215 protein-coding genes and 4 pseudogenes (2 of these 219 only partly in view) are annotated in these 230,686 nt (G+C 45.9%); 154 read left to right on the top strand and 65 right to left on the bottom strand.

Going from position 1 to position 230,686, the window contains the following annotated elements:
• Together QNH15_RS25150 and QNH15_RS25145 are read right to left on the bottom strand one after the other, a co-directional pair.
• Nucleotides 1-469, bottom strand: the beginning of a protein-coding gene (locus QNH15_RS25150; protein ID WP_283889030.1) for an IS1182 family transposase. The gene continues 881 nt to the left of window position 1, outside the view; the window shows 469 of its 1,350 coding nt (coding positions 1-469); the start codon lies at nucleotides 467-469; the stop codon falls past the left edge of the window.
• 167 nt (nucleotides 470-636) lie between these two features.
• Nucleotides 637-2,844 carry a PAS domain S-box protein gene (locus QNH15_RS25145; protein ID WP_283891483.1) on the bottom strand — a complete coding sequence of 736 codons (2,208 nt, stop codon included), beginning with the start codon at nucleotides 2,842-2,844 and terminating at the stop codon, nucleotides 637-639.
• A 174-nt stretch (nucleotides 2,845-3,018) separates the two neighbouring features.
• On the opposite strand from QNH15_RS25145, the gene QNH15_RS25140 reads away from it, so the two are divergent.
• The 4 genes from QNH15_RS25140 (at nucleotide 3,019) to QNH15_RS25125 (ending at nucleotide 5,457) form a co-directional block, all read left to right on the top strand.
• Nucleotides 3,019-3,576 (top strand): manganese efflux pump MntP, encoded by a 558-nt coding sequence (locus QNH15_RS25140; RefSeq protein WP_283891481.1) that lies wholly within the window; start codon nucleotides 3,019-3,021, stop codon nucleotides 3,574-3,576.
• A gap of 80 nt (nucleotides 3,577-3,656) precedes the next feature.
• A complete protein-coding gene (locus QNH15_RS25135) occupies nucleotides 3,657-4,271 on the top strand; it encodes a low molecular weight protein arginine phosphatase (protein ID WP_283891479.1) in 615 nt (204 codons plus the stop codon).
• A gap of 93 nt (nucleotides 4,272-4,364) precedes the next feature.
• Nucleotides 4,365-4,820 (top strand): ribose 5-phosphate isomerase B, encoded by a 456-nt coding sequence (gene rpiB / locus QNH15_RS25130; RefSeq protein WP_283891477.1) that lies wholly within the window; start codon nucleotides 4,365-4,367, stop codon nucleotides 4,818-4,820.
• A gap of 64 nt (nucleotides 4,821-4,884) precedes the next feature.
• Complete coding sequence (locus QNH15_RS25125; protein WP_283895759.1) at nucleotides 4,885-5,457, top strand: TIGR01440 family protein; 573 nt, start codon at nucleotides 4,885-4,887, stop codon at nucleotides 5,455-5,457.
• Between the two features lie 146 nt (nucleotides 5,458-5,603).
• Here the strand turns inward: QNH15_RS25125 and QNH15_RS25120 are convergent, their stop codons facing one another.
• Entirely contained in the window at nucleotides 5,604-6,452 is an 849-nt protein-coding gene (locus QNH15_RS25120; RefSeq protein ID WP_283891475.1) for a MurR/RpiR family transcriptional regulator, read from the bottom strand.
• Nucleotides 6,453-6,606: 154 nt separating this feature from the next.
• On the opposite strand from QNH15_RS25120, the gene gnd reads away from it, so the two are divergent.
• The 11 genes from gnd (at nucleotide 6,607) to upp (ending at nucleotide 18,590) form a co-directional block, all read left to right on the top strand.
• On the top strand, nucleotides 6,607-7,503 hold the full coding sequence (gene gnd, locus QNH15_RS25115) for a phosphogluconate dehydrogenase (NAD(+)-dependent, decarboxylating) (RefSeq protein WP_283891473.1): 897 nt from the start codon (nucleotides 6,607-6,609) through the stop codon (nucleotides 7,501-7,503).
• Between the two features lie 136 nt (nucleotides 7,504-7,639).
• Nucleotides 7,640-9,187: a gluconokinase gene (gene gntK / locus QNH15_RS25110; protein ID WP_283891471.1), complete on the top strand. Its 1,548-nt coding sequence runs from the start codon at nucleotides 7,640-7,642 to the stop codon at nucleotides 9,185-9,187.
• Between the two features lie 218 nt (nucleotides 9,188-9,405).
• Nucleotides 9,406-10,641 carry a serine hydroxymethyltransferase gene (glyA, locus tag QNH15_RS25105; RefSeq protein ID WP_283891469.1) on the top strand — a complete coding sequence of 412 codons (1,236 nt, stop codon included), beginning with the start codon at nucleotides 9,406-9,408 and terminating at the stop codon, nucleotides 10,639-10,641.
• A 179-nt stretch (nucleotides 10,642-10,820) separates the two neighbouring features.
• Entirely contained in the window at nucleotides 10,821-12,875 is a 2,055-nt protein-coding gene (locus tag QNH15_RS25100; RefSeq protein WP_283891467.1) for a BglG family transcription antiterminator, read from the top strand.
• 12 nt (nucleotides 12,876-12,887) lie between these two features.
• Nucleotides 12,888-13,169, top strand: coding sequence for a PTS sugar transporter subunit IIB (locus tag QNH15_RS25095; protein WP_061973498.1), 282 nt, complete (start codon nucleotides 12,888-12,890; stop codon nucleotides 13,167-13,169).
• A gap of 24 nt (nucleotides 13,170-13,193) precedes the next feature.
• Complete coding sequence (gene ulaA / locus QNH15_RS25090; RefSeq protein WP_283891466.1) at nucleotides 13,194-14,564, top strand: PTS ascorbate transporter subunit IIC; 1,371 nt, start codon at nucleotides 13,194-13,196, stop codon at nucleotides 14,562-14,564.
• A 26-nt stretch (nucleotides 14,565-14,590) separates the two neighbouring features.
• On the top strand, nucleotides 14,591-15,442 hold the full coding sequence (locus QNH15_RS25085) for a transketolase (protein ID WP_283891465.1): 852 nt from the start codon (nucleotides 14,591-14,593) through the stop codon (nucleotides 15,440-15,442).
• Complete coding sequence (locus tag QNH15_RS25080; RefSeq protein WP_283891464.1) at nucleotides 15,439-16,413, top strand: transketolase family protein; 975 nt, start codon at nucleotides 15,439-15,441, stop codon at nucleotides 16,411-16,413. The genes QNH15_RS25085 and QNH15_RS25080 overlap by 4 nt, the downstream gene beginning before the upstream one ends.
• Nucleotides 16,414-16,637: 224 nt before the next feature.
• A complete protein-coding gene (locus QNH15_RS25075) occupies nucleotides 16,638-17,381 on the top strand; it encodes a DsbA family protein (RefSeq protein WP_283891463.1) in 744 nt (247 codons plus the stop codon).
• A gap of 2 nt (nucleotides 17,382-17,383) precedes the next feature.
• The gene (locus tag QNH15_RS25070) at nucleotides 17,384-17,788 is read left to right on the top strand and encodes a disulfide oxidoreductase (RefSeq protein WP_061973508.1); all 405 of its coding nucleotides are present in this window, start codon (nucleotides 17,384-17,386) and stop codon (nucleotides 17,786-17,788) included.
• Between the two features lie 172 nt (nucleotides 17,789-17,960).
• Nucleotides 17,961-18,590, top strand: coding sequence for a uracil phosphoribosyltransferase (gene upp, locus QNH15_RS25065; RefSeq protein ID WP_283891462.1), 630 nt, complete (start codon nucleotides 17,961-17,963; stop codon nucleotides 18,588-18,590).
• A gap of 221 nt (nucleotides 18,591-18,811) precedes the next feature.
• Here upp and QNH15_RS25060 read toward each other — a convergent pair whose 3' ends face one another.
• Nucleotides 18,812-19,210, bottom strand: a complete 399-nt coding sequence (locus tag QNH15_RS25060; RefSeq protein WP_283891460.1) for a DUF3889 domain-containing protein — start codon at nucleotides 19,208-19,210, stop codon at nucleotides 18,812-18,814.
• A 322-nt stretch (nucleotides 19,211-19,532) separates the two neighbouring features.
• Here QNH15_RS25060 and QNH15_RS25055 point away from each other — a divergent pair, with 322 nt between their 5' ends.
• The 15 genes from QNH15_RS25055 to QNH15_RS24985 all read left to right on the top strand — a co-directional run bounded on the left by QNH15_RS25055 (nucleotide 19,533) and on the right by QNH15_RS24985 (nucleotide 33,033).
• Nucleotides 19,533-19,757, top strand: a complete 225-nt coding sequence (locus tag QNH15_RS25055; RefSeq protein ID WP_129478835.1) for an AtpZ/AtpI family protein — start codon at nucleotides 19,533-19,535, stop codon at nucleotides 19,755-19,757.
• On the top strand, nucleotides 19,754-20,137 hold the full coding sequence (locus QNH15_RS25050) for an ATP synthase subunit I (RefSeq protein ID WP_283891457.1): 384 nt from the start codon (nucleotides 19,754-19,756) through the stop codon (nucleotides 20,135-20,137). The genes QNH15_RS25055 and QNH15_RS25050 overlap by 4 nt, the downstream gene beginning before the upstream one ends.
• 5 nt (nucleotides 20,138-20,142) lie before the next feature.
• A complete protein-coding gene (gene atpB, locus QNH15_RS25045; RefSeq protein WP_129478839.1) occupies nucleotides 20,143-20,853 on the top strand; it encodes a F0F1 ATP synthase subunit A in 711 nt (236 codons plus the stop codon).
• 80 nt (nucleotides 20,854-20,933) lie between these two features.
• Nucleotides 20,934-21,146, top strand: coding sequence for a F0F1 ATP synthase subunit C (gene atpE / locus QNH15_RS25040; RefSeq protein ID WP_090239739.1), 213 nt, complete (start codon nucleotides 20,934-20,936; stop codon nucleotides 21,144-21,146).
• A 75-nt stretch (nucleotides 21,147-21,221) separates the two neighbouring features.
• Nucleotides 21,222-21,767 carry a F0F1 ATP synthase subunit B gene (gene atpF, locus QNH15_RS25035; RefSeq protein ID WP_425590419.1) on the top strand — a complete coding sequence of 182 codons (546 nt, stop codon included), beginning with the start codon at nucleotides 21,222-21,224 and terminating at the stop codon, nucleotides 21,765-21,767.
• A complete protein-coding gene (locus QNH15_RS25030) occupies nucleotides 21,764-22,315 on the top strand; it encodes a F0F1 ATP synthase subunit delta (RefSeq protein WP_283891452.1) in 552 nt (183 codons plus the stop codon). The genes atpF and QNH15_RS25030 overlap by 4 nt, the downstream gene beginning before the upstream one ends.
• A gap of 19 nt (nucleotides 22,316-22,334) precedes the next feature.
• Nucleotides 22,335-23,837 (top strand): F0F1 ATP synthase subunit alpha, encoded by a 1,503-nt coding sequence (atpA, locus tag QNH15_RS25025; protein ID WP_061973523.1) that lies wholly within the window; start codon nucleotides 22,335-22,337, stop codon nucleotides 23,835-23,837.
• A 325-nt stretch (nucleotides 23,838-24,162) separates the two neighbouring features.
• On the top strand, nucleotides 24,163-25,026 hold the full coding sequence (atpG, locus tag QNH15_RS25020) for an ATP synthase F1 subunit gamma (RefSeq protein ID WP_283895757.1): 864 nt from the start codon (nucleotides 24,163-24,165) through the stop codon (nucleotides 25,024-25,026).
• A 65-nt stretch (nucleotides 25,027-25,091) separates the two neighbouring features.
• On the top strand, nucleotides 25,092-26,480 hold the full coding sequence (gene atpD, locus QNH15_RS25015; protein ID WP_283891448.1) for a F0F1 ATP synthase subunit beta: 1,389 nt from the start codon (nucleotides 25,092-25,094) through the stop codon (nucleotides 26,478-26,480).
• A gap of 22 nt (nucleotides 26,481-26,502) precedes the next feature.
• The gene (locus QNH15_RS25010) at nucleotides 26,503-26,907 is read left to right on the top strand and encodes a F0F1 ATP synthase subunit epsilon (RefSeq protein WP_061973567.1); all 405 of its coding nucleotides are present in this window, start codon (nucleotides 26,503-26,505) and stop codon (nucleotides 26,905-26,907) included.
• A gap of 101 nt (nucleotides 26,908-27,008) precedes the next feature.
• Nucleotides 27,009-27,551, top strand: coding sequence for a glycerol-3-phosphate responsive antiterminator (locus QNH15_RS25005; RefSeq protein WP_283891446.1), 543 nt, complete (start codon nucleotides 27,009-27,011; stop codon nucleotides 27,549-27,551).
• Nucleotides 27,552-27,747: 196 nt separating this feature from the next.
• Nucleotides 27,748-28,575: an MIP/aquaporin family protein gene (locus QNH15_RS25000; RefSeq protein WP_283891444.1), complete on the top strand. Its 828-nt coding sequence runs from the start codon at nucleotides 27,748-27,750 to the stop codon at nucleotides 28,573-28,575.
• Between the two features lie 134 nt (nucleotides 28,576-28,709).
• A complete protein-coding gene (gene glpK, locus QNH15_RS24995) occupies nucleotides 28,710-30,203 on the top strand; it encodes a glycerol kinase GlpK (RefSeq protein ID WP_283891442.1) in 1,494 nt (497 codons plus the stop codon).
• Between the two features lie 214 nt (nucleotides 30,204-30,417).
• A complete protein-coding gene (locus tag QNH15_RS24990; RefSeq protein ID WP_283891440.1) occupies nucleotides 30,418-32,079 on the top strand; it encodes a glycerol-3-phosphate dehydrogenase/oxidase in 1,662 nt (553 codons plus the stop codon).
• Nucleotides 32,080-32,211: 132 nt separating this feature from the next.
• Nucleotides 32,212-33,033, top strand: a complete 822-nt coding sequence (locus QNH15_RS24985) for a C40 family peptidase (protein ID WP_283891438.1) — start codon at nucleotides 32,212-32,214, stop codon at nucleotides 33,031-33,033.
• Nucleotides 33,034-33,083: 50 nt separating this feature from the next.
• On the opposite strand, the gene QNH15_RS24980 is transcribed toward QNH15_RS24985, so the two are convergent.
• A complete protein-coding gene (locus QNH15_RS24980) occupies nucleotides 33,084-33,485 on the bottom strand; it encodes a DUF1722 domain-containing protein (protein ID WP_283891436.1) in 402 nt (133 codons plus the stop codon).
• 202 nt (nucleotides 33,486-33,687) lie between these two features.
• On the opposite strand from QNH15_RS24980, the gene QNH15_RS24975 reads away from it, so the two are divergent.
• The 24 genes from QNH15_RS24975 (at nucleotide 33,688) to QNH15_RS24860 (ending at nucleotide 55,869) form a co-directional block, all read left to right on the top strand.
• Nucleotides 33,688-34,062: an NADH-quinone oxidoreductase subunit A gene (locus tag QNH15_RS24975; protein ID WP_090239712.1), complete on the top strand. Its 375-nt coding sequence runs from the start codon at nucleotides 33,688-33,690 to the stop codon at nucleotides 34,060-34,062.
• Complete coding sequence (locus QNH15_RS24970; protein WP_283891432.1) at nucleotides 34,053-34,565, top strand: NuoB/complex I 20 kDa subunit family protein; 513 nt, start codon at nucleotides 34,053-34,055, stop codon at nucleotides 34,563-34,565. The genes QNH15_RS24975 and QNH15_RS24970 overlap by 10 nt, the downstream gene beginning before the upstream one ends.
• Entirely contained in the window at nucleotides 34,565-35,704 is a 1,140-nt protein-coding gene (locus QNH15_RS24965) for an NADH-quinone oxidoreductase subunit C (RefSeq protein ID WP_283891431.1), read from the top strand. Before QNH15_RS24970 ends, QNH15_RS24965 begins: the two co-directional genes overlap by 1 nt.
• Nucleotides 35,705-35,707: 3 nt before the next feature.
• Nucleotides 35,708-36,808 carry an NADH-quinone oxidoreductase subunit D gene (locus QNH15_RS24960; RefSeq protein ID WP_061973588.1) on the top strand — a complete coding sequence of 367 codons (1,101 nt, stop codon included), beginning with the start codon at nucleotides 35,708-35,710 and terminating at the stop codon, nucleotides 36,806-36,808.
• Nucleotides 36,808-37,812 (top strand): NADH-quinone oxidoreductase subunit NuoH, encoded by a 1,005-nt coding sequence (gene nuoH / locus QNH15_RS24955; protein WP_283891430.1) that lies wholly within the window; start codon nucleotides 36,808-36,810, stop codon nucleotides 37,810-37,812. Before QNH15_RS24960 ends, nuoH begins: the two co-directional genes overlap by 1 nt.
• A 28-nt stretch (nucleotides 37,813-37,840) precedes the next feature.
• Nucleotides 37,841-38,260, top strand: coding sequence for an NADH-quinone oxidoreductase subunit NuoI (gene nuoI, locus QNH15_RS24950; RefSeq protein ID WP_090236573.1), 420 nt, complete (start codon nucleotides 37,841-37,843; stop codon nucleotides 38,258-38,260).
• A complete protein-coding gene (locus QNH15_RS24945; RefSeq protein WP_283891429.1) occupies nucleotides 38,257-38,769 on the top strand; it encodes an NADH-quinone oxidoreductase subunit J in 513 nt (170 codons plus the stop codon). The genes nuoI and QNH15_RS24945 overlap by 4 nt, the downstream gene beginning before the upstream one ends.
• Nucleotides 38,766-39,080 (top strand): NADH-quinone oxidoreductase subunit NuoK, encoded by a 315-nt coding sequence (nuoK, locus tag QNH15_RS24940; RefSeq protein WP_061973596.1) that lies wholly within the window; start codon nucleotides 38,766-38,768, stop codon nucleotides 39,078-39,080. The genes QNH15_RS24945 and nuoK overlap by 4 nt, the downstream gene beginning before the upstream one ends.
• 16 nt (nucleotides 39,081-39,096) lie before the next feature.
• Nucleotides 39,097-40,965: an NADH-quinone oxidoreductase subunit L gene (nuoL, locus tag QNH15_RS24935; protein WP_283895756.1), complete on the top strand. Its 1,869-nt coding sequence runs from the start codon at nucleotides 39,097-39,099 to the stop codon at nucleotides 40,963-40,965.
• A complete protein-coding gene (locus QNH15_RS24930; protein ID WP_283891428.1) occupies nucleotides 40,962-42,470 on the top strand; it encodes a complex I subunit 4 family protein in 1,509 nt (502 codons plus the stop codon). Before nuoL ends, QNH15_RS24930 begins: the two co-directional genes overlap by 4 nt.
• Before the next feature lie 4 nt (nucleotides 42,471-42,474).
• The gene (nuoN, locus tag QNH15_RS24925; RefSeq protein ID WP_283891426.1) at nucleotides 42,475-43,992 is read left to right on the top strand and encodes an NADH-quinone oxidoreductase subunit NuoN; all 1,518 of its coding nucleotides are present in this window, start codon (nucleotides 42,475-42,477) and stop codon (nucleotides 43,990-43,992) included.
• 199 nt (nucleotides 43,993-44,191) lie between these two features.
• Nucleotides 44,192-44,425, top strand: a complete 234-nt coding sequence (locus QNH15_RS24920) for a DUF1146 family protein (RefSeq protein WP_283891425.1) — start codon at nucleotides 44,192-44,194, stop codon at nucleotides 44,423-44,425.
• A 182-nt stretch (nucleotides 44,426-44,607) separates the two neighbouring features.
• The gene (locus QNH15_RS24915) at nucleotides 44,608-45,333 is read left to right on the top strand and encodes a YwmB family TATA-box binding protein (protein WP_283891423.1); all 726 of its coding nucleotides are present in this window, start codon (nucleotides 44,608-44,610) and stop codon (nucleotides 45,331-45,333) included.
• 30 nt (nucleotides 45,334-45,363) lie between these two features.
• Entirely contained in the window at nucleotides 45,364-46,680 is a 1,317-nt protein-coding gene (gene murA / locus QNH15_RS24910) for a UDP-N-acetylglucosamine 1-carboxyvinyltransferase (protein WP_283891422.1), read from the top strand.
• Nucleotides 46,681-46,944: 264 nt separating this feature from the next.
• Nucleotides 46,945-48,606, top strand: coding sequence for a M4 family metallopeptidase (locus QNH15_RS24905; protein ID WP_283891421.1), 1,662 nt, complete (start codon nucleotides 46,945-46,947; stop codon nucleotides 48,604-48,606).
• 133 nt (nucleotides 48,607-48,739) lie between these two features.
• The gene (gene spoIID, locus QNH15_RS24900) at nucleotides 48,740-49,762 is read left to right on the top strand and encodes a stage II sporulation protein D (protein ID WP_283891420.1); all 1,023 of its coding nucleotides are present in this window, start codon (nucleotides 48,740-48,742) and stop codon (nucleotides 49,760-49,762) included.
• A gap of 221 nt (nucleotides 49,763-49,983) precedes the next feature.
• On the top strand, nucleotides 49,984-50,859 hold the full coding sequence (spoIIQ, locus tag QNH15_RS24895; RefSeq protein ID WP_488259959.1) for a stage II sporulation protein SpoIIQ: 876 nt from the start codon (nucleotides 49,984-49,986) through the stop codon (nucleotides 50,857-50,859).
• Nucleotides 50,860-51,332: 473 nt separating this feature from the next.
• Nucleotides 51,333-51,599 carry a sporulation transcriptional regulator SpoIIID gene (gene spoIIID, locus QNH15_RS24890; protein ID WP_026677325.1) on the top strand — a complete coding sequence of 89 codons (267 nt, stop codon included), beginning with the start codon at nucleotides 51,333-51,335 and terminating at the stop codon, nucleotides 51,597-51,599.
• A 191-nt stretch (nucleotides 51,600-51,790) separates the two neighbouring features.
• On the top strand, nucleotides 51,791-52,792 hold the full coding sequence (gene mreB, locus QNH15_RS24885; RefSeq protein ID WP_283891418.1) for a rod shape-determining protein: 1,002 nt from the start codon (nucleotides 51,791-51,793) through the stop codon (nucleotides 52,790-52,792).
• A 112-nt stretch (nucleotides 52,793-52,904) separates the two neighbouring features.
• Entirely contained in the window at nucleotides 52,905-53,723 is an 819-nt protein-coding gene (locus QNH15_RS24880) for a flagellar hook-basal body protein (protein WP_283891416.1), read from the top strand.
• 15 nt (nucleotides 53,724-53,738) lie between these two features.
• Entirely contained in the window at nucleotides 53,739-54,560 is an 822-nt protein-coding gene (locus QNH15_RS24875) for a flagellar hook-basal body protein (protein ID WP_283891414.1), read from the top strand.
• Between the two features lie 14 nt (nucleotides 54,561-54,574).
• Nucleotides 54,575-54,883 (top strand): DNA-directed RNA polymerase subunit beta, encoded by a 309-nt coding sequence (locus QNH15_RS24870; RefSeq protein WP_283891412.1) that lies wholly within the window; start codon nucleotides 54,575-54,577, stop codon nucleotides 54,881-54,883.
• Between the two features lie 134 nt (nucleotides 54,884-55,017).
• Nucleotides 55,018-55,446 (top strand): 3-hydroxyacyl-ACP dehydratase FabZ, encoded by a 429-nt coding sequence (fabZ, locus tag QNH15_RS24865; RefSeq protein WP_283891410.1) that lies wholly within the window; start codon nucleotides 55,018-55,020, stop codon nucleotides 55,444-55,446.
• Nucleotides 55,447-55,662: 216 nt separating this feature from the next.
• Nucleotides 55,663-55,869 (top strand): hypothetical protein, encoded by a 207-nt coding sequence (locus tag QNH15_RS24860; RefSeq protein WP_283891408.1) that lies wholly within the window; start codon nucleotides 55,663-55,665, stop codon nucleotides 55,867-55,869.
• Nucleotides 55,870-55,910: 41 nt separating this feature from the next.
• Here the strand turns inward: QNH15_RS24860 and asnB (QNH15_RS24855) are convergent, their stop codons facing one another.
• The gene (asnB, locus tag QNH15_RS24855; RefSeq protein ID WP_283891406.1) at nucleotides 55,911-57,731 is read right to left on the bottom strand and encodes an asparagine synthase (glutamine-hydrolyzing); all 1,821 of its coding nucleotides are present in this window, start codon (nucleotides 57,729-57,731) and stop codon (nucleotides 55,911-55,913) included.
• Nucleotides 57,732-57,906: 175 nt separating this feature from the next.
• Nucleotides 57,907-58,179: a hypothetical protein gene (locus QNH15_RS24850; RefSeq protein WP_061973637.1), complete on the bottom strand. Its 273-nt coding sequence runs from the start codon at nucleotides 58,177-58,179 to the stop codon at nucleotides 57,907-57,909.
• Between the two features lie 319 nt (nucleotides 58,180-58,498).
• Here QNH15_RS24850 and QNH15_RS24845 point away from each other — a divergent pair, with 319 nt between their 5' ends.
• From QNH15_RS24845 to QNH15_RS24835, 3 genes are all read left to right on the top strand, one after another.
• A complete protein-coding gene (locus tag QNH15_RS24845; RefSeq protein WP_283891404.1) occupies nucleotides 58,499-59,554 on the top strand; it encodes a processed acidic surface protein in 1,056 nt (351 codons plus the stop codon).
• Nucleotides 59,555-60,232: a class D sortase gene (locus QNH15_RS24840; RefSeq protein WP_283891402.1), complete on the top strand. Its 678-nt coding sequence runs from the start codon at nucleotides 59,555-59,557 to the stop codon at nucleotides 60,230-60,232. It abuts the gene before it with no gap.
• Between the two features lie 114 nt (nucleotides 60,233-60,346).
• Nucleotides 60,347-60,856, top strand: coding sequence for a GNAT family N-acetyltransferase (locus QNH15_RS24835; RefSeq protein WP_283891400.1), 510 nt, complete (start codon nucleotides 60,347-60,349; stop codon nucleotides 60,854-60,856).
• A gap of 14 nt (nucleotides 60,857-60,870) precedes the next feature.
• On the opposite strand, the gene padC is transcribed toward QNH15_RS24835, so the two are convergent.
• Nucleotides 60,871-61,383, bottom strand: a complete 513-nt coding sequence (padC, locus tag QNH15_RS24830) for a phenolic acid decarboxylase (protein ID WP_283895755.1) — start codon at nucleotides 61,381-61,383, stop codon at nucleotides 60,871-60,873.
• An 86-nt stretch (nucleotides 61,384-61,469) separates the two neighbouring features.
• Here padC and QNH15_RS24825 point away from each other — a divergent pair, with 86 nt between their 5' ends.
• Nucleotides 61,470-62,015, top strand: a complete 546-nt coding sequence (locus QNH15_RS24825; RefSeq protein WP_283891399.1) for a PadR family transcriptional regulator — start codon at nucleotides 61,470-61,472, stop codon at nucleotides 62,013-62,015.
• A gap of 40 nt (nucleotides 62,016-62,055) precedes the next feature.
• Here QNH15_RS24825 and QNH15_RS24820 read toward each other — a convergent pair whose 3' ends face one another.
• The 3 genes from QNH15_RS24820 to QNH15_RS24810 form a co-directional block, all read right to left on the bottom strand.
• Nucleotides 62,056-62,748 (bottom strand): OmpA/MotB family protein, encoded by a 693-nt coding sequence (locus QNH15_RS24820; RefSeq protein WP_283891398.1) that lies wholly within the window; start codon nucleotides 62,746-62,748, stop codon nucleotides 62,056-62,058.
• Between the two features lie 6 nt (nucleotides 62,749-62,754).
• Nucleotides 62,755-64,323, bottom strand: coding sequence for a hypothetical protein (locus QNH15_RS24815; RefSeq protein WP_283891397.1), 1,569 nt, complete (start codon nucleotides 64,321-64,323; stop codon nucleotides 62,755-62,757).
• Between the two features lie 111 nt (nucleotides 64,324-64,434).
• Entirely contained in the window at nucleotides 64,435-65,637 is a 1,203-nt protein-coding gene (locus QNH15_RS24810) for an ROK family transcriptional regulator (RefSeq protein ID WP_283891395.1), read from the bottom strand.
• Nucleotides 65,638-65,766: 129 nt separating this feature from the next.
• Between QNH15_RS24810 and QNH15_RS24805 the strand changes: the two genes are divergently transcribed.
• From QNH15_RS24805 to QNH15_RS24775, 7 genes are all read left to right on the top strand, one after another.
• Nucleotides 65,767-66,153 (top strand): VOC family protein, encoded by a 387-nt coding sequence (locus QNH15_RS24805; RefSeq protein ID WP_061973651.1) that lies wholly within the window; start codon nucleotides 65,767-65,769, stop codon nucleotides 66,151-66,153.
• A gap of 170 nt (nucleotides 66,154-66,323) precedes the next feature.
• Complete coding sequence (gene galT / locus QNH15_RS24800; RefSeq protein ID WP_283891393.1) at nucleotides 66,324-67,304, top strand: galactose-1-phosphate uridylyltransferase; 981 nt, start codon at nucleotides 66,324-66,326, stop codon at nucleotides 67,302-67,304.
• A 2-nt stretch (nucleotides 67,305-67,306) separates the two neighbouring features.
• A complete protein-coding gene (locus QNH15_RS24795; protein WP_283891391.1) occupies nucleotides 67,307-68,485 on the top strand; it encodes a galactokinase in 1,179 nt (392 codons plus the stop codon).
• Nucleotides 68,485-69,477, top strand: a complete 993-nt coding sequence (gene galE / locus QNH15_RS24790) for a UDP-glucose 4-epimerase GalE (protein ID WP_283891390.1) — start codon at nucleotides 68,485-68,487, stop codon at nucleotides 69,475-69,477. Before QNH15_RS24795 ends, galE begins: the two co-directional genes overlap by 1 nt.
• Before the next feature lie 150 nt (nucleotides 69,478-69,627).
• The gene (locus QNH15_RS24785; RefSeq protein WP_283895754.1) at nucleotides 69,628-71,628 is read left to right on the top strand and encodes a beta-galactosidase; all 2,001 of its coding nucleotides are present in this window, start codon (nucleotides 69,628-69,630) and stop codon (nucleotides 71,626-71,628) included.
• 168 nt (nucleotides 71,629-71,796) lie between these two features.
• A complete protein-coding gene (locus QNH15_RS24780; protein WP_283891388.1) occupies nucleotides 71,797-72,747 on the top strand; it encodes an ABC transporter ATP-binding protein in 951 nt (316 codons plus the stop codon).
• Nucleotides 72,722-73,678 (top strand): ABC transporter permease, encoded by a 957-nt coding sequence (locus QNH15_RS24775; protein ID WP_283891386.1) that lies wholly within the window; start codon nucleotides 72,722-72,724, stop codon nucleotides 73,676-73,678. The genes QNH15_RS24780 and QNH15_RS24775 overlap by 26 nt, the downstream gene beginning before the upstream one ends.
• Nucleotides 73,679-73,733: 55 nt before the next feature.
• On the opposite strand, the gene QNH15_RS24770 is transcribed toward QNH15_RS24775, so the two are convergent.
• On the bottom strand, nucleotides 73,734-73,895 hold the full coding sequence (locus QNH15_RS24770; RefSeq protein ID WP_283891385.1) for a hypothetical protein: 162 nt from the start codon (nucleotides 73,893-73,895) through the stop codon (nucleotides 73,734-73,736).
• A gap of 152 nt (nucleotides 73,896-74,047) precedes the next feature.
• Here QNH15_RS24770 and QNH15_RS24765 point away from each other — a divergent pair, with 152 nt between their 5' ends.
• The 3 genes from QNH15_RS24765 (at nucleotide 74,048) to QNH15_RS24755 (ending at nucleotide 76,508) form a co-directional block, all read left to right on the top strand.
• A complete protein-coding gene (locus QNH15_RS24765; RefSeq protein ID WP_283891383.1) occupies nucleotides 74,048-75,244 on the top strand; it encodes a M20 family metallopeptidase in 1,197 nt (398 codons plus the stop codon).
• Between the two features lie 73 nt (nucleotides 75,245-75,317).
• A complete protein-coding gene (locus tag QNH15_RS24760; protein WP_283891382.1) occupies nucleotides 75,318-76,088 on the top strand; it encodes a VOC family protein in 771 nt (256 codons plus the stop codon).
• Nucleotides 76,089-76,106: 18 nt separating this feature from the next.
• The gene (locus QNH15_RS24755; protein ID WP_283891380.1) at nucleotides 76,107-76,508 is read left to right on the top strand and encodes a thiol-disulfide oxidoreductase DCC family protein; all 402 of its coding nucleotides are present in this window, start codon (nucleotides 76,107-76,109) and stop codon (nucleotides 76,506-76,508) included.
• 29 nt (nucleotides 76,509-76,537) lie between these two features.
• On the opposite strand, the gene QNH15_RS24750 is transcribed toward QNH15_RS24755, so the two are convergent.
• Nucleotides 76,538-76,699: a Spo0E family sporulation regulatory protein-aspartic acid phosphatase gene (locus QNH15_RS24750; protein ID WP_170834382.1), complete on the bottom strand. Its 162-nt coding sequence runs from the start codon at nucleotides 76,697-76,699 to the stop codon at nucleotides 76,538-76,540.
• A 313-nt stretch (nucleotides 76,700-77,012) separates the two neighbouring features.
• Here QNH15_RS24750 and QNH15_RS24745 point away from each other — a divergent pair, with 313 nt between their 5' ends.
• The 6 genes from QNH15_RS24745 to QNH15_RS24720 all read left to right on the top strand — a co-directional run bounded on the left by QNH15_RS24745 (nucleotide 77,013) and on the right by QNH15_RS24720 (nucleotide 82,044).
• Nucleotides 77,013-77,423: a CHRD domain-containing protein gene (locus QNH15_RS24745; RefSeq protein WP_283891377.1), complete on the top strand. Its 411-nt coding sequence runs from the start codon at nucleotides 77,013-77,015 to the stop codon at nucleotides 77,421-77,423.
• A gap of 126 nt (nucleotides 77,424-77,549) precedes the next feature.
• Nucleotides 77,550-77,828 carry a YhdT family protein gene (locus QNH15_RS24740; RefSeq protein WP_082635860.1) on the top strand — a complete coding sequence of 93 codons (279 nt, stop codon included), beginning with the start codon at nucleotides 77,550-77,552 and terminating at the stop codon, nucleotides 77,826-77,828.
• Nucleotides 77,825-79,279, top strand: coding sequence for a sodium/pantothenate symporter (gene panF, locus QNH15_RS24735; protein WP_283891374.1), 1,455 nt, complete (start codon nucleotides 77,825-77,827; stop codon nucleotides 79,277-79,279). The genes QNH15_RS24740 and panF overlap by 4 nt, the downstream gene beginning before the upstream one ends.
• Nucleotides 79,280-79,424: 145 nt before the next feature.
• The gene (locus QNH15_RS24730) at nucleotides 79,425-79,934 is read left to right on the top strand and encodes a M23 family metallopeptidase (RefSeq protein ID WP_283891372.1); all 510 of its coding nucleotides are present in this window, start codon (nucleotides 79,425-79,427) and stop codon (nucleotides 79,932-79,934) included.
• 161 nt (nucleotides 79,935-80,095) lie between these two features.
• Nucleotides 80,096-81,052 carry a mannose-6-phosphate isomerase, class I gene (gene manA / locus QNH15_RS24725; protein ID WP_283891370.1) on the top strand — a complete coding sequence of 319 codons (957 nt, stop codon included), beginning with the start codon at nucleotides 80,096-80,098 and terminating at the stop codon, nucleotides 81,050-81,052.
• Between the two features lie 116 nt (nucleotides 81,053-81,168).
• Entirely contained in the window at nucleotides 81,169-82,044 is an 876-nt protein-coding gene (locus QNH15_RS24720) for an ROK family protein (RefSeq protein ID WP_283891368.1), read from the top strand.
• A 353-nt stretch (nucleotides 82,045-82,397) separates the two neighbouring features.
• Here the strand turns inward: QNH15_RS24720 and QNH15_RS24715 are convergent, their stop codons facing one another.
• The 3 genes from QNH15_RS24715 to QNH15_RS24705 all read right to left on the bottom strand — a co-directional run bounded on the left by QNH15_RS24715 (nucleotide 82,398) and on the right by QNH15_RS24705 (nucleotide 83,112).
• Nucleotides 82,398-82,535, bottom strand: a complete 138-nt coding sequence (locus QNH15_RS24715) for a YvrJ family protein (protein ID WP_061973680.1) — start codon at nucleotides 82,533-82,535, stop codon at nucleotides 82,398-82,400.
• A 94-nt stretch (nucleotides 82,536-82,629) separates the two neighbouring features.
• Nucleotides 82,630-82,848 carry a DUF2922 domain-containing protein gene (locus QNH15_RS24710; RefSeq protein WP_283891366.1) on the bottom strand — a complete coding sequence of 73 codons (219 nt, stop codon included), beginning with the start codon at nucleotides 82,846-82,848 and terminating at the stop codon, nucleotides 82,630-82,632.
• A 48-nt stretch (nucleotides 82,849-82,896) separates the two neighbouring features.
• The gene (locus QNH15_RS24705; RefSeq protein WP_061973684.1) at nucleotides 82,897-83,112 is read right to left on the bottom strand and encodes a DUF1659 domain-containing protein; all 216 of its coding nucleotides are present in this window, start codon (nucleotides 83,110-83,112) and stop codon (nucleotides 82,897-82,899) included.
• A 258-nt stretch (nucleotides 83,113-83,370) separates the two neighbouring features.
• Between QNH15_RS24705 and QNH15_RS24700 the strand changes: the two genes are divergently transcribed.
• From QNH15_RS24700 to QNH15_RS24690, 3 genes are all read left to right on the top strand, one after another.
• The gene (locus tag QNH15_RS24700) at nucleotides 83,371-83,865 is read left to right on the top strand and encodes a sigma-70 family RNA polymerase sigma factor (RefSeq protein ID WP_283891364.1); all 495 of its coding nucleotides are present in this window, start codon (nucleotides 83,371-83,373) and stop codon (nucleotides 83,863-83,865) included.
• An 85-nt stretch (nucleotides 83,866-83,950) separates the two neighbouring features.
• On the top strand, nucleotides 83,951-85,054 hold the full coding sequence (locus QNH15_RS24695; protein WP_283891362.1) for a carbohydrate kinase: 1,104 nt from the start codon (nucleotides 83,951-83,953) through the stop codon (nucleotides 85,052-85,054).
• Nucleotides 85,039-85,977: a pseudouridine-5'-phosphate glycosidase gene (locus QNH15_RS24690; protein ID WP_283891361.1), complete on the top strand. Its 939-nt coding sequence runs from the start codon at nucleotides 85,039-85,041 to the stop codon at nucleotides 85,975-85,977. Before QNH15_RS24695 ends, QNH15_RS24690 begins: the two co-directional genes overlap by 16 nt.
• A 170-nt stretch (nucleotides 85,978-86,147) precedes the next feature.
• On the opposite strand, the gene QNH15_RS24685 is transcribed toward QNH15_RS24690, so the two are convergent.
• Nucleotides 86,148-87,359 (bottom strand): MFS transporter, encoded by a 1,212-nt coding sequence (locus QNH15_RS24685; RefSeq protein ID WP_283891359.1) that lies wholly within the window; start codon nucleotides 87,357-87,359, stop codon nucleotides 86,148-86,150.
• 319 nt (nucleotides 87,360-87,678) lie between these two features.
• Between QNH15_RS24685 and QNH15_RS24680 the strand changes: the two genes are divergently transcribed.
• From QNH15_RS24680 to argH, 12 genes are all read left to right on the top strand, one after another.
• Nucleotides 87,679-88,023 (top strand): winged helix-turn-helix transcriptional regulator, encoded by a 345-nt coding sequence (locus tag QNH15_RS24680; RefSeq protein WP_061974183.1) that lies wholly within the window; start codon nucleotides 87,679-87,681, stop codon nucleotides 88,021-88,023.
• A 224-nt stretch (nucleotides 88,024-88,247) separates the two neighbouring features.
• A complete protein-coding gene (locus QNH15_RS24675; protein ID WP_061973693.1) occupies nucleotides 88,248-89,150 on the top strand; it encodes an AEC family transporter in 903 nt (300 codons plus the stop codon).
• A 101-nt stretch (nucleotides 89,151-89,251) separates the two neighbouring features.
• Entirely contained in the window at nucleotides 89,252-90,952 is a 1,701-nt protein-coding gene (locus QNH15_RS24670) for a sigma-54-dependent Fis family transcriptional regulator (protein WP_283891354.1), read from the top strand.
• A 161-nt stretch (nucleotides 90,953-91,113) separates the two neighbouring features.
• Nucleotides 91,114-92,094 carry a 2-keto-3-deoxygluconate permease gene (locus QNH15_RS24665; protein ID WP_129478926.1) on the top strand — a complete coding sequence of 327 codons (981 nt, stop codon included), beginning with the start codon at nucleotides 91,114-91,116 and terminating at the stop codon, nucleotides 92,092-92,094.
• A 34-nt stretch (nucleotides 92,095-92,128) separates the two neighbouring features.
• Entirely contained in the window at nucleotides 92,129-93,430 is a 1,302-nt protein-coding gene (locus QNH15_RS24660; RefSeq protein WP_283891350.1) for a four-carbon acid sugar kinase family protein, read from the top strand.
• Nucleotides 93,414-94,424, top strand: coding sequence for a 4-hydroxythreonine-4-phosphate dehydrogenase PdxA (gene pdxA, locus QNH15_RS24655; RefSeq protein ID WP_283891348.1), 1,011 nt, complete (start codon nucleotides 93,414-93,416; stop codon nucleotides 94,422-94,424). Before QNH15_RS24660 ends, pdxA begins: the two co-directional genes overlap by 17 nt.
• Before the next feature lie 418 nt (nucleotides 94,425-94,842).
• Nucleotides 94,843-96,045: an ROK family transcriptional regulator gene (locus tag QNH15_RS24650; RefSeq protein WP_283891346.1), complete on the top strand. Its 1,203-nt coding sequence runs from the start codon at nucleotides 94,843-94,845 to the stop codon at nucleotides 96,043-96,045.
• 15 nt (nucleotides 96,046-96,060) lie between these two features.
• Nucleotides 96,061-98,568 (top strand): PIG-L family deacetylase, encoded by a 2,508-nt coding sequence (locus QNH15_RS24645; RefSeq protein ID WP_283891344.1) that lies wholly within the window; start codon nucleotides 96,061-96,063, stop codon nucleotides 98,566-98,568.
• Nucleotides 98,569-98,635: 67 nt separating this feature from the next.
• Entirely contained in the window at nucleotides 98,636-99,724 is a 1,089-nt protein-coding gene (locus tag QNH15_RS24640; protein ID WP_283891342.1) for an extracellular solute-binding protein, read from the top strand.
• Between the two features lie 26 nt (nucleotides 99,725-99,750).
• Complete coding sequence (locus QNH15_RS24635) at nucleotides 99,751-100,863, top strand: ABC transporter ATP-binding protein (protein ID WP_283891341.1); 1,113 nt, start codon at nucleotides 99,751-99,753, stop codon at nucleotides 100,861-100,863.
• Nucleotides 100,860-102,545 (top strand): ABC transporter permease, encoded by a 1,686-nt coding sequence (locus QNH15_RS24630; protein WP_283891339.1) that lies wholly within the window; start codon nucleotides 100,860-100,862, stop codon nucleotides 102,543-102,545. The genes QNH15_RS24635 and QNH15_RS24630 overlap by 4 nt, the downstream gene beginning before the upstream one ends.
• Nucleotides 102,546-102,566: 21 nt before the next feature.
• On the top strand, nucleotides 102,567-104,075 hold the full coding sequence (argH, locus tag QNH15_RS24625; protein ID WP_283891337.1) for an argininosuccinate lyase: 1,509 nt from the start codon (nucleotides 102,567-102,569) through the stop codon (nucleotides 104,073-104,075).
• Nucleotides 104,076-104,084: 9 nt separating this feature from the next.
• On the opposite strand, the gene QNH15_RS24620 is transcribed toward argH, so the two are convergent.
• Nucleotides 104,085-104,834, bottom strand: coding sequence for an AAA family ATPase (locus QNH15_RS24620; RefSeq protein ID WP_283891335.1), 750 nt, complete (start codon nucleotides 104,832-104,834; stop codon nucleotides 104,085-104,087).
• Between the two features lie 70 nt (nucleotides 104,835-104,904).
• Here QNH15_RS24620 and QNH15_RS24615 point away from each other — a divergent pair, with 70 nt between their 5' ends.
• From QNH15_RS24615 to QNH15_RS24605, 3 genes are all read left to right on the top strand, one after another.
• Entirely contained in the window at nucleotides 104,905-105,087 is a 183-nt protein-coding gene (locus QNH15_RS24615; protein WP_283891333.1) for a hypothetical protein, read from the top strand.
• 150 nt (nucleotides 105,088-105,237) lie between these two features.
• Nucleotides 105,238-105,477 carry a hypothetical protein gene (locus tag QNH15_RS24610; RefSeq protein WP_283891331.1) on the top strand — a complete coding sequence of 80 codons (240 nt, stop codon included), beginning with the start codon at nucleotides 105,238-105,240 and terminating at the stop codon, nucleotides 105,475-105,477.
• A gap of 73 nt (nucleotides 105,478-105,550) precedes the next feature.
• Nucleotides 105,551-106,012 carry a hypothetical protein gene (locus QNH15_RS24605; protein ID WP_283891329.1) on the top strand — a complete coding sequence of 154 codons (462 nt, stop codon included), beginning with the start codon at nucleotides 105,551-105,553 and terminating at the stop codon, nucleotides 106,010-106,012.
• A gap of 73 nt (nucleotides 106,013-106,085) precedes the next feature.
• Here QNH15_RS24605 and QNH15_RS24600 read toward each other — a convergent pair whose 3' ends face one another.
• The 3 genes from QNH15_RS24600 to brnQ form a co-directional block, all read right to left on the bottom strand.
• Nucleotides 106,086-106,709 carry a class D sortase gene (locus tag QNH15_RS24600; protein ID WP_283891327.1) on the bottom strand — a complete coding sequence of 208 codons (624 nt, stop codon included), beginning with the start codon at nucleotides 106,707-106,709 and terminating at the stop codon, nucleotides 106,086-106,088.
• Between the two features lie 64 nt (nucleotides 106,710-106,773).
• Nucleotides 106,774-107,235, bottom strand: a complete 462-nt coding sequence (locus QNH15_RS24595) for an excalibur calcium-binding domain-containing protein (RefSeq protein ID WP_283891325.1) — start codon at nucleotides 107,233-107,235, stop codon at nucleotides 106,774-106,776.
• 394 nt (nucleotides 107,236-107,629) lie between these two features.
• Complete coding sequence (gene brnQ, locus QNH15_RS24590) at nucleotides 107,630-108,994, bottom strand: branched-chain amino acid transport system II carrier protein (protein WP_283891323.1); 1,365 nt, start codon at nucleotides 108,992-108,994, stop codon at nucleotides 107,630-107,632.
• A gap of 297 nt (nucleotides 108,995-109,291) precedes the next feature.
• Here brnQ and QNH15_RS24585 point away from each other — a divergent pair, with 297 nt between their 5' ends.
• The 3 genes from QNH15_RS24585 (at nucleotide 109,292) to QNH15_RS24575 (ending at nucleotide 115,258) form a co-directional block, all read left to right on the top strand.
• Nucleotides 109,292-110,206 carry a DUF4405 domain-containing protein gene (locus tag QNH15_RS24585; RefSeq protein ID WP_283891321.1) on the top strand — a complete coding sequence of 305 codons (915 nt, stop codon included), beginning with the start codon at nucleotides 109,292-109,294 and terminating at the stop codon, nucleotides 110,204-110,206.
• A gap of 94 nt (nucleotides 110,207-110,300) precedes the next feature.
• Nucleotides 110,301-110,975 carry a DNA alkylation repair protein gene (locus tag QNH15_RS24580; RefSeq protein WP_283891319.1) on the top strand — a complete coding sequence of 225 codons (675 nt, stop codon included), beginning with the start codon at nucleotides 110,301-110,303 and terminating at the stop codon, nucleotides 110,973-110,975.
• A gap of 191 nt (nucleotides 110,976-111,166) precedes the next feature.
• The gene (locus tag QNH15_RS24575) at nucleotides 111,167-115,258 is read left to right on the top strand and encodes a phosphodiester glycosidase family protein (RefSeq protein ID WP_283891318.1); all 4,092 of its coding nucleotides are present in this window, start codon (nucleotides 111,167-111,169) and stop codon (nucleotides 115,256-115,258) included.
• A gap of 33 nt (nucleotides 115,259-115,291) precedes the next feature.
• Here the strand turns inward: QNH15_RS24575 and QNH15_RS24570 are convergent, their stop codons facing one another.
• Entirely contained in the window at nucleotides 115,292-115,516 is a 225-nt protein-coding gene (locus QNH15_RS24570) for a YczF family membrane protein (protein WP_283891317.1), read from the bottom strand.
• A gap of 121 nt (nucleotides 115,517-115,637) precedes the next feature.
• On the opposite strand from QNH15_RS24570, the gene QNH15_RS24565 reads away from it, so the two are divergent.
• Genes QNH15_RS24565 through QNH15_RS24555 form a run of 3 tightly spaced genes read left to right on the top strand, consistent with a single transcriptional unit; the run spans nucleotide 115,638 to nucleotide 119,586 of the window.
• Entirely contained in the window at nucleotides 115,638-117,245 is a 1,608-nt protein-coding gene (locus tag QNH15_RS24565) for a spore germination protein (RefSeq protein ID WP_283891315.1), read from the top strand.
• A complete protein-coding gene (locus tag QNH15_RS24560) occupies nucleotides 117,242-118,456 on the top strand; it encodes a Ger(x)C family spore germination protein (RefSeq protein WP_283891313.1) in 1,215 nt (404 codons plus the stop codon). The genes QNH15_RS24565 and QNH15_RS24560 overlap by 4 nt, the downstream gene beginning before the upstream one ends.
• Before the next feature lie 20 nt (nucleotides 118,457-118,476).
• Nucleotides 118,477-119,586 (top strand): GerAB/ArcD/ProY family transporter, encoded by a 1,110-nt coding sequence (locus tag QNH15_RS24555; RefSeq protein WP_283891311.1) that lies wholly within the window; start codon nucleotides 118,477-118,479, stop codon nucleotides 119,584-119,586.
• A gap of 22 nt (nucleotides 119,587-119,608) precedes the next feature.
• On the opposite strand, the gene QNH15_RS24550 is transcribed toward QNH15_RS24555, so the two are convergent.
• The 4 genes from QNH15_RS24550 to QNH15_RS24535 form a co-directional block, all read right to left on the bottom strand.
• On the bottom strand, nucleotides 119,609-120,133 hold the full coding sequence (locus QNH15_RS24550; protein WP_283891309.1) for an NAD(P)H-dependent oxidoreductase: 525 nt from the start codon (nucleotides 120,131-120,133) through the stop codon (nucleotides 119,609-119,611).
• Between the two features lie 25 nt (nucleotides 120,134-120,158).
• A complete protein-coding gene (locus tag QNH15_RS24545) occupies nucleotides 120,159-120,431 on the bottom strand; it encodes a Rossmann-fold NAD(P)-binding domain-containing protein (RefSeq protein WP_283891307.1) in 273 nt (90 codons plus the stop codon).
• Between the two features lie 408 nt (nucleotides 120,432-120,839).
• Entirely contained in the window at nucleotides 120,840-121,283 is a 444-nt protein-coding gene (locus QNH15_RS24540) for a MarR family winged helix-turn-helix transcriptional regulator (RefSeq protein ID WP_283895753.1), read from the bottom strand.
• Between the two features lie 63 nt (nucleotides 121,284-121,346).
• Nucleotides 121,347-121,703, bottom strand: coding sequence for a winged helix-turn-helix transcriptional regulator (locus tag QNH15_RS24535; protein WP_283891305.1), 357 nt, complete (start codon nucleotides 121,701-121,703; stop codon nucleotides 121,347-121,349).
• Between the two features lie 161 nt (nucleotides 121,704-121,864).
• Between QNH15_RS24535 and QNH15_RS24530 the strand changes: the two genes are divergently transcribed.
• The 4 genes from QNH15_RS24530 to QNH15_RS24515 all read left to right on the top strand — a co-directional run bounded on the left by QNH15_RS24530 (nucleotide 121,865) and on the right by QNH15_RS24515 (nucleotide 125,214).
• Nucleotides 121,865-122,803 carry a zinc-binding dehydrogenase gene (locus tag QNH15_RS24530; RefSeq protein WP_283891303.1) on the top strand — a complete coding sequence of 313 codons (939 nt, stop codon included), beginning with the start codon at nucleotides 121,865-121,867 and terminating at the stop codon, nucleotides 122,801-122,803.
• An 88-nt stretch (nucleotides 122,804-122,891) separates the two neighbouring features.
• On the top strand, nucleotides 122,892-123,227 hold the full coding sequence (locus QNH15_RS24525; RefSeq protein WP_283891301.1) for an SdpI family protein: 336 nt from the start codon (nucleotides 122,892-122,894) through the stop codon (nucleotides 123,225-123,227).
• 74 nt (nucleotides 123,228-123,301) lie between these two features.
• Nucleotides 123,302-124,318: a Gfo/Idh/MocA family protein gene (locus QNH15_RS24520; protein ID WP_283891299.1), complete on the top strand. Its 1,017-nt coding sequence runs from the start codon at nucleotides 123,302-123,304 to the stop codon at nucleotides 124,316-124,318.
• A gap of 5 nt (nucleotides 124,319-124,323) precedes the next feature.
• Nucleotides 124,324-125,214: an SMP-30/gluconolactonase/LRE family protein gene (locus QNH15_RS24515; RefSeq protein WP_283891297.1), complete on the top strand. Its 891-nt coding sequence runs from the start codon at nucleotides 124,324-124,326 to the stop codon at nucleotides 125,212-125,214.
• A 287-nt stretch (nucleotides 125,215-125,501) separates the two neighbouring features.
• Here QNH15_RS24515 and QNH15_RS24510 read toward each other — a convergent pair whose 3' ends face one another.
• From QNH15_RS24510 to coxB, 4 genes are all read right to left on the bottom strand, one after another.
• On the bottom strand, nucleotides 125,502-126,386 hold the full coding sequence (locus tag QNH15_RS24510; RefSeq protein ID WP_430667186.1) for an LCP family protein: 885 nt from the start codon (nucleotides 126,384-126,386) through the stop codon (nucleotides 125,502-125,504).
• A gap of 233 nt (nucleotides 126,387-126,619) precedes the next feature.
• Nucleotides 126,620-127,225 (bottom strand): cytochrome c oxidase subunit 3, encoded by a 606-nt coding sequence (locus QNH15_RS24505; RefSeq protein ID WP_283891295.1) that lies wholly within the window; start codon nucleotides 127,223-127,225, stop codon nucleotides 126,620-126,622.
• Entirely contained in the window at nucleotides 127,226-129,172 is a 1,947-nt protein-coding gene (locus QNH15_RS24500; protein ID WP_283891293.1) for a cytochrome c oxidase subunit I, read from the bottom strand.
• Nucleotides 129,173-129,203: 31 nt separating this feature from the next.
• The gene (coxB, locus tag QNH15_RS24495) at nucleotides 129,204-130,208 is read right to left on the bottom strand and encodes a cytochrome c oxidase subunit II (protein WP_283891292.1); all 1,005 of its coding nucleotides are present in this window, start codon (nucleotides 130,206-130,208) and stop codon (nucleotides 129,204-129,206) included.
• A gap of 501 nt (nucleotides 130,209-130,709) precedes the next feature.
• On the opposite strand from coxB, the gene fdhF reads away from it, so the two are divergent.
• From fdhF to QNH15_RS24480, 3 genes are all read left to right on the top strand, one after another.
• Nucleotides 130,710-133,655: a formate dehydrogenase subunit alpha gene (gene fdhF / locus QNH15_RS24490; RefSeq protein ID WP_283891290.1), complete on the top strand. Its 2,946-nt coding sequence runs from the start codon at nucleotides 130,710-130,712 to the stop codon at nucleotides 133,653-133,655.
• Nucleotides 133,648-134,136, top strand: coding sequence for a helical membrane plugin domain-containing protein (locus QNH15_RS24485; protein WP_283891288.1), 489 nt, complete (start codon nucleotides 133,648-133,650; stop codon nucleotides 134,134-134,136). The genes fdhF and QNH15_RS24485 overlap by 8 nt, the downstream gene beginning before the upstream one ends.
• 65 nt (nucleotides 134,137-134,201) lie before the next feature.
• On the top strand, nucleotides 134,202-134,894 hold the full coding sequence (locus QNH15_RS24480; RefSeq protein ID WP_283891286.1) for a DUF4396 domain-containing protein: 693 nt from the start codon (nucleotides 134,202-134,204) through the stop codon (nucleotides 134,892-134,894).
• 11 nt (nucleotides 134,895-134,905) lie between these two features.
• Here QNH15_RS24480 and QNH15_RS24475 read toward each other — a convergent pair whose 3' ends face one another.
• Nucleotides 134,906-135,577, bottom strand: coding sequence for a YetF domain-containing protein (locus QNH15_RS24475; RefSeq protein WP_283891284.1), 672 nt, complete (start codon nucleotides 135,575-135,577; stop codon nucleotides 134,906-134,908).
• A 217-nt stretch (nucleotides 135,578-135,794) separates the two neighbouring features.
• Here QNH15_RS24475 and QNH15_RS24470 point away from each other — a divergent pair, with 217 nt between their 5' ends.
• Entirely contained in the window at nucleotides 135,795-137,093 is a 1,299-nt protein-coding gene (locus tag QNH15_RS24470; protein WP_283891282.1) for a S8 family peptidase, read from the top strand.
• Between the two features lie 236 nt (nucleotides 137,094-137,329).
• Here the strand turns inward: QNH15_RS24470 and QNH15_RS24465 are convergent, their stop codons facing one another.
• Entirely contained in the window at nucleotides 137,330-138,079 is a 750-nt protein-coding gene (locus QNH15_RS24465) for a sulfite exporter TauE/SafE family protein (RefSeq protein ID WP_283891280.1), read from the bottom strand.
• A 335-nt stretch (nucleotides 138,080-138,414) separates the two neighbouring features.
• Here QNH15_RS24465 and QNH15_RS24460 point away from each other — a divergent pair, with 335 nt between their 5' ends.
• Nucleotides 138,415-141,093, top strand: coding sequence for a S8 family peptidase (locus QNH15_RS24460; protein ID WP_283891278.1), 2,679 nt, complete (start codon nucleotides 138,415-138,417; stop codon nucleotides 141,091-141,093).
• A gap of 182 nt (nucleotides 141,094-141,275) precedes the next feature.
• On the opposite strand, the gene QNH15_RS24455 is transcribed toward QNH15_RS24460, so the two are convergent.
• Genes QNH15_RS24455 through QNH15_RS24440 form a run of 4 tightly spaced genes read right to left on the bottom strand, consistent with a single transcriptional unit; the run spans nucleotide 141,276 to nucleotide 147,897 of the window.
• Nucleotides 141,276-143,168: a glycoside hydrolase family 84 protein gene (locus QNH15_RS24455; protein ID WP_283891276.1), complete on the bottom strand. Its 1,893-nt coding sequence runs from the start codon at nucleotides 143,166-143,168 to the stop codon at nucleotides 141,276-141,278.
• A gap of 18 nt (nucleotides 143,169-143,186) precedes the next feature.
• On the bottom strand, nucleotides 143,187-145,691 hold the full coding sequence (locus tag QNH15_RS24450; RefSeq protein WP_283891274.1) for a hypothetical protein: 2,505 nt from the start codon (nucleotides 145,689-145,691) through the stop codon (nucleotides 143,187-143,189).
• Complete coding sequence (locus QNH15_RS24445) at nucleotides 145,609-145,863, bottom strand: hypothetical protein (RefSeq protein ID WP_283891272.1); 255 nt, start codon at nucleotides 145,861-145,863, stop codon at nucleotides 145,609-145,611. The genes QNH15_RS24450 and QNH15_RS24445 overlap by 83 nt, the downstream gene beginning before the upstream one ends.
• A 51-nt stretch (nucleotides 145,864-145,914) precedes the next feature.
• Nucleotides 145,915-147,897, bottom strand: a complete 1,983-nt coding sequence (locus tag QNH15_RS24440) for a WD40 repeat domain-containing protein (RefSeq protein WP_283891270.1) — start codon at nucleotides 147,895-147,897, stop codon at nucleotides 145,915-145,917.
• Nucleotides 147,898-148,287: 390 nt separating this feature from the next.
• On the opposite strand from QNH15_RS24440, the gene QNH15_RS24435 reads away from it, so the two are divergent.
• From QNH15_RS24435 to QNH15_RS24400, 8 genes are all read left to right on the top strand, one after another.
• A complete protein-coding gene (locus tag QNH15_RS24435) occupies nucleotides 148,288-149,553 on the top strand; it encodes a sugar ABC transporter substrate-binding protein (RefSeq protein WP_283891269.1) in 1,266 nt (421 codons plus the stop codon).
• Nucleotides 149,554-149,688: 135 nt separating this feature from the next.
• Nucleotides 149,689-150,567, top strand: coding sequence for a carbohydrate ABC transporter permease (locus QNH15_RS24430; RefSeq protein WP_283895752.1), 879 nt, complete (start codon nucleotides 149,689-149,691; stop codon nucleotides 150,565-150,567).
• Between the two features lie 13 nt (nucleotides 150,568-150,580).
• On the top strand, nucleotides 150,581-151,393 hold the full coding sequence (locus QNH15_RS24425; RefSeq protein ID WP_090236438.1) for a carbohydrate ABC transporter permease: 813 nt from the start codon (nucleotides 150,581-150,583) through the stop codon (nucleotides 151,391-151,393).
• A 27-nt stretch (nucleotides 151,394-151,420) separates the two neighbouring features.
• Complete coding sequence (locus QNH15_RS24420; protein ID WP_283891268.1) at nucleotides 151,421-152,842, top strand: extracellular solute-binding protein; 1,422 nt, start codon at nucleotides 151,421-151,423, stop codon at nucleotides 152,840-152,842.
• Entirely contained in the window at nucleotides 152,839-153,840 is a 1,002-nt protein-coding gene (locus QNH15_RS24415; RefSeq protein ID WP_283891267.1) for a zinc-dependent alcohol dehydrogenase, read from the top strand. The genes QNH15_RS24420 and QNH15_RS24415 overlap by 4 nt, the downstream gene beginning before the upstream one ends.
• Nucleotides 153,841-153,860: 20 nt before the next feature.
• Nucleotides 153,861-155,192 (top strand): GGDEF domain-containing protein, encoded by a 1,332-nt coding sequence (locus QNH15_RS24410; protein WP_283891266.1) that lies wholly within the window; start codon nucleotides 153,861-153,863, stop codon nucleotides 155,190-155,192.
• Nucleotides 155,193-155,211: 19 nt separating this feature from the next.
• Entirely contained in the window at nucleotides 155,212-156,012 is an 801-nt protein-coding gene (locus QNH15_RS24405) for an endonuclease/exonuclease/phosphatase family protein (RefSeq protein ID WP_283891265.1), read from the top strand.
• A 138-nt stretch (nucleotides 156,013-156,150) separates the two neighbouring features.
• A complete protein-coding gene (locus QNH15_RS24400; protein WP_283891264.1) occupies nucleotides 156,151-157,554 on the top strand; it encodes an MDR family MFS transporter in 1,404 nt (467 codons plus the stop codon).
• A 40-nt stretch (nucleotides 157,555-157,594) separates the two neighbouring features.
• Here QNH15_RS24400 and QNH15_RS24395 read toward each other — a convergent pair whose 3' ends face one another.
• A complete protein-coding gene (locus tag QNH15_RS24395) occupies nucleotides 157,595-157,732 on the bottom strand; it encodes a hypothetical protein (protein WP_283891263.1) in 138 nt (45 codons plus the stop codon).
• A 93-nt stretch (nucleotides 157,733-157,825) separates the two neighbouring features.
• On the opposite strand from QNH15_RS24395, the gene QNH15_RS24390 reads away from it, so the two are divergent.
• The 6 genes from QNH15_RS24390 to QNH15_RS24365 all read left to right on the top strand — a co-directional run bounded on the left by QNH15_RS24390 (nucleotide 157,826) and on the right by QNH15_RS24365 (nucleotide 165,105).
• On the top strand, nucleotides 157,826-158,587 hold the full coding sequence (locus QNH15_RS24390; protein ID WP_283891262.1) for an alpha/beta hydrolase: 762 nt from the start codon (nucleotides 157,826-157,828) through the stop codon (nucleotides 158,585-158,587).
• A 157-nt stretch (nucleotides 158,588-158,744) separates the two neighbouring features.
• Nucleotides 158,745-159,761: an NAD-dependent epimerase/dehydratase family protein gene (locus tag QNH15_RS24385; RefSeq protein WP_283891261.1), complete on the top strand. Its 1,017-nt coding sequence runs from the start codon at nucleotides 158,745-158,747 to the stop codon at nucleotides 159,759-159,761.
• Nucleotide 159,762: 1 nt separating this feature from the next.
• A complete protein-coding gene (locus QNH15_RS24380) occupies nucleotides 159,763-160,809 on the top strand; it encodes a dihydrodipicolinate synthase family protein (protein ID WP_283891260.1) in 1,047 nt (348 codons plus the stop codon).
• A 215-nt stretch (nucleotides 160,810-161,024) separates the two neighbouring features.
• Nucleotides 161,025-163,148, top strand: a complete 2,124-nt coding sequence (locus tag QNH15_RS24375) for a M28 family metallopeptidase (protein ID WP_283891259.1) — start codon at nucleotides 161,025-161,027, stop codon at nucleotides 163,146-163,148.
• 130 nt (nucleotides 163,149-163,278) lie between these two features.
• Nucleotides 163,279-164,331: a lactonase family protein gene (locus QNH15_RS24370; protein ID WP_283891257.1), complete on the top strand. Its 1,053-nt coding sequence runs from the start codon at nucleotides 163,279-163,281 to the stop codon at nucleotides 164,329-164,331.
• 21 nt (nucleotides 164,332-164,352) lie between these two features.
• Nucleotides 164,353-165,105, top strand: a complete 753-nt coding sequence (locus QNH15_RS24365) for a hypothetical protein (protein ID WP_283891256.1) — start codon at nucleotides 164,353-164,355, stop codon at nucleotides 165,103-165,105.
• 298 nt (nucleotides 165,106-165,403) lie between these two features.
• Here QNH15_RS24365 and QNH15_RS24360 read toward each other — a convergent pair whose 3' ends face one another.
• The 7 genes and pseudogenes from QNH15_RS24360 to QNH15_RS24330 all read right to left on the bottom strand — a co-directional run bounded on the left by QNH15_RS24360 (nucleotide 165,404) and on the right by QNH15_RS24330 (nucleotide 168,787).
• The gene (locus tag QNH15_RS24360) at nucleotides 165,404-166,303 is read right to left on the bottom strand and encodes a COX15/CtaA family protein (protein ID WP_283891254.1); all 900 of its coding nucleotides are present in this window, start codon (nucleotides 166,301-166,303) and stop codon (nucleotides 165,404-165,406) included.
• A gap of 153 nt (nucleotides 166,304-166,456) precedes the next feature.
• Nucleotides 166,457-166,858, bottom strand: a complete 402-nt coding sequence (locus QNH15_RS24355; RefSeq protein WP_283891252.1) for an anti-sigma regulatory factor — start codon at nucleotides 166,856-166,858, stop codon at nucleotides 166,457-166,459.
• Between the two features lie 167 nt (nucleotides 166,859-167,025).
• A complete protein-coding gene (locus QNH15_RS24350) occupies nucleotides 167,026-167,163 on the bottom strand; it encodes a Na-translocating system protein MpsC family protein (protein ID WP_283891250.1) in 138 nt (45 codons plus the stop codon).
• A 26-nt stretch (nucleotides 167,164-167,189) separates the two neighbouring features.
• Nucleotides 167,190-167,297: a hypothetical protein gene (locus QNH15_RS24345; protein ID WP_283891248.1), complete on the bottom strand. Its 108-nt coding sequence runs from the start codon at nucleotides 167,295-167,297 to the stop codon at nucleotides 167,190-167,192.
• A gap of 67 nt (nucleotides 167,298-167,364) precedes the next feature.
• A pseudogene (locus QNH15_RS24340) lies at nucleotides 167,365-167,511 on the bottom strand (Na-translocating system protein MpsC family protein); the annotation flags it as partial.
• A 179-nt stretch (nucleotides 167,512-167,690) separates the two neighbouring features.
• The gene (locus QNH15_RS24335; RefSeq protein ID WP_283891246.1) at nucleotides 167,691-167,909 is read right to left on the bottom strand and encodes a hypothetical protein; all 219 of its coding nucleotides are present in this window, start codon (nucleotides 167,907-167,909) and stop codon (nucleotides 167,691-167,693) included.
• 182 nt (nucleotides 167,910-168,091) lie between these two features.
• The gene (locus QNH15_RS24330; protein ID WP_283891244.1) at nucleotides 168,092-168,787 is read right to left on the bottom strand and encodes a Na-translocating system protein MpsC family protein; all 696 of its coding nucleotides are present in this window, start codon (nucleotides 168,785-168,787) and stop codon (nucleotides 168,092-168,094) included.
• 269 nt (nucleotides 168,788-169,056) lie between these two features.
• Between QNH15_RS24330 and QNH15_RS24325 the strand changes: the two genes are divergently transcribed.
• A complete protein-coding gene (locus tag QNH15_RS24325; RefSeq protein ID WP_283891242.1) occupies nucleotides 169,057-169,845 on the top strand; it encodes a TrmB family transcriptional regulator in 789 nt (262 codons plus the stop codon).
• 85 nt (nucleotides 169,846-169,930) lie between these two features.
• Here QNH15_RS24325 and QNH15_RS24320 read toward each other — a convergent pair whose 3' ends face one another.
• Nucleotides 169,931-170,767 carry an STAS domain-containing protein gene (locus QNH15_RS24320; RefSeq protein WP_283891240.1) on the bottom strand — a complete coding sequence of 279 codons (837 nt, stop codon included), beginning with the start codon at nucleotides 170,765-170,767 and terminating at the stop codon, nucleotides 169,931-169,933.
• 392 nt (nucleotides 170,768-171,159) lie between these two features.
• Here QNH15_RS24320 and QNH15_RS24315 point away from each other — a divergent pair, with 392 nt between their 5' ends.
• From QNH15_RS24315 to QNH15_RS24305, 3 genes are all read left to right on the top strand, one after another.
• Nucleotides 171,160-172,626, top strand: a complete 1,467-nt coding sequence (locus QNH15_RS24315) for a flavin monoamine oxidase family protein (protein WP_283891239.1) — start codon at nucleotides 171,160-171,162, stop codon at nucleotides 172,624-172,626.
• 442 nt (nucleotides 172,627-173,068) lie between these two features.
• Complete coding sequence (locus QNH15_RS24310; protein ID WP_283891238.1) at nucleotides 173,069-173,887, top strand: YihY/virulence factor BrkB family protein; 819 nt, start codon at nucleotides 173,069-173,071, stop codon at nucleotides 173,885-173,887.
• Nucleotides 173,887-174,048 carry a hypothetical protein gene (locus QNH15_RS24305; RefSeq protein ID WP_283891237.1) on the top strand — a complete coding sequence of 54 codons (162 nt, stop codon included), beginning with the start codon at nucleotides 173,887-173,889 and terminating at the stop codon, nucleotides 174,046-174,048. The genes QNH15_RS24310 and QNH15_RS24305 overlap by 1 nt, the downstream gene beginning before the upstream one ends.
• 218 nt (nucleotides 174,049-174,266) lie before the next feature.
• Here the strand turns inward: QNH15_RS24305 and QNH15_RS24300 are convergent, their stop codons facing one another.
• A complete protein-coding gene (locus tag QNH15_RS24300; protein ID WP_283891236.1) occupies nucleotides 174,267-175,136 on the bottom strand; it encodes a C1q-like domain-containing protein in 870 nt (289 codons plus the stop codon).
• Nucleotides 175,137-175,369: 233 nt separating this feature from the next.
• Entirely contained in the window at nucleotides 175,370-176,017 is a 648-nt protein-coding gene (locus QNH15_RS24295) for an HAD family hydrolase (RefSeq protein ID WP_283891234.1), read from the bottom strand.
• Between the two features lie 179 nt (nucleotides 176,018-176,196).
• On the opposite strand from QNH15_RS24295, the gene QNH15_RS24290 reads away from it, so the two are divergent.
• Together QNH15_RS24290 and QNH15_RS24285 are read left to right on the top strand one after the other, a co-directional pair.
• Complete coding sequence (locus tag QNH15_RS24290) at nucleotides 176,197-176,934, top strand: YqcI/YcgG family protein (RefSeq protein ID WP_283891232.1); 738 nt, start codon at nucleotides 176,197-176,199, stop codon at nucleotides 176,932-176,934.
• A 150-nt stretch (nucleotides 176,935-177,084) separates the two neighbouring features.
• Nucleotides 177,085-177,744 carry a TerC family protein gene (locus QNH15_RS24285; RefSeq protein ID WP_061973847.1) on the top strand — a complete coding sequence of 220 codons (660 nt, stop codon included), beginning with the start codon at nucleotides 177,085-177,087 and terminating at the stop codon, nucleotides 177,742-177,744.
• 56 nt (nucleotides 177,745-177,800) lie between these two features.
• Here QNH15_RS24285 and QNH15_RS24280 read toward each other — a convergent pair whose 3' ends face one another.
• The 7 genes and pseudogenes from QNH15_RS24280 to QNH15_RS24250 all read right to left on the bottom strand — a co-directional run bounded on the left by QNH15_RS24280 (nucleotide 177,801) and on the right by QNH15_RS24250 (nucleotide 185,165).
• Nucleotides 177,801-178,535 (bottom strand): ZIP family metal transporter, encoded by a 735-nt coding sequence (locus QNH15_RS24280; protein ID WP_283891229.1) that lies wholly within the window; start codon nucleotides 178,533-178,535, stop codon nucleotides 177,801-177,803.
• A gap of 66 nt (nucleotides 178,536-178,601) precedes the next feature.
• Nucleotides 178,602-179,657 (bottom strand): annotated as a pseudogene (locus QNH15_RS24275) (CitMHS family transporter); the annotation flags it as partial.
• Between the two features lie 116 nt (nucleotides 179,658-179,773).
• The gene (locus QNH15_RS24270) at nucleotides 179,774-180,538 is read right to left on the bottom strand and encodes a DUF2238 domain-containing protein (protein WP_283891227.1); all 765 of its coding nucleotides are present in this window, start codon (nucleotides 180,536-180,538) and stop codon (nucleotides 179,774-179,776) included.
• Nucleotides 180,539-180,669: 131 nt separating this feature from the next.
• Nucleotides 180,670-182,619, bottom strand: coding sequence for an FtsX-like permease family protein (locus QNH15_RS24265; RefSeq protein WP_283891225.1), 1,950 nt, complete (start codon nucleotides 182,617-182,619; stop codon nucleotides 180,670-180,672).
• A complete protein-coding gene (locus QNH15_RS24260) occupies nucleotides 182,609-183,370 on the bottom strand; it encodes an ABC transporter ATP-binding protein (RefSeq protein WP_283891223.1) in 762 nt (253 codons plus the stop codon). The genes QNH15_RS24265 and QNH15_RS24260 overlap by 11 nt, the downstream gene beginning before the upstream one ends.
• Nucleotides 183,371-183,474: 104 nt before the next feature.
• Complete coding sequence (locus tag QNH15_RS24255) at nucleotides 183,475-184,479, bottom strand: sensor histidine kinase (protein ID WP_283891221.1); 1,005 nt, start codon at nucleotides 184,477-184,479, stop codon at nucleotides 183,475-183,477.
• Nucleotides 184,476-185,165, bottom strand: a complete 690-nt coding sequence (locus QNH15_RS24250; RefSeq protein ID WP_283891219.1) for a response regulator transcription factor — start codon at nucleotides 185,163-185,165, stop codon at nucleotides 184,476-184,478. The genes QNH15_RS24255 and QNH15_RS24250 overlap by 4 nt, the downstream gene beginning before the upstream one ends.
• A 175-nt stretch (nucleotides 185,166-185,340) precedes the next feature.
• Here QNH15_RS24250 and QNH15_RS24245 point away from each other — a divergent pair, with 175 nt between their 5' ends.
• From QNH15_RS24245 to QNH15_RS26305, 4 genes and pseudogenes are all read left to right on the top strand, one after another.
• The gene (locus QNH15_RS24245; protein ID WP_061973866.1) at nucleotides 185,341-185,643 is read left to right on the top strand and encodes a DUF4176 domain-containing protein; all 303 of its coding nucleotides are present in this window, start codon (nucleotides 185,341-185,343) and stop codon (nucleotides 185,641-185,643) included.
• Between the two features lie 50 nt (nucleotides 185,644-185,693).
• Nucleotides 185,694-186,472: pseudogene (locus QNH15_RS24240) on the top strand (beta-galactosidase).
• A 47-nt stretch (nucleotides 186,473-186,519) separates the two neighbouring features.
• Nucleotides 186,520-186,864 (top strand): hypothetical protein, encoded by a 345-nt coding sequence (locus QNH15_RS24235; RefSeq protein WP_347343366.1) that lies wholly within the window; start codon nucleotides 186,520-186,522, stop codon nucleotides 186,862-186,864.
• A 145-nt stretch (nucleotides 186,865-187,009) separates the two neighbouring features.
• Nucleotides 187,010-187,120 (top strand): annotated as a pseudogene (locus QNH15_RS26305) (hypothetical protein); the annotation flags it as partial.
• A 263-nt stretch (nucleotides 187,121-187,383) separates the two neighbouring features.
• Here QNH15_RS26305 and QNH15_RS24230 read toward each other — a convergent pair.
• Nucleotides 187,384-189,837: an ABC transporter permease subunit gene (locus QNH15_RS24230; protein WP_283891215.1), complete on the bottom strand. Its 2,454-nt coding sequence runs from the start codon at nucleotides 189,835-189,837 to the stop codon at nucleotides 187,384-187,386.
• Nucleotides 189,838-190,059: 222 nt separating this feature from the next.
• Here QNH15_RS24230 and QNH15_RS24225 point away from each other — a divergent pair, with 222 nt between their 5' ends.
• Nucleotides 190,060-190,605: a Rok-like winged helix domain-containing protein gene (locus tag QNH15_RS24225; protein WP_283891213.1), complete on the top strand. Its 546-nt coding sequence runs from the start codon at nucleotides 190,060-190,062 to the stop codon at nucleotides 190,603-190,605.
• Between the two features lie 170 nt (nucleotides 190,606-190,775).
• Here the strand turns inward: QNH15_RS24225 and QNH15_RS24220 are convergent, their stop codons facing one another.
• The 7 genes from QNH15_RS24220 to QNH15_RS24190 form a co-directional block, all read right to left on the bottom strand.
• Nucleotides 190,776-191,714 carry an LCP family glycopolymer transferase gene (locus QNH15_RS24220; protein WP_283891211.1) on the bottom strand — a complete coding sequence of 313 codons (939 nt, stop codon included), beginning with the start codon at nucleotides 191,712-191,714 and terminating at the stop codon, nucleotides 190,776-190,778.
• A gap of 198 nt (nucleotides 191,715-191,912) precedes the next feature.
• A complete protein-coding gene (locus QNH15_RS24215) occupies nucleotides 191,913-192,530 on the bottom strand; it encodes a cell wall hydrolase (protein ID WP_283891209.1) in 618 nt (205 codons plus the stop codon).
• Nucleotides 192,531-192,914: 384 nt separating this feature from the next.
• On the bottom strand, nucleotides 192,915-193,883 hold the full coding sequence (locus QNH15_RS24210; protein WP_283891207.1) for a 2-hydroxyacid dehydrogenase: 969 nt from the start codon (nucleotides 193,881-193,883) through the stop codon (nucleotides 192,915-192,917).
• A 15-nt stretch (nucleotides 193,884-193,898) separates the two neighbouring features.
• The gene (locus tag QNH15_RS24205; protein WP_283891205.1) at nucleotides 193,899-195,203 is read right to left on the bottom strand and encodes an MFS transporter; all 1,305 of its coding nucleotides are present in this window, start codon (nucleotides 195,201-195,203) and stop codon (nucleotides 193,899-193,901) included.
• A 597-nt stretch (nucleotides 195,204-195,800) separates the two neighbouring features.
• A complete protein-coding gene (locus tag QNH15_RS24200; protein ID WP_283891203.1) occupies nucleotides 195,801-197,453 on the bottom strand; it encodes a methyl-accepting chemotaxis protein in 1,653 nt (550 codons plus the stop codon).
• A gap of 35 nt (nucleotides 197,454-197,488) precedes the next feature.
• The gene (locus QNH15_RS24195; protein ID WP_283891201.1) at nucleotides 197,489-198,472 is read right to left on the bottom strand and encodes a BMP family lipoprotein; all 984 of its coding nucleotides are present in this window, start codon (nucleotides 198,470-198,472) and stop codon (nucleotides 197,489-197,491) included.
• Nucleotides 198,473-198,614: 142 nt separating this feature from the next.
• The gene (locus tag QNH15_RS24190) at nucleotides 198,615-199,169 is read right to left on the bottom strand and encodes an AAA family ATPase (RefSeq protein WP_283891200.1); all 555 of its coding nucleotides are present in this window, start codon (nucleotides 199,167-199,169) and stop codon (nucleotides 198,615-198,617) included.
• A 358-nt stretch (nucleotides 199,170-199,527) separates the two neighbouring features.
• On the opposite strand from QNH15_RS24190, the gene QNH15_RS24185 reads away from it, so the two are divergent.
• The 9 genes from QNH15_RS24185 to QNH15_RS24145 all read left to right on the top strand — a co-directional run bounded on the left by QNH15_RS24185 (nucleotide 199,528) and on the right by QNH15_RS24145 (nucleotide 213,224).
• Entirely contained in the window at nucleotides 199,528-200,532 is a 1,005-nt protein-coding gene (locus tag QNH15_RS24185; protein WP_283891198.1) for a LacI family DNA-binding transcriptional regulator, read from the top strand.
• A 1-nt stretch (nucleotide 200,533) separates the two neighbouring features.
• Nucleotides 200,534-201,412, top strand: coding sequence for a ribokinase (gene rbsK, locus QNH15_RS24180; RefSeq protein ID WP_283891196.1), 879 nt, complete (start codon nucleotides 200,534-200,536; stop codon nucleotides 201,410-201,412).
• A gap of 40 nt (nucleotides 201,413-201,452) precedes the next feature.
• Nucleotides 201,453-201,845 carry a D-ribose pyranase gene (gene rbsD / locus QNH15_RS24175; protein WP_283891194.1) on the top strand — a complete coding sequence of 131 codons (393 nt, stop codon included), beginning with the start codon at nucleotides 201,453-201,455 and terminating at the stop codon, nucleotides 201,843-201,845.
• Nucleotides 201,845-203,341 carry a sugar ABC transporter ATP-binding protein gene (locus QNH15_RS24170; RefSeq protein ID WP_283891192.1) on the top strand — a complete coding sequence of 499 codons (1,497 nt, stop codon included), beginning with the start codon at nucleotides 201,845-201,847 and terminating at the stop codon, nucleotides 203,339-203,341. The genes rbsD and QNH15_RS24170 overlap by 1 nt, the downstream gene beginning before the upstream one ends.
• 2 nt (nucleotides 203,342-203,343) lie before the next feature.
• Entirely contained in the window at nucleotides 203,344-204,288 is a 945-nt protein-coding gene (locus QNH15_RS24165; RefSeq protein WP_283891190.1) for an ABC transporter permease subunit, read from the top strand.
• Between the two features lie 30 nt (nucleotides 204,289-204,318).
• Nucleotides 204,319-205,248 carry a ribose ABC transporter substrate-binding protein RbsB gene (gene rbsB / locus QNH15_RS24160; protein WP_061973895.1) on the top strand — a complete coding sequence of 310 codons (930 nt, stop codon included), beginning with the start codon at nucleotides 204,319-204,321 and terminating at the stop codon, nucleotides 205,246-205,248.
• A gap of 549 nt (nucleotides 205,249-205,797) precedes the next feature.
• On the top strand, nucleotides 205,798-207,708 hold the full coding sequence (gene asnB / locus QNH15_RS24155) for an asparagine synthase (glutamine-hydrolyzing) (RefSeq protein WP_283891175.1): 1,911 nt from the start codon (nucleotides 205,798-205,800) through the stop codon (nucleotides 207,706-207,708).
• 223 nt (nucleotides 207,709-207,931) lie between these two features.
• On the top strand, nucleotides 207,932-209,221 hold the full coding sequence (locus QNH15_RS24150; RefSeq protein WP_283891174.1) for a helix-turn-helix domain-containing protein: 1,290 nt from the start codon (nucleotides 207,932-207,934) through the stop codon (nucleotides 209,219-209,221).
• A gap of 268 nt (nucleotides 209,222-209,489) precedes the next feature.
• The gene (locus QNH15_RS24145; RefSeq protein ID WP_283891173.1) at nucleotides 209,490-213,224 is read left to right on the top strand and encodes a S8 family serine peptidase; all 3,735 of its coding nucleotides are present in this window, start codon (nucleotides 209,490-209,492) and stop codon (nucleotides 213,222-213,224) included.
• Nucleotides 213,225-213,639: 415 nt separating this feature from the next.
• Here QNH15_RS24145 and cotR (QNH15_RS24140) read toward each other — a convergent pair whose 3' ends face one another.
• The gene (cotR, locus tag QNH15_RS24140; RefSeq protein WP_061973898.1) at nucleotides 213,640-214,596 is read right to left on the bottom strand and encodes a sporulation hydrolase CotR; all 957 of its coding nucleotides are present in this window, start codon (nucleotides 214,594-214,596) and stop codon (nucleotides 213,640-213,642) included.
• A 355-nt stretch (nucleotides 214,597-214,951) separates the two neighbouring features.
• On the opposite strand from cotR (QNH15_RS24140), the gene QNH15_RS24135 reads away from it, so the two are divergent.
• Nucleotides 214,952-215,914: a DUF6454 family protein gene (locus QNH15_RS24135; RefSeq protein WP_283891170.1), complete on the top strand. Its 963-nt coding sequence runs from the start codon at nucleotides 214,952-214,954 to the stop codon at nucleotides 215,912-215,914.
• 144 nt (nucleotides 215,915-216,058) lie between these two features.
• Here QNH15_RS24135 and cotR (QNH15_RS24130) read toward each other — a convergent pair whose 3' ends face one another.
• Nucleotides 216,059-217,024: a sporulation hydrolase CotR gene (gene cotR / locus QNH15_RS24130; RefSeq protein WP_283891168.1), complete on the bottom strand. Its 966-nt coding sequence runs from the start codon at nucleotides 217,022-217,024 to the stop codon at nucleotides 216,059-216,061.
• Between the two features lie 424 nt (nucleotides 217,025-217,448).
• Between cotR (QNH15_RS24130) and QNH15_RS24125 the strand changes: the two genes are divergently transcribed.
• The gene (locus tag QNH15_RS24125) at nucleotides 217,449-218,291 is read left to right on the top strand and encodes a nucleotidyltransferase (protein ID WP_283891166.1); all 843 of its coding nucleotides are present in this window, start codon (nucleotides 217,449-217,451) and stop codon (nucleotides 218,289-218,291) included.
• Between the two features lie 241 nt (nucleotides 218,292-218,532).
• Here QNH15_RS24125 and QNH15_RS24120 read toward each other — a convergent pair whose 3' ends face one another.
• Nucleotides 218,533-218,871, bottom strand: coding sequence for an NIPSNAP family protein (locus QNH15_RS24120; protein ID WP_061973906.1), 339 nt, complete (start codon nucleotides 218,869-218,871; stop codon nucleotides 218,533-218,535).
• Between the two features lie 564 nt (nucleotides 218,872-219,435).
• On the opposite strand from QNH15_RS24120, the gene QNH15_RS24115 reads away from it, so the two are divergent.
• From QNH15_RS24115 to QNH15_RS24065, 11 genes are all read left to right on the top strand, one after another.
• Nucleotides 219,436-220,224, top strand: coding sequence for a response regulator transcription factor (locus QNH15_RS24115; RefSeq protein ID WP_283891163.1), 789 nt, complete (start codon nucleotides 219,436-219,438; stop codon nucleotides 220,222-220,224).
• On the top strand, nucleotides 220,225-221,298 hold the full coding sequence (locus QNH15_RS24110) for an XdhC family protein (protein ID WP_283891162.1): 1,074 nt from the start codon (nucleotides 220,225-220,227) through the stop codon (nucleotides 221,296-221,298). It begins immediately after the preceding gene.
• Nucleotides 221,295-221,903, top strand: coding sequence for a nucleotidyltransferase family protein (locus QNH15_RS24105; RefSeq protein WP_283891160.1), 609 nt, complete (start codon nucleotides 221,295-221,297; stop codon nucleotides 221,901-221,903). The genes QNH15_RS24110 and QNH15_RS24105 overlap by 4 nt, the downstream gene beginning before the upstream one ends.
• A gap of 1 nt (nucleotide 221,904) precedes the next feature.
• The gene (locus tag QNH15_RS24100; RefSeq protein ID WP_283891158.1) at nucleotides 221,905-224,334 is read left to right on the top strand and encodes a xanthine dehydrogenase family protein molybdopterin-binding subunit; all 2,430 of its coding nucleotides are present in this window, start codon (nucleotides 221,905-221,907) and stop codon (nucleotides 224,332-224,334) included.
• Nucleotides 224,334-224,789 (top strand): SRPBCC family protein, encoded by a 456-nt coding sequence (locus tag QNH15_RS24095; protein ID WP_061973913.1) that lies wholly within the window; start codon nucleotides 224,334-224,336, stop codon nucleotides 224,787-224,789. The genes QNH15_RS24100 and QNH15_RS24095 overlap by 1 nt, the downstream gene beginning before the upstream one ends.
• 20 nt (nucleotides 224,790-224,809) lie before the next feature.
• Nucleotides 224,810-225,679 carry an FAD binding domain-containing protein gene (locus tag QNH15_RS24090; protein WP_283891156.1) on the top strand — a complete coding sequence of 290 codons (870 nt, stop codon included), beginning with the start codon at nucleotides 224,810-224,812 and terminating at the stop codon, nucleotides 225,677-225,679.
• 5 nt (nucleotides 225,680-225,684) lie between these two features.
• The gene (locus QNH15_RS24085) at nucleotides 225,685-226,176 is read left to right on the top strand and encodes a (2Fe-2S)-binding protein (RefSeq protein WP_283891155.1); all 492 of its coding nucleotides are present in this window, start codon (nucleotides 225,685-225,687) and stop codon (nucleotides 226,174-226,176) included.
• Between the two features lie 4 nt (nucleotides 226,177-226,180).
• On the top strand, nucleotides 226,181-227,734 hold the full coding sequence (locus QNH15_RS24080) for a class I adenylate-forming enzyme family protein (RefSeq protein WP_283891154.1): 1,554 nt from the start codon (nucleotides 226,181-226,183) through the stop codon (nucleotides 227,732-227,734).
• 28 nt (nucleotides 227,735-227,762) lie between these two features.
• Nucleotides 227,763-228,551, top strand: coding sequence for an enoyl-CoA hydratase/isomerase family protein (locus QNH15_RS24075; RefSeq protein ID WP_283891153.1), 789 nt, complete (start codon nucleotides 227,763-227,765; stop codon nucleotides 228,549-228,551).
• 136 nt (nucleotides 228,552-228,687) lie between these two features.
• Entirely contained in the window at nucleotides 228,688-230,025 is a 1,338-nt protein-coding gene (locus tag QNH15_RS24070) for an MFS transporter (RefSeq protein ID WP_283891151.1), read from the top strand.
• A 33-nt stretch (nucleotides 230,026-230,058) separates the two neighbouring features.
• Nucleotides 230,059-230,686 carry the beginning of an aldehyde dehydrogenase family protein gene (locus QNH15_RS24065; RefSeq protein ID WP_283891149.1) on the top strand. It continues 857 nt past the right edge of the window, so only the first 628 of its 1,485 coding nucleotides appear in the window; its start codon is at nucleotides 230,059-230,061; its stop codon lies off the right edge, out of view.

The following is a 230,686-nucleotide window of genomic DNA, read 5'->3' as shown; positions in this document are numbered from 1 at the left end:
TATGTTTATTGGCATTCGCTTTAAGGTGGGTAGAATCGGAAAATAAGACTCTTCCTCCCACCATTTTATGATTCATGGCTTGAAGGACGATCTCATCAAAGATCTCTTGAAAGACGTGGGTATCTTTGAAACGAGTCCGCCGGTTCCAACTGATCGTGGAATGATCTGGAACAGGGTCATTCAGTTTTAAGCCAAGAAACCAGCGATAAGCGATATTGGTTTTGACTTCTCGTTCAAGTTGTCGTTCTGAGCGAATGCCGTAGAAATAGCCGATGAACATCATCTTGAAAAGCAGAATAGGGTCCGAAGGACGTCCTGTAGATTCTGAATAATAAGGACGAACTTTCTCACCGATAAAAGAAAAATCGATATAGCGATCAATCTTCCTCAAGAGGTGGTCTTCAGGAACCAAATCTTCGATAAAAACAAACTCTGCTTCATTCTGAGTATCCTTTTTAGGCTTATACATACAAACACCGTCCGATCCTTATTTGTTAGTTATATTATAACAAATTAACGCGGTGAATAAATAAAGTTGATGGATAAAAAAATAGACTGTCGAGAGTTTCTCGACAGCCTGACAGGGCGGCTGCCCTGCTTTTTTTTGTGGTTTGCCATGGAAAGTCAATCCAGCTGTCAGGCCGGTTCGGTGAGGATGGGAAGGATAACGGTAAAGGTGCTGCCTTGACCTACTTCGCTCGCTACCTGAATACTTCCGCCATGGTTCTCGATAATTTTATAGCACACCATCAGCCCGAGGCCTGTCCCTTTTTCCTTTGTTGTGTAAAAGGGTTCACCAAGAGCAGGCAGCATTTCTTTTGGGATCCCGCATCCTTCATCAGTAAACGCCACGCTTAATTGCTCTGCTTGCTGTCTCACAGAAATATAAATTTTACCGCCTTCAGGCATGGCTTCGATGGAGTTTTTCAGCAGATTAATGAATACCTGCTTTAACTGACTATCGGCAGATGAGACCAGGGGCAGGTTTTCCTCGGCATGAAAATGAATCTGCACGTTCATTAAAATGGCCTGAGTTTCCAGCAAAGAAATGACATGGCGCAGCAGATGCGTCAGATTGGTAGGAACAAGGTTCATAACCTGCGGTTTGGCAAGTACCATAAATTCACTGACAATGGAGTTGATCCTGTCAATTTCTGAAAGCATAATCTCATAATATTCATTATTGTCCTGAGCTTTGGACTCCAAAAGCTGCAAAAATCCTTTAATCGAGGTGAGCGGATTGCGGATTTCGTGGGCCACCCCTGCAGCCAGCTGGCCAAGGACTGACAGCTTATCCGATTTTCTCAGCATCTCCTCTGTTTTTTTGCGCTCCGTCAAGTCCCGGGATACGACCACTATGCTCTCTACCTGGTCTTTTTCATTAATGACCGGTGTGGCATTTGTTTCGAGCAAAACGTGACCACCGTTATTATTCTTCCAGCGGGCTTCAAATTTAATGGGCTTTCTGGAATGAACCATCTCCCGCATCAGCAGATGGACACGTTCTCGATCCTCCGGATGCACAAATTCGCCTGCATATTTCCCGTAATACGTTTCAGGCTCTATTCCCAGAACGATTTTGTTGGATGGTGAACTATAGATTACTTTTCCGTGGTCATCTGACACCGCTATTAAATCCATTGTATTTTCGGCGATAATCCGGTACTTTTCTTCACTTTCACGAAGCGCCTTTTCCTGCCGCTTTTTCTCTGTAATGTCACGCGAAATGCCCGAGTAGGCATGTACCCGGCCATTTTGATCCCATATGGGAAACAGCGTCACACTGGTATTAAGCAGAGATCCGTCTTTGCGCTGACAAATCATTTCATGACCCTTAATCGGAACTCCTTTTTTGACGGACTGGATCATCTGCAGTGATTCCTGCATATATTTGTCCAGCACAATGGGGAATATTGGGCTTTGGCAGTCTTTGAGCTCTTCTTCCTTCCAGCCGAAGGTTTTCTCAAAGGCGGGGTTCAATTTAATCGTTTTCTTATCAAAATCATAAATGGAAATCATATCGGCTGAATGGGTAAACAGGGACTCGAGAAGTTCTTTCGTTTCTTTAAGCTCTGCTTCCTGTGCGATCCGTTCGGTAATGTCCTTTCCGATGCAATAGACTCCAAGCACTTCGTCATTCACGGTGATCGGTGTAATCGTCAAGTTGACATAAACAATTTCCCCACTTTTTTTCTTAAGCTTCACCTCAAACGTTTGCGAGGGGCCCCGGAGCAACTTATGGAACTCATTATTGTATTTTTCCTTTTTGTCGTCGGGCAGAAGCGGATGAAAAGTCATAGCCAGCAGTTCTTCCTCCGTGTAGCCGGTCAGTTTTTCGGCTGCGGGATTAACCATAGTGAGTTTTCCCTGTGTATCTATGGAAAACAGGGCATCGATCGTATGGTTAATGAGAGAGTGAAACCGCTGCTCACTTTCCTTCAGTTGGTTCTCTGCGGTGATCCGGTCTTTAATGTCAAGGCAAAAACCGTTCACCTCAAAGACCCTGCCTTCATTAATAACAGGATGCAGTGCTATAAGGAACGGAACATCATGAAGTTCTGCTTCAACGGTCAGCGGCTCGCCCAGCCATGCCCGTTCAAAGCAATGGATAATAAAGTCGGATAACTCAGGCATGATGAGAGCGCCTGAATTTTTTTGAAGCAGCCATTCTTTCATATATTCCAGTGGAGGAGAGAGGTCGCCGTTCCATTGTGTCACAACAAAGGCTTCCCGGGACTTTTTAAATGTAAAGGTCAGGCTATTTTGTTTTGTGATTTTCATGCGGCGGGCTTGTCTGTTTTCGTAAGCTGCGGCCGGATGAATCGACTTCCCGTATTCAGTCATGAAATCGCCTCCGATTCTTCCGTTTTTCTACTATGTTATTTACGGTAAAAAAAACCATATCCCTGCTTATGTTGAAATTTGATTGTCCATTGTTTTTTAGAAACACCTCCTCGCTCATTCTAATCGATGTGGGACGCGCATAAGGTTGTACTAGCGGACTAAGGGGGAACGTAAATGGATGTTGTGACCATAGGAGAATGGCTGACCTTATGGGTCATGTCTTTTGCTCTGGGGATGGATGCCTTTTCCATCGGACTGGGCATGGGAATGCTCCGGTTAAGGATGAAACAAATCATTAAAATCGGTGTGGTGATCGGGTTGTTTCACATGGGCATGCCGCTTGGGGGATTGATGCTTGGAAAGCAAATTTCCTCTCATTTTGGAGGAATTGCAGCCATTATCGGCGGATGCCTGCTTCTGCTGCTTGGCTTTCAGATGATCCGTTCCTCCTTTAAACCTGAGAACGAGCCATTTGTTACACCGGTCGGCTTTGGACTGCTGCTGTTTGCGCTCAGTGCTAGCCTTGACAGCTTTTCCGTCGGTTTAAGTCTTGGCATTTATGGAGCCAAAATCGTACTGACCATTTTTATGTTCGGTTTGATGAGCATGCTGCTGACCTGGTGCGGGCTGATGATGGGGCGGAAAGTGCAAAATTGGCTCGGCTCTTACAGTGAGGCTTTGGGAGGCCTGATTTTACTTGCTTTTGGAATCAAGCTTTTGTTTCCGCTATAAATATGATGGAACGATTGGCGTACAGGCCAATCTTTTTTTATACTAAAAGTAGACTTTCAAAAATAAGAGGTGGTAACCCCATGAAGAATATACTATTTGTTTGTACAGGAAATACATGCAGAAGTCCGATGGCTGCCGCTCTTCTGAGGCATCTCGGCAATGGAAAACTTGAGGTGCGGTCAGCCGGAGTGTTCGCAGCAGAGGGGGCAGGGGCAAGTTCAAATGCTGTAACCGCCATGTCTGAAAAAGGTATTCCATTCAACCATGAATCAAAGCCGGTGACCCGGACACTGATGGATTGGGCGGACCTTATTCTGACGATGACCGAAAGCCATAAGCATGCGCTATGCAATCGGTTCCCGGAAGTGGTGGACAAGGTTTATACGCTAAAGGAATTTATCTATCAAAACGACGACTATGAACAGAGGCTCTCTGAACTTCATCAGGCGTATGCCGAAATCGAAACTTTACGGGTGTTTTATAAAAGCAAATGGAACCAGACGGGTGATGACAAGCAGGCGGTTCAGGAAGAATTTGAACGGGCGATTGCTCCGTTTAAAGAAAAGATCGCTTCTATGGAACAAGAGCTTCCTTCGCTTGATGTTATTGATCCGTTTGGGGGAGATATTGAGATTTACAGGCAAACCAGAGGAGAGCTTGAATCCCTCATCCATAAACTGCTGGAAAAAATATAGACCGTTTGCTCTGGGTTATCTGCCGCGACTGGTTGAAACGAGGGGAAAATCGATTTAAAATCGAATAGACTACGGAATTTACAGGAGGAGAAGATGAGAGTAGCCATAGGTTCAGACCATGCAGGAGTAGAGCTTCGCCAGGAAATCATCGAGATGATGCAGGAAATGGGTATGGAAGTGTTTGATGTGGGATGCGAATGCAGCACCTCCGTTGACTATCCGGATTACGCCATTCCTGTGGCGGAAATGGTAGCCAGGAATGAGGCAGATCGAGGTATATTAATCTGTGGTACGGGAATAGGTATGAGTATAACGGCCAATAAAGTTAAAGGCATCCGCTGTGCTCTTGTACATGACCTGTTCAGCGCCAAAGCAACACGACTGCATAATGACAGTAATGTACTGGCCATGGGTGAGAGGGTCATCGGACCTGGACTGGCTCTGGAAATTGCCAAAGTGTGGCTGACCACAGAATATGAAGGCGGCAGGCACGGCAGGCGTGTGGGCAAAATTTCAGATTATGAGGAGAGAAGCAGCGAACGAGTATAAATGCTGCAAAGAAAAGGTGATGGAACTTAAAATCTGCACCTTAAAAGAAGGGAAGAATCAACCAATGAGTGACCAGCTGCAAAACGTAGAGAAGCAGGTCTATCATGCCTTATCCGATTTACAAAAGCAGGCGGAGCTAAAGCCGGGACAGCTGCTGGTAGTCGGAGCAAGTACAAGTGAAGTGACAGGTGGAAGAATTGGCACTTCAGGAACAATGGAAGTCGCACAGGCTCTTTTTAATGGAGTTAAAATGTTTCAGGAAGAAACCCGGGTGGCTGTAGCTGTCCAGTGCTGCGAGCATTTGAACCGTGCCCTTGTTGTCGAGCGGGAAACGGCCGACAGGCTCAGGCTGGAAGAGGTCCGTGTGGTGCCGGCAAGATCGGCGGGCGGAGCTCTGGCAACCCATGCGTTCCACCATTTTGAAAATCCTGTGATGGTGGAATTCATCAAGGCAGATGCCGGGATCGATATTGGAGATACCTTTATTGGCATGCATCTGAAGCATGTCGCCGTACCGGTAAGAACAGAAGTAAAAAGCATTGGTGAAGCGCATGTGACGCTCGCCAAAACCCGGCCGAAACTAATCGGCGGGGAGCGGGCCGTCTATCCGTCAAAAGAAGACATTCGCTGCTTTTAATAGATCAAAAAACCGCCCGGCTCCTTTTAGCACGGGCGGTTTTTTTGTCTGTAGCAACATTTTGGCTATTATGAAAATGACGTGATTTGCAAGTATTTCTTTTCGAACCGCAAGTAAACGCTCAGCCTCGCTGCTTTTTCTCTGTTTTAAAACTTCTTCTCGGAAATCGCAGAGCGCATCCGCTGAAGGGATTCTTTTGCGGCTTCTTTTCCGGCCATCATCACGTTGACATAAAGGGCATCGATGACGCTGAGCTGAGCGATCCTGGACGACAGGGCCTCCGAGCGAAATTCTGTTTCCGTGGCGATGGTATGAAGGGAGATGTCTGATTTTTCACTGAGCGGTGACTTGGCGTAGTCGGTCAATGAAATGGTGCGGCAGCCGTTTTCTTTTGCAACCGAGAGCACCTGTAATAAATCCTTGTTGGTCCCTGAGTGGGAAATGAACACGGCGGCATCACGCTCTGTCAGCTGGGAAGCAGACATGAGCTGAAAATGGGTGTCGGTATAGGCGATGCTTTGCTTTCCGGTGCGTATGAATTTATGGTGAGCATCCATGGCAATAATTCCTGAACCGCCGTTTCCGTAAAATTCAATCTTGGAAGCTGAAAGAAGGCAGTCCACGGCATTCTGAAAGTTTTTTTCATCAAGCATCCGCCGCGTGTCTTCCAGAGTGCGGATGTTGGATTGAAAGACCTTTTCCGCTACCTGAGCCGGACTGTCCGTTTCCAGAATCGTTTCATGGATGTCCTGCAATGGCCCGACAACGTCAGAGGCAAGCGCGATTTTCAGCGCCTGGAACCCTTTGAAACCAAGGCGTTTGCAGAACCGGAAGACGGTTGCATCGGCTACTTCGAGACGGTCGGCGACCTCATTGATGCTTGAATGGATGATATTTTGTGGATCTTCAAGAATGATATCCGCTATCTTTTTTTCTTTTTCGCTCAATATGCCGTAAGAAGAGCGAATCTGGGCTAAACAGTTTGAAGCGGCCATGTATCGTTCTACCTTTCTTCTTTGAGACTTTGGCTCTATCATAATATGAAAATTAATTTCTTGTAAACGGAAAAAATTTTAGTATATAATGAGTAGTGAAGAAAATAATTTTCATGAGCTTTAGATTGAGCTTGTTTGAAAGGGGAAGTAACACATGCAAATCGGAATGATTGGCTTAGGTAAGATGGGTTACAATCTTGTTCTTAATCTTTTGGACCACGGACATGAAGTGGTGGCAACAGATGTAAACCATGAACAAGTTAAAAATATTGCGAACGACGGAGCGACTGGCGTTTATAGCATTAAAGAACTTGTCAGCGGATTAAACACTCCGCGCGTAGTTTGGATGATGGTACCTGCGGGAAACATTACTGAAGATGTACTCACTGAACTCAAAAGCGTCCTGGAGCCAGGCGACATTGTGATTGATGGAGGAAACTCCAATTATAAAGATACACTCCGCCGTGCGGAAGAATTGAAAGAAAAAGGCCTTCACTTTGTGGATGTCGGCACAAGCGGCGGTACAGAAGGTGCCCGAAATGGTGCTTGTACAATGATTGGTGCCGATCCTGAAGTATTTGAAATCATTGAACCTGCCTTTAAAGACCTTTCTATCGAAAATGGTTACCTGTACACAGGTAAAGTCGGAAGCGGGCATTTCTTGAAAATGGTTCATAACGGAATCGAATACGGCATGATGCAAGCTATTGCAGAAGGCTTTGAAATTCTTGAGAAAAGTGAATTTGATTATGATTATGAAGCGGTGGCGAAAATGTGGAACCACGGTTCTGTTATCCGCTCTTGGCTCATGGAATTAACGCAAAGCGCGTTCTCCAAGGATCCTAAGCTGGAAGGAATCAGAGGCGTAATGCACGCTTCCGGTGAAGGGAAATGGACCGTAGAAGCAGCACTGGATCTTCAAGTTCCTGCACCGGTTATCGCTCTATCCCTCATGATGCGCAACCGTTCACTTGAAGATGACACATTTACTGGTAAAGTGGTTGCGGCGCTCCGCAATGAATTTGGCGGACATGCAGTTGTAAAAAAATAAATGGCAAACCAGGAGGGTGACGTACACTGCATGTCACCCTCTTCTTTTACATCAGCTCTTCATGTATGTTTAATTTAACTTTAGAAGCATACTAAAAGCTGAGAAGGAAAGGGCAAGGCCGGAAAGGATGGAAAGCATGGATCAAAACAAATACTTGATGGGTGTGGACATCGGTACAACAAGCACAAAGGCTGTTCTTTTTGACCGGAAAGGTACAGTCATTTCCCAGCATACTGTTGGCTATCCGTTATTGAGTCCGACACCGTCTACTGCAGAGCAGGAACCGGAGGAAATTTTGCGGGCGGTGTTCGCGTGCATCAACAGGACAATGGCAGAAAGCCTGATTTCACCAAATCACCTTCAATTAGTGTCGTTCAGTTCGGCGATGCACAGTGTGATTGCAGTGGACGAAAAAGGGAAAGCGCTCACCAAAAGCATCACCTGGGCAGATAACCGAGGGGCAGATTATGCTGAAAAAATTAAAAACGAACTGAATGGGCATGAAGTGTACCTGAGGACAGGAACTCCTATTCATCCGATGTCACCACTGACCAAGCTCCTTTGGATGAAAAATGAGCTGAAGGAAGCGTACGATCTCGCTCATAAATTTATCGGAATCAAGGAATATGTATTTCACAAGTTGTTTGGCGAATTTCTGATTGACCATTCCATCGCTTCAGCTACCGGGATGATGAACCTGGAAAAACTGGAGTGGGATGAAGAAGCTTTGAACATCGCCGGAATCACAAGCGACAAGTTGTCAACTCTGGTACCGACCACACACGTTGTTAAAGGTCTTTCACCGGAAATGGCAGAAAAGCTTGGCATTCACAAAGATACTCCGTTTGTGATCGGTGCCAGTGACGGCGTACTCTCAAACCTGGGTGTGAACGCGATTGATCCCGGGGTGGTGGCAGTGACCATCGGTACGAGCGGCGCGATTCGTACGGTGAGCGACAAACCGATCACCGACCAAAAAGGCCGGACATTTTGTTATGCGCTTACGGAAAACCACTGGGTCATCGGAGGCCCTGTCAACAACGGGGGCATGACGTTCCGGTGGGTCAGAGACCAGTTTGGCGCAGCCGAATCAGAAACGGCAAAACGCCTTGGGCTTGATCCTTATGAAGTATTGACCGAGATTGCAGAGAAGGTTTCTCCTGGTGCAGACGGCCTTTTGTTCCATCCTTATATGGCAGGTGAACGTGCTCCGCTTTGGAACGCCAATGCAAGAGGTTCCTTCTTTGGACTGGCGCTCTATCATAAAAAGGAACATATGATCCGTGCCGTGCTTGAAGGGGTCATTTTTAACCTGTACAGTGTTCTTCTGGCGCTTCAGGAACTCATCGGAATTCCGAAAGGGGTACAGGCAACAGGCGGCTTCGCCCGTTCAGCCCTTTGGCGTCAGATGATGGCCGATATATTTAACCAGGATGTAACCATACCGGAAAGCTTTGAAAGCTCTTGTCTTGGTGCAGTCATTCTTGGCTTATATGCATTGGATGAAATTGAGGACTTCTCCATCGTATCGGACATGGTGGGAAGCACGCATCAGCATACGCCAAACTCTGAAAACGTTGAGACGTACCAGGAGCTCATGTCGATTTTTCTATCTGTATCCAGAAGCCTTGAAGAGGATTATCATAATATTGCAGAGTATCAGCGAAAGCGGCTCGAACATTAAGACAGCAGACAGGAATGGGCTAACCCTTTCCTGTTTTTGGGTTTAACAGCTTCCAATATCAGTGAATTTCCGTACATTTATAACACTTTATGTTTTAGCGTTCGGAAAATATCTAAAATGTATCCGCTATCAATTAAAAGTGACCTAACAAAACACTGAAAAGCTATGTTACAATGAACATGAATTAAGGACTTTTAACACGAAGGGGATGCACAAACTTGAAAAAGCTAGCTGTTCAAGATCAAGAAGTTTTTGCTGCTATACAAGACGAACTCGGACGTCAGCGGAATAAAATTGAACTCATTGCATCAGAAAACTTTGTAAGTGAAGCGGTAATGGAGGCGCAAGGATCGGTCCTCACCAATAAGTATGCAGAGGGATATCCTGGCCGCCGTTATTACGGAGGATGCGAATATGTTGACGTGGCAGAGAACCTCGCAAGAGACCGTGCCAAGAAAATCTTTGGAGCGGAGCATGTCAACGTTCAGCCTCACTCCGGTGCACAGGCGAACATGGCTGTGTATTTTACCATTCTAAAGCCGGGCGATACAGTCCTTGGAATGAACCTGTCCCACGGCGGGCATTTGACGCACGGAAGTCCGGTTAACTTTTCAGGCGAGCTTTATAATTTTGTCGAATATGGCGTGAATGAAGAAACACATCTTATCGACTATGAAGATGTACGCCAAAAAGCGCTTGAAAATAAACCGAAACTGATTGTTGCCGGAGCAAGTGCCTATCCAAGAGCGATTGACTTCAAGAAGTTCCGTGAAATTGCGGACGAAGTCGGAGCTTATTTGATGGTTGATATGGCGCACATTGCCGGACTTGTAGCGACTGGGCTTCATGAAAATCCAGTTCCTTACGCTGATTTTGTAACAACTACTACCCATAAAACACTTCGCGGCCCACGCGGCGGAATGATTCTTTGTAAAGAAGAGTTTGCCAAGAAGATCGACAAGTCCATTTTCCCTGGAATTCAGGGCGGACCTCTTATGCACGTGATTGCGGCAAAGGCGGTAGCCTTTGGAGAGGCATTGTCAGACGACTTCAAAACGTATTCCCAGCAAATCGTTGATAATGCAAAACGACTTGCCGATTCCCTTACTAAAGAAGGAATCACACTGGTGTCCGGCGGAACGGATAATCATTTGATTCTTATTGATGTAAGCAAGCTTGGCATTACAGGAAAAATTGCGGAGAAGGCGCTCGATGACATCGGAATTACCGTAAACAAAAATACGATTCCGTTTGATCAAGAAAGCCCATTTGTAACTAGCGGTATCCGTATTGGAACGGCAGCTGTTACGTCCCGCGGTTTTGGCCTCGAAGACATGGATGAAATTGCATCCCTCATTGCCCTTGTTGTTAAAAACCCTGAAAACGAAGCTACCTTGAAGGAAGCGAGCGAACGTGTAGCTGCGCTTGCCGGAAAGTACAAGCTTTACGAATAAGAGAGATTATGAAAAAGGCACCTGTTGAAGGTGTCTTTTTTTGTTTTCTTTCTTTAGAGTAAAAAGTAAAATTTCGCTTTCATCCCAATTTTGTTACTTGGGTCTCACATCAATTGTTATCAATGGTTATACAAAATGAAAGCGCTTTACAATATGATGAGATCAGGAGGGGGATCAACGTGCAACTGGAAGAAAGGCCGGCATTGCTGCTGAATCAGATTATCTCGCTGAAAAGACCAACCATAGCCCAGCTGATGGATCAAACTCAGATGTCCAAGCGTCAGATTACGTATGATTTAGAAAAAATCAATGATTGGTTGAAGGATCAAAGTCTTCCTTCCATCTCTTATAAACGGAAAACGCAGATTGAAGTTCCCGAGCAGGTGTTTCAATTAGCGGATGCCTCCTTTGCTGCTGATTCCTTTATTTTTACGGAAGATGAGCGTCTTGTGGCCCTTTATTTGTTCTTGTTCATCAGAAGAGAGCATATCTCATCTGCCCATTTTACTGATCTATTGAAAGTCAGCAAGAACACTGTCACCGCTGATGTGAAAAAAGCCAATGCCCTCTTCGCACCGTTTTTAGTGAAAATTCATTATACCCGGGAAAGAGGATACCATCTAAAAGGCACCGAGCTGGATAAGCGGGTGCTGCTGATGAGCCATCTGACCAGGTTGTTTCAAAAACCGTCGGGAGAGAAAATCATCGGTTATGTTCTTAAGGCATCTGACAGTCCGCTCATCGTAAAAACTATTTTTTCGATTCTGCATTCTCTTGAAAAAGAACTTAGCCTACAGTTTGTGGAGGAACGTATGCATCAGTTTGCTTATTTCCTCCAATTCTATTACATCCGGATGCTTGAAAAGAAAATGGTCCGCCTTCATCGGGATGAAATTGAATTGCTTCGACAGGACCAACTGAATGAGCCAGCAGAACAGATTTTAGAACAGCTTCATTTGATGAAAACAGATTCGGAGGTTGCTTATCTTGTGATTCAAATGCTGGGTCTTTCTCTAGGGGATGCTTCTGTAATTCAGGATGATTACGATCTGCTGTTTCGGATCTGCGAAAGATTGGTCACTGATTTTGAATATAAGGCCTGTATTTTCTTTGAAGAAAAGAACAAGGTCGCAGAAACGCTGTATCAGCATCTCAAGCCGGCGTATTACCGGATGAAGTACCGAATCCCCATATACAATCCGCTGCTTGTCCAAATCAAGGAGGAGCATACGGAGCTATTTACGATTGTGAAAGAGCTGCTTAGTCCTGTTGAAGTTCTTTTGAACATTTCTGTTCCGGAAGAAGAAGCCGGCTTCATCACGATCCATTTTGCTGCCTTGCTGGAAAAGCCCAAACAGATCGCTGCAAGTAGGAAAAGAGCGGTTGTTGTTTGTCCGAGCGGCATCAGCTCATCCTTGATGGTTAAACACCAGCTTGAATCACTGTTTTCAGAAATCACCGTGTATAGGACACTTTCCTTAAAAGAGTTCAATGAAGGAGTAGAGCTGGACATCGACCTTGTGTTTTCAACCGTGCCGCTTCAAACGAAGGTTCCTTATTTTCCCGTAAAACCAATAATGACACCGGTCGAAAAGGGAACGCTGCTCAATGAGGTGTATCAACACCTATTCGGAGTTCAGTATGAGCATTTGGGAGCAAAGGATATCTTGCAGACCATTGAGAAACATGCTCATATTTTCGATAAGGATGGCCTTGAACAGGCTTTGACTCAATTTATGTTTCAAAAAAGAACGAACGCTAACAGGAGGAACAGACCCGTGTTAAGTGATTTAATTACGAATGAAACCATTCAATTTGCTGAGCAGGTGCCTGGCTGGGAGAAGGCAATCGAGGAAGCCGCCCAGCCGCTGCTGAAAAAAGGGGCGATCAAGCCATCCTATATTAAGGCGATGATTGAAAATGTAAATACGATGGGCCCTTATGTCATACTCGGCCAGGAAATTGCGATTCCACATGCGAGGCCTGAGATGGGAGTGAATGAGGTGGGAATGAGCTTTTTGAAGCTCGAGGAGCCCGTTTACTTTTTAGATGATAAAAAACACCCTGTTTCTTTATTGTTCTGCATAGCTGCTATTGACAATAAGACACACTTGCAGGCTCTATCCCAGCTGACAAAGCTGCTAAGCAAGAAAGAAAATGTAAAAAAGCTGAAAGCAATGAACAGCACAGAGGAAATGCTTGGACTGATCCATGAATATTCAAAAGTTGTTTAGGAGGAAAAGAACATGAAAATTTTAGCGATTTGCGGTTCGGGTTTAGGAAGCAGTTTCATTCTAGAAATGAACGTTCAGGAGATTGCTAACGAACTTGGAGTTTCGGGTGTGGAGGTCAGCCACTCCGATTTAAGTTCAGCGACTCCTGATATGGCCGATCTTTTCATTGCGGCAAGGGACATCGCTGAGGGGGCATCCCACCTTGGAGAGGTCGTTGTCATTGACAGCATTATTGACATGGACGGCATCCGGGAGAAGTTAAGAGAAGTGTTCACACAAAAAGGAATGCTCTAAAGAGCAAAAAGGGGGAGCTAGGAAATGGGTGAAAGATTTCTTAAGCTGATGATGGATATTCTAAGCCAGCCGGCTGTGCTGGTGGCATTAATCTCACTGATTGGCCTTCTTTTGCAGAAAAAACCGGCAAGTGAAGTCATTAAAGGGACGACAAAGTCCTTTCTTGGTTTTCTTGTTATTGCAGCTGGCGCCAATATCCTTGTCGGAGCACTTGATCCCTTTGGAAAGATGTTTCAGGAAGCGTTCCATGTTAACGGGGTTGTTCCAAATAACGAAGCCATTGTAGCTATGGCGCTGACAAAGTATGGTTCAGCGACAGCGCTTATCATGTTCTTCGGCATGATTGCCAACATTCTCGTAGCTCGTTTTACTCCTCTGAAATACATCTTCCTGACCGGGCATCACACGCTGTACATGGCCTGTATGTTTGCAATCATCCTTGTCGTTTCAGGGCTGAAGGGAGCGGGTCTAATCATTGTCGGTGCCATAGCCCTTGGACTGACGATGGCTATTTTTCCAGCCATGTGCCAGCCATTCATGCGCAAGATTGTCGGGAACGATAAAGTCGGGTTCGGACACTTTTCTTCCCTCGGATATATTCTGTCGGGGTTGGTCGGCAAAGTGGTTGGAAAAGGCTCCCGATCGACTGAAAAGATCAATTTTCCAAAAGGCCTCGGTTTTCTTCGTGACAGTTCGGTCACCATTGCCCTTACAATGACGATTCTCTATTTGGTCATCGCTCTTTTTGCAGGTCCGTCCTATGTCGAAAAGGAATTGAGCAACGGAACTCACTATCTTGTCTTTTCGGTGATTCAGGCGGTTACCTTTGCTGCCGGTGTATTTGTAATTCTTTCAGGCGTGCGTTTGGTCCTGGCTGAAATTGTTCCTGCCTTTAAAGGAATTTCGACCCGGCTTGTGCCGAATTCCAAACCGGCCCTCGACTGCCCGATCGTTTTTCCGTATGCACCGAACGCTGTTTTAATTGGCTTTTTCTGCAGTTTCCTTGGAGGGATTGTTGGTATGGCCATTCTGGGTTGGGCCGGAGCGGTTATCATTCTGCCTGGAGTTGTGCCACACTTTTTCACCGGTGCAACAGCCGGTGTTTTCGGTAATGCCACAGGCGGCATAAGGGGAGCTACTATTGGTTCATTTGCTAACGGGCTTCTGATTACGTTCCTTCCTGTATTCCTCCTTCCGGTGCTTGGAGATCTTGGCTTTGCAAATACCACCTTCTCGGACAGTGATTTCGCCGGCACGGGCATTATTTTAGGCAATATTGCCGATTCGTTTGGTTCAGTGGGTGTCACCCTGTTCGTTACAGCTGTTCTGGTGATTGCGGTATTATTCGGCTTGCGTAAGAAATCAAGAAATGAAGATGAAAAGATTTCTGCTTAAAGCAATAAACTACGAAGGAGGTAATCATGAGTGCTTTAATAGAAGACCTGGAACACTTTCGAGATCAAATCAGGCTTAAAACGCTCCAGGAATTGAACCACCTGGGCTTCGGACATTACGGCGGCAGCCTGTCCATTGTAGAAGCGCTTGCTGTGCTGTATGGTGAAATGTTGAATGTAGACCCGTTTAATCCTCGATCAGAGGAGAGGGATTATTTTATCCTCTCCAAAGGCCACGGAGGTCCGGCCTATTATGCGACCCTTGCTTTGAAAGGCTTTTTTCCAGAAGAGCTACTTTATACACTCAATCAAAATGGCACGTCGCTGCCTTCTCATCCGGACCGAAATTTGACGCCGGGTGTGGACATGACAACAGGATCTCTTGGCCAGGGTATCTCTGCAGCGGTCGGTGCGGCACTATCGCATCAGCTTTCGGGACGATCCAACCGGACGTATTGCATCGTAGGGGATGGAGAGCTGAATGAAGGACAGTGCTGGGAAGCTTTTCAGTTTGCGGCCCATCATAAATTGAACCATCTGACAGTACTAGTGGACGATAACAAAAAACAGCTCGACGGACTGACGAAGGATATTATTGACCCAATAGACTTTGCCGCAAAGTTCAGAGCGTTCGGTTTTTATACGGTGAGGGCTGACGGCAGCTCGGTAAGGGAAATCTATTCAGCCATTCAGGACGGGAAAGCGCAGCACAGCCAGCCGGTCGCCATTATCCTTGATACCGTAAAAGGTCAGGGAGTTCCGTATCTTGAAGCAAAGGAAGATAATCACCACATCCGCCCGAATGTACAAGATAAAAAAGCCATTCTTGAGGCAATAGCCGATCTTGAAAGCAGGCTGGGAGGAGAGGTGACTGTATGATTAATTCTGCAACAACATCCTATGAAACTGAAGATATAGAGATGAGGCAGGCTTATGCCCAGACGTTGTTGGAACTGGCAAAACAAAACCGTAATATCATCGCTCTAGAAGCGGATTTGATGAGTGCCATCTCTACTAATAAACTCCAGAATCAAATTCCCGGACAGCTGATCAACTGCGGCATAATGGAAGCCAATATGATGGGAGTTGCAGCGGGGCTCTCTATTACAGGAAAGATCCCGTTTCTCCATACGTTTGCCCAATTCGCCACTCGACGTGCCTATGATCAGTTATTCGTCTCTGGGGCTTATGCAAGGCTGAACCTGAAAATACTTGGGTCGGATTCGGGGGTAACGGCTGAGCACAACGGTGGAACGCATATGGCATTTGAGGACTTGGGGCTGATGCGTCTCGTACCGAAAGCGGTCGTCTACGAAGCGAGTGATTCCACGATGCTCACTTATCTTTTGAAAAAAATAGCGGGCGAGTACGGCATCCACTATATCCGCACGATGAGGAAAGCTGCGGTGAAGCTCTATGAGCCGGATGAAACATTTGAAGAGGGAAAAAGCAAGGTGCTGAGAGAAGGTTCGGATATCGCTTTGATGGCAAGCGGTATTATGGTCGCAGAGGCGCTAAAGGCTGCTGACCTCCTTGCAGAGAAAGGCATCCATGCTGCGGTGATCGATATGTATTCCATTAAACCGGTGGATCATGAACGGATCGTGGAGTATGCCCGAAAAACCGGGGCTATTGTCACAGCGGAAAACCATAATGCCATCGGCGGACTCGGCAGTGCAGTGGCTGAAGTTTTGAGTGAACAGGCTCCTGTGCCTCTGAGAAGAATCGGAGTCAAGGAACAGTTTGGGCAGGTTGGCAAAACAGAATATTTAAAAGAAGTGTACCATCTGACTACAGGGGACATCTGCAGGGCCGCTTGTGAACTGATGGATGGAAAAAAACCAATATGACCGGGTTCCGGCACCGCTGAAGAAGCGGTGCTGTTTTTTATTTTATTGGTACTAAACTCTTGAACCAGATATCGCTTTCTTTAGAGCACCGAAAGTCACGAAAAATCATTCAAAAGTTAAGAGAATGTTCATTTGTAAAATAGAGAGACTTCGTATACTCTTAAGTAGAACTTACTTCTGATTGATTAGTTAGTAAATAAACTTAAGGTAGTAGAGGTGAAAATATGGCGAAGCAAAAACCTAAGGGGAACAGCAAGTCAAAGCCCAAAACCAAAAATTATGTAAGAAATAAGAATCAGCGGCCGTCCAGCTGGATTTTCTGGTTGATCGGCATTATTGCGATTGGTATTGTCTTTTTATTGTTTGTTGGGAATTTCGGCAACAAAGACGACTCCAATGGAGGAGCATCCATCGATTACAAAAATCAGCCGTATTTAGGAAAAGAATCTGCAGATGTGAAGGTGCTTGAATTTGGCGATTACAAATGTCCGGTTTGCAAAAACTTTAACGAGACTCTTTTCCCTGAAATTGATAAAGACCTGATCCAAACAGGTAAAATTAAATTTTATTTCATCAACTATCCTTTCATCAATGTGGATTCCAGACGTTCAGCGCAATTTGCTGAAACGGTTTATAGTGAACTAGGCAATGATAGCTTCTGGAAATTCCATGAGCTTCTTTATAAAAAGCAGCCGGCCGATCAGGAGGCTGAAAAGCAAGATATTTTTACTGTGGACTTCCTCGTAAAAACACTGGCTGAGGCTACCTCAAACAAAGATGCTCAAAAAGTAAAAAAGGCATTTAACCAATCAAATCACGACGAGGATGTAAAGAAGGACGAAGCCTTGGTGAGCAAGCTTGGTGTACAATCTACTCCAACCTTGTTTGTGAACGGCAAACGGTTTGAAGGAAGCACATACGGCGACCTTAAGAAGCAGGTCGAAGAAGCTTGGAAAGGGAAGAATTAAAGATGAATAAACCTTTGCTGCTCGGTTGGGTAACAGCCATAATTGCTGTGTTGGGGTCCCTTTTCTTTAGTGAAGTCCTTCACTATGTTCCCTGTACCCTTTGCTGGTATCAAAGAATACTAATGTACCCTCTTGCTGTTTTCCTGGGTGTGGCGTTTTATCACAATAACAGCAGGATCGCTTCATACGTTCTTCCACTTTCCGGCCTCGGAGTTATTGTTTCGGGCTATCATATTGCCCTGCAAAAGGTTCCGGCCCTGAAGCAATTCGAAGTATGCAGTGCAGGTGTTCCCTGTTCGCAGGATTACATTAACTGGCTCGGCTTTATTACTATTCCGATGCTGGCGTTTGTCGCCTTTGTCATCATCACTTTATGCATGCTTGTATTAAGCAGAAGAGAAGAATAGTAGGGAATGGGGCATCCTAATGGGGTGCCCTATTTTTATGAGTAATCCCGGGATTTTAATTGGAAGCTTTTTTTACCTTGAAGTAGTGCTTCTTTTTCTGTAAAATGCGGTAGAGGTTATGTGCAAGAATTTACGGGATGGACAAGCCCGTTTTAAAAGGAGAGGTAGCAGGATGGGTAATGTTTTTGTTCTGGATCATCCATTGATACAGCATAAGTTAACACATATTCGTGACGTTGAAACAGGTACGAAAGAGTTTCGTGAGCTTGTAGATGAAGTTGCGGGATTAATGGCGTTTGAAATTACACGCGATCTTCCACTTGAGGAAGTGACCATTCAAACTCCTGTATCTGAAGCAAAAATGAAAGTGATCGCCGGGAAAAAGCTTGGTCTTGTACCGATTCTTCGTGCCGGTCTTGGCATGGTAGACGGAATTCTTAAATTAATCCCGGCAGCAAAAGTCGGACACGTTGGTCTGTACCGTGATCCGGAAACACTTTTGCCTGTTGAATATTATGTAAAGCTTCCGTCCGATGTCGAGGAACGCGACTTTATTGTTATTGATCCAATGCTTGCAACAGGGGGATCTGCTGCAGCAGCCATCACGTCCCTTAAAAACAGAGGTGCAAAGAACATTAAGTTGATGTGCCTTGTTGCCGCTCCTGAAGGAATTGATCTGATTCACAGAGACCATCCTGAAGTGGATATCTATTTGGCAGCCCTTGATGAAAAGCTCAACGACCACGGCTATATCGTACCAGGTCTTGGCGATGCAGGGGACCGTCTTTTTGGAACAAAATAAGCAACATGAAAAAGCGCCGGGTTTCTGGCGCTTTTGTTTTTTAGCTATTGCGTGGCTGAAACAAAATACATCCTCCAAACAAAAAGTTCGGATTAAACTTCAAGTTTTTTGGAAATACCTAGCTTATATTATGTAGGGAAGGAAGGTGGACATCCAGAGAAACCATAAAAAATGCCCCTGCCAGCAGCGCGGTGTGGGCTGAGGCAAAAGCATTTTTATCATTAACTGATTTCTTCAAAGGCTACTGAAATCAATTTTCCGTCACTCGCGTTATGCAGCACCTTTACTTTGATGTCTTTTTCGACCTTATGTTCCGTTATAATAAAGTCGAAGAAGTCGATCACTGTGCCGTCAGCATTTACCCGGCGTGTGTCGTACTGATAATCACTGATGGTGCTGTTGGGGTATTTTTCCTTGGTGCGCTCCAGTGCAATTTTCCCCCATTTCGCATAATCCTGGCGCATGGATGTGTTCATATTTTGAGGTGTGCCGGAGTTGGATGAATGGGTATTCATTTGATGGGATTTCGTTCCATTTTTTCCATCGTTGACATTGTTCATGCAGGCGACAAGTATGACTAAAAAAAAGAGGAACAAAAAACCGGTTTTAGTGAGCTTCATAGGACATCCTCCCTGGATGAAGTTTGTACTGAAAAGTCTGCTCAAAAACCGGGATTTTATACAAAACTGAATAGTTCATAATGTTTATTATATCGCTATTTTCCTAGGGAAAAGCAATATTATACTGCAATTAAATAAACATATAGGAATTGTGACAGATTTTCCACAAATTATATGATATTTTGCCTGTAATTGCGTTGACACCAGGGTGTCGCTATTGGTATTCTTACAAAGGGAATATGGTAAGGTTTTCATGCTAGGACACAAGTGTGTTTACTGGAAATTTGAACTTCCTTATGATGTTCCGAAAGGAGTCCATGCGATGAGCACCGGAAGACGACCTTATAAAGCAATGGCATTAATGTCAGGTATACTTTCTGTACTTGTTGGAAGTATATTGCTTGGGCTTTTCGGCGGTAAGTGGCTGGATGGTCTTATGGGAACGAGTCCTCTGTTCCTCATTATCGGCTTGTTTATAGGGCTTGGAGCCGGCGTTTACGGCATGATCCGTTTATTATCCAATCGATCAGGAGAAGAACGCAAATGACCGAGTACACCATGACCTTCAGAAGATACATAAAGATCACGCTCTTTATGCTCTCTTTTTTTGTCCTCGGATATGGAGTAACCTCCTATCAATCCATTTTCCTCGGTTTATCATTCGGCACCCTGTTCAGTCTTTATAATCTTTGGAGCATGTATTCGAGGATCGAACGGCTCGGACAAGCAGTCATTAACCAGCAAAAAGTCAGGACAATGGGTTCATTATCAAGGCTTCTTGTGGGTGGCCTCGCAGTGCTTATTGCCATGAGATACCCGCAATTTTTCAATTTGTTAAGTGTGGTAATTGGATTGATGACGGTCTATATTATCATGTTAATAGATTCACTAACTAAAACCATACGTACTCCAAAGGAAAAGAGGTGAAATAGGTGGAACACGAAGCTCCGATACATACGTTTATGGGTCTTCAATTTAACCTGTCAAACGTACTGATGATTACAGTTTCATCCGTAATTGTTTTCCTGATTGCTGTACTGGCTACCCGCGCCTTGTCCATGAAACCGGGCGGTTTGCAAAACTTTCTTGAATGGGTAGTGGATTTTGTAAAAGGAATCATCAACAGCACAATGGATTGGCACACGGGCGGCCGCTTTCTTACACTAGGTCTTACATTACTTATGTATATTTTTGTTTCCAATATGCTCGGCCTGCCATTTGCAGTAGCTTTTGACCATGAACTTTGGTGGAAATCGCCAACTGCAGATCCAACCATCACCTTAACACTTGCCGTAATGGTAGTGGTACTAAGCCACTATTATGGGGTGAGATTAAAAGGTGCAAAAGCGTACGGTGCAGAATTCTTTAAACCTTTCAAGCTTTTCTTCCCATTAAAGCTGATCGAAGAATTTGCCAATACACTAACGCTCGGCCTCCGGCTTTACGGTAACATTTACGCTGGAGAAATCCTTTTAGGCCTTCTTGTAGGGCTGGCACATAAAGGTATTTTTGCCGGTATCCTGGGGATCTTCCCGTTGATTGTATGGCAGGGATTCTCCGTATTCGTAGGTGCCATTCAGGCATTTATTTTTACCATGTTAACAATGGTTTATCTTGCCCATAAAGTGGCGGACGACCATTAATTAATATAAGTTTCGTTCATGGCCTAACCGTCAGGAACAAAAAATAAAATTGCAGGGGAAAAGAAGGGAGAAATACAAAAATGAATCTTATTGCAGCAGCAATTGCAATCGGTCTAGCAGCACTAGGTGCAGGTATTGGTAACGGTCTTATCGTAGGACGTACAGTTGAGGGGATCGCTCGTCAGCCAGAACTTCGCGGTACACTTCAAACAACAATGTTTATCGGGGTTGCGTTAGTTGAAGCACTTCCAATCATCGGCGTTGTTATTGCGTTTATCGTTCTTGGCAGCTAATAACAGCAAGATTTAAAAAGATCTCAATAATGGCGAAGCATGTTTCAAAACTGGAACTTTTCTTCGCCATTCCTTATGTATGACCTATTGAAGGGAGGAAATACCGTGCAATCCTTAATGTTAGGTGCGGCAACCGGTGGTGTTAACGGCGGAGATATTCTCTTCCAGTTACTAGCATTCTTTATTCTAATGCTCTTATTACGCAAGTATGCATGGGGCCCGTTAATGGGAATCATGAAAGAGCGACAAAACTTTATTACGAATGAAATTGAAGCAGCAGAAGCCAGCCGCAAAGAAGCGGAAGAGCATCTTGCTACACAAATAGAAGAATTGAAACAAGCGCGTGAAGAAGCACGAGCTATCATCGAAAATGCGAAAAAACAAGGTGAAGCGCAGGGTGAGGCTATTATCCAGGCTTCCCGTGAAGAAGCTGAACGCGTGAAAGAATCTGCACTGGCTGATATTGCCAGTGAAAGAGAAAAAGCTGTCGCTACTCTTCGAAAAGAAGTTGCATCTCTGTCTGTCATGATCGCTTCCAAAGTGATCGCGAAAGAACTGGATGAGCGCAGCCAGGAGAAGTTAATCCAGGATTACCTTCAAGAGGCAGGCGAAGCTAGATGAGCAAGGATCTAACTGTAATTGCAAAACGCTATGCATCAGCTCTTTATGAAGTGGTTGGACAAGAAAACCTTGAGCAGTCTGAGGCTGAGATTCGTGTAGTCAAGGATGTCATGGAAAGCAACCGTGACATTCAAAAGCTATTGAACCATCCGAAAATTTCTGTTGAAGAGAAAAAACAGATTGTAAAAGAAAGCCTTGGCACAGACCTTTCCAAACCGGTTCTGAACACTATTTTATTGCTGATCGACCGCAACCGAGAGAACATTATCGCGGAAATGGCTGGCCAGTTTATTGAACTAGCAAATGAGTCGCGCGGCATTGCTGAAGCAACGGTATACTCTGTCCGCCTGTTGTCACAGGATGAAAGAGCCCGTCTTGAAGAAACCTTCGCAAAGCGAGTGGGCAAACAGCAGCTGCGCATTGAAAATATTATTGATCAATCCCTCGTTGGTGGGATGAGAATCCGCATTGGCAACCGTATTTTTGACGGAAGCATCCGCGGTAAACTAGAGCGTATCGAGCGCCAATTAGCCACTACACAAGGCTAAAAAGATAGGGGTGAAATTCATGAGCAACATTAAAGCTGAAGAAATCAGTGCTTTAATAAAAAAACAGATTGAAAACTATCAGTCTGAAATCGAAGTAAACGACGTCGGTACAGTTATTCAGGTCGGTGACGGTATTGCCCGTGCCCATGGATTGGATAATGTAATGGCCGGCGAGCTTGTTGAATTTTCTAATGGGGTAATGGGTATGGCCCAAAACCTTGAAGAAAACAACGTAGGTATCATCATCCTCGGGCCATATCAGGAGATCCGTGAAGGCGACGAGGTTAAACGTACAGGACGCATCATGGAGGTTCCGGTCGGACCAGAACTTCTTGGACGCGTAGTTAACCCACTTGGTATGCCGATTGATGGCAAAGGACCTGTTGAAACAACAAAAACTCGTCCAATCGAGCAGAAGGCGCCAGGCGTTATGGCTCGTAAATCAGTACACCAGCCGCTACAAACAGGAATCAAAGCGATCGACGCTCTTGTTCCAATCGGCCGCGGACAGCGTGAGCTCATCATCGGTGACCGTCAAACCGGTAAAACAGCTGTAGCCATTGATACGATCATCAACCAAAAAGATCAGGACATGATTTGTATCTATGTTGCTATTGGACAAAAAGAGTCCACTGTTGCAGGTGTTGTAGAAACGCTTCGTGAACAAGGTGCGCTGGACTACACAATTGTTGTATCTGCAAGTGCTTCCCAGCCGGCTCCTCTTCTTTTCTTGGCTCCGTATTCCGGTGTTTCCATGGCTGAAGAGTTTATGTGGGATGGCAAGCATGTGTTGATTGTTTATGATGACCTTTCTAAACAAGCAGCAGCTTACCGTGAACTTTCCTTGCTTCTTCGCCGTCCTCCGGGCCGTGAAGCTTATCCAGGGGACGTTTTCTACCTTCACTCTCGCCTTCTTGAGCGTGCAGCAAAACTAAACGATGAGCTGGGCGGCGGTTCCATTACGGCACTTCCATTCATCGAGACTCAAGCAAGTGACGTGTCGGCATATATTCCGACAAACGTGATCTCCATCACAGACGGACAAATCTTCTTGCAGTCTGACTTGTTCTTCTCCGGTGTACGTCCTGCCATCAACGCGGGTATTTCTGTATCCCGTGTAGGTGGAGCGGCGCAAATTAAAGCAATGAGTAAAGTATCTGGTACACTCCGTCTTGACCTGGCTTCATTCCGTGAGCTTGAAGCATTTGCTCAATTTGGTTCAGACCTCGATAAAGCGACTCAAGCAAAACTTAACCGTGGTGCACGTACAGTAGAAGTCCTGAAACAAGGCCTTCACAAACCGCTGCGTGTAGAACTTCAGGTTGCCATCCTGTTTGCATTAACAAGAGGCTACCTTGATGATGTTCCGGTCGAAGATATCACACGTTTTGAAGAAGAGCTTCATGCTTATATGGATAACAACGCTAAAGACGTTCTCAACCAGATCAAAACCACTGGAAAACTTCCAGAAGGCAGCGAACTGGACGATGCGATCAAAGCATTTAAGAAGGTATTTGCTTAAAAAAAGAAAAGCTGAAGCCGCTGTTTAAAGACGAGAAATGTTGGAACTCTAGAACAGCAACACGCTTTTTGTGTTGTAGTGAGAGAGTGAAACGGTCGAGTCTTTAGCGGCTGAAGCTGGATCACAAAGAAAAGCTGAAGTGCCCGTTTAAGCCCGACAAGCGCTGGAACTCTCACTCAGCAACACGCTTTTTGTGTTGAGGGGTGAGAGTGAAGCGACCTCGAGGGATTGGGCACTGAAGCTGGATCACAAGCTAACAGTAAACTTTAAATAAACTGCAGGATGCCTGGTGCATCCTGCAACCAGCTTAACCCAAAGGTGGTGAATACGAGTGGCATTACGAGATATTAAAGCGAGAATTGATGCAACAAAAAAGACGATGCAGATTACGAAGGCCATGGAAATGGTATCTGCAGCAGCATTGAACCGTGCGGAGCAAAACACGAAACGATTTACTCCTTATATGGATAAGATGCAGGAGGTCGTAACCAGCATTGCTTCCGGAAGCAAGAGTGCACGCCATCCCATGCTTGCCAGCCGTCCCATAAAGAAAACGGGCTATTTTGTCATCACGGCGGACCGTGGTCTGGCGGGGGCATATAACTCCAATGTGTTGCGTCACGTTTACCGCACAATAAACGAGCGACATCAGTCTCCTGATGAATATGCGCTTATTGTTGTCGGAAAGGTTGGTCTTAACTTTTTCAAAAGGCGCAACATGACAATCATCGACAGCATTACGGGTCTGCCGGATCAGCCGTCTTTTGCTGACATTAAAGCTATCGCAAGCAAAGCGGTTGGTTTGTATGCGAACGAAACGTTTGATGAACTATACATGTATTACAACCACTTCGTTAGTGCGATCCAGTCAGAGCTTACGGAACGAAAAGTTCTACCACTAACTGGTTTTGAAGGAACAGTCAGCTCAAATGCTGCTTACGAATACGAGCCTTCCGAAGAAGAAATTTTGGAAGTTCTCCTTCCACAGTACGCGGAAAGTTTGATTTACGGAGCGCTTCTGGATGCAAAGGCAGCAGAACATGCTTCTCGTATGACAGCAATGAGAAATGCGACTGACAATGCAGACGATTTGATCGGCCAGTTTACACTCACCTATAACCGTGAGCGTCAGGCGGCCATTACTCAGGAAATTACCGAGATTGTCGGCGGGGTTGCGGCACTCGAGTAGATTTTTATACATGCCTTAATCAGGCATACGGCACAAAGATGTGCCAGAAGTTAGGAGGGGAAACGATGAATAAAGGGTATATCACCCAGATTCTTGGACCTGTTGTCGACGTTAAATTCGATGACAGTCTTCCGGAACTTTTAAATGCATTAACAGTTGACGCTGAAGGCGTTAATTTAACACTAGAAGTTGCCCTTCACCTTGGTGACAACACCGTCCGTACCATCGCGATGGATTCTACTGATGGTCTTGTTCGAGGTATGGCAATCAATGATACGGGTAAACCAATCTCCGTTCCTGTAGGAAGTGCAACACTTGGACGTGTATTTAACGTTACTGGTGACCACATTGACCTTGGAGAGGCAGTTCCAGCAGATGTTCGCCGTGATCCGATTCACCGCGGAGCGCCATCTTTCGAAAACCTTACAACAAAAACGGAAATTCTTGAAACTGGAATTAAAGTCGTTGACCTTATTGCTCCATACGTTAAGGGTGGTAAGATCGGTCTTTTCGGTGGTGCCGGTGTAGGTAAAACCGTACTTATTCAGGAATTGATCAATAACATCGCGCAGGAGCACGGCGGTATTTCCGTATTCGCAGGTGTAGGTGAGCGAACTCGTGAAGGGAACGACCTTTACCATGAGATGAGTGACTCTGGCGTTATCAGCAAAACAGCAATGGTATTTGGACAGATGAACGAGCCTCCTGGAGCGCGTGCACGTATCGCTCTTTCTGGTCTTACAATGGCTGAATTCTTCCGTGATGAAGAAGGACAGGACGTATTGTTCTTCGTGGATAACATCTTCCGTTTCACGCAAGCAGGTTCTGAGGTATCCGCGCTTCTTGGCCGTATGCCATCAGCGGTAGGTTACCAGCCGACACTTGCTACAGAGATGGGTCAGCTTCAAGAACGTATCACATCTACGAAAAAAGGTTCTGTTACATCGATCCAGGCGATCTACGTACCGGCGGATGACTATACTGACCCGGCTCCGGCAACTGCGTTTGCCCACTTGGATGCAACAACAAACCTTGAACGTAAATTGACTGCTATGGGTATTTATCCTGCGGTGGATCCATTGGCTTCTACTTCCCGCGCCCTTTCTCCAGAGATTGTAGGCGAGGAGCACTATTCCATTGCCCGTCAAGTGCAGCAAACGTTGCAGCGCTATAAAGAACTTCAAGATATTATTGCCATTCTGGGTATGGACGAGCTTTCTGAAGAAGATAAATTGGTTGTACAGCGTGCGCGCCGCATCCAGTTCTTCTTGTCTCAAAACTTCCACGTTGCGGAACAGTTTACTGGTCAAAAAGGTTCATACGTGCCAGTTAAGGAAACAATCCGAGGATTCAGAGAAATCCTTGATGGAAAGCACGATGACCTTCCAGAGGATGCATTCCGTCTTGTAGGTTCTATTGATGAAGTTGTTGAAAAAGCAAAAACGATGGCCTAAACCTATAAGGGGGTAAGACGAAATGAGAACGTTAGACGTAAGTGTAGTCACCCCTGATGGTCCTGTGTTTGAAGGAACGGCAGAAATGGTCAGTTCAAAAGCAAAAAGCGGTGAGCTGGGTGTCCTGCCAGGACATATTCCGTTGGTTGCTCCTTTAACCATCAGTGCAGTACGTGTGAAACAAGATGGAAAAACACAATATGTGGCCGTTAGCGGTGGATTTATCGAAGTTCGGCCTGAAAAAGTAACAATCCTTGCTCAAGCTGCTGAACTGGCAGATGAGATTGAGGTCAATCGCGCTGAAGCAGCTAAAGAGCGTGCTGAGCGCCGTTTGGCTGAGACCAATCAAAGCGATTTGGACCAGGCGAGAGCAGAATATGCTCTTCGCCGCGCGATCAACCGCCTTGATGTGGCCAAACACAGATAAATGAACAGCCAAATAGCCTTCCTGATCCGTCAGGAAGGCTATTTTCTTTTAATACAAAAAAAAGTATATAATAAGGAAAACTCGGCTTGGGAGGTATACCTATGACATTTCAAAACCAAACCGTATTGCCGGCCGTCCGAAAATGGAAGGACCTGGAGAAGCTGCTGGGCACCTCCTATACCTATCTCGTCATCTTGGACAGCCACATTGCCCAGCTGAAAGATATGGTAAGACTGGCGGGACGGGCGAACAAGAAACTTTTCGTTCATGCCGACCTGATCAGCGGCCTGAAAGCGGATGAATATGCGGCAGAGTTTATCTGTCAGGAAATCAAACCGGCAGGCATCATCTCCACAAGAAGCAACGTGATCGCCACTGCCAAGAAAAAAGGTGTAATTGCCATTCAACGTTTGTTTCTTCTCGATTCCATTGCACTCGAAACCAGTTATAAAATTATCACAAAAACCCAGCCGGATTACGTTGAAGTGCTTCCTGGACTCATGCCCAACATCATTCAGGAGGTTCACGAAAAAACGGGGATACCCGTGTTTGCCGGCGGCTTGATCCGCACAAAAGAGGAAATCGAACTGGCGATTAAAGCAGGAGCTGTGGCGGTAACCACCTCGGATAAAGAGTTATGGTGAGGGTGATTTCCTTTTATTCCCTCTCCGGCTTCATTGACAGCGCTTGCAAACTGTGTTTAAATAATAGACAAGTTAATATTCTGACGGAGAATCGGAGATCAGCGGAAGCCCTTACATGTATGTTTGGGATTTTTTTGCTGGTCTTTTGTTTTGAATAGGATATTATCGTTGCTAAAATTGAGAGGAGTGTTGCAGAATGTCACCGATACTGGGAGAAATCGTAGGAACAATGATTTTAATTATATTTGGTGGTGGAGTTGTCGCCAACGTCAGCTTGAAGAAATCCAAGGCAGAAGGCGGAGGATGGATCGTCGTAGCTCTGGGATGGGGACTCGCGGTAGCGATGGGGGTATATGCAGTTGGAAATGTAAGCGGTGCGCATCTTAACCCGGCCGTCACATTAGGAATGGCTGCCGTCGGAGAGTTCAGCTGGTCGCAGGTTCCTGGCTATATCCTGGCTCAGATGCTGGGTGCATTCCTTGGAGGGGTTATTGTTTATTTTCAGTTCCTTCCGCATTGGGAAAAAACAGAAGACAAAGCCGTTAAATTGGGAGTTTTCTCGACAGACCCTGCAATACCGCATACATTATCGAACCTTTTGAGTGAGTTCATTGGAACAGCCGTTTTGCTGGTAGGACTTTTGGCAATAGGCGCGAATAAATTTACAGAAGGACTTAACCCGTTAATTGTTGGTTTTCTAATTGTGGCCATCGGATTATCCTTGGGCGGTACTACCGGTTATGCCATCAACCCGGCGCGTGACCTTGGACCGAGACTGGCCCATTTCTTCCTTCCGATCAGCGGAAAGGGAGGATCCAACTGGAAGTACGCTTGGATCCCTGTGGTGGGACCGATTCTCGGAGGCGTTTTTGGAGCACTTCTGTATGAGGTATTGTTCAAGGGCAAAGTAACCGCTTTCTTCTGGAGCTGGACAGTATTATCTGCTGTTGTCTTTGCGGCCGCCCATTTTGCCGGTAAACGGGGCACCCACAGCCTTACACACGGCGAACGAATCAAGAACTAAGTATAGTTGTAAAAGCGAGCTATCTAGAAACGGAAATCAACCACTTCCAAGAGCTACAATGTTTACGGAAGCAGTCAAATAAAAAAATATGCATCAAAAAAACCAGTTATTTTTGTAAAGGAGAGGAAAAGATCATGGAAAAGAAATATATTTTATCTCTCGATCAGGGGACAACAAGCTCAAGGGCCATTCTTTTTAATAAAGATGGCGAATGTGTCAATGTGGCGCAAAAGGAGTTCACACAGCATTTTCCCAAACCGGGCTGGGTAGAACACAACGCACAGGAAATTTGGGGCAGTATTTTGGCTGTGGTCGCTCAAGTACTGGAGGGTACCAATACATCTCCTAAGGAAATCGCAGCAATTGGCATCACCAATCAGCGGGAAACAGCGGTCGTCTGGGATAAAAACACTGGTAAACCGGTCTACAATGCGATTGTTTGGCAATCCAGACAGACTGCAGACATTTGCGAAGAGTTAAAAGAACAAGGATATAACGATTTATTTAGAGACAAAACAGGATTGCTTATTGACGCTTATTTTTCCGGAACAAAAGTGAAATGGATCCTGGACAACGTAGAAGGCGCGAGGGAAAAGGCAGAAAACGGAGACCTTCTGTTTGGAACGATTGATACCTGGCTTCTTTGGAAAATGACTGGCGGAAAAGCTCATGTTACGGATTATTCCAATGCTTCACGTACGTTGATGTATAACATTTATGATCTGAAATGGGATGAAGAATTGCTAGACATCCTGGGTGTACCGGCGTCCATGCTTCCTGAAGTAAAATCTTCTTCTGAAGTTTACGGACACACCATCGATTATCACTTTTTCGGTGAAAGTATTCCAATTGCCGGCATTGCGGGAGACCAGCAGGCTGCCCTGTTTGGACAAGCTTGTTTTGAAACCGGTATGGCGAAAAACACCTATGGTACAGGATGCTTTATGCTCATGAATACAGGTGAAAAAGCCGTGCGTTCGGAGCATGGGCTGTTAACGACACTGGCCTGGGGCATTGACGGAAAAGTTGAGTACGCGCTGGAAGGAAGCATTTTTGTTGCCGGTTCCGCGGTTCAGTGGCTTCGTGATGGCTTGCAGCTGATTCGCACCTCTCCTGAAAGTGAGGATTTGGCGACCCGTGTGACTTCTTCCGATGGTGTTTACGTAGTCCCTGCCTTTGTTGGATTGGGAACTCCGTATTGGGACAGCAAAACACGTGGTGCAGTATTCGGTTTAACACGAGGTACCCAAAAAGAACATTTTGTTCGTGCCACACTGGAATCCCTTGCTTATCAAACACGTGACGTGCTGACAGCCATGGAAGCCGACTCCAATATTGAATTGAAAAAGCTTCGCGTGGACGGCGGGGCAGTTATGAATAACTTCCTCATGCAGTTCCAGTCCGATATCCTGGGGGTTCCTGTAGAGCGTCCGGAAATCAATGAAACCACAGCGCTTGGAGCCGCGTATCTTGCCGGACTCGCAACTGGTTTCTGGAAGGGCCGGGAAGAAATTTCGAAAAAGTGGAAAGTGGAAAGAGACTTTGATGTGGAAATGGAAGAGAAGGAACGAGAAGACCTTTATAAAGGCTGGAAAAAAGCAGTTGAAGCCGCACGGGTTTTCCAATAATCATCAGGCACACCATTTGCACTTTCCGGCATAACTTGTTATGATATAACCATAAGTTAATAACGGTCGGAGCTATGGAGAGACCACAATACCTTGTACATGGATACAGGGGTATTGTGGTCTCTTTTTTATTCTCCGTGGAACATTTGATGCTTTAATTGTGGAAGATTAGGAAATGAATAAATAGATGGAATGATGAAGGAGTGGCGTTGATATGGATATTTCATTTTCAAGCAATAAAAGGAAGCAGTATATTGAGGACATGAAAAACTCCTCCCTGGATCTGTTGATCATTGGAGGCGGGGTTACTGGAGCAGGGATTCTTTTGGATGCTACCACGCGCGGTATGAAAGCAGGCGTGTTGGAAATGCAGGACTTTGCCGGAGGTACATCCAGCCGTTCTACCAAACTTGTCCATGGCGGACTTCGTTATTTGAAACAGTTCGAAGTGGGCCTTGTGGCAGAAGTGGGGAAAGAACGTGCGATCGTATACGAAAATGCACCACACGTAACCACACCAGAGTGGATGCTTCTTCCTTTCTATAAAGAAGGAACGTTTGGCAAATTTTCAACATCCATTGGCTTGAAGGTTTATGACTTCCTGGCTGGAGTAAAGCGGAAAGAGCGCCGTTCCATGCTGACCAAGGAAGAAACAATGAAACGGGAACCACTGCTCAAAAGCAAAGATCTGCTCGGCGGAGGTTACTATGTTGAGTATAAAACCGACGACGCACGTCTAACGCTTGAGATCATGAAAGAAGCAGCAGCCCGTGGAGGTAAAGCCGTAAACTACATTAAAGTGGTTGACTTCATCTACGACCAAGGCGGAAAACTGCTTGGCGTTAAAGCAGAAGATACGATTACTGGTGAAACGCATGAAATTTATGCGAAGAAAATTGTAAACGCAGCGGGTCCTTGGGTGGATCAATTGCGCGATATTGATAAGTCCAAAAAAGGTAAAAGAATTCACCATACAAAGGGAATCCATCTTGTGATCGACCAGGAGCGGTTCCCGCTGCATCAGGCCGTTTATTTTGATACACCGGATGGCCGCATGGTATTTGCGATTCCTCGTGATGGCAAAACGTATGTGGGTACAACCGACACGGATTACAAAGGTGATCTCAAAAATCCAAGAATTACGCATGATGACGTCAATTACGTCATTAACGCCATCAACTTTATGTTTCCGGAAGTAAAAATGACCGAAGCAGACATCGAATCCTCCTGGACAGGATTACGTCCATTGATTCATGAAGAAGGAAAAGATCCTTCCGAGATTTCAAGGAAAGACGAAGTATTCTTTTCTCCTTCAGGATTGATCACGATTGCTGGCGGTAAATTAACCGGATACCGAAAAATGGGGGAAAAAGTGGCAGATATCGTAGCCGGACAGCTTGAAAAAGAAGTGGGCATCAAATATGACACAAGCAATACCAAGCACCTGGTGCTTTCCGGTGGTAATGTCGGCGGAAGCAGCCATTTTCCAGAGTTCATCCGCGAAAAGATAGCAGAGGGGCTTAACCTTGGTTTAAGCCAAGAAGATGCAGAGCAGCTGGTGAAAAAGTACGGTTCCAATGTTGACCGTTTGTTTGAAATCATCCGTGACGGTAAAAAAGAAGCAGAGTTGAACGACTTGCCAGTCAATGTTTATGCAACATTGGTCTATGCAATGGATGAAGAGATGGCAACAACCCCTGCCGATTATTTTATCCGACGTACAAGCGCGATGTATTTCGATATCGCCTATGTTCGCCAATGGAAGGAAAAAGCGATTGCGTTTATGGCGAAGCATTTGAACTGGACGCCAGAGCAAACACAAGAGCATACGGAAGAACTGGAGCGCCAAATGAGCTACAGCACACAAGCTGTTTAATCTTTGATTTTAAAAACCGGAATTTCTTCATGAAATTCCGGTTTTTTTTATGTAACTTTTTCCATAAAATGGCGACTAATCGATTGTGCACAGATATTCTGGGCGCCAATCAAACGGTCGGAGGTATATAAGATGAAGAAATGGATGGCCGCTGCTGTTGTTGCAGCAAGTTTAGTAACCGGAATGACAGTTGGAGGAGTGCAGCCCGCAGAAAACGTTTATGCAGCTGCAAAAGATGACATTCCGCTTAATGTGAATCCGGTTCAAATCTTTTTTAAGTTTGCCATTCCAAATGCCAAGGAAGCTCAAAAGCAGTTTGCCAAGGAAGCAAAAATGGATGTTGTGGTATTCAAAAAGAATGTGAAGGAGTTCCAGCTTCAGCGTCTGACTGAAGTGGGACATGAAAAGGGGCAGATTGAATTTTCCGCAACATTCTTTGCAAAGCTTAACAAGTCTTATAAAGGAACGCTGTCAGAAGGCTATAATCATCTTTATTTTATGGTAAAGAAAACAGGAAACATGGAATATACCATTACGTCCTGGAGTAAAGAAAAGCAAATTAAAAATGATATGGTTGATAATTATTTCGGCGATCAGGCCGCGGCAGTCGCCGTAAAGAACATCGGGAAGCCATTTAAAATGGGGGGAACGACACCAAAAGGGTTTGATGCGAGCGGGTTTGTCCTTTATTCGTATCAAACAGCCGCTCAATTAACGCTTCCGCGCACGGTTGCCGATCAATACAAGGCGGGAACTTCTGTCAAAGGCACCAAGCTTCATAAAGGTGACTTAGTGTTCTATGATTTAGTCGGAAAGAAAAAAGCAACCTTCGTAGGGATCTATAACGGGAACCAAACCTTTATCGCAGCAACGACCAAAGGAGTCAGAGCGGTGAAGATGACGGATTCCTACTGGAAAACCAAATATATCGGAGCAAGGCGTGTGCTGGAATAGAAAACTGCGCGCGCCAGGGTGCCAGGGCTTTTGGAAGAAGCCCCGGCACCCTATTTTAGTATGGAGGATTGATTTAAATAAGGTTGGGGGTGGGAGATCAAAAGTGTTTCTTTGATATAGCTCAGCAGATGTTCAGCTGCAGGCTCCCCTTTGTCAAATTGATCAGGAAGTGATGAGCAGTTCTCCAGCCGTTCAAAGAACTCGTCCTTTTCCTCCTGTGTGGCCACCTTTTTAAAATAGCCCCATACGTGCTGGGCTGTATTATTGAATCCTTTTTTGGTATACGGTACCTGTTCCAATTCTTTTAGCTCTTCCAAAATCGTTAAATAATCTTTTTCCTCTTTTGCTTCGCGGAATCGGTCTCTGATGCTGCTGTAAAAACGATAGCTTTTTGCCATCACTTCGTATTTCTGTTGGGCCCACTGCTTTTCAGCTTTCTTTCTGGTGTCCATGTCCTCCCTCCCTTTTTTCAATGTAGCATGGGGATTCCATCCGCTCAAGACTGAACGTCTTCTACCTGCTGAACAAGCACATATACTCTATAGTGGGGCAGAACTCCTGCTACCTCCGTATTGTCGACACAAATATTGGAATTTGCTATAATGAAGACGGTTACATAATGTTTAAAAAATTCAGATGATTTGGGGGTAAGAGATGGACGCTATCCACATTTACCAAAACAATTATCTTGTAGTTGCCGTCTTTCTTGTGCTGGGTATTCTTTTGCCTGTGGGAGCTTTAACTGCAGGCAGGCTGCTTCGCCCATATAAGCCAACAAAGGAAAAGTACACCACCTATGAAAGCGGAATAGAACCTTTTCATCAAAGCTGGATTCAATTTAATGTACGTTATTATTTGTTTGCTCTCATGTTTGTCATTTTTGATGTGGAAACCGTATTTTTGTATCCGTGGGCAGTCGCTTATGATCATCTGGGTGCCTTTGCGCTGATCGAAATGGGTATTTTCATTGTGATGCTTGCGCTTGGTTTACTATACGCATGGAAAAAGAAGGTGCTGAAATGGATCTGAAGCTTTCCGATATTTCCCCTGAAGAAAAAGCAGAGCTTGAACGCAATATATTTTTAACCACCCTTGAACAAATTAAAGCCTGGGCCAGAAGCAATTCCCTTTGGCCTCTGACATTCGGCCTGGCCTGCTGTGCCATTGAAATGATGGGGACCGGCTCCTCTCATTATGACCTTGACCGTTTTGGAAGCATATTCAGGACATCTCCGCGTCAGTCGGATGTGATGATTGTGTCGGGAACCGTAACGAAAAAAATGGCCCCGGTGCTGAAAAGGCTGTACGATCAAATGCCCGAGCCGAAGTGGGTCATTGCCATGGGTTCCTGTGCAACGGCTGGAGGTCCTTATATTAAGTCCTATGCGGTTGTTAAGGGAGTGGACCAGATTGTGCCGGTTGACGTGTATATCCCTGGATGCCCACCCAATCCCGCCGCTTTGATTTATGGAATCAATAAATTGCAGGAAAAGATCCGGTATGAAGCGAAGACAGGGAAGAAGGTGATGTAATGGCAAACGAACATGATGGAACACCGCCTGAATCCGATGAGTCGTTATCAAAGGAAGAGTTGAAAAAGCGTGCAGCCGCTGAAGCGAAGGCGAAAGCACTGGAACTTGCCAGGCAAAGAGCGCAGGAAAAGAAAGAAAAAAGTGAACCTGCAGAAGAGAGCAATGAACCAGAAGATGAGTTAGCAAAGGAAAAAGCTCTTGCTGCCGCCAAAGCGAAGGCTGCAGCAGCGGCAAAGGCGAAAGCAGCAGCTGCCGCGAAAGCAAAAGCCGCCCGTGAAGGCGCGTCAAACGGAGCGGCCACAGAAGACGAAAAAGCTCTCGCTGCAGCCAAAGCGAAGGCTGCCGCAGCGGCAAAGGCCAAAGCAGCCGCTGCTGCGAAAGCAAAAGCCGCCCGTGAAGGCGCGTCAGACGGAGCGGCCACAGAAGACGAAAAAGCTCTCGCTGCCGCAAAAGCGAAAGCCGCCGCAGCGGCAAAGGCCAAAGCAGCAGCTGCTGCGAAAGCAAAAGCCTCCAGGGGCGGAGCGGCAGACACCTCTGATGCATCCGATGAAAAAGCGAAAGCGATAGCAGCAGCTAAAGCCAAAGCAGCCGCTGCGGCGCGGGCCAAAGCGGCCGCCGCCGCAAAAACGGCTGATGAACCTGCCGAGGAACAAAAGCCTTCCCCTCTTCAGCCGCTCTTGGATAAGTATAAAGCCGTCATTCAAAAAGATTTGGGGGAAGACGCACTGGAAGACAGCTACATCAATGTGTTATCCAAGGATGTCCCGACTCTGGTTGCCAAACCGGATACATATTTTAAAATCGCCCGGTTGCTAAAACACCACGAAGAACTTCGTTTTGATTATTTATCAGAACTTCATGCCACAGATTTTGAGACTCACCTGGAAGTGTACACCCATTTTTACTCCTACTCACATCGTTGTCCCGCGGCACTTAAAGTTAAGATCAACAGAGAAGAAGCGGTCATCGACTCCCTGGCTCCGTTATGGGCGGGCGCCGACTGGCCCGAACGAGAAGCATATGACCTGATCGGAATTACCTTCAAAGGGCATCCGAATTTAACAAGAATTATGATGCCGGATGATTGGATCGGACATCCGCTCCGCAAAGACTACGAACCCTATGACGTGGAGGTGTAGCCAGTGATCCGCACCGAAGAAATGCTGTTGAACGTCGGCCCGCAGCACCCCAGTACTCATGGGGTTTTCCGGATCGTTCTGAAAATAGATGGAGAGACCATTGTTGAAGCCAATCCCGTCATCGGTTACCTTCACAGAGGAACTGAAAAGCTGGCCGAAAACCTTCAATACACACAAATTATCCCGTATACCGACCGAATGGATTATCTGGCAGCCATGACCAACAACTATGTGATTTGTCACGCGGTGGAAACCATGATGAATATCGAAATCCCTGAGCGTGCCGATTATCTTCGTGTTTTGGTGATGGAACTTGGCAGGGTTGCAAGCCATCTGGTCTGGTTTGGAACCTATCTGCTTGATATTGGCGCGATGAGCCCGTTTCTCTATGCCTTCCGCGAAAGAGAGGCCATTATCGGCTTTTTAAATGAGATCTCCGGAGCCCGCCTGACATTCAATTACATGCGAATCGGCGGTGTAAAATGGGACGCTCCTGAAGGATGGATCGAAAAAGTCAGGGATTTTGTGCCTTACATGCGGGAACAGCTTGCAGGATATCATGATCTGGTGACGGGAAATGAGATCTTTTTGAACCGTGTGAAGGGAATTGGATTTTATTCCAAAGAAGAAGCGCTGGATTATTCGCTGAGCGGAGCGAACCTCCGGTGTACAGGAATTGAATGGGATCTCAGAAAAGACGAACCCTATTCCCTTTACGATCGGTTTACATTTGACGTTCCCGCGTTTGACAGTGGCGATGCCTGGGCGCGCTATCAATGCAGAATGGCGGAAATCGAGGAATCTCTGAAGATCATTGAACAAGCTGTCGAACAATTTCCGGAAACCGGAGAGGTTATGGCCAAGGTGCCCAAAATCATTAAACCGCCTAAAGGAGAAGCCTTTGTGCGGATTGAGTCTCCGCGGGGAGAAATTGGCTGCTATATTGCATCGGAAGGGAAAAAGGAGCCGTACCGCCTGAAGTTCAGGAGGCCTTCCTTCTACAATCTTCAGATCCTGCCCAAGCTTCTTGTTGGTGAAAATATCTCCAACCTGATTACCATTCTCGGCGGTATCGATATCGTGTTAGGGGAGGTGGACGGCTGATGGTAAATGACTTGTTAACCTCGCCCCCAGGGTGGATTCATGCAGCTATCTTTTTTGGATTGGGAGCATGCCTCCTGGTGATCGTCCTTGGTTTTGTAACGTATGCCATCCTTGCTGAGCGGAAAGTGCTTGGCTTTATGCAGCTTCGCCCCGGGCCAAACCGGGTCGGAGGGCGATTCGGGCTGTTGCAGACAGTAGCTGACGTAATGAAGCTGCTGATCAAGGAAGATACCATTCCAAAGGCAGCGGACAAACCGCTTTTCGTATTGGCTCCTGTTCTTGCGTTTGCTCCGGCCTTTATGGTACTTTCGGCCATTCCTTTTTCCGATCATCTGAAATTTTCCGATCTTAGCATTGGTCTTTTGTATTACATAGCCATATCTGGTATTACCACAGTGGGGATTTTGATGGCGGGTTGGGCCTCCAACAATAAATATTCCCTGCTTGGGGGGATGAGGTCAGCCGCCCAGATGATATCCTACGAAATTCCTCTCGTCGTCTCGGTTGTCGGCGTGATTATGTTCAGCGGAAGCCTGAACCTGACAGAGATTGTCGAGGGGCAGAAAACGGTGGCATACATGTTTTTGTCGCCACTGGGATTTATCGTTTTTCTCATTTCCTCCATTGCCGAATTGAACCGGACGCCGTTTGATTTGCCGGAAGCTGAATCAGAGCTGGTTGCCGGGTATCATGTGGAATACTCAGGCTTCCGCTGGGCGTTTTTCATGCTGACTGAATATGTGTATCTGTTTGCGATGGCAGCCCTGACGACCGTTCTATTCTTAGGCGGATGGAATCCTGTTCCGTTCTTGGGATTCATCCCGGGAATCATCTGGTTTGCCCTTAAATTCAGCCTAATTGTTTTCTTTATGATCTGGGTACGCGGCACCATGCCCCGATTAAGAGCAGACCAGCTGATGGAATTCGCCTGGAAGGTTCTTTTGCCGGTTGCTCTTCTCAATATTTTTGTAAGTGCTGTGGTAAAGGAACTTTTTTTAAGATAGGCAATCTGCAGAATAGGAGTGGTGCATAATGAAGGGTCTTGCGAAAGGCTTGAAATATACACTCAGCAACTTAACAAAGCAGAACGTGACAACACAGTATCCGGATGTTCCTCTTCAAATGCCTGACCGGTTCAGGGGCATTCAGAAGTTCTATCCGGAAAAATGCATTGTCTGTAACCAATGTGCAAACATCTGCCCGACAGACTGCATTCAGCTTACTGGAAAACCCCATCCTGATCCGGGCAAAAAGGGGAAAATCATTGATACGTATGATATCAACTTTGAAATTTGCATTTTGTGTGACTTGTGTACAGAGGTTTGCCCGACTGAGGCGATTGTTATGACGAACAACTTTGAATTGGCGGAATACAGTCGGGATGAATTGTTTAAAGACCTGGTCTGGCTGGATGAAAACGACAATAACGTAAGGAAGGAGAATAAAGCATGACCGGTGAGATGATTGCTTTTTTTATCCTTGCGTTAACGGCAATTGCAGGCGGAGTCATGATGATCAATATGTCCAACGTCATTCATATGGTGGTTGCGCTCGTATTTACTTTTCTCGCCATCGCGGGAATTTATATTACGCTCTCCGCCGAGTTTGTGGCTGCCGTACAGGTGCTGATCTACTCGGGGGCTATTACGATCATTATGCTGTTTGGTATCATGCTGACCCGGCATGAGGGAATGACGGAATGGAAATTGCCAAAAATGACCGTTTTATTGTCGGGAGCAGGAATCCTTGTTTTTTTCCTGATCATGTTTTTTGGTATTAACCGTCTGAGCCTTGGAAATCCGGCGACCGACCTTCATATTGATAACACGAAAAAAATTGGCGTTGAGCTTTACTCAAAATATGTCATTCCTTTTGAATTAACATCGGTCTTGCTTCTCGTAGCCTTAATCGGCGCTATTGTCATTGCAAAAAGGGATGATGAGAAGGAGGCAGGCAAATGAGTACGATTCCTTTATCGGTCTACCTGGTGCTTGCGCTCATTTTGTTTTGTATCGGATTGTTTGGCGCTCTCACCAAGCGCAACGCGGTGATTGTATTAATCTCCATTGAATTGATGCTGAATGCAGTGAATATTAATCTGGTGGCTTTTGCGAAATATGGAGTAAATCCGGGTCTTACAGGGCAGATTTTTTCGTTGTTTACCATAACGGTTGCTGCTGCTGAAGCTGCAGTGGGCCTTGCCATTTTAATGGCTCTGTATCGTAACCGCAAGACTGTTAATGTGGATGAAATGGATATTATGAAGCGCTAAAAAGGGGTTGGAAATGATGATGCAGAATGCCTGGCTTATACCACTGTTACCGCTGCTATCCTTCATCCTTCTTTTACTTTTTGGGAAAAAGTTAAAGGAAGCCTCTGCTTATGCTGGTATTCTATTAACTTTTCTTTCTCTGGTCATGTCTGTCATAGTCATGGCCGGCCAATGGGGGGGAGAGTCCTATAAAGCAGAAGGACTGTGGCTAAATATCGGAAACCATCCTGTAACAATGGGGTTTGAGATTAACCCGCTGAATGCATTGATGCTTGTTGTCGTCTCGCTTGTAAGCTTTCTCGTGCATTTGTATTCCAAAGGCTATATGCACGGAGATGACCGCTTTCATGTGTTTTTTGCCTATCTTGGTTTGTTCACCTTTGCCATGCTCGGCCTTGTAATGTCACCAAACTTGCTTCAGGTCTACATTTTTTGGGAGCTCGTCGGGCTCGGTTCGTTTTTGCTGATCGGTTACTATTACTTTAAGCCGGAAGCAAAGGCAGCTGCTAAAAAAGCGTTTATTATGACCAGAATCGGGGATGTCGGTCTGTTTATTGGCATTATTCTCTTATTCTGGCAAACGGGAAGCTTCGAATACGATGAGATTTTCAAAGCGATAGGAAATAAAAGCATTTCACCGGACATGATTACGCTGACAGCCATTCTGATTTTTGTTGGAGCCGTCGGAAAATCAGGCCAGCTTCCTCTCCATACCTGGCTTCCGGATGCCATGGAAGGCCCGACCCCGGTATCTGCGCTCATTCACGCAGCAACAATGGTAGCTGCAGGTGTCTATCTGGTGGCTTCCATGTACCCGCTGTTTGAAGCATCCGCCGCAGCGATGACCACAGTCGCAGTGGTAGGTGGGATAACCGCCGTCTTTGCGGCATCCATTGGTTTAATGCAGAAAGATATTAAACGGGTGCTCGCTTATTCGACAGTCAGCCAGCTCGGTTATATGATGCTCGCTCTTGGCTCGGGGAGCTATACAGCCGGAATCTTTCATTTAATGACACATGCCTTTTTTAAAGCGCTGCTCTTCCTTGCCGCAGGCAGTGTCATCCATGCAGTACATACGCAAAACATTGAAGAAATGGGCGGACTGTGGAACAAGCTGAAAGTCACTGCTCCTCTTTTTTTGATTGGCGCCCTATCGATTTCCGGTTTTCCTCTGTTCTCCGGTTTTTTCAGTAAGGATGAAATTTTGATGGCGACCTATGAGAACGGAAGGTATGTTTTATTTACCCTGGCGGTGATCGCCGCCTTTTTTACCGCGTTCTATATGTTCCGGCTGTTTTTCATGGTATTCTCCGGGGATTCTGACAAGGGCACACAGGAAGTAAAAGAGTCCGAAATGTCCATGAAGGTTCCCATGCTTGTACTGGGGCTGCTTGCGATCGTGGCCGGGTACTTGAATACCCCATGGTTTGGCTCGTTTTTAAATGATTACCTGAGCCAGGGACCTGTAACGCTTTCAACGGAAGAAGTGCACGGCCCCGTATGGATCCCGATTCTTGCCGTTGTTCTGTCTTTGGCAGGGATTGCTCTTGCTTATGTGATGTACGGGAAGAAAACACTGGCCAGAGACTGGCTGTCCCGTTCCTTCCCTTCGTTAAGCTCCCTCATCTACAACAAGTATTATGCAGATGAAATCTATCAGGCTACGGTAATCAGAGGGACCACAGTTTTCGGCTATTTTTGGAGCTATGTCGACCGGTATTTGGTGGAAGCGGCTGTCAACGGCACAGCAGGGCTTGTTCACTGGGTAAGTAAAAAAGGGTCGGAATTCCACAATGGCCAGGTGCAGAGGTTCGGAGCCATCGCTCTTGCCGGCTTGGTTCTTCTGCTGTTAATCTTTGCCGTTTCAGGGGGGTATTTCTCATGAGTCATATACTGTCCCTGCTCGTATTCTCACCACTCGTCGGCATCCTTGCATTAAGCTTTCTCTCATGGAAAAACGAGAGGGCCATCAAGCTTGCCGGATTGTTCGGTACGCTTCTGCCGCTGATCCTCGTTCTGATTGCCGCGGCCGGTTTTCACTCCTCTGTTTCAGGTCTTCAGATGACCGAGCAGGCAAACTGGATTTCCTACACATTGGAAGGCCTCAATGGAAGCATGCAGCTGAAAATCAACTACGAACTGGGCATTACCGGCCTTTCTCTCGTTCTGTTGATATTAACGGCAGTTGTATCCTTTCTTGCAGCGCTCGCCTCGTGGAACATGAAGAATGCTTCAAAAAGCTTTTTCATCTTCTTTTTGATCCTGGAACTGGGCATGCTGGGCGTATTTGCTTCCCAAAATTTATTTTTATTCTTCATCTTCTTTGAAATCACGCTGATTCCCATGTTCTTTCTTATTGGACGATGGGGATATGCCGACAGGGAAAAAGCGGCCTACAGCTTTTTAATCTATAACGGAATCGGTTCAGCGATTCTGCTGATTGTCTTTGTTGCTCTGTTCATGAAAACAGGTACTCTGAATTATGGAGAATTGACAAAAATACTGGCAAGCCCGGATGGAGCAGCCGTTGCAGGAAGCACGTTCCGTCTGTCTGTGCTTGTTTCGCTGCTGATTGCGTTTGGGATCAAGCTTCCCATCTTTCCGCTTCATACGTGGATGCTCAGGGTTCACGTTCAGGCACCGCCTCCCATTGTCATGCTTCACTCCGGAATTCTCCTGAAGATTGGAGCTTATGGGCTTTTCACGTTCGGTATGGGCTTCTTTCCTGAAGAATTTAAGAAACTGGGTGTTTTAATTGCCATCGTGGGTGTGATCAATCTGTTGTACGGTGCTTTTCTGGCCATCGTTCAAACCGATCTGAAAAAAGTACTCGCCTATTCATCCGTATCTCATATGGGCATTGTGCTGATTGGGCTGGCAGCCATGAACGAAGCGGGTGTGAAGGGAGCCATCTTCCAGCTCGTCTCTCACGGCCTTATCTCTGCGCTGTTGTTCTTTCTGATTGGCGTGCTATACGAGAGAAGCGGCTCTTCGGATATACAGGACTTCAGCGGCCTTGCAGCAGCGATGCCCGTCACTGCAGGGGTACTGCTTGCCGGAGGACTTGCATCTCTTGGTTTGCCGGGGATGTCAGGGTTTATCAGTGAATTCCTTGCCTTTGTTGGTCTTTTCCAAACGATGCCCATTATCGCAGCGGTAGGCGCCCTTGGCATCATCCTGACTGCGGTTTACATTCTGCGTGCTGTACTTGCCGTTACCTTTGGACCGAAAAAAGAAACGCATTCCGCTTTTAAGGATCTGACCGTCCTGGAGAAAGTTCCCGCTTTTGTGTTATTGGCCCTCGTGCTGTTGATCGGGGTCTATCCTGAAATTCTGAGCAAATCACTAACCACTGTTTTAGATACAATCTTGTTAGGCTTAAGGGGGTAGCCCGATGGATTTGCAAACCTTAACTTCAATGAATTGGGGGATCATGGCGCCGGAATTTACTGTGCTGGGAACAGCGTTGCTTTTGTCTTTGCTGGATTTGTTCATGCCCCGGCAAAAAAGCCGCAGGATCCTCGGCATCCTGTCTGCCGCCGGGATTGTCCTGGCTTCGGTCTTTTTGTTTCTGCAGTTCAGCCATGAACCCGCTTCCTTGTTTCATGATATGTACCGGCTCGATTCCTTTTCAAAAGCGTTTAAACTGATTCTTCTATTGGGAACAGGGCTGATTTTAATTTTGGCTTATGATTATAAAATGGACCGCGAAGAGGAATACCGAGGAGAATTTTATTATCTTGTGCTGACCGCTTTGCTTGGCGGTCTGATCATGGCTTCAAGTGCTGATATGATCACGCTGTTTATTGGCCTTGAACTCCTTTCTTTATCTTCGTATGTAATGGCGGGGCTGCGGAAGCGGGACAAAGAATCCAACGAAGCATCTTTTAAATACGTAGTAACAGGTGGAATTTCCACCGCGATTACCTTGTTTGGGATGAGTTATATCTTTGGGCTGACCGGTGAAACGAACCTTTATACCATCGGAAATGCTCTGCAGGATACGAGTATTCTGCAAAATCAGTTCTTAATCGCGTTTGCCTTTCTCATCACCTTTGCCGGGCTGACATTCAAAATTGCATCTGCGCCTTTTCACATGTGGGCACCGGATGTTTACCAGGGATCACCTGTTCCGGTTACCGCTTTTTTGAGTGTGGTCTCCAAGACAGCCGGTTTCGCGCTGATCCTGCGGTTTTTCTTGCTTGTCTTCAGTTCAGCACCCGGAATTAAGGGAGACCCGCTGCTGTTTCAGGTTCAGCCCTACCTTGCTTTTCTTGCAGGAGCTACCATGATTGCAGGAAACCTTGTTGCCCTCCGCCAGCGGAATATAAAGCGGTTGTTTGCTTATTCTTCCATCGCTCAGGCCGGTTATATTCTGGTTCCGTTTGTCTCAGTCTCAGCGATGCTTTTTGAAACCACCTGGTTTTATTTGCTGGCTTACCTGTTTATGAACATTGGTGCTTTTGCTGTTATCCAGGAAGTGACCGCACACAGTAAAACCCATGACATTTCAGGGTTCGCAGGGCTGTATCGGCGCTCCCCGTGGCTTGCGATCGCCATGACCATTTTTATACTTTCCTTGGCAGGGATTCCGGCCACTGCCGGCTTCATCGGGAAATTCGGCATCTTCATGAATGCACTTGGCGCCTCCCAAGGCCATTATGTATTAGCCGGTGTACTCGTCGGAACCACTGTAATTTCATATTTTTATTACTTCAATATCATTGGACAAATGTTTTTCCGGCCGGAACATCATGAAGGAAGATTGCAGCATAAAAAAGGGCTGCTTCTTGTGACAGTAGTGTGTGCAGCAGCCACTATCATTTTGGGAATTTTCCCAGGAACGGCATTGCATTTCTTTTACGAACAATTTCAGCTGACGGATTTTTTCCAGACAATGGAACAGAAATAAGGGATCTGCCAAGAAGGCAGGTTCTTTGTTTTTTATAAAGCGCTTACATAACGGTCAGATTTGTCAATATTGGGAACAGCTAAAAAAATAGGACTTTTGTCTGTTCCTTTGTGGTAGAATTCAGTTTATGCTACGTTCTATTGGCATGTGCTATCATGGTGGTTAGCTAATAACTCCCACATGGCAAGGAGGAAACAAAATGTTTGAACAATCCGGGCAGCAGGCGCTGCTTGATATCCTTGTTCACCTGCTTTTCATTGGAATTACATGGTGGGCCATGCAGGCATTAAATTTCGACACATTTATCAGAAAAGGCAAAGTGATCCAGGCCAGAGTGCTTTTTATACTCGTGACCCTTGCACTTGCCAGCCTCGTAAGCAACTTCTTTCTCGCATATTTGAACTATTCCACACAGCTGAAGTATTTATTTTAATGAACACGAAAAACAACCATATGAAACCTTAGTCGAAGCAAAAGATTGTGCAATGTTTAACAAAATAAGCTGCGGGATGTTGTCGGAATATGACTTCAACTTCCATGAATAACGTGCTTTCCTCTGGCAAGAATGAGAAATAGAGGAGAGGACAGGTGGAAGATATGAAGAAAAGCATTGTTTTGTTTTTTGTTATTTTATTTTTGTTGCACTCTTACCAAGTCATTCATGCTCAGGAAATGAAAAGCTTTTCCAAGCTTTCAGAAATAAAGCATGCTATGGATCAAAGCAATATAAATGTTGAAAATTGGTCCCTTTATACAAAAGGGAGTATAGGTTTTGTGAAAGATGTAAATGGGTATCGTCAAAAAGCGGCATTATTAAAAAATGCAGCTGAAGGATTTAAATGGAGCAGACTGAATACGAATGAGCACTTCAAAATTACCGGGGTGCGTATTTCACCGTCAGGACGCATAAAAGAGCGGCTTACGCTGGTAGCCTACCCCCAAAAAGGAAAGCTTGCAACGTATCTTGTTTATGCGGCAAAAGGAAAGGGCTGGAATAAAGTACAAGTCCAGCAATTTGCCCGAATGTACCAGGATAGGGTCGCAACCTATTTTCAGGGAAAAAGTTCAACTTTCTCTTGTATCTCTGGGATACATAATGGTACAATGGATTTTGGTTTGTATAAACAAGCGCTTGGGCTCATGACAACGTTCTCCGCTGTTCCTGTTGAACAACTCAAGGAAGAGACGTTTGTATCAATCTCAGCATATACTAAGCACTGGGATGAGAAAATTAATACAGCTCATAAAGCAATGAATCTGCAGATTGCAATCAGAAATCAAGGAATGGGCGGCCAAACAGCCGTCACAATTGGAACACCAATAATTACGTCTGAATATTAATATAGAAATTGGACGCGGAGGGGAATATCGTTGGAAAAAATCATTGTCCGTGGTGGTAGGCGGTTAGAAGGCTCTGTGAAAGTTGAAGGAGCAAAGAATGCCGTACTGCCTGTCATCGCAGCATCCATTTTAGCCAGTAAAGGCACAAGCACGATTAAAGATGTGCCGACCCTTGCTGATGTATATACGATTAACGAGGTTTTGCGTTATTTAAATATTGAAGTTAAGTTTGAGAATGGGCAAATCAAAGTAGACGCTTCCGGTACACTTAAAACAGAAGCTCCTTTTGAGTATGTCCGTAAAATGCGCGCTTCTTTCCTGGTAATGGGACCGCTTCTTGCGCGTGTCGGGATTGCTAGAATTGCTTTGCCGGGAGGATGCGCCATCGGATCACGTCCGATCGACCAGCATTTAAAAGGTTTTGAAGCTATGGGTGCCACTGTTAAGATTGGTAACGGGTTTATCGAAGCCAGCATTGATGGCCGTTTAAAAGGCGCGAAAATATATCTCGACTTCCCAAGTGTAGGAGCAACCGAAAACATCATTATGGCAGCTGCTCTTGCTGAGGGAACCACCATTATCGAAAACGTTGCGAAAGAGCCTGAAATTGTGTGCCTTGCGAACTACATCAACTCCATGGGAGGAAAAGTAGTGGGTGCAGGGACAGGAACCATCCGCATTGAAGGCGTGGAAGAATTGAATGGTGCCGAGCATGCGGTTGTTCCGGACCGTATCGAAGCAGGTACGTATATGGTAGCCGCTGCGATTACCGGAGGAAACGTATTGGTAGAAGGCGCCATTTCTGAACACCTTCGCCCGTTGATTGCCAAGATGGAAGAGATGGGAATCGAAATTAAGGACGAAGATAAAGGTCTTCGTGTAATCGGGCCAAAAGAACTAAAGCCTGTGGATGTTAAAACGATGCCGCATCCGGGATTCCCGACAGATATGCAATCACAAATGATGGCATTGCTTCTTCGGGCGAGCGGTACAAGTGTCATTACAGAAACCGTTTTTGAAAACCGTTTTATGCACGTGGAAGAATTCCGACGCATGAACGGCGATATCAAAATTGAAGGTCGCTCAGCTGTCATCAATGGCCCTGTTTCTTTACAGGGAGCTGAAGTTGCTGCAACAGACCTTCGTGCAGGAGCAGCCCTTGTTCTTGCCGGATTGGTGGCAGACGGCTATACACGAGTGACTGAGCTGAAACACATTGACCGCGGATACGTGAGATTTACAGAAAAGCTCCGTGATCTGGGCGCTGATATTGAGCGTGTCAATGAAGAGTCACCAAAAGTTGAAAAAGAAGAAAAATCGGTATCATTAAAATCTAATCTTGCATAATTCATATTGAGAGCTTCCCGCGATTTTTGCGGGAAGCTTTTTTATATGTCTGTGTCATGTCAATAGTGCCAATATCGCAGATTCTCGTTGTGTAAATACAGGGATATAGACTTAGGAGCAATTCGATGACAATTAGTTTAGTAAAATATAATCAAAATTTTTGGAATAGTGTGAATTTAAAAATAAATAGTGTACTATTAGATGGCAAGGCAATCTACCAAGTGGAATGCCTTGCCACTCTACTTAGAAAAAGGGGATACGATTATGAAGAAAAAGGCTCTGGCAGTAGGGTTATCAATCGGTATGGCAGCTTCTGTACTTTCTCCGGTAAGTTCGCTGGCTGCACCCAAAAATGTATTTTCAAGCTTCAAGGTCAGCCAGGAAAAAGGAACGCCGGAATTTGTTTCAGGCCGTTTGACTAAAGCTTCAGGGCACAAAGCGGAAGCGGTTGTACTGGGATATTTGAACCAGCAGAAGAGTGCCTATAAATTGGGATCACAAAAGGCTGAGGATTCATTTACCGTAGCGTCTAAACAGAAAGACAAGCTCGGATCAACGGTATTGCGACTTCAGCAAGTGTATCAAGGGGTTCCGGTCTGGGGCTCTACACAGGCAGCAGTAGTGGACAAGGAGGGCGTCTTGAAGGCGGTATCTGGTTCGGTGGCCCCAAACCTTGAACAAAAGAGTGGCCTGAAGAATACAAAAAAGATTTCTGCAAAGAAAGCCATTGCTAAGGCTGTAAGCGATTTAGGCTACACGCCTGATTATGAAAAAGCACCGACTGCCGATCTCGTTGTTTATACATCCGGCAATGAAGCGGTCTATGCCTATCTTGTCAATTTAAACTTCCTTTCTCCTGAACCGGGGAACTACAATTATTTTGTGGAAGCGGCAACAGGTAAAATTATAAATAAATATAACAATATTGATGAAGCTCACGGACAGCAGGCTGCCGGCAAGCCGGGCGGAACACTGACGGGAACCAATGCGACTGGAACAGGAAAAGGTGTATTGGGCGATTCCAAAACATTGAGGACCTTATTGTCCGGTTCTACGTATTACCTTCAGGATAACACAAGGGGAAGCGGAATCTTTACATATGACGGAAAGAACCGCCAGTCTCTGCCAGGCTCTTTATGGGCCGATGCGGATAATGCTTATAACGCCACATATGATGCGCCTGCTGTAGATGCTCACTATTATGCCGGCGTCACGTACGACTATTATAAAAATGTATTCGGAAGAAATTCCTATGACAATAAAGGCGGCGCTTTAAAATCAACGGTTCACTACAGCCGGAATTACAATAATGCGTTCTGGAATGGATCGCAAATGGTTTACGGAGACGGGGATGGAACGACTTTTGTTCCTCTTTCCGGGGGAATTGACGTTGTAGCCCATGAATTAACCCATGCGGTTACAGACACCAGCTCCGACTTGGTGTACCAAAATGAATCAGGGGCACTAAATGAAGCCATCTCTGATATCTTTGGTACACTCGTCGAATATTACGACAACCGCAATCCCGATTATGAGATCGGTGAGGATATTTATACGCCAAAGGTTGCAAATGATGCACTCCGCTCCATGAGTGATCCCACAAAGTATGGTGATCCTGATCATTACTCCAAGCGATACACAGGTACAAGCGATAACGGAGGCGTACACACAAACAGCGGAATTATCAATAAGCAAGCCTACTTGCTCGCTGTTGGGGGAACCCACTATGGCGTAACCGTTCCCGGCATTGGAAACAGCAAGCTTGGAGCCCTGTACTATCGTGCCAACACGGTTTATCTGACGGCAAATGCGACGTTCAGCCAGGCTAGAGCGGCTCTTGTTCAATCAGCGGTCGATCTTTACGGAGCCGGATCAGCAGAAGTGAACGCGGTAAACAAATCATTTGATGCTGTAGGTGTCTATTAAAATGCATGAAAGCCCTGCAATGGCTGCAGGGTTTTTTCTATGAAGCAAAACGATAGAGTAAAAAACAAGTTCTAATAGGGTGCTGTACTCCATAAATTGTAAAGATTAATCAAATTAGTGGAGGCCAGCCTGAATGTTCATACGACTGAAGCCGATCAGCTTCTTTCTCTCTATTTTTGTACTGGTTCTTGTTCTGATTCCAGCTCTCGTCGTGCTTCCCTATTCTTCCAAAGCGCCGCAATTGCTAGAAGCAAAGCCAAAGAAAATGCAGCAGAAATCCGTAGAAACGCTTTCTTCTACCCTGGCTGTTCCGGTATACCGGACAGTGGAAGAAAAGGTAGAGAAGGTGCCGCTCGAAGATTATGTAAAAGGGGTTGTCGCGTCGGAAATGCCTGCTGATTTTGAAATGGAAGCCTTAAAAGCACAGGCGCTGACAGCGAGAACCTATATCGCTCGTATGCTTGCGAACAAGAAGGATGTGAATCTTCCAGGCGGAGCAGCGGTCACTGATTCCATCCTCTACCAGGTGTATAAGAGCGATGATGAGCTGAAAAAGCTCTGGGGCAGTGATTATGAGAAGAAGATGCAGAAAATCACCAAGGCCGTAGCAGCAACCCGGGGAGATATTCTAACGTACGACGGACAGCCCATTTTCGCCAGTTTTTTCTCGACCAGCAATGGATATACCGAGAACAGTGAGGATTATTGGGGCACAAAATATCCTTATCTCAAAAGTGTGAAAAGCCCCTGGGACAAAAACACCCCTAAGTTTTCACAGAAGCAGGAGATTCCTCTTTTAGAGGTGGAAAGTAAATTGGGAGTTGGGATTAAGGACAATGGATTAATTGGTAAGGTAACCAACAGAACCGAGGGTAACAGAATTGCCAGCATCACCATTGGCGGAAAAACCTTTAAAGGAAAAGACGTCCGTGAAAAACTGGGGCTTCGTTCATCAGATTTCACCCTGACAAGAAAGGGTAACAAAGTAATCGCGGATACCAAAGGGTTTGGCCATGGCGTAGGCATGAGCCAATATGGTGCCAACGGAATGGCAAAGGACGGTAAGAATTATAAAGAGATCGTCAAGTATTATTATAAAGGTATCGCCATCACCGCTTATCATCCCCAGGAAGAACAATCCACCGTAAAAAAATAATCAAACCCGGCGCAATTGGCCGGGTTTTTTGCTGTACATCTCTTTGGAACAGGGGGTAAAAATCATCATTGATTTGTTGACTGAAGGGAAAGGGGCGAGACTCCTGGAACTAAAGTCAATCCCTCTTGAAAAAAGTCATGCATAAATTTCTTCCTTTTGTCGAAAAATAAATTCCGGAAATTTTTCATGCCAAAGTATATATTTTCTGAATTCTGTTCAGAATGGTTGCTGAGGTGATGATAAAAATGAAAGATGAAGAAAAGCAAACCCAAAAAACAGTTCCTCTAAAAGGGAGGAGAATGGGGAAATTCATGAAAAAACGTTGGGTATATCCCGCAATCTATCTCGCATTTGCTGCTGTCGTTCTGGCTTCTGTGCTTTGGTATCAAAACGATGCTTCCAATTCTAAAGATACTCCGAATGGTGCTTTCCAAAATAATGAAAAAGCCGTACCGGTCAGTGTTTCCAAGGAAGTTTTCAAAATGCCAGCCAAGGATCCAAAAAGCGTAGTCATCAAAAAAGAATTCTTTAACCCGGATGCATCAGCAAAAGAACAAGAAGCTGCTCTCGTATTTTATAATAATATCTACTACCAAAACAAAGGAATTGACCTGGCTACTGAGAGCGGAAAAACGTTTGATGTCACTGCTGCTATGAGTGGTAATGTTACAAAATCCGTGAAAGACCCTGAGCTTGGATATGTGGTAGAGGTTGAACATGCCAACGGCTTAATCACTCACTACTCTTCGCTTGCTTCCGTTAAGGTAAAAGAAGGCGACATGGTAAATCAAGGTGAAGTTGTCGGTGCTGCCGGCCAGAACCTGTATGACAAGGATGCTAAAATCCATGCTCACTTTGAAATCCGCAAAGACGGAATCGCCGTTGATCCTGTATCAGCGTGGAACCAGTCTGCTTCCCAAATCGAGAAGCAAGTGGACAAGCAAGAACAAGCAAGCAAAAAAGATGAAAAAGCTTCCGTTGAAAAAGAAAAGTCTGACGCTGCAAAAGACAGCAGCGCAGCTCCTAAGCAAAAACAGGAAAAAGAATCTTCTTCAACAAGCGAAAATACAAAAGAATCCTCAACCAATGATAATTGAGGAAAACCATAAGCAGCCTGCATAGCGCAGGCTGCTTATTTGTTGTTTGGCAGTCTTGCGATTATGAAAATGATTGGTTAAGCCTTCCAATGCTGATTGCCTCTGAACGCCTGATTCAGCTTTTCTTGATCTAGCTTCCAGCAGGCAGAGGCTCGATCATTTCAGTCTTTTTCAGAAAACAAAAAGCGTTTTATGAAAAAGCCTTCCAATGCTGATTGCCTCTGAACGCCTGATTCAGCTTTTCTCCTTGTCCCAGTTGAGATTTTGGCATATATGTCCGTTCGTCTTAATAAGATGATACAAAACCTACAATTCTTTTGAGGGTGAGCGGTGAGAAGACGTAGTATGGCTGCGGTGAGAAGGGGACGGGACACTCTAAACATCATGAAAAACACACACAAGGACAGGTCGCGTAGCTTGAACATAGAAGTCTCTATCGCATCTCTCACATCCAATTTGGGGAGGCGAGTGGTGTGCACGATTACATCAAAGAACGAACCATCAAGATAGGAAGGTATATCGTGGAGACAAGAAAAACCGTGCGTATGATCGCAAAAGAATTTGGTGTCTCGAAAAGCACCGTTCATAAAGATCTGACGGAACGATTACCTGAGATTAACCCGGATTTGGCGAACAATGTGAAAGAGATTCTGGAGTATCATAAGTCCATCAGACATTTGCGGGGTGGTGAAGCGACACGTGTAAAATACAAAAAAGGAGCGGAGGAAGTCGTCCAATAAGAGGGCTCACCTGAAAGCGGCATGCAAATCTGCATGCCGCTGAGTTATGCTTAAAGAAAATGTCTTAAAAAATTAACATATTTTTTCCCAGTTCAACAAAAGTTATGATAGAATGTTTTATTGGATAGAAATTCGAAAATTGACGAAATTTGTAAGATGTGCTGGTTGAAACATACAGGGAGGACTTTTGAATGTTTTCAAGGGATGTTGGTATTGATCTCGGTACGGCCAATGTATTGATTTATGTAAAGGGAAAAGGCATTGTACTGGATGAGCCATCCGTGGTCGCAATCGACACGAACACGGGAAAAGTGCTGGCTGTCGGTGAAGAAGCCCGAAGAATGGTGGGGCGGACCCCCGGCAACATCGTGGCCATCCGCCCGCTGAAAGACGGCGTGATCGCCGATTTTGAAGTAACAGAGCAAATGTTAAGACATTTTATTAATAAAATAAATGTAAAGGGCATGTTTACCAAACCGAGAATACTGATATGCACCCCTGCGAACATTACCTCTGTAGAACAAAAAGCCATACGGGAAGCGGCCGAGAAGTGCGGCGGCAAGGCGATTTATCTGGAAGAAGAACCAAAAGTGGCAGCTGTCGGTGCCGGAATGGACATTTTCCAGCCAAGCGGCAATATGGTCGTTGATATCGGTGGAGGAACAACGGATGTGGCTGTTCTGTCCATGGGTGATATCGTTACTGCCTCTTCGTTAAAAATGGCAGGGGACAAGCTGGACGGCGAAATCCTGAATTATATAAAGAAAGAATACAAGCTTTTGATCGGAGAAAGAACATCAGAAAACATTAAATTGAATGTGGCTACTGTATTCCCTGGAGCACGGGATGAAGAAATGGATATCCGGGGCCGGGACATGGTAACGGGGCTGCCGCGTACCATTACAATTCGTTCGGAAGAAATTACACAAGCGCTGCTTGAGCCGGTCATGATGATGGTGCATGCGGCCAAAAGTGTGCTTGAAAAAACACCGCCTGAGTTATCAGCGGATATTATTGACCGCGGTATAATTCTAACGGGCGGCGGGGCTTTGCTGCACGGAATTGATCAATTATTTGCACAAGAATTGAGAGTTCCGATTTTTATTGCTGAAGAGCCGATGAAAGCCGTGGCCAATGGAACAGGTCTTATGCTCGAACACATGGATAAATTGCCAAAGCGAAAATTCAAATAAATGATAATGTAAGCCCGCCAAAAAAGGCGGGCTTTTGTCTTTTTCCTTCACATTGAAAAAAACCTGCCGATACTAAACGTATACAGACTGTTCGGAAAGAGGAGGCTCGATTATGCTGAGAGGATTTTATACAGCAGCGGCCGGTATGATTGCTCAGCAGCGGCGGCAGGAAATGCTGAGCAACAATATTGCCAACATCAATACACCTGGCTATAAAGCCGATCAAACATCACTGAGGGCGTTTCCAACCATGCTGCAGCAGCAAATGGGAGGCACAGAGGGGGTGGCAGGTCAAAAGGCTGGGCAACGGCCGATTGGCAATCTGGCCACAGGTGTTTACGTACAAGATGCGGTACCGAATTTTGTTCAGGGAGACCTGCAGGAAACCGGCATAGGGACCGATCTCGCTATTTTGCAGGGATCACTTCCCGTGGACCGACAAACCGGAAAACCTGGCTCACTGTTTTATACTGTTGAGACGAAAGACGGAGAGACAAGATACACAAAGAACGGGCATTTTACGGTGGACACCGCTAATCATCTGGTGACTGCAGAAGGGAACATTATACTGGATGAGAAAGGAAACCCGATTACGGTATCAAGTGAGAATTTCACGGTCAGCCCGGATGGGACGATCCTCGATCAGGGCCGTAACGCAGGCAGGATTGGTGTTTCACTGATTTCGAATCCAATGGATCTCGTCAAGGAAGGAGACGGCCTGTTCAGGCTTACACAGCCCGGTTCAGCAGCCGTTTATACGGGGACCGGCTTTCAGATCAAGCAGGGATTTATTGAGCGCTCCAACGTGGACGCTGAGCAGGCTATGACAGATATGATGTCGGCCTACCGTTCATTTGAAGCCAATCAGAAAGTACTTCAGGCATATGACAGGAGCATGGAAAAAGCGGCGAATGAAGTGGGCAGAATCTGATAGGAGGATACGTTAGTGAACACATCCATCATTAATGCATCGGTAACGATGGGGCAGCTTCAGCACAAGCTGGATACGACAGCCAACAATATGGCAAACAGCAATACCACCGGCTTTAAATCAAGAGATGTTCAGTTTTCCGACCTGTTGTTTCAGCAGATCAACAACAAACTGGACGGACGGAATGAACAGGGACGGCTTACACCCGCAGGGATCCGCTCGGGCAGTGGAGCAAGGGTTGGCACTACCGGATTGAACCTTGAGATGGGGGCATTGAAAACAACAGACCGCGCGCTTGATCTTGCACTGGTAAAGCCTGAATTATTTTTTCAAGTTCAGGGGACGGGTACAGACGGTGAAGACAGTATTGAATATACGAGGGATGGAGCATTTTATCTGAAGCCAGGCAGCGGCAAGGGGGAGCTGGATCTTGTTACTTCAGACGGCAATGCGGTTATCGGCCAAAATGGACCGATTCGGATTCCTGAGAACTATAAAGAAATTTCTATTGGACAAAACGGGAATCTTTCGGTAACGTTAGATAATGGAAGGATCATCAACAGCGGCCGATTGGCACTGGTTGAGGCGGTCCACCCCCAGCAGTTTATCGCGGCGGGGCACAATTTTAGAATTCCGGCTGGTGTAAATACCAATCAAGTGGTACGGGCTGCAAACCCGGGCAACACGGACTTGAAGCAGGGCGCCCTTGAAATGTCCAATGTGAATGTAGGAAACGAAATGACGGAGATCGTCAATATGCAGCGGTCCTACCAATTTAACGCCCGCACCATTACGATGGCGGACCAAATGATGGGACTGGTCAACGGAATTCGTTAACAGGTGATGAAAAGATGGCTAACGAACTCAGCAGGGAAGAGTACCGTAAAAATAAAATAGAAGAATCCAGACAGAAGGAAGCGGTAAAGACAAAGAAACCGAATCCTCAAGAAAGCGAGAAGCAAGAGACGGAAACCGTAAAGTCAAGAAGACGGCGCTTCCCGATTTGGCTTCGCTTGATTGTTATTGCTGTTTTAATGGTAGTTTGCCTTATGGCTGGAGCAATCATCGGCTATTCCGTGGTAGGCGACGGGAAAGCTGGAGATGTCTTCAAGAAGGAAACATGGATGCATATTTCCGATTTGATTAATCAAAAAAAGTAATGAATCACAGATAGAAAGAGGGGGCTATAAACCCTCTTTTTTTGAGCCATTGGATTAACCTTTTTCAATCATGTATAATGTGCAGAGACACATAGAAAGCTAACTACGTAATTAGAGGTAAAGGAGTCATTTCCATGAAATTAAACATTGAACAAATTAAAGAAATTATTCCCCACCGCTATCCGTTTTTATTGCTGGATACGATTGAAGAACTGGAGCCGGGAAAACGTGCAGTCGGTAAGAAGAACATCACTGCCAATGAAGAAGTCTTTAATGGTCACTTTCCCGACTATAATATCTTTCCGGGCGTTATGACATTGGAAGCATGTGCGCAAACAGGCGCGGTGGCTCTTCTCTCCATGGAAGAATACAAAGGTAAGATTGCCATGTTTGCCGGTGCAGATAAAGTACGATGGAAGCGTCAGGTAAGACCGGGAGACACACTTTTAATGGAAGTGGAGCTGCTTCAAATCCGCAGAGGAATCGGCAAAGGCAAAGTGACAGCTACGATTGACGGAGAACTTGCCATGGATGCTGAAATTACTTTTGCAGTGGGAAAATAAAGTGAAGAGAGGGCCAGTAAACAGCGGTTTACGGCCTTTTTTGTCGTCTTTTTTTAAGCGCGTATCAATAACTTTAACCTACTGTAAAGCCTGTGTAAGGTATTGGTAAATCGGGTTTATACCTTGTTTTTTCTTGATATAGTAGGGATAGAACCGCTGATGATCAGGTGTAGCGTGGCGGTTCCAATCTGAACTGATCGAAGGGAGAACGATGGGATGAACAAAAGCTTTTTAATGAAAATTGGGGCTTCTCTTTTGGCGATTATGTTAATGACAGCTTGTAACAGCAACAGCGACACCGAAAAACAGGATTCCAGCACAGGAACAGAACAGAAGGTAGATGACGAGAAGAAGGCTGACCAGACAAGCACTGACAGCGAAACAAAAGAAACAGGTACAGATACTGAAAAGTCTGATCAATAAATGTTAAAAAAGCACGCCCGGATAAGGGCGTGCTTTTTCATTTATACAAGCTTGATGTGATAGTCTTTCAGCCATGTGTTGACATGAATCAAATATTCCATCAGCTTGGTGGCCTGTCCTTCACTGATTCCTGTTTTACCTTCTGCAATCGCTTTGATTTTTGAAGCATCAACCAGGGAATTAACCGGCGCATTGCTGTCATTTACGATGTCCAGCAGCCAGTTCTTGATTCCTCCGAAGTAAACAGGATCCTGTGCGGTTGGATACGCACTCTTCCGACGGTTTCTTACATCATCCGGAAGGTAGCCTTTTAACGCACGGCGAAGAATTCCCTTCTCGATGTTATCCACGCTTTTGACTTCCCATGGAACGTTCCAAAGGTATTCCACTAAACGGTAGTCGCAGAATGGCACCCGAACTTCAAAACCGACGGCCATGCTCATGCGGTCTTTACGGTCGAGCATGAACGGCAGGAAGCGGGTGATAAACTGGTATGACATCCGGCGCTGTTTGGCGCCAATTTCACTTTCACCCTTCAGTGCCGGAACCTCGGCCAGCGCCTCCTGATAACGGCGGTTTGCATAAGCCTCCGGCTGAATGGAACGAGTGGCTTCTTCCGAAAGAATGTTGGAGAAATAGCCTCTGCTCTGGCGCCAAGGGAACGTGGTGCCATTCAGGAATTCGTCCTGGTGGAACCAGGGATATCCACTGAAGACCTCATCAGCGGATTCTCCGGATAAAGCGACGGTTGCATCCTTTTTCATCTCTCTGAACAATAAGTAGAGAGACGTCTCCATTTCACCAAGTCCAGGGAGATCCCTTGCATACATCGGCTTCAAAAAGTTATCCAGCAGATCATTGGCGCCTAGAACGGTGGAATGGTGTTCAGTTCCCACATGCTCAGAAACACGCTTAACCCATGGTTCATCAAGTCCCAGGTGAAGCAGATCCGTTTGGAAGTGCTCTGCGCTGTTGGCAAAGTCGATGGAATAGGTGTGAAGAATTTTTCCTGCCTCTTTATAGTCCTTTCCTGCCAATGCGGTCAGACCGCTGGAATCCAGTCCGCCCGAAAGCATGGAAACAAGCGGAAGATCTGCAATCAACTGACGGTTTACCGTATCTTTAAGCAAGGCCTGAATTTTTTCAGCGGTTTCTTCTACAGTATCGGTATGCTCTTTGCTCTCAAGTTTCCAATATTGACGCACTTTGGTTTGATTGCTTGTAAACGTGATGCTGTGACCGGCACGCACTTCTTTTACATCTTTAAAGACACCAACTCCGGGTGTTCGCATAGGTCCGAGGGCAAACACTTCTGCAAGCCCCTGTTTATCGACCTCCGGCTGAATGTCCGGGTGGGCGAGGAGCACTTTCAGCTCGGAACCAAAAATAATGGAATTTCCTCTTTGGGCATAAAAGAGAGGCTTCACACCAAGGTGATCCCTGCCCAAAAACAGCTTCTGTCTTTTTTCATCCCAGATGGCAAATGCAAAAATACCATTCAGATGATCCACACACTCTTCTCCCCACTCCATATAAGAATGAAGGAGAACTTCTGTATCGGATTGGGTGCGGAACGAATGTCCGCGTCCCTCCAGTTCCTTTTTCAACTCTAGAAAATTGTAAATCTCACCATTATAGGTTAACGCGAGTGTTTGATCGCCTTGCTCATGAAGCATCGGCTGCAGTCCGCCTTTTGGATCGATAACGATCAGGCGGCGATGGCCAAAAACGGCACGAGGTGAAAACCAAAAACCATCTGCATCAGGTCCGCGATGTTCAATCGCTCCCGTCATATCCCGCAAAATGGATTGTTGTCGAGAAATATCTTCTGACCAGTTAATCCAGCCTGCAATACCACACATACTAACATCTCCTTGCATGATTTAATGATGCAAGTGCAATGGTAACATCAATTGACGTTTACGTAAACGTGAACTAAGAACTATTTTTAGAGATTGAAAACCGTGTTTGCCATACTTGTGCTGTACTCCGCAATAGTCCGATGTGAGGAAAAAGAAAAACCGCTCTTGCAAGCGGTCAGTCTCTTGAATATTTGGCCAGGATTTCCTCGCGGGTGTCGGCGCCTTCCACTCCTGACCGTATAGCTGAAACGAGCAGGTCATACTCATCCTTGGTAATTTCCGCAACCGAATTTTTGGGAAAGATATAAGGCTTGCCGATATCCTTGGTATCCAGCTCATTCATTAATTCGATTTCATCTTCCTTTTCCCTGCATTGGATGGGATCGAAGGTAAAGACTCTGCCGAATTCATCTTTAAACTCTCTATTCATATTGATAAAATAACGCAATGAACATTCTCCTTTCTATCCATTTCCTGTCTTACTAGTCATACCCGGTTTGATGGATTTGGAGACATAAAAAACTATAAAACTTTTTTTCAAATCAGGGATAAAAAGCGAGATTTCGGGAATGATAGAAGTACCCCCCTTTTTTATATATCTTTTTGTCCCCGCTTCCTTATGAGGCGGCTTTTTTTTGTTTCTTTCTGGTTTCTTCCTGGCTCAATTCCCTATTATTTACCTATTAAATAGGTCTAAAGAACCATGTAATAAAATCGTAATAATTTATACTAGGATTAGGAAACTAAAACATATTCAGGAGGAACAAATGAAGAAGATTTTATTGAGCTTGCTGGCTGTTCTCTTAACCTTTTACTTTTTGCCTGCAAATGCATTTGCGGCGGTAAAGGATACGGATCTTACGGCCTATCTAGCAGAAATCAGCAAGGAACGCGGCTATGAAATTAGCAAAGAAGACTATGAAAACTACCTTTCCGATTATGCTGACAGCAGCCTGTCGGACTTTAACACAGTTGATGAACTAAAAAATTTCTTAGGGCCTGTGATCAAAAGCGACAACAGCAACCTTGATGAAATCTACAGCCAATATGATTTGAACGAACAACAGTTTAAAGATCTGTTGGCAAAGAATGGGGAACAAATTGAGGATTACGTTTATGTAGATGATCTTGATTTTGCTGTCTCCAGTCTAATGTATGACGATTCTGCCGATTCAGATGAGATGCCAAGCGAAGAAGATCTTGCAGCCATCGAACAGGAAATGCAGGGCGCTTTGGCGGAGATTGACCTGACACCAGAAGAGATCGATAACTTGATGAACCATCTGCTTTCCCTTGAAAAGGATCTCAATAACCCGGAAACTGAAAAACAATTGATGGCCATTATGGACCGTATGGCTGCCATAGATTCGGATCATCCGACAAAGGCACAGATTCAGCAGGTTGGACAGGCATTTGAAGATCTGCTGTCCATCTTTCAAATGAAAGCTAAGTTTTATATTGTTGATGGGAACAAGAAAACAGCTGTGACTGCAGCGGAACTTATGCAGATGACCGTGTTGGAGGGAGATTACCTTTTAATCGAGCTTTATGACTTAAAAGGCAACCTTTTGGCAGATATGAAAATCACGTCTGATATTGCCAAGGGCAGTGCCGGGACAGTAGGTCAGGTATCAAAAACGGTAGAAAAAGCAGTGGCTTCTGCCCCGCAGAAGCCGGTTAAAGCACCAAGTCAAAAAACGCCGCGCACCGTAAATGGCGGAAAATTGCCAAAAACGGATTCCAACAACCTGGATGGCGCGCTGGCAGGATTGGCCATTATTGGAGCCGGATTATTTCTATACCGCAGAGCAAGGATGTCATAAATGACCGAGAGAAATCAAATGGAAAGAAGACGCCGGAAAAAAGGGCTTCTTCTTTCTTTTTCAATCATTGTCATTATACTGGGTGTCGGCATCTTTTCGAAATATCTCATGGAGTATTCCAGAGGATATTTTGCTGGTGAAAAGGTAGAGCCCAAAGCATATGCCCAGCATAAAAAGGAAGCTGACAGGGGCAAGGAAACGGCCAAGGTGACGAAGAATGAACCGGTCCCTGCCAAGGAAGAACCGCTGTATAAAAAGAGACCTGAAATCGGAGAGAAGATGGGCACTCTTTATATACCAAAGCTCGAAGCCAGGCTCCCCATTTACCATGGAACAAACGAGGATGAACTGGCCAAGGGAGTCGGACATTATAAGGGAAGTGTTCTCCCCGGGGAAAAAGATAATTCTGTTCTGTCAGGACACCGTGACACGGTATTCCGAAGCCTGGGAAGGGTCGGAAAAGGAGATACGCTGGAAGTGACAACGTCCGCCGGCACCTTTACCTATAAAGTAAAAAAGGTAAGGATTGTTGATAAAGACGACCGGACGATCATTGTGCCGAAGCCGCGTGCGGTTTTGACGGTCAGCACCTGCTACCCGTTTGATTACATTGGTGCAGCGCCAAAGCGATATATTCTGGAGGCCTTTTTGGTTTCATCACAAGTAAGCAAATCATAACGCATGCGAGGGGTGGTATCATTTCCCTTCGCTTTTTTGTTTTGTCTGGAGAAAGTAAATTTTGATAAAGTAATAGAGATGCGAAAGATTTGATTCTAAACAGGAGGATACACCATGGTACATATTCGGGATGCCCTTCTTCGCGATTTACCCGCGTTGTTGGATATTTATAATGAAGCCATCCGGACATTGACGGCTACCTTTGATCTGGAGGAGCAAACATTGGAGCAACGAAAAAAATGGTTTGAAAAATACGGGGGTGCTTTCCCGCTGATCGTTGCCAAAGTGGACGGAAAGGTTGCCGGCTATGGCTCTCTCAGCCCTTTCAGGGATAAAGAAGCCTATGCCCGTACGACAGAAGTGTCTCTGTATATCTCATCAGAATTTCGGGGCCAGGGCATTGGGAAAGAATTAATGAAGGAAATTCTTCAAAGGGCCCGCAATCTTGGTTACCATACGGTAATCGGGGGGATTACAGGAGGGAACGAATCAAGCGTTCGCCTGCACAAACGTTTCGGCTTTGAATTTGTTGGCTGTTTGAAGGAAGTAGGGCACAAATTTGATCGGTGGCAGGATGTCCATTTTTATCAGCTTATATTGGATACTGAAAAAACGAAGGGATAGCACCCTTCGTTTTTTTATTTCAGCATTTTAAGTTTTCCGGCACGAATGTCGTCAGTCATTCCTTCGTATGGAGCTTGGGCTACCACGTTTTCATTGTTTACGCCGGCATTTTCAATAAATGTGATATCCGCAAATTCAGGAACCACATATTTTGGATAGGTTTCATAATTCTCACGGGACTCATGCATAAGGTCAATGTGATCGTTTTGGTAGCAGACCGTAATCTCTGGATGTTCATGAACCCATTTTGGAAAGAAGATGACACCATGCATACGTTTTTCTTTTGGCATAAAGTTCAGCGATACATCTGTACCTGTCGGCTCAGTCCATGACACCTTGTAGACATCCTCTGTTAATTTAACGATGTTGACTTCCTGATTTCTGACCCAGCGGCCGCCAACCATCCCGCTATGAATACGGTAGTCGATCGTATTTTCGTTTTTAATATACATTTCATATTCCCACCCGTTTTCATAGGTGTAGATCATATGACTTCCGATAAATTTATCTAAAAAAAACCCTCCTATATTATGTTTTATTGAACATGTAACTATTTACATATTTAATATAACGCTATGGTATAATAGTGTCAATCATTTGAGTGGAGGCTAATATGAGAGTACTAAAATACGCCATATTGGGTTTATTGGATAAAGGCCAGTTAAGCGGGTATGACATTACCAGTAAGTTTAAAGAAGAGATCGGACATTTTTGGAGCGCAAAACACAGCCAGATATATCCTGAATTGAAAAAGCTGGCAGAAGAGGGATTTGTCAAATATCAAATCGTCATTCAGGGGACCAAGCTGGAAAAGAAAGTGTATTCCATTACAGAACTTGGTAAGACGGAACTGCATGAGTGGATGAACCAATACAGTCCGATTCCCGAGACGCAAAAAGACGAATTCATGCTGAAGGCATACTTTGTTTCTTCCATGTCACCGGAAGAAGCCAAACAGCTGTTTGAAGACCAGATGGAAAAAAGGAAACAAACGGTGGCGTTTCTGGAGGAACGATTTCAGGAGTTTGAAGGAAAAGAAGAGCCAGTCTCTTTTTCTTCTCCGGATTTCGGACATTATCTCGTTCTTAGCCGGGCGCTGGAACGGGAAAAAAGCTATATCTCGTGGCTTGAGCGGATGATCAAGCGAATCGGAGGCTGAATGTGCAAAAAACGAAAGGCGGGAGTGCCTTTCGTTTTTTTTACTGCTGATTCACAATGTCCTTGAGTTTGTTTTGCCATTTGTTATCATCCAAAATGATCTGAAACGAGATCCGGCGGTTTTTTTGCAGAGCAGCAGGTGAGCTTCCCTTGGCGATCGGCTTGTATTCGCTGTATCCGGTGGCAGCGAGATACTGGGCATAGGGAAGGCGTGAGAGTTTCGGATTGTCTTTTGCCAGGTATTTTACGACGGCGACCGCCCGTTCTGTAGAGAGGGACCAGTTGTCATACGGAACGGAATCGGTATGGCCTTCTACCAGAATAATATAAAGATATTTACTCATGTCTTTTTCATCGATAATCTCCGCGAGCGCATCAGCCAGGGGGTTAAGAACCTTCTTCCCCTTATCGCTGACTTCTGCGCTTCCCGTATCAAACAGAATATTGCCCTCGACCGATATGGTATTGTTTGGCCCACGAACCACTTTATCTTTCCCCACATTTTTTTCAAGCTGTTTTTCGATCAGGTCCGAAATGTGCTTTTTCACATCGGCCACCTGGTGAAGCTCCTGTTTGATCTGTGATTGGTCATACGCATTATAAATGCTCTGAACGTACGCAAGAATGGCGATGAAAATCATGATGAGCACCATCATGGCCATCATATCGGTAAAGCTGGGCCAATAGATTTCTTCCTGGTGCTGTTCGGCAAACACATCTTTACGGGCACGCATGATTCATCACCGCCTTCTTGGTTCGTGCGAGCTGATGAGCCTTGCCTCATGTTCCCGGTTATCATAGACCGTCTGATTGTCCACGGCTGTCTGGTACATTCGCTGAAGCAGCTGGTACATGTCCCCAAGCGTCCGGTTGCTGCTGGTGAAGTCACGCGACAGTCCATGAAAAAGGTTCTCCAGTGTCCGGGCAAGCTCCCGCATGTCATCATTGCGCTGAGGCTGGGATTGCTGGCTGAGCTGCCTTTCCCTTTCCAGTACGTGGCGGATTTGTTCCACAAAATCCCGCTTGATATGCTCAACCGCATTATAGAATCCTTTTTCAAACTGCTGTACGGAAGAGGCAAAATCGGCGGCGGCCCTGCCGTATTCCCCTTGCTTTTCAGAATAGCGATAGTACCATTCTTCCTGTTTCTGGCCCAGCCGGTTTTCCAGGTTTTCATGCTGGCTGACATAATGCTGAAGCTGCTCCTGCATCACCCGGGTGAGGTTGCCGGCAAACTCCTCCGAACGTCGCTGGGATTCGACAAGCATTTTATCCGACCGCTGGATCAGCTGCTCGAATTTTTGCTGCCCGGCATTTTGGCGTTCGGCTCCTTTTTGGAACTGCTGTTCAATTGCTTTGATCTGTGAAGTCAGGACACTGATGCTTTGATCCACCGCTTTATGCATGCTGTCCTGTTTTTCGGTGGTTTTTTGAAGCTGATTCCCGAATTGCTCGAGTGTGCCGGTGGAAGCGGCAAACGACTCGCTGTGCAGCCGCTGCGCATGCAGAATGCCTTTTACATCCTCCATGGCCGTTTTCAGCCCGGCTGTAAATTCGGTCATCGAGCTGCCGAATTCACCCACACTTCGCTGGAAGCTTTCTTCGATTTTCACTGCAAGTCGGTCGAGCAGACGTTCAGCTGAATCCTGGGGCTTTTCCTGCAATAAAAGGCTGTTGAAGGCATGATCAAGGTAAACCTCACAGTCCGACATGACTTTTCCTTGAAGGTACGTAAGGGAAGAGCCGCGGGAGAGGAAACCGGTTTGAAGAATATTGAGAATCAGAGCTCCGCCGATCCCTGCGATACTCGTAATAAAAGCAACGCTCATACCTTCAAACGGAGCAGTTAACGAGGAAATGATCGAATTCATGGTCATGGTCGGCCCGCTGGCGGCATTTCCAAGTCGGAACAGTGTATCCTGCATGGAAAGAAGGGAAAGGGTGAGGCCGATAAAAGTACCCAGCACCCCGAGTATGATGGTAAAAGCCGGAAGCTGCTGCATCACTTTTTGAATATTGCCCACAGGAACACGCATCAATCCGACCAAGGGAATGCGCTCCTGAAAGAGATGTTTTTCAATTAAAGCTTGTGTATTCAGGGACAATACACCAGACAAATGATATTGGCGATAATCCGAGCATACACGCTGGATCCAGCGGGAACGCGGCTGCATTGCAGTCTGGGTTTCAAGCTCCTGAAGCTCTCTGATCCAATTTTTCAGTCTATACCCTGTCTGGGCGTAACCAATCAGTCCGGTAAGGACCAAAATACCAATCAATCCAACAACGGCACTTGTTAACAAATCCATGCTGTCCACCCCTCCGTTTCCATACAAGCATATGAAGGGCAGGCCCTGGCTAGTACACCGGGTTTACGCGCAAAAGCCCGTTACCTGGCCGGAAACGGGCATCTTTTCGACTTACTGTATGGAGAAAAGCTCAGAAAGCAGGAGGGAAACCGCGCCAATAGCGGTGGCTTTATTTCCGAGCCCGGAGAGCCGGATATCGGTTTGCTTTGCCCGTTCTGTCAACGCCATCTTTGCAATCGTTTCTTTTACCGCGTCCAATAGAATTTCACCGGCATTGGCTACACCTCCGCCAATAATAATCCGTTCGGGATTTAGCAGGTGGATCAGGTTGATTAAGCCGATGCCGAGGTAAATCCCTGCAGAGTGCAAAATGTCCCTGCTCAGTTGATCTCCCTCCATAGCAGCTTTGTGAATCAGGCGGCCGCTGATATTTTCCAGATTTCCACCCGATAGTTCAGTTAACCGGCTTTCTTTTCCGATGGCCACTTCTTTTTTGGCTTTTTCGGCAATCGCGGGGCCTGCAGCCAGCGTCTGCAAACAGCCATAATTTCCGCAGCTGCACTGTTTTCCGCCAATATCAATCGTCATGTGACCAATTTCTCCAGCAATAAAATGTTCCCCGTGAAACAATTGTCCATTTATGACGATTCCTGCCCCAATTCCGCTGCCGACATTTACGGCAACTACACTGGCTGCGCCGCTTCCGCTGCCGAACCAAACTTCACCCAGAGCAATCGCTTTTGCATCATTTTCCACCTTTACAGGAAGGTTAAAGGTTGTTTCCAGTTCATCTTTTATAGGAATATTTCTTAAATGGAGATTCGGGGCATAGAGCGATATTCCCCGGTCGACATCCACAACACCGTGCATGGCCACACCAATGCCGATGATTTTATCTTCTTCCTCTTTGTACTGATCCAAAAGCCCCTGTATTTCTGATTTCATCATTTTTAATAGCTCATCTGCCGTAACAGGTAGCGAAAGGGCTTTTTCACTAAAATGGTGGACGCCGCCATTTAAATCAGTCAGTATGGTTTTAATATCTTTTGGCCCTGCGTCGAGCCCAATGACATAAAAGCTTTTTTCATTGATGACCAGCATGGTCGGCTTTCGGCCGCCCTGTGACTCTCCCTGAATGCCTTCCTTTATAAGACCCGAATCGATCAGTTCTTTTACAATAGAACTGACAGTTGGGGGCGTCAGCTTTGTATCCTTGGCAATCTGCGCCCGGGAGATCGGGCCCTCCAAACGGATTCGATTTAAAATAATACTTCGATTCAACGATTTCATGAATTGAAACGTACCACGTTGCATGGCTATGACACCTCAAGTTAATTTAATTAATTAACATATAGTATACCTTCTTTTTATCATTATGGATAGAAAGAGATGGGTTTGATAAAATTTACTTAACAGATCATTCAATGGATTGGAGGACTGAGTTTGGAAATTCGGCGGCTGGACCACTTGGTTTTGACGGTAAAGGATATAGAAAAGACCTGTGAATTTTATTCCAGAGTGTTAGGCATGAAGGTAGAGACTTTTCGACAGGGAAGAAAAGCGCTTACGTTCGGGATCCAAAAAATCAATCTTCATCAAGCGGGCCGGGAATTCGAACCAAAAGCTGGAACGCCCTTGCCAGGCTCTGCGGATTTGTGTTTTATCACGGATATCCCTTTAAACCATGTGATAAAACACCTGGAAAATCATGAAGTATCGCTGCTCGAAGGACCGGTGGAAAGAACGGGGGCCGAGGGACCGATTACTTCTGTATATATTCGTGATCCGGATGAGAACCTGATTGAAATCTCCAATTACATCGAAGGCTGAAAAACCGGGAAGCTCTCCCGGTTTTTTATTGTAAAAATGGTGTCTCTGGGTATGCAAACCTTTTCACTTGTGGTAATCTGGTATCAACTTAATAATTTAATTTAACAAAGTTCAATAGACGTGTGATATTTTTTACAACACTTAATAAATACACTCTAGGAGGAAATACAATGGCTGAGTTACGTTATAATCCTTTATTAAAAGACTGGACGATGGTAGCGGCAAGCAGGCAGAACCGCCCGCACATGCCGAAGGACTTTTGTCCGTTTTGCCCGGGTTCCGGAAAAGTTCCTGATCACTATGATGTTCATTTATATCATAATGACTTCCCGGTGCTGTCACCGAATCCACCGCAGCCGGATGCAGTTGGTGGAAGCCTGTATCAAACAAGAGAAGCGCATGGGAAATGTGAAGTGGTTCTGTATTCACCCGGCCACTACGATACCATCCCGGATCTTTCACGGGAGCATATGAAGAAGCTGATGGACCTGTGGACGGATACGTTCGTACAGCTTGAGCAAGATCCGAACCACGAATATGTCATGATTTTTGAAAACCGGGGAGAGGAAGTCGGAGTAACCATGCCTCATCCACATGGTCAGGTGTATGCTTATCCATTTGTCCCGTTAAAAGTAAAAACAGAACTCAATGCCTGCAAAGAGTATTTCGAAGAGAACAACCGCAACATGTTTGACGATATGGTAGCAGAGGAAAAAAGGTTTGGTGAGCGGGTGATATTGGAAACCGAGCATTTTATCGCGTTCATTCCGTTTTTTACAGACTATCCCTATGGCGCCTATATTGTCAGCAAAGATGAAAAAACAGCCATCACCGAGTTTTCCGAAGAGGAAAAAATGGAACTTGGCGATATGCTTCAGGAACTCGTTGGCGGCATGGATTTGATTTACGATAAACTATTTCCGTATATGATGGTCATGCATCAGCGGCCTTCAGACAGGAAGGATGACTATAACGATTTTTACCGGTTCCACATTGAATTTTATCCTCCGCTTCGTGCAAGTGATAAAATAAAATACAATTCTTCCTCTGAAACCGGGGGATGGGCAGCGGCCAATCCGACAAAAGTAGAAGACAACGCAGAAATTTTGCGGAACTGCATACAGCGATATCATGAAAAGAGGGGGAAATAAGAATGGAGCAACAGCTCGCAGAACAATTTCTAAACTATTTTCCGGGAAATACCGACGAGGTTCGACTTTTCTTTGCGCCAGGAAGGGTCAATTTGATTGGGGAGCACACGGATTACAATGGCGGCTATGTTTTTCCTGCGGCACTGTCGATCGGCACGTATATGGCCGTACGCAAGAGACAAGATGGGGTTTACCGTTTGAAGAGTGGAAATTTTCCGCAGGAAGTAACCGTGGATGCCAATCAGCCTATCGTTTTTTACGATGCTGATGACTGGGCTAATTATCCAAAGGGCATTCTTTTGCAGCTGCAGAAAAGCGGAATCTCTCTTTCTGGAGCAGATGTGTTATACCATGGCAATATTCCGAATGGTGCAGGTCTTTCTTCTTCCGCATCCATCGGAATGGTCAGTGCGTTTGCTTTTTCAGCGGTTGAAAACAGCGAAATCGATATGCTGGAGCTTGCCAAGCTGTGTCAGCGCATGGAAAATGAATTTATTGGGGTAAACAGCGGAATTATGGACCAGTTTGCTGTCGGCTTCGGCAAAAGGAATGAAGCTGTATTTCTCAATTGCCAAACCTATGAATTTGAGATGATTCCACTTGAAATAGAAGGTTACAAGCTTGTGATTACCAACACCAATAAACGCAGGGGGCTGGCCGATTCCAAGTATAATGAGCGAAGAAGCCAATGCGAGCAGGGGCTCCAAATCATTCAGCAGCATTTGAAAGATATAGAGACCCTTGGTGAGCTAACTCCTTTTCAATTCAAAAAAGTAGAACAGTATATAGAGGATGAAGTGATCAGGAGAAGGGTAAGACACGTGGTAACCGAAGATAACCGTGTGCAGAAGGCGGTCGCTGCGCTTGAAAACAGAGATATCACTGCCTTCGGTTTATATATGAACGAATCTCACATGTCACTAAGAGATGATTATGAAGTGACAGGTACAGAGCTCGACGCTCTTTTTGATCTTCAAAAAGAGCAGCCCGGGTGCATTGGAACAAGAATGACCGGTGCCGGGTTCGGCGGTTGTACCATTTCTATTGTCAAAGAGGAACAGGTGGAAGATTTCAAAGAAAACGTAGCTGGCCGATATACGGAAAGAACAGGTTTAGTGCCTGACTTTTATGTTTGCGAAATTGGAGACGGAGTGGAAGAACTTAACGGGGTGAAACGATAATGGCAATCTTAGTTACAGGCGGTGCAGGTTATATCGGAAGTCATACGGTGCTGCATTTGCTGAATAAAGGGGAAAAAGTAGTTGTATTCGATAACCTGCAAAAAGGCCACCAGGAAGCGGTTATGGAAGGCGTTTCCTTTTATAAAGGAGACCTTCATGACAGCGAGCTGCTTGATGCCGTGTTTGCAGAAAATGAAATTGAAGCAGTCATCCATTTTGCAGCAAATTCACTGGTAGCAGAAAGTGTGGAACATCCAATCTCCTATTATCAAAATAATGTAGCAGGGTCTTTGAATTTAGTAGACCGCATGGTGAAAAACGGCGTGAAAAGGATTGTTTTTTCATCCACGGCAGCGGTATACGGTGAGCCTGAAACGGTTCCTATTTCGGAAAGTGACCGCACGGTTCCAGGAAACCCGTATGGTGAAACCAAACTGGCTATAGAGAAACTTCTTTTTTGGGCGGATCAGTCCTATGGCTTGAAGTCGGTGGCCCTTCGTTATTTTAATGCGGCAGGAGCGGATCCTGAAGGCAGAATTGGCGAAGACCATACACCGGAATCCCACCTTATTCCGATCGTTCTGGAAGCGGCTCTCGGCAAGCGGCCGCATGTTTCGATTTTCGGAGAGGATTACAAAACGGAAGACGGGACATGCATTCGCGATTACATCCATGTGATGGACTTGGCGGAGGCTCATTATCTGGCCCTCGAAAAGCTCAAACGCACAGAGGAGAGCGGCGTGTACAACCTGGGTAATGGCACGGGGTTTTCGGTCAAAGAAGTGATTGAAACATGCAGGGAGGTGACCGGACGGGAGATTCAAGCGGTCTCCTCGCCAAGAAGAGCGGGTGATCCGGCTGTCCTGATTGCATCATCGCAAAAAGCGAAGGATGAACTGGGATGGATTCCTCAATATCCAGATTTGAAGGAAATCGTCAAACATGCATGGAATTGGCATGTGAATCATCCGGACGGTTATTCCGCTCAATAGGCATTTGTGGCTCGTAAAAAGGGTATTCTACAACTGAAAGAAGCTAAGACATTCAGGGGACATGAAAAATCATCATGTCCCCTGTTTTTAAAGCACCCGGCATGTGAGAGAAATCTGAGCATACAGACAAAGGAGCGATTCAGCTTGTATATGGGAGTGGATTATTACCCTGAACAATGGCCAAAATCAAGATGGACTGAAGATATCAGATTGATGAAGGAGCTTGGTGTCAATGTTGTACGGATGGCGGAATACGGTTGGCATTTGATTGAGCCGGAAGAAGGCGTTTATGATTTTAGTCTTTTGAATGAAATCATTGATGAATTGACCGAAAATGGAATTAAAATCGTACTGGGCACTCCAACAGCCGCACCTCCTGCCTGGATGGTGCAGAAGTATCCGGACATCCTGCCGACGGATCGAAACGGCAATCCCATTTCATTTGGGGGGCGCCGGCACTATACTGTTAACAGCACAACCTATCAACGGTTTACAGAAAAAGTAGTGCATAAGCTGGCGGAAAAATATGGTCATCATCCGGATGTAATCGGATGGCAGATTGATAATGAATTTGGCCATGAGAAGTCAGACCGCAGTTATGGAAATGAGGACCGTACATCCTTTTTGTTTTGGCTTCAAAATCGTTATGGCAGCCTTGAGGCTGTAAACGAAGCCTGGGGAACTGCCTTTTGGGGCCAGACTTATACGGAATGGGAGCAGATACCATTGCCGTTGAACGTGTACCAGCAGCATAATCCCGGGTTGCTTCTTGATTTTGACCGTTTTTGTGCAGCGAGCTATACAGCCTACAGCAAGCTGCAGGTTGATCAGTTGCGGGAAATGATTTCCGATCACCAATTTATTACTCATAATTTTGTGTTTAATGAACAGGCTATCGACCAGAGGGATATGGCCGAAAATCTGGATTTTGTTTCCAGTGGAAACTATCCGGTGTGGGGAAGCAGCCCCGAACCCGCCACACCGGCGTCCATAGCCATGCAGCATGACATCTGCCGTTCAACAAAGGATGGAAAGGGCTTTTGGGTTATGGAAGAGATTACGGGGGCACAAGGTTGGAATCATACCGGCTATCTTCCACGGCCGGGACAGATCAGGCTTTGGACATATCAGGCCATTGCACGCGGGGCCGAAGCAATTCTTTATTTCCGGTGGCGTTCTTCCCGGTTTGGTACCGAGCAGTTCAGCCACGGCATCCTTGGTCATGATGGAAAGCCAAAACGGAAATTTGAAGAGGTGAAAGAGACCATTGCCGCACTTAAAACGTTCGGAGATGAATGGGTTGCTTCCGATTATATCCCTGAAGTGGGGATGTATTACGATGTGGAAAATGCTTGGGCCTGGCGCATTCAGCCGCAAAGCGGGGCATTCGATTACAAACAGGAACTTCTTCGTTTTTACTATGGCGCTTATCATCTCAACAGTGCGACATGCATCGTATCACCAAAAAGCACCCTTGATGGCCTGAAAGTCGTGGTTGTTCCTGTATATTTCCTGACAGATCCCGAATTTACGGAAAAACTGAAAAAGTTTGCGGCGGAGGGAGGCACGGTCGTCCTTTCTTACCGTTCGGGCTTGAAAGAACCGAACAATGCGTTGACAGAGCTGACCCTGCCCGGGAAGCTCGCAGAGCTTGCGGGCATTTACGTCGAAGAGTTCGAAGCCCTTCAGCCCGGTCAACAAACAAGGGTACGAGGCACCAAGGGAAATATTAAGGACATACTGTCACCGGCAACGGTATGGTGTGATATCATTCAGTCCATATCAGCAGACGTAATCGGTGTATACCGCGATGCCTATTACGAAGGCGAACCGGCTATAACCAGAAACAGATATGGAAAAGGCGTTGTTTATTACATTGGCACTGCGGTAGAAGAATACTTTTTGATGCGCCTTTATAAAGATATTTTCAAAGAGGCCGGTGTTGGAATGCTTGAACTTCCTGATGATGTGGAAATGGTGGTCCGCACCGGCAAAGGCGGTAAGAAATATTTATGCTTATTGAATCATTCCACCACCGCCAGCCACAGGCTGACACTGCCCAAGGGCAACTGGAAGGATGTTATGACAGCAGAGATCTTTAATGGAGTAGTGCGATTGCCTTCACTGGGTTCCTATGTCCTGATGCAATAGATCGAATTAAATACAAACTTTCCTCCTTTATGACAAGCGCGCATAAAGGAGTTTTTTTGGTTATGGCAAGAACATGAAACTTCTTCGCCTATTGACCCGTATTATATTGTGTAATATGTTAGTATTTGGAAAAGTTGTATAGGCAGTAACAAAGTTAAAGGAGGAAGTATGGAAACTGTACATACCTTGGAGTTAAAAGAAGTGACGAAAAAGATGAAAGGGAAGAATGTGGTGGACCACCTGTCCTTTGGGGTAAGGAAGGGGGAGATCTTTGGACTTCTCGGTCCGAACGGAGCAGGTAAAACAACCACCATCCGCATGATTGTGGGCTTGATCTCCATGAGCGGGGGCGAAATCCTGGTAAACGGTCTTGATATCCGTAAAAACTATGAAAAAGCAATGGAACAGATTGGAGCCATTGTTGAAAATCCTCAGATGTATGATTATTTAACCGGATATAAAAATCTCATGCAATATGCGCGCATAATGCCCGGCGTCACCAGGGAACGGATTGATGAAGTGGTAAAGCTGGTGGAACTGGAACAGGCCATCCATAAAAAGGTGAAAACCTATTCTCTTGGCATGAGACAGCGGCTGGGTGTTGCGCAGGCACTGCTGCATCGTCCCTCCCTCCTCATTCTGGATGAACCGACCAATGGATTGGATCCGCAGGGAATGCACGATCTCAGAAACTATTTGCGGCTGCTTGCCGACCAGGGAACTTCTGTCGTCGTATCCAGTCATATTCTGGCCGAAATGGAATTGATGTGTGACAGAGTGGCTGTTATTCAACATGGGAAACTCGTCCGCATTGATAATGTGACGAATGTAACCGATCAGGCGCAGGCCAGGGTGCACTTCCTGCTGGAAAACGAAATGAACGAAGCCAAATCTCTCCTTGCTGAACACTTTCCGGAAAAAACAGTGGAGGTGTCCGAAAAGGAACTGATTGTAGAAGCAAACACAAATCAGGAAATCGGCGATATCAACAAAAGGCTCGTCGAAGCCGGTTTTTTGGTGTATGGGATCCAGGTGAAAAAGAAAACGTTGGAAGAGCGCTTCCTTGAAATGACTGGAAAAGGAGGGGATCTGAATGAAGTTTCTGTCGCTGGTCAGTAATGAATGGATCAAGATTTTCAGCAGAACCCGGACATGGGTATTTATCGCGCTTCCTATTTTGATCGTTTTGGGCGTAGCCATTTACGGAAAAGTGACGGAAGACGACGCTGTAAAATCCAACTGGAAGCAGGAGGTCACTCAACAAAATAAAGAGTTAAAGAGCCAGATTGCTGAAGCCAAAAAGGACAACAGTCCAAAATTTGTTGCCCAGTCGCTCGAAAACGAGTATAAACAAAATCAATACGCATTGAAAAATGATATCTCTCCTTATGAAACGACAAGCTGGAAGTTCATGAAAGACATGGCGCCTCTTTCCTCCCTGCTGGGCTTGTTCGTAATTGTGATAGCCAGTGACATTGTGGCCGGAGAATTTGCCAAAGGAACCATCAAGATGCTGCTCATCCGTCCATACAGCAGGTGGAAGATTCTCCTTTCCAAGCTGATCGCCACCTTGGCCTTCGCCTTTTTCCTTTGGGTGATTCTCGTCGTTGCCACATGGCTCTTCGGCAGTATTTTGTATGGGTTTAGCGGGATGGATCAGCCGTATTTGTCAATGATTGACGGCAAGGTCCATGAAAAGCTAATCTCAGAATATGTGCTGGCCAACATGGGATTGGAGTTTATCGAGTTTGCGGTAACGGTTTTTCTTGCCTTTATGGTTTCAACCCTTTTCTACAGCAGTTCTGTAGCCATCGGGATTTCTTTGTTTCTTACATTTGCCGGAAATGCGCTCGTCCTGTTTATCAGCAGCAAGTCATGGGCGAAATACACGCTGTTTCCGAACATGGATCTTACCCAGTACCTGGATGAAGGACTTCAAGTGGTAAAGGGAATGTCTTTATCCTTTTCGCTTGGGATGCTTGCGATCTATTCAGCTCTCTTTTTGATTATTACCTTTGCCGTCTTTCAAAAGCGCGACGTCAAAGCCTAAACGTAAAGAGCCAGTACCTTATGCTGTGTGCATGGGTACTGGTCTTTTGTTGTGATCAGCATTCTTCTTCCTTTTCACTCGGGTGAGCAAGATGATGAACGATGCCGCTGATTACCGCCTGATCTGAAAACTCCAGTTCTTCATACACCTCATCAGGTGACACATCCTCACGATTGCTTTCAGATGGTTGCCCGATTCCTTCTTTCTTTTCATCCATGACGCACGCCTCCTTTTATCATATCCTTTTCCCTGAGAGGCACTTTTATTAAAGTCTTTTTGTACAATTAAGGTGTCAGTATATTAAATCTTTTCAAATTATTTCATTTCTTATATAATGACCACCATATACAACAGAGGAAGTGACGAGTCATGAAGGTATTACCCGCAGTGAAAGAGAGCAGAGAACTGAAGGATCAGGTCATTGAATGGCGCCGGCATTTGCATAGAAATCCCGAATTGTCATTCCACGAGGAACAAACCTCGCAATTTATATACGAAACCCTTGAGTCGTTTGGAAACCTGGAGCTCTCCCGCCCCACAAAAAACAGTGTTATGGCAAAGTTGACCGGGAGCGAAAAGGGCCGTGTGCTTGCCATTCGGGCGGATATTGATGCACTGCCCATTACGGAAGAAAACGACGTTGATTTTATCTCCCAAAATTCTGGTGTAATGCATGCTTGTGGCCATGATGGCCATACAGCGATGCTTTTGGGAGCGGCCAAGATCCTTTCGCAAAAAAAGGATCAGATGAAAGGAGAAATCCGGTTTATCTTTCAGCATGCCGAGGAAGTTTTCCCGGGCGGTGCTGAAGAAATGGTTCAGGCGGGTGTCATGGACGGTGTGGATGCAGTCATTGGAACCCATCTTTGGTCACCACTTGAAGTTGGCAAAATAGGAATCGTTTACGGGCCGATGATGGCTGCACCGGATACCTTTTTCCTGACCGTAACAGGAAAGGGCGGACATGCAGCACTTCCGCATCAGACCATTGACAGCATCGCAGTCGCTTCGCAGGTGGTCACCAACCTGCAGCACATTGTATCCCGCAACATTGATCCTCTCGGCCAGCTGGTGATTTCCGTAACCAAGTTTACAGGGGGAACCACCCATAATGTTATCCCGGGATCGGTGGAATTGTGCGGAACCGTTAGAAGCTTTGATCCTGAAATACGGGACCAGGCTCCACTACTTATGGAGCGGGTCATCAAAGGAATTACGGAAGCCCACGGTGCGGCCTATGAGTTTAAGTATGAAAAAGGCTACCGTGCCGTCATCAATGAAGATAATGTTACACGGCTGCTGCAGGAAACCGCTGAAGAACTATACGGCGGAGAAAGCGTGGAACAGATGAAGCCTACGATGGTGGGAGAGGACTTCTCTGCGTTTTTACAGCAAACCAACGGCTGCTTTTTCTTTACAGGTGCCAGAAATGAGGAGAAAGGCATTACCTATCCGCATCATCACGCCCGTTTTACAATCGATGAGGACGCCCTGGAGCGGGGAGTCGCCATGTTTGTCAGGACAGCGGAAAAAATGCTTGGTAAAAAGGAAGAAGTAACTGTATAGAAAACTCAATGGCGGCAATGTAAAAGCATTGCTGCCTTTTTACTAAAGGAATGATGTGGGAAGGAGAAAGAAGATGTATGCATTTGATCACCTGGTGTACTTTACCGGCGAGTCACTGGACAGCCATATGGAAGAATTAAAGAGTCAGAGGCTTCACCCGATATTTGGAGGAAGCCACGAGAGCTGGGGAACCCACAATGCATTGTGTTATTTTGGCCTCAGTTATGTTGAATACTTAGCGATAAAAGAACAAGGGATTGCACAAAAAGCGACAGAAAACCCTTTGATTGGCCAGTTGCTGCGGGATCTTCCGGATCAACCAGGTCCTGGACAGTTTGCCATTCGTACAGACAGGATTCAAGAGGTAAAGAAGCAGTTTGAGCAAAAAGGAGTAAAGACCCGTTTGTTTCCCGGAAGCCGGAAGAGAGAGGACGGATCCACCTTGGAATGGAAACTCCTTTTCTTGCAGCATAATGCGGCAGATGGTACATTAGCTCCTCCTTTTTTCATAGATTGGCTGAAGCCTGACGAGAGCAGGGAAAAGGAACTGAAGGAGAGCGGTATGATTGGGAATCACCCTGCCGGTGAATTGACTATGGAACATCTAAAAATTATGGTAGATAACAGCAGGGCGTCTTCTTCACTGTGGCAAGAGCGGCTGGATCTGCCTGCTGGCGGATCGTATCACGATTCTGATCTCAAAGCCGATTGCTTTGTGTTGAAACTGAAGGACTGCGACCTTCACTTTTGTTCGCCATCCTCTGAAGGTAAGGCGCAGCGCTTTTTGGAAGAGAGGGGAGAGCGGCAGTACAAATTAGTGCTCTCAAACGGGATGACGATATAAGGAAGGTGAGATAGCGTCATGCGCAATGGCCCGGTATTATTGTTTGATGGTGTGTGCAACTTCTGCAACAGCATCGTAAACTTTTTAATTAAGCAGGATAAAAAAGGGACGATTTCCTATGGTTCGCTGCAGTCAGAAGCCGGGCAGCAGATTCTGCAACACTTCCGTCTTCCTGCGGATTCATTTGAAAGCGTGGTTTATATAAAAGACGGCAAAACCTACCAAAAGTCAGATGCGGCGATAGCGATTGCAAGAGACCTTGGAGGCGTGTGGAAATTAGCGGTTCTGGCCAAATTCATTCCGCGCCGGGTCCGTGATGCGCTCTATGAATGGATTGCCAGAAACCGCTATAAATGGTTCGGAAAAAAAGACCAATGCATGATTCCTTCACCGGAAGTGCGCCGGCGGTTCATCGATTAAAAAAGCTGTCCCCAAACAAGGGGACAGCTTTAAGCACAATTGTGAAGTTCATTTAGTTTTTGGTCTAGTAACTGGCTTAACTGTACAAGTAGCGGGTCTGCGAGGTTGGTTACAGTGGTGCTCATAACGTACATTGTTAAGCGGATGGCATCGATCTCAAGTTTTAACGTAACCATGTTCTGCTGAGTCATATCCATTCCCCCTATACAGAAAAATGTTTTATAACTGCACACCTCAAGTATGTATCACTATATATTCCCATTTTATACTAGATATAGAATGCTGTCTATTTAATTTTCACAATATATAGTATATTTTTAAGCCTTTTTCATAGTTTTTTCGTAAAAATTCACGGTTTGTTCATTTTTGTAAAAAAATGTATGGTCGTTTTTCAAAAATTCCTTGGGAAATACACTATTTTTCTAAAAGCTAGATAAATAAACAAGCCTCTTTTCCATTCCGGAATATACTGTCAATAGCTATCGGAAAGGAGTGGTTGGATTGTTGTTAAAGCATTTTTTATGCAGGTTAAAAGGCGATAATGAAGTTTCGCCTGTTCAGACTCGGGCATCCGGCACCACCGAATTTGTCCTAAGCTCCAACGGCAACAAGCTGCATTACCGCATTCAAGTCAACAATGTAAGAAAGTTGACCCAAGTGCGTATTCATATTGGACCGGCTGGAAAAAATGGTCCAGCGGCAGCGTATTTATTTGGTAACATCAACCCTGGGATCAGCATCAACACCGGGATTGTAACAGGCAATATCACAAGCAAAGATTTAATTGGGCCACTTCAAGGCATGCCTTTATCCAAACTTATTGAAGAAATAAGCGCGGGAAACGCTTATGTAAATGTGTATTCCGAATTCTGCACGGGCGGGGAGCTGCGCGGCCAGATTGATCCAATTAAATAAAAATATCAACGGCGTAGCTTCACTCAGCTAGGCTGTTTTATTTTTCCACTTTTAGATTTTGTACATGATCTTATGTATAATAGACAAATGATGAGTTATAGTGACGGTGTGAAAGGAGCTGTTTCGATGGATCCTCGTTTCAAAGTATCCAACCGTGAAGCACTCATGGGAATAGGCCTTGCAGTTCTGAATTTTATCTGGTGGTACGCGTTTGCCTATGGACTCGGAGGAAAACCAGTTAAAGAATATCAGTACATATGGGGATTGCCTGCGTGGTTTTTCTACAGCTGTGTAGCCGGTTTCGTGGTCTTTTCCATTCTTGTTTACGTTATGGTGAAGGTTTTCTTTAAAGAATTGCCCTTTGAAGAAGATACCTATCAAGAGACAAAGGGGGAGGAAAAATGAACTGGGAAGTACTCCTCCCCTTGATCGGCTTTTTAATACTTATGTTTTTGGCAGGATTATTTACAGCGCGCCAAGTGACAGAAGGACCTGGGTTTCTTAAAGATTACTTTTTGGGTGGCCGGCATCTTGGCGGGTTTGTTCTGGCGTTGACAATGGTTGCTACATACGGAAGTGCCAGCAGCTTTATCGGAGGACCAGGGATCGCCTATAACCTCGGCCTTGGCTGGGTGCTTCTTTCGATGGCCCAGCTAGTTACGGGATACTTTACCCTGGCGGTCCTCGGGAAGAAATTTGCCATCGTGGCCCGAAAAATTGATGCGGTGACCCTTATCGATTTTTTGAAAGCCCGCTATGAAAATAAATGGGTGGTGATCTTTTCCGCTGCAAGCATCAGCATTTTCTTGTTTTCCTCCACCGCTGCGCAGTGGGTAGGCGGAGGCCGGCTGATTGAATCCTTTACCGGTGTTTCCTATCCAACGGCCTTAATTATTTTTTCGTTCTCGGTTCTGGTGTATGTGGTAGCCGGGGGATTCAGGGCCGTTGTGATTACCGATACGTTAATGGGCATCGTGATGTTCATCGGCACATTGATCATTCTTGCCGGAACCATTGTTGCCGGCGGGGGTGTTCATCATATTATTTCGACGCTCTCGGCAGAGAACCCGAATTTAATTACGCCATTTGGCGCAGACAAATCGTTAACGCCGCTGTATGTGTCTTCCTTTTGGCTTCTTGTGGGGGTAGGTGTTGTCGGGCTGCCGCAAATTACGGTAAGGGCGATGTCCTACCGTAATTCCAAAGCGATGCATCAGGCGATGATCATTGGCACGTTTGTCGTCGGATTCATCATGCTTGGCATGCATTTGACGGGTGTCTTTGCGCGGGTGGTGATTCCTGGTATTAAGGTCGGAGACACAGTCATGCCCCTTCTTGCATTGAAAGTACTGCCGGGATGGCTCGCCGGAATCGTGCTGGCGGCACCACTGGCGGCGGTCATGTCCACGGTGAATTCGATTCTGTTGATTGTCAGTTCCTCCATCGTGAAGGATGTTTACATCAACTACATTAAACCGGATGCGAGCGAGCAATCCGTAAAGAGACTCAGTTTTTCGGTGACCACCATTATCGGTGTCCTGGTTTTCCTTGTGGCTCTTCATCCGCCTGATCTTCTGATTTGGCTGAATCTGTTTTCCTTTGGAGGGCTGGAAGCTGCGTTTATCTGGCCGGTGGTTCTCGGACTCTATTGGAAAAAAGGAAATGCCGCAGGTGCAGCAGGATCGATTGTGGGAGGCGTAGTGTCCTATATCCTTCTGGACCAGCTCGCCCCGAACCTGTGGGGAATGCATACGGTCGTTTTGCCGGTGGCGATATCACTGGCCGCCTATATCGTGCTAAGCCTGCTGTTTCAGAAAAATACGGAAAACGAGCTTTCAAGGCAAAATATCATCTAGTTTTGTACGGCAGTGCCTCTTATAGGGGCACTGTTTTTTTCTTGAACCGCAAGTAATCGATTTTTACACCTTTTCCCATATGTATTTTTACTACTTTCCAGCAAGCTAATAAATATACCATGTTAGCTTCCGGGAGGTTTTATCTTTGAATCGATACAAAATGCTTTTAATCGGTGGTATGTGCTTGATCAGCCTGGTGGTGATGCTGGATCTTCCGTTTGAAAAGGCGGCGGCATCCCCAGTTTTCCAGATTCCTTTTCCTCCGGGACAAGTGTGGATCGGCCAGACACGGATGAACCACAATCCTCAAAATGCAGTGGATTTAAACCGCCTTTATGACGAGGGGGACGAGGTAACCGCATCGGCGCCAGGGAAGGTCGTAAAAATCAGGAACCTGGGAAATCGAAGTTACGGGCGGTATATCGTAATTTCACACGGCGGCAGATGGGAGACGCTCTATGCTCATTTGAGCAGTGTTCAAGTTAAGCTCGGGCAACAGGTGAAGCGCGGCGAAAAGATAGGAGCCGTGGGAAGCAGCGGGGCAAGCACAGGGGCGCATCTTCATTATGAACAGCGGTACAATGGCAAAGCCCAGCAGATCAGATGGAGGGGGCACAGCATCTTTTACTGGGGGAGCAAGACCTATCAAAGCTAAAAGCACAAGCATATCCTCTCTATTTCTTTTCATCGAAGCAAAATTTTTGAAGTTTTGCCACAAAAGATTCCGTTGTTCACGGTTTCACTATCTTACGGGAATAAGGTAAAATAGAAGCTGTATCTTTTGTTATTGGATGAAAATGATAAGGGGATGTTGGTATGTACGCGGAACCAATTTTTTTGCAGCCTGTTTTTAAAGACCGGATTTGGGGAGGAACGAAGCTCAGGGAAGTTTTCGGTTATGAGATTCCATCGGATACAACCGGGGAGTGCTGGGGAATTTCAGCCCACCCAAACGGTCCAAGCACGATACTCAATGGTCCGCTTCAAGGTATGACGCTTGATCAGGCGTGGCAAAAGCACAGAGGGCTTTTCGCCGGACAGGAAGGGAACGATTTTCCTTTGCTTGTAAAAATCCTGGATGCCAAGACCAATCTGTCTGTTCAGGTGCACCCTGATGATGACTATGCGCAACAAGAAGAGGACGAACCATTTGGAAAAACAGAATGCTGGTATGTTATAGATTGCGAGGAAGATGCTGAACTCGTGTACGGCCACCATGCCAAATCGAAAAGTGAATTTCAGCGAATGGTCGACGATGGAGAATGGGATAAGCTTCTCCGCAAAGTGAAAATTCAGCCTGGGGATTTTGTTTATGTTCCAAACGGCACCATTCATGCCATTGGTGCTGGTACGATGATCCTTGAAACGCAGCAGAGCTCGGACGTCACGTATCGTGTATACGATTATGATCGCAAGGACGATCAGGGGAATACGAGGGAACTTCATATCAAGCAGTCGATTGAGGTAGCGATGATTCCCCACCAGGATGCGGATTTTCAGCCGGTTGAAGATAAACAGGACGGTTTGGAGATCAAGAAGCTGATCAAAGAATCCTATTTTACGGTCTACCACTGGAACCTGGATGGAAAAGCAGAGAACCTGGATAACCCGATGTATCTTCTTGTCAGTGTGCTTGACGGTGAAGGCGAAATTGAAACGCAAAGCGGATCTTCGTCATTCAAAAAGGGGGACCATTTTATTGTTCCTTCAACGGTAAAGAAATTTTCTTTAAAAGGAAATGCTTCCTTCATCACTTCGCACAGCACCAAATAAAAGCCGCAGTCTCTTTTAGGAGGCTGCCTTTTTTTTACCGCGAAAAAGTACGACTGGCGGTCGGTGAATATGGTACATTAAACAAGAAAAGAACTGAATGCGAGGAGGAAGTCGGAATGAAGCTCGGGGCAATTGAAGCGGGAGGAACCAAGTTTATTTGCGGCATTGGAGATGAGGACGGCAAGGTGCTGGAGCGGGTCAGCATCCCGACCACCACACCCGATGAAACCATCGGACAGGTTCTGGAGTTTTTTCGCAGCAAAGAAATCAGCGCGATGGGAATCGGTTCGTTTGGACCAGTGGATTTGAATAAAAACAGCGATACGTACGGATATATCACCAGCACGCCAAAGCCGCATTGGGCTCAATACAACTTGGTCGGAGAGATTCAAAAGCACATTCGCGTACCGGTTGCTTTTGACACAGATGTAAACGCTGCCGCTCTGGGAGAAATGGAATGGGGAGCGGCCAAAGGACTGGACAGCTGTATTTATATGACGGTCGGAACAGGAATCGGCGTCGGAGCCATCACCGAAGGCAAATTACTGCACGGCTTAACGCATCCTGAAATGGGCCATATCCTGGTCAGGCGTCATCCGGAAGACAGCTTTGCAGGGAACTGCCCGTACCATAAGGATTGCCTTGAAGGCATGGCGGCTGGCCCTGCGCTTGAAAAGCGCTGGGGACAGAAAGGAATTGAACTTGCCGACAGACCGGAAGTATGGGAATTGCAGGCGTATTATCTGGCCCAGGCACTTGTAAACTATATTCTCATCCTGTCGCCGAAAAAGATGGTGATCGGCGGTGGCGTGATGAAACAAGAGCATCTTTTCCCAAGGGTACGTCAGCAGGTGATCAGCCAGCTGAACGGTTATGTGCAGCACAGCCAGCTGACAGAGGAAAATATCAGGAATTATATTGTTCCTCCGGGTCTTGGCGACAATGCCGGCCTTTGCGGTGCATTGGCACTCGCCAAAACGCTCAAACATTAAGTTTTACACAGGTCCGTCTTTTCTCAGGCGGGCTTTTTTGCGATTTTTTCTGAAAGGACTTTACGATGAACGTCCTTACTGATTAACGATAAAAGTATCAAAATAAAAGGGGGCTGTCCTGAAAGTCAAAAATCGACCTTCAGGCATCCCCTTTTTGCGTAAAAAATCTTCAATGAAAAGTTGATTGAGTGGAAGGTGCGAGACTCCTGCGGGACTAGCGTGACAGGTGAGACTCCCGCAGGCGCTTGCGCCAAGAGGCTCACCGCACGCCCCGCGGAAAGCGAGCGTCCTGGAACGAATATCAACGGCTTCCAGATTTCTTGGACAGCCCGTTTTTTGTTTTTGCTGTTTTTCTATCGTTGGATCCGTTCGGCCAGCGACAGGATCGAGTGGTTCAATGTATCAAGTTTGCCTTCAATACGGTGCAGCAAATACAGCGTCACTACGACCGGAAAGCCAACATCGCTTACGAAAGAGAGCCATGTTTCCATTTTCGCTTCCTCCTTTGCACGAGATCACCTGCTTTTTAAAAAACAGGGCTGCTGACACAAGAGGTCAACAGCCCTTATTTGGTGTTATTTTCGATTATGGAAGTACAATGTCACTGGTTGAGCGGTCCGTGAGGCGCGCGCCTTTCTTTTTTACAAAATCGCCGCCTGTGGAAACAAAGATGTTTTGGGCGATAACAGCGTCCATCGCCGCTTTAACCGCTGCCGGATCCACCGGTTCTGCCGGGGAGTCAAGCGAGATAGTGACCGTTTTGTCCTGCTCATTGATAAATTGAAGTTCCAACGTTTTTGCCATGGATAAAAACCTCCTTTCTTTTTACGCATTTTTAAGAGTGTGAATGTCTTAAGCATAGATGCTGTGAGAATCATTGCGTTCCACCGAGAGCAACGGCAGCTGCTGAAGAGGAGCAAGGGCATTGGCTACCGCATAAAGCTGATCCGGGGTTGCGCTTGTTTTTACGTTGGAGAAATTTTTATTCTTGTAAATTTGCTTGTCGCCGTCCATTCCTCCATCAAAAACCAATCGAAGCTGTGTGCTTAGGATTGCTGTTGTGGCCATTTCGTTCACCTCCTTTCACCTATAAGTAGACCGTTTGGTGAAAAAGGAGGCATCTTCACAAAAAAAGATTTCTTTTTTGTTTTTCCTCATTCAGCAAGCCTTCATAAGTCATGTTTCATAGTGTGAAAATCGGTTTTCCGGAGGATTTAACCCCTTTATTTACCGATTTTCGTAATATGACAGGCGCTGTATCAGAAAGTAGTTTTAAGGTACCGGCGGAATAAAAGAAGGCACGTGTCTGATAAAGGATTATGGAAGATGCATATTACGTTTGAAGAATTGGCTCAACAGTTTGAGCCATTGATCAAATCGCAGATCCGTACACTTGGTGTGGTCAACCGTTTTGATGAGTACTATCAGGCAGGACTGATTGGCCTGTGGGAAGCAAGCCTGAGGTTTGACGAAAGCAAGGGGGAATTCGGGCCATTCGCCTACAAAACAGTACGGGGGAAAATGCTGGAACTATTGAAAAAAGAAACGAAATTCAAGTCGGTACATGTGGGTTTTTCTTTGGAACTGACGGAAACCATCCCTTATGAAGGCGGTGTTCTTCCCCTTGAACAGGAGGTATTGGAGCTGTATTTGTCCCACCTTACCGCAAGACAGAGAACATGGGTGGTGAAGAAGTTATTTTATCAAATGAAAGAGACCGAGATCGCGGATGAGGAGGGGGTAAGTATCAGTGCCGTTAAATCCTGGCGAAAACAGGCACTCGCAAAACTTCGCGGACTGCAAGTGAATAATATTTTTTAATTTTCAGAAATCAGTAGACGACCTTTTATCTGACGTTTAAACTAAAATTAATTTAGTGAAAAATGGTTGGGAAAGGATGTAGTTTATGGATAAGGAATCTCAAATCCTTGGTATGATCCAACGGAACCCCTTCATCAGCCAACGAGAAATCGCAGATGAATTAGATTTGGCCCGCCCCGCGGTGTCCGGCTATATTGCCAGCCTGATAAAAAGCGGCAAGATCAAAGGGCGTGCCTACATTTTGCCGGAGGCAAAAGGAGTTACTTGTATTGGCGGGGCCCATATGGATAGAAAAGCCACCTGCAGAGAAACGATCCAATATGAAACGTCCAACCCGGTGACCATGACGGAGACCTGCGGCGGTGTCGTTCGAAACATTAGTGAAAATCTCGGCCGGCTCGGGGCAATCGTCAGCCTGATCAGTATGGTGGGCAATGATAAAGAAGGAGAATGGGTCATTAAGAATACTGGCAAGTACGGCGTCGATACGAGCCAGATTCACAAAGATAAGAAACAGACAACAGGTACATACACTGCAATTTTGGACAAAAACGGAAATATGGCGGTTGCCGTTGCCGACATGAACATCTATGAACAGATGACCGTGCCGTTCATTATGCAAAAATGGCCGCACATCGCCCAGTCCAGCCTGGTGGTACTGGACACGAACCTTCCTGAACAGACATTGTTTTATCTTACAGAACGCTGCAAGCTGGAAAACATACCGGTGATTGTTGACCCGGTTTCCACAATCAAATCGAAGAAACTGATGAAATCCTTAAGCGGCATTCACAGTATACTGCCGAATAAAGAGGAAGCTGAAGTCATCGCCGGCATGGAGATTCATGGGCTGGATCACTGCAAAGAAGCTGCCCGGAAAATTCATGGACTCGGCGTAAAAAACGTCATCATCACACTCGGAAGCCAGGGGGTGTTTGCCTCATCCGGACAGGAAGCGGTTCACCTGGCTGCTTTTCCGGTAAGAACGGTCGATGTCACCGGAGCCGGAGATGCCTTTGCAGCGGGCTATTTGTTTGGCTTATCAAAGAAAAAGGAGTTTGTTCAGTCCTGTCAATATGGGCTCGCACTGGCCTCCTTAACCTTGCAGACCGGATTATCCGTTTACCCGCATCTTACCGCTGAGAGGATGACGAAACTGGTGGAGGAAAACGAATGCATTTCTATTTAACTTATACAGAAGAAGTGAAACAGGCCTTTGCTGCCGGAAACCCTGTTGTAGCTCTGGAGACCACCATTATTTCTCACGGCATGCCTTATCCGCAAAATGTGCAAATGGCCCGGGATGTGGAGCAGATTATTAGAGATAATGGAGCGGTGCCGGCAGCCATCGGTATCATGAACGGAAAAATAAAGATTGGCTTAAATGACGAGGAACTGCAGGAATTTGCAGAGAGCAGACAGGTGGAAAAAGTAAGCCGCAGGGATTTTCCTTACATCCTTTCCTCTGGAAAGACAGGGGCCACAACCGTCGCTGCCACGATGATCGCTGCTGATTTGGCCGGCATTTCTGTATTTGCAACAGGCGGTATTGGCGGCGTACACCGGGGAGCGGAGAATTCGATGGATATCTCGGCGGACCTGAAAGAACTTGCTCACACCAGCGTTGCCGTGGTCTGTGCAGGGGTAAAGTCCATACTGGATATCGGTAGAACACTGGAATACCTTGAAACAGAGGGCGTACCGGTTGTGGGCTACCAAACGGATGAATTTCCCTCCTTTTACTCAAGAGAAAGCGGATTTGGGGTGGATTTCAGGATCGATACTCCTGAAGAAATTGCACGCATGCTTCAAACCAAGTGGAAGCTTAACCTGCAAGGCGGTACTGTGATTGCCAATCCGGTGCCTTTAGCATATGCGATGAATCATGAAGACATGGAGGATGTAATCCTTAAAGCCCTTCGTCAGGCGGATGAACAGCATATTACCGGCAAAGACATCACGCCGTTCCTGCTGAACAGCATCAAGCAGTTGACCGAAGGAAAAAGCCTGGAAACCAATATCGCACTCATCAAGCATAATGCCGAAGTGGCAGCGAAGATTGCCGTCGCCTTTGTGAAACAGCAGCCGAGGGCCCAAGTGGGGTTTGTTTAATGAAAAACGGGATGCTTCCAGCGCATCCCGTTTTTTATTGGCTGAAATATAGGTTTGATTGATGCTTTCGGGCAAGTTTGTCGAATTTCCGGGCAACATTCCACGATTTTTGGGCAAGTCCCAAAACGAAAAGAAAGGGATGCGTCGCCTCATCCCTTTTTTAAATCCTCTTATTTAACTGTTTTTCGTTCCAATGCCCGGCTCCAGGCTGTAAGAAGAACAGCGCCGGCGACCATCAGTCCGCCGACCCATGGGGTGTGAATTAACCCGATGGAGTCAACGACAATTCCGCCAACATAGGCGCCGATCGCAATCCCTACGTTAAATGCGGCAATATTGATCGCAGAAGCAACATCAACCGCCGATGGGACGTATTTTTCAGCCAGCTGGACCACGTATACCTGCAGTCCAGGTACGTTCATAAAGGCAAAGAGCCCCATAATCACAATCGTAATGGTTCCAACTGCTTTCATGGGAGCAGTGAAGTAAAGGATAAAGAGGACGATCGCCTGAACTACGAACATCCAGAACAACGCCTTGATCGGATTTGTATTGGCTGCTTTTCCCCCAATGGTATTGCCGATCGCAATGGCAGCTCCGTACACAAGCAAAATGATGCTGACGGTCTTTGGCTGGTAACCGGTGATGTTCTCTAAGATAGGTGCCAGGAAGGTAAAGGCGACAAAGGTTCCACCATATCCAAGAGCAGTAATGGCAAAGGCAAGAAGCAGTCTGCCGTTTGTCACGAGTTTTACCTGGTCACGGAAGGAAGATTTTGCTCCCATTTTTAAATTGTTTGGTATGAGAAACAAGCTGGCGAAAAAGGCAATTACACCTAATAAGGCTACTGCGGCAAATGTCGCTCTCCAGCCGAAGGTTTGGCCGACAAAGGTTCCAAGCGGCACTCCGGTGACAGTTGCCACGGTAAGGCCCGTAAACATAATGGCAATCGCACTGGCTCTTTTGTTTTCCGGAACGAGATCAGCAGCGATCGTAGACCCGATGGAAAAGAAGACACCATGCGAAAATGCCGTGATTACGCGTGCGATAAGCAGCAAAGCAAAGCTGTGGCTAAGCGATGCGACCGTATTTCCGACGATAAAGACAATCATTAAAAGCAATAATAGCGTTTTTCGGTTCAGCCGGCTGGTGAGCGCGGTAAGGACGGGTGCGCCAAAAGCAACACCCAGCGCGTAGCCTGAAATAAGAAGACCGGCAAGGGTAATGGAAACCGATAAGTCATCAGCCAAAGAGGAGAGGAGCCCGACCGGTACAAACTCTGTCGTGCCGATGCCGAAAGCACTGATCGCCAGTGCCAGCAGGGCAAATGTTCCTTTCTTCTCTGCTGTTTGTGTTTGTTGTGGAAATATATGTGAAGACATAAGAATTCTCCTTTCAAAGTTGTAAACCATAATAAATCAGCTCAATCTGCACATGGGCCCGGAAATCTGTGCCGCTGACTAGGGTTATTATGGGGCAGAACGGACGCATTGAGAAGTACGTACTTTAAAGTGCTGCAGACACTCCCGGGTTCTATAGGAACCGATAAGTGCAATAGGTACTTTAAAGTGCCTGTCCCCGGGTTATTGAAACACCGTGAATCTTATGGTATGATGTGAAAGGTTTTATACGGTTGTTTAAAATATATAGGGTCTTTATTGATATATAGGTACAAAAAAGTAACTGTAAGGAGGAAACAAGGTGAAGAAGTATAACATTCCTGTAGAAGCAGCATTGGAAGTGATCGGCGGAAAGTGGAAAGTCGTGATTTTATGCCATCTCATCAAAGGAACGAAACGAACAAGTGAGCTTAAACGTTCCATGCCCACGATTACTCAGAAAATGCTGACCCAGCAGCTTCGCGAGCTGGAGGCGGACGGTGTGATTGAACGTAAGATTTATCAGCAGATTCCTCCAAAAGTGGAATACTCACTTACTGAATACGGCTGGTCGCTCAAGGGAATTCTTGATTCTCTCTGTGCATGGGGAGAAAAACACATTGAACGAAATTATGATGATAAATCCCTTGTTTTAGTCGAGGGATAATACAGACGGCAGACTTTTAAGGCTTAAAAAGCCAGAAAGTCTGCCGTTTTTTTATGCTTTTGGCGGGATGGGAAAGGGTCATATGACCTGAAAAAAAACAGCATGGAAAAACTGTAGCGAATGATCGGCATCTCGCTTAAATCCATACTTTGGGAAATTAATGGTCCAGTCGCTCTGATTGAGGTGTTATAATAAATTCAAACACATGATAAGGGATGAAGACGATGGAATTACTGGGGATATTGCTGCCGGTTTTTTTTATTTTCGGCATTGGGTTTGTCGGGCAAAAAACGCTTGGGTTGGATCCTAAATCGCTGTCCAAAGTGTCGGTGTATTTACTTTCGCCCTTTTTGGTGTTTCGTACATTCTATGAAACACATTTTACCCACACCCATGTGTACATGTTTATCTTTACCTTTGCTTTATGTTTTGTCTTAATCGGTGCGGCCTATCTGGTCAGCTTTATCCGCGGATACAATCAGTGCCAGGCATGTGGAATGATTCTTGCATCCGCTTTTATGAACAATGGAAACTACGGTACACCGGTTGCCCTGTTTGCCTTTGGTGCCGCAGGATTGGACTATGCCATTGTTCTTATGGTCGCCCAGCAGCTTGTCATGTGTACAGTAGGGGTTTACTTTGCTGCTAAAGGAAGCCCTGACAGCGACGGGTTCCGCTCTGCGCTGCGAGCCGTTGTCCGTTTGCCCATTGTGTATGGAGCCTTCGCTGGTTTAATACTTCAGATGTTGCCTTTTTCATTGAGTAAGACTATGTCAGAAGCCATCGATCTTGTTGCGAATGCAACGATTCCTATGATCATGATTGTTCTCGGCATGACACTGGCCAACATCTCCATCAAAAAGCTTCAGATGGAAAAAATCTCGCTTTCCATTGCCATCAAGCTCGGATTGTCGCCTTTTATTGCGTTTTTGATCACGCTAGCTCTTCCCATAGACAATCTCTTGAAATCCATCATGATTTTGATGGCCGCCATGCCAACAGCTGCAAACACGACCATCTATGCGCTTCAATATGGTACCGAACCGGAATTTGTTTCGAGTGCCACCCTCGTAAGCACCCTTTTAAGTCTCGTTACCTTGCCGTTTTTTCTTTATTTCATGATTTAGCCTGCAGGGTCTCTGCCCAGACGACCAGTGATCCGGTTATAACCTTCACCGGATTTACGCTATACTAAGAATATGATCTTACAAACAGCGGGTGTCGCCTAATGAAAATCAAAACACTGTTCGTGGCTCCATATGCCACCATGAAAAATTTAATAGAAAACAGCGCCAGTGAGCAGGATGAGCTGGATGTACATATTGAAATCGGAAATTTGCAAGAAGGTGTGGAAATCGCCAGGAAGGCGGAAAAGCAAGGCTATGAGGTGATCATTAGCCGTGGAGGTACGGCTAAACTGATTCAGGACGAAGTGGGGATTCCTGTGATCGATGTTCACGTTTCCGGATACGATATGCTTCGCGTACTAACACTGGCCAATGATTTTAACGGAAAAAAAGCAATCGTCGGCTTCTCCAACATTACACTCGGCGCCAGGGCCATCACGGACGTGCTGGATATTTCGATCGAAGTGTTCACCATCGAAACGGAAAAGGAGACGATTCCTCTTGTACAGCGGCTGAAGCGGGAAGGGTATGAGCTGATCATGGGGGATGTGGTCACTGTCGATGCCGCTGCACACAATGGAATAACGGGAATATTGATCCAGTCGGGCAAGGAAGCCATTATGGATGCTTTCGGGCGGGCCGGCACCATGCATCAGGTACTGCAGAAAAAAATACAGGAAACAGAGCTGCAGCGGGCGATCCTCAAGCTCGCAGCGCCAGATTGGATGGTTCTATCAAAAGAAGGCGCCATTTTATATGAAAACTGGGATACCTTTTCTGCTCGGCCACTGAGCGATCAACTGCTTGAAAGCTTGCAGGCGCCGGAATATTCCCCGGGTAAAACGTATCATCATATTCTTCAGCAGAAGGATGAACGGCTGCATCTGGCCGTTCATTCCATCTCAATTGGAGAGGAAGAATTTCTTCTGTTTTTGGTGAAGCGGACAATGTCCTCAAGTGACCAAAACCAGTTGGAGGTTCAAACCGTTGCTCACCGGCCTTTCCTGATTCATCAAAGTCAGGCGATGATGGAGTGTGTGGAGCAAGCCTCGTCTTATACCTCTTCACAACCACTTCTGCTGCTTGGAGAAAGAGGGACAGGCAAGAGGCTGCTGGCCCATTATGTTCACTATCTGCAATTTGGATCTCATGGATTGTTCGCATCCATTTCGGCAAGTGATGTACTGACTTTGCAGGAATTATCATTCGATCAGGCGATTGCAACCGTTTATATCCATTCGATTCACAGGCTGGATGAAAAACAGGCGGAAGCATTTGTTCAAAAGGTGATGGAAATCAGCAAATCCGGGGTTTTGGTTATTGCTCCCTTGACCTCGAACGAAGAAAGATGGAGCAGTCTGCTGTATCATGACAGTCTTAACAGAATAAGAGTGCCGGCCCTTAGGGAACGAAGAGAGGATATACCCGAACTTGTCTCCTATTTTATGGCCCGTTTCCACCAGAGAATGGGTACGACAGCCATCCGGATCAGAGAAGATGCTCTTTCTCAGCTGGTGCAATACGACTGGCCAGGAAATGTGTCACAGCTTAAGGCCCTGATTAAGGATGCCGTCGTCAAAGAAAAAGGATACAGTCTGGAAAAAAAGGCTGTTCTCGAACTATTGAAGCAGAATGAAGCAAGTGAAGAAAAGGATGTCTCTCATCTGCTGCAGGGAACCATGAATGAAATCGAAGAGAAAATCATTCATCTCGTTTTAAAGGAAGAAGAATACAATCAAACACGGGCGGCCAAGCGTCTGGGAATTACCCGTGCCACCTTATGGAGGAAGCTGAAAAAATAATTCAGCTTCCTTTTTTTATGTTTAAAAATTAAACTATTTTTATTAAATTTAAACATTGCTCTTGCGTTTTTTTATAAAAGAGGTTTATTATCATAAGTGAAAACGTTTTCCACAATAATTAATGTTTAATATTTAAACAATAGAAAAGGCGGGGTTACAACATGAAGATTAAACAAACGATTGAACGCATTCCCGGCGGCATGATGTTGATTCCATTGCTGATTGGTGCATTGATAAAAACATTTTTCCCGGAACTGTTTGATTTGCCGGAATTCAAAAGCTCCTTTACGGGCGGGTTGTTAACTGGAACTTCGGCGTTACTGGCGGCGTTTTATGTGTGCCTCGGTTCAACCATTCGGTTTGAGGCGACTGGTTATATATTGAAAAAGGGAGTATCCTTATGGGTTGGTAAAATTGGAACCGCTCTTATTGTGGCGTTGCTGATCAAAGCCCTCGCTCCTGATCAGAATCATTTATTTCTCGGACTTTCCGCGCTTGCGATTGTAGCCGCTTTCTCGGATACAAACGGCGGATTGTACATGGCATTAATGGGCCAGCTCGGCAAGAAAAATGAAGACGTCGCAGCCTATTCCATTATGTCATTGGAGTCAGGACCATTCTTTACGATGTTGATTCTTGGGGTGGCAGGTCTCGCCAGCTTCCCGTTATTGGCATTTGTCTTTGCGATCCTTCCGTTGATTCTCGGTATGATCCTTGGAAATCTGGACGAAGACATGCGTACTTTCTTAAGCAAGGCTTCAGATGTAATTATTCCACTGTTTGCCCTTGCACTGGGTGCGGGTATTGATTTAACCAAGGTTGTCCAGGCCGGAGCCTCCGGAATCATCCTTGGGTTGGGTGTTGTTCTTATCACAGGCATTGTTCTTTTCACAGCAGACCGTATAACTGGAGGCGATGGTGTAGCAGGGGTGGCAGCTGCATCTACAGCCGGCAACGCTTCTGCAGTGCCATTGGCAGTGGCGGCCGTATTTACAGGCTATAAAGAAGTTGCGGCTGTTGCGACACTGCAGGTGACTGCAGCGGTTGTTGTAACCGCTATTCTTACGCCAATCCTGACCGCATGGCTCGCTAAACGCACACAAAAGAAAAACACCCGGGGAGAAGTCAACGTCTCACATTAACGATCAAAAAGTTTTTAAAAAGGGGTTTTCTTACATGCAATTATTTATACTGGCGGATGATCTCACGGGTGCAAATGATTCCGGCGTCCAATTGTCAAAACAAGGCTTTCGGTCCAACGTTTGGTTTGATGCCTCCCGGGGAGAGGAAGATCCGGCTGATGTGGTGATTTATGATACGGACAGCCGGGCTGTACAGGAAGAAACAGCATATAACCGGGCACGGCAGGCGGTTACCTTTCTTGAAAATAGAGAGGATGTCCATGTATATAAAAAAATAGATTCTACCCTCAGGGGGAATATCGGAAGCGAGCTGAAAGCCGTAAGTGACGGCTACAGGCCGGAAATGGTAGTGATTTCTCCGGCCTTCCCGAAGCTCAAAAGGCAGACCATCAACGGCACTCTGTTTGTTGACGGATGTCCTGTGGAAAAAACGGAGTTTGGGAGAGACCCAAAAACGCCAGTGAACGAAAGCCATATTCCCACGCTTCTTACGGGGCATGCCACTGGTCAGATTCAAACGATCGATACACAGCTGCTGTCCCGTTCAATTCCGGAGGTCAAAGCAGCTGTCGCTCAAGCGCTGGATGAAGGGAAAACATGGTTTGTCTGTGATGCTGAAAGCGAAGAGCATTTAAAGAAAACAGCATCTGTATTTGCATCCTTCCAAAAAAAAGCGCTGTGGGCAGGATCAGCAGGATTGATTGAATACCTTCCGGATGCGCTTGGCCTGCAACCCCCGAAAGAAGCGAATGATGAAACAAGGGAAATCGGACAAACCCTGACCGTTTCTGCGAGCTTGTCGGGGACAACAAAAACCCAGCTTGCCAGGGTAAAAGAAATGAATGACATCTGCATGCTCGAAATGGATCCTGCCGATCTTATCCAAAAAACATATGATGTGCAGACGATTGTGGATGAGGTAAAGCAAAAGAAGGAACAAAAGCATTTTCTCCTTTATGTTGACAGCTGCGAGGAGAATAGGAAAGCGGCAGAAAAGCTCAGTGTTCAACTGAACATGGACAAAAATCAGATTGGTGAAGCCATTTCAAGAGAGCTTGGCCGCATTGCCCGAAGCCTTTTAATTGAGTTTCCTGCCATACAAGGACTGGTTTTGACAGGTGGAGATACGGCCAAGGCGGTATGTTCAGAGCTTGGCATGGACAGGATGGAGCTCCGGTCCGAAATCGAGGCAGGCTTGCCTATCGGCAAATTAAGCAACGAAAACAGTGAATATTGGGCGGTCACCAAGGCTGGTGGATTCGGAAACGAACAATCCTTGGTGCACGCGTTGAAATACATGACAGGAGAGGTGCTGGAATATGAGTCAAAATCATAAAAGTATTGTCGGAATTACTATGGGAGACGCAGCCGGAGTTGGACCGGAAATTATTTTAAAAAGTCTCGCTCACCAGGAAATTTATGATCTTTGTGCACCGTTTGTGATTGGTGATGCAAAAATACTCGAGCGAGCAAAAAGCTATGTGAACAGCGAGCTTGCCGTTCAAACGATCACAGAAGAAGAACTGGACAACCCTGATTTTCAGTTTGGAACGGTCTACTGTCTGGATCTGAATCTTTTACCTGGAGATCTTCCGGTAGGAGAAGTGTCCTCCATTGCCGGACATGCTGCGTTTGAATATTTAAGCAAAGCCATTGACCTGGCCAACCAAAAGAGAATCGATGCGATTTGTACTGCTCCTCTTAATAAAGAGGCATTGCATAAAGGCGGCCACAAGTATCCTGGCCACACGGAAATCCTTGCTGAATTGACCAACACCGACGAATTTTCCATGATGCTTTCTGCGCCGAATTTAAAAGTCATTCATGTGACCACTCATGTTGGCATTTTGGATGCGGTGAAGATGATCAATCCTGAACGAGTGTACCGTGTCATCAAACTGGCTCATGATACATTGAAAAAGTCAGGCATTGAAACACCGAGGATTGCGGTCTGCGGTATTAACCCGCATGCGGGAGAGAATGGATTGTTCGGCTATGGAGAAGAAGAGGAAAAAGTAATCCCAGGCGTCCGGAAAGCTCAGGAAGAAGGCATTAAGGTAGTTGGCCCGCTTCCTGCAGACACCTTGTTTTTCCGCACAGTTCGCGGTGACTTTGATATCGTCGTCGCCATGTACCATGACCAGGGCCACGGGCCTGTAAAAGTGCTCGGGCTCGATGCCGGCGTGAACATTACCGTCGGGCTTCCGATCATCCGTACCAGCGTCGATCATGGAACAGCCTTCGATATTGCCGGAAAAGGCATTGCCGAAGAAAAAAGCATGTCCGAGGCGCTTCGCCAGGCGGTTGAACTGGCTCCAAAAAGAGTTTAATCATTTAAAAGAGGAAGAGAAGGCAGAAGATGCTTTCTCTTTTTTTGTTCTTTATGAAAATGATGTGATATGCAACTATTTTTTGTCGAACCGCAAGTAATTCCACCAAAAGCGCAACTAAATCATGTCGAACCGCAAGTAATGTGCTCCATTCCGCAACTAATCACCCACCTTGGTTCCAACTTACTATGCCACCCTGCTTCCTATCTACCTCCCCCTGCCTAACACCCACGACCATTTCCTCATTTTGGAAAAATGAAGCCTATGTGATTGAATTTTCAGAATACGTCTCTTACAATGGACGCAAAGTTAGGCATCTTTACTAACTAACCATTTTTTTATCCCCACTTTTATTTCCACATCAAGAGGCCTCATCATCCCATTGATCAAAAGAAAACTAAATAAAAGGAGAGAAGTGATGAAATCCAATCACAAGGGCGGGACCGCCTTTATGAAGGAAAAGAACAAGCGATGTGTTCTCCGTTGTGTAAAAGAAAAAGGACCGATCTCCCGCTCTGAAGTCGCCGATCAGCTTCAGCTGTCCAAACCGACCGTTTCTGCCCTTGTGGAGGAGCTTCTTCAGGAAAATTGGCTAAAAGAAGTCGGACCGGGAAGCGCAGGCCTGGCGGGCGGGCGAAAGCCGATCCAGCTGTTATTCAACTCCAGGGCGGCTCACGTCATCGGAATCGATATGGGGGGCACAAAGGTAAGGGCGGGCATCTGTGATCTCGATGGCCAACTGCTTGCTGTCGATGAATTTCCAACCCAAACCCAAAAGAAATCGCTTTTGAAAGCATTGAAGCAAAACGTAGAAAACCTTTTGAATCAAGCTTCCCTAAAGCCCGATGACATCCTCGGCATGGGCATTGGCGCGCCCGGAATGACGGATACAGAAAAAGGAGTAGTAATTGATGCTCCTAGTTTGAGCTGGACGCAGTATCCTTTAAAAAAAGAGGCGGAGGCTTTATTTCCGTGGCCGGTCATGGTGGATAACGATGTGAATGTGGCGGTCCTTGGGGAACAGTGGCTTGGCGCGGCCAAAGCGATGGACCATGTGGTGCTCATTTCCATTGGTACTGGAGTAGGGTGCGGAATGCTGATCAATGGACAGCTTTACCGCGGAGCGACTTGGGCTGCTGGCGAAATCGGCTATATGGTCACAGATATGACTAAAGCGAGAAGTAAGGATCTTCCGCCACCACATGAGGGGTACGGCTATTTAGAACAATATGTGGGAGGCGCCGGAATCGTCCAGAGCATGAAGCAGGAACTAAAAGACCAGCCAGAGTCGCTCTTTCCAAATCATTTCTCCGCAAAGGATGTTTTTCAAAAAGCGAAGGATGGAGACCGGACAGCAGGTAAGGTCATTGATGAGGTAATTGATCATATTGGATTTGCTGTAGCCAACATGATTTCAATTATAAATCCTGAAGTTGTTCTTTTAGGAGGTGGCATTTCAAGAAGTGCTGATTGGTTTTTGCCCAGAATTCAGAAGACCATCCAAGATTTTGCTTCGGTATCGGCCCCGGTGCTTCCCACAGCTTTGGGAGAAAACCTCGGGGTTGTCGGTGCTGTATCGCTTGTGCTCAGGGAAACGGAAAGTGTACTTAAAGAGCTGTAAAAAGGAGATGGATTCATGAAACGTTTCATGGCTGTTATGATGTCTGTCCTGTTGACCTCTGCCTTGATAGTTCCAGCCAGTGCGCAGGAACAAACAGCAAGTGAAAAGCCGAAAGATCTCTGGAGTGCGTTAAAGCCCCTTGATACCATCATCAGTTTCCTTAATACAGGCGCCCACCCGGACGATGAGCGAAGCGACCTGCTTGCCTACTTATCCCGTGGAAAAGGGGTAAGGACGGCGAGCCTGATCGCGAACCGTGGAGAAGGAGGCCAGAATGAAATCGGTAACGAGCTCGGAAATGCGCTCGGCATCATTCGTTCAAGAGAACTGATTGAAGCCTCAAAAGTGACAGGGGTAACGGTGTACCACCTCAGCCGCAAACCGAGCGATGAAATTTATGACTTTGGGTTCTCCAAATCAAAAGAAGAAACGCTGGCGAAATGGGGAGAACAAACTGCCTATGAACGGGTCATCCGCATGATTCGTACATACCGCCCGGATATTGTTATGCCCTCGTTTTTGGATGTGGATACGGAGCACGGCCACCACAGAACGATGAATTACCTGACGATTAAAGCCTATCAGGATGCTGCAGATCCCAATGTGTTTCCGGAGCAGCTGAAAGAAGGGCTCAAGCCATGGGCCATCAAGAAGCTTTATCTGCCTTCCGACCAGAAAAATGCGACCACTTCCTTTGAAATCGGCATGATGGATGACGTATATGGCAAAACCTATCCGCAAATCGGTGAAGAATCCCGTTTTCTTCACAAAAGCCAGGGGATGGGCCAGGACATACCTGCTGTACCAAGAACCATCAACCTGAAGCTTGAGAAATCCAGAGTGGGAACACCAGGAAAAGAACAAACTCTTTTTAATGAGATTCCTTATGATTTTAAAGAGTATGCCGGAACGCTCAGCGATAAACGTGTGAAGAAGAAGCTGGTAAAGCTGCAGGAAGAGTTTGATGGGATGATTGAAGAATATCCGAACAGAGCGGCGATTGCCAAAGATGTATATCCGGCCATCAAGCATACCGAAAAGCTGGAGAAACTTGTGAAAAACAGCTCAATGCCAACGGAAACAAAGAGTGATTTGCTTTTCCGTCTCGATATTAAAGAAAAGCAGCTTATGAATTTGGCGGCAGAAGCATCCAATGTGGATGTGCGTGTGGATCTCAACCAGCCTGTACTTGTTCAGGGCGGCTCTGCAAGAGTCACCGTCACTGTAAAAAATAACGGAAAACAAACGCTCAAACACGTGAAGCCAGCCCTTCACCTGCCAAAAGGCTGGCAACAGGCGGGGAATGTACCAAAAACAAAGCTGAAGCGCGGCCAATCGGAAAAATTCACGTACGGAATTAAGGTTGCGAAGAATGCTTCTTATTATCAGCCGTATGATCCTTCTGTCATCACGGCCAGTATTGCCTATAAGGTTCATGGAACAACATCACAAAAAACGTATGAACCGGAACAGACAGCAGCGGTCCTGCCGGATGTATCGGTCACAAATGATCCGGAGAGCCTGGTGGTCAATACGGCCGACCTGAAAGATTCAATCCAGGTGAAGGTAGAAGCGAAAAACAATACTGCCGGAAAAGAATCAGCGGTGCTGCACCTTAATGCGCCAGAAGGCTGGAACGTGACCAACAATGATCAGGAGATTACCTTCAAGGAGAAGGGTGAAGTTCAAAATGCCACGTTTACCATAGACCTTCCTCAATCGGTAAAAGAGGACGACTACAACCTCAAGCCGGAAGTCAGGGTGAAAGGAAAACAGCTGAGCACATCGGTTCAGGTCATCTCGTACCCTCATATTGGCACCTTCTATTACTTGTATGATGCGGGAACGAAAGCAACCGCTTTTCCACTCCACTTTGATGCGGATAAAAAAATCGGCTATGTGGAAAGCGGGTTTGACAGCGTGTCCGGCAAGCTGCGTGCGGTAGGAATGAACGTTGTCTCCCTTGAAAAAGGCGAGCTGGAATCAGCGGACCTTTCCCAATTCGACACGATTGTGGTCGGCATAAGGGCATACCTCTCCAGGGAGGATTTGCTTCAGAATAACAGCAAGCTGCTGGATTTTGTGAAAAATGGCGGTCATCTGGTGGTTCAATATCACAAGCCGGAAGACAAGTGGGATGCTGAAAAATCAGCGCCGTACAAGCTCGTGATCGGCAGCCCGTCCATCCGCTGGAGGGTAACGGACGAGAATGCAAAGGTAACGATGACAAAGCCGGAACATCCTTTATTTAATACACCAAACAAAATTACCGGCAGTGACTGGGACCACTGGGTACAGGAACGGGGTCTCTATTACCCAAGTGATTGGGACAACCATTTTGAGACGTTTGTCAGTATGGCCGATCCCGGTGAGCAGCCATTTAACGGAGGCATTTTGATGGCTGACTACGGAAAAGGAAGCTATTTGTATACCAATCTCGTATGGTACCGCCAAATCCAAAACAACGTGCCGGGCGGATACCGGATTTTTACGAATTTAATTGATTACTCCAGAGAGCAGTAAGGAACTGAAGCAGGAGAGCAGCGCCTCTCCTGTTTTCCCTAATTATTTTTTAAAGGAGTGAACCGTAATGGCCGGAAAAAAAGCATTATCCTCTATAGCAGGTGCTGTTCTCAGTTTATCGCTGTTCTTAAGCGGATGCATGGCGGGCAGCCAGACCGACAAAGCGAGCGGAGATAAAAGCAAGAGTAATTTGGAAGAAAAGGTTGTTATCTATTCACCGCACGGCAAGGATATTCTGCAGGAATTTGAAAAAAAGTTTGAAGCTAAAAATCCGAATGTCGATGTGGAATGGCTCGATATCGGATCCCAGGAAGTGCTGGACCGGGTTCGTTCGGAAAAGAAAAATCCTCAGGCCGATGTTTGGTGGGGCGCTCCTTCTGTCATGTTCAACCAGGCGAAGGGGGAAGGGCTGTTGGAGCCGTATAAACCAACGTACGCCAAGGCACTCAAAGATGAGTTTCATGACAAAGACTGGGCATGGAGCGGAACGAGCCAGACCCCCGAAGTCATCATGTACAACAGCAAGAAGCTATCAAAGGGAGAAGCACCAAAGGACTGGGATGACCTCTTGGATCCCAAATGGAAGGATAAAATTATTATTCGTTATCCTCTCGCATCCGGAACGATGAATACCATTTTCTCCGCAATGATATACCGCGATTACAAAGATTCAAAGGATCCCAAGAAAGGCTTCGAGTGGCTGCAAAAGCTTGATGCCAACACGAAAGAGTATTCCGCGAACCCTGAAATCATGTACAGCAAAGTGGCCAAAGGGGAAGGAACGGTATCGGTTTGGGATATGCCGGACGTTGTCATGCTGAAGGAAGAAAAAAATTATCCGTTTGACTTTGTCATTCCCGAGAGCGGGACTCCTGTACTGACCGAAGGAATCGCTCTTGTGAAAAATGCCAAACATCCAAAAGCGGCAAAAGAGTTCTATGAGTTTGTAAACTCCAAGGAAGCCAACAAAATTCTGGCCGAAAAGCATTACCGCATCCCGACCCGTACGGATATTGATAATCTGCCAAAATGGATTGAAGACACAAAAATCAAGCCAATGGATATCGACTGGAAGGTCTTTGAAAGCCAGTCCAACGGGTGGATGGAATATTGGGATAACAACATTAAAAACAAAGAAAAAGAACAAAAAGAGTAGTTTTTCGAGGAGAGGGGGAGCTGGACATGTCATCCGTAACGCTGAAAAACATCACAAAGTCATTTAAAACCGTTCAGGCGGTAAAAGAACTCAGTCTGGACATTCAAAAAGGGGAATTCTTTACCTTTCTGGGTCCGAGCGGCTGCGGAAAAACGACGACACTCCGGATGATTGCCGGGTTTTATTACCCTACAACAGGTTCCATTTTCTTCGGGGACCGGGAAATGACGAAAGTCGCCCCGGAAAAGCGCAATACCGGCATGGTTTTTCAAAATTATGCCCTGTTTCCACACATGACGGTTTTTGAAAATGTCGCATTCGGTTTGAAGGTCCGGAAGCTGGCATCGGCCGAGGTGAAAAGGAGAGTAGAGGAAACGCTTGCCAAAGTCCGGCTGGATGCTTTTATTAAGCGGCAGGTGAGCCAGTTGAGCGGGGGCCAGCAGCAGCGGGTGGCCCTCGCCCGCTCTCTGGTCATTCAACCGGAAATCCTGTTGCTCGATGAGCCGCTAAGTAACCTGGATGCCAGGCTGAGAGATGAGATGAGAACGGAAATTTTACGGCTGCAGCGGGACTATGGAATTACCACCATTTATGTTACGCATGATCAAATCGAGGCGCTCTCGATGAGTGACCGGATTGCTGTGTTTAATGCGGGAGAATGCCAGCAAATCGGCACGCCCAAAGAAATTTACAACGAACCGGCCAATGACTTTGTGGCCTCTTTTATCGGGGAGACGAACTTGATTCCGGTCCAGATGGAGGGGCGGGAAGGAGAAACACTTCAGTTTTCATGGGAGGATGACAACAACAAGAGGCTTATGGCAGAGATGCCGGCTGCGTTTTCTGAAGAAAAGCTTTTGTCGGTTTCGATCCGGCCCGAGGCGGTAGAGGTGTACGGGGAGCCCCCTGTAAATCTGCAAAACGTGTATGAGGGAAACATCGAGCTGGCCCAGTTTACAGGAGCCTCTCTTAATCTCTTTATCTCACTTGGTGGAAAAGTGGTGCAGGCGATGGTGCTGAACACCATGGCACAACCGGAGCCCGAGCCCGGGGACCGGGTGTGGGTACGGCTTCCTGAATCCCGTGTGCGTGTGGTTACTCGTGTGCTGGAGCCAAAGGAAGGACGGAGGATTTCATGAAGAACCGGGACCATCGTTTTACACTTCTCCTTTTGATTCCGGTAGTTCTTGTTCTGGTGGCGTACGTTCTCTATCCATCGCTGCGCACACTAATTGAGAGCTTTCAAAACAAGGAAGGCTGGAGCGGCGGAAATTACAAAGATTTCTTTGGCTCTGAAAGCCGGTCCAACCTGCAGGCGCTGTGGAATTCGGTCTATATCTCCCTTTTGAGTGTTTTCTTTTCCGCTTTGATCGGTGTGCCGCTTGCCTTTATTTTTAACAAATATGAATTTCCGGGCAGGAGCTTCTTCTCGAGCGCTGCCATCCTTCCGATTGTGCTTCCGTCACTTGTCGGAGTGATGGCGTTCATGTTTTTGTACGGAGAGTCGGGGCTTGTTCCCAATGCGATGAAAGACCTGTTCGGACTGAAAAATGTGCCGTTTAAAATCGGCGGTGTGTCCGGCATCCTTATCGTTCATGCGTATACGATGTACGTTTACTTTTATATGACCGTCTCGAGCACAATCCGGAGCATTGATCCGTCTCTTGAGGAAGCGGCATACAACCTGGGCGCCAGCCGGATGACCGTGTTCAGAAAGGTGACGCTTCCCCTTTTGACCCCCGCGATTGTGGGAGCATCGCTTTTGGTGTTTATGACCTCCATGGCTTCTTTTAGCGCTCCTTTCCTGCTGGCGGGGGGCTTCAGGGTGCTCAGTCTGCAAATCTATTTTTCAAAAGTAAACGGTAACCTGTCCATGGCTGCCACCCAATCTGTCATTTTATCCATCGTATCCATCTCATTTTTGCTGTTCATGAGATGGTACCAGAACCGGCGTGATTACCGGATGGCAAGCAAGGGAATCGGCGCTCACCGCAGTGAAATCAAAAATCCTTTGTTAAAAGGACTGATGGTTGCGGTTGGGATTGTGGGTGTCATCATTCTTCTTCTTCCGCACATGACCATTCTGATCCTGTCGCTCGTCCCGGACGGCACGTGGACGTATCAAACCTATCCTTCCGTGTTTAATGGAGAAAATTATTTATTTTTATTTACAGAGCCAAAAATATGGGATCCGGTGCGGAACAGCTTGATTCTGGCGTTTCTGGCCACGCTCGGAAATCTGGTGTTTGGCGTGCTGACGTCTTATGTCCTCGTGAAACGAAAGTTTGTCGGCAAGAATATGCTGGATATTATGGTGATGCTTCCGTGGGCATTGCCTGCTACGGTGGTGGGGATGAATCTCGTGCTGGCGTTTAATGAATCCTCCATATTTACGTTTGGGCATATCCTGGTGGGCACCTTCTGGATTTTGCCGCTTGCCTATTTTATCCGGCATATCCCGCTTGTTGTCCGCTCTACTAACGCTACACTCGAACAGCTGGATGACTCCCTTGAAGAAGCGGCCCGCAACCTCGGGGCCAAGTGGTTTTATCTGTTTCGGAGAGTCGTGCTTCCACTTGTGATGCCGGGAGTGATGGCCGGCACGCTGCTGGCATTTGTGGAAGCGGTCGGCGAATTCCCCACGTCGGTTTTGCTGTATACGCTCGGCAACCGGCCGATCTCAATTGAAATTATGAACCAGCTCCGCATGTTCAACATGGGGCAGGCGGCCGCCTATGGAATGATTCAAATCAGCCTGATCGGCCTGGTGCTGTTCATTTCGAACAAGTTTTTCGGCATCAAAGCCGAGCGGTCCCTCTAATGCAGAAGGAGGACACTAAAAATGAAATTTAAGGAAGCATTTATAAAGGAAGAAGGACGAACATTTCCGGGGAAAACGTATGAGGAACATTTACTAAAGCATGTGTTCAATGATCAGCGCGATTACCTGTTTACCGAGATGTTTGCCATTCACAGGGCGCATGTCGTGATGCTTGCCGAGCAGAATATCATTAAAAAGGAGGAAGCGGCGAAGATCCTGGCGGGTGTGGAAAAAGTAAGGCAGATCGACTGCAGCCAGCTGATTTATGATCCTCTTTTTGAAGACTTGTTTTTTATGATGGAAAGCAGGCTTGCCGATGAAATCGGGTCGGACCTTGCTGGGAAAGTTCACATCGCCAGAAGCCGGAATGATATGGGTGTCGCGATGTACCGGCTCGTGTTACGGCGCCATATTTTAACGCTCATTGATCATGCACTCGGGCTTGGTGATGCGCTGTTGGAACAGGCAAAGGAGCATACCAAAACTGTGATGACCGCCTATACACATACCCAGCCGGCCCAGCCCACCACGCTTGGCCATTATTTGTTGGCGGTCTACGACATACTGAACCGGGACATTCGCCGGCTTTGGTCAGCTTATCACACGGTTAATGCTTCTCCGATGGGCGCGGCTGCGCTCTCCACGACCAGCTTTCCCATCAGCAGAGACCGGATCCGTGAACTTCTTGGGTTTAGAGGTGTTGTTGAAAACTCCTATGATGCCATTGCAGGTGGAGACTACTTATTGGAGACGGCATCTGCTGTAATGATCCTCATGACCGATACCGGCCGCTGGATTCAGGATTTTCTTCAGCAGGCGACCAGGGAGTTTGGTGTTATTCGTGTAGCCGATCCCTACGTGCAGATTTCAAGCATCATGCCGCAAAAACGAAATCCGGTGTCGATTGAACATTCCCGCTCGTTGGCCAGTTCGGCCGCTGCCGAAGCGATGGCTGCCATTCATATGATCCATAATACGCCGTTTGGAGATATTGTGGATACAGAAGATGACCTGCAGCCTCACTTGTACCGAAGCTATGATAAAGCCTCCCGCGTCCTTAAGCTCATGAAAGCTGTAATCACAACGATGGAAGTGGATGTGGAAAAAATGAAACAGCGGGCAAACCAGTCCTTCATCACGATCACCGAGCTTTCAGATGTGCTGGCCCGCGATAAGGAAGTGCCTTTCCGCAAAGCCCACCAAATTGCCAGTGTGGTTTCTAAAAATTGCGCAGCGGCTGTTAAAGAGCTGTATGAAGTTTCGGCAGACACGGTAAACGGCTGGATCAAACCATTTTTTGATGTGACTTTAACCAACGAAGAGTGGGCGGCAATCACAAATCCGCTGGAATTTGTGCAGCGGCGAAGGATTCAGGGAGGCACTAACCCCGTGGAAGTCAGCAGAATGATTTCGGAACGCGAAAAGACCCATGAGAAGCTGGCCCAAAGACTTGCAGACGAGCAGTCCTACTTAAATCAGTGCAGCCAGCTGCTGGATACAGCCGTTCAAGACAGGATTGCAGGTAAATAGTAAAGAGATTCAGGGCTTTAGCAAATGATGCATCATGCGGTCAGGATCATCAAAAAATTGCTTCATCACTTGATAATGCTGGGTTTCCTCCAAGTTCACCTCTTGCATCCCATCTTCACTCAGTTCCACGATTTTGGCTGAAGGATACGCCATCATAATGGGCGAGTGGGTGGCAATGATAAATTGCGAATGGTCATTGACGAGCTCATGAATCCTGGAAACCATGGACAGCTGCCTGAGGGGCGAAAGGGCAGCTTCCGGCTCGTCCAGAATATAAATCCCGTTTCCCCTGAACCGGTTTAAGAAGGTGGCGAAAAAGGATTCACCATGGGACTGTTCATGAAGGGATTTTCCGCCATACGAATCAATTAATCTGGCTCCTCCCGGTTCACTGTCCAGTTCCTCGATGTTTGTCGCCACATTATAGAAACTCTCCGCACGCAAAAAGAAACCGTCTTTCGGCCGTTCCATCCCTCTGACGACCGTCAAATACTCGTCAAGAGCCGAATGTGAATCATAGGTTGAAAAATTAAAATTCAAAGAACCACCCTCGGCATTAAAGCCTAAAGAGAGGGCGATCGCTTCAAGCAGGGTGGATTTTCCCATACCGTTTTCACCAACAATAAAAGTAACCTCCGGATGGAGCTCCAGTTCGTTCAACGATTTTACAGCCGCCAAATTGAAAGGAAAAGAATTGAATCCCGGAACCTTGTTCCGGTTCAGCCGGATGCTTCGGAAATAAGGAGAATACAGATCCAAGATATCTACCTCCGATCTAAAAGATAATATCCATATTATAGTATAATGAGAGAAACAGGAGGTGCCTGAAATGAAACGATCCAAAAATTACACGGTCATGTTCCTTCTTCTTTCTTCTGCATCGGTCTCAGGGGGTATGGGGTTCCATCAATACGTTGAGTATGCGCCAACCATTGGCTATGGACTCGCTTTCCTTTTTCTCCTTGCGGCTGCCTTTGCACAAGGAAAAAGGGAGGAACAAAAGAATTGTTAATGAGTTTCAGACCGTACATAAGGTTCTATAGCAAGTTGAAGCCCCTCCATGTTAGGGCTTTTTTATTCGGTACTCGAAATGTTTTATAAAACGAACGAAGGGTATTTCATATATAGAAAATTTTAGAAGTAAGCAATAGGAGATGAGTATATGCGGATTTTTAAAGACTGGCTGCTCTTTAGAATCATACTCATGATCGCTTTTATCATTATCGGAGTCAAAGAATATCCTTCAGCTCGTTCCTTTTTCATGTTTGGTGTGGTAGCAATAGGGATTATTTCATTCTTTTTTTCAGCTCCGCCCCCGTCTAAAAGGGATAAAACAGTAGGTTGGATCCTTGGAATTATTATGTTTTTCGTCGTGGTTATCTCAGGATTGTTAGCTAATTAACGGGACCCGTTTTCCCAATCGTTCATATACTGGTATGCAGGCTGAAATGATATAAAAAGGGGAGCGGACAGCCATGAATATTACGTTACCCGTTCCATCCCGCTGGGGAATCAGCGCAGATGTCGGCGGCAGGCCGCTTGTCTGGGGAACGGTAGAAATCCATTCGATCATGGATCATAAAATTGAAGGAAGCATCAATTTCAGAGGGATACCCATTCCCGTTCAAGGCTATTGGACAGAGAACACCAGGCATCTTATGTTTGATTCACCGTATGCCACGTTTTCGGGCAATCTCTCCATTTTTGATGATTTTTCGATCCATACCCGGCATTTTCTGATTAACGGACGGCTGCAGATGAAGCAAACGTCCATGATGGCTGGTGAGTATGGAACATGGGTGGCCTCCACCAATGCGCCCCTGGGCCAGGGAGGCGGCACACCACAAGGCCAAAGCCAGATACCTCCTGTGGGAGCGTTTACCACCTCCGATTACCTGAACGGTGCGGTGAACAGAGGACAGCAAACAGCTGAATGAGAATTTCTCATTCAGCTGTTTTTAACCAAGGATGTTTATGTATAGGTTGTTGCAGTGCCAACTTTCCTGAAATCTATACTCTTTTCGCTTGTATGATGTACCGGTCAGGCGCATGTCCAAAGTAATCAAATGGATAACAAGTGGTAAGTGTCAGCCTTTCAGTCTTCGTTGGCACGATAACACTCCTGTCATCTTTATCCGTTATCCAATGTTTTTCAACCACATACCAGTACACCTTATTATTCATTTTTACAGCGAGCTTATCTCCCGGTTGTATGCTGTCCAAGCCAATAAAAACGGTATCCCGATGACCACTTAAAACTACATGACCTTTCTCTCCTGGGGTAACCGTATACTTCCGGTTCGAATACATTCCAACCCCTTTCTTCAACGCTTTCTCATCCGTTCCCCAATACACCGAAAATTTCTTTCCCATTTTGGGAATGATGAGTTCTGCCATTTTTTCACCAGCGTTATAGGAGGGAGGTTCTTTCTTTTTTCTTGGTTTCGGTGGCGTCGTTATTGTTTCTTTTTTGGGATTTTGACTCTCAACCGTTTTATCAATACTTTTATACTTTTTAATCTCTTTCTGTGTCAGTGCTTCTGCCGATTGGCGGGCCAAAAACCAATTAAATAAATGATAACCGGAAAACGTGAGCCCGATAATGATCAAAGCAATACCTATTTTCCTCATCATGCCTTCTCCTTATATCAATAATAAGAAAAAGAGCGGGCTCAGTCCCGCTCTTCGTTGTAATAAATTATCGAACTTTCTTACGAGCGAAAGCTAACAGTACACCCATTCCAGCTAATAAAGCTCCACCTGCAGCTGCAATTGGTTCATTCGAAGCAGTTTCAGGCATTTCTCCACCATCAGATGAAGAAGAAGTTGAGTTCCCAGTACTTGAGCTGCTGCTGCTTGTATTTCTGTTATCGCTAGCTGAGTCATCGCTTGAGTTATTGTCACTGTTATTATTTTTGCTGGCTACAAAAGAATCATATTCGCTCTTGCTTACTTCACAAGGAAGTCCATCACTATCCCGGTCCAAATCATGCGGGTCGTTATTAGCATTATACCCATTGCTATGCCAAAATTCCATTACCGCTTGATGGCTGGAAAAATCCGAACAGTTCTTATCTCCTGGCCCAGCCGCATCTACCTGAAGTCCAGTAGCAGAAGATACTCCCAATGCAACAATCCCAACAAGTGCCAACCTTTTCATCTTGTCGCCTTCCTTCTCTGTGATTTTTTTCTCTTACTGTGGTTATTTCTAACCGCTTTCATCATACTGTGTCAAATATTGGAAAACAATCCTACTTTTGTCGGTTTTTAAATGATATTGACGAAAAATGTAGATATTTATAAATAGAACTTTTGGATTATGTAATAAAAGTCCGTTTGCCAGCGAAATCTAAAGATCTTCTCTTGTTTGTGATTTAAAATTTTTATAGTTTAAATAACTTCCCGATTAACCAAACTTTTAAACAGCCTCTGTGGATATTTTTCGAAAATTCAAACTCTCAATAATTTATAGCAGGTAAGCAAAAAAACTCTTCCGATGCTTATTAGCAACGAAAGAGTTTTAGCTGTTCAAAAATATAAAAAGTTAATAATCGTTAAGAAACCTGCCTGTCACGATGCTGGCCGGCAGCCACTTGCGATTGTGCTCCCGGAATCAAGCCCAGGAGGTAACCAACTAGTGCTCCGACGATGGCCGGAACCACCCAGCCGAGTCCTGCATCATAGAGCGGCAGCACGTGTGAGAAAAAGGAATTGACAGCCGGGATGGATAGCTTGGCTGCATTTAAACCATCAAATACAGAAACAATAAACGTAAACAGTAAGCTGATTTGGTAAACCTGTCTGCGTCCTTTAAACAGGTTGTTTGCAAAGCTTAGAACGATAAGCATGATCGCCAGCGGATAAATGGCAGTCAGTACCGGAACAGAAATGGCGATTAGCTCATTTAATCCCAGGTTAGCGGTCAATGCACTGAAAACAGAAAGTGCAATCGCGAGGCCTTTGTACGATAGTTTTGGAAAAATGCTATGGAAATACGATGAACAGGCTGTCACCAGACCCACACTTGTGGTCAGGCAAGCCACCGTAATCATTAAGCCCAAAAACACATTTCCAAGCGACCCAAAATAGTAGTTGGCTACAGCGGAAAGAACTTCACCGCCATTGCTCAATTGGCCAAGCTTTGAAACGCTTGAAGCTCCCATGTAAGAAAGGGAGGTATAGACAATCGCGAGAACGGAAGCAGCAATGAGTGCGGCTTTCGCACAGGTAACAGCGATAACCTTCTTGTCGCTGCCTCTTTTTTCTTTAATGGCATTGATGATGATGATGCCAAAAACGAAGGCAGCGAGTGTGTCCATCGTCAAGTATCCTTCCTGAAACCCTTTAAAGAAGGAATTGGTTGCAAAGTCCTTGGTCGGTGCCTGGATCGGCCCAATTGGATGAACAAATGCGGCAATCACCAAAATACCGATAAACGTCAATTTGAGCGGTGTTAAAATTTTACCTACGATATCAACAATCTTTGTAGGATTTAGCGAAAGCAAACAGGTGATGCTGAAGAATACGACCGTAAAAATCAACAATGGTAAATGTCCGCTGTTCTGCGGCAGAAACGGTTTTACACCAATTTCAAATGATACACTCCCTGCACGAGGCAAAGCAAACAGGGGACCAATGGCAAGGTACAGAATAAATGTATACAAAGCGCTGAACCAAGGATGAACCCGGTTTCCCATATCGCGTAAATCATTGCTTCCGGAAATTCCGAAGGCAATCACACCAAGCAAAGGAACACCAACACCGGTAATCAAAAAGCCTGCGTTGGCAATCCAAACATTGCTACCTGCACTTTGTCCGAGCATAGCCGGAAAAATAAGATTACCAGCCCCAAAGAAAAGAGCAAATAACATAAGGCCAATAACCAATGTATGTGAAGACTGAGTCTTGTTGTTAAACACAAAAAACCCTCCGAATAAGAATATTGTGAATATTTAGCGCGTGTCGATTCTTGTCGACTAAACTGTCGAATACAATATACGATGATAACAACGCTCACAGAAGAAATCAAGGGGAAATTCAAAAAAGAATTTAGTAAATTTCAACTTTTCCCTTTTGAAAACCTTTTTTATTTAATTCTTAAACGGTTGAAGAAACTATATACATAAAAAAGCCCTCAAATGGGTTTTTTAAAATTAAGCTTTTCTTAAGGAAACCCCATTACATTGAAATCAGAAACTATGTACAGGGGTGTAGAGATGAAGAAAATCAACTATGTAAAGTTTGTGATTGATGTGATCATGGCAGTTACGTTCGTGCTGTTGTTTAACAAAAGGGTGTTTGGCGGGATGACGTTTCATGAAGTGGCGGGTACCGCCATCGGGGTGGCTTTTTTAACCCACATGGCACTGAATTGGCGGTGGATCAAGAATGTAACGCGTAAACTTTTTGATAAAAAGCTTCCGGGCAAAACGCGTTTCAGCTACGGCTTGAATTTGCTGCTGCTCATCTGTATGGCAACGATCATGGTCAGCGGAATTTTTGTATCAAGAGTACTATTTCCAAACGTGAACATAGGAAATGAAGGCTGGTTCAAAATGCTTCACATCTCCTTGTCTTTCCTGACCTTAATCATTGTTGGAATCCATGTGGGAATGCATTGGAAATGGGTCATCACCGTCTGGAACAAAATGTTGTCCATTAAGGAACCGAAGTCCTGGATGAACTGGGCTGCCAAAGGAGTGATGGCGGTCGTCCTGGTGTTTGGCTTCTTTCAGATCTATGAGACAGGATTCATGGCACGGGCAGCCAGTCCCTTTGACTTGGTAGGAGGAAATGCATTTGCTGCTGAAAAAGGAATGGACAGGGATGGGGATGGAGACGGTGGAAAACCGTTTAACCGACCGGTCCAAAATGATCAAAACAACGGCACGAGTGAGAACAGTGAGGGGCATGGACCGCCTGAACAGGGCTCATTCCAGCATGACCGGCCAGCTTTTGGCGAAGAGGGACACAGAGGCAGGGAAGGCTTTGGTGAACGCGGGCATGAATTTGGCGTGAATGTGAGTCCGTTGTCCGTTATTGCTACCTACACCGGAATCATGGCTGTATTCGTGATCGCTGCATACTATTTCACCCAATGGTATTCCAAAAGAAAAAGAAAAATCGTATAAGATTGGCCATTATGCCAGGCACACCAGCAGAGGTGCCTGGCATTTTTTTATTTGTTATAATTTAGAAAAAATGCTTTTCCTAGGAGGATGACCCATGGCAATGACGTACCTGGAAACGCTGCATGAAGAAATCCGGAGCCGGAAGAACCCGGCAGACGCTCTAAAAATGGCCGCATACATGAAAAATAAATTTCCCTTCGCTGGCTTGAAGTCACCCATTCTCAAAGACGTTATGAAGAATCATGTAAAAACATACGGATTGCCGGAAATGAGCATCCCAGAGATCACAAAAGCAAGCTGGAACTACAAAGAAAGAGAAATGCAGTATGTCGGCATGTTTCTCGTGGACAAGATGAAGCAAACCATCCGGGAGGAAGATCTGGACGCGCTGGAGCAAACCATAACAAACAAGTCATGGTGGGATACGGTGGATCATATCGCGAAGCATCATATGGGGCACTACATCCAGACCTATAAGCACAGAGAAAAAGAATTGGCAGAAAAGTGGATCCATTCTCCCAACATGTGGCTGAAGCGGACGGCCATTCTTTACCAGCTTGGCTATAAACAGGAGACAGATACCGACATTCTTGCCTATGTGATCCAGCAAGAAAAAGAGAACAAGGAATTTTTTATCCGCAAAGCCATTGGCTGGGCACTGCGGGAATACGCAAAAACCAATCCGGACTTTGTTGTACGGTTTGTAGATCGTACGGAACTGCAGCCTTTAAGCCGAAAAGAAGCGCTTAAGAACTTGCAGTTAACCTGATTCTCCTTGAACGTTAAGGCATACAGGATGGAAGGACTACAAGCGGAACAACTTTCGGCCTATTGTTTCTCGAACTATAGTTATTTAGTATAACCATATAACAATATTACATATTTTTAACATTCATTTAATAATTTTCCATTACTGTATTCCTGTATGCCTAAATATGTTCACAGGAGGAAGCGATCTTAATGAAGATACGTTGGAAAAGGAAAATGGCCCCTTCCGCATTAGTTCTGGCACTCGTCACCTCTGCCATCATTCCTGATACTGTCACTGCCCTTGGAGAATTTCACCTGACCTCACCTCTGATTAAAACACCCATCAATGAGTACACCGCAGATTTAGCCCCTGGTGTCCAAGAAAAACATTACAGCTATGAAAATCAAGAAGGAAAGAAGATTGAAAGCTTTGTTGTGGATGTAGACCTTCAGCACCCCGGAGTATCGGTGGAAGCCGGAACCCCAAATGACAAGGATGCCTATGACCTGCAGCCGGTCAGGGCACAGGCCAAGGCTGCCGATTCAGAGAATCACAAAGTCGTAGCCGCCGTGAATGCTGATTTTTACAACATGGCTACCGGGGAACCGCATGGCGTGATCTACAAAGATGGACGAGCTGTTAAAGAAAAGAACATGAACGGCTGGAACTTTTTTGGCATCAAGAAAAGTGGTGAAGCCATAATTGGGAACGCTTCCGAATACGAAGGGATAATGAGTGAACTAAAGGAGGCCCTCGGAGGCAACGCCATCCTGGTAAAAAACAAGCAAATCTATCAGACGCCGCAAACGGGGCAGAACATGGAGCCCCGGACCGCTGTAGGAATCAAAGAAGACGGAGATGTTTTCTTTGCCGTCATTGACGGACGTCAGGAGCCCTACTCTGCGGGAATTACGATGAAAGATTTGGCACAGCTCATGATTGACCTTGGGGCGGTTCAGGCACTTAACCTGGACGGGGGAGGCTCGTCGACATTTGCCACCCGGGAGCTTGGCGGAGATACGCTTGAGGTGGATAATCTGCCGTCTGACAGAAACGAGAGAAGTGTCGCCAACACCTGGCTTGTGGCGACCACAGAACCCTCGGACCATATTTTCCATTCCGCTTATATCAAGCCTTATGACGCGTCTTTTACCCCAGGGAGCGTGATTGATTTTGAAGCAAAAGGAAGGGACAAGTCAATGGCCTCGGCACCGCTTCCCGAAAGCGGTATGACATGGGAGCTCTCCAATCCGTCTTTTGGTGATATTGACGAAAAGGGGATTTTTACCTCGAACGGCAAGACCGGACAACTTTCCATTATTGTCAAGCATGATGGGACAGAGGTGGGACGCAGCCCGATTGAAATTGAATCGCCGGATCAACTGTTTTTCTCATCGACTGAATTAACGGTCGGGCGAAACAGTAAAACGAAATTGGATCTGGTGGCTGAATTTCATAAAAGAAAACTGTATTGGAACCGAAATGATGTGGAATTTGATATCCCTGAGGGAATGGGAACCATTGATGAGGATGGAGTTCTGCATACGGGCAGCCAAAACGTAAAAGGGACGATTACAGCAAGGTTCAAAAACACCAACTTGGAAGCAAAAATTCATATTTCGGTGGGACAGCTTCCGGTCGTTCTTCATGATTTTGAACAGGGAGCGGATGCCTGGAAAGTTTCTACCGCCAACCGCGGAGAAAAAGGAACACTGTCGGTATCACACTATCCCGGACCTGTACGCTTCGGAGATAAAGCTCTAAAGCTTGATTTTGACCTGACGAATGCCCAAAGCGGGACAACCCTTGGCGTGTATGCCGGTCCAGGGACCCCAACAGAGATTGAGGGAAATCCAACCGGCATCGGCATGTGGGTGTATGGCACGCCTGAAGCGCAAGGGTATTGGCTGAGAATGTATCTTGTAGACGGAAATGGCAAGAACCAGACAATTAATCTCACAGAAGAAAGCCCGGGAATTAACTGGACGGGCTGGAAATACATCGAAGCAGAAGTTCCCTCCTCCTTTAACGGTCCGTTTAAGCTGTCCGGCTCACAGGCCATTCGCATGATGTCTACCAAATCAGGCATTACCGGACCCATGACAAAAGGAACGCTGTATGTGGACAACATACGGGCGGTGTACGGTGAAAAAGTGGACGATCTGAATCCTCCGGTCATTGAATCGGTCAGCACGGAGGACAAAAGCTATACCACGAAAGAGGTAAATCTCACGGCGAAGGTTCATGAATACGAGGATGATCCTTTTAAAACGGGCATCGATTGGGAAAAAATCCGTGTCATTGTTGACGGAAAGGATTATTCAAAGGCAGAAGGCCACTATTCGTTTGATATGGATGGTTCTGTGTCATTAACCGGTTACCAGTGGGCAGACGGAACCCACAAAGTTATGTTTATGGTTCCGGATAAATTCGGAAATCAGGCGATTCATACGAGCTATTTCACAGTGAACACGAATAGCTCGAAAGTAGAACTGACAACAGACCAAAAAGAAGCCTATTTAGGAGAAACGTATACTCTTGATCTTAACGTAACAAAAGCTGAGGAGATCACCGGTTCTGAATTAAAACTTCAGATGGATAAGAATTTTCCTGTAAAAGATGTAGAGTTTACGGATGGTTTTTCGGATAGTTCATCAAGCTATGACGATAATACAGGGATACTTACCCTCAACCTGAAAAACAGCACGGCAGCTGGAGCCCTGAATGCGGCAGCCATTCATGTATCTGTTCCTTCGGATCTAAAAGAAGGAAGCGAGATGATGGTTGAACTGCTGGAAGGAACCATCAGCTATCAGAAACCAGTGGAAGAAACGTTCAATCCTACGTTTTCTGCCCAACCCGCAAAGGTGCCTGTAAAAGCAGCTTACCAGTTAAACGCTGAGCCGATTCTCATCGGAAAGCCAGCAACCCTATCTGTAAAAGACAACAAGGATTCAGCTGTAATCGGAGCTGATATTTATGCGGTGATTGGTGGAAGTAAGGAACCGACCCGTCTTGGACAAACAGACGCAAACGGCAGATTGACTGTTGATTCCATTACAAATGAAGTCAATGCTATCTCCCTGTATACCGTAAAGGATGGAAGGTACTCTTTTCCTTTAACGACACAGTCGTATCTACCGCTGGCGAAGGAAGAGGAAATCAAAAATATCCATGCTGCCCCTTCGGCAAACCCATTGACAACGAAAACATTGACCTGGATGTCCAGCCCGCTTGGAAAGGAAAAGGCTCCTTATGTTCAGTACGCGATCAAGGCGGACTATGAAAGACAAGGGGAGGCATCCTTCAGGAAGCGTGCCGGTACGTATAAGGACAACGTGTTCAATGGGGAGCTTGATCTCAAGAAAAACGGAATCATCCGCGTGAACACCGTAACGCTCAAAGGCTTAAAGCCGAGTACCCAATATGTTTACCGGACTGGGCCTACCGAGTCGGAGCTTCATGAATTCGAGACCCAACGTCCGAAAAAAATGTTTGAGTTTGCGGTCCTGGGAGATACACAGTCCCCTTCGGATTTGAGTCATTTTGACAAGATGCTTGCAGATCTTAACCAGAAAAAGATGCCGTTTATCATCCATGTCGGTGATTTGATTGATGAAGCATCCAAGTTCAAACAATGGGATGATACATTGGGTGTGATGAGCAAATATAAAAACATTCAGAGCACCGATATGATCTCTGTACTGGGCAACCATGAATATATGGGAGACAACAAGGCCGACCTGGCCAAATCCATATTAGGTCACCCTCAAAACGGACCGAAAGCCGATCAGGGCGGGACGTATTCCGTGGACTACAACAACATGCACATTGCTGTTCTTGGTTTTACTTCAGAAAAAGAGGTATTGGAACAACAGCTGCAATGGCTGAAACAGGATATGAGGAGTACCGATAAACCGTGGAAAATTCTCGTGACGCATCAGCCGCCATATTACACGAATCCTTTTGGCGGCAATGAGGTCATAAAAGAGAAAATTCCTCCTGTCGCAGATGAGCTCGGTATCGATATGGTATTTTCCGGACATGACCATTCCTACGGAAGGACAAAAAAGCTGAAAGCCGGAAAGGAAGACAGCAATGGAACGGTCTATGTTGTGGCAGGCACGACAGGAAACAAGCATTATGACGCAGTCGCTGATGAAAAATTCGAATATGTAAACATGGAGAACATCGCCATTTCCCTTCAGGCCAAAGTGGAGAAAGATGAGATGACGATTACAGCGATCACTTCAGACGGAGAGAAGATCGATGAGTTTACGGTGAAAAACAATGGTTACTGATGAGTGACAGATTCGAAGAAAGAAGCCCCCCAATCATTTAGGGCTTCTTTTTTTTGTGAACACCTGCAAGACGGATTGGAGAAAAAAGAGGGCAATAAGTATGACAAAAACAAAACTCTCAATCAGCTCCATGACTTTAAATGGAGACATAGCATTAAGGTAGGCCGTTCGCGGCTCAAAACCTTGTGTCAGATCCAAAGTGAACGAAAAGATGGTTAACAAAACAAACATGGAAAGGGTAATCAGTAAAATTTTCATATCATCACGCTCCGCTAAAGTAGTATCCCCAAATGAAAGATATTCATCACGATACGAAGGAATAAGGAAGGCAGTCGCCGGAAACGCTAAAAAAAACCAATGTGAAAGGTTTTGTGTCCTCATGCCTTCTTTTTTTAAAAAGAAATCATCTTCATTTCATAAAAAGACGGCTCAAGAGAAAAAGAAAGAGCCCTCTTCTTCTCCTCTTTCTGCGGTTTTAGAGGAAAATATAGAATATATTAAATCTCAAACAGGCAACAGCACAGATATCGTGATCCGCAGTTTTAAGCATTCTCCACGTTTTAACACGAAGTCGGCCATCGTTTATTTAAAAGGGCTGACCGATTCCCAGACGGTCCAGGAGCTGCTGATTGATCCTTTGATGAAATCGGACCCGGCGGAATCAGACCCCATCAGCATGGAAGATATGATTGAAGGCTATCTTCCATTGGGCAATATGGAACAAATACAGGATTGGAACACCCTGTTTCAAGCTTTGATGTCGGGCCATACTATTATCTTCGTAGATGGCTACTCAGGTGCGATAAGTTCAGCAACAGAAGGCGGAGAAAAAAGGGCCATTGAGGAGCCAAGCACCCAGCGGGCCATTCGCGGGTCCAGAGAAGGGTTCACGGAATCTATAGAGACAAATATATCGATGGTCCGCAGGATTATCCAAAATCCTTCTCTTTGGACGGAAACCATGACCATAGGAAGAGTGACCAAAACCAAAGTGACGATCATGTACTTGAAGGGAATCGCGAGAGACGACATCATTGAAGAGCTCAGGAAGCGGCTTGAAAAGATAGATATTGACGGAGTGCTCGAATCTGGTTTTATCGAGCAGTACATTGAAGACCAGTCCATTACAGCATTCCCGACTCTTTATTATTCGGAGCGCCCTGATGCGGTGGCAGGAAATCTGCTGGAAGGAAGGTTCGCCCTTTTTGTGAACGGCACGCCTTTTGTCCTGCTAGGTCCCGCGGTGTTTGTTCAGTTCTTCCAATCCATTGAAGATTATACTGAACGTTTCTATATCTCTACTGCTCTGCGTTTTTTGAGAGTGCTGGTCTTTTTTATATCTCTCATTGGGCCGGCGACCTATATTGCTGCCACCACCTTTCATCAGGAAATGATTCCGACCCAGCTCCTGATCGCCATTGCCGCTCAGCGGGAACCGGTTCCGTTTCCCAGTTTTGTTGAAGCGCTCATTATGGAAGTGACCTTCGAAATCCTGCGGGAAGCGGGGATCAGGATGCCAAAAGCCATCGGGCCGGCCATTTCTATTGTGGGCGCCTTGGTTATCGGACAGGCAGCGGTTCAGGCAGGGGTTGTTTCACCGGCGATGGTTGTTATTGTTGCCATTACCGCAATTGCCAGCTTTGCCACTCCATCATTTGCCATTGCGATATCTGCCCGCCTTATCCGTTTTTTATTTATGATTAGCGCAGCCATGTTTGGTTTTTATGGCATGATTTTAGGGTTTATCATTTTGGTCGTTCATTTGTGCAGTTTGCGCTCGTTCGGAGTTCCTTACATGGCACCGCTTGCTCCGTTTATCCCGGCTGATATCAATGATACCTTTGTGCGCGGTCCTTTGTGGGCAGACAGGAAACGGCCGGCATTCATTAGTGGCCCTAACAAGGTGCGGCAGGGTGAAGGCAGTGGCCGCCCACAGCCGGAGCAAAGCAGGAAAATGGTCACGGATCAGGAAGGTGATCAGACATGAAACGACCAATAGGGATTTTCTTAATGGTTTGTCTTCAGTTGCTGCTGTTAACTGGCTGCTGGAGTAAAAAAGAACTGAATGATCTTGCCCTTGTATCGGCAGTCGGTCTCGATCTGAATAAGCAGGGCAAGTATGTAGGCACCTTTCAATTTGTAAACCCCGGAAATGTAACAGGAAGTTTTCAAGGAGGAGGAGGAGGTCAGGGAAATGCGGTTTCCGTTTATTCAGCCACAGGAGATAATATCGATGAGATCAGCCGCCGGATGTCGACCAAAGTATCCCGGAACCTTTACTATGCCCATGCGAACCTTGTCGTGATCAGTGAAAAACTGGCGAAGAAAAAAGGGGTTCTTCCCATTTTGGACGCCTTTGACAGGGATGCCACGTTCCGTAATACGGCCACAGTGGTTATTGCTCACAATGCAAAAGCCGCAGACTTGATCAAAACGCTGACGGCCATTGACAAATTGCCGGCAAACAAAGTCATCAAACTGTTAAGGTTTTCGGAACGGGTTTGGGGAGCCTCATTAAATATCATGATGATCGATGTCATTAAAGACCTTACGAATGACGGGAAACAGCCTTTAATCAGCGGCTTCAACCTGAAGGGATCCAGTTCAACAGGGGAAAAGGTTTCGAATATTATGCAGTCCACTCCTCAAGCCGCTCCGGTGGTTGACGGCCTGGCCCTTTTTAAACATGGGAAGCTTGTGGGCTGGATGGATGGCGGAAAGGCCAGGGGTGCGGTCTGGACCTTGAACAAAATCAAAAAAACAGAAATAAATATTAATAAAAAGGGCCGAAAAGAAGCCATAGCTTTCGAAGTGATCCGCCAAAATACCTCCATATCAACTTTGGTTAAAAATGGAGCTGCACAACTGAACGTAAGAGTGGAAACGGAGGGGAACATTGGTGAGACGAAAGTGCCTGTGAATCTTAAGGATCCGCACGTCATCGCAGACCTTGAGAAAGGTTTTGAAAAACAGGTGGAATCGGAAATAAAAGCAGCGATTAAGGAAGCACAGGCGAAGAAAACGGATATTTTTGGCTTTGGAGATGCCGTTCATCGGTCACAACCAGAAACGTGGAAAAGAATATCAAAAAATTGGGATGAAGATTATTTTGCCAAGGCAAACGTGAAGGTAAAAGTAGATGTATTTGTAAGAAGAACAGGGCTTAGGAACAATTCCTTTTTATCCGAGGTCAAATAATTAGCGAAAGGGGCAGACAAATGGAAAAAGCGAAAATAACGGCATACCAGTTGTTTGCCTTAGTTCTTTTATTTGAGCTGGGGAGCGCCCTTCTTGTGGCGTTAGGAATTGAAGCCAAGCAGGACGCCTGGATTGTCATTCTTTTGGGAATGATTGGAGGATTGCTGATATTCTTTGTCTTTTATCGCCTTTATTGCTTTTATCCGGATTGTTTACCTACGGAATATGTACAAAAAATTATGGGGAAAGGTCTCGGGAAGTCGGTTGCTTTTTTGTACATGCTGTACAATGTGTATTTGGCGGCCAGGGTGCTCAGGGACTTTGGGGCCATGCTTCTGACGTTTGCTTACATAGAAACTCCGCTTTTTATAGCCAACACCCTGATGATTCTCGTCATTGTCTATTCTGTATCCAAAGGAATCGAAGTGTTGGCGCGTACCGGAGAATTGTTCCTCGTATTTATTTATTTTTTGGCGGGTTCAGGCGTGTTGCTTGTCTTGTTTTCAGGCGTGGTTGATTTGCATAATCTTCAGCCTGTTCTTGAGAACGGATGGAAACCGATTATTAAATCGACGGTTAGGGAAACGATTTATTTTCCATTCGGGGAACTTATCGTCTTTTCGATGATCATGCCGTATTTAAGGGATTCCAAAAAGATAAGAAATGTAGGCATTATCGGTACTATCGTAAGCGGAATCTCTCTTGCGCTTGTGATGGTGTTCAACATCAGCATCCTCGGGGTGAAACTTACTGAACGGTCACAGTTTCCTTTACTCAGCACGATTCAAACGATACAGGTGGCTGATTTTCTTGAGCGTCTTGATGTTTATTTTATGATTGCTTTGATAGTTGGGGGATTTTTTAAAGTCGCTATATTTATATATGCAGCTGTCATAGGAACAGCGAACATCTTTACCGTTACACCTCCTTCTCGGCTGAGTTATCCCATAGGGCTTGTTGTTCTGATATTGTCCATGACGATGGCCAGCAATTTCCCGGAGCATCTAAAAGAAGGGGTAAGCATCGTACCTCTCCTCCTCCATCTGCCCTTCCAGATCATTTTCCCTGTCTTGCTTCTTGGAATGGCCTACTGGAAGAACAGAAAACATAAAAAACAAGGTACCGGATAACTGAACCGGCACCTTTTGTTCCCTAGTATGCTTTTTTAATATGGATAACCAGGGCTTCAGCACTTGCTTTTACCTCTTCCTCATTCAATAAACGAACGCCCTGCGCTTTAAAAACAGGAAGGTAACGCATGCCGGTCAGATTGGCCGTTGCCTGAAACGGCTTCAATAGCTCATTCAGACTGAACTGATTGTATCCGCCGGCCTGATACGCGTCTTCTGGTCCTCCGGTTGAAATGGCAAGCAGTAATTCTTTGCCGTGAAGCTTTGTGCCTTCAGAGCCATACGCCCATCCATAGGTCAGTACCACGTCTTGCCATTCTTTTAATAAAGCAGGACTGCTATACCAGTAGAGCGGAAATTGAAAGACGATGCGGTCATGAGCGAGCAGAAGCTTTTGTTCCCGTTCCACGTCAATCTTCCCATCCGGATAAGCAGCATACAGATCATGCACCGTTACATCTTCTTCATCTTGAAGACGGTTCATCCAGGTTTTGTTTACAAGTGACCCTTCCATATTTGGGTGAACGGCAATAACTAATGTTTTCATTTCTTTTAATTCCTCCTATTGTTGTTTATATTCCTTCAAAAATGACTTCCGTTTCCGTTCGCTCTTGACTCATGGTGTAAAACGTGTCGGCGATATGTTCGGCTGAAAACGGTGTACCTTCTTGAACAAATCCTTTCACTGTCAAGGTTCCAACATAAATGCCTTTAGCCTCTAATTCCTGGCTTAGGCTGTATGCCAGGTTGCGGATTCCCGCTTTTCCGATGGCTAAAGATGCATAATCGGCGTAGGGTTGAAGCGCAAGTCCGCATCCGGTCAGCAGGATCGATCCCTTTTCCATATAGGGCAACGCTTCTTTTACGCATTATTAATGCCCCTGCAACATTGATTTTAAAATCACGGACAAGGTCCTCAAGCGTAAGTTCAGTCGGCTTACCAGGTTTTCCCGGAAGCCGCATTTCCATACGTATCAACAACAGCTTCTACCTACGTTTGCAGGCTGACTTCTGAGGAAACATCTCCTGGAAATCCTTTAGCTTCAATGCCGGAATTGCGTAGTTCTTCTTCATACTCCTTTAATGCTTCCAAACGTCTCGCGATGAGCGCAACCTGATATCCTTCACGCCAAAACTTTTGGCTGCACCATTACTGATTCCAGGACCTGCTCCTACAACGACAAATACTTTGCCAGGCATATTTTCAGTCTCCTTACGAATATTTGTATATACAAATGAATAGGTAAAAATTTTTATTCCTTTTTTTCAAGCTTATTGCTGGCCTCGTGCAGCATTTTGCTTAAGTCCAGGCTAAAGTCTTTGCCCAGGACTTCTGAATAGCTGACAAACATCTCTTTTAACGAGGCACGGAAACGATCGTAAACCTTTTCTCCTTCTTTGGTCAAAGAGATATGTGTTTCTTTACCACTCACTTTTCGATTCACAATCTGCAGTTTTTCCAGCTTATCAATAAACCTTGTGCTTGTGGAAGGAGCGATCGACAGCTTGGTGCATAGCTCTTTCTGAGTGATATCGGGATTAAACTTCACAATCATAATCATGTACAAATAAGAGGGAGCGAGATCTCCGCCGTCCAGTGTTTTTTCGGCAAGCTTGGTAATGTTGCGTGCAAAACGGCTGGCTGTAAAATATAAACAATGTATCAGTACTTCTTCTTCCTCGTTCAACGTTATCACCCTTTTCATTTGCATATACAAATTAACATGAAAATAAATCTGCAGTCAATCTTTTTATTTTTTTTAGAAATCATAGCTTGTCCAGCAGCGGTTCATGGCAATGCCGTGCTGTTCTGCAAATTCATCTCCCCAGCGGCACATGGCAAAAAGAGTAGGCTGAATCTTTTTTCCCATATCGGTGGTTTCATACACGACATGGGTCTCTCCCAGCTCCAACCGGCTCACAAGACCATGCTCAGAAAGCTCCTTCAGCTGCTGGGTCAGCATCTTCTGGGTAATGTCCGGTATGGATCGCTTCAGTTCGTTAAACCGTTTGGGGCCTTCATTCAAGTTCCATAAAATCAGTACTTTCCATTTGCCGCCAATAATATCAATCACCAGATCAATGGCGCAGGTGTATTCCGGATGAAGGTGTTTCAATTTGAAGTCCTCCTGACAGGTTACGAAATGGTGCCTTGTTTTGAGTAAAACCAGTATATATTATATACCATGCAAGGGAAAACTATTGAAGTTTAATGCCTCTAAAGGAGTGAATCAATATGAAAGCATAGCTTTTACACGATAAAAATCAATGGCAAAACATGAAGGTGGAGGATACTGAAACACCAAAACCCGGAAAAGGAGAAATCCTGGTAGAAGTTCATGCCGTCGGTTTGAATCCGGTTGATTATAAAACAGCGACCAATGGCAATCCGAACTGGTCCTATCCGCATATTCTCGGTCTGGATACTGCAGGAGTCGTCGTCGAAGTTGGTGAAGGCGTGACCCAGTGGAAAAAAGGAGACCGGGTCGTCAATCATGGCGATCTGACGAAGATAGGAGGCTACGCGGAATACACTGTAGTAAAAGCCCATATGGCCTCACGTATTCCGGATGCCATCTCGTTTGAAGAAGCAGCGGCCATTCCGACAGCAGGTTATACAGCATATCAGGCAATGTTCCGGAAGCTGCCGTTTGATCAGGTGGAAACGATTCTGATCCATGGGGGAGCAGGTGGTGTTGGCGGATTTGGCGTCCAGCTTGCCAAGCTTGCAGGCAAAACGGTCATCTCAACCGCCTCCAGCCACAACCATGAGTATGTAAAATCGCTCGGCGCGGATTATGTGATCGATTACCGGCAGGAGGATGTACAAGCCAGGGTGATGGAGATCACCAACAGCCGTGGCATAGATGCCGTGGTGGATGCGGTAAGCCGCCAAAGTGCGACGGATTCATTGGATTTGCTGGCTTATATGGGGCATCTCGTCTACATTGCCGGTGCGCCTGATTTTACAAAAATCAAGGGATTCACCAAAGTGGTTTCCTACCATGAAATTGCGCTGGCGGCAGTTTACCAATCCCATGATGAGCGTGCGGAGAATGATTTGGCCGTTATGGGAGATCACATGCTGAAGCTCATGGCTGAAGGAAAGCTGGATGCCATGCTGAAGGAAACGATTTCTTTGGAAGAAGTTCCCGAAGCGCTCGTTCGTCTATCTGAACGGCACGTGAAAGGAAAAATGGTGGCGAAAGTAAAATAAGTAAGGATGGCGCCTCGGTACCATCCTTTTTTTGATGAAATAAAGGAGAGTTGAAGTTTGTTTAGAATTAGGAAGGGGAGGGATGCATATGATGGGAAGCCTTATCCTCAGTTTAGCGGCCGGCCTGATATTTATTGCCGCCGGTTTGTTCATGAAATACAAGCCGCCGGCCAAAATCAATGCGATATACGGCTACCGGACATTTCGCTCCATGAAGAATGAAGTGTTATGGAAGGAAGCCAACTCGTATTCCGCGGTTCTGCTCATTCGTTACGGCATAGCCATGGTGATTATCGGGACCCTGATCAGCTTGATTGTCAGACAGGAGCTGGCTGCCGTGTTTAGTCTGATGGGATTCATGCTCCTTGTGATTATTGTGCTTATCCTTCAAGTGGAAAAGCGGCTGAAAGAGCTGGATAAATAGGTTTTTGATCAAAAACCAGAGGGAAAAGAAAAGGATACCAAAGTACTGAATGAGATTAAAGAGGAGCGGAGTCTATGGTGAATGTTGCCCTGTTGAGTAAATGGCATGTCCACGCAAAGGATTATGCGAAGGAAGCCAGTGAAAATAAACAAATCAACATTATGAAAGTATGGGATGAAGACCACGAGCGCGGTAAGCAATGGGCAAAGGAATTGAACGTGCCGTTTGAGGCAGATCTTGAAAACGTTCTATCCGACGAGGAAATCCATGGGGTGATTGTCACCACTCCCACCTCAATACATAAGGAAGTGATTGTTACTTGTGCAAGGTATAAGAAACACGTTTTTACTGAAAAAGTGCTCGCAACCACTCTGAAGGAATGCGACGAAATCCTGGCAGTTGCAGAGGAAGAAGGTGTGCAGCTGATGGTTTCACTGCCCCGGCTGACAGAACGTTTCTACCTGTATGCTCAAAAAATACTGGATGAGGGCCTGCTGGGTGAGCTAACTTCCATCCGTTGCCGGGTCGCCCATAATGGTGCCGTTCCGACAGAAGAAAATCAGCATGGCTGGCTGCCTTCCCAATTTTTTAAACGAGAAGAAACGGGGGGCGGTGCCTTGATCGATCTTGGCGCTCACCCCATTTATTTGTCGAACCGGTTGGGAGGGAAAGTAAAGGCCGTCACCGCACGGCTGCAACAGACAAAAGGCCACGAGGTCGATGACAATGCGGCGGTCATTGTGGAATTTGAATCCGGAGCCCTCGGAATGATTGAGACCGGCTTTTTATCATACGGCTGTCCCGATCAGCTTGAACTTTACGGCACAGAAGGCACCCTTCTTTTTGAAAGCCGCCAGCCAAAAGAGCTGATTTCAATCCACGTGGAAGACGACGGTCTTATCATGTCCGACCAGATTCCTAAAGCGCTGCCGTCTGCCATGGAACAGTGGGTGGATGCCATTTTGAATCAGAGCACACCATCGATTCATAAAGAAGATATTCGCAACCTGACACTGGTTAATGAAGCGGCAGCGCTCTCTCATCGCGAAGGGCGGCGGGTTGAGCTTTCTGAAATACAAACAGGACGGTGAAGGAAATGACAGATAAATTGGAATTGGTTCATGATGCTAAAGCGATTCTGGGAGAAGGTCCGATCTGGGACGAGCGCAGCGGGAAGCTTTATTGGGTAAATATTCTTGGAAAAAGTATTCAGTCGTTTGACCCTCGTTCAGGAGAAACAAAGACATTTGAGATTGACCAGTATCCGGGAACATTGGCACTGAAGGAAGACGGAGGGTTTGTTTTAGCGGCCCAGCACGGGTTTTACCACCTGGAGTTAAATGAGGATGGAACCAGCAATCTTAAGAAAATTGCGGATCCAGAGGAGCATATTCCGGGAAATAGGTTTAACGATGGCAAATGCGACCCGCGGGGGCGTTTTTTGGCTGGAACGCTTTCCTTAAAAGAAGATAAAGGTGCAGGATCACTGTACCGGCTGAACCTGGATAGAACAGTGGATGTACTGATGAGCGATTTGACCATCTCCAACGGAATGGCATGGAGTGACGACGGCACGGTTTTTTATTTTATTGATACGCCAACCATGCAGGTAAAGGCGTACTCCTACAACCTTGATATTGGAAAAGTCGGCGAGGGCAGAGTCGTAAAAGACTTTACCGATGAACTGGGGGCACCCGATGGCATGACGATTGATGATGAAGGAATGCTTTGGGTGGCACTCTACGGCGGCTGGGGTGTTGTGCAAATCGACCCTGCAGACGGAAAGGTGCTGCAGAAAATAGACGTGCCTGCTTCCAATGTGACGTGCTGTGCTTTTGGAGGAGAGAATCTTGATGAGCTGTACATCACAACCGCAAGGCAGCAGCTGAGCGACAACGATTTGAAAGAACAGCCTCATGCCGGCGGCCTTTTCCGCTATTGTCCGGGTGTGAAGGGACAGCCTTCGTTTCGGTTTGCAGGGGAGTAGGACGAGTACGCACGAATAAAGCATTGCTGATTGAGCGAGCAGTGCTTTATTTTTTTGTCAAAAAATGAAAATGATGTGATATGCAAGTATTTCTTGTCGAACCGCAACTAAATTTCCCAACACCGCAACTAAATGATGTCGAATCGCAACTAAATTCCCCAACACCGCAACTAAATGATGTCGAACCGCAACTAACGCACAGGCCAGATGCACCTATCACCTCAAATTCACGAAAAAACAGGCCAGATCACATGGTTATCTGTGATTTGGCCTGCTTTGGACCCCATTCAATCATTAGCGGATAAAAACTCCTGTAGTGCTTCCTTATTTTTCTTAAGATCAATGCTGAGGACATCACCTACATTGTGGCGCTCGTTTTGGAAGGAATTGTCCAATGGAATGCGGAGCTTTTTGACGTTATGAGCATTGCCGGTAATAAAGTCTTTACCAATAATCAGCTTGGACTTGGAATCGACATTGGTCTCAATGTAAGGATCCAGCAAGCCCACGATTTTCGGCAGTTTAAATACATTTTTAATACTGGTGGCTTCATTTTTTAATTTGGACAGCACTTCTTGCTGCCGGGCTACACGGCCAAAGTCACTTTGGGCATCATGGCGAAAACGGACATAGCTGAGCAAATTTTTTCCATGAAGAGTTTGATACCCGGGCTTTAAGTCCAAGTTCATGTCGTCGATCAGATTCTGTGGCACATTCACTTTAACCCCTTTGGGGGCAATTGTATCAGCAATTTTGGAAAAGCCCTGAAAGTCAACGACCGCGTAGTAGTTAATATCTACCCCGAAATTTTGTTCAATGGTTTGGCGAAGCAGCTCAGGACCGCCGAAAGCGTAGGCTGCGTTAATCTTTTGCTTGCCATGGCCTGGAACATCGACATAGGTATCCCTCATGATTGATACCAATTTAGGCTGATGGCTCTTCTGATCATATTGTCCGATTAAAATGGAATCCGTCCGGGAATGCGCTTCCCCCCTGGAGTCACTTCCGAGCAAAAGGACATTTATTTTACCGTTCTCGGGCAAATCGCCCTTAAACTGTTCTTCGTTTTTCTTATCATCTTCAAATTTCCCATCGTTTGCCTGGGACAAACCTTGTTTGTATTGGAAGTAGCTGTATGCTCCCCCGGCCACGATCAAGAGAAGAATCATCATTAAAATAAAACGTCCCCAGCGGAACTTTCGCTTTCTGCGTCTTTGAACTCGAGCCAATTTCTACCCCCGCTTCTTTTATTATCCCAGTCACATAGTTACTGACCACATTGTATCAAGAAAGGAATCATATTCCCAGCAATTCTACTATTGTAATATAGGTTGATAGTAAAATAAGCCCTCTCAACTTTTCATAGAAGGAGGGCTTTAGATTTAAATTCTATTAAAGTGACAGTCTACAAAAACTGGCCTAAAGCATAGAGCAGTAGGAAGATGAAGACCCAGACGGAATCGACAAAGTGCCAGTAGATGCTAAATGAAACAAATCGGCCATGATTAGCGACAGTAGAGCCTTTGGTTTTTACATGGACAAGCAGAAGGGCCATCCACAGGATGCCGAACAGCACATGACATCCGTGCAGTCCGACAAGCAAGTAGTAGGAGGAGATAAAAGGGCTTCTGCTCAGTGTATACCCGTCTCCTATATTCTTCAGAAACTCTATCATTTCCAGGGAAAGAAAGCCAAGGGCCAGGAGGGCGGTCAGCCCGATGAAAAACAAGGTTTTCCCTTTTTCCCGGACATGCAGGGTTTTTTCTGCCAAATACCAGGTCAGGCTGCTGGAAAGAAGCAAAATGGTCGGAAGAATAATTTCTTTAAATTTAAAGAATTCCTTCGGTCCGGGACCGTCTCCCAAATGGTGGAGCATAACAAAATAGGTAGCAAACAAGGATCCGAAAATGACAGCCTCCGCACAGATAAACAAGAACATGGATGTCTTCCTTGGCGAAGAATATTCGAGAAGGGTTTCGGTTGAATTTTCTACGTTGCTTTCCACGCCCATTTACGCTTCCTCCCTTCGAATGGCTTCTTCAAGCTGTTCACTCGTATAAAGATCGATGCTCCGCTCATACGTAATCGAGCGCCAGGCCATCAGAAGCAGTGTCCCTGCAAACCCGGTAATCGTGATGAGCGGCACCGCGAAGATCAGTCCAAAGGAAATGGTAAAAAATCCGCCGCTGAGCAACAGAGGAATGATGGTAGGCTTCTCGACCACAATTCGCTTTTCTTCTTTTTTGGAAAACGGCAGGGTGCCATTTCCATGTTCCTTTGCATACCAAAGGTTTTCCAAATCCCTGACGACCGGCAAATACGGACAGCGCATATGAGAGGAAGGAGAGGAGACCGCCCATTCCATTGTGCGTCCATCCCACGGATCGGCCACACCCCGATGTGACTTTTTCTGGTAGCTGTAAAACACATTCCAGATGAAAAGAAGGACACTGATGGCCATCAGATAGGCGCCCATCGTACTGATAAAGTTAAATTCGAACAGTCCGTCCTCCGGCAGGTAGGTAAAGGTTCTTCGAGGCATCCCCTGCAGACCGGAAAGGTGCATCGGCAAAAACGTCATATGAAACCCGATAATAAACGTCCAGGCCTGCCATTTACCCATCTTGTCATTGAGAATATATCCGAACATTTTGGGCCACCAGTAATAAAAACCGGAAAAGGCGCCAAACACCGTACCGCCTACCATGACGTAATGCAGATGGGCTACGACAAAGTAAGAGTCATGGTATTGGTAATCGGCCGGCACGACGGCCTGCATGACTCCGGTTACTCCCCCGATAACAAATGAGGGAATAAAGGCAAGTGAATAGAGCATCGCCGTGGTAAAACGGACAGAGCCTCCCCGGATCGTAAACAACCAGTTAAAGATCTTTATACCGGTTGGAACGGCAATCAGCATGGAGGTAATGGCAAATACCACATTGGCAAATGCACCAAGACCTACGGTAAACATATGGTGAATCCAAACCATGAAGCTTAAAAAACCGATGACGAGCATCGAAAGAACCATAGATGAATAGCCAAAGATCCGTTTGGAAGCGAATGTAGAGATGACCTGGGAAAACACCCCGAAGGCCGGAAGAATCACAATATAAACCTCCGGATGGCCAAAGGCCCAAAACAAGTGCTGCCAAAGTACGGGGTTACCGTGTTCGCCACTGAAAATCTGGGTGCCGAACTGATTATCAAACAGCAGGATCAGTAAAGCTGCACTGAGTACCGGGAAGGCAAAAAGAATAAGGATCGAGGTGATCAAGGCTGACCAGGTGAACAGTGGAATCTTCATGAATCCCATGCCGGGTGCGCGGTGCTTTAAGATGGTGGTGATCATGTTAATCGAGGTCATGATGGTACCGATCCCGGAAACCTGGACCCCCATGTCATAAAAGGCTGTCCCGTTACCCACAATATCCTTGTCCACAGCCAGCGGAACATAAGAAGTCCATCCAGTGGATGGTGCGCCGCCCATCACAAAGCTCATGTTGATCAACAAGCCGCCCATCACAAAGAGCCACATGCTCAATGAGTTGAAAAAGGGGAAGGCAATATCCCTTGCCCCAATTTGAAGAGGTACGGCGATGTTCATCAAACCGATCAAAAAGGGCATTGCCACAAAAAAGATCATGAGAGTCCCATGTGTCGTCATGACCTGATCATATTTATCCCCTTGAAACACCCAGAAGTGGAAATTCGGAAAGGCTAACTGTGTCCTCATCAGCATGGCGTCGAGACCGGCGCGAAGGAAAAAAATGAATCCCCAGGCAATGTAAAGGATGCCGATTTTGCGGTGATCCATCGTACGAATCAGCGACCACGTCATCTTCCACTTTTTAGCCAAAGAGATATAGATTACAGCAGCAATCAAAATGACAAGAATGGAAATATTGGCGGCGACGATGTCAGAAGCAAATTTGATTTGTGTATTGAAAAACGGCATATCTATCCCCCCAGCTTTTGTTATAGCTTCTTCATTTTTTCAGCGTCTTCAAGTAAGCGGAAAGAGCAGCGTAGTCCTCGTTGCTGAGCCCCTTGGCTTTTGGCATCTCAGTGCCCGGCTTTACTTTTTTCGGATTCTTCAGCCACTTCAACACATTTTTTTCTGTGTTGGGGAGGAAGCCGGCTACACGTTTCCTGTCGCCGAAATCAGCCAGGTTAGGACCTTCTTTTCCTTGATTGGCGCTTACAGCGCTGCTTGTTGCGTGACAGCTCAAACAGTTGGCTGCAAAGACTTTCTGCCCTTCGGATTCCTGGGCGCTGAGTTTTGTTGAAGTATTTTCTTTTTTCATTTTGTCTACCCATTCCTGATAATCCCTTTGACTGTCTACCTTCACGAGAAACCGCATAAAGGAATGGCCCGCTCCGCAAAATTCGCCGCATTTTCCCTGATAGGTGCCCACTTTCTCGGGAGTAAGGGCCATTTTGTTCGTTCTTCCGGGAATTAAATCCTGTTTTCCCCCCAATTGAGGTACCCAGAACGAATGAATCACATCCTTGGAGTGAAGTTCAATCACCACTCGCTTTCCTTTGGGCAGATGAAGTTCCTGGGAGGTGACAATGCCTTCTCCCGGGTATTCGAATTTCCACCAGTATTTACTTGCGGTTACTTTCACTTTCATTGCTCCCGTGTTGTCCTGTTTTTCTTCTCCAAATACGCTTTTTACCATCGGAACGGCCAGGATCAGCAGAAGGACAAAGGGAAGGATGGTCCAGGTGAGCTCCAGTTTTTTATTACGGTTTTCCTGATGCTTTTCGGGCGTAAAGCCGGGTCTTGCTCTGTATTTGTAAACAAACCGGATAAAAAGAACAACCACTGTAACCATGACGATTAACATAATATAAATGCTTAGCTTAATTAATGAATATTGTTCTTCAGCCTGGCTGCCGGCAGGATTCAGGACGTCCATATTTTGGATGGCTGAACAACCGGACAATAAAAGAAGGCAACTGCCCCAGATTCCTACAATCTTTTTCATAGTCTCTCCTTTCAGCTGGTTTTTTTTTGAGAATCCAAAAAAATGTGTTTGACATGGAACGGCAAAAGGCAGCAGAACATAAATTCAGCTGCAGGTATGTAAACGTTCTTTTAGATGTAATCCCCTTTTTTTTTAGATTAAAACGTAGTCATCTTCTCATTCAGCCGGAAATATTTAGAAGATTCTTGTCATGATGTTTATGTTTAACGTAGATCAGGGAAGAAAATAAAAGATACGTATAAGCAACCAAAGAGGGAAGAGTGAGGTGAATCCATGATTGAAAAACCAGGAGTAATGCTGTTGCAGCGGCTTCCGTCTACAGATAGGACGGCGAGCAAGCCCTGCTTTTTGTTCGTGGCCAGTTTGCCCGCCACTCTTCTTTTTTCTGTATAAAACTTTACACTGTAAGGAATTAACTTCGTGTACGGCGCTCCTGTTCTTTTAAATAAATGGATATTAAAACTTTTTATTTCGCATTAAACCACGTTGAGGAGGAGACAGATGGAAAACAAACTTTCAGTTGTCATAAACGGGGATCAATTCGAGGCTGAACAAGGACAAAGTGTTCTGCAGGTTCTGCTGGACAAAAATATTTACCTTCCGCACGTTTGCTACCAGGAAAGTCTGGGCCCGATCGAAACATGCGATACGTGTGCCGTTCTTGTAAATGGTGAGATAGTCAGAGGGTGTGGAACTCCCATACAAGAAGGAATGGAAATCCAGACGGATACGCCCCAAGTGAAGGATGCCCAGTTTAAGGCGATGGACAATATCCTTGAAAATCATGAATTGTATTGCACAGTATGTGACAACAACAATGGGGACTGCACCATTCACAATACCGTGAAGGACATGGGGCTGGAACATCAAATCAAAAATTTTAAAGTCAAAGGGTATGACCTTGATAAAGGGAAATTTTACAGATATGACCCTGATCAGTGTATTCTGTGCGGACAATGTGTGGAAGTATGCCAGACGGTTGAAGTCAATGAAACACTTTCCATTGATTGGGACCTTCAGCAGCCCCGGGTGATCTGGGATGACAATGTTCCGATCGAGGAATCATCGTGTGTAAGCTGCGGACAATGTGTAACCGTATGCCCGTGCAACGCCTTGATGGAGAACAGCATGCAGGGACAGGCTGGTTATTTGACTGATATCCGCCCCGATTTTTTGCGTTCCATGATTGATGTGACGAAGGAAGCCGAAACAGGCTATGGACCGCTTTTTGCCATTTCGGATTCGGAAGCGAAGATGAGAGAAGACCAGATCAAGAAAACAAAAACGGTTTGCACGTATTGCGGAGTCGGCTGCAGCTTTGAAGCCTGGACTAAAGGCCGTGAAATCCTCAAGATGGAACCGGTTCCGGAAGGTCCTGCCAACGGCATCATGTCCTGCATCAAGGGGAAATTCGCCTGGGGCCATATCAACAGCGAAGCACGTCTGACCCGTCCGCTGATGCGTGAAGGCGAATATTTTAAAGAAGTGGAATGGGACGAAGCCCTTGACTACATCACGGATAAGTTCAAGGAAATAAAGGAAAAGCACGGCCCTGATGCTCTAGGTTTTATCGCTTCGTCCAAAGCGACCAATGAAGAGTCCTATCTAATTCAGAAAATTGCCCGCCAGGTCATCGGAACGAACAATATTGATAATTGCTCCCGTTACTGCCAGTCCCCGGCCACAAAAGGCCTTAACCGGACAGTGGGATACGGGGGAGATGCCGGGTCCATGCATGATCTTGAAGCAGCAGAGCTCGTGATCATTGTAGGTTCCAATACGGCCGAGGCTCATCCAGTGCTTGCCTCCAAAATCAAGCGCTCCCACAAGATGTTTGGACAAAAGTTGATCGTTGCCGATCTCCGGAAGCATGAAATGGCAGAACGAGCGGATCTTTACATCCATCCTGAGCCTGGAACAGACCTGGTGTGGATTTCAGCCATTGCCAAATACATCATTGACATGGGATGGCATGATGAAGCATTTATAGCAGAAAAAGTCAATGATTTTGAAGAGTATGTTGAAAGCCTTAAGCCTTTTACATTAGGAACTGCCGAAGAGATTACGGGAATTTCAAAGGAAACACTGATTCAAGTGGCAGAAGCCATTCGTGATTCAGACAAAACGTGCATTTGCTGGGCGATGGGAATCACGCAGCATCAGATCGGCGCGGACACGTCCACTGCCATCTCCAATCTGTTGCTTGTTACCGGCAATTATGGCCGTACCGGAACCGGTGCATACCCGCTGCGCGGCCACAATAACGTGCAGGGGGCCAGTGACTTCGGAAGCATGCCGAACACATTGCCAGGGTATCAAAAAATCAGTGATGCGGATGCGGTGGCGAAGTTCGAACAGGCTTGGCAAGTCAAGCTGTCCACGAATGAAGGAATGGATAACCATGAGATGGTACAGGGAATCTATGACGGCAAGCTGAAATCTCTCTATGTTACCGGGGAAGACATGGGTGTGGTGGACTCCAATATTAATTATGTGACCAAAGCGTTTGAAAAACTGGATTTCTTTGTGGTGCAGGATCTCTTTTTAACCAACACGGCGGAGTATGCCGATGTCGTGCTGCCCGCTTCACCAAGTCTTGAAAAAGAAGGAACCTTCACAAATACTGAGCGGAGAATCCAGCGTTTGTATCCGGCCATGGATCCGCTTGGCGAATCCAAGCCGGACTGGGAGATCTATTGCGAGATTGCCAAACGGCTTGGGTTTGATTGGAACTATTCTTCTCCTGCCGATATCATGGCGGAGGCGGCAGGTCTGGTACCGATCTTTGCTGGTGTCAGCTATGAGCGGCTCGAGAACTTTAAGAGCCTGCAGTGGCCGGTAAATGAAGAGGGAAAAGATACACCTCTTTTATTCACGGACGGTTTCCCGTTCCCGGATGGTAAAGCAAAGCTGCATCCGGTTAATTTTGCCCGCCACTATCATATCGATGAGGAACACCATCTCCATATTAACAATGGACGTATTCTGGAGCATTTCCATGAAGGCAATATGACGTACCATACAAAAGGAATCCGTACAAAAGTGCCAAATTCATGGATTGCAGTGTCAGAGGAGGCGGCAGAAAAGTATGGAATGGAAGAAGGCTCGAAGATAAAAATTTCCAATGAAAATGGAGAAGCGGTTACCCAAGTGCATATTTCAAAGGAAGTGTTCGGACAGGAGGCGTACCTTCCGCTCAATGACAACGGCAAAAGCGCCATCAATTATTTAACGAGCAACGTTACGGACAAAGATACCAATACCCCTGCTTACAAAGAAGTGCCAGCCAAAATAGAAGTGTTGGACAAAAAAGGAGATTCACCGCTCCCGCTGTACAACTACAGAAGAGGAAAACGCAATCCGCAGTATGGCGTGGATGTACAGAAGAAGTGGGATCGGGAGGATTACATTTTTCCTGGTAATGAGGAGGTAAAACAAGATGGCTGAGCGGATTAAAGATATAAAGCGCATGGAGATTCCCAAGGAGAAGATAAAGGAAGACAATCTGACTGAATTGCTTGATGTGTTGTCAGATAATAAAGAGGCTATGCTTGAGACTGTACGGTTTTTCAGTCTTCTGCATGAGAGCGGCAACCTTGCCATGATGAATGCGATGGTCGCCAAACAGGAGCATATTATGGGGAATCTCGCCTTTGAAGCCAACAATAAGCCGAATTCAACCATTCTTCATAACTTTACCCGGTTAATCGAATTTCTGGGTATGCTGAACTTAGAAGTCATTGACGAACTGACCACCCGGTACACACGTAAGCAAAAGGAAGAGGGAACAGAGGTGCCGAGTGTTGAGGATGTTGGATTCATTAAACTGATCAAAACGCTGAAGGATCCGGAAGTCAGCCGCGGAGTGTACATCTTGCTCCAGCTTCTCCGTGGAATCGGTCATGGTCCTTCCGATGAAAAGAAATAAACAAAAGCGGCTCTATAAGGGCCGCTTTTCCAATCAATCCTTCTATAGAAAGAGGTGCAGTCAACATGCAGTGGCTTGAAATCGTATCATACGTTGGAATTGGAATTGGTGTTTTGCAATTCCTCATTGTTTTGGTTCATGTCATCAGCCACCCGCAAACGATGAAAGTAATGAATGTGGTTTGGCCCATTACCGGGCTCTACTTCCCATTGATTGGCTTATGGATGTATTACAAGCTGGGTGTTCCGGATGCGAAACAGAAAATGGATCACCACATGAACCATTCGGATCACAAAGAAATGCATCACAGTGATAAACCGTTTTGGCAAAGTGTCGTCGTATCCACGACGCATTGCAGCAGCGGCTGCTCACTTGGCGATCTTCTCGGCGCTCCGATTGTCTTTTTAACCGGGCTAACAATGGCGGGCAGCACACTTTTTGCCGATTATGTGGTCGAATTTGTCTTGGCTTACATTCTCGGTATTGCTTTTCAGTATTACGGCATGGGAATGGGCTCAAAACCGGCAGAAGAAAAGCTCAAAAATGCGATCAAAGCCGATACCTGGTCCTTGATTGCTTTTGAAATCGGAATGTTTGCCTGGATGGCCCTGTCCCATTACGTGTTCTTCTCAGAACCTCCAAAGCCAAACGGTCCGGTGTTCTGGTTTATGATGCAAATTGCCATGATGATCGGCTTTGGCACAAGCTATCCGGCGAATTGGTATTTGGTGAAAAAAGGCGTCAAGCATGCGATGTAACGGAATAGAACTTACTGGTCATCGCGTTTGTCGATATACAGCGTTCCGTCCTTTTGAACTTGTGCAAAAAATACGTCGCTGATCGATGTAATGCTTTGTTGCTGCAATTGCTGGCGAAGCCATGCTTCATCAAGCTGAAGTTTATCCAAATTGGCCGTATTGATTTTACCGTCAGAAATCACCTCTGTCGGAAATGGGAAAATCGCCGGTTTGGGGGTGGGGGATTGTTGTCCGTTTCCTTTTTTCATAACAGAAAGCTTTCCATCCGTTTCAAAGATCGCGTAATCAACATCGGCTATAGAGAAAACTTCTTTATCCCGTAGCTTGGTCATAAGCGAGTTTATATCCAGCCGTACCCGTTTTAACGTTTCTTCCATTATTAATCCGTCCCGGACCAAAATGACGGGTTCTCCTGTCATCAGGTTTCGCGCCATTTTGGATTTGAGATTAAGATAGCCGGCAATAATGGTGATAGCTCCCCAACAGGCCACAACAATTAAACCGTTACGGATACTCATGTTGGGATCAGTAATCAGAGTACCGCCCAAAGTGCCGAATACAATCGCGGATATAAAGTTAAAAAACGTCATCTGGCTGATTTCTTTTCTTCCCATCAGCCTCGTCAGCAGCAACAAAAAAATATAGGCAATCACCACACGGATAATTAATTCAATAGCACTCATGCACATCTCTCCTTTTTATCATTTTTGACAAAAGGAATAGAAATATAACATCTGGACGGCTCTCCGAGGAGGCCATTTTTGGCTCTCCAAGGAGGGCTGTTTTTTATGGGCAAATCTATCATTTTTATGGAATCTAGCAAACCATAGGACAAACACCGCTGCACATTCCTGCTATTTTCATAGAATAATACAACTCTAATAAAAAGGGGGAATCTCGGTGTTTGGATTTTCAATGATAAAACTAGTGCGCCAGCATGCCGATAAGCTGGACCTTCATATGCGTTCTAAACTTGTGAATTTGTATCGGCCGATGCGCAAGGTACCTTGTTTTCTTCACAGCAGCATAGAAAAATGGCTGAAAAAACGCAATAAGATGAAGGTGTTGATTGAGTTTCATGAAGAGGAAGCGAATGTGCTTGGGGCGACTCAGGTCCATGAGCTCATAGCGTCACACCGCAAGTGCAAGGTTCATCACCAGTTTGGCAGTATTCCGTTTTGCTCTGCAACCCTAACCGCCAATGCGGTAGAAGATCTGTTAACCAATTGCACTCATATCAAAAAAATACATTACGACCGTGAAGTAAAAGCATTGCTGGATAAAGCTTCACCGTCGATTCATGCTGATGTGCTGAATCAATCAGGGGTGACAGGAAAGGATATTACGATTGCCATCGTTGATACAGGAATTTATCCGCACTCAGACATAAAAGACCGCATTATTGGATTTCAGGATTTCGTCAACCAGAAAAGTCAAGCCTATGATGATAACGGACATGGCACCCACTGCGCAGGCGATGCAGCGGGTAACGGCTACTTGTCAGACGGCAAGTACAGAGGGCCTGCGCCTGAAGCCAATCTTGTAGGCGTAAAAGTGCTCAACAAAATGGGATCCGGTTCTTTATCCACTGTGATTGCAGGTGTGCAGTGGTGCATTGATAACAAGGAAGAATACAACATTAAAGTGATTTCCATGTCACTTGGCAGCAGCGCTACCCAGCCAGCAGCAGATGACCCGGTTGTAAAAGCCGTGGAAAAAGCCTGGCAAGTAGGAATTGTAGTTTGCGTGGCGGCCGGAAATGAAGGACCGGATGACAATACGGTTTCAAGTCCGGGAATCAGTTCGAAGATCATAACAGTAGGGGCGATTGATGATCAAAATACGTTAGATCGCAGCGACGACAAGATCGCCAGCTTCTCCAGCCGCGGACCGACCATTGACGGTATTACCAAGCCTGATATTCTAACACCTGGTGTTAACATTGTATCCTTGCGTTCTCCCGGCTCGTATTTGGACAAGGCATCCAAGGACAGCCGTGTAGCAAACGATTACTTTTCGCTGTCCGGAACGTCCATGGCCACTCCAATTTGTGCAGGTGTAGCCGCCCTTGTACTCGAGCAAAATCCGGATTTTACGCCTGATCAAGTGAAAGAAAAGTTAATCAGTGCAGCAGAAGACTGGGGACTGCCAGCCAACTCACAAGGCCACGGCTATCTCGATGTCAGCAAGTTGATATAAAAAAAGGGGCTGTCCAAGAAGTCTGGAAGTCGTTGATTTTCGTTCCAGGCCGCTCGCTTTCCGTGGGGCGTGCGGTGAGCCTCTTGGCGCAAGCACCTGCGGTAGTCTCACCTGTCACGCTAGTCCCACAGGAGTCTCGCGCCTTCCACTACAATCAACTTTCATGGAAGTTTTTTACGCAAAAAGGAGCTGCCTGAAGGTCAATTTTTGACTTTCAGGACAGCTCCTTTTTATTGCTATTCAAATAAAATCAGCAAGGCGGCAACAACAGGAGTTGCCACCATAGCGGTCTTCAATAAAGGTTTCGGAGCGAACTTTGTCAGCTTTGCCCCAAGATACGCACCGATCATTGTGCCGGCAAGCACCTGCAGGAGCAGCATATAGTCAAGATAGCCTTGCATCACATAGCCGAAGCCGCCTCCAACCGCAATGGGGAGGATAACCAGCATGGTCGTCCCGATCGATTGCCGGATGGAAAGGCCGAAAATGAGCAGCAGCCCAATCTGGATAAATGGTGCAGAGCCGATGCCAAAAGCGCCAGACAAGAGGCCGGTGGTCATCCCGAGAATTAATGCCTTCATGAGAAGTGTAGGATAGCCCAGTTTCTCGTTGATGGTTTCTTCGATTCTTCCTTTTGAAATAAAGAAGCGGACGATAAGCAGAACAGCGGACAACAACAGCATTCCTGCTGTTAAATAGTGCAGATGCTCACTGGGGATAAGGGAAGACAGCCTCGAGCCGAAATACGCTGCAATTGCGCCAAACCCGCCGGTCCAAACACCGGCACGGAGGGCGATATTTCCTTCCTTCATATGACTGTAGGTTCCTGACAACGTCGTAAAGGCCATGGCGGCAAGGGAAGTTCCCAGTGCCGTATGAATGGGTATGTGAAAAAGGACAAGGATTGAAATAATAAAACCTGCTCCGCCAACGCCGATAAATCCACAGATCAGCCCAATGACAAGCATGGTCAAGGTAATAAGCACGATAAAAGGATTCCTTTCTTTGGCGGAATATCCGTCATTCTTGATGTTCTTTCTTTATTATACTAAAGCAAAACGACTGAAGAAATCAATGGCTGGGGTTTATTGGATTCTTTCAACTGGAAACTTTTATGTGATCGGCATGCTGACTGGTTCTGGCAATCTTTTAGGCGGGAACTACCAGAAAAAAATGTATCGCTTTTTTAGTTCGGGACCTTCGAATGCTTTTCTGGTACTTTTTGAATAATTTACCTATTAAGCTTTGAAAATATGTTTTAATAGCGTTATGGCCAAATTCGGCCTGTTCCTTTTTACACCAAACAAGAGGAGGTAACGCAATGAACGCGAAAAAAACGGCACAATGGACAGCGCTGCTGCTCGTCTTCGCGCTGGTGGCAGGATTCTTTGCACCGGCATCCGGACAAGTGGCAAATGCCCAAGGTTCGACATCGCTTGAAAATGCAGCACCGCTGACAAAAGGAAAAGACGTTGAAAATTCCTTTGATGCACCTGAACAAACACAATGGTACAAAATTACCCCGGATAACGATGAGATTCAAAAGGATTCCCATATGGAAATCTCGCTTGCGAGTGAGGGCAGCCTTAACATTTCCGCGTATTCCAGCATTGAGAATGCGGCAAATGATCAAACATTTGATATGTATCGTGGATTTACCACTCCGGATGAGCCGGTAAAACTCGAAATGCCGCATGCCTGGAAGGGACCTTATTACATAAAGGTGGAATACCTTGGTGAAGATCCCGAAACTGAGGAACCGCCAGCGGCCAATGAGCAGGAAAAGGTCAATTACACGATTGGCTATAAAGGCGTCAAGCATCCACCTGCCACTGAACAAGCAGGGGAAGAGTGCCCGGTTGAAATGAGTGCGGGCCAGAAAAAGTCAGGAGCCGCGCTGCTGACCCAGCTCCGCCAGCTTCGTGATGGCTTGTTGTCACAAACGGACGAAGGAAAGTCACTTTCTTCGCTATATTACAAAACCGCACCGTTTCTTGTAGGAAAGATGATGCTTCACAAGGATCTTCGCGAAGATGTATACAACCATCTTGTTGCGTTGAAGCCTCTATTCAATGAATTGGCCGAGAACGGAGCAGAAAGCACATATGTGTTATCCAGCAAAGACCAGACGGCCATTCAGGCGCTATACAAAATCGCCCTGGGCGCAGCACCAGACAAGTATAAAAAAGATATCGAAAAGATTGGCAAGCAGGCAGGCATTAATGCCCTTAAAGGCAAAAAGCTTTCCGACCTGCTGGAAAAAAATAACCTTGTTCCAGAGAGAACGAAAGATGTAACCAGCAAGCTTATTGTAAAAATGAAAGATGGATACACAAGCAAATCATTGAATCAAAAACTGCAAACGTACGGCATTCAGTCCACCGCCCGTTCTGCGTTTCAGTCTCAAAAGAAAATGAATGGCAACATGTACGTGGTTAAAGTGGATGGAGAAAAAGCTTCCGGCACATACAGCGCAACCTCTAAAAGCGCAAAAACCTCTGTAAATGCTGCAGCAGCTGCCCTTTCCAAACTGCCTGGCGTTGAATTTGCCGAGCCTGTGCAGCGTTACCACTCACTGGCCAATGACGTGGAGTATCCATATCAATGGTCATTGAAGAACAAAGGTATAGATGGAGGCAACAAGGGAGCCGACATTAACTATGAATCAATGTCCAAACTGGTGAACCCAAAAGCAAAAGATACATTGATCGCTGTTGTTGATACCGGAGTGGATTACACACTCGCCGATTTGAGCAATAAAGTACGAAGCGATATCGGAAAGAACTTTGTTACCCCGGATGCAGCACCGCTGGATGATATGGGGCACGGAACACATGTCTCCGGCATTATCGCGGCACAGGCCGACAATGGATATTCAATGACCGGCATTGACCAAAAAGCGAAAATCCTTCCGGTAAAAGTGCTGGATGCTTCTGGTTCCGGTGATACCGAGCAAATCGCCATGGGCATCATGTATGCCGCGGATAAAGGCGCGAAGGTCATTAACCTCAGTCTTGGGGGAGGCTACAGCCGGGTCCTTGAATATGCGATGAAGTATGCTTCCGACAAAGGGGCGACCATCGTGGTGGCAACCGGTAATGATGGAACATCGGCAGTCAGCTACCCGGGCTCTTCAAAATATGCGATTGGTGTAGGTGCAACCAATAAATTGGACGTTGTGGCCGACTATTCCAACTACGGATCCGGGCTGGATCTTGTTGCACCGGGCTCCAATATACCAAGCCTTGTGCCAAACGGAAATATAACGCTCATGTCCGGTACATCCATGGCCACACCGCATGTTGCTGCTGTCGCAGGATTGCTGCTGTCCGAAAATCCTCGTCTTAAAGCGAAGGATGTTGAAAGGATTTTAACACAGACCGCCGATGACATTTCATTCGGTGAAGTGGACAATCCAGGAGATGAATACGAAGAACCATCCAAACCGGTTCCGGGCTATGATACAGCTTCCGGACATGGCAGACTCGATGCGTTTAAAGCACTGAGCGCCGTTGAACTGAACGCAAAAGTGGATCCGGTCCTTGATAATATGAACAAGGTGTCCGGTGTAGCAAGCATCGGTTCCAAAGTGACCGTGAAAAACGGCAGCAAGACACTAGGTGAGGCAACTGTTTCTAAAACAGGAACATTCGCCGTCAAAGTGCCGGTTCAAAAAGCCAACCAGGTGCTCCATGTACAAATGGCCAAAGGCGCTGCAAAAACGGCCCTTAAGGCAGTCGTCAAAAAAGCACCGGCACCTGATATGCCGAAAGTAAGCAAGGTGACGGCGAAGTCAGTAGCTGTCAAAGGAAATTCAGTTGCCGACGGAACCATCAAAGTGAAAGATAAGAAGAAAAAAGTAATTTCTACTGCCAAAGTCAGCTCAAAAGGCACGTTCTCCGCAAAAATCAAGAAACAAAAGAAAGGCACGGTTCTTTACGTCACCGTAACCGACCTTGCCAAGCGTGAGAGCAAAGCCGCCAAAGTGACGGTGAAGTAAATAGAAAAAGCCCCCTGCAGCACATGGTCCTTCCGGTGCGTACAGGGGGTTTTTCCATTTGATTAAGACGAATTACATCGAATCCTTATGGACTTAAACGGTTTGAAAATAAGAGCTGATTTTGAAAATTAAACCGCCTTTTTTGAAAATAATTGAGGATCATTTGAAATTAACTCCCTCGATCAGTAAATAGTAGGTGCCGGAGAGTCCGCTTTTGTTCCTTCAGTCAATGCCTCACGGCCAATAACCCTGTTAATGAACAAATTCATCACGCTTAAACTCAATTTTTGCGGAATAGAAACCAGTTTTTCGACCAGGCGTTCAAGAATGACTCTCTGAATATCCGCCTGGGAAGCATCGCCCTCTTTCTCCATCAGAACAAGCTGTACCGCTGCTTCTCCAGCGGCTCCATACAAGGAAAGTTTGAGTAAATAGGGCTCTGTTTCCTTCAGAAAATTCGGATTACCCAGATGATGGAGCTGATCTGGTACATTTTTCAGTTCAACGAATTGGTGAAGCAGCTCTTTTGCCTCCGCTGTAAAAGCTCCCTTTTCCTTCAGTTCCCAAAAAGCGTCCATCAGTGGCTCCAACTGGAGAGAAAGCGGCTCTTTATGGTTGTTTAATAGACTGCCATAACAGCTTTCCACAAACAGTCTCAGGGCCTTCATTTCTCTGCCGCCCGAAAACTCTAAGAGACTTTTTTGCAGTGACGCCTCGGGCTCATAACCTGATGGATTCCACATATACTCTGCCATGGTATACAGCGGGATTTTTGAAGCTTCTGCTTCATTCATTGGATTGGCTGTTATCCCGATGATTTCATCTTCCTTATACAGTTCCGCGTCTCTGCCGTAAAGCGGTGCAAGGAACAGCCGGTTGCGGTCAAAATCATTCACGGGGTAATTGTCCCATATTAAAAGCGGATGCTGGAAGATACCGTGAATAAACTGGGCATCCTTGACACGTATGGATGGAGCGACTACTCCTATTCCGGTCCATTGGACGATAATATCCGGCTGCACGAGCGCCGCAAATTGTTCCCGATAAGGAGAAGTGCCTTCTTCATAATATTCAGTCGGTACGGTGATTAATGGCTTTGCCCCAGGATGTGTTTTTATAAATTCATCATTAAAACGGTTGAGAAGGAAAGCCTGGGCCGCAGCAGGAGGATTATGATCTCCTCCGAATTTTTCTTTGTCCCTTGGAAAGCGGAGTGCGGGATCAATATCATCCAGGTAAAGAGCAAATGACCGCACGCCAATCTCCCAGACTGCCTGTGCTTTATTCATGAGATCCTGAAATTCTGTATCATCAGAAAAGGTAATGCTGTTGCCTGGTGAGATGGCAAATGTAAAGGTAATATGGTTCCTTTTTGCTGCATCAACCAGCTGCTTGATTTCCTCCATTTTGTCCTGTGGATAGGGAGTTCGCCATTTTTCACGATGATAAGGATCATCTTTTGGTGCATACACATAGGCATTCATCTTGTGCTTGCTGTAAAAGGAAAGCTGGTTCAGACGTTCTTCATGAGACCAGGGCGGGCCGTAAAAGCCCTCGATTACACCCCGGACTGGCATGGACGGCCAATCATGCACGACAACAGAGGGAATCCATCCGAAGTGGTGTTTTTTTATAATGAGCTGACTGAAGGTTTGAGCGGCATAAAAGGTTCCGTTCTCATCAATTCCAGCCAAAACAATCATATGGGTGCCCGAATCCGTTGAGCCTGCTGCCAGCACATATCCTTCAGCATTGAGAGCTTCAGGCGGTGTAGCTCCAAGAAGATTTAACGCATCAGAAATGCTCTGGTTTGCCGGGAATTTACCCATATAAATCACAACTGGCATGGCTGTGTCCGCAGTACCGCCTTCCGGGGGCGTGCTTCTGATTTCCACTTCCTTTACCCCTGCAAGATAGAGGCTAGTTTCGACTTGCAGCAATGCCGCAGGGGGAGTGTCCACACCGGTGACAAGCCAGACAACAGGTGAAAGGGCGAATCCTTCCTCGCCATAACTAACGACTTGAGGTACTGGAGATAAAAGGCTTCCTTCACTTTTTGGCATCCGGCTATTCATGTTCAACCCACTCCTTTTTTATTCTAGCGCTAATTTAGAAAGCTTGATGTCATCATAATAAGACGTAGTCATCGCATATGCGGTTGTATAAGCAAGCACCTTGGCGGTAGCTGCTTTTTCTGGAGCTTTTGCTGTTACCGTTACTTTTTGCCATTGGTTGTAGCCGGATTCGGTATGGACAGGTGTGGAAGAAACTTCTTTTCCATCTTTGTCGTAGTACCGCAGCATAAAGCTTGAAAGGCCTTCTTTTAAATAAAGCTGAGTCTGTGCTCTCAGGACCTGGCCAGGATTGACCTTTACCGGGTGGCTCATCAGGGCTACGGACTTCTTGCGGGAAGTATCGACAAGCTTCAAGCTGTTTCTGCCTTTTTTATGCTTTTCATTGGTTAAACTGAACTGCACTTCGCTGTCAGCTGCAAACATGGATGCCCATCCCGGTACACGATCATGCATCATGGGGATTTCGAACCCGCTGTTTGTCAGATGAACAGATTTTACTTTGGCAATTTGATTTACCTCAATTTTATACAGCAAGGTGCGGTTGGAAGCCAGGGAGTAATAAATGTCACCGTCATCACCAATGGAAAATGAATAAGCGTTTGTAATCTTTTGGCTGTCTAAGGTGTCAGGATCGATGGCTGTCAGATTGCCGCCGGTGAAATTGGCAAACAGCAGGCCGCCGGACCATTTTAGATCAATGGATCCCCATGCATCCTCGGGAAGTACACCGTCAGGATACACCTTCTTGCTTTTAACAACGTTAAGGGTTTCTGGATCCAGGGCGAAGATGGCATTTTTTACGGCTCCCCATAGCAGTCCGTCTGGTCCAATGGAAAGCTCTCCGATCAAGTGGGGTTTTTCAATTCCTTCGATGTTCAATGAAATTTCTTTGATTTTCTTTTCATTTTTTACATCCCATACAAAAATCTTTGCTTCTTCAGCTGTAGGATCAGCTCCAAGGCCACCTGTAATCGAGGTCGAGCCATAGACCAACCCATCTTTATAGGCGAGGCCAACAACACTCTGGTCCTGTACAACGTTACGGAATACCTTATACTTCACGCCTTCCGCTTCCGGGTCATAAACCGTTAGTGCACCGCCAAGTTCCCCGTAAAATGGAATGCTGCCAATAAATGCTTTTCCTCCGCCTGTGGAGATCGTTTTAATCCGGTTCTGGGATTCTCCGAGCACAAACAGTTTTTCAGGATTGTCGTTGGATGGCGGGAGAGCCGGATCATAGGCACGGATGTCCCCTGACGGATAAACACCCATGAGCATTTTATTGCCAAGCGGTGCCATACTGTCGCCCTGTCCAAGGTTAAAAGGTGTTACCATTCCAGTCACCGGGTTGTACTGTGCGCCTTTTGATGTCTGCATGCCGCTGATGTAGAAATTGCCGTCCGGTCCTTTTTCGATCGCCTGCATGACGGTCGGTGTCGACTGAACGAGAGAAGGAAGACGTGTCACCTTTTTGGTCTCGAGATTAATAATGGTGACATACCCGCTGAAGTTGATGGTCACGAGACTTTTCCCCGGGAGTTCAGGCGTATTGAATTCCACCCAATCCACTCCACGAAAACCGCTTTCGTACTCGATGCCTGTGTCTTCAATTTTCAAGGTGTCGAGGTCCACTGTCCTCAATTTATTGTCCGTGGTCATAAAATAGACTTTATTGTTGAGCGATTGTTCTTCTACGTGTAAGCCGCGGACATTTGGAATGGTGACATCGAGCCATTTCTTTTCTTGTGTGTCGTAAATAAAACCGTTGCTGGAAAGCTCATAGCGTGCGAACAGGTAGCGGTCATCCACCTTTTCCAGGTCATAGATATGGCCGGGTTCGCCAATGGATTTGGAGATGTCCTCCTTTTCGCCGGTTTTCATGTTGTAGCGGACGATTTGCCCATGGCCGGTTCCGGAATAAATGTTATCACCGATCACCGCGAGTGAACGGATATATTCCTGGGACACAGCTCCAATCATCCGGCCGTAATCCGTTACCTTTTTGGTTTCCGGATCATATTTAAACACTTTACCGCTTGGGTAGGTTCCAACAAATACTTCTCCTTTTTCATTGGAAGTAATGGAGAAAGCAAACGATTCCCCGGGAAACTTGTAAACCAATTCTGCTTTTTTGGTGACAGGGGAGTATCTCCATAATTTCGCTCCGCCACCCTCGGTGGCTACGTAGAGGTCACCGTTCGGGACGACTTCATGTGCCCATGAGTTTTCCGAGTCCTCAAGGTCGATAACCCGCTTTAGCTTATAATCTTCAATATCAAGCACGTTTAATTTGGCGGGAAAGCCTTTGGTTGTTGTATACATGACGCGGTGTCCGTCTTCCGTTCCGACAGCGCCGTTAAAAATGGAAATGGCCTGGTTCAGAGGGGCAGTCAGCTTTTGAGGTTCGCCAAAATAGGTCCTCGCTAATTTACTAGATCCCTTAGCAGACGCCTGTTGGCTGAATCCAAGACTTAAACCAAACAGAATCGCAATACATAAACAGAGTGAAATCCACCTTTTCAACAAAAATCTCCTCCTTCTTAATAAATTGTTGCTTTGCTGATTTCCATTTCAGGCTGCTCGCTTTTACAGGCGCGAGCGCCTCCATGGTCTCATCTGTCCCGCCTTTCCCGCAGGACAAGGAACGCTTCGGCAGCGATCCATCGCGCGAAGAAAATGTGGTGTTCATTTTCAAGGATCTTGCACCTTGTACTCCAATCAAACGATCACTTTTTTAAAATTACGCTTACCGGGTGTACCGGTATAAATCTGTTCCTCTGGAAAAGTAAAAGTTCCCGTCCCGGTCCTTCGCATAAAGTGAAGCATCCTCATCGAGAATTTCAGTTTCCCACGTCTCTGGATTGAACTTGAACAGTTGGCCAAGCGTTGTGCCGTAAAAGTTTCCGTCTGCATCATAGTCGAGAAATACACCTCTCCAATAATGACCGATGCTGCTCCAGCTGAACGGGAAGAGCTCCTTGGACCCGATCACCTGCTTGGTGGCAGGGTCAAATTTGAAAATCTTGCCGGGGCTCATGCCCCACAGGTAGCCGTTCTTGTCAAACGAGAGGGCGCCAATGGCTTTTTCACCAGGAAGCGGTGAAATTTCAAACAATTTCTTGTTGGCAGCCGGATCATAGGCAAACAGTTTGCCTTCCGATTCTGTCGGCGTGGATCCAAGTCCGCCAAATACACTCGTTCCTCCATAAACGATACCGTCGTTATAAGAGAGGGAAATAATGCTTTGATTGCTGACAATGTTGGAGTGAACCTTATAGCTTTCCGTATCCTCGTTAAGCACCGTCAGTGCTCCTCCAAGTTTTCCGTAGTCAGGAACCGTGCCGATAAAAAGGTTTCCGTCTCCCTTTGCCCAGCCAAAGGGACGGTCTTGTCCGTCGCTTTTCAGCGAGAACAGTGCCCGGGGGTTGGTGGCTTTCGGAACATTTACAGGATCATGGTCATATGGTTTTTCAGGATCATACTTATAGATCACTCCGCCGGTATATACTCCCAAATAAAGAAACCGGTCCGTTGACAGCATGTTTTCCGCCTGTCCGAAGCCTCTGAATCTCGTAAACTCCTGGTCTTCAAGAGAATACTTGGTAAATCCTCCGGTCGGGTAACCACTCGTGTATATGTTTCCGTCCGGTCCTCTGCCAATCGATTGAATTTCCACCGGCTGTCCTTCAATGTCAGCTTCAATGCTCTTTGATTGTCCTGTCTTTGGATTGTAGATCCAGAAGCTGCCGTTATACCGCATACTGACCAGGCTTTTTCCTTTAATGCCTGGTCCGGGCAGATTCATCCATCCGAATCCTTTGTTGCTCCAGCTCTCTTTGTATCCGGTCGGCGTGAGCTTCTTGTCTGTTAATCTGTACGAATAGAGTTCATCTCCAATATTGAAATAAACAAGGCCTTTGGCGTCTGGCGGGGAAACACGAGAGCCTTTCACATTTTCAATTTCATCCACCCATTTCTTCTTCTTTAAATCGTAGACGAGCATCGTGTTGGACGGGGTAAGTCGAGCAAAAAGGAAACCGCGGTAGGCGTCAAGATCATACAGATCCTGCTGGTCAGCAAATTTTTCAGGCAGCGGTATGTTTTTTTTCTTTCCGGTTTCCGGCATGATTTCAACCAACTGCGCTTTTTTAACCCCTGTCCCCGCATATACATGTCTTTGGGCTACAGCGACACTTCGTGTGTAGCCCTGGTCCCCGGCCGCTTGTCCGAAGTCTGTAAATGACTTCTTTTCTGGGTCATACATGAACACTTTGCCGTTTGGGTAGGTGCCGCCGAAAATGCGTCCCAAATGGTCACTCTGCAGCCTCCAAAGCGCTGTTTCGCTCTGAACCGGTTTTCCAAGGTTGGTTACGGTATCGGTTTTGGGGTCGTACCGGTATAAAAAGGAACCTCCCGCAATGTAGACAAATCCATTTGGATCAACCACCATTCCCCATGCAGAAGCTGCACCATTCAATGGATGGGTGGCTATTTTTTTACCGTCGACAGGATTAATAATGTTCAGCATTGTCGGGGTTCCGCTAGCCGCTGCATAGATGGCCTGGTTTCCATCTGGTCCTTTTCCATAGGCGCTGGAATGAATGCCGATGTTAAAGTGAGCGGTTCCAAGTCTTTCGGTTTGACCGGCAGCATGTGCTTGCATTGAAAATGAAAAAAACGACATAGCAAGCAAACAGCAGAGCAGCAGGTTTCTATACCACTTTTTCACATGCAAAAACCTCCTCTTAAGGATTAAACACAGCAGTATTTATTTGGGTCATATCTGGTTCGTTATTAATCATACAAAAATACCCTTTCTTCTCCAATGATATTTTAGAAAATTCAGTTAAATAGGAGCTTACTCCATTTACATACGGACTGATACAGCGGTCAAGAATTCAGTCCTTACAGGTGTTTAAGGTCATTTCAAGCAGGAAATACTGAGTTGTCTTTAATGTGACGATAAATAATATGGAAGCTTTTTGAGGATTGGTAACGCCAATAAATGAGCGGTGTCTATAAAATGTCCAAAAATACAGAATATATTGACACTTAAAAACTCCTCACTTATTCTGAATTTGAGTACCAGTTATGAACCAGAAAAAGGGAGGAAGTTGAGATGTTCTGGAAAAAAAGCGGGGTCATTGTTCTTTTATGTGCTTTCCTTTTACTTTTTACTGCCTGTTCCAAGGATGAGGCCGCATCGGGTGGGAGCACGGACAAGAAACAATCAGCAACACTAACGGTATGGATTCATCCGTATGTGAGTGATGAGCTGAAGAGCAAGCAAAACGAAGTATTCAAAGGGATGGGTGAACGGTTCAAGAAAGAGTATCCCAATGTAAAAGTAAAGTTTGAAGAAATTCCCTGGGCGAACCGGGAGCAAAAAATCCTAACCGCATTGGCCGCGAAACAAGGTCCGGATGTCTTTTACCTGATTCCGGACATGATGGCTCAGTTTGCGGATAAAGGGGTGCTCGCACCAATCGATGATTTGCTTGGCGACTATGGCAAGAATGATTTTGACAAAACGTCATTGGAAGCGGTTACGTACAAAGATAAAATGTATGGTCTTCCGGTGTTAAAAGAGGTGCAAACCTACTTCTACAATACAAAGATCCTGAAAGAGCTTGGCGGGGATCCAAATCATTTGCCGCAAACATGGGATGAATTCAATGCTTTGGCTGAAAAGGCTGTGAAAAAAGGATATTATGCACGAAACTATGAAGGCGGAAATACGCCAAATGCCACGCTTTATCCTTATGTCTGGCAGGCAGGCGGTCAGGTCATTACCGATGATGGAAAAATCGCCATCAACAAACCGGATGCCGTCAAGGGATTTGAACTGGTCAATAACTGGTATAAAAACAAGATGATCCCGAAAGATTCCATTAATACCACCGACCACCTTCCTTTGTTTTTGGAAGGAAAATCTCTGGCGTATTGGGGAACCGGAGCTTCTCTTGCGACGATGAAAGAAAAAGGATTCAAAGATTATGCGATTGGTTCACCGTTAAAAAATAAAGAGATGGCAACCTTCGGAACAACCGGAATGTTCGTTGTTTCCGGCAACTCCGAAAATAAAAAACTGGCTGCACAGCTCGTCAAATCGATGACGAGCACAGAAAGCCTGAAAGCATTCAACAAGTTGACCAAATATGTACCACCAAGAAAATCAGCAGCATCCATCTACAGTGAAGACAAGGACATGAAAATCCTGACGGAGTATGCAAAGTACGCGAAGCCAGGCGTAATCCACCCTGTTTCCCGTTCGGTCATGCCGCAAATTCAGGCAAAGCTTCAGGAAATGATGCAAGGAAAGAAAACACCGCAGCAGGCGGCAGATGGAGCTGCCAAGGCGATACAGGAAGAGATGAATAAATAATGCAGGGAAGGGGGAGGCATCTCTCCCCGCCTTGCTTTTTCTAAATCGGGAGGTGAGTTTATGGGAAATTCCAACTTGTCAGTGAGCGGTACTGCTCCTCATCCAGCGGCCCGGCCGGCGACGCGTGCTTTTAAAATGAAAAAGCATTGGAACAAATATGCGATGATTTATATCTTTTTAGTTCCCATCCTTGTTCATTTTAGTATCTTTCATCTGTTTCCGATCCTTTTCAGCTTGTACATCACCTTTACGGACTGGCCGATCATCGGTGATCCGAAATTTATCGGCTTAAAGAACTGGATCAATTTTTTCTCTGATCAGCTGGCTTGGAAAGCGATCTGGAACACGATTCTCTTTTCACTTTATTATATTGTCCCAACGATGGCGCTTGGATTGTGTTTGGCGTTGTTGATCAATACCGGGAAAAGGGGAACCGGATTTTTTAAGGGAATTTACTTTTTGCCTGTCGTGACATCCTTTGTGGTGATCTCCGGAATTTGGGCGTGGTTGTTCAAAGGAACCGAAAGCGGGTTTATCAATTCTTTCCTTGGCTTATTCGGTATCGAGCCCCAGCTGTTTTTGTCTGATTCGATACAGGCGATGATGGTGCTTGCCGGTTTGAGTGTGTTTAAAGTGTGCGGAAGTACGATGATTTACTATTACGCGGGACTGCAATCTGTGCCTGATGAGTTTTATGAGGCAGCAAGGATTGACGGTGCTTCCAGGTGGCATCTGTTCTGGAAAATCACGTTTCCGCTGTTGATGCCCATCCATTTCTATGTGGCAATCATTACTACAATCGGCTCGTTTCAAATCTTTGATTCTGCTTTTCTATTAACAAGCGGCGGGCCGAACTTCTCTACCACTACCATTGTGTACTATCTCTATCAGGAAGGGTTCACCTCTCTGCGTCTGGGATATGCCAGTGTGCTGGCCTATATCTTGTTCTTTATCGTATTTGGCATCTCTTTGATCCAAAAGAAAGCATTAGGAAAAGAAGTGAACTACAAATAGAAGGAGGTGCACCATGAATAAAGTATCCCGGTGGACATATGTTCCTCTCGCCTTGCTGGGGCTCTTGTTTATTATCCCCTTTCTGATCATGCTGGGCGGTTCCTTTATTCCCATGAAAGTTCCCAGCGGTAACCCTTTTTTATGGATAACAGAGGAACACGTTTCCCTCTCCAATTTTATGTACATTCTGGTCAATGCGAAGTTTACAAAATGGATCCTCAATTCCTTGATCATTACCATTATTCCGGTATTTTCTCAGATGTTTTTTGCCGCAGTGCTCGGGTATATCTTTGCGAAAAAGCAGTTTCCGGGCAAGGAAATCATCTTTTGGGTGATGATGGCGGTCATCATGCTTCCAAGCCAGCTGCTGATCATTCCAAGGTACATTATGTTCAGCGAATTTGGCTGGATTAACACGTACTGGCCGCTGATTGTTCCTGAAATTTGGAGCATCCTTGGCGTTTTCTTTGTGCGGCAGTACATGCAAACGTTGCCCAAAGACCTGGAGGAAGCGGCGCACATGGATGGCGCGAACGATTTTACCGTCTTCTTTAAAATCATGCTTCCCATGTCAAAGCCGGTTATCGCAACGGTCGGAACCTTTGCTTTCATCTCCAACTGGAACGACCTGTTGACTCCGCTAATTTTTACAACAAGTGAAGATATGTTTCCGGTAACGGTAGGATTGGCTTCTCTTTTAACAAAGGAAGGAAACTTCGGGGTGGAGATGGCAGGCTCTGTGCTTTCCTTTATTCCAACCTTCTTAATCTTTCTTTTCTTCCAGCGCTATTTTGTTAAAGGAATTGCGTTGTCCGGCCTAAAGTAAAATTTTTCAGAGGATGGTAGACGTATTATGAGCGAAAAAACAAACCGAGAACAATTCAAAATAAAGTTTGACCAATTTGTTGATTCCATTAAACAGCAAATCAAGGATGGGATATGGGCAGTGGGTGACTATTTGCCATCAGAGCTTACACTCGCCGAGCGATATGACCTGAGTAAAAATTCGGTGAGAAGAGGACTCGATCAGCTGGTGAGGGAAGGACTGATCGTAAAAAAATCGAGGGTCGGGAATATGGTAGCTGCTGCCAGGCCGTTTGAGCCACTGACGTTAAAGTTTGGCTATTATCCCAGCATTCAAAACGAAGCTGTGCTAAAGGAGCTAATTGAGAGGTTTGAAGAAAAATATCCATTGATCAAGGTACAAACCATCAATCTTCCTTATAATCACTACAGCCAGACGGTCTATGATTTTTTTCAAAATGACATGGTGGACGTGGTTACGGTTAACTACAATGATTTTCTGGATTTAGAGCCCTATCATAACAGGATGTTCGAACCGCTTCCGGAAAATGATGAAGTTTACCCTTTTCTGAATAAAGGGTTTGCTGCACAAAATTCTTATGTAAGACCCTTCCTGTTTTCACCGATCATTCTTTGCTACAATGTCAAACACTTCGAAGAAGCGGGAATTGCCCTGCCGGATAGCGGGTGGCAGTGGGAAGATGCCCTGGATGCAGCAGAACGGCTCACTGGGGGAGATGCTGAAGCTATGCGGTGCGGGTTCTACTTTCATCCACTGTCACTGAATAGATGGCCCATTTTTCTGCTTCAGAATCAGGTGGTCTTTTCATGGGACGAACGCGGTGAAACTCATGTTGATCATGCAGGTTTTACCAGGAGCATCAAGCAGCTTAAGCATGTGGTGGAGCAGCAAAAATCCGGCGTGAACTATCTGTCGGACAGCGACCAGGACACGGAAGCCCTGTTTAAGGCAGGAAAGGCGTCCATGATTATGTGCTCTTATTTCAGTTTGAATCAGATGATCCATTCTGACATTGAATATGATATTGCTCCGCTTCCGTATTCAGGAGATGCGCGGACGATGCTCCTCATGATTGGGCTTGCGGTGAATAAACGATCCATGAAGAAGGATGCCGCTAAGCTGCTGGTTGACTTCCTGGGATCCGAGGAAAGCCAGGAAAGAATCCGTAAGAATACGTTAAGCCTTCCCGCTGCTAAAAAAACAGCCGAAAAGACGGGTGGCGAAAACATCAGCCTTCCTTCCCGCTTTAAAATGTTTCGCGAAATCGTTCCGAGTTACCGTTTGTACAATGATCTGGGATTGTCCTTTAAAGAGCTGAAAGAAATCCGTGATGAGCTTCGTCTTTATTTGTCCGGTCTGCTGGATGAAAACCTGCTCATCAAAAGAATAGAAACGAAGCTGTCACGAGCTGTTCCATTAATGGCCGGTGAAAGGGGGAAAGAGCAATGAAAAGTGTAGCGGCAAAGGAAGGGAAAATTACAATGATCGAGAGCGAGATCCCTAAGGTTCAAGATCATTATCTGCTGGTGAAAACCTCACATTCCGTCATTAGTACAGGAACTGAGCTGTCAGTGATCCGGTCCAGCCAAAACCGCACCGCTTATCTCGGGTACAGTGCTGCCGGAACGATTGTGGAATGCGGCGGCGGTACGCAGCCATTTACAAAAGGTCAACTGGTCGCGTGCTATGGTGTTCCTTTCGTCAGACACTCCGAATATTTGCTTGTTCCCAAAACGCTTTGCAGTCCGGTCCCTGACAATGTACAGGCGAAGGAGGCAGCGTTTGCGGGAGTAGGTGCTATAGCCATTCATGCGCTCCGAATGGCTAATTTGCAATTTGGTGAATCTGTTGTCATCGCAGGGCTTGGTGTGCTTGGTCAGATTATCGCGCAAATTTCGCATGCAAGCGCCTATGATGTCATTCCATATGAGGTGAATGAGAGCCGGGCCCAATTGTTCCAATCGTGCACAGGTGTTGAAGTAGCCACATCAAATGAATACCTGAACAGATTCATTGAAGAAAAGACGAACGGCCTTGGCTCTGATGCTGTCCTGCTGTGTGCGGGAGGAGGACACTCACCGCTTACGAATGAAAGTCTGGATTGGGTGAGAGACAAGGGGAAAATTGTGATTGTCGGTGATGTGGAGCCCCATTTCAAACGAAGTCTCATGTTTGGCAAGGAAGCAGAGATATTAATTTCACGCGCGGGTGGTCCTGGAAGATATGACCCTGTATATGAGAAAGCGGCAGTCGACTATCCGTATGCGTATGTCCGGTGGACGGAAGGCCGTAATATGGGAGAGTTCCTGAGGTTGCTGAGCGAAAAACGTATTCAGGTGAATGCCTATCTTCAGGAATCGGTCCTGTTCGACAATATTTCAGAAGCGTATGCGGAACTCCAGCAGGAAAACACAAGTGTACTTACGAAGGTGATTGATTATAACTGAAAAACGGAGGTGAAAAAGCGATGTCAGGGCAAATCTTTATTGGGGTGATTGCACCGAGTGTTATTGCCCGCAGGATTCAAAAAGTGATCAAGGGGTTCCCGACCTTTACGCTCATTTTACAGGTTTCGGAGGATATGTCGGATGTCGTCACTCTCACCAAGGAGTTAGCAGATAAAGTGGACGTTTTGCTATTTTCAAGCTTTGAGGTTTATAAGCTGGTGAAGAACCATATCGATTTTGAGGTGCCTGCCCATTATATCCCTCTCAAAGCTTCGGGACTTTACAGCGCTCTCTACAAGCTGATGAGAAAACATACTGAGGTGAAAGGGATCTCTGTTGACACATTATCCGTCCGTGAAGTGAGCCATGTCCTCTTTGAAGTTGAAGAGGAGATCGAAGTCATTCCTGTCCAGGAGGAAAGGGTGTTCCAGACCACCTCTCAAATTCTCAAACGGCATCAGCAGTATTTTACTGAGGGGAAATCACAGGGGGCGCTGACGGGAAGTAAAGAAATCGCTGAAGATCTCGAAAGGCTGGGTGTTCCCAATCAATGGATTACGCCGACTGAGCAGGATATAATCAACGCCCTGGAACGTGCATTGCTGTCATGCAAAAAGAGGCAGAATAAGGATTCGCAAATTGTAATGGGCCGAATCAGAATCGTCCCCTGCTCCGAGGAGAAATGTGAGCTGGACGGCCACCGAATCCAAAAGAAAAAATCCCTCATCCGTCAATTGATCCGCGACTATTCAGCCGCACTTGAAGCTCATCTCATGAGTGTAGTAGAGGATGAGTTTTTACTGGTGACTACCAGAGGCATTTTCGAACGCGTTTCCGAAGGCTATAAAAGTATTCCGCTGCTTCAGTCTTTAAAAGACGATCTGGAGGTTTCTCTTTCTGTAGGCGTTGGATTTGGATTATCAGCCAAGGATGCAGGGAATCATGCATGGATTGCGCTGCGTCAGTCCATGCAATTTGGCAGCAACCAGTGCTTCATTGTCCGCGAAGATAAAAGTGTGGTCGGGCCGGTGGAGATGTCCAATCCTTTAATCTACAGCTTATCGGTGACGGATTCTATGCTCCTTCAGAAGGCTGAAAAAACAGGCATGACGGCCGCTTATCTTGGTAAAATGCTTGCCCAGATTAAACGCAGTGAGCGCATTACCTACACCGCACAAGAAATTGCAGATATCCTTGGGGTCACCATAAGAAGCGCCCACCGCATTCTTTTACAATGTCTGGATGCGGGACTTATTCAAATCGTAGGGGAAGAAAAACTCGCGTCCAAAGGGCGGCCAAGACAAATCTACTCCTTTCATTTTATAGAGGATTATTTGTCGGGAAAAGGGTAATGAAAGGGAGAAAGGAGTGATGAAGATGTCGATTGCGATGATGACCTATAACATAAGGGTTGCTGGCCCGCATGATACAGGAGAACATGCCTGGGAGGAGCGGCGGCCCGTCATGAAAAAGGTGCTGGAGAAGTATTCACCGGATGTGCTATGCACCCAGGAAGGAACATATGACCAGCTTTCGGGGCTGGAGGAGGATCTGCCGGATTATCGATACATAGGCCTTGGACGGGAAGGCGGATCAAATGGTGAATTTATGGCGGTTTTTTATAAGAATAGCGTGTATAGAGTGGTGGCATACGACCATTTCTGGCTGTCTGAAACACCGGAAGTGATCGGATCGGTTTCTTGGGAAAGCTCCTGTACGCGAATGGCAACTTGGGTTCTTCTTGAACACAGGGGCACCAGGGAGTCCTTTTACGTGTTGAACACCCATCTGGATCATATCTCTGAGGACGCACGCCGAAATGCCGCTCATTTGTTGCTGGAAAGAGCAGCTACCCTTTCTGAACAAGCTCCCTTGGTGCTGACTGGCGATTTTAACAGCTCTCCCGACAGTCAAACTTACGGTATATTAACAGAGAACAGTATATTTAAGGACACGTGGGCCGAAGCAGAAGAAAAAAAGGGAGCCGGTCTTGGGACATTTACAGACTATACGGATGAAAGTGGTGGAGGAGAAGAAAACCGGATCGACTGGGTGCTCGTCACCGACCATTGGAGAGTGAAAAATGCCGAGATTGTGGACGGAAGAGTAGAAGGAAGATTTGCAAGTGATCATTCTCCAGTGTTTGTGAATCTGGAACAGCAAAAGGCTTGAGCGGATTGGGTTCGCTCAAGCTTTTTTATGTGAAAAAAATCTAATGAATATTGAGGCGCGTAATTCGCTATCCCATTTTCTTTCAGGTAATATGGGGTTTATCGGATTAATTTAGAAAGGAAATGAGGGACAAAATAGATGGAAACTACAAGTTACAAACAGTCCACCATTGTCACACTTCTTCTTGCGGGATCGTTCATTGCGATTCTCAACCAAACGCTCATGATTACGGCGATCCCTCCGGTCATGGCGGAAATGCATATTACAGCGAACAGTGCGCAATGGCTGACTACCGTATTTATGCTCGTGAACGGAATTATGATCCCGGTCAGCGCTTTTTTATTGCAGCGTTTTACAACCAGACAGTTGTTTATTACGGCAATGAGCGTTTTTGCTTTTGGCACACTGGTGGCAGGTATGGCTCCCAATTTTGAAATGCTGCTGTTGGGAAGGGTCATCCAGTCGAGCGGAGCCGGTGTGATGCTGCCGCTCATGCAGACGGTATTTTTAATGATTTTCCCGGTCCATAAGCGCGGTGCAGCGATGGGGCTCATTGGCCTTGTCATTTCGTTTGCACCGGCAATCGGTCCTGCGTTATCCGGCTGGGTCACCTCCCATTATTCATGGCGGGTCTTATTCTTCATCATTTTGCCGATTGCACTGATCGATATCGTTGTTGCTTATTTCGCCTTGAAAAATGTGACCGAGGTGACGAAGCCGCAGGTGGATGTACTGTCGATTGTTCTGTCCTCGCTGGGCTTTGGAGGATTGCTGTACGGATTTACAAGTGCCGGAAACAACGGCTGGACGGCACAAATGACGATTATTTCACTCGCCCTGGGTGCTCTTGCTCTCGTGTTGTTTATCACACGGCAGCTGCGAATGAATCACCCGATGCTGGAATTCAGAGTGTTTACGAAAGGGATTTTCCCTTTTACGGTAATGATTGGAGCGATCACGTTCATGGGGCTGATCGGTTCGGAAACGATCATTCCATTGTTCATGCAAAATATGAGAGGATTCTCTGCGTTTGAGGCAGGGCTGGCACTCTTGCCGGGCGCTTTGATCTCAGGGCTGATGTCTCCGATTACGGGGAGGATTTTTGACCGGATCGGTGCCCGCTGGCTGGCGTTTACCGGCCTGGTGATTATTACGGGAACCTCTCTCGGACTGTCCTTTTTGGATCCGTCCACTTCATTTATGTACATCACGGTGTTATACAGTGTCCGGATGTTTGGTTTATCCATGGTGATGATGCCGGCTTCCACAGCAGGACTGAATCAGCTGCCAAAACGGCTAATCCCGCACGGAGCAGCTATGGATAACACGATGCGGATGATTGCGGCTTCGGTCGGAACGGCTATCCTTGTTACCGTCATGACCACAGCTGAATCGAATGCGGCACCAGGTGTGAAGCATGCCGACATTTTTGGCGCCAACATGGCCTTTATGGTCATTTCCGCGCTTTCCCTGATCGCACTTGCCCTGACATTCTTCATTAAGGACCGAAGCATGGCAGAAGAGCCGATTGAAGAGAGATAACCAAGAAAAGCGTATGACCCACCAGGGCCGTACGCTTTTCTTATTTTCGAGAAAATTTGATAAAAAAACGAATGATAAACACGGTGAACAGAACCAGGCAGACCACGATGGAAATGGGCAAATATTGAGTGATTACATCTTCAGGACCTGTGTTGTAATACGTATATGCCTTTTTCATAAAGTCCTTCTATTATTTTTCCTAATTATACCATTTTAGCTGATTTAATAAAGCATATTTTAAAAGACTAACTCTTTCATGCTATGATAAACGGTGGATAACATAGAGCAGTCAGGAGGGATACCCATTAGTCTATTAATCAATGAAAACCGCATGCACAGCAAACAGTTAAACCGCGATATCGAGGTGAAATGGCTGTTTTCGGACCAGCTGCAGGAAGGGGATGTGCAGCTTCTCTTCGTGCAGGACGGGTATTATTACATGAAGCTTGGAGGGCTTCAGGAAACGTTTGAAAAGTTATTGGAGGAAAAGCCAGAGCTGGCGTCCAACCTTGTGATGATTACCGTGAGTCCGGGTTCTCCATCACAGCGGCGGGAGGTTTACCATCCGCAAGGGAAGCACTTTAACGATTTCACCGAATTTTTTTATGAGGAAGTGCTTCCTGATGTACAGCAAAAGCTTAAAGCCATCAATATGAATGTGGTGAAGATGGGCTTGATGGGCGATTCTCTGGCCGGGGTTATTTCGTTATACCTTGCCATGCAAAAACCTGAACGCTGGTCACACCTTCTGTTGCAGTCTTCGGCATTTGATGAAGAAATGGCAGAGGAAGCACACCGGCAGATCGGGCAGCCAGACTGGAAAATCTATCAGGTCGTCGGTGAGCGGGAAAACAACTTCAAGTCACCGGTCACGGGAGAGATTACCCATATCTATGACGGAAATCAACGCATGATGAAGGTATTCGAGGAGAAGGGGCTTTCCCTCGATTATCATGTCGAGGATGAGGAACACAGGTGGGTCTTCTGGAAAGACGACCTTCCGCGGGCACTTTGCTTCTTTTTAAAAAATTAAATTTCTAAGCCAGGCATCGTATTTTAGGCGGTGCCTGGCTTTTTTTATGAATTATGGACGGATTTATGTCGTTTTTTTACAGGACGGTGCATTATATCATGAAAGTATGGAAGGAATGTTATCGCTCTGCTTTAAAACTAATTAATGAGGTGAAATCATGAACAACATGCAGGAACTGGAAGAAGTAATGACAAAGCCGTCAGAGCGGCTGATTGAAGATATAAAACAGCTTAATGGAGATATTATGATTTTAGGAATCGGAGGGAAGATGGGGCCGTCCATGGCGAAGCTTGCCAAACGGGCCATTGACGCAGGAAATCTATCAAAGCGCGTGATCGGTGTCTCGCGCTTTTCTTCCGGCACGCTTCGAGCCGAACTGGAGGAAGCGGGCATTGAAACCATCAGTGCAGATTTGTTGAAAGAGGAGGATTTGCAAAGACTGCCTGACGCGGAAAACATGATTTATATGGCAGGCCATAAGTTTGGCACAACCGGCAATGAACCGTACACATGGGCGATGAATACGTATTTGCCCGGCCGTGTGGCAGAGCGGTTTCCGAACGCGCGACATGTGGTATTTTCCACTGGAAATGTTTATCCACTTGTTCCTTTGGCGCAGGGAGGGTGCGATGAAACACATCCGGTCCATCCTGTCGGTGAGTACGCGCAGTCCTGTCTCGGCAGAGAACGAGTTTACTCTTATTTTTCCCGCAAGAATGGAACACCGGTTACGCTGTTTCGGCTGAATTATGCCATTGATATGAAATACGGTGTTCTGCTGGAAATTGCCAAACAGGTGTATCAAGAAAAGCCAGTCGATGTAAGGATGGGCCATGTGAACGTGATTTGGCAGGGAGACGCTAACGAATATGCGCTTCGTTCATTGCTTCTGAGTGATAGCCCGCCTGCTGTTCTGAACATCACGGGTCCAGAAACGGTGTCCATCCGCTGGCTCGCACAGCAATTTGCAGTACAGTTTAACAAGCCGGTCACGTTTGTCGGAGAAGAGCAGCCAACAGCTCTGCTTAATAATTCTTCAAAGGCGCATCACTTATTTGGATATCCTTCCGTGTCTTTAAATACCATGATCGGCTGGACCGCCGATTGGATAAAGGGAGACGGTCAGACAATTGATAAACCGACACATTTTCAGGAAAGACAGGGAGCATTTTAATATGCTGAAGCCAGAGGTTAAGAAGCTTTTGTTGGACGGAACGGTCATTCCAGCCCATCCCCTGGCCTTGAACCGGAACCGCCAGCTTGATGAAATGAGCCAGAGGAGACTTACAAACTATTATATGGATTCCGGTGCAGGCGGAGTGGCGGTTGGTGTTCATACGACCCAGTTTGAAATCAGGGATCCAACGTTTAATCTTTATGAAAAAGTGCTGCGGCTTGCGGCCGAAGAAGTGGATAAAAGAGAGCTGCTGCACCCGTTTATCAAAGTGGCCGGAATTTGCGGTAACACCGAGCAGGCCGAGAGGGAGGCGTTCATTGCCAGGTCAATGGGCTATGAGCTTGGCCTTCTTAGCCCCGGCGGACTGAATCATTTAACGGAGACTGAGATGCTCGAGAGGACATGGAGAGTTTCAGAGATTCTGCCGGTGTTTGGCTTTTATCTTCAGCCCTCTGTTGGAGGCCGTGTCTTTTCATGCGACTTCTGGCGGGCGTTCGCCGACATTCCCAATGTGCATGCGATCAAGATGGCACCGTTCAACCGATATCAGACGCTGGATGTGATCCGGGCTGTCTGCCAGTCCGAGAGGCGGGATGAGATCGCTCTTTACACGGGCAACGATGACAATATCGTTCAAGACCTTCTCACTTCCTATGAAATCAATGTGCAAGGAAAGATGGTCCGAAAAGAAATCGCTGGCGGCCTGCTTGGACATTGGGCGGTTTGGACGAAACGGGCGGTCGAACTGCTTGATGAAATCAAGCAGGTGCGTAACAGTGGCAGCATTCCTGCGTCGCTGCTGCAGAAAAGCCTTGAAATTACAGATACGAATGCCGCTTTCTTTGATGCGGCGAATGGTTTTAAAGGCTGTATTGCCGGCATCAATGATGTGCTTGCCCGCCAGGGACTCCTACAGGGCAATTGGTGTCTGCTTGAAAAAGAGCAGTTAAGTCCCGGCCAGTCCGAGGAAATCGACAGGGTGTACAGAGACTATCCCCATTTAAACGATGATGACTTCGTTAAGGCTTGCATGCATTCTTCATAAGGAAAAAGAGGAACCCTTCGTTATGTAAAGGGTTCCTCCTTTATTTTCAAAAAACATCCTCCTCCTTTTGACATGTGCCAAAAAGGGGGGCACTTAATGGCTCAATAAGAGGTGGGCAAGACAAAAGATTCATTTTCCTTCAAATGGAACTTAATAAATTGACTGAATTTACAGACTTCTACTAATATAGTCAAAAAGCGAGGGAGGTTTTATGATTGGGAAAACGTGAAAAATCCAGGCTTTCTAGGACGAAGTACATGGCAGGCAGTATGGTGCTTGCCCTTCTGGCATCCGGTGCCTTGCCATTTACTCAGGCCAGCGCTGAAACGAAGCAGCAGGATCTGACAGGATTTGCAAAAGGTACGTACGAAAAGCAGCTGCAGTTCGAGGAAAAGCTCAAGAATGGAATCAAGGAAAATAAGATCAAAACGTACAGCAGAGCACTCAGTAAGCGTCCGGCACTTGTCGGAACAAAAGGCAATGATGCCGGTGTCAAATATGCGCTTAACCAATTACGGAAAGCAGGCTTAGACCCGAAAGTTCAGACCTACGATGTTTACCTCTCCCACCCCAACAGCGTTTCCGTCACCCAGACCGCACCATTTGAACGAAAACTGAACGTCATGGAAAATTTGAAAAAGAACACCCCGTTTAAAAACGAAGTCGTCGAGGGCTACAATGCGTACTCTCCTTCAGGAAATGTGGAAGGGGAGCTGGTGTATGCCAACTATGGAACGCCAGAAGACTTTGAAACATTGAAAATGCAGGGTGTGTCTGTGAAAGACAAGATTGTTATTGTCCGCTATGGTAAAAACTTTCGCGGTGTAAAACCCGACCTCGCCTCACAGAACGGCGCAAAAGGGGTGCTGATTTACTCTGACCCGAAAGACGATGGCTATGTAAAAGGCCCGGTATATCCTGATGGTCCATGGCGTCCGAGCGATGCCATCCAGCGGGGCAGCATTCTCTACATTTATAATTATCCCGGTGATCCGCTGACACCAGGCAAAGCCTCAGTTGCCGGAGTCAAGCGGATCAAAGCCAAAAACGCGGATTCACTCCCAAGAATACCAACCACACCGATCTCTTACAGTGAGGCAAAAGGATTGCTTCAGGCAATGGGAGGAAAGGAAGCGCCGAAAGATTGGCAGGGTGGCCTTCCGTTTAAATACCATCTTGGCAGCGCAGCCTCCAAAGCCCGCATCAACCTGAATATCGAGTATGAAACAAAACCGATTAACGACATCACGGTAACGTTTAAAGGAGCCAAGTATCCGAATGAAAAAATCGTGATTGGCGGCCACAGAGACACATGGACATATGGAGCGAGTGATAACATCTCCAGCTGGGCGACGATAATGGAAACCGCACGTTCGCTTGGAAAGCTCTATGAACAAGGGTGGCGCCCTGACCGCACCATCGTATTGGCCGGCTGGGATGGTGAAGAGTACGGCTTGCTCGGATCTACGGAATATGCGGAGCAGCATCAAAAGGACTTGATTAAAAACGCGGTTGCCTACATCAACATGGATGGCATTGCCGGACAGTTCTTTGGTGCCGGAGCCGTTCCATCGCTGAATGAACTCATTTATGATGTCGCGAAAAATGTGACCGAGCCTCGCTCCGGTTTGTCCGTTTACGACGATATGCTTGTTCGCAATAATGGAGAAGAACAGGAGATTGACAAGTTGGGCAGCGGATCCGACTACACGGCCTTCCTTCAGCATCTTGGTGTTCCTTCTGCTGATATCGGTTTTGGTGTGGCCGGCGGTTTGTATCACAGCGCATATGACAACACCGATTCTGTGGAACGGCTGTTTGACCCTGGCTATAAGCACCAGGCAGCAGCTGGCCGCTTTACCGGTCTCATGGCGCTTCGCCTTGCCAATTCACAAGTGCTTCCGTTACAGTACTCCGAGTATGCTCAATCCGTACAAAAACTTTTGGCAGACGTGGAGAAGGATGGAACGCTTGGCGTCGATATGAGCCATGTAAAAGCGAAGGCACAAGCATGGGAAGAAGCATCCAAGAACCTGGAAACGTACAGCCAGGACTTGCTTGCCGGGGATAAAGTGAAACCAAAGCAGCTTAAGCAGCTGAATAAAGCCCTTATCCAGCAGGAGCGAGACCTGATCAATCCGCAGGGGCTTGCCTCCAGAAGCTGGTTCAAGCACCAGATTTACGCACCGGGTCTTACAACGGGCTATGCAGCACAGCCATTGCCTGCATTGGTGGAAGCCCAGCAGGCTAATGATCCCGCTGCCTTCGCAAAAGCTGTCAAACAGCTCGAAAAATCTCTGACAAAAGCAACCTGGACAGCGGAAGAAGCGGTCGAATAAGTGGAATAAACAAGGTATTCATCGCGAATACCTTGTTTATTTTATGTAAACACTAAGGGTTCTCATGGGCTTAGGAATGGTGTCGTGTGGTAAAATCTAAGAAATAGGATAGAAGAAAGGGGAATTATTCATGACAAAGTACGCAGGATATATCGGAACCTATACAAAAGGCGACAGTGAAGGAATTTATTCATTTACCCTTGATACAGAAGCACAGGAAATCACAGATATCAAGGTAGCTGCACAGCTCGGGAACCCTACATATTTAACCATTTCAGAGGACAACCAGTACTTGTATGCCGTAAAAAAAGATGGAGACATGGGCGGTGTGGCAGCCTATGAAATTACCAATGAATCCAGAGGGCTTTCTCACTTGCGCAGCCAGCTGACAGAAGGAGCATCTCCTTGCCATGTCAGTGTGGACCGTGAAAACCGCAATGTGCTGACCGCGAATTATCATAAAGGAACGGTTGAGCGGTTTGCGGTAGATGATGAAGAAGGCGGTGTGCGCCAGGCTTCATCTGTCATCCACCATGAAGGCTCGGGACCGGATGAAAGACAGGAAAAACCGCATACCCACTATGCCGGCTTTACCCCTGATGAAAAGTTTGTAGCGGTGGTCGATCTTGGCATCGACAAGTTGATCACATATCAATTGAAACATGGCGAGCTTGAGGAAGTAAACAGTTTGTCAATCAAACCGGGAAGCGGTCCCCGCCACCTGGAGTTCCATCCCAACGGAAAAATCGCATACCTGATGACCGAGTTCAGCTCGGAAGTAATCGTGCTTTCCTACAATGCAGAGAACGGCAGCTTTTCCGTGTTGCAGAGCATTTCTACGATTCCGGAAGGCTTTACGGAAAACAACCAGGGAAGTGCGATCCATGTGAGCAAAGACGGCCGTTTCGTGTATGCAGGGAACCGCGGACATAACAGTATCGCTGTGTTCAGTGCGGAATCAGGTTCAGGAAAACTGACGTTTGTTGAACATACCTCAACAGAAGGCAACTGGCCGCGTGACTTTGAAATCGATCCATCCCAAAAATTTATTGTTGCGTCCAATCAGGAGTCCGGCAATCTCGTTCTTTTTTCAAGAGATGAAAACAACGGCAAATTGACCTTGATCCAATCCGACGTGGCTGTACCTTATCCGGTTTGCGTAAAGTTCTTGCATGTAAAATAAGCAGCCCAGGAGCTGAGCGCGATGAACGTACCTGAAGAACTCCTTGCCGTATGGCGGAGATTTGATGATTTTCCAATGGAAAACCTGACCAAAGCGTGGTGTACCCAACATATGAACAGGCAAAGGCAGCGGGAAGTATCACTCATGAAAGAGCATCATGCGCACTATGGCATGACCGGCAACTGCTTTGATCTGGCGCTTTGGCTGCTCCATGATCTGAAGGAAGCGGGAATTACGGCTTACGGTATCGGACGCGGATTAATGACAGATGCGGTTCATGTGGCAGTGATTGCCCTGGATGAAGAGGGCCGCCGTTACCTCTGTGACCTCGGCGATCAGTGGCTGGCCCCCATCCCGTTGGATGCGGAGAGTCCTGATGAAAAGTGGCACAGAGGGTTTTTCCCGGCTGCAGAAATCAGGACGTTTTTAAGCCGTAATAAGATTGAAGTACACTACCTCCGGCCAAACGGCAAAGTTTCAAAACAGGTATTTGACACTGGCCCGATTGATCACGACGTTTTATGGGAAGCAGCCCATTTCTCGCAAAAGCATATCAAATCATTCCCGCAGGTGGAATGCCGGGTCATCCGCCACGGCAAAAGGGCCCATTGGGAGATGAACGACTGGCAAAGCTTTTTTCGCACCGAAGACGGAATCATCCTGGAGTCGCCGGCAGGCGCACTTGAAGAATGGGCCAGCCGGATTGTGGAAAAGACCGGCATAGACAGGAACGTAGTGGAAGGAGCGCTCAGGATCTATGAAAAAATCGGATAACGAGTAAAAAACAGCTGAAGAGCTGTTTTTTTGTTGTATCTGGGGCAATTAAGCGGAGTTGACAGCTATAGAGGTCATACCAAGAGCCAGAAATTCGAGCCGAATGAGAAATACAAGCCAAAATCGCTAGCTTACTGGCCAGAATGAAGAATTTCCCGGCTGAAATCAAACATTTACTGGCCGAAAACGAGTTTCTACTGGCCAAACCCCCATTATGGTAAACTAGCGTCCCACGTTCCCCACCCACCAACCCAAAAAAACCAGGAACACCAATCAGGTGCTCCTGGTTTTTTCTAATTTATTCTTCCGGCCTTTTGGTTGTCTGCAAGGCAATATAGAACAGCACCGCAAAAAGGATGGTGATCAATGCCGAGTGAGACAGAGTGGCAAAGATATTGAGGCGGCTCAATACGACAGCCACACCGCTTACTCCTTGCAAGAGGGTCAAAATCAATGCGAGAAGGGAAGCGTTAAAGATATCGGGCCGGCCGTGTTTCAAATGCCGGATGGAGTAGATAAAGAGTCCGAGCACAAGCGCGAGCAAGACAACAGCGGCGACCCGGTGAAGATAATGGATACCAGGTAGTCCTGCAAACGGCAAGAAGTTGCCGGGATAGCAGCCGGGAAAATCGGTACAGGCGAGACTTGCTTTGACATGTCGCAAATACGCTCCCGAATAGATATCCAGATACGCATAGGCTACGGTCACCCAGGCGAACCACTTAAAGCGCTTGGAGACGGATTGTTTGATCAGCAAATGCGAGCGGTCCTTTTGGACAACGAACACACTCAAAAGAACAACGCCTGTAAAGGCCAGAAGTGAAAATCCAAAATGAAGAGCGAGTACTTCTGCTGATTGCGGCCAAAGTACCGCAGCTGCTCCAATTAGCGATTCAACGACAATAAAGCTGATACCAAGAATGGCAAGACCCTTTACTTCGCGATTGCCGCGGTAACGGCGCCATGCCCAGATCGAAAAGATAATAACAACAATTCCTGCAAACCCGGTAATCAAACGATGCGTATATTCAATCATCGTGGCTACGGTATATTCAGGAATAAATTTACCGTTACATAACGGCCAGTCACTGCCGCAACCCATTCCGGAGTCGGTGTCCGTGACAAGAGTACCGGCGATCATTAATAAAAACATGATAACACTTGTAAAGACGGCCATTGTTTTAAAGGCTTTATCCATAGAGAAAAGCTCCTTTAATAATATATACTCACACTTGACATCATGGGGTATAAGGAGCCTGTAGTCAACTGAGACGAAACAAATGACAAACATTTGTCAATAAAAGAAAAACATTTCGTGAACAAAGAAGAAGCTTAAAAAAATGTAGCCCGATTATACCCATTTAACAGCAATAATCGTTGTACCTATCCCAAGACCTGAGTCGATCACAAACTCGTCCATCAGGCGCTTCACACCGGGAAGTCCCATACCGAGCCCGCCAGACGTGGAATAGCCGTCTTCAAGAACTTTACGGACAGACGGAATCCCCGGCCCCTGGTCGGTTGCGGTGAGCTTAATCCCGATTTTGTTTTCATCGAAATAGGCTTCAAAACTTATCGTTCCCTTACCTGCATACAAATATATATTTCTGGCCAGTTCTGAAACCGCAGTAGAAATCCGGACCTGGTTTATCGAAGAGAAATGTAAGGTTTGTGCCAGTTGTTTTACTTGCTTCCGCGCAGCCACGATATCCTTTTCTGTATGTATATCGACGATGATAGCTGTTTTAAGCATGGCAAACACCCTTTTTTTCCAAAGCTGATGTTTCAATGATGTAGGTATAAAACAAGCGATCAACCCCTTATGTAAAACATTTATTACTAAAAAAAGCCAAAAAGAAGGCAACCTTTGCCTTTCTTTTTGGCTCACATCTAGTTCCATGCCTAGCTTGTTACTGCCTGTTATGCAATTGGTTCCAATATAAATAGTGCACTGCTTGAATCCCGGCCGAAATTCCAATCGATCAATATATCCAGGACTTTTGTGTTCAGCAGTTTTTCCAGCTGTGGCTGATGGGTGCCGAATAACCTTTTTTCCAAACTCCTCTTAGCGATTCGTTAGCATTTCATGTCCCGGTTTTTGTTGTTAGATTCCAGTCATAATATAAGTCCAGAATGTCGATTCCGACTTTGGACTCCAAATAGCCCACGATTTCTGCGCTTAGCGAATCCATTAGCCGATCTCTTATTTTTTCTGCGAGCTCGGAGCTCGGCTTGTTCCGAATGAAGCAGAGAGCGCTCTGTTGGTGAAAGAAAGTTTGTAAAGTAGACAGTAATAAACGGGTCGGCTACAGTCACAAACACAGTACCAGGGCCTCTTCCAAAATGGTTTCTGAGTATACGGCCAATATAACTGCTGATTTCTTTTTCAACATTCGCTTGATCCATAGATGTCTCCACCTGATTCTTTAATATGACTTAATCTTAACTATTTTTACAAAACGGACATCTTCGGAATTCATCTCTATTATAGTATTCGTCTGGTATATGAATTTCCCTTCCTTTCCTGGGCAAAACTTTTAATTTGTTAAAGAAAAAACCTTGATAACCAACGGCATTCACATCAATCAAGTTTGTCCCATTTCCTTGGTTTGTTCATACGTTTTGACCTTTTTCATCATTCTTTTTTCGTAGCGCCCGATTTGATTTTCGTAAATGACCGAACTTAACAGCAGGATATCGTCGCTGATTTTCTTTTTGAAAAATTCTTTATTACATGTCTTGTAATCATGAAGCAATCGACGAAGCTCTTTCATAAACATCGAAATCTCGTGTTTGTCAGCCATATCGACAAAACTCCTTTTAGTGAACTTACAATGGGTGCAGTTAGATAAAATCTCTCTCCACTAATGTACCCGTTTGTAGAGTATTTTTATCTTTTCAGCAAAAAAAGAGCCGAAAAGAAAAGGGCAACCCTTTACTTTCCGGCTCATGACTGGCACAGTGTGTCCAATTCATTACTGCCGCACTAACTTTTTGGTTTTAAGATAAGTGTAATAATGCTGTTATCCTTCTCAAAATCCCAATCGACAAAGATATCAAGGATCTCCGCGTTCAAAACCTCATCATAGTCATCATTCTGAAGCATAAGGCCTTTTTCCAAAGGGCGTTTGCAGATGCGAAGTGTATCATCAAATCCCATTGAAATCAGCTGCCGTTCAATGGCCACCAAAATCCCTTCCCGTACCACGACAAGTGTTCGGGGGCTTAATTTATATGATGTAATTCGCTCAGGCTCTTTTTGTGCGAGCTTGCTCATCTTAATAATCCTGTTATGAATCTCCTGTTTTCCCTGGTAAGGCTCGCCTTCCGTTAAATCCGCTTTCAGGTCATCAAGGCAAACCCCTACGAAGATTCCGGATTGATGGGAGAGATTCCAATCATAGTATAAATGCTGTATCTCAATATCTGTAACGCCTTTAATCTGTCCCGTAATTTCAGGCTCAAGTGATTTCATTAAAAGTTCTCTGGTTGTCATTACCCGCATTTCTTCATTCTGATTAAGCAATACTTGTTCCATCGGCGAGATAAAGCCACTGACATAAACGACTACGTAAGGTTCGTAAATTGTCACATGAATCGCTTCCGGTCCTTTGCCAAAGTTATCCCGCAAAAGTTTTCCAAGATTGTTCGCCAGTTTGTTTTGCTGGGCTTTTACTTCCATTCGTTCTCATCCTTTGTCAGAAAGAAGCATCATATCTTCCATCCATTTTTTATTTTAGCACCTTTATTCAAAAAATCAAACAACTCAGAGAAAGAGTGTGTATTCTCTTTTATCCGTTTTTTTCTCCCATAAAACGTTTTAATTTGTCGAAAAAATGTCTACTTAGAAAGTAGAACTCAGGCAAAAATTGCATTAAAATAAAGGAGTATATAAAAATACTCCTGTTTAGGAGTGCTGTAAATAACTGTCTAAGACGATGGAGGGACGATATGATTGAACAATTAAAAAAGCTTGGCATGACAGAGCTGGAATCAAGGTGCTACATCACTTTACATGAAGAACCCGACCTTACGGGGTATGAAGTGGCAAAGAGAGTTGCGGTGTCCAGGGCAAATGTATATTCCGCTCTAAGATCACTGACAGAAAAAGGGGCATGCCGTAGTATGGAGGGAGAGACTGTCCGCTATAACGCTGTACCTATCGAGGAACTGGTGCGCCTGTTTCAATCCCAATTTGAACAGACGTCGAAAGCGTTGATCGAGGAACTAAAGACCCCTCCGCGTCCGGCCCCTGCTTTTTACAACTGGAAGGGCAACAAAGGATTGGACCTGGCGATCCAGCGGGTCATCGCAAACACCGAACAGGTGATTGTTGCTGAAATCTGGGAGGAAGATTTGTCGTGGGTTGCAGAAAACTTGCTTGAAGCGGAAAAGAGAGGTGTGACGGTAGTGCTTATTTCCATCGGGGAAACCGATATTGCGCTTGAGCATGTCATCGTTCGCCAGCTGGAGGACCAATGGCATACAGATGAACGGAAATTTTCATTGCTGTCTGATTCAAAAACGGCCTTTATTGGAAGCTTTGGGGGTACACTGAAACCGTCATCTGTGGAAACCGACCATCCAGCCGTCATTGAAATGCTGAAAAATAACTTTTACCATGATCTGATAATGCAGCAAATTGAGCACGATTTTGCTACTGATCTTCATCACCGGTATGGTGAAAATTATACAAAACTATTAAAGTATTATATCCATGAGAAAGGATGGAAGGTGTAAAGGGTGAAACGCAAAACATACGGCCAGTTTGAATTAAGAAATTGATAAAGAGGCTTCATTCATGAGGGGGAGAGTTTGTGGAACTCTATATTCTTACCTTTTTCTTCGGTTCAAAAAGATGTGCCAGCGCCATTTGTAAATTGCCAAACTTTATGATTTTTGAAAAATCCAGTCCCAGCTGAATACTCGTCATTGCAATCTCCGGGCGGATACCAGTAATGATGGCTCTGATTCCGAGGAGGGAAAGCTGTTCGATTACAGTAAACAATTCCTCTGCGACCGTGGAATCCAACGTATATACACCCGATAGATCAATAATTAAATAGGTTAATTCCAGGGAAAGAGCTTTCGTCAACGTTTGCTCCTGAATGACGTTCATCCGTATCGAGTCAATATCACCGATCAGCGGAAGCACACCGATCTTTTCATTGATTGGAATGATGGGAACACCCAGTTGGGCCACCAACTGTCTTTGATTGATCTTTTCCTGGTCTGCATAATGAAAATGATCGACAAAGACTTCAATAATAATATCAAAGGCGCTGTTGAGATTAAAGCTCCATGTGCTGATATGGGTGACTTCCACATGGTTGTGGATGCGCGCAAACTCTTCAATAAACTGCCAGCAAACTTCACGGCAGCGCTTGAAATTCTGTATGATCTGCAACAAGGAAACACCTTCATTTTCGCGCTCATGCGCCAGCTCTTTTGCCCACTTAAAGGGGTCATATTCGTAGAGAACGCACTCGGCAAGCATGTTGGTGAATTGAATATGCTGCATACGGAGCTTATCTTGAACTTCTTTTGGGGCATCGATGGAATAGCGTGAATGTTGCTGTTCGTCCCGCCCTTTTAGCCATTCATCAGCCATCTGATGAGAATGGTCGAGCAAGTACATATAAAGCTGTTTTTCAATCACCATTAATTCTTCCTCCAATCGAATAGGAATCTTATGTGCAGAATTGCAGTATCCCTTAATGTTGTCCACGTTATTGCATATGCTGCAGCGATACAGGCAGTGAGGGAAGTAGTGATGCCAGCTTAAATGAGGAATGAAATCGTTTGTTGACTTATTGATTTCTCCTGTAAAGAAGCCAACTCCTCTTTTTATACTAAAATAGTATTGTGGCTAATAGTCAACAAAATTCCAAATAAGAAAAATGAGATTTCCCGGGGAACTTTTTGTCGTTTTTGTCGTATTTAAAAAAGAATAACAGGTGAGCATCCATCCTCGATTGGTTGGCTGATAAAATTAATTTTCTTCCAGTTGACGGCATATAGTGGGGAAAGGCTTTAGAGGTTGGAGGGTCCATCATGGCGGAAAGAAGGCTCTTAACGGAAGGCGAGATGCTCAACACCATTCGGAATGGGCTGCCGCCGGCAGTGAAACCGAAAAAAATTGTGATAGCAGGAGCCGGTATTGCAGGCCTGGTTGCGGGGACGCTCTTGATGGATGCCGGACACGATGTCAAAATCCTGGAGGCGTCACAGCGTGTTGGAGGGAGAATATACTCTGTTAGGGCTCCTTTTACTGAGGGGCATCATTTTGAGGCAGGTGCCATGCGGATTCCGGACACCCATAAACTGGTCTTTGAGTATATTCACCGCTTCAATCTCCCTTATAACCGCTTTGTGAATCGTTTGCCGGAGGATTTGTTTTATGCGAATGGCCGAAGAGCGAGGTCCGCTGAATACGATCAAAATCCGGAGCTGCTCGGTTTTCCTGTTGCCCCGCATGAACGGGGAAAAACGGCAGAGGATTTGATGCGGTATGCCATTGGGCCGCTTGTTGATTACGTGAACCAAAATCCATCAAAGAACTGGCCGATCGTGATCCAGCTTTATGAAAATTATTCGGTTGATGCGTTTTTGAAGAACAATCCGTTTGGCCGGTCGTTATCAGCGGGAGCTGTGGATAAAATTAAGGTGCTGATTTCTCTTGAAGGTTTTCCAGAGCTTTCTTTTCTAGAAACCTTCCGTGACATCCTGCTCATTTTTATCCGGCCGAATCTGCGGTTTTATGAAATTACGGGTGGAAATGACCAGCTGCCCAACGCGTTTGTTCCTCATCTCGGGAATCGGCTGCTTTTTGGAAAACGGCTGACCCGTATTAGGAATCATCCGAAAAAGGTAACGCTATATACCGAAAACCCGGTTGGCAGGGCGACGGAAGAATTTGAGGCTGACCGTGCCATCATAACCATACCATTTTCCGTGCTTAACTTTGTTCAGATTGAGCCCGAACGGTCATTATCCTATTCGAAACGAAGAGCCATCAGGGAACTTCATTACGTGCCTTCCACCAAGGTGGGCATTCAATTTAAAAATCGTTTCTGGGAAAGGGAGGGTTTGCATGGCGGAAAAGCGGTAACCGATCTCGCCTCCCGTTTCACCTATTATCCCAGCCATTATCCAGCCGGGACTCAGTCGGGGGTTGTGCTCGGAAGCTATACATGGGAGGATGACTCGAATCTTTGGAGCTCTCTGCCAAGCCGAACACGAGTGGCGGAAACACTAAGGTGCCTCTCTGTATTGCATGGCCCGCAGGTATTTGATCAATACATGACCGGAACCTCCTTTTCCTGGACCAGCAATCCATACGCTGGGGGAGCTTTCACGATGTTTAAACCCTACCAGGAAAAAGAATTCGGAGATGTAGTTTCAATGCCGGAAGGAAGGCTTCACTTTGCCGGAGAGCACGCGACCATGACTCACGGCTGGATGCAGGGATCGATAGAATCGGCCATCCGCGCCGCCCATGAAGTGCACGAGAGTCAATAGAAGGAAAGAGCTTCGCTGTTGTTTGGAACAGTGGGGCTTTTTTTGCGTGCTTGAGATTCTATGAAAATGATGTGATATGCAAGTATTCCTTGTCGAAGCGCAAGTAAACGTCCCAGCACCGCAAGTAAATCCCTCAGAGCCGCAACTAAATGATGTCGAACCGCAAGTAACACCGCTACAACACCTACGGATGATAAAAATTCTGCGCAAAATCTAAAAAAGTGATCCAAATTGCATAGACTAACGTTAGCTTTAAGCAGTTTTCGTCTAGCAATTGACCCTGCCTCTTTAAAAAAAAAGCTTCTAAACGAGGCGCCAGGCACATAGTTGTTAATACCATGTCCATCAACTGGATTTGTCTTCCATTGCATTTAAATCGAACTTAACTATAATCTTTCTATAATTGTTGAATGTCCTGCCGGCCTTATGAAAGGAGGAGCATATGACAGCAACTGCTATTCTGAAAAAACTTGCTAATCGATTTTTCTCACTACGAGTCTATGATTTGTCTGCTCAGATGGCCTATTACTTTTTAATGTCCGTATTCCCATTCCTGCTGGTCATTTATTCCTTGTTGGCCTACCTGCCGATTAAGGAAGAAAACATCCTGGAGCTTGCCAAACCGTATGCGCCAGAGAATACGTATTTATTAATCGAGAGAACCCTGACCTATACGGTAACCCATCAACAGGGAAACTTATTGTCATTCAGCTTAATTATTACATTGTGGCTTTCATCAATGGGGTTTCAGTGCATCAAGCGTGTCATGAACGATGCATATGCCATTGAAGTAAAAGAAAGTTTTTTCAAACAGATCGTGGAGGGAATTGTTCTCACCATCGGTTTTATGATTGCGATTTTGTTCTCGGTATTTGTTCCGATTATTGAAGAATTGATGAGGCATTACCTGAATGACGTATTTACATTGGATGGCTATCATAAATTATGGATTTTTCTGCAGTGGGGGATTGGAAGCCTGTTTTTGCTTCTTTTCTTCATTGGACTTTATTATTTCGCGCCAAATGTGAAGTTGCACATTTCAAAGGTATTGCCGGGCGCCTTTTTTTCCATGATCGGCTGGCAGCTCGTATCCATGGGCTTTGCGGCTTATGTCAGAGGAAATAACTATTCGGCGCTCTATGGGCAGCTTGGCGGTATTGTGGTACTTATGCTCTGGTTTTACCTGTCAGCAATGATCATCGTTATCGGTGCACTATTGAATACCATCGTCTATCCGATCAATGAACACAGAAGGGACTAATGACAATGAAAGCACAGGGCTGCAGTGTCAAATGGCCACTGGTCTCATTATTTCGGGTTCTGCTGCCATTGGCGGACGGGCTGTCGGCCTGCTTGGCTTCATTAAATCATTCAGCCACGAAAAACGGTGAAGCGGTTGGAGAGGGAACAGGCAGTGAGTGAGGAAGGAACTGAGACTCCTCTAAAGGAGGAAGCAACTAATTCCCGCTTGCCGGAGTGCATGATGAGCCTTTCTGCGTTTTGGGCGCGGAGAGGCTCTTTTGAATTTCTGTTGGTGATAATTTCGTTTACATAATCGGGCTTTGGCTCGGTTTCCGAGGTAAATCTCATTTCAAAAAAAAGGCGCTTCTGACAGGGTCAGAAACGCTTCTCGTCCGAAATTAGCTTGTGCGGGCACCTTCGAAATAGCCGCTTTCGATGATAATGCTCTGGTTGGTGGTGGAAAACATCACTACACGAACCACATCTCCCGCGCTTAAATTCACGCTGGTGGCACAGCCGTTTGCATCAATACAGGTTCCTCCCTGAACCATTGCAACGGCCAAGGAAGTAACAACTGAATTGTTTACCATCAGGCCCAAAGTGAGGCTTCCGGATGTTGCAGCTGTTGTGCCGCGTACTTTTGTTTGGGCGCAAAATTTATATACACCTGCACGGGTAGCTGTAAATTGTGAACCGAATACATTATATTCATTCATCCGATTGTAGATCACATTGCGGTAATCGACAGGTGTAACCACATTGGGAGCGATCACCTGTCGTGTCGTTGATTCTGCAAGAAAATAAGAGAACCCGATTGGAACAGGCAAGAAGTTAACAATCGGCCCTGGAATTCTGCACAAATCCATCGGCGGTCGGGGGCTGGAACTGGAGCTGCTGCTCTCATGATGGTGGCTTGAGCTCGAACTTGAACTTGAACTGCTAGAACTTCTGGAACTCGAACTTGAGCTGGAACTGCTAGAACTGCTAGAACTGCTAGAACTGCTGCTTTCAGGACAATGGCTGCTGCTCTCAGGATAATGACTGCTTTCCGGGCAAGAGCTGCTCTCAGGCATTACGTGGTGGCTTTCCTGGCAATGGCCGCTGCTAAGTTTTACGTTGGGCGTGCTGCTTTCAAAGCGGGGCAGACTGCTCTCCACCTGGAGAGTGCTACTTTCGAGACAAGGACATTTGCTTTCATAGCTGGAGCTGCTGCTACTGCTGCTTTCCTGACAATGACAGCATCTGCAGTTCTTGTATCTTTTACGCATATATCTTCCTCCATATAGTATTTAGGTGCTACACATTACGTGTTTCTAGCAGTTTATGCGGACAGGAAGATTATGCTTGGACATATACCTTGGTCAGGTTGTTTAAAAGAGATATCAGTTTATATAATGACGGTTTGGCCAGTAAGTCTTTCATTTCGGCCAGTATTCAGCATTTCAGTCTCCAAAAAGCACAAAAAAGGCGCTCTGCCTCACTGCAGAACGCTTTTTTTACCTCAACGAGTCTGTGCTCCTTCCAAAAAATCCACAAAATCACTGATATTTTCAAAGGTTTGATGGGGTTCGTGGCTGAATTCTTTCGTTTGCACCTCGGGGAGCCAGTGTACGCCGACGGTTCGAACCCCGGCTCGCTGTCCGGCTTCAATGTCAGAGTCGCTGTCACCAAGGAACATGACGTCTTCCTTTGAAACGCCAAGCTGATCAATCGCTTTTAACACGCCTTCGGGATGGGGCTTTGGTTCACTGACATCATCCCCGGTCATAATCACATCAAACAAATCGCTCATCCCGAGTTTCTCCAGGGAGATGTCCAGACTGCGACGGCTTTTTCCAGTCATAATTCCAAGCTTCAAGCCTTTATCCTTTAAGGAACGAAGCAGGTCATCCATTTCGGAATTGGCGTCCACCAGATCTGAATGCTTATCTTCATATGTTTGATAAAACGTCTCGATGGCGCTTTCCTTGTCAGAATGCTCCAGATGATCCTGGATGATCACCGGTTCCACTGGCCCGAACATTTCTTTAATTTCTTCGTCTGTAAAATCTTTATCATCATATTTCTTAAAAACGGTTTGAAAGGAATGATAATTCACCGGCAGCGTATTGGCTACTGTACCATCAAAGTCAAAAATAATTGCTTTCACACTCAACACCTCCATGCCGTTCTTTTCCCAAAAAGCCCGACTTTTATTCCTTTTTAGCAACCGTCTCTCTTTATTCTATTAACGATAACTGCTCGGACAATGATGATGCCATCTGGACATTCACCCGACTGGCCCACCAGGAATACATTAGTACGAATGGTTTGCAGGGAGTGGGGCACATGTTATATGACAGCGATACAATCAGGAGAGAGAAACTAGCGTCTTGGCAAGAACGGGCAATCGATGAGTTTGAGAGAAGGATGAGATCGACGACACGTCCGTTTCCGTGTATTCCAGCAACGATTGGTGAGTCTCTCGGCCAATTTCGTTTTGGATTTGCCGGAAACCCCGTCCACACGTCCTCGGTGGAGGCTTTGGCGGCGCTGCTGAAGGAATATACAGAATGTGCAAAGGACTGCGGAGATTATACGTCCCTTATCGTGTTTTATGAAATACCGGGGGAAACGGCGGAAAGCATGAAGGTGGAGGAGTATGAACAGCTGTTTTGGAGCCAGCTGGCCGGTTTGGCCGAAATGGACACGAGTGAATGGCCGGCCCAAATACCGAACGATCCGCATGAACCTCTGTGGGAGTTTTGTTTTCATGAGGAGCAGTACTTTATGTACTGCGGCACACCGGCACATGTTAACCGGAATAGCCGGTACTTTCCCTGTTTTATCCTGGCCATTACCCCAAGGTGGGTGCTCGAGAGATTCAATGCATCTCCATCCAGGGCTTCTAAAATCAAACAACGGATTCGAGACCGCCTGAAAAAATATGACGCCATTGACATTCATAACGATTTAAAAACGTACGGAAAAGAAGATAATTACGAATGGAAGCAATATTTTTTGCGTGATGACGATACGGCGGTATCCAAATGCCCGTTCCACCGGTTTTTCAAAAAGAAAAAATAAGTTCGTGAAGCGTTCCTGAATAGAGCGGGAGCGCTCTTTTTTCTATTCAATAGTTTTTATGAACAAAATAGTTAGGATATAGTATAAATAGTGGTAAACTATTATAATGTGATATTAGAGTGAATTATTTAATATAGACAAGGTGGTTTCATGGATAATTTATTGGTCAATCTTTTGGAAATCCTTCTTATAAATATTGTGTTGAGCGGGGATAATGCAGTGGTTATCGCGCTTGCCTGCCGGAATTTAGAAGAGCGGCACAGAAACAAGGCCATTTTCTTCGGTACGTTCGGAGCGGTATTTTTAAGAGTGGTATTAACGTTTGTTGCGGTTTATTTATTGAAGATTCCTTTTTTAAACTTTGTCGGCGGACTGCTTTTGTTGTGGATTGCCATTAAACTTTTAAAAGGGGAGGAAGAGGGCGATATTGAAGCGAACTCCAGTCTTTCCGGGGCAATTAAAACCATTATTATAGCGGACCTTGTCATGAGTTTGGACAACATTGTGGCCGTTGCGGGGGCAGCCAACGGAAATATCGTGCTGATCATTCTTGGTCTCATCATCAGTATTCCATTAATCATTTGGGGAAGCCAGCTGCTCATGAAGATCATGACACGATTTCCCATCATCATCATTCTCGGAGCGGCATTGCTCGGCTATACCGCTGGCGAAATGATGCTGAAGGACAAGGCTGTCGGGCATTATCTCGAAAACATCGATTTCAATCTTCATCTTGTTGTACCGCTTCTGCTCGCCGTGCTTGTCGTTGTGATCGGCAAGTTCAGCGGCCGGCATGCAGAAAGTCATTAATTCAAAAAGACAAGCCCTCTTTGGCTGATAAAAGTCAGAAGAGGGCTTGTTTTTTATTAGATCGTCGTCAAAATCAGTGAAACCAACAATCCGATGGCAGCGACCATGCCGACAATGGATCCTCCTTCTTCAAAGGCTTCAGGCATCATGGTCGAGCCGACCATGGTGATAATACCGCCTGCGGCAAAAGAGGCAATGATGGCCATGACTTCCTCTGAAGCATTTTCCAAAAAGAAATAGCCGCCCCACGCACTTAAAGTAGAGATGAAGAGAACAGATAACCAAAGAATCATAATTTTTTGTTTGCTCATATTGCTTTTCAGCATCCCTGACGTACTCGACAAACCCTCTGGGATATTACTGATAAAAATGGCGATGACCAGCAGCCAGCTGACATTGTTATTTTCGATAAGACTGGCACCGATCATAATCGATTCGGGAATGGCATCCATCACTGTTCCGATAAAAATCGCCAGGCCGGAACTGCCTTTCGAGGCATCATTTTGTCCGGCCGATCGCTTCCGCTGATGGCCTCCTTTTCGCGAGATAAAAAAATCCAGAAGGGTGAACACGATGGCGCCCACCAAAAAGCCTGACCCTGTTGGAAGCAACCCTCCTGACCGGACAGACTCTCCCAGTAATTCATATGTAGCTGCACCAATCAACACTCCTGTACCAAACGACATGATAAAGCCTATCACTCGTTTTTTGATCGGGAAGGCCATGGCGGCAATTGCACCCAGCAGCACCGCTGAACCGGATATGGCCCCCCACATTGCGGCAATCCACATGTTTCCACCTCCTTTAGGCTTATTACAGTTTTACCCAAAGGAGGCAAAAAAGTAACAAATGCAAAGTCAGAGCAGGGTTAACGCTCCCGTAAGCAGAGCGAGACATGTGATAACCAACGCGGTCAAAATGGCCCATTTGTACGCAAAACGCTGAAACGCACTAATATCGACATTGACCATACTGACAAGCAGGAAGGTGGAAGCCACCAGCGGGCTCATTAAATGGACCGGTTGCCCCATAATGGAAGCCCTTGCAATTTCAATGGGACTGACCCCGTAAGCGGAAGCCGCCTCTGCAAGAATCGGGAGCACGCCGAAGTAATAGGCATCGTTGGAAAGAACAAAGGTAAACGGCATGCTGGTAATGGCCACGATCGCCGGGAACAGCGGGCCAGCCGAGTCCGGAATGATGGAAATGAGTGCCTGTGCAATCGCATCCACCATTTTAGTACCTGATAATATACCGGCGAACACACCTGCAGCAAACACAAGCAGTACAACGGTGAGTGCATTGTTCGCATGCGCGGCGATTCGTTCCTTTTGAAGATCTAGATTCGGATAGTTGATCATCAGCGCCATAATAAAGCCGACTAAAAATAAGGCTGGGGCTGGAAGTAAGCCCATTACTAAAACGGTCATTACAGCAATCACAAGTAATAAGTTGAAATAGCGGAGATGCGGGCGTTTGAAGCTTGCAGAATCACCATCTGCAGACATGGTTTCCTGGGCAGCGGCCAATTGTGAAAGGATCTCAGGATCTACCTTTTTATGCTTCAGATCGGCAATTCCAATCCGGCGGCGTTCTCTTTTTCCGAGAAGATACCCTGTAAAAACGACCCATAACGCGCCTCCGATCATAGTTGGCAGCAGCGGAATGAAAAATTCGGAAGCATCCAGCCCCATAACGGCAATGGCCCGTGTGGCAGGACCGCCCCAAGGGGTCATTCCACTCATGATGCTGAGTGAAAGCATGGATACGGTGGCCAGAATCAATGGATTCATCCCAATGCGGATATAAAGGGGAAGCAATGCGGAAACAGCGATCATATAAGTGGTGGTTCCATCACCGTCCAACGCCACCAGCAAGGAAAGAATGGCTGTTCCCATGGCAATTTTTACAGGTTGCACGGGATAAGGGTGGTGCGAACAACAAGAAGAATTATGGAAGGTTATGTTTACACCAAAAAAGAGTATGAAATGGCAACAACAAAAAATCAAAGAAAAGAACAGCTCATATTTTAATTTCGATGATTACTCCAGCCGGCGTAAAGTGCAGCAGCCAATCCACCCGCTAGACCGGCCAGAAGATCCCCCATGGTATCTTTGTTCCCGCCCAGCTGCATGGTGTGGGTAGCTACCAGATCTCCGGTAAATTCATAGATTTCCCAGAGGGCTGAGGCAAGGGATGAAAAGGAGAGAATGAAAAGAAAATAAAGCCAAGGAGATACGCTGTCCCTGAGCTTTTCGGGCACGAACCGTTTGTAAAGCGACATGCCGCATAAGCCGACAAAGGCTCCTTTATAGAAATGAAGGGTGGTATCCCACCACGGAAACTTCAGATAAAACTGCATGATGCTGCCAAGGTACGTGGTACACAAAAGAAATAGAAAGTAACCCATAATAAGAACCAGAGGAAAGGGGTTTCTTTTCAGAAAAAGCAGACCGAGGGGCAGCGCACTGACCGCTATTCCGCCGAGAGCAACCTGCCAGCGGGAGGCATCATCTTTCATAAGGTAATAGATAAACAAGCCCAGCATAAATGCTATAAAAAGCAGACTGCTCCACACCAAAATTTTTCGTTCCACCACGTTCACCTGCCTCCTTGTACTGTTATCAGTATGGCCAACAGGGAAAATATGAAACAGGAAAAAGCCGCAAGCACCGTTGCTTGCGGCTTTTGTAATAACAGTTGCCCCTTCTTTGGCATAGAGCTTAACCGTTCCTGCTCCGATCCCGGTTGCTGAACCCGTCACAACCGCAATCTTGTTTTCAAGTCTTCCCATCGTAACTACCTCCTTTAATCTGTAGGGTGTATTCCTCCAAAGTATGTGGAGTAAACATGAGGTGCTGATGGGAAGCGTTTACAATCTTGGCATGGAAAAACGCTCCGTGCCGTACAGCTCGGAGCGTTCTCCTATAATGCTTCTTTGATGACTTTTTTATAATAAACGACCGACAGGATTCCAAAGATGGAGTAAAGTGCAGTGTACAGAACCATAACCAGGATGATGGGTGTCCACAGCTCAGTTCCAAAAAGGAACCATCCGGATTTCACGGCAAAATAACTGTGGATCAGCCCCAATACGAGCGGAATCCCGAAGTTGAACAGCTGCTTGAAACGAATGCCCTTCAGCAAATCTCCTCTCGTAAACCCAAGCTTTCTTAAAATGGTGTAGTTCGGCTTTTCCTCTTCGCTCTCATCCATCTGCTTAAAATAGAGAATACAGCCTGATGTAATCAGGAAAGTCAATCCAAGGAAACCAACGATGAACATCGTCAGACCCATATTCTGCTTTTGGTCTTGAAGCATTTCCACTCTTGAGAATTGGCCTGCTTTAAACTGTTGCTTCTGAAACAGGTGATCCGCTTTTTGCAGATGGTTTTCTTTGGTGACATCAATCCCCACATAACGGGAAGGATCTGTAGTAGGAGAGGGGGCACTCCCGTCTTTAAGCTCGCGAAACACAGAATCATTCACTACCGCTGTCGGTAATCCGCCTGTAAAAGGGATGGAAACGACCGAATCCTTCTTCATGCCGATGTAGTTTTGCAGGATCTTCTCCTTTTTGGTTTTCCATATGATTTGGCCGGAGTCTTTGATCTTAAAAAAGGATTTTTGAAGATCGGTCACGCCAGTCAAATACATGTCTCTTTTCGAGAGGTTTTGGCCTTTTACACTGGAATCGCTGATCACCGAAATGCTTGTGTTTTTCGGATTGAGCCCTGTGGCTGTGGAGGAAGCTTCAAGCTTCGCCTCCATAACGGAGGATATATCCGCATTTATGTGGAGCACTTCAATGTTTGTTTCCTTGAAGCTAATATTATTTTTGTTTAACTCCTTCTTGAATGTGCCGGCCGCATCGGTGCTGGTGAACGAAAATTGGTTGGGCACATAGTTCCTGGCCGTTTTTTCAGCGGAATAGTAAGAAATATAGGTTAATGACAAGAGCCCGATGGCGAGTGCTGACACGGTTGTAATGATCGTCAGCAAAAGAGCGTTCGACTTCATCCGGAACATGATGGACGACAGGGAGAGAACCTCATTGACAGACAGATATCCATTTTTCTTTTTGCGGATCAGGTTGAACACAAACCTTACAGATCCCTTATAGAACAAGTAGGTTCCCAGAATAACAGACCCGAGAATCGAAATCATTGCCAGATAAAGCTTGGCTTCGTTGTTGAAATCCCCGCCGAACAGCTTGGAGGATACATAATATCCCGCAATGATGAGAACCAGACCGAGTATTCCCATGATAATTTCCAGCACAGAGATTTTCTTTACTTTGCTTTCTGTCGATGAAACCGCGCGGAAGAGGGACAAAATGGTCTGTCTTTTGATAAAAATAAAGTTCGTTAACATGATGACGCAGTAGATGACGGCAAAGACTATGATCGTTTGGACCATTGCCTGTGCTGAGAAATGCAGGGTGGCAATCGCATGAACACCTGTAACTTTGTATAAAATCATGATGGCCAGCTTTGAAAAGGCAAAGCCGAAAAGGATGCCCAAGAGAACTGAGCCGAAGTATAGCAGGAAATTTTCAGCAGTGAGAATACGGAAAATCTTGCTTTTGGTCATGCCGATCAGCTGAAACAATCCAATTTCCTTGCTTCGTCTTTTAATAAAAATCTTATTCGCATATAAAAGGAAGATGGCAACGATGGCAATGAGTAAAACGGAAGCAGCTTTAAGTGCTGCTCCACCTTTAATCGATCCCTTTGCCTCATCCATGGATGGATCGTACTGCAGGGTTACAAACGCGAAATAAAGGGCGGCACTGAAAATCAGGGCAAAAACATAAAGGTAATAGTTTTTCAGGTTTTTTTTCAGATTGCGAACGATCAGCTGATTAATGCTCATTCTGAACACCGCCAAGCACACCCTGTGTTTTCATGACATCCTTGAAAAATTCCTGTCTCATCTGGTTTCCTTTGTGAAGCTGGGAGTACAGCTGCCCATCCTTGATGAAAAGAATACGGCTGCAATAGCTGGCGGCCACAGGGTCGTGGGTAACCATGATGATCGTTGCGTTACGGCTCCGGTTCAGCTCAGCGAGCTTGTTCAGCAGGTCAGAAGCCGATTTCGAATCCAGTGCACCTGTCGGCTCATCGGCAAAGATGATGCTCGGCTCGTGGATGAATGCCCGTGCAGCGGAAGTGCGCTGTTTCTGTCCGCCGGAAATTTCATTCGGGTATTTGTCCTTCAGTTCATAAATGCCAAGCTCGTTCGCGATTGTATTGAACCGGTGATCTGCCTCGGCGGGGGAGGTTTTTGTCACAGACAATGGCAGCAGGATATTTTCTTTTACCGTCAATGTATCAAGCAGGTTATATTCCTGAAAGATAAACCCGAGATGATGCTTGCGAAATTCGGCCAGTTGTTTTTCTTTCATCCCTGTAATCTCATTGCCTTCAATCATGACGGAGCCGCTGTTGATCCGGTCAATGGAAGAAAGGACGTTCAAAAGGGTCGTTTTTCCCGATCCGGATGGTCCCATAATGCTGACGAATTCCCCTTTTTCAAAACTGAAATCGAGTCCTTTCAGCACTTCTTGTTTGTTAAATTTATTGCCGTAGCTTTTGTGTAGGTTTTTGGCTTCTAATATGGTCATGCGTCCTGCACTCCTTTTGTTTCTTGATATCTAAAGTATAAAAGGAAAGAATGCTCACTTCCTTCGATTCGCCGAACAAAAGGGAAAAGCATGTGACAAAGATGTCACATGCCCGTAATCTTCAAGAAGTCGTTTGGTTTGGGGAACGACAGCGTAAATGTGGTTCCTTTTTCCAGTTCGGATTGTACCTCAATCTCAATCAACAAAGGAACAGCGGCTTTTTTTGCCAGGTACAATCCCATGCCTGTAGCAGCATGATCCCCGTGGTGCGCTGTTGAAGTAAACCCCTTGTCAAAAATCCGAGGAAGGTCCCTCGGATCAATACCACGGCCCTCATCCGCAATCCGGAGAAACGCTCTTTCGCCGTGCTTACCGGTGGAAATGACGATATCGGACTCCTTGCTGTATTTGACGGCATTCGTCAGCAGCTGTCTTACAATGAAGGAGAGCCAATTGCTGTCACTTAAAACAACGGTTTCTTCCAGCTGCAGATCAAACCCGATCCCTTTTTGAATGCACCAGGATTGAAGGGTCTTTATTTCCGAGAACAAAAGATCCTCCAGGTCCACTTTTTCCACATACAAATCATTTTCCATAAAAGGGAGGCGCTTCTGGTGAAGCTGCTGATCCAGAAGATAATGAATACGAAGCCATTCATAAAGAAAAGGGTTTTTCAGCTTTTCATCCTCCAGGCGGTCGATCATCAGCCGGAGAGCGGTCAGCGGCGTCTTCACTTCATGGATCCATCCCAGCAGATCGTCTTTTGCCTCTTCCGTTTCTTCCTGATAAAAGGCTGCTTTTTTCTTTAAATATGTACTCTGGCTGACCAGGCTGTTCTCTATGATTTTTTCAAACGGGGTTTCCGCTTCCGGCAGGCTGGTCAAATCAAAATCGTTCTCCCGCTCCTCCAGTCGCTGATAAAATTTCGTTTCCTTATGACAGCGATAGACCAGGAACAGGGTGAACAGAATCAGTGACAGGAAAATCACGTAAAGCACCGAGCCGACAGGGATGGAAGAATCGATATAGCAAACGGAAAGAATCGCCAGCTGAAGAACGAGGTAAGCAGCAATCCAGCTGCGCCGTTCGGAAAGGAAAGCGCGGATCATGAGCTGCCCTCTTCTAAAGCCATATAACCCTGGCCGATCTTTGTTTCGATAGAGCTGCCCAAGCCAATTTCCTCTAATTTTTTTCGCAAGCGATTCACATTCACGGTAAGGGTGTTGTCGCTGATAAACCGCTTATCGTCCCAGAGGCTGTTGATAAGATGGTCCCTGCTTACAATTTTATTTTTTTGTTCGATGAGCAATTTCAGGATAAACATTTCGTTTTTCGTCAGTTCCAAGGTTCCATCGTCATTGGATACCGTATTTCGGTCATAATCGACCGTCGCTCCGGCCCACGTCCGGAATTCCGTTTTTTCCGCACTATAGTTATACACCCGGCGAAGAATCGCCTGTATTTTGGCAATGAGCACATCAAAATGGAACGGCTTCTGAACAAAATCATCCGCTCCAAACTGCATCGACATCACCATATCCGATGGATGGTCACGCGACGATAAAAAGATAATGGGTACGTTGGAATGCGAGCGGATCATCCGGCACCAATGAAAACCGTCGAATTTGGGCAGTTGAATATCCAGGATCACCAGGTCGGGATTAAGGTCTGTGTACTCCTGAAACACAGAGTTAAAATCACTGATACCGTAAATCTCATAAGACCATTGGCTGAGCCGTTCTTTCATCTCATGAAACAGCGAGGTATCATCTTCTACAAGCAATAGTTTAAACATTTGAGTTCACCACCCGATCGTATCCTTTTTCACCATATTATAGCAAAAGGGTGATGGCTGCATAAGAACAAATGGATAGATCCTTGAAAATCAGGGAATGAAGGAGAATAGATATCGTATCCATAGCGAAAACGTGTGATGGAAATGGAAGAGAATAAGTGAAGGAGGGTAACCCATGACAGAAAAATTCCCGCTGCCGATCGGTACGGTTGTTACACTCGAGGGTTCTGACCGCCCCGTGATGATTTATGGCCGCATGTCGATCGCAGCTGATGAGGTGCTGTTTGATTACATTGGGTGCAGCTACCCAATCGGGCACAGTAACAGCAATAACAACGTCTACTTTCAGCACTGCAAAATCCAATCCATCCTTCATAAAGGCTATATCTCCGACGAAGAAGAGGATCTGAGCATCAAACTCGAAGTAGAACGCGAAAGGTTAAGGAATGATGAGGAAACTAGTGAAGAAGGAAATTGAGGAAAAATCGTGCAGCAGGGCTGCACGATTTTTTATGGGGTGTTTTATGTGTGACCCGTTTGGTGAGTAAAAGGTTGGAATTCCGTGCCGTGGAAACCTACGTTCCCTGGAATGTTGCACGAACCGCGAAAAGGGGAGTTGTGTTTTCAGGGATAGCAGATTTGGAAGGATTCATTACGACGGCTCAAAAGTTGGGCCTGTACGCATTCTTCGCCCATCTCCCTACATTTGCGGGGAATGGGAGTTTGACGGTCTGCCTGCATCGCTGCTACGGAACAAAAACATGGAACTGCGCTGCTCCCATTCTGACTTTTTAAAGCATGTGGAAGACGATTACGATATACTGATTCCTAAACTTGTTCCGTATTTTTTTGAAAAAGGCGGTCCAGTCATCGGTATTCAGGTCGAAAATGAATATGACGGTTATGGTAAGGATGCCTCCTACCTGGCTTTTTTGGGAGATGCAATGCGTCATCGCGGCATTGCCGGGGTGCTGTTTACATCTGATGGGTCTGATATGCTGAAAAACGCTTCTCTGCCCAATGTTCTTGCGACCGTGAACTTTGGCTCTCGACCTGAGGAAGGATTTGAAAAGCTGGAACAATTTCAGCCTAATTCGCCAGCCATGTGCATAGAATACTGGAGTCACCATTGGGACGGAGAGCATCATACGAGGGGAGGGGAGGATGCAGCCGGAGTGCTGGATGAAATGTTTAAGGCTGGAGGCTCCATCAATTTCTATATGTTCCACGGAGGAAGCGTATCGTCGGCCGATACACCGAAATTCCAGATGTGGATATACCAGAAATACCCAAAATGCATAGGGTGATGTATCGCTGAGCGATATGGAATGTTGGTTTTGACTGGCTGCGGGACATGAGCTCTATAACGAACAGTGCTTATCCTTTGCCTATGGAGCAGGCTTGCCAGAACTATGGGTATATTTTGTATAAAACTACTGTCGAATTTCCGGGGAAATATGAGATGGATACAAGAGGTATCCATGGTCGGGTGTTCATTTATGTGAATGGAGAACACCAGCATACGGTATATAGGAAAGATGAAAAGCAAATGGTGACTCTTTCATTCTCTTTAACCTGTAAACATGCTGGAAATACTGTAGAAAACACGGGACGTGCCAATTACGGTAAAAACCTGAAGGAACCAAAAGGGATTACACAGTGGATTTGGCTTAACAATCAGTCATTGGGGAATGTATAAATTCGAACCTGAAGTGTGTCTTGGTAATACTTCGGAAGGTAAAGGAATGTTGAATTGCCGTTATCCAAGGATTTTTAAAGGAACATTTACATCCGATTCGATTGGCGAGACGTTTGTATCGCTTCCTGGCTAAACAAAGGGCAATGTATTTGTGAACAGTTTTAATCTGGGAAGATATTGGTCGGAAGGTCCGCAGGAAACACTCCATCTTCCAAGGCCAAAAGAAGGGGAAAATGAAATCGTGTGCTGGAGCTGAAAGAGAGTAGTTTTTGAGTTAGCTTGGGCCGATTTTTGTTCGACAAGATAAGTGTGTCGAATTTAGTCGATATCAAATAAGGATAAACCATTTGAAAGTAAAAGGGTGGTTTTTGAACATAAATAAGAGTTTTTAAAAATAAACTCGCCTTTTTTGAAAATAAGATACCCCTAATTGAAAAAAATTGTGCAGACACATAAATAGCGTCGCTTCCAACCAAAAAAACCGCGCCGGAACTCAAATCCGGTGCGGTTTTCATCGTTTTACCTGAAATAATATTGATCCTGGAGGCTTAGCCACCAGTGTCCCTTTGATTTTTCGGTGAAAAGGACAAGATATCGTCCTTTGAGATAGGATAATGAATCTTTCGTCTCTTTCATCGGCTTCATTTTCATCGCTTCTTTAATATCCTTGCGGGAGCTGTCGTACTCAACCTGCATGCGGTTGATCACCCGGCTCAACCCGGAGGAAATAATGATTTGGTAGCCGTCTTCCTTGTAATAATAGTCCGTTCGTTTCTCATAATCTTTCACTTTTATCGGCTTTCCATAAACGCTGTTAATGATCGACCGTTCCATTGGTCCGCCAATATAGTACTCTCTGACCCCATTGATCATTCCGTCTTCAAATTGGCTGATCGTGTCACTATCAAGATCAACGATTGGGGTTTTTTGTTCCGTCGCCACGGCTTTCTGTGCGGCAGCTACTTTTTCTTTTTGCGCAAAATCATCCGAAAACTTGTGAACGGCAAAGAAACAAAAGCTAACGGCTACAGCCACGATCACGAGGGAAGCAGGATGAAAGTACTTCTTCCTTCGCCACTGTAAATCCTCAATGGTCCGCTTCAATCCTTCAAGCATCAGGTTGACGCCAAGAATAGAGACCGCAAAAAACAGCACAGGAATAATAAGAAGATACGGCCGAAGCATCATTTGCCGGTAGTAAGAACCAATCAGGCCAGACCACTCATTGGACATGGACTTCGGTAAAAAATCTCCGCCAAAGACTGTGTACTCTTCAAGAACGGTGCCGCCAAAAAAGATTTGCAGCAGCCCGAGGTGGGCAAACAAAATCAGGACGTACATGATTTGCTGAATGTAGATAAACCACAATTTCGGCAACATTTGCGGTAGGATATGCCTGGAAAATACATGAAAGCGGCTGCCTCCGAGAACTTTCGCGCTGGTGACAAACTCACGGTAACTGATCAACTCCATTTCCGAACCGATCATCACAGACACCGCAGGAACGGCAACGAGCGTCAAGATCAGAATGTAAATGGTGCCTTTTTGCCAAAACGTCAGACCTTCTGAAAGAACGACCGCGTTCAGAATAAAATAACAAAGCAGCGCAACCGGTATATAATGGGTGGAATCGACAAGCCCTTTGAGCCATTCTTTCACCCTTTGATTCATGATAAAGAACAAATAGCCGCCAGCAAAGGATAGGAGAAGCCGGGCCAGGCTGATGAAGAAAGCAAGTCCGATCGTATACTTGGCACCTGATGCGATTTTATAAAGCAGTTCAAATCCAAACTGGTCGGTGCCAAACCAGAAACGGGAAGAAGGCTCAAATGGCGCGCGCCCAAGGGCGTTGAATCCATCCTTGGCATAAATGACCTGCGTTTGTGGAATCTCGTTGCCAAACGCATAGTTATGGATCAAGCTTAACGCAAGGATGGAACCGATGATGCAAAATCCAGCAACAAAAAGAGGCTGTGCAGCGACATATTGCAGCGTGCGTACGATTCGAACGAGCAAACGCTTCAGCACTCGCCACAACGGCTCCAAATTCAAGCTCGATTGAGCTGCGGCAGTTGCTGCCGCCTCGCTTTGCATGGCCCAACGGTTGGTAAACCACGATCCAAGAGCGAAAAATGCATACATCGGAAGGAAGACAAGCAGGGAGGAAACGGTAAAAATAGCTGGAACCCCGTGCTGATAGACAAAATTGGTGATGCCGCGAATGTTGAACAGGATTTCAATGATGAGCAAATTTGAAAGCATGAACCAAAGAATCATTTTGGACTGGTGAAAAAAGTGAATCAAGGTGTTTGGCATGATGTGATGAATCAGAATATAGAGACGTGTAAGTCCCTTACTTTTTGCATTTTCGATGTACGGTTCTTCCCACTCCTCTTCCATATGAAACAGCAGAATGCGCAGGGAAAGGATAATCGGCATCACACTTAAACAGAGAATCGGGAGAGTGTACGGCTGTGAATCTCCAAAGGCAACTACATCAAAAAGAAGCACATTTGTTTTTTTGTAAATCCAGATGATCAAAAACTGGATCAGCACCGTAATCAAAATATCGGGAAACGACTCAAACACAAACAGAACGGACTTGGCTCCCTGATACAACCGTTTTGGAAGCAGGGAAATCAGAATGCTGAGCAGGACCGCTACAAATAGAGCCAGAAACAACGCGGAAAACAGCACTGTCATGGAATAGGTATAAGGCTCCCACACATCAGGAAAAAGCGATCGTTGGGCTGCCCCGGCTGGATAAGTAATATCAGCCAAATGGGACAGCTGGCCCAGCAACTCTTTCAATCCATCGGTATACTTGCTGAACTGAAAAGACGTTCCGTTAAAAGCAAACGGAACAGCCCCCATCAGCAAGATGCCAAGGATGGATGTAACAAATGTGATAAACATGCGTTTTATAAGCATAAAATGGAAAAATCCTCCGATCAAAAAGGTAAATGAAGGCACAGTGAATCAGTACCCCCTACCTAGAATATGTTCCATAAATTTACACTAATCTCCTTCTTTTGACGCGTTAATTTTAAAGAAACCATGATTCTATATTACATTTTGTCGAAAACTTGGGATAAATTACCTTTTGTAATTGCTACAATTAGCCACTATTTATCTCAATATCTTGTGATACTCTAGTAATGAGTAGATACATATAGAAATATGGGGGGATTTACATTGTCTAGTGAAAAAGAAGCATTACTTTTTCGGTTGCATCAGATGGAGGAAAAAGAACGATTTTTCCTGAAAGAACTTCAAAAAGAAAGAAATGAAATATATGATCGGCTACGGGAAATTGACAACCAGCCAAACCTATCATCATTGACGGCGTTTAAAGAACCTATGAAGGTGAGGGAAGAGGCAGCTGTTGCAGTAGACACGGGAGTACTGGAGGAAGAAGCACCGACGGCTGTTCCTGGAAAAGAAGAGGTGGTGGAGTCATTACCCTCATCAAACAGCAGTTCTGCTGCAGCTGCTCCAAGACCAAAGGTTTCAAACGTCCAAGCCGTAAGAGATGTTCTGAAAGACAGCAGCAAGAGCCTGACCATTTCAGAAATCAGACGTGAACTGGACAAGCAATATGGCTTATCACCAGCCAACCTGACAACCATCCTTTACAAGCTGAAAAAAGAAACGGATGCAATCACTAGCCCGGGCAGAGGCGTTTATTTTTATCAAGAGCCTGTGAACGCAGAAGCGGAAGAGCTTCAGGAGGAAGAATAAGAGAGATGATGAAACCCCATGCAGACTATTATGCTGCAAGGGGTTTTCTTATCTTTTTATGAAAATGATGTGTTTGGTGAGTAATGGTTTAAAAAGGTGAGTAAACGCTAAACCCTCGCCAGCACGTAAAAAAAGACCACCCCGGAGGACAGCCTTCTTCATCTAATTTATTAAGAAATCTCCAATTGTTCCTTCAGCATCGACTGGATGCGTGTGCGTTCCTCATCCGGTACGAGAAGGTAATAGATACCGTTGATCATTTTGCCGTTTCCTTTGATCTCTACGTTATCCACGTTGTTGCGGGCACCTTTGTATTTGGACTGAATGTCTTTCATTTCATCAAAGGTCAAGTTTGTTTTGACGTTGGAACCGATCACGTCCAGAATGTCTCCCATTTTTGTTACGGAAGAAACCTGGGCTCCTTCGTTAATGATCGCTGAGATCACTTGGCGCTGGCGGGCGTTACGGCCAAAGTCGCCTTGAGGATCTTCTTTTCTCATACGGGTGTAAGCCAATGCTTCTTTACCGCTCAGCTTCAACTCGCCTTTCGGGAAGTTATAACCGTCGTATTTAAACGCCAGGCGTTCGTTGTCGACTGTTACTCCGCCAAGCGCATCCACTAATCCCTGGAAGCTTTCCATGTTTACTTTTACATAATAATCGACCGGAACATCAAGGAAGTTTTCAACGGTCTTGATGGCCATTTTTTCTCCGCCAAACGCGTATGCATGGTTGATCTTGTCTTCTGTACCCTTCCCGACAATCTCGGTGCGCGTATCACGCGGGATACTGGTCATGACCATTTTGTTTGTTTTTGGATTGACGGTAACTAAAATCAATGTGTCCGAACGGCCGCGGTCGCCTTGTCGCTCGTCGACTCCAAGAATCAGGATGGAAAGCGGATCGCCTTCTCCTGGTGCCAGTTTACCATTCCGTTTGTCTGAACCATTCCATTCAGAACCTTCATGCATTTTATTGGCTGTGCTTTTAACGGAACCATAGACATAGTAAATTCCGCCTGCGGCAATAAGCACGATTACCCCTATAACGATTAACGCAATCTTTAAACCAGAGCGCTTTTTCTTGCGCTTTGCTGAACGACTATCCATTTCATCAACCTCTTCTTTATTAGTAACGGCTATAATTCATAGCATGTTTTATATCGGATTAAATGCAATATCTTTTATAATATAACAGAAAATTACAAGTTTGCTAGAGATTATTGAAAGATTATTACAGCAAATTTATAATTGCACTCCAAAAAAGCCAATCCTCATCAAGAGAATCGGCTTTAGCTTATAAAAAAATTATTTAGCAAAAATATGATTGCCAATGCGTGTAACGCTTTGTCGTGTGAAAATCCACTGGTTGGTTGCCGTGTTTGGATTGTAATAGAAAACGGAACCGTATGTAGGATCCCAGCCTTTTAAAGCATCAACGACTGCACGATATGAATCGGGGCCGGGAGGCAGATTGTATTGGCCGTCATGAACGGCAGTGAACGCGTTTGTCTCGTTGACAACACGGTAGGCATCCTTTGGAAAACGGCGGTCTTCCAGGCGGTTCAGGATCACGGCAGCAACAGCGACTTTACCAATATAGGATTCTCCACGTGCCTCTCCGTTGACCACCCTTGCCATAATGTCCAGATCGTTTAATTTTCTCAGTGTTTTAGGACCGGCTACTCCATCAGGAACAAGTCCGGCTGCCTGTTGAAAGTTCGCAACAGAATTTTTGGTAAGAGGACCAAAGTATCCAGTCACCGGGCCATGAAAATAGCCGGCGTTTTTCATAGTATGCTGCAGAGCGGTGACTTCCCGGCCAGTACTCCCTTTTCCCAGCATTTGAGCGTACGACAAGCTTGGTGTGGCTACTAGTGTGAACCCCATGACGACTAAAACTGCAATTCTTTTTACAATCTTCATCAATCTACATCACCTCTCGCTATTTTTTTACGCTACCGTTTTACAGTAACAGACAAATTTATACTATAAAATCCAACTTTAGGTTTATTTTGGAATGAGGAGGAAGTAACTTTTTTTCCTTTGATAAAGGGACCTGGGCACTATTTACCATGTACGATTAAATGACATAAAAAGCAGGTGATCAAATGGCCCATCCTATTGTTTTTAGTATCATTGGCGGAGGAAGCGGTCTTCCCGTATTGTCCGAAACCCCTCCAGGGAACAGCCTTCAGGAGCTGTATACGTTTCACGAAGAACTGACGGTAAAAAAGAAGAAAATACAGGTCGCCGAGCAATACGAAGCCAGGCCGCTGAAAAAGGCCTGGCTGTTGTTTATTTCAATACTCATTTTAGTTCACCTACTACAGTGGTTGGTTCTTTGCCGGTTACGACTGCAACCAAATTCTCCGCGGCAAGCATGGCCATATCAAATCTCGTTTGGTAGGTGGCCGATCCGATATGGGGAAGGGTCACCACATTTGGCAATTTGAGCAGCGGGTTATCCGGTGAAACCGGTTCCTGGTCGAAGACGTCGAGGCCGGCAGCAAGGATTTCCCCGTTTTGAAGAGCTTCTGTCAGTGCCCCTTCGTCCACTGTCTGTCCACGGGACGTATTAATAAAAATGGCTGACTTTTTCATTTGGGCAAACTGCTCTCGGCCCATCAGGTGCTTTGTTTCTTCGGTAAACGGAACCATCAGCAGCACAAAGTCCGACTTCTGTAAAAGTTCTTCCTGTGACACATAGGATGCATCCAGTTCTTTTTCTGTCTCCATCTTTCTGTGGCGGTTGTGATACAGAATATCCATGTTGAAGCCGAATTTGGCACGGCGGCCGATCGCCTCGCCAATCCTTCCCATGCCGATGATACCAAGCGTTTTTCCGTGGACGTCCACACCAAACAGCGGTTCATCACTTTTCTTTTCCCATTTTCCGTCCTTCACGAGCTTGTCGAGCTCAGGTACACGGCGGGCCGCAGACAGCATGAGCGCGAGGGCAAGGTCAGCCACGGTCTCGTTCAACACGTCCGGTGTGTTGGTCCCGATGATGTTCCTTCGTTTCATGGCATCCGTATCAAAATTGTTGTAGCCGACCGAGATGTTGCTCACGACTTTTAAGTTGGGCGCATGATCAAGCAGTTCATCATCGATCTTTTCCCCGGTAATCAAAAGACCTTCTGCCTGTCCCAGCTTCTGCAGCAGCTCGCTGCGGGGAATCGGCTCCGAGCCTTCCCATTTATCGTAGGAGCAGTGTTCAGCAATATAGTTTTCGACTTCTTCTGGTACAGGTTTTGCCAGGTAAACATAAGGTTTCAAGGATGTTCCTCCTTTTTAGTTTTCAATCGGTTTGTTCACGATGAACCAGTAGCACAAGGCCGCACAGCCCGCAATAACGCCTCCGGAAATAAAAGCCAGAGAGTAGGAGCCGGTAGAGTCGACGATCAAGCCGGCGATGACGGGAGAAAATGCACCGCCAAAATACCCGCCAAAGTTTTGAATCGACCCGACAGAAGCGACCATAGACGGCGGGGCAATGTCCCCGGCCAGCGCCCATGCACTTCCAGTCATCGCTGAAATAAAGCAAAGAGCAAGGGTAAGCAGAGCAATCGTCATGGCAAGGCTCTCGACAAACGGAACAGCGCATACGACGATAGCAGCACAAATGGCACTTACACTAATCGCAATGCGTTTTGCCTTGATCGGTGACGCCATTTCTTTGTCCACCATCTTTTTGGTCAGGTAGCCTCCGAAAATGTTGCCGAAGATTCCACCTACCCAAGGAATCCCTGCATAAATTCCCAGTTCTTTTAGTGTAACACCATGAACGTTCGTCAGGAACAGGGGAAGGAAGACAAGGAAGATGTTCCAGATCCAGATGGTGCAGAAAAAGCCGAGAATCATTCCCCATACACTCCGGTATTTGAACAGCTCTCTCCATTTAATTTTGGAGGTTTGGATGCTTTGCTCAGAACCTGCCCCATCCGACTGGATATAGTCCAATTCCTGTTTGGTCAGCTTGCGGCTTTGGTCCGGATTTTTGTAAAAAACGTAGAATCCGATGGCGAATATGATGCCAAGAACTCCAGTGATGTAAAAAAGGGCTCTCCAGCCAAACGTAACCATGATAAATACGAGCAAAGGCGGTGCAATGGCAGGGCCCCATTTGGAGGACGAATCCCAAATTCCTGTCGCCAAACCCCGTTCCTTTTTAGGAAACCAATAAGACGTGATCTTTGCCATCGTCGGAAAGCATGGTGCTTCACCGACACCGAGCAGCACGCGGGCGAAAATGAACGAGCCCATCTTGGATACTGCGCCGGTCAGCATGGTCGCTCCGCTCCACCAAATCAAGGCCAGGGTATACACTTTTTTCGTGCCAAACCGGTCGATCAGCCAGCCCGCCGGAAGCTGCATGAGGGCATAGCTCCATGAAAAAACAGTGCCTAATAAACCGATATCCGTGGCAGTCAGCCCCAGATCTTTCATCATTTGCGGGGCAGCAATCGAAAGGTTCGCACGGTCAAGATAATTGATAATACCCCCGATCAACAGCCAGATAACGACCGTCCAGCGAAACTTCTTTGCCAGATTGGCCGTTTTTATTTGCTTGGTTTGCAGATTTGCATCCATAGCCATACCTATCCCTCCTAAAATTATTAAAACGCCTTAATTGGCAGCGCTTTCAAAATAAAAAAATAAGGCAATCTTCTGTCAGGACAAGGAGGCAAATCTTCATTAGTTTTATAATGTAAAACTAAGTTCTGATAATTAAACAAAAAATAAACAGATAATTCTGTCGATAATCTTATTATGGTCATAAAAGTTTGTCAATCGTTCTGGAAAGAATGGGCATAAAGACCCAGGGAGAAGAGGCGAAAAAGAAGAAGGGGCTGTCCTGAAAATCGACCTTCAGGCACCCCCTTTTTTTGAGTAAAAAGCTTCCTTGAAAAGTTGATTGTAGTGAAAGGCGCGAGATCCTCGAAAATGAACACCACATTTTCTTCGTGCGATGTTTCGCTGCCGAAGCGTTCCTTGTCCAGTGGGACTAGCGTGACAGGTGAGACTAAGTAGGTGCTAGCACCGGTACCCGGCGCTTGCGCCAAAAGGTAGGCGTTCACGCCGGTAAGGTAGGCGTTCACGCCGGTAAGGTAGGCGTTCACGCCGGTAAAACGAGCGGCCTGGAACGAAAATCAACTGCTTCCAGACTTCTTGGACAGCCCCTTTAATTAAAACTTATTCAAAGGAAAATTGAGATAAAGTAGTATTAAGTTCATTTGTTAATGTTCGTAATGAAGTGATTTTATCAACGACATTACTGAATGAAGTGAGCTGTTCAGTAGTGGAAGCGGAAATTTCTTCGCTGCCAGCTGCAGTTTCTTCTACAACCGCGCTGATATTCTCTACATTTTTTAGTACGTTTTCGTTGGATTTCTTAGAGTTATCGACTCCAACCACAAGTTCTTCTAACACAGTAGAAATACCTTGGACTTTTTCTTCGATTTGTTCAAAAGTCCCTAAAGTACGAGCCATATGCTGGCTTTGTTCGTTTGAAATTTTTACACCCTTTTCAACGGAATCTGAAATGATTCCTAATCCTTGTTGAATAAGTTTAACCATCTCAAAGATATGAACAGTAGCGGTAGTTGATTCATCGGCTAGTTTTCGTACTTCCTGTGCAACTACTGCAAAACCTCGGCCAGCTTCTCCTGCACGAGCGGCTTCGATTGTCGCATTTAAAGAAAGAAGGTTAGTTTGGTTTGCGATCTTCGAAACGATATTGGCCATGTCTTCAATTTTTGTAGCATATTGAATGAATTCCTTTGTAGCTTCTTCAATTGAATGTGTTGCCTGGATATTCTCCGTAAGCAGAACTTGCTGCATATTGATCGCGTTTCTTCCTTCTGTGATTGCAACAGAGGCATCAGAAGCGTAATCAAAGGACTGGTGAGCGATATTCACATTAGCTGCAAATCCTCTGTCCATTTGTCCAACTAATTCTACAGAGCTTTGTAAATTTTCTGAGATACTCTGTGTACCGATAGATAATTCATCAGTAGAAAAAGCAATTTGCTTACTTGATTCGGTCAAATGCTCATTTTCTTGTTCTAATTCAATCGCGAATGATTCTACTTTTTGACTTGCTGAACCAATTGAAGTGATAAGAGAAGTAAGCTGCTCCACCATTTTAGAAAACGATTCATTGAGCGTACCTAATTCATCATTATTTTTATAGTTCACCTTTTCAACTACCAGATTTCCAGAGGCGATTTCTTGTGCATTTTTGGTTAATTTCTTTAATGGTTTTATAATACTGTTGGTCATACGAATTAAGAAAAATGCTGAGATAATCATTAATGCAATACTACCGATAAGAGCAAAGGTAATTACGAAATCAATTTGGTCTTTTGTAGACTTCTTGATAAAGTTGTAGTGGGAGTCAGTAATTAAGTTTAAGGAATATAAATCATTGGAAATCCCTTTTGTTTTCATACTTTGTTTTTTAATTTCAGCTAGGTTGTCACTATTGAATGCTGTTTCCGTTTCCTCTGTCAATGTTTTGAATTTGGAATAAGCCAGCTCAAAATACTTTTCCCCTTGCTTAGTAACGAGTAAAGGTTTCGTATGAACAAACGCTTTATCTACATTTCTTAATTCATCAAGAGAATCTTTTTTGTTTCCTTCCGTTGGATGGCTTGCGTAATTGTTAAGATTCAAACTTACTAATCGCATCTCTGCGCTTAGGTCCTTGACGGCGACTACTCCGGATACATTATCTTCATTCGAATTCTGGATGGAAAGCATTTTAGTGATGATGAACCCGATCATCAGTATAGATAAAACAAGGCCGATCAAAGAATTGAAAAGAATTTTTCTCCTTATAGACATTTAATTTCCTCCTGCTGTCGAAATGCTACTTGTTGTTAGTTAGTAAAGGATACCTCATTGTTGATTATTTTTTGCTCCGCTTCTTTCAGCTTGGCTTGTTGTTTATCTGATAAAGAAACCAGACGAATGGTTGCAAGCCCAACACCTTTTTCAGCCAGACCAAGTTCAATGTGTTTGTTTTTAATGGTTTTCGTTTGTTTAAATTCTTTTACAACATCATAAAGAGCGCTATCCACATTTTTGACCATTGAAGTTATGATTGCCTTTTCAGCATAGAAGAATTGGTCACTATCTACACCAATAGCATAAACCCCTTCTTGTTCCGCTTTTTTTAAAACACCAACACCTGTAAAACCAGCCGCGGCATATAACACATCACTCTTTTTTGCAATCATGTCTTTTGCAATTTTTTCACCGAGTTTATCATTCCCAAAATCTCCTGCATATTCTTTAAGGACCTTAATAGAAGGGTCGATAGACTTAACTCCCTCGGTAAACCCTTTAGCGAATTTTTGAATAAGCGGTGCGTTTTCGCCACCTACAAATCCTACTGTTTTGGTTTTTGTTGTTAAAGCAGCCATTACACCGGCAAGGTAACTTCCTTCATCTTCTTTGAAGGTCAGAGAAGAGACATTATCTACATCTGACACGGAATCCACTAGTAAAAACTGTTTTTCAGGATACTTCTTAGCCACTTTTTCTAAATCTTCTTGAACCATAAAACCCAGACCAATAATCAAATCATTGCCTGATTCAGCTAACTCTGTTAATCCTTTTTCATATGTCTTTGTATCTTTTAATTCTCGGTATTCAAAAATGATATCTAAATGGTCTCGTGCTTTTTCTAATCCGTTAAAACCGGCATCACTAAACGACTGATCTCCAAGGCCAACATCCGATAGCATGATACCAATTTTGGTTTTATGGTCTATGGGATTCGTTTCTTGTAAACCACAACCGCTCAAAAGAATGGTGATAAGTAAAAGTACTCCTAAAAAAATGCGTGTGTGTTTCTTCATGCTGTACTATTTCTCCTTCCAAATTGTGCTGGGATACATCACAATGTTATTATCGGTATCTGACAAATGAGAGTTTAATGGATGATAAAATGTTTCAAAAAAAATGCCCTGTATGCTCAAATCGAGACATACAGGGCTTTTTTTATCGCTGAGGATAGTGTTTTTTATATTCCTTCATCGTTTCGTCGTACAGTTTTTCAACAGACTGAGAGCTATCAAGCTTAAGAACGGGGCTTTTTGATATTCTCATGAGATACGCATGCTGAGCATATGTGCCTGCACTGCTTTTATTTGTCGCAGTGTAATAGGTTTTGCACCATTCTAAAAAGTCGTTTGTGTACTCTCTGTTTTCATCAAGCCACCATGATTTAGTCAGATTTTCCCGTTGGCGTTCTCTATCTCTTAACCGTTTTAATCGGATGGTTTCATTAAGTGAAAGAAAAACCAGGAGCTCCCGGCTGCAAAATCCCTGGGGATACCAAGAATAAGTAGAACCTGAGACCACATAACTGCTGGAAGATTCCATGTCTTTTTGATACATGTCCAACCGCTTTTCAATCGGATGATTTTCAGTAAAAGTATCATCTTTCCACAAATATTGATCGGTATCGATCCATTTAATCTTTTCTTTTTCACTAATGTATTGGGCCAAAGTGCTTTTTCCGGCTCCAGACCCACCGATGATTTGTATTTTCACTGAGATCACCCCCTATTTAATTAATTTTACGAGATAGAAACTGTTCACTCAATAAGGGATTATTTTTTATGAAAATGACGTGATATGCAACTATTCTTTGTCGAACCGCAACTAAAGTGGGCTATACCGCAACTATTTCGTGTCGAACCGCAAGTAATATTTACCTTCCCGCAAGTATTCGTGTCTTTAGCGCAAGTAAAGTACATCCACTAGCCTGGACTGCCAAAAATTTCTCTTTGACATTTATAAAAAGAGAAATTATACTGTGTGTAACCGGTTACACATCAGAACCGCTTATTTATTTCAACAACATGTAACCGGTTACACATAGCGATTTGGATTTTATGGGGTGTTCAGTATGGCAACCATCAGAGATGTCGCCAAACAAGCGGGGGTTTCCGTGGCGACGGTATCCAGGGTGCTCAACAGCAATGGATACGTAAATAATGAAACAAAGAAAAAGGTAGACGAAGCGATCAGGCAATTGAATTACAAGCCAAATGCGGTTGCCCGAAGCCTTTATAAAAAAACATCAAAAACAATCGGATTGATCGTACCGGACATTGTGAACCCGTTTTTCCCCGAACTGGCAAGAGCGGTGGAGGATACGGCTCACAAGAAGGGCTATAATGTGTTCTTTTGCAACACAGATGAGAATGTGGAGAAGGAAGAGCATTATCTGGAGATTCTTCTCCAAAAGTATGTGGATGGCGTGATTGTTGCCTCCAATACGCTCACAGCTGAAAAAGTGAAAGAGCTGAACATACCTGTCGTAAGTATTGACCGCAAGATTACCGCGGAAATTCCAACAGTGGTCGTAAAAAATAAGGAAGGTGCGCAAAAGGCAACAAGTTATCTAAAAGAAATTGGCTGTGAGCGCATCGCCCATCTCAGGGGCCCTCACCATATTGATAACGCGAACGAGCGGGCGGACGGCTACCTTGAAGAAGTGGGAAGCGCGCCCTGGTTCCAATCCAGCTATATAGCGGACGGAAACTATGTGATGAAGACCGCGATCCAGGCAACGCTGGAGCTTTTGGAGCGTCATCCCGAGATTGACGGGATTTTTGCGGCAAACGATGTGATGGCGATCGGAGCAGTAAAGGCCGCTCATCGGATTGGAAAAAAGGTGCCTGAGGAGCTGGCCATCATCGGGTTTGACGGAATTTCCATAGCCGAGGCGACGACACCAGAGCTAACCACCATTGCGCAGCCGATCTACGATATGGGGACAGCCGTTACCGATCTGCTCGTAAAGCTCATTGAAAAGAAGCCTGTCGAGCGCACGTTCCTCGAACTGGAGGTTGAGCTAATCGAGCGGGAATCCACCAGAAAACAGAACAATAACAAAGGAGGACGATAACATGGCGCCAAAGATCACAGTAGTAGGCAGTATTAACATGGACCTGGTGACCCTTTCGGAAAAAGTGCCCAAGATGGGAGAAACCCTCCTTGGACAGGAATTCAGGACGATACCTGGAGGAAAGGGAGCCAACCAAGCAGTGGCAGCGGCAAAACTCGGAGCTGATGTCCGGATGGTAGGCTGTGTCGGTGATGATGTATTTGGCACAGAGCTGCTGGAGCATCTGAAAAAACAGGGCGTCGATGTCAGCCATGTAGATCAGGTTTCCGGATCAACAGGAACGGCTACCATCCTTGTTTCAGAAGGTGATAACAGCATCATTGTGGTTCCTGCAGCCAACCATAGTGTGACTCCTCAGTTGGTGGAAAAGAAGCGGGATGCCATCGCCGGCAGTGATTTTCTGTTGGTACAGCTTGAAATTCCGCTGAAAAGTGTCCAAAAGGCGGTGAGCATCGCAAAGGAAAACGGAGTAAAGGTCATCCTGAATCCCGCTCCTATACAGGAGTTGTCTGAAGAACTCCTACAGCAAACGGACTATATCACGCCTAATGAACATGAGCTGGAACAGTTGCTTCAAGGACGTGACCAAGCCTCCATTCAGGACAAAATCATTGTAACTAAGGGATCGGAAGGCCTTACGTTTTATCAAAACAATGAGGAAGTGAATATCCCTTCTTACAAAGTTGAGGTAAAGGACACGACAGGAGCGGGAGATTCATTTAACGGGGGACTGGCAGTTGGATTGAGTCAAGGTCTATCGTTACAAGAAGCCTGCAGATATGGAAATGCGGTCGCGGCCCTTTCGACCACCAAGCTCGGTGCCCAGACCGGCATGCCAACAAAGGAAGAAGTCGAGCAGTTTATCGCTGTTAACGGATAAATTTATATAGAAATTACAGCACGAAAAAGAGGTGAGGCAATTGAAAAAACACGGGATGCTGAACAGTGAGATAGCAGCTGTGCTGGCACGGCTCGGGCATACAGACACCATCGTGATCGCAGATTGCGGTCTGCCGATCCCTGACAACGTAAAACGGATCGACATCTCCCTGACCATGGGCACACCAGGCTTTCTGGAAACCTTGAGGGCTGTCGTGGAGGACATGGAGACAGAAGAAATCACGTTTGCTGAGGAGCTGCAGGAAAACAGCGCCTACCTCCAGCAAGTCCTGGGCACAGTGCCTGAGGCAAAACAGCAGATGGTGCCGCACGAAACGTTCAAAAGGTTAACGAAAAACGCAAAAGCGGTCATCCGCACAGGTGAAACTACACCTTATGCCAACATCATTTTACACGCGGGGGTGATTTTCTGATGAATGAAACACCACTTGTTCAGTTAAGCGGAATCTATAAATCTTTTTCAGATGTACACGTGTTAAAAGATGTGAATTTTGAAGTGAGGCCCGGAGAGGTTCACGCCCTTATGGGAGAAAACGGCGCCGGCAAATCAACATTAATGAAAATTATGGCCGGCATCTACCAGCGGGACAAGGGAACAGCCATGGTGAAAGGAAAAGAGGTTCATTTTTCCTCGCCTAAGGAAGCGGAAGAAATGGGAATCGGCGTTGTCCATCAGGAGCTGAACATTATTCCTTATCTGACCGTCACCGAAAATCTGTTTCTTGGAAAAGAACTGACCTACGGTAAAAGCGGAATTTTACGGACAAGTGCCATGCGAAAACAAGCAAGGAAAGCACTGGAGGCATTAGGAGTTAAGATCGATCCCGATGCGGTCGCCGGCGAGCTTTCCGTCGGGCAGCAGCAGATGATCGAAATTGCGAAAGTGCTTGAAACGAACTCGGACTGCATCATCATGGACGAGCCGACCGCCGCACTGACCGACCGTGAAATCGAAGCCCTTTTTGAAGTCATTGAAAAACTGAGAAACCAGGGCGTAGGCATTGTGTATATTTCCCACCGGATGGAGGAAATCTTTCGTATTTGTGACCGAATTTCTGTACTGCGGGATGGAAATTTTATCGGTACAAAAACGGTAAGTGAAACGGACTTCGACGAAATTGTCTCCATGATGGTCGGCCGCGAGCTCGGTGAACGGTTCCCGGAACGACAGGTCACGATTGGACCAGAACGGCTCAGAGTGGAAAACCTGTCGCGGAATGAATACTTCGAGGACATTTATTTTGATGTAAAGCAGGGAGAAATCCTTGGAGTCGCCGGATTGATGGGTGCTGGCCGCACCGAGATCATGGAAGCCATTTTCGGATACAAGAAAAAGGACAGCGGCACCGTTTATCTGGACGGTCAGCGCTTGAACATCTCAAAACCCGCGGACGCGATTGCCGCAGGATTGGCTTTTGTCACAGAGGACCGCAAAGACAAAGGACTAGTGATCGGGATGACTGTCCGAGAAAACTTTACTCTCACCAATTTGAAAGCGGTCTCAAACAATGGAATTCTTTCTGCGCGATCGGAACAGGAAGAAACCGACCGGCTGATTAAGAAACTCCACGTGAAAACGTCAGGGCGGGAACAAACCGTCAAGTCGTTGAGCGGAGGAAATCAGCAAAAGATTGTCATCGGTAAATGGGTCAACAATCAGCCGAAGGTATTGATCCTTGATGAGCCGACGCGCGGAGTCGATGTTGGCGCCAAGAAAGAAATCTACCAGATCATGAATGAACTGACCGAGCAGGGAGTGTCGATCATTATGGTATCTTCCGAGCTTCCCGAAGTCCTTGGCATGAGTGACCGGATTCTCGTCATTCATGAAGGAAAGATCGCGAAAATCATGCATCGTGAGGAAGCCGATCAGGAGAAAATCATGCATGCTGCAACAGGAGGGATGTAAGAATGTCTGCATCAACAAGAAAGATCAGCATTTTTCAGAAACTGGGTCCGCTTATCGGACTGGCTATTATCTTAATTGTTCTTTCCATATTAAGTCCGCAGTTTTTCACATTGGCCAATATTTTAAATGTGCTGCGGCAGGTGTCCATTAATGCCTTGATCGCATTTGGACTCACCTTTGTCATCCTGACGGGAGGGATTGATCTGTCCGTCGGCTCGATGCTCGCACTTTCCGGAGCCATAACGGCAGGATTGATGGCCGGCGGTACAGATCCGATACTCGCTATGCTTGTCGGATTGGCAGCGGGAGCCGTCATGGGTGCCATCAATGGTTTGATCATCACAAAAGGGAAGGTCGCACCGTTCATCGCAACCCTTGCTACCATGACTGTGTTCCGCGGGTTGACCCTCGTATACACCGATGGAAAACCGATCACAGGCCTGTCCGATCATATGAGCTTTGTATTGATGGGCCGTGGGTATTTCGCAGGTATCCCGATTCCGGTCATCTGGATGCTCGCATCCTTCGCTGTTCTTTGGTTCCTTTTGAAAAAGACGACCTTTGGAAGAAGAACATACGCCATCGGAGGCAACGAGGAGGCTTCACTGCTCTCCGGGATAAAAGTCGACCGCATCAAAGTGATGATCTACTCGCTGACCGGTTTGCTTTCGGCTTTTGCAGGAATCATCCTTACATCCCGATTGAATTCGGCACAGCCAACAGCGGGTACCGCGTATGAACTCGATGCTATCGCAGCCGTTGTACTTGGCGGAACGAGCTTGTCTGGAGGCAGAGGATGGATTTTCGGAACGCTGGTCGGTGCTCTTATCATCGGTGTACTGAACAACGGACTGAATCTGTTAAACGTTTCATCCTTCTATCAGCAGGTCGTAAAGGGCGGGGTCATCCTTCTCGCCGTATTGCTAGACCGCAAGAAGGCCGCTTAATTTTAGTCAAAATATAGGGAGGAATACATGATGAAAACCATGGTTAAAAGTTTTGTTTTATTGCTGGTTGGTGCTTTGCTCTTGACCGCTTGTTCCACAAAAGCACCAGGAACAGAGAGCGACAGCAAGAAAAAAGGCAAAGGGGATCTGAAAATCGGTCTTTCCATTTCCACACTCAACAACCCGTTCTTTGTTACGCTAAAAGAAGGTGCTCAAAAAGAAGCGAAAAAAGCAGGCGTGCAGCTTAAGTCAGTGGATGCACAGGACGATTCTGCAAAACAGGCCAATGACATCGAGGATTTAATCCAGCAAGGTGTGGACGTACTTCTTGTGAACCCAACAGATTCCGCTGCCATTTCCTCAGCGATTGAATCAGCCAACAGCGCCGGCATTCCGGTCATCACCGTCGACCGTAGTGCAGAAGGCGGAAAAGTAGTCTCCCATATCGCTTCCGATAACGTGGAAGGCGGTAAAATGGCAGGCGAATACATTGCCAAGCAACTGAAAGGCAAAGGAAATGTCGTCGAGCTTGAAGGGATTTCCGGATCTTCAGCCGCCCGTGAGCGTGGAGAAGGATTCCATAAAGCCGTTGATAATGAAAAAGGAATGAAAGTTGTAGCGAAGCAAACCGCAAGCTTTGACCGTGCCAAAGGCTTAAATGTTATGGAAAACATCCTTCAAGGCAACAAAAACGTAGATGCAGTATTCGCGCACAACGATGAAATGGCGCTTGGTGCCCTACAAGCGTTGGAAGCAGCAGGCTTGAAAGATGTAATTGTCGTCGGCTTTGACGCCACCGATGACGCACAAAAAGCGATCAAAGACGGAAAAATGGCTGCAACCGTTGCCCAAAAGCCGGACATGATCGGTTCAGAAGCCGTACAAACAGCGGTAAAAGTTAGCAAGAAAGAAAAAGTAGACAAGTTTATTCCCGTTGATCTGGACTTGATTACGAAATAAATGGACGTTTTTATGAAAATGACGTGATATGCAAGTATTCTTTGTCGAACCGCAACTAAATCATGTCGAAGCGCAACTAAAAGTTCCGGAACCGCAACTAAAGTCCACATTACCGCAACTAAATTATGTCGAACCGCAAGTAAACTCCAAAAGGACCTTTGAAGATTCTCTTCAAAAGGTCCTTTTTTGTATTTAAGGAAATTAAATGAACAGATTACGAAACCTTCCAATTATTTTTTCGTATGTAATAGGAGACACAACTTTTATCACAGAAAAAGGCTAGGGCAAATTACTACAAAAAATGTCTATTTTTATGTAAAAATCCCTGTTATACCAAGGTTATAGGTCTTTTGCAAATGGTGAAACAGTATCTATTTAACTACATGAATTTAAATACAGGGCTTATTTTCCTATTTACTGGCATTGTGTAATTATTTATACTTATATGGGATTTGAACCCATAATTACAATTTTTTATTAGGGGTTACCGGTGCACGACGAAGAATGAAAACGATGAACTCAAAAAATGAGGAAAGTGTGATTTTCTGAATGTGCGGCTTTATCAGTGTCTTAAGCAATTCTCCGATGAATGGGATCGACCAAAACATTGAGCGATTTAAGGATATGACAAATATCATCTGGCATCGGGGCCCGGATGATGCAGGATATTATTTTGATGATCATGTGCTCTTTGGCTTCCGAAGGCTGAGCATCATTGACATTGAAAGCGGGAAACAGCCAATTGGTTACGAAGATGACCGGTATTGGATGATTTTTAATGGTGAAATCTACAACTTCATTGAAATAAGAGAAGAATTGGAAGCGCTGGGCTATACATTTCAAACAGAATCAGATTCAGAAGTCATTGTTGCGCTATACAGCCATAAACGTGAACGGGCGGTGGATGATCTAAGAGGAATGTTCAGCTTTGTGATCTGGGACAAAAAGAAAGAAGAGCTTTTCGGTGCAAGAGATCACTTTGGCATCAAACCCTTTTTCTATTTGGAAGATCACGACCATTTCTATTGCGCGTCGGAAAAAAAGAGCATTCTTCTGGCCACAGATGGCGGGAAGCTTGACCGGGAAAGTGTGCAGCATTATCTTACCTATCAATTTGTACCAGAGCCTCATACCCTATCGGAAAAAATCAAGCGTCTGGAACCCGGCCATTACTTTATGAAAAAAATCGGCCAGAAGCTGCAGATCAAGCCGTATTGGAAGCCAAAGTTCACGCCAAGACTTCAGGAGCTGAGTGCGTCAATTGAAGACATACGCCATGGGTTGCGAGAATCAGTGAGCCTTCATATGAGAAGTGATGTTCCCGTTGGTGCGTTTTTGTCAGGCGGGATTGATTCCACTAGTATTGTGGCACTTGCGAAAGAGCATCATGATGCTCTGAAAACCTTCACGGTTGGATTTGAACGGGAAGGATTCAGTGAGATTGATGTCGCCAAAAACACCGCGTCAGAACTGAAGGTTGAAAACATACACTACGTTATACAGCCAGAGGAGTTTCTTAAAGAACTTCCAAAAATCATCTGGCACATGGACGAGCCGGTTGCCGACCCTGCGGCTGTTCCGCTCTACTTTTTAGCGAGAGAAGCGAGAAAGCATGTGACCGTCGTTCTGTCAGGAGAAGGGGCGGACGAGCTGTTTGGCGGATATACGATTTACAATGAACCCCATTCCCTGAGGCACTTTCGTTATCTGCCTTCCGCTCTTCGGAAAGCGCTTCCAAAGATTGCTAGCCTTCTTCCTCATGCGATGAAGGGCAAAGGCTTTCTCGAGCGGGGTGCGATGGACATCGAAGAACGTTACATCGGCAATGCAAAGATCTTTTTGGAAGAGGAAAAGGAAAAGCTTCTAAACGATTATAATGAGGAGTGGCCGTTTCAAAACGTGACACAGCCTCTTTATCAGAAGGTGCAGCATTATGATGACGTTCATAAAATGCAGTACATCGACATGCACACATGGCTTCGCGGAGACATTCTTGTCAAGGCCGATAAAATGACGATGGCTCACTCCTTGGAGCTCCGGGTTCCTTTTCTGGACAAAGAAGTATTTAAAGTGGCGTCTCGCCTTCATCCGTCACAAACCATTGCGGAAAAAACAACAAAGTATGCTCTGCGCAAGGCGATGGAAGGCATTGTGCCAAACTCGGTGCTTCACAATAGAAAGCTGGGCTTCCCGGTGCCGATCCGCCACTGGCTGCGAAATGAGTGGGTAAGCTGGGCGATGGAATTGATTGAAGAGAGCGAAACTGATTTGTTGTTTGATAAGAGTGTTGTGCTGGGTCTTTTACAGGAACATCAGGCAGGACAGCGTGACAATAGCCGCAAGATCTGGACCGTACTGACTTTTATGATCTGGCATCAAGTGTTTGTAGAAGACAAGTATTCGTTTCGAACTGATGCGTTGGAAAGAGAAAAAGCGACGTCACCTGTATTTAATAGATAAAGAAATGGGGAGCAGTCTGTGGGCTGCTCTTTTTTACTGGAGTATTTTTCAAAAGGGAAATAACATGATGATTATTTTCTTGGCAAGAAATATAAGGAAGATCGCCGAGATGCTGAAATAGAAAATAATAAACTATTTCCGGGGAAATTCCACAATTTTTGCAGGGAATGACGTGCTTTTCCATAATTTATAAGGATACGATACGGGAAAGTGAGTGGGTGGGATGTCCATAGGTAGAATCATTTATTATCATCGCAGGAAGCAGAACAAGACACAGGAACAGCTCTGCCAGGGAATTTGCTCGGTGACTCACTTAAGCAAGATTGAGAACAACGTAAAAGATGCGAATCCGAAAACGCTGCAGCTGCTGTGCGAGAGGCTCAACATTTCGACAGAAGAAGAAAACAGGAAAAGCGACCAGGTCAGCCGTCTGCTCGAAACCTTCTTTGACAGCATGGAACGGTTGCAAAAGGATTCAGCACAACAATTGTATAAGGTGCTGGAGAAACAAAAGGATTACATACAATGCACAGAGATGATCTATCTCTATGAGCTATACCGGCTGCGATACATGCTCATGACCAATGAGCTCGGGGAGTTTGAAAAAACAGCTCAGCAAATGAGGAAATATCAGTCGAAATTTTCGCCATTTGAATTGTTTTTATGGGATTTTTTGCAGGGCGTCTACCATGGACAAAGGCAGCAATTTACCCAGGCACTGGCGATACACAGCCGTAACGAGCAAAAAGCCGAACTCTATCATACGAAAGTGACGGACTACTATTATTATTTGTCGGCGGTGCACGGGCATCTGTATCACTATTCCCTATCCATCCATTATGCGTATAAAGCGCTCAGGGTTTATCAGAACAGCAATAACCTGCTGCGAATCGTTTACGTGAAGATGATTCTCGCCGTTAATTTCATTTTTATCGGAGAATACGAGAAAAGTTACGAGATGCTGCAGCTCATTTTAAGGGATGCCGAGCAGCTGAAAGACCGGGAAATTCGTTCGCTGGCTTATCATAACCTGGGCTTTTTGTATTTTCGGAGGGAGAAGATGAAGGAGTCACTTGATAATTATGCGGTGGCGTTGAAAATAAAAGAACCGTATTCCTCTTCGTATTACGTGACAGTTGCCTGTATCGCGGAAACGCTGATCAGCGACCATCAGCATGAGAAAGCGGCAGCGCTTTTAAAAAAGGAACTCAACCGTTTTCAGGATGAGAAATCTCCTCAATTTATCGAGCTGAAGATCCTTTATCTGGAAGCGCTGGGTAATCAAAAAGCGTTGATTAACTATTTGACCAAGGACGGCCTTGCGGTTTTACAAAAGTATTCAAGCTTTACCCGGGGCTTTAAATACCTTGAAATGATCTCCTCTTTTTATGAGGAACAGAAAGACTATGAGAAAGCCAACCATTTTCTCCGGCTTTCCACAAAGCATATGAAAAATCTATTGTTTAACATTGGTTCTCCCATAGAACCTGAAAAAGAATTAGTGAAAGTTTAGGACAATTGTGGACAGCAATTGTCTTTTTTGTCGATTTTTTCCCAAGTTGAAAAGAACGCGATCTTCTTTTCCAGCCTGGTCTCCGGGACTTTTTTACCGGTCTGAAAGGCTACTGAAAGAGACGGTTTTCACCCGGCTTTCACACAAGATTTTCCCAATTACGAACCTGGCAAGTTCCCCTTATACTTTTTCATAACAACGATAAAAAGGAGGATCGCTCGCGGGATTTTGTCAGGGGGACATCATTACTCAAAAGACAGGAGAATGCATGATGGGAAAATCAAAATCGAAAAAATGGCTGGCAGCCGTAATGACGACAGCTTTGCTTGCTGTTCCGAATCTGCCGGTCAACGCCATGAACTCATCCACGATATTAACAAAAGCATCGCAAGACCAGGATACACAGATCGGAAAGAAAGACGAAAAGAAAATTACACTCATTACCGGCGATGTGGTCACAGTAACGGAACTTGGGGACGGTAAGAGCACGGTAACGGTTGAGCCGGCTGAAAAGGGGGATACGGGGACGAGGATGTTAACGATCGGCAAGGATACATATGTGATTCCGCAAAAAGCGATGCCTTATCTCGCCGCCAACAAGCTGGACAAGCAGCTGTTCAATATCACAGCACTTTTGGAAGATGGCTATACAGACGGACAAACAAAACAGCTTCCAATCATCGTCCAGTACAACGAATCCAAAGTTCGCACCAAAACAGTTTTGCCTGCGGCACCGGAAGGCTCTTCAAAGACACGTACGCTGGAAAGCATCAACGCAACAGCGGTTTCGGCAGATAAGAAAGAAGCCGAGGATTTCTGGGCCGATATTACGAAAGAAGAACAGCCAACCAAAGCAAAGGCGGCCAAATTCGAACAAGGCATCAAGAAAATCTGGCTGGATGGAAAAGCAGAAGCAACGCTTGCAGAAAGTGTGCCGCAGGTTGGTGCGCCTGAAGCATGGGCTGCAGGATATGACGGTAAAGGAACGACGGTTGCCGTTCTTGATACGGGAATCGACAACACTCACCCGGATATACAGCCTCAATTGACCGAAGCGGTGAGCTTTGTGCAGGGTGAGGATGCAGTCGACCATCATGCCCACGGCACACACGTCGCGTCGACTGTTCTCGGTACAGGGGCAGCTTCGTCCGGAAAATATAAAGGCGTTGCACCCAGTGCAAAACTATTGGTCGGAAAAGTATTGGATAACAGCGGATCCGGGCTAAATTCGTGGATTATCGACGGTATGGAGTGGGCATCGCACAAAGCCAAAATCGTCTCCATGAGTATCGGGAGCACTGAAGCCAGCGATGGGACCGACCCAATGGCTCAGGCGGTTGATAACCTGAGCGAGGAAACCGGTGCACTGTTTGTGATCGCGGCAGGCAACTACGGCAATGAGGGCACCATCGGTTCACCGGGAGCCGCCGATAAGGCGCTCACTGTGGGAGCAGTGGACAAGTCGGACAAGCTGGCGTACTTCTCCTCTCAAGGCCCGCGTATCGGAGACCAGGCGCTCAAGCCGGATCTTACGGCTCCAGGTGTGGACATCACTGCGGCCCGTTCCCAATACGCGACCAAAGGATCGGGATCTTATTTGAGCATGAGCGGAACCTCCATGGCGACACCACACGTTGCAGGTGCAGCAGCAATCCTGTCACAGCGCCATCCGGACTGGAACGGCCAGCAGTTGAAGGACGCCTTGATGAGTTCAACGAAAGAGCTTTCTGAGATTAAACCATATCAAGGAGGAACCGGCCGTTTGGATGTTGCCCAGGCCACACTTGGCCACATTAAGGCAACAGGCTCTCTGGATTTTGGGTTCTATGATTACCCGCATGAAAACGATCCTGTAAAAGAAAAGATCATCACGTATACGAATGACAGTGACCAGGATGTATCGGTAAATGTGACAGCTTCATTCAAGGATCAAAAAGGAAACGATGCCCCCGACGGCATGATCCGATTGTCTGCCGATCATATTACTGTGCCTGCAAATGGTTCAGCAGAAGTAAAAGTGCTAGTTGATCCAAACCTCGGCGCTTTAGGCTCCCGTTACCAGGGACAAGTTACTGCAACGTCTGACAGCAAGACTGCTGCGCACACGGCAATCGGTATGATTAAAGAGGACGAGCGCTATTCATTAACCTTAAAAGCAACGGACCGTGATGGTTCCGAAGGATTGGCCTATGTGGCATTGTTCAGTGAAAACATGGATCCAACCTTTGTGGAAGTGAACGGCACGAAGGAGGTAAGACTTCCGAAGGGCACATACTCTGCGATGTCCATCATGGATGTGGATTCAGATACCGATCATGTGGGAGCAGCCGTTGTCGGTGATCCGGAAGTGAAGCTGAATAAAGCACAGACGGTGGAACTGGATGCCCGCAAAGCACGCGAAATTACCGCACATGTTCCGAAGAAGGCAGAACCAAGCTACCGCCGTATGGAATTGTTCCGAAAGCTTGGGTCAAAAACGGTCGATGATATCTGGATGCTTCCGGTAGCTGTCGATAAAATGTACGCCGCTCCAACAAAGAAAGTGAAGGAAGGACAGTTTGAGCTGCTCACCCGGTGGCGCCTTACCAAACCGGTATTGACGATCAATTTTAGAGGAAATGAACTCGATGATCTTCCACAGGCAGGAAGCACTCCATTAAAGGGCAACCTCCATGCCAAAGCTGTTTATGCAGGTAAAGGAGCAGCTGAGGATTATAACCGTTTAAACACGAAAAACAAAATTGTCATCGTGGATCGCAGCGATGAGGTGAAACCGAATCAGCGCGCTCTGAATGCCTTGAATGCAGGAGCCAAGATGCTGATTGTAGCCAATGACAAACCAACGGAAATCAGTGAGTACTATGCAAACAATGATGGAAGTGATGTGAAGTTACCGGTTGCGGCCATCAGCGGGACAGAAGGGGATAAAGTCATAAAAGCCGCACGTTCAGGCAACCTCACCCTTGATGTAAAAGGAACGCCGAATACACCGTACGTGTATGATCTGGTAGACCCGCATACGGACCAAATTCCAAAGGATTTATCTTATGCACCGAAAACTAGTGAACTGGCGAAAATCGATACGCGCTATCATTCGGACCGCAACGCGCCAGGCGGAGAGTTCCGTTATGACTTCCGTCCATACTCAGCACGCGGCATAGGGTTTTTGTACAAAATTGACCTTCCTTCCATTCGTACAGAATGGATGTCTGCGCAAGTTGGAACGTCGTGGTACCATGAAGCACAAGTGATCGACAGCCCGTGGGGTGTCCGGGAAACCCGTCTTTCCTATCAACCGGGTGAGCGCCTAAGCCAGGATTGGTTTGCGCCGGTTGTTCGTCCGCGCTTAGGTGACGGATTCTGGGTGCCCTATCGATCTGATAATTCATTGGTTATGAACATTCCGGCATGGGCCGACTCAGGTGAAGGCCATACCGGCTCCGATCTGGGAGAAGAACCGAATAATACGCAGACTCTGAAACTCTATCAGGGTGATACCCTCGTGGAGAACCGTACAGGGCAAGCGATCTATTCGTTTAAAAACTATCCGGCTGCCAACACACAGTACAAATTGGTCAGTGATGCCACACGTGATGCAAAGCGCTGGCATACATCCACAAGCACGCACACCGAGTGGACATTCTGGTCCAAGGCACAGCCGGAAGGCAGGTACAATTTGCCGCTGCTTTCCCTGGATTATAACCTGGACACTGATATGAACGGTGATGCAATTGCCGGCAAAACTACGAAACTCGTCCTCTCTGTGGTGCAGATCAAGAACGCGATCGGCAATGGAAAAATACAAGGGGCATCTCTGGATGTTTCATTTAACGAAGGGCGAACTTGGAAAAACGTAAAGGTTGTCCGGGACGGAGACAGCTGGACAGCTGCCATTAAAAATCCAAAAAAAGCCGGAGGTTCTGTTTCATTAAGTGCCAATGCGTGGGATGACGCAGGAAACAAGATTAATCAGGATATCATTAAGGCCTATGGGGTCAGGTAATAGGTGAATGGATCGGATGCAGGAGAAGAGGCTTGTGGGGCCTCTTCTTTTTTGTGCGTAGGGAGAGAGGTTGAAATAAATATAGCGAAATTTGTCGAAACTTATTAAGCATAAACGGTTATCGCATAATAGAGGGATTTTCGCGGATAAAGAGCAAGAATTCGCGGATAATTCGTTGTTTTTGCGGATAAATAGCCTAAATTCGCTTATAAGTTAATTTATGGAAGTGGGATGCGTGGTAAAATCCTCATCTTTTCCAATAAATTGGCCGAAAAGAGGCTAAAATCGTTTTGCGAACTCTGTTAAACTACTTTGATAACTCAAAAGCCTTCTTTTTAACACGAAACAACCCAGTAATCCTCAAACACACAGCAAAAAGCCACCCGATTTGGGCGGCTTCCTTACATTCCTAACATCAACCCCAATTTTTCTCCACAAATCGAACAACAGGTTCTAAGTTAGTCTCATTCGCAATCTCGATCAAAGCGGGGACGACGGTTGGATCGGTTTTAGAGAAATTAGGGATGCGTGGATCTAACCGATAGAAGCGCTTGCCGAGCAGGTTCTCACTAACCATGGATTCATAATAGGCGGAGCTGCTGCTGGTAATTTGCAAAAAGGGCAGCAGCGGTTCATTCGTTGAATGATCCAGGAGGACGCCCCAGTTCGGTGGCAGGTCCTCCAGGTTTTCAGGACGGATGTTATCTGCGCTGACCATTCCCCAGCCTCTGGTATCTCTTCTTAACTGTGTTGGCTGTTCGCCTGTTCCGATGGATAAAACCGCAATTTTGTCCAAAGGGACGCACGCTTTACCAACTGCGAACGAAATACAGGCCGTACATGGGTTTGTTGCGACGAGATAGCCATCCGCATAATTCTGGTAGGCGCGTTGTGCCGTGGGTGCGCCGCTGCTCCGGAGGATAACATCGCTCACTTTTTCATTTAAGTAGGGAGAGCCAGGGAAGTTGTTGAACAGCACAGGATTCCACCGATCCACCTCTGGGTCGTACAAGTGAAACGAAGGAATAACAACTTTTGGTTTTAAGTCTTTAAGACGAAGGTCATCCGGGAAAAACTCCCGAATCGCTTTAATAAAGCCGGAGAATGGCAATTGCTGATTAAAAACAGGACCACCTGGCCGCGAAACACTGAATGCCGGCAGAATTTCTTTCTTGAAAAAACGGAAGGTTTCTTTTGGCGTTCTTCCGCTGGCTAGCGCAAGAGCGGTAAAGGAACCGATGGAATTTCCGGCGAAAACATCCGTTTTACGAACAAGTTGTGGCGTCAATTTCACCAATCGGTTCAAAAGCTGTAAGCTTAATGCTCCCAAAACTCCGCCTCCATCAAAGGTCATGATCCGGTATTTGCCCAAAGAAAATTCTCCTTTCTATTCCGATCACAAGTATCCTTCAGTTTATGTTAGTTTGGATGCAATTGTATGGGCGAAAAAACTCCCTTTGTTGAACCCCGGGTAAACACAAAAAAGCCAACCGAGCACAAGCCGGCTGGCGGCCATATCCCTTCCTTTATTGCCAAAAATTACTGAATGACTATGGAGGAGGTCCGATCGCAGTGGTGTTTTGCAGTTCTTGTCCTCAGGTAAATTTGTTCTTGTATTTTGTAAGCAAAAGTTTACAAATATCAAATAATCAAATTACTCTTTCTTAATATCTTTTGTGTAAGGTTAATAAGACAACTTGATATTAATAAACTGAGGAGGATGAATAATGAAAAAAGTAATTTTTGCAATAGCAGCCACCATTACTATTAGTACTTTATCAACTGCGTTTGTCTACGCTGATGCTCATAATTCCGGGAAAGAAGAAAATGAAATGGTTGAGAAATTACAAGACCTTACACGGGATAATACCTGGGAACAAAAAGGAAAAATCGATCTTAAATTTAACACTTATCATCCACAAGGAATGACGAAAGTTGGAGACGTTTATTACATGTCTTCCGTAGAAATCATAGAAAAACCGGTAAAATTAAATAAGCCTCAAGAAGGTTATGACCGTACACCAGGTAAAGGCATTGGCCACCTTTTTGTATTTAATAATGAAGGTGAACTTTTAAAGGATATTAAGCTTGGTGAAGGCAGTATATACCACCCCGGTGGCATTGCCTATGATGGTAAATCAGTTTGGGTTCCCGCTGCCGAATACCGCCCAAACAGCAAGTCAATCATATACAAGATAGATCCTCAAACAATGAAATCTAAGGAAGTGTTCCGCGCAAATGACCACATTGGTGGAATTCTTCGTGATGGAAAACATGGAACTTTAAAAGCTGTAAGTTGGGGTTCAAGATCCTTTTATGAGTTTAATGAAAAAGGAAAAGTACTTAGCAAATCAAATAACCCTAGTCATTTCATCGATTATCAGGATTGTGAAAACGCAGGAAAAGATAGCATGATTTGCAGTGGCATTACTGAATTGCCACAACATGGATCTGCCAATGATAAATATGAATTAGGTGGACTAGCTTTACTAGATATGAGAACAATGGATATGGTTCACGAATTGCCCATTACTCTGTTTTCAACTCAGGGACATGTTGTGACACGGAATCCAGTATTTCTTGAAAATACGAAACAAGGAATAAAAATGTACGCTGTTCCCGATGACGATCAATCTTCTATGCTGGTGTATGAAACAAAAGTTAATAGAACGACCGGGCAGGATAATTGAACAGCGTAGGTTGTTGTGGCCTATCCTTATCCACTAACGGTTTAGATTAAATCTGCATGGATAACCCAAAAGGCATTCTTTTTCACACGAAAATGCCTCAAAACTAATAGAATTTAGTCAAGTTCTCCTCACGCCAACGTCAGTCTACTTGCATACACCCCAATAGTTCTCCACAAAACGAACAACCGGCTGCAAATTGGTTTCGTTCGCAATCTCGATGACAATGGGAGCGGAGGCAGGGTCGGTTAGGGAGAGGCTGGGGATGCGCGGATTTAATCGAAAAAAGCGTTTGCCCAGCAGATTGCCACTGATCATGGTTGCATTATACGAGGCGCTGCTGCCGGTCACTTGAAGAAAGGGCAATAACGGTTCATCCGTTGCATGGTCTAAAAGCACGCCCCAGTTTGGAGGCAAATCCTCCAGGTTTTCGGGACGGATGTTATCTGCGCTCACCATTCCCCAGCCTCTGGTGTCTCTTTTTAAGCGCGTCGGCGATTCACCGGTTCCAATGGATAATACCGCGATTTTGTCCAGAGGTACGCCAGCCTTCCCAACGGCTAACGAGATGCTGTCTGCACTGGGATTCGCTGCAAAGATATACCCATCCACATAGTTCTGATAGGCACGTTGGGTAGCGGGGGCACCACTGCTTCTCAAAATGACATCACTCGCTTTTTCATTTAAATAGGGAGAACCTGGGAAGTTGTGGAACAGGACAACGTTCCAACGATCCAATTTCTGGTCGTACAAGTGAAACGCAGGCACAACCACTCTGCGGTTTAAGTCTTTCAGGCGGAGGTCATCCGGAAAAAACTCTCGTATCGCTTGAATGAAACCAGAATACGGTAATTGCTGGTTGAAAACAGGTCCACCTGGCCGGGAAACACTGAATGCCGGCAGAATTTCTTCCTTAAAATAACGGAAGGTCTCTTTTGGCGTTCTTCCGCTGGCTAGCGCAAGGGCGGTGAATGAACCGACGGAAGTGCCGGCGAAAAGATCCGTTTTACGGACGAGCAGCGGGGTTACTTTCGCCAATCGGTTCAAAAGCTGTAAGCTTAATGCCCCCAAAGTGCCGCCTCCATCAAAGGTCATGATCCGGAATTTGCCCAAAGTTGATTTCTCCTTTCTATTCCGAACAAAAGTATCCTTCAGTTTATGTTAGTGTGGCGGCAGGTGTATGGGCGGAAGATCTCCCTTATCCACCGATCTTTTTTGTTTCAAAGTGGTAAACTAAATCATGCCGCAAGCAACTAACCACAAAAAAGCCAACCGGTCACACACTAAAGGATTCCGTTTTCGGTTGCTTTATTGATAAATGACATAATAAATGACGTGTGAATTGGCACACGTCATTTTCCCTATTTAGTATAGTTTTAGCTTGTTTCCTTATTTTTGGCACTGCAAATGACATTATATTTTATAATGGACAATAAGTAGTGTGGATCAATATGAGTGCCACTTGGGATGCTGGCAATATGCGCTTCGCATCTAACTAACGGGGCAGATTATTTAAAGAAAGCAAGGGGGAGATACGTTGACTGATATTAAAAATATTGGACGTTTTTGTTTGACGAATGATAATGGTTATATAATAAACGACTCAAATTTAGAAAAGGTTAAACCTGAATTTTACAAGGTGATAGAAGAGGTAGTAGAAAATTACCAAAAACACTTGGGCTCCGATCTGCATAGTGTATATGTCAGGGGGTCAGTTCCCCGTGGATTGGGTATATATGGGGTTTCAGACTTAGATACAATAGCAATAACGAATAGAGAAACGAATGATATGGACTTGAAATGGGTGGATAAAGCAGAAAATGACTTGAATAGAAAATATGATTGCATAAAGGGTGTAGAGTTTAGTTTCTATTCCATTGAAGATATGATAGAAACCAATAACTTTTCAATCATTCCGTTTATGATTAAGACTCATAGTGTTTGTGTATATGGAGAAGATATAAGGGGGAAATTACCTAACTATAAGGCAGATAAAACACTTGGGAACCAACATCTTGTAAACTTAAAGAATCAAATCAAACAAGCTAAAGAAGACGTTGCAGGCAATGACGATAAAGAAGATATATTGGATTGTTGCGCATGGATTATGAAAATCATCGTTAGGGCAGGCCTTGCACTTGTCATTGAGAAAGAAAAAAAATATACAAGAGACTTGTACCCAGCGTATGAGATATTTTCTACGTATTATCCAGAGAAAGAATCTGAAATGAAACAAGCAGTTAAATATGCTATTAATCCTACAGAAAATGGGAATGCGATCATTGTTTTTTTAGATGATATGGGAACGTGGATGATAAACGAAGCTGATAAATGGTTGCAGGTTCACAACCCCCAAAAGGTAAGTAATATGGAAATGTAGAAAGGACTTCAACACTAAATTTGTGATACGTAAATAGTTGTACGTAAACAAAAGGTGCTTGAGTTGAAGAAGAACTGGCAATTTATAACAAAAGGCTCGATTGTTGTTTTTTTAACCCCCTAAAGAAAGCTGTTAAAATTTATTTTGTATTAGTGGGGCTTTAACGATATAAAGAATCACAGCCATTCTTCGATAGACTGGCTGTATTCGTTATTCAATACTAGTTTGCATAGAAGATGAATTATTTTAGTGTAGACTCTAGTGCTTCATTTTTAACTTCAAGTATGTACTTACTAAGCACCTGTTCTCTACCGCCATTGTTTTCGTACCAATCTTTAATCCTTTGAACATGTGCTTTATCATTTTTCACATTTGTTTCAATTTCCACATATTTTTCATAGCTGTCATATTCCCATATGGCAAAGATTTCGACAGTATTGTCCTTGTTATCCCTCATCCATCTCCCTACCAAGCGTGCACCATGCTTTAATTGATTAGGTAAGTTTGTATTGTTGAAGTGAGCATTGAACTCCTCAACAAAATCACTTTTAACAGTATAAAATTTTCTTCGATAAAACATATCTGAACCTCCTATTATGTATCGCCTGTTCGCTTATCCTCCACAATCCTGCTACGTTTGCTGAATAAGCACTGAAAAAATAATACCATAAAAAGTAAATTTAAACTTGTCTTATTTTGAAATCCTCTATGTCATTGACCGGGATGCAGCGATTGGTGAAGAGCGCTTGGGTGAGCGCGCATTTTTGTGGATTCTGCTCGAAGGAGGGTTTATGAAAATGACGTGATATGCAAGTATTCTTTGTCGAACCGCAAGTAAATCGTGTCGAAGCGCAAGTAAAACTCCCAGCACCGCAAGTAAATCCAGCGAAACCGCAACTAAATCATGTCGATCCGCAAGTAATCTCATAAATCCACAAAAAAGGAAACATCACTTCGCTGTGGTTGGCGGGGTAGTGTTATTATGGTTTGATATAGATAAAGATTCTACATATTTCGACTTTTTATAGTCGGTTATCTTAACAATATCAGAAAATTATAACAAAATTTTAAAACGATCAAAACTCGATTTTAAAACTGCTGATTTTGTAATTGCGTTACTTTAAGGATGTGAGGGGGGGCACACGTGTCGGAATTACTTATTGTCGATAATGATAAACAATGCCGAAAAGAAGTTTGTGCAATCATTCAGGAAAGTAAATACAGCTTTTTATCCATTTATGAATCCAGTACGGCCCATCGAGGGATGCTGTTGCTGAAACAAAGCAAGCCGAGCGCACTCATGATTGATATTTCTTTGCCAGATACCGATGGCATAGCGTTTGGCAAAATAGCTCTTCAGTTGTATCCGGACCTTCCGATTATCGTGATGACCCAATTAAAGATGTTTGAACTCGTTCAATCGTCCATCAATGCCGGTTTTTTAGGTTACTTATTGAAACCGCTTTCTAAAAATGAACTGATTGAAACGTTAGACAGGGTGTTGATTCCTGTTCTCAGCAAAAGTATAAACCAGGTTATGAAATCAAATGAAGAGCCCTTTACTGCAGATCTGAAAAATCCGATCGGCAGCGCCATCCAATATATGCAAATTTATTACAGCGAACCCCTCACGTTAAAAGGTGTAGCCGACAAGGTATACCTGAGCCCTTCTTATTTCAGCAAAATGTTTAAAGAGGAAACAGGAATGACGTTTGTTGAATATCTGTCGTTTGTCAGAGTGCAAAAAGCCAAATCCCTGCTGAGAATGTCAACACTGCCCATTGAAGTGATTGCCAACAATGCCGGTTTTGCGAATTCGGGATATTTTGCCACTACCTTTAAAAAGCTTACTGGAATAACACCGAGCGATTACCGTGAGCAATTTCATTTAGAGGCTGAGCAGGGACTAACGATATCATCTGGAGGTGTGTAGATGCTCCCGATTTATCTGGAAATGAAACGCTGTATCCAAAACGGTCTCCGGGGAGTTTTGGGGACAATTATCCGTACGGAAGGCTCTACCTATCAAAAATCAGGGGCCAAATGCTTTTGGAGCGAAGATGGAACGTTAACCGGATTATTAAGCGGGGGGTGTGTTGAGGGAGACTTCATGGAACACGCAAAAGAGGTGTTGAAGTCGGCAACCTGTAAAACGATAAGCTATGATTTCCGAGGTGGCGGTGACGATTTATGGGGCCTTGGCCTCGGATGCAACGGTTCCATTGATATTTTCCTGGAGCCCTTTGATTCACTGGGTGACCCTGAAAAGGCAGCTCGTAGCATGGAGATCTGCCAAACGGCACTTGCCCATGAAGTCGGCATCGCCACTATTGTAGAAGCGCCTGACCCTGTGTTGATTGGTGAAAAATGGGTATGTGAACAGGTTCCTTTTCATCAATCCAGGGCAGGGGTATATTCCATCCCTTACGGGGAGAAAGAGGCCCTTGTATTTTCAGAAACCCTCACGCCTCCTCCACAACTGGTCATTTTTGGTGCAGGACCCGATGCAGTGCCTCTCATTAAGGGAGCAAAGCAATTGAACTGGCAAGTGACTGTCATCGATCATCGTCCTGCTTTTGTGAACCAACAATATTTTCCGGAGGCCGATCATCTCGTTTGTGTTTCTAAAGGAGAATGGCCGGACCTTCAGATAGGCAGCTTTACGTTTGTGGTCATTATGACCCATCATTTTGAACAGGATGCTCTTTTTCTGAAGCAGTCACTGAAAACAGCGGCTCCATATATTGGGGTACTTGGTCCGAACAAACGGACGTACCAGCTGTTGGATCAGATGAATTCCGGACTTACCCAGGAGCAACTTTCTCGTCTCCACAGTCCTATTGGCTTGGATATCGGCTCAAAAACACCGGAAGAAATTGCGCTCAGTATTTTGGCGGAAATCACCATGATCTACCGAGACAAGGGAAGCGGAAATCCTCTTCATGTGATGAAGGAAACGAGCTTCACGAAATACATGGAAAAGAAAGTGGGTGAACTGGCATTGTGACTCCCCAAAAAAACACATGGGCCATCATTTTGGCAGCCGGGCAGTCAAAACGGATGGGAACGCCAAAAATGATGCTGCGCCACAAGGGAAAAACACTTATCCATCACGTCATAGATGCCGCTGTAAATTCTAAAGCAGACGGTGTAATCATTGTGATTAACCCGGAAGTAGACGGTTTGCTTGCAGAGGCTTCTGTTCCGGGGGTCAGCAAGGTTTTCTTGAATGATCAGTCGGACAGCGGATTGTCGATGTCTCTGAAATCAGGCCTTTATGTGTTGCCGTCAGAAGCAGAAGCCGCCATTTTTCTGCTGGGGGACCAGCCCCTTGTCACCACCAGAGAGATTAATTTACTTCTGGAGGAGTTTCAGGGGAACCAGGCTTATTCCATATATCAATCGTCCTATCGGGGAAAGAAGGGACACCCTGTCTTGTTTCAACGGCGTATGTTCGACCGGCTGCTTGATGTCAAGGGCGACAAAGGGGGCCGCGAGGTGATCAGGCAATTTTCCGGAGAGACCCAAACCGTTGAAATGGGAAGAAGTCACCCTTTTGATATTGATACCAAGGACGATTACAGAAGGCTATTAAGAAAGGAGGTCTCCTAAAATGGGCAAAGTTATTGGCAAGGCCGTGACAAGAGTCGAGGACATGCGGCTGTTGACCGGACAAGGCAAATACATTGATGATATCGGAACCCCTGCCCAGACCTTTCAAGCGGCCATTTTAAGAAGCTCCAGCCCCCATGCCAATCTTGTTTCAATCGATACGGCTGAGGCTGAAAAGGTGCCAGGAGTAAAAGCAGTAATAACCGGTGAGCAGGTGAAGAAATACCTTGAGCCGTTCAGTGTAGGTGTCAGCGCTCCCGTTCATTATTATCCAATCGCCGTTGATAAAGTAAGGTACGTCGGAGAGCCTGTGGCGGTCGTGGTTGCAAAAAGCCGATATATCGCCGAGGATGCGATGGAACGGATCAAAGTGAAGTATGAAGCGCTCCCGCCGGTCGTTGATATTGAGGGTTCAATGGAGGAAGATGCCCCCATCCTTCATGAAAACGTTGGATCCAACGTCGCCAATCACCGTACGTTTCATTACGGAAAAGTCGATCAGGCGTTTGAAGAAGCGGACAGGATCATTAAGCATAAATACCTTTTTCCGAAATATACCGCAACCCCTGTGGAGACATACGGAATTATCGCAAACTATGAATCCAGTGAAAATCAGTATACGGTGCACGCCAATTTTCACGGACCATTTGTTATCCAGGCCATCATGGCTCAGGCACTGAAAATACCAAGCAATAAGCTGAGAATTATTGTTCCAAAGGACATTGGCGGAAGCTATGGCATCAAAGCGGGAACTTTTCCCTACATGGTGCTCCTTTCGGTGGCAAGCCGGATTGCCGGATGCCCGGTAAAGTGGATTGAAGACCGCCAGGAGCACCTGTCGGCCAGCTCCAGCGGAACGGACAGGGTAACCTATATTGAAGCGGCGGTCAAGAACAACGGGAAGGTAACCGGGCTGCGCATGAAGATGATCGATAATGTGGGTGCCTACATCAGGGCTCCCGAGCCCGCCTGCCTGTACCGTACACACGCAAATTCAACGGGTGCCTATGATATTCCCAACCTGCATATTGATGCTTACGCCATTATGACGAATAAGCTGCCTACAGGGCTGATCAGAGGCTACGGTGGCCAGGAACTGTATTTTCCTCTGGAGAGGATCATGCAAAGGGTGGCGTTCGAGCTGAATCTGGATCCGGCGGATGTTATTCGTGAAAATCTCATTAAAAAAGAGCAGTTTCCTTACAAAACGGCTTCAGGCGGCATGTATGACAGCGGGGATTATATGAAAGGATTCGAACTGGCACTGGAGACCGGAAAGTATGAGGAGTTCCGCAAAAAACAAGAAAAAGCAAGAAAGGAAGGGAAAATCGTCGGTGTCGGTCTTGCCTGCATTGTCGAACCTTCGGGGTCTAACATGGGATATATCACGGTGGCGCTGACTCCGGAAGAACGGGCAAAATCGTTGCCGAAATCGGGCTGTTCGGAAGCGGCTACCGTTTCGATGGATCCAATGGGAAGCGTGAACGTTAGGATCAGTACAACACCTTCCGGACAAGGGCATGAAACCGTTGCGGCACAAATCGTTTCTGAGGTATTGAGCATTCCGGCGGATAAAATCAAGGTGGTGGCAGAGCTGGACACGTCTACAAGCGCCTGGTCCATTGCGTCAGGCAGCTATTCAAGCCGTTTTGCTTCATTGGGTTCAAGCGCAGTCTTTTATGCAGCGCACAAGGTGAAGGAAAAATTGATGAAAATTGCTTCTCACCAGATGAAAGTGAGTGAGAGTGAACTCGAACTGCGAGACGGAGCTTTTTATGAAAAGAACGACCCGACAAAAAAATATGCATTAAAAAGAGCGGCGGGATCTGCCCATTGGAATCCTCTTTCTCTTCCAGAAGGAATGGAGCCTGGAATCTATGAAACATACTATTACTCTGTAAAAGCGGCTGAGCCGCCTGATGAAAATGATCTCATCAACTCATCCGTCACGTACGGATTTGTGGCTGATCTGGTAACAGTGGAGATTGACCCGGATACTGGGGAGGTTCGTATTCTCGATTATGTCACGATTCACGATGCCGGGAAACTACTGAACCCACTCATCGTCGATGGACAAATCTTTGGCGGGCTCGCCCATGGGCTGGGCGGGGCGCTCTATGAGGAGCTCGTATACGACAACAAAGGGCAGCTGCTAACCGGATCATTCATGGACTATTTGTGTCCGACTGCCCCGGAAATCCCGAACGTGACAATCAAGCATATCGAAACGCCATCTCCCATGACTCCACTTGGTGCCAAGGGCCTTGGGGAAGGCAATACGATGAGTGCGCCAGTGGCTGTCGCCAATGCGGTGAGTGATGCACTCACTCCATATCAAATTGAAATTGACACATTACCGCTGAGTCCCAATCGAATTTGGACGCTTCTGAATCAAGCGAAGCAAAACAAAAATAAAGAGGTGACCGTCTGATGGAAGGAAAAGGAAATATGGTATTGGAGGCAGGAGTTAACAGAGCGTATGAAGTGCTCCTTGATCCTGCTGTGCTTGAAAAATGCATTATGGGCTGCAAAAAACTTGTGTTGGTGGATGACAACAAGTATGAAGCAGAGCTGTCCATTGGAATTGCTGCGATCAAAGGAAACTACTCTTCAACGATTGAGATCCTCGACCTGGAAGAGCCCCGTCATTACAAATTGGCGGTCAAGGGTGAAGGAGCTCCGGGAACGGTAGAAGCCGTTGGAATCGTAGACTTGACGCCGGATGGCGAAAGCTCGACTCTTCTAAACTACTCCTATGAAGCAGAAGTAGGCGGAAAGGTAGCGATGGTGGGCCAGCGAATGCTCGGAGGGGTAGCAAAACTGGTGATTCAGGACTTTTTTAAGAAACTGGGCAAGGAACTAAAACGAATGGAACAGAGCGCCTAAAGAAAGGGGCAGAGCACATAATGAAACCGGCCAAGTTCAATTACTACCGTCCTAAGGATCTTCCGGAAGCGCTGTCTCTTCTCGAATCAAGCGGTTTTGACGGCAAGATTATTGCAGGGGGACAGAGCCTGGTGCCGATTATGAACATGAGGTTGGCAACACCTGAATGTTTAATTGACATTAACGGTCTTCAGGATCTGAATTTTATCGAGAGCGATGATCATGTGTTGAAGATCGGGACGATGACCCGGCAAAATACGGTGGAGACATCACAACTCATCAAAGATCAATGCGGTCTCGTTACCGAAGCGGTTGCACATATCGGCCATCTTCAAACGAGAAACCGTGGAACGATCGGAGGAAGCATTGTCCATGCCGACCCCAGTGCCGAGCTTCCTCTTGTAATGATGGCGCTCAATGGCACGCTTCATATCTCTTCAGAAGACGAAACAAGAAGCGTGAAGGCGGAGGATTTTTTTCTCACATTTTTAACGACAGACATGATGCCCAACGAAATGCTGACTGAAGTTCATTTGCCTATTTGGAAGGGACGGGTCGGGTCTTCCTTTCAGGAAGTGGCGAGGCGTCATGGGGATTTTGCTCTTGTAGCCGCCGCTTGTCAGCTTGAGCTTGATGCTCATGACCGAATTTCAGATATCCGGCTGGCTCTTGGCGGGGTCGAGGCGATTCCCCTTTTAATTAGTGACGCGAAAGAACTTCTTGCAGGAGAAAGGCTTACGGATGCAGCACTGCAAAAAGTGGCCGATGTGGTGGCAGGCAGTGTGGAGCCTGAATCGGATCTGCACGCCTCTGCGGCCTACCGGACACAATTGGCGAAGGTATTGACGACGAGAGTAGTGCACCAAGCATACGAGAGAGCAAAGGGGTGAGCAGTATGTCCTTAACCGAGATAAATGTGACAATCAACGGCAAAGCATACTCCGAATGGGTGGAACCGCGAATGCTGCTAAGTGACTTCATTCGTGAAACATGCGGATTGACAGGCACCCATGTCGGCTGTGAGCATGGCGTGTGCGGCGCGTGTACCATCAGCATGGACGGTGCAGCTGTCCGGTCCTGCCTCATCTTTGCCGTGCAGGCCGATAACAGGGAAATAAAGACGGTCGAAGGACTGGCTTCCAACGGAGAAATGACGGCGCTTCAAAAGAATTTTGTGGAATGCCATGGTCTGCAGTGCGGTTTTTGCACCGCCGGAATCTTAATGTCCATCACCGATTTCCTTGAAAAGAACCCACAGCCATCCACAAAAGAAATCAAAGAGACCCTGTCAGGGCATCTGTGCCGCTGCACAGGCTATGACGGAATTGTAAAGGCTGTACAGAAAACGGTTCAGGATAACCAAAAAGAAGTCTTGCAAAGGAGTTGAACCCATGAATCTTGGAACGTTACTTGAATTTGCAGTTGAGCGGTTTCCGAACAAGGATGCAGTTGTACAGCAAGAAGAGCGTATATCTTACGCCAGACTGAACAACCAGATTGATAAACTTGCCGCATCGCTTCAACGGATTGGAATCAAGCAGCAGGATCGCGTCATGGTTCTGCTCAAAAACCGGGTAGAAAATGTAATCCTCTATTGGTCTCTGCAAAAGCTGGGAGCCATATACACACCGTTGAACTTCAGGCTATCGGCAAAGGAGGTAGAGTATTGCTTCAATGACGCGGAAGCAACGGCGATTGTCTATGAAGATGCGAGTCAGGAGGCGGTGTTAAAAGCAAGGTTTAACGAACGGCCGGTATACATTGGTCTTAATGGAGTAGAGGGAGCGGATATCTATTTTTCTGAACTGATTCAAAGAAGTCCCAATACGTATGAGAGACCCGCCATTCATGATGATGACATTGCGCTAATGCTTTACACATCGGGAACAACTGGAAAACCAAAAGGTGTGCCAAGAAGTCATAAAAATGAGTATGCGTCGGCACTTGCTCATATCATCCAGAATCAATATTCGGAAGGGGAAAGCACACTCGGCACCATGCCACTTTACCATACGATGGGCATGCGGTCTCTGCTCTCCATTACCTTTTTAAACGGAAAACTGGTTATACTGCCTGACTTCGATGCGAAGGAAGCGCTTGAATTACTCAGTAAAGAAGCAGTTTCCTGTCTGTATCTTGTTCCCACTCTGTACCATGACATCCTGAAGCATCCCCAATTTGCCGAATACGACCTTTCTGCCCTGAAAAAGATCGGATACGCGGGAGCCTCGATGACCACATCGCTGACCGAAAAGTGCATCGAGAAGCTAAAGCCCGAGGTGTTTGTAAACCACTATGGCAGCACAGAGGTTTACACGTTTACGATCAATTCGAACGTATTCGAAAAACCGTGCTGTGCCGGAAAACCGGGATTCCACCAAAACATCAGGCTGGTCAGGGCGGACCCGGATGCAACAGCAACCTGTGAAGAAATCGTGGGCAAAGACGAAATAGGGGAGATCATCGTTAACCTGGAATCGGGAGAAGCATTCAAAGGGTACTGGAATCGGCCAGATGCGAACCAGAAAGCAATTCGTGACGGCTGGTATTTTACCGGAGACCTTGGCGTGATGGATGAAGACGGTGACTTGTACGTGGTCGGCAGAGTGGATGACATGATTATATCAGGCGGGGAGAATATCCATCCTTTGGAGGTGGAGGACGTGCTGGCCGAACATGAAAAGGTACTGGAGGTTGCGATCGTCGGGGAAGAGGATGACAGGTGGGGGCAAATTGTATCCGCTTTTGTTGTTCCCGGCTGCCATACGGTGTCCATCCAGGAGCTTGATGAGTTTTGCAAGAACCATCCCCAACTGTCCAATTACAAACGGCCGCGCAAATATGTATTTGTTAAGGAAATCCCAAAAAGCCCGGTTGGTAAAATCCTGCGGCGGAAGCTCAGAGACGGGGAATTTGAACCATTTGGAACAGAAAAAGTAGTGTAATTGCTGATCAATGAGAGGAGAAATGAAAATGACAACTGCAACTCAATATGACCATATCCGTGTGGAAAAAAACAAGGCGGCACAAACAGCCACAATTATCTTTGACCGGCCAGAAAAAATGAATTATATCAGCATGCTGGCGAGAGCTCAGTTTTCCAAGATCTTTGATGAATTAAATGCGGATGAAGATGTGCGCGTAATTATCGTAAAGGGGGAAGGCGATAAATGCTTTAGTGCAGGAGGAAGCATTCCGCAGTTCATGGAAACCCACCCTGAAGAACTGTCGCGCTTAAGAGTTAATGTGGCTGCACCCGAACGCTCTCCAAAACCGGTTATTGCCCAGCTTCAGGGATATACGTTCGGTGTAGGGTTTGAAATTGCGATGGCTTGCGACTTCCGGATCGCCGCCGATGATACACTGCTAGGATTGCCGGAAATGAACCTTGGAATGATTCCCGGAAGCGGCGGAACCCAGCGTGTAGCACGTGCGGTTGGACTGACCAGGGCGAAGGATATGATTATGAGGGCAAGAAGAATTCCTGCGGATGAAGCCTATCAATGGGGATTGCTGACAAAGGTTGTTAGCAAGACCGAGCTTGAAAATGAAGTGAACAGTTTGGCTGATGAGCTTGTCCGTTTTTCTCCTTTGGCACAGCGGGTTTGCAAGGAAGTCTTAAATGCCGCCGAAGAAGGCCCATTGAGTACAGGCTTGGAGATTGAGGGAAGAGCTTACGGAATGCTGAGATGCACGGAGGATTTTAAAGAAGGTGTCGATTCTTTTGTGGAAAAAAGAAAACCTAAATTTACTGGAAAGTAACGGATGAGAGTAATCCCGCGATTCTGGCGGGGTTACTCTGTACCCGTTTTTCTCGTAATTATAAAAAACTGAATATTCTGTTTATAAATCATCCAAGCTAAGTCACTTAAAAACTTTAGTATTGGAGGAAATGATAATGTCAAATGCTGTATCTACCGGTGTAGTAAGAGAAACAGAACCGAAAAAAACGGAAAACAAGCAGATCGTTTCGGCTACCGCCGCTTCTCTACTGGGCTGGTCGTTCGATTTATATGACCTTTTCATCCTGCTATATGTCACACCTACCATAGGAAAACTATTTTTTCCAACGACCAATCCTACACTGTCCCTTGCTGCGGTGTATGCTTCTTTCGCCGTTACCCTGCTTATGCGGCCGCTGGGATCCGCCGTATTTGGCTCCTATGCGGACAAGCACGGAAGAAAAAATGCGATGACCGTAGCCATTATAGGAGTGGGTTTAAGCACCGCTGTTTTCGGGCTGCTCCCCACGGTTCCGCAAATCGGGTTATTTGCTGCCCTTCTTTTTTTACTGCTTCGCCTGGTTCAGGGTGTTTTTGTTGGAGGGGTCGTTGCTTCCACCCATACGATCGGTACCGAATCAGCGCCTCCTAAATGGAGGGGACTCATGTCGGGGTTGATCGGCGGAGGCGGTGCAGGATTGGGTGCACTGTTTGCTTCCATCGCATTTATGGTGGTCTCTGCCATTTTCCCTGGTGAAGCATTTGAGGGCTGGGGATGGAGAGTCATGTTCTTTACGGGGATTTTGGGATCTGTTGCTGGTCTTTTTGTTTTCCGGACACTGGAAGAATCCCCACTATGGACGGAAATGAAAAAGAAAAAGAATGAGAATCAGAATGTGGTGGAACAAAAACCCGTCAAAGCCCTATTTACGACATATTCAAAAATTTTGCTGGTTAACTTGATGATCGTAATCGGGGGAGGATCCGGTTATTATCTAACCGCCGGATTTATTCCAACGTTCCTCAATGTCGTCAACAAGGTATCTTCTGCAACTCTGTCAGGCGTTCTTATCACCGCAAGTATAGCGACGATCATAGCGGCCTTGATTGCCGGCCATCTGAGTGAAGTGTATGGAAGGAAAAAGGTTTTCATGGTTGTCGGGTTGTTAAACGTGATCGGCCTGCCTTATTTTTATCTCTCGCTGGCCGATGCAGGCTCAGTTACTGCCATCTACTTTTACGTGGTATGTCTTGTGTTTTTGGGAAATGCGGCCTACGCTCCTGTCCTGATATTCTTAAACGAGCGGTTCCCGACCTCCATCCGATCCACCGGCACCGGCCTGTCCTGGAACATGGGTTTTGCCATTGGAGGCATGATGCCTACCTTTGTCACCCTAGCAAGCGGAACGGTTGATAATATTCCACACACTTTAATGTATTTTGCCATTGTCATCTATCTTGTCTACATTGTTGGAAGCGTTATCATACCAGAGACCAAAGGAAGGCTGCGATAACAATCAAATCAGAACGGAAAGGAGTATGATGGGATGTCCACTTTCGTTACTCAGAAAGTACCAACCTACTATAATTTTGCCGATGGTGAATGGACAGAATCCACGTCCAATGAGCTGATTGAGTCGTACAATCCTGCGACTGGAGACCTGTTTAGCTACTCGCAAAAATCAAATGTAAGAGATGTTACAGCCGCCATCGAGTCTGTACGGCACGCCTTTCAACCCAGTGACTGGGCGGTAAATCCAAAGCGCCGCTATGAAGCCTTGCTGGCACTCGCTGAAAATATGACAAAGAACCTGGAGCGTCTTTCCCGAATTCTCACGATTGATCAGGGTAAGACCATTCGGGAGTCAAGAGGGGAACTGGCGGGCTGCATCGACACTCTTAAATATTTTGCCGGGGCGGCTAGAAGCGTGTTTGGGCGCTCCATGCAGCTGGAACCTGCCAACTTCGGGGTGATAATTAAAGAACCGATCGGGGTGGTGGGCATCATCTCTCCGTGGAACTGGCCCGCGTTGCTGATGGTCCGTGAACTTGCCCCGGCGCTTGCTGCCGGTAATGGGGTCATCGTCAAGCCCGCGAGCCTGACGCCCTCGATTTCTGCTGAAATTTTCAAGCTGATCGCCGAGATCCCTCATTTTCCTAAGGGAATCGTGAGTC

This window comes from Fictibacillus enclensis (assembly GCF_030123385.1).
Classification (GTDB): domain Bacteria; phylum Bacillota; class Bacilli; order Bacillales; family Fictibacillaceae; genus Fictibacillus_C; species Fictibacillus_C enclensis.
This window is presented reverse-complemented; position numbering and strand designations above follow the sequence as displayed.

Bases quoted from the DNA above. Each gene is read 5' to 3' on its own strand.
- pdxA (WP_283891348.1), top strand. From the start codon at position 93,414: ATGAGTCAAAATCATAAAAGTATTGTCGGAATTACTATGGGAGACGCA.
- QNH15_RS24085 (WP_283891155.1), top strand. From the start codon at position 225,685: ATGTCCTTAACCGAGATAAATGTGACAATCAACGGCAAAGCATACTCC.
- QNH15_RS24715 (WP_061973680.1), bottom strand. From the start codon at position 82,535: ATGGAAACATGGCTCTCTTTCGTAAGCGATGTTGGCTTTCCGGTCGTA.
- QNH15_RS24270 (WP_283891227.1), bottom strand. From the start codon at position 180,538: ATGGGAAGACTTGAAAACAAGATTGCGGTTGTGACGGGTTCAGCAACC.
- atpD (WP_283891448.1), top strand. From the start codon at position 25,092: ATGAATAAAGGGTATATCACCCAGATTCTTGGACCTGTTGTCGACGTT.
- QNH15_RS24555 (WP_283891311.1), top strand. From the start codon at position 118,477: ATGGAAAAAGCGAAAATAACGGCATACCAGTTGTTTGCCTTAGTTCTT.
- QNH15_RS24075 (WP_283891153.1), top strand. From the start codon at position 227,763: ATGACAACTGCAACTCAATATGACCATATCCGTGTGGAAAAAAACAAG.
- QNH15_RS24205 (WP_283891205.1), bottom strand. From the start codon at position 195,203: ATGGCTATGGATGCAAATCTGCAAACCAAGCAAATAAAAACGGCCAAT.
- QNH15_RS25125 (WP_283895759.1), top strand. From the start codon at position 4,885: ATGAGTGACCAGCTGCAAAACGTAGAGAAGCAGGTCTATCATGCCTTA.
- QNH15_RS25070 (WP_061973508.1), top strand. From the start codon at position 17,384: ATGAATAAACCTTTGCTGCTCGGTTGGGTAACAGCCATAATTGCTGTG.
- QNH15_RS24695 (WP_283891362.1), top strand. From the start codon at position 83,951: ATGGATAAGGAATCTCAAATCCTTGGTATGATCCAACGGAACCCCTTC.
- QNH15_RS24750 (WP_170834382.1), bottom strand. From the start codon at position 76,699: ATGACTCAGCAGAACATGGTTACGTTAAAACTTGAGATCGATGCCATC.
- QNH15_RS24485 (WP_283891288.1), top strand. From the start codon at position 133,648: ATGGCTGAGCGGATTAAAGATATAAAGCGCATGGAGATTCCCAAGGAG.
- QNH15_RS24945 (WP_283891429.1), top strand. From the start codon at position 38,257: ATGACCGGTGAGATGATTGCTTTTTTTATCCTTGCGTTAACGGCAATT.
- QNH15_RS25055 (WP_129478835.1), top strand. From the start codon at position 19,533: ATGAGCACCGGAAGACGACCTTATAAAGCAATGGCATTAATGTCAGGT.
- QNH15_RS24755 (WP_283891380.1), top strand. From the start codon at position 76,107: ATGCGCAATGGCCCGGTATTATTGTTTGATGGTGTGTGCAACTTCTGC.
- QNH15_RS24415 (WP_283891267.1), top strand. From the start codon at position 152,839: ATGAAAAGTGTAGCGGCAAAGGAAGGGAAAATTACAATGATCGAGAGC.
- QNH15_RS24825 (WP_283891399.1), top strand. From the start codon at position 61,470: ATGAGAGTACTAAAATACGCCATATTGGGTTTATTGGATAAAGGCCAG.
- QNH15_RS24355 (WP_283891252.1), bottom strand. From the start codon at position 166,858: ATGCTTAAAACAGCTATCATCGTCGATATACATACAGAAAAGGATATC.
- QNH15_RS24690 (WP_283891361.1), top strand. From the start codon at position 85,039: ATGCATTTCTATTTAACTTATACAGAAGAAGTGAAACAGGCCTTTGCT.
- QNH15_RS24505 (WP_283891295.1), bottom strand. From the start codon at position 127,225: ATGGGCGTGGAAAGCAACGTAGAAAATTCAACCGAAACCCTTCTCGAA.
- QNH15_RS25010 (WP_061973567.1), top strand. From the start codon at position 26,503: ATGAGAACGTTAGACGTAAGTGTAGTCACCCCTGATGGTCCTGTGTTT.
- QNH15_RS24380 (WP_283891260.1), top strand. From the start codon at position 159,763: ATGCTGAAGCCAGAGGTTAAGAAGCTTTTGTTGGACGGAACGGTCATT.
- QNH15_RS24280 (WP_283891229.1), bottom strand. From the start codon at position 178,535: ATGTGGATTGCCGCAATGTGGGGGGCCATATCCGGTTCAGCGGTGCTG.
- QNH15_RS24475 (WP_283891284.1), bottom strand. From the start codon at position 135,577: ATGAGTGCTATTGAATTAATTATCCGTGTGGTGATTGCCTATATTTTT.
- nuoK (WP_061973596.1), top strand. From the start codon at position 38,766: ATGAGTACGATTCCTTTATCGGTCTACCTGGTGCTTGCGCTCATTTTG.
- QNH15_RS24650 (WP_283891346.1), top strand. From the start codon at position 94,843: ATGAAATCCAATCACAAGGGCGGGACCGCCTTTATGAAGGAAAAGAAC.
- QNH15_RS24215 (WP_283891209.1), bottom strand. From the start codon at position 192,530: ATGAAGATTGTAAAAAGAATTGCAGTTTTAGTCGTCATGGGGTTCACA.
- nuoH (WP_283891430.1), top strand. From the start codon at position 36,808: ATGGTAAATGACTTGTTAACCTCGCCCCCAGGGTGGATTCATGCAGCT.
- QNH15_RS24605 (WP_283891329.1), top strand. From the start codon at position 105,551: ATGAATATTACGTTACCCGTTCCATCCCGCTGGGGAATCAGCGCAGAT.
- QNH15_RS24635 (WP_283891341.1), top strand. From the start codon at position 99,751: ATGTCATCCGTAACGCTGAAAAACATCACAAAGTCATTTAAAACCGTT.
- atpF (WP_425590419.1), top strand. From the start codon at position 21,222: ATGTATGACCTATTGAAGGGAGGAAATACCGTGCAATCCTTAATGTTA.
- coxB (WP_283891292.1), bottom strand. From the start codon at position 130,208: ATGAAAAAGATTGTAGGAATCTGGGGCAGTTGCCTTCTTTTATTGTCC.
- QNH15_RS24525 (WP_283891301.1), top strand. From the start codon at position 122,892: ATGATGGGAAGCCTTATCCTCAGTTTAGCGGCCGGCCTGATATTTATT.
- QNH15_RS24560 (WP_283891313.1), top strand. From the start codon at position 117,242: ATGAAACGACCAATAGGGATTTTCTTAATGGTTTGTCTTCAGTTGCTG.
- QNH15_RS24220 (WP_283891211.1), bottom strand. From the start codon at position 191,714: ATGGATAGTCGTTCAGCAAAGCGCAAGAAAAAGCGCTCTGGTTTAAAG.
- QNH15_RS24775 (WP_283891386.1), top strand. From the start codon at position 72,722: ATGAAGTTTCTGTCGCTGGTCAGTAATGAATGGATCAAGATTTTCAGC.
- QNH15_RS24880 (WP_283891416.1), top strand. From the start codon at position 52,905: ATGCTGAGAGGATTTTATACAGCAGCGGCCGGTATGATTGCTCAGCAG.
- QNH15_RS24315 (WP_283891239.1), top strand. From the start codon at position 171,160: ATGGCGGAAAGAAGGCTCTTAACGGAAGGCGAGATGCTCAACACCATT.
- QNH15_RS24480 (WP_283891286.1), top strand. From the start codon at position 134,202: ATGCAGTGGCTTGAAATCGTATCATACGTTGGAATTGGAATTGGTGTT.
- QNH15_RS25030 (WP_283891452.1), top strand. From the start codon at position 21,764: ATGAGCAAGGATCTAACTGTAATTGCAAAACGCTATGCATCAGCTCTT.
- fabZ (WP_283891410.1), top strand. From the start codon at position 55,018: ATGAAATTAAACATTGAACAAATTAAAGAAATTATTCCCCACCGCTAT.
- QNH15_RS25140 (WP_283891481.1), top strand. From the start codon at position 3,019: ATGGATGTTGTGACCATAGGAGAATGGCTGACCTTATGGGTCATGTCT.
- QNH15_RS24930 (WP_283891428.1), top strand. From the start codon at position 40,962: ATGAGTCATATACTGTCCCTGCTCGTATTCTCACCACTCGTCGGCATC.
- QNH15_RS24530 (WP_283891303.1), top strand. From the start codon at position 121,865: ATGAAGGTGGAGGATACTGAAACACCAAAACCCGGAAAAGGAGAAATC.
- QNH15_RS25005 (WP_283891446.1), top strand. From the start codon at position 27,009: ATGACATTTCAAAACCAAACCGTATTGCCGGCCGTCCGAAAATGGAAG.
- QNH15_RS24370 (WP_283891257.1), top strand. From the start codon at position 163,279: ATGACAAAGTACGCAGGATATATCGGAACCTATACAAAAGGCGACAGT.
- QNH15_RS24110 (WP_283891162.1), top strand. From the start codon at position 220,225: ATGCTCCCGATTTATCTGGAAATGAAACGCTGTATCCAAAACGGTCTC.
- QNH15_RS24645 (WP_283891344.1), top strand. From the start codon at position 96,061: ATGAAACGTTTCATGGCTGTTATGATGTCTGTCCTGTTGACCTCTGCC.
- QNH15_RS24285 (WP_061973847.1), top strand. From the start codon at position 177,085: ATGGATAATTTATTGGTCAATCTTTTGGAAATCCTTCTTATAAATATT.
- QNH15_RS24820 (WP_283891398.1), bottom strand. From the start codon at position 62,748: ATGCGTGCCCGTAAAGATGTGTTTGCCGAACAGCACCAGGAAGAAATC.
- QNH15_RS24300 (WP_283891236.1), bottom strand. From the start codon at position 175,136: ATGCGTAAAAGATACAAGAACTGCAGATGCTGTCATTGTCAGGAAAGC.
- QNH15_RS24905 (WP_283891421.1), top strand. From the start codon at position 46,945: ATGAAGAAAAAGGCTCTGGCAGTAGGGTTATCAATCGGTATGGCAGCT.
- QNH15_RS24815 (WP_283891397.1), bottom strand. From the start codon at position 64,323: ATGGATTTGTTAACAAGTGCCGTTGTTGGATTGATTGGTATTTTGGTC.
- glpK (WP_283891442.1), top strand. From the start codon at position 28,710: ATGGAAAAGAAATATATTTTATCTCTCGATCAGGGGACAACAAGCTCA.
- QNH15_RS24455 (WP_283891276.1), bottom strand. From the start codon at position 143,168: ATGAATAGCCGGATGCCAAAAAGTGAAGGAAGCCTTTTATCTCCAGTA.
- QNH15_RS24770 (WP_283891385.1), bottom strand. From the start codon at position 73,895: ATGGATGAAAAGAAAGAAGGAATCGGGCAACCATCTGAAAGCAATCGT.
- QNH15_RS24510 (WP_430667186.1), bottom strand. From the start codon at position 126,386: ATGATGATTCTTCTCTTGATCGTGGCCGGGGGAGCATACAGCTACTTC.
- QNH15_RS24385 (WP_283891261.1), top strand. From the start codon at position 158,745: ATGAACAACATGCAGGAACTGGAAGAAGTAATGACAAAGCCGTCAGAG.
- QNH15_RS25075 (WP_283891463.1), top strand. From the start codon at position 16,638: ATGGCGAAGCAAAAACCTAAGGGGAACAGCAAGTCAAAGCCCAAAACC.
- fdhF (WP_283891290.1), top strand. From the start codon at position 130,710: ATGGAAAACAAACTTTCAGTTGTCATAAACGGGGATCAATTCGAGGCT.
- QNH15_RS24740 (WP_082635860.1), top strand. From the start codon at position 77,550: ATGGATCCTCGTTTCAAAGTATCCAACCGTGAAGCACTCATGGGAATA.
- asnB (WP_283891406.1), bottom strand. From the start codon at position 57,731: ATGTGTGGTATTGCAGGCTGGATTAACTGGTCAGAAGATATTTCTCGA.
- spoIID (WP_283891420.1), top strand. From the start codon at position 48,740: ATGTTCATACGACTGAAGCCGATCAGCTTCTTTCTCTCTATTTTTGTA.
- QNH15_RS24310 (WP_283891238.1), top strand. From the start codon at position 173,069: ATGACAGCAACTGCTATTCTGAAAAAACTTGCTAATCGATTTTTCTCA.
- QNH15_RS24600 (WP_283891327.1), bottom strand. From the start codon at position 106,709: ATGATGAGGAAAATAGGTATTGCTTTGATCATTATCGGGCTCACGTTT.
- QNH15_RS24200 (WP_283891203.1), bottom strand. From the start codon at position 197,453: ATGTCTATAAGGAGAAAAATTCTTTTCAATTCTTTGATCGGCCTTGTT.
- QNH15_RS24580 (WP_283891319.1), top strand. From the start codon at position 110,301: ATGGCAATGACGTACCTGGAAACGCTGCATGAAGAAATCCGGAGCCGG.
- QNH15_RS24410 (WP_283891266.1), top strand. From the start codon at position 153,861: ATGTCAGGGCAAATCTTTATTGGGGTGATTGCACCGAGTGTTATTGCC.
- QNH15_RS24785 (WP_283895754.1), top strand. From the start codon at position 69,628: ATGGGAGTGGATTATTACCCTGAACAATGGCCAAAATCAAGATGGACT.
- upp (WP_283891462.1), top strand. From the start codon at position 17,961: ATGGGTAATGTTTTTGTTCTGGATCATCCATTGATACAGCATAAGTTA.
- QNH15_RS24615 (WP_283891333.1), top strand. From the start codon at position 104,905: ATGAAACGATCCAAAAATTACACGGTCATGTTCCTTCTTCTTTCTTCT.
- QNH15_RS24990 (WP_283891440.1), top strand. From the start codon at position 30,418: ATGGATATTTCATTTTCAAGCAATAAAAGGAAGCAGTATATTGAGGAC.
- QNH15_RS24845 (WP_283891404.1), top strand. From the start codon at position 58,499: ATGAAGAAGATTTTATTGAGCTTGCTGGCTGTTCTCTTAACCTTTTAC.
- QNH15_RS24090 (WP_283891156.1), top strand. From the start codon at position 224,810: ATGAAACCGGCCAAGTTCAATTACTACCGTCCTAAGGATCTTCCGGAA.
- QNH15_RS24250 (WP_283891219.1), bottom strand. From the start codon at position 185,165: ATGTTTAAACTATTGCTTGTAGAAGATGATACCTCGCTGTTTCATGAG.
- QNH15_RS24630 (WP_283891339.1), top strand. From the start codon at position 100,860: ATGAAGAACCGGGACCATCGTTTTACACTTCTCCTTTTGATTCCGGTA.
- QNH15_RS24080 (WP_283891154.1), top strand. From the start codon at position 226,181: ATGAATCTTGGAACGTTACTTGAATTTGCAGTTGAGCGGTTTCCGAAC.
- QNH15_RS24675 (WP_061973693.1), top strand. From the start codon at position 88,248: ATGGAATTACTGGGGATATTGCTGCCGGTTTTTTTTATTTTCGGCATT.
- asnB (WP_283891175.1), top strand. From the start codon at position 205,798: ATGTGCGGCTTTATCAGTGTCTTAAGCAATTCTCCGATGAATGGGATC.
- QNH15_RS24545 (WP_283891307.1), bottom strand. From the start codon at position 120,431: ATGGAAAAGGGATCGATCCTGCTGACCGGATGCGGACTTGCGCTTCAA.
- QNH15_RS24705 (WP_061973684.1), bottom strand. From the start codon at position 83,112: ATGGCCACAACAGCAATCCTAAGCACACAGCTTCGATTGGTTTTTGAT.
- QNH15_RS24100 (WP_283891158.1), top strand. From the start codon at position 221,905: ATGGGCAAAGTTATTGGCAAGGCCGTGACAAGAGTCGAGGACATGCGG.
- QNH15_RS24780 (WP_283891388.1), top strand. From the start codon at position 71,797: ATGGAAACTGTACATACCTTGGAGTTAAAAGAAGTGACGAAAAAGATG.
- QNH15_RS24185 (WP_283891198.1), top strand. From the start codon at position 199,528: ATGGCAACCATCAGAGATGTCGCCAAACAAGCGGGGGTTTCCGTGGCG.
- QNH15_RS24070 (WP_283891151.1), top strand. From the start codon at position 228,688: ATGTCAAATGCTGTATCTACCGGTGTAGTAAGAGAAACAGAACCGAAA.
- QNH15_RS24765 (WP_283891383.1), top strand. From the start codon at position 74,048: ATGAAGGTATTACCCGCAGTGAAAGAGAGCAGAGAACTGAAGGATCAG.
- nuoI (WP_090236573.1), top strand. From the start codon at position 37,841: ATGAAGGGTCTTGCGAAAGGCTTGAAATATACACTCAGCAACTTAACA.
- QNH15_RS24810 (WP_283891395.1), bottom strand. From the start codon at position 65,637: ATGCAACGTGGTACGTTTCAATTCATGAAATCGTTGAATCGAAGTATT.
- QNH15_RS24265 (WP_283891225.1), bottom strand. From the start codon at position 182,619: ATGAGCATTAATCAGCTGATCGTTCGCAATCTGAAAAAAAACCTGAAA.
- QNH15_RS25050 (WP_283891457.1), top strand. From the start codon at position 19,754: ATGACCGAGTACACCATGACCTTCAGAAGATACATAAAGATCACGCTC.
- QNH15_RS24985 (WP_283891438.1), top strand. From the start codon at position 32,212: ATGAAGAAATGGATGGCCGCTGCTGTTGTTGCAGCAAGTTTAGTAACC.
- QNH15_RS24970 (WP_283891432.1), top strand. From the start codon at position 34,053: ATGGATCTGAAGCTTTCCGATATTTCCCCTGAAGAAAAAGCAGAGCTT.
- nuoL (WP_283895756.1), top strand. From the start codon at position 39,097: ATGATGCAGAATGCCTGGCTTATACCACTGTTACCGCTGCTATCCTTC.
- QNH15_RS24860 (WP_283891408.1), top strand. From the start codon at position 55,663: ATGAACAAAAGCTTTTTAATGAAAATTGGGGCTTCTCTTTTGGCGATT.
- QNH15_RS24170 (WP_283891192.1), top strand. From the start codon at position 201,845: ATGAATGAAACACCACTTGTTCAGTTAAGCGGAATCTATAAATCTTTT.
- QNH15_RS24095 (WP_061973913.1), top strand. From the start codon at position 224,334: ATGGAAGGAAAAGGAAATATGGTATTGGAGGCAGGAGTTAACAGAGCG.
- QNH15_RS24395 (WP_283891263.1), bottom strand. From the start codon at position 157,732: ATGAAAAAGGCATATACGTATTACAACACAGGTCCTGAAGATGTAATC.
- atpE (WP_090239739.1), top strand. From the start codon at position 20,934: ATGAATCTTATTGCAGCAGCAATTGCAATCGGTCTAGCAGCACTAGGT.
- QNH15_RS24610 (WP_283891331.1), top strand. From the start codon at position 105,238: ATGCGGATTTTTAAAGACTGGCTGCTCTTTAGAATCATACTCATGATC.
- QNH15_RS24870 (WP_283891412.1), top strand. From the start codon at position 54,575: ATGGCTAACGAACTCAGCAGGGAAGAGTACCGTAAAAATAAAATAGAA.
- mreB (WP_283891418.1), top strand. From the start codon at position 51,791: ATGTTTTCAAGGGATGTTGGTATTGATCTCGGTACGGCCAATGTATTG.
- QNH15_RS24710 (WP_283891366.1), bottom strand. From the start codon at position 82,848: ATGGCAAAAACGTTGGAACTTCAATTTATCAATGAGCAGGACAAAACG.
- QNH15_RS24420 (WP_283891268.1), top strand. From the start codon at position 151,421: ATGAGCGAAAAAACAAACCGAGAACAATTCAAAATAAAGTTTGACCAA.
- QNH15_RS24520 (WP_283891299.1), top strand. From the start codon at position 123,302: ATGGTGAATGTTGCCCTGTTGAGTAAATGGCATGTCCACGCAAAGGAT.
- QNH15_RS24345 (WP_283891248.1), bottom strand. From the start codon at position 167,297: ATGGATTCGCTAAGCGCAGAAATCGTGGGCTATTTGGAGTCCAAAGTC.
- QNH15_RS25135 (WP_283891479.1), top strand. From the start codon at position 3,657: ATGAAGAATATACTATTTGTTTGTACAGGAAATACATGCAGAAGTCCG.
- QNH15_RS24260 (WP_283891223.1), bottom strand. From the start codon at position 183,370: ATGACCATATTAGAAGCCAAAAACCTACACAAAAGCTACGGCAATAAA.
- QNH15_RS24500 (WP_283891293.1), bottom strand. From the start codon at position 129,172: ATGCCGTTTTTCAATACACAAATCAAATTTGCTTCTGACATCGTCGCC.
- QNH15_RS24700 (WP_283891364.1), top strand. From the start codon at position 83,371: ATGCATATTACGTTTGAAGAATTGGCTCAACAGTTTGAGCCATTGATC.
- QNH15_RS24135 (WP_283891170.1), top strand. From the start codon at position 214,952: ATGAAAAAAGTAATTTTTGCAATAGCAGCCACCATTACTATTAGTACT.
- QNH15_RS24640 (WP_283891342.1), top strand. From the start codon at position 98,636: ATGGCCGGAAAAAAAGCATTATCCTCTATAGCAGGTGCTGTTCTCAGT.
- QNH15_RS24670 (WP_283891354.1), top strand. From the start codon at position 89,252: ATGAAAATCAAAACACTGTTCGTGGCTCCATATGCCACCATGAAAAAT.
- QNH15_RS24975 (WP_090239712.1), top strand. From the start codon at position 33,688: ATGGACGCTATCCACATTTACCAAAACAATTATCTTGTAGTTGCCGTC.
- galT (WP_283891393.1), top strand. From the start codon at position 66,324: ATGGCTGAGTTACGTTATAATCCTTTATTAAAAGACTGGACGATGGTA.
- QNH15_RS24795 (WP_283891391.1), top strand. From the start codon at position 67,307: ATGGAGCAACAGCTCGCAGAACAATTTCTAAACTATTTTCCGGGAAAT.
- QNH15_RS24120 (WP_061973906.1), bottom strand. From the start codon at position 218,871: ATGTTTTATCGAAGAAAATTTTATACTGTTAAAAGTGATTTTGTTGAG.
- QNH15_RS25080 (WP_283891464.1), top strand. From the start codon at position 15,439: ATGATTAATTCTGCAACAACATCCTATGAAACTGAAGATATAGAGATG.
- QNH15_RS24665 (WP_129478926.1), top strand. From the start codon at position 91,114: ATGAAGATTAAACAAACGATTGAACGCATTCCCGGCGGCATGATGTTG.
- rbsB (WP_061973895.1), top strand. From the start codon at position 204,319: ATGAAAACCATGGTTAAAAGTTTTGTTTTATTGCTGGTTGGTGCTTTG.
- QNH15_RS24405 (WP_283891265.1), top strand. From the start codon at position 155,212: ATGAAGATGTCGATTGCGATGATGACCTATAACATAAGGGTTGCTGGC.
- QNH15_RS24835 (WP_283891400.1), top strand. From the start codon at position 60,347: ATGGTACATATTCGGGATGCCCTTCTTCGCGATTTACCCGCGTTGTTG.
- QNH15_RS24365 (WP_283891256.1), top strand. From the start codon at position 164,353: ATGAACGTACCTGAAGAACTCCTTGCCGTATGGCGGAGATTTGATGAT.
- QNH15_RS24255 (WP_283891221.1), bottom strand. From the start codon at position 184,479: ATGATCCGCGCTTTCCTTTCCGAACGGCGCAGCTGGATTGCTGCTTAC.
- QNH15_RS24150 (WP_283891174.1), top strand. From the start codon at position 207,932: ATGTCCATAGGTAGAATCATTTATTATCATCGCAGGAAGCAGAACAAG.
- QNH15_RS24840 (WP_283891402.1), top strand. From the start codon at position 59,555: ATGACCGAGAGAAATCAAATGGAAAGAAGACGCCGGAAAAAAGGGCTT.
- ulaA (WP_283891466.1), top strand. From the start codon at position 13,194: ATGGGTGAAAGATTTCTTAAGCTGATGATGGATATTCTAAGCCAGCCG.
- atpA (WP_061973523.1), top strand. From the start codon at position 22,335: ATGAGCAACATTAAAGCTGAAGAAATCAGTGCTTTAATAAAAAAACAG.
- QNH15_RS25000 (WP_283891444.1), top strand. From the start codon at position 27,748: ATGTCACCGATACTGGGAGAAATCGTAGGAACAATGATTTTAATTATA.
- galE (WP_283891390.1), top strand. From the start codon at position 68,485: ATGGCAATCTTAGTTACAGGCGGTGCAGGTTATATCGGAAGTCATACG.
- QNH15_RS25060 (WP_283891460.1), bottom strand. From the start codon at position 19,210: ATGAAGCTCACTAAAACCGGTTTTTTGTTCCTCTTTTTTTTAGTCATA.
- QNH15_RS24460 (WP_283891278.1), top strand. From the start codon at position 138,415: ATGAACGCGAAAAAAACGGCACAATGGACAGCGCTGCTGCTCGTCTTC.
- QNH15_RS24685 (WP_283891359.1), bottom strand. From the start codon at position 87,359: ATGTCTTCACATATATTTCCACAACAAACACAAACAGCAGAGAAGAAA.
- rpiB (WP_283891477.1), top strand. From the start codon at position 4,365: ATGAGAGTAGCCATAGGTTCAGACCATGCAGGAGTAGAGCTTCGCCAG.
- QNH15_RS24760 (WP_283891382.1), top strand. From the start codon at position 75,318: ATGTATGCATTTGATCACCTGGTGTACTTTACCGGCGAGTCACTGGAC.
- spoIIQ (WP_488259959.1), top strand. From the start codon at position 49,984: ATGGTTGCTGAGGTGATGATAAAAATGAAAGATGAAGAAAAGCAAACC.
- argH (WP_283891337.1), top strand. From the start codon at position 102,567: ATGAAATTTAAGGAAGCATTTATAAAGGAAGAAGGACGAACATTTCCG.
- panF (WP_283891374.1), top strand. From the start codon at position 77,825: ATGAACTGGGAAGTACTCCTCCCCTTGATCGGCTTTTTAATACTTATG.
- QNH15_RS24425 (WP_090236438.1), top strand. From the start codon at position 150,581: ATGAATAAAGTATCCCGGTGGACATATGTTCCTCTCGCCTTGCTGGGG.
- QNH15_RS24290 (WP_283891232.1), top strand. From the start codon at position 176,197: ATGTTATATGACAGCGATACAATCAGGAGAGAGAAACTAGCGTCTTGG.
- QNH15_RS24435 (WP_283891269.1), top strand. From the start codon at position 148,288: ATGTTCTGGAAAAAAAGCGGGGTCATTGTTCTTTTATGTGCTTTCCTT.
- QNH15_RS24575 (WP_283891318.1), top strand. From the start codon at position 111,167: ATGAAGATACGTTGGAAAAGGAAAATGGCCCCTTCCGCATTAGTTCTG.
- QNH15_RS24235 (WP_347343366.1), top strand. From the start codon at position 186,520: ATGAGCTCTATAACGAACAGTGCTTATCCTTTGCCTATGGAGCAGGCT.
- QNH15_RS24965 (WP_283891431.1), top strand. From the start codon at position 34,565: ATGGCAAACGAACATGATGGAACACCGCCTGAATCCGATGAGTCGTTA.
- nuoN (WP_283891426.1), top strand. From the start codon at position 42,475: ATGGATTTGCAAACCTTAACTTCAATGAATTGGGGGATCATGGCGCCG.
- QNH15_RS25145 (WP_283891483.1), bottom strand. From the start codon at position 2,844: ATGACTGAATACGGGAAGTCGATTCATCCGGCCGCAGCTTACGAAAAC.
- QNH15_RS24660 (WP_283891350.1), top strand. From the start codon at position 92,129: ATGCAATTATTTATACTGGCGGATGATCTCACGGGTGCAAATGATTCC.
- QNH15_RS24550 (WP_283891309.1), bottom strand. From the start codon at position 120,133: ATGAAAACATTAGTTATTGCCGTTCACCCAAATATGGAAGGGTCACTT.
- QNH15_RS24335 (WP_283891246.1), bottom strand. From the start codon at position 167,909: ATGGCTGACAAACACGAGATTTCGATGTTTATGAAAGAGCTTCGTCGA.
- QNH15_RS24400 (WP_283891264.1), top strand. From the start codon at position 156,151: ATGGAAACTACAAGTTACAAACAGTCCACCATTGTCACACTTCTTCTT.
- QNH15_RS24325 (WP_283891242.1), top strand. From the start codon at position 169,057: ATGATTGAACAATTAAAAAAGCTTGGCATGACAGAGCTGGAATCAAGG.
- QNH15_RS24595 (WP_283891325.1), bottom strand. From the start codon at position 107,235: ATGAAAAGGTTGGCACTTGTTGGGATTGTTGCATTGGGAGTATCTTCT.
- QNH15_RS24515 (WP_283891297.1), top strand. From the start codon at position 124,324: ATGACAGATAAATTGGAATTGGTTCATGATGCTAAAGCGATTCTGGGA.
- rbsK (WP_283891196.1), top strand. From the start codon at position 200,534: ATGGCGCCAAAGATCACAGTAGTAGGCAGTATTAACATGGACCTGGTG.
- QNH15_RS24980 (WP_283891436.1), bottom strand. From the start codon at position 33,485: ATGGACACCAGAAAGAAAGCTGAAAAGCAGTGGGCCCAACAGAAATAC.
- QNH15_RS25095 (WP_061973498.1), top strand. From the start codon at position 12,888: ATGAAAATTTTAGCGATTTGCGGTTCGGGTTTAGGAAGCAGTTTCATT.
- QNH15_RS24165 (WP_283891190.1), top strand. From the start codon at position 203,344: ATGTCTGCATCAACAAGAAAGATCAGCATTTTTCAGAAACTGGGTCCG.
- QNH15_RS25120 (WP_283891475.1), bottom strand. From the start codon at position 6,452: ATGGCCGCTTCAAACTGTTTAGCCCAGATTCGCTCTTCTTACGGCATA.
- QNH15_RS25085 (WP_283891465.1), top strand. From the start codon at position 14,591: ATGAGTGCTTTAATAGAAGACCTGGAACACTTTCGAGATCAAATCAGG.
- QNH15_RS24320 (WP_283891240.1), bottom strand. From the start codon at position 170,767: ATGGTGATTGAAAAACAGCTTTATATGTACTTGCTCGACCATTCTCAT.
- QNH15_RS24195 (WP_283891201.1), bottom strand. From the start codon at position 198,472: ATGAAGAAACACACACGCATTTTTTTAGGAGTACTTTTACTTATCACC.
- QNH15_RS24565 (WP_283891315.1), top strand. From the start codon at position 115,638: ATGCCTTCTTTTTTTAAAAAGAAATCATCTTCATTTCATAAAAAGACG.
- QNH15_RS24430 (WP_283895752.1), top strand. From the start codon at position 149,689: ATGAAAAAGCATTGGAACAAATATGCGATGATTTATATCTTTTTAGTT.
- QNH15_RS24585 (WP_283891321.1), top strand. From the start codon at position 109,292: ATGAAGAAAATCAACTATGTAAAGTTTGTGATTGATGTGATCATGGCA.
- QNH15_RS24920 (WP_283891425.1), top strand. From the start codon at position 44,192: ATGTTTGAACAATCCGGGCAGCAGGCGCTGCTTGATATCCTTGTTCAC.
- QNH15_RS24330 (WP_283891244.1), bottom strand. From the start codon at position 168,787: ATGGAAGTAAAAGCCCAGCAAAACAAACTGGCGAACAATCTTGGAAAA.
- QNH15_RS24245 (WP_061973866.1), top strand. From the start codon at position 185,341: ATGACAGAAAAATTCCCGCTGCCGATCGGTACGGTTGTTACACTCGAG.
- QNH15_RS24570 (WP_283891317.1), bottom strand. From the start codon at position 115,516: ATGAAAATTTTACTGATTACCCTTTCCATGTTTGTTTTGTTAACCATC.
- QNH15_RS24360 (WP_283891254.1), bottom strand. From the start codon at position 166,303: ATGGATAAAGCCTTTAAAACAATGGCCGTCTTTACAAGTGTTATCATG.
- manA (WP_283891370.1), top strand. From the start codon at position 80,096: ATGTACGCGGAACCAATTTTTTTGCAGCCTGTTTTTAAAGACCGGATT.
- QNH15_RS24720 (WP_283891368.1), top strand. From the start codon at position 81,169: ATGAAGCTCGGGGCAATTGAAGCGGGAGGAACCAAGTTTATTTGCGGC.
- QNH15_RS24305 (WP_283891237.1), top strand. From the start codon at position 173,887: ATGACAATGAAAGCACAGGGCTGCAGTGTCAAATGGCCACTGGTCTCA.
- QNH15_RS24145 (WP_283891173.1), top strand. From the start codon at position 209,490: ATGATGGGAAAATCAAAATCGAAAAAATGGCTGGCAGCCGTAATGACG.
- gnd (WP_283891473.1), top strand. From the start codon at position 6,607: ATGCAAATCGGAATGATTGGCTTAGGTAAGATGGGTTACAATCTTGTT.
- gntK (WP_283891471.1), top strand. From the start codon at position 7,640: ATGGATCAAAACAAATACTTGATGGGTGTGGACATCGGTACAACAAGC.